The organism is Sphingobacterium puteale (assembly GCF_050986225.1).
Lineage (GTDB): Bacteria > Bacteroidota > Bacteroidia > Sphingobacteriales > Sphingobacteriaceae > Sphingobacterium > Sphingobacterium puteale.
The window spans coordinates 5,132,754-5,363,439 of the sequence record NZ_CP158959.1; the positions used below are offsets into that span (position 1 = coordinate 5,132,754).

General features: G+C 40.1%; 168 protein-coding genes (2 of these 168 only partly in view). 66 read left to right on the forward strand and 102 right to left on the reverse strand.

Annotated features, from left to right (window positions below; genetic code table 11):
• On the reverse strand, positions 1 to 50 hold the beginning of the coding sequence (locus tag ABTV71_RS21675; RefSeq protein ID WP_433901026.1) for a hypothetical protein. The gene continues 88 nt to the left of window position 1, outside the view; the window shows 50 of its 138 coding nt (coding positions 1-50); it begins with the start codon at positions 48 to 50; its stop codon lies off the left edge, out of view.
• Between the two features lie 59 nt (positions 51 to 109).
• On the opposite strand from ABTV71_RS21675, the gene ABTV71_RS21680 reads away from it, so the two are divergent.
• Positions 110 to 1,272 (forward strand): IS3 family transposase gene (locus ABTV71_RS21680; protein WP_433901027.1). Its coding sequence is split into 2 segments (ribosomal slippage): positions 110 to 362 and positions 362 to 1,272, totalling 1,164 coding nucleotides; the frame shifts between segments, so codons are not numbered across the junction.
• Here the strand turns inward: ABTV71_RS21680 and ABTV71_RS21685 are convergent.
• The 12 genes from ABTV71_RS21685 to ABTV71_RS21740 form a co-directional block, all read right to left on the reverse strand.
• On the reverse strand, positions 1,269 to 1,490 hold the full coding sequence (locus ABTV71_RS21685) for a transposase (protein WP_433901028.1): 222 nt from the start codon (positions 1,488 to 1,490) through the stop codon (positions 1,269 to 1,271). The genes ABTV71_RS21680 and ABTV71_RS21685 overlap by 4 nt on opposite strands.
• Before the next feature lie 91 nt (positions 1,491 to 1,581).
• A complete protein-coding gene (locus tag ABTV71_RS21690; RefSeq protein ID WP_433901029.1) occupies positions 1,582 to 3,315 on the reverse strand; it encodes a hypothetical protein in 1,734 nt (577 codons plus the stop codon).
• Positions 3,316 to 4,116, reverse strand: coding sequence for an HNH endonuclease (locus ABTV71_RS21695; RefSeq protein WP_433901030.1), 801 nt, complete (start codon positions 4,114 to 4,116; stop codon positions 3,316 to 3,318).
• A gap of 2 nt (positions 4,117 to 4,118) precedes the next feature.
• Entirely contained in the window at positions 4,119 to 5,012 is an 894-nt protein-coding gene (locus ABTV71_RS21700) for a retron system putative HNH endonuclease (RefSeq protein ID WP_433901031.1), read from the reverse strand.
• Positions 5,013 to 5,018: 6 nt separating this feature from the next.
• Entirely contained in the window at positions 5,019 to 7,244 is a 2,226-nt protein-coding gene (locus ABTV71_RS21705; protein ID WP_433901032.1) for an AAA family ATPase, read from the reverse strand.
• The gene (locus ABTV71_RS21710) at positions 7,241 to 8,581 is read right to left on the reverse strand and encodes a DNA double-strand break repair nuclease NurA (RefSeq protein WP_433901033.1); all 1,341 of its coding nucleotides are present in this window, start codon (positions 8,579 to 8,581) and stop codon (positions 7,241 to 7,243) included. The genes ABTV71_RS21705 and ABTV71_RS21710 overlap by 4 nt, the downstream gene beginning before the upstream one ends.
• Before the next feature lie 5 nt (positions 8,582 to 8,586).
• A complete protein-coding gene (locus ABTV71_RS21715) occupies positions 8,587 to 10,605 on the reverse strand; it encodes an ATP-binding protein (RefSeq protein WP_433901034.1) in 2,019 nt (672 codons plus the stop codon).
• Positions 10,602 to 11,612 carry a DNA-methyltransferase gene (locus tag ABTV71_RS21720; protein ID WP_433901035.1) on the reverse strand — a complete coding sequence of 337 codons (1,011 nt, stop codon included), beginning with the start codon at positions 11,610 to 11,612 and terminating at the stop codon, positions 10,602 to 10,604. The genes ABTV71_RS21715 and ABTV71_RS21720 overlap by 4 nt, the downstream gene beginning before the upstream one ends.
• Positions 11,613 to 11,851: 239 nt before the next feature.
• Complete coding sequence (locus tag ABTV71_RS21725) at positions 11,852 to 13,750, reverse strand: DNA/RNA helicase domain-containing protein (RefSeq protein WP_433901036.1); 1,899 nt, start codon at positions 13,748 to 13,750, stop codon at positions 11,852 to 11,854.
• On the reverse strand, positions 13,750 to 14,079 hold the full coding sequence (locus tag ABTV71_RS21730) for a nucleotide pyrophosphohydrolase (protein ID WP_201670433.1): 330 nt from the start codon (positions 14,077 to 14,079) through the stop codon (positions 13,750 to 13,752). The genes ABTV71_RS21725 and ABTV71_RS21730 overlap by 1 nt, the downstream gene beginning before the upstream one ends.
• A 164-nt stretch (positions 14,080 to 14,243) precedes the next feature.
• Entirely contained in the window at positions 14,244 to 15,992 is a 1,749-nt protein-coding gene (locus tag ABTV71_RS21735; protein ID WP_433863030.1) for an ATP-dependent nuclease, read from the reverse strand.
• Between the two features lie 26 nt (positions 15,993 to 16,018).
• On the reverse strand, positions 16,019 to 16,459 hold the full coding sequence (locus ABTV71_RS21740; RefSeq protein WP_433901037.1) for a hypothetical protein: 441 nt from the start codon (positions 16,457 to 16,459) through the stop codon (positions 16,019 to 16,021).
• Between the two features lie 187 nt (positions 16,460 to 16,646).
• Between ABTV71_RS21740 and ABTV71_RS21745 the strand changes: the two genes are divergently transcribed.
• The 8 genes from ABTV71_RS21745 to ABTV71_RS21780 all read left to right on the forward strand — a co-directional run bounded on the left by ABTV71_RS21745 (position 16,647) and on the right by ABTV71_RS21780 (position 24,402).
• Positions 16,647 to 17,099 carry a hypothetical protein gene (locus ABTV71_RS21745; protein WP_433901038.1) on the forward strand — a complete coding sequence of 151 codons (453 nt, stop codon included), beginning with the start codon at positions 16,647 to 16,649 and terminating at the stop codon, positions 17,097 to 17,099.
• Positions 17,100 to 17,122: 23 nt separating this feature from the next.
• Entirely contained in the window at positions 17,123 to 18,829 is a 1,707-nt protein-coding gene (locus ABTV71_RS21750; protein ID WP_433901039.1) for a hypothetical protein, read from the forward strand.
• An 11-nt stretch (positions 18,830 to 18,840) separates the two neighbouring features.
• Positions 18,841 to 19,038, forward strand: coding sequence for a hypothetical protein (locus tag ABTV71_RS21755; protein WP_433901040.1), 198 nt, complete (start codon positions 18,841 to 18,843; stop codon positions 19,036 to 19,038).
• Positions 19,035 to 19,565, forward strand: coding sequence for a hypothetical protein (locus ABTV71_RS21760; RefSeq protein ID WP_433901041.1), 531 nt, complete (start codon positions 19,035 to 19,037; stop codon positions 19,563 to 19,565). The genes ABTV71_RS21755 and ABTV71_RS21760 overlap by 4 nt, the downstream gene beginning before the upstream one ends.
• 1 nt (position 19,566) lies before the next feature.
• Complete coding sequence (locus ABTV71_RS21765) at positions 19,567 to 21,117, forward strand: AAA family ATPase (RefSeq protein ID WP_433901042.1); 1,551 nt, start codon at positions 19,567 to 19,569, stop codon at positions 21,115 to 21,117.
• Positions 21,118 to 21,266: 149 nt separating this feature from the next.
• On the forward strand, positions 21,267 to 22,346 hold the full coding sequence (locus ABTV71_RS21770) for a type I restriction endonuclease (RefSeq protein WP_433901043.1): 1,080 nt from the start codon (positions 21,267 to 21,269) through the stop codon (positions 22,344 to 22,346).
• Positions 22,347 to 22,469: 123 nt separating this feature from the next.
• The gene (locus ABTV71_RS21775) at positions 22,470 to 23,396 is read left to right on the forward strand and encodes a tetratricopeptide repeat protein (RefSeq protein ID WP_433901044.1); all 927 of its coding nucleotides are present in this window, start codon (positions 22,470 to 22,472) and stop codon (positions 23,394 to 23,396) included.
• The gene (locus ABTV71_RS21780; protein WP_433901045.1) at positions 23,293 to 24,402 is read left to right on the forward strand and encodes a hypothetical protein; all 1,110 of its coding nucleotides are present in this window, start codon (positions 23,293 to 23,295) and stop codon (positions 24,400 to 24,402) included. The genes ABTV71_RS21775 and ABTV71_RS21780 overlap by 104 nt, the downstream gene beginning before the upstream one ends.
• A gap of 100 nt (positions 24,403 to 24,502) precedes the next feature.
• Here ABTV71_RS21780 and ABTV71_RS21785 read toward each other — a convergent pair whose 3' ends face one another.
• Genes ABTV71_RS21785 through ABTV71_RS21795 form a run of 3 tightly spaced genes read right to left on the reverse strand, consistent with a single transcriptional unit; the run spans position 24,503 to position 28,153 of the window.
• Positions 24,503 to 25,063 carry a thermonuclease family protein gene (locus tag ABTV71_RS21785; RefSeq protein WP_433901046.1) on the reverse strand — a complete coding sequence of 187 codons (561 nt, stop codon included), beginning with the start codon at positions 25,061 to 25,063 and terminating at the stop codon, positions 24,503 to 24,505.
• A 4-nt stretch (positions 25,064 to 25,067) separates the two neighbouring features.
• Positions 25,068 to 26,024 carry a hypothetical protein gene (locus ABTV71_RS21790; protein ID WP_433901047.1) on the reverse strand — a complete coding sequence of 319 codons (957 nt, stop codon included), beginning with the start codon at positions 26,022 to 26,024 and terminating at the stop codon, positions 25,068 to 25,070.
• A gap of 11 nt (positions 26,025 to 26,035) precedes the next feature.
• Complete coding sequence (locus tag ABTV71_RS21795; RefSeq protein ID WP_433901048.1) at positions 26,036 to 28,153, reverse strand: phospholipase D-like domain-containing protein; 2,118 nt, start codon at positions 28,151 to 28,153, stop codon at positions 26,036 to 26,038.
• Positions 28,154 to 28,573: 420 nt separating this feature from the next.
• Here ABTV71_RS21795 and ABTV71_RS21800 point away from each other — a divergent pair, with 420 nt between their 5' ends.
• The gene (locus ABTV71_RS21800; RefSeq protein ID WP_433901049.1) at positions 28,574 to 28,870 is read left to right on the forward strand and encodes a hypothetical protein; all 297 of its coding nucleotides are present in this window, start codon (positions 28,574 to 28,576) and stop codon (positions 28,868 to 28,870) included.
• Between the two features lie 229 nt (positions 28,871 to 29,099).
• Here the strand turns inward: ABTV71_RS21800 and ABTV71_RS21805 are convergent, their stop codons facing one another.
• A complete protein-coding gene (locus tag ABTV71_RS21805; protein WP_433901050.1) occupies positions 29,100 to 29,765 on the reverse strand; it encodes a response regulator in 666 nt (221 codons plus the stop codon).
• A 13-nt stretch (positions 29,766 to 29,778) separates the two neighbouring features.
• The gene (locus ABTV71_RS21810; RefSeq protein WP_433901051.1) at positions 29,779 to 31,404 is read right to left on the reverse strand and encodes a tetratricopeptide repeat-containing sensor histidine kinase; all 1,626 of its coding nucleotides are present in this window, start codon (positions 31,402 to 31,404) and stop codon (positions 29,779 to 29,781) included.
• A gap of 695 nt (positions 31,405 to 32,099) precedes the next feature.
• Between ABTV71_RS21810 and ABTV71_RS21815 the strand changes: the two genes are divergently transcribed.
• From ABTV71_RS21815 to ABTV71_RS21825, 3 genes are all read left to right on the forward strand, one after another.
• A complete protein-coding gene (locus tag ABTV71_RS21815) occupies positions 32,100 to 33,224 on the forward strand; it encodes a hypothetical protein (RefSeq protein WP_433901052.1) in 1,125 nt (374 codons plus the stop codon).
• Between the two features lie 88 nt (positions 33,225 to 33,312).
• Entirely contained in the window at positions 33,313 to 34,563 is a 1,251-nt protein-coding gene (locus tag ABTV71_RS21820) for a hypothetical protein (protein WP_433901053.1), read from the forward strand.
• 195 nt (positions 34,564 to 34,758) lie between these two features.
• On the forward strand, positions 34,759 to 36,588 hold the full coding sequence (locus ABTV71_RS21825; protein WP_433901054.1) for a DUF262 domain-containing protein: 1,830 nt from the start codon (positions 34,759 to 34,761) through the stop codon (positions 36,586 to 36,588).
• Positions 36,589 to 36,699: 111 nt separating this feature from the next.
• Here the strand turns inward: ABTV71_RS21825 and ABTV71_RS21830 are convergent, their stop codons facing one another.
• The 6 genes from ABTV71_RS21830 to ABTV71_RS21855 all read right to left on the reverse strand — a co-directional run bounded on the left by ABTV71_RS21830 (position 36,700) and on the right by ABTV71_RS21855 (position 41,263).
• Positions 36,700 to 37,146 carry a nuclear transport factor 2 family protein gene (locus ABTV71_RS21830; RefSeq protein WP_433901055.1) on the reverse strand — a complete coding sequence of 149 codons (447 nt, stop codon included), beginning with the start codon at positions 37,144 to 37,146 and terminating at the stop codon, positions 36,700 to 36,702.
• Between the two features lie 390 nt (positions 37,147 to 37,536).
• A complete protein-coding gene (locus tag ABTV71_RS21835) occupies positions 37,537 to 38,091 on the reverse strand; it encodes a S41 family peptidase (RefSeq protein WP_433901056.1) in 555 nt (184 codons plus the stop codon).
• Complete coding sequence (locus ABTV71_RS21840; protein WP_433901057.1) at positions 38,067 to 38,609, reverse strand: hypothetical protein; 543 nt, start codon at positions 38,607 to 38,609, stop codon at positions 38,067 to 38,069. The genes ABTV71_RS21835 and ABTV71_RS21840 overlap by 25 nt, the downstream gene beginning before the upstream one ends.
• Positions 38,610 to 38,784: 175 nt before the next feature.
• Positions 38,785 to 39,231, reverse strand: coding sequence for a nuclear transport factor 2 family protein (locus ABTV71_RS21845; protein ID WP_433901058.1), 447 nt, complete (start codon positions 39,229 to 39,231; stop codon positions 38,785 to 38,787).
• A gap of 679 nt (positions 39,232 to 39,910) precedes the next feature.
• The gene (locus ABTV71_RS21850; protein ID WP_433901059.1) at positions 39,911 to 40,663 is read right to left on the reverse strand and encodes a carboxypeptidase-like regulatory domain-containing protein; all 753 of its coding nucleotides are present in this window, start codon (positions 40,661 to 40,663) and stop codon (positions 39,911 to 39,913) included.
• Positions 40,664 to 40,825: 162 nt separating this feature from the next.
• Positions 40,826 to 41,263: a nuclear transport factor 2 family protein gene (locus ABTV71_RS21855; protein ID WP_433901060.1), complete on the reverse strand. Its 438-nt coding sequence runs from the start codon at positions 41,261 to 41,263 to the stop codon at positions 40,826 to 40,828.
• A 223-nt stretch (positions 41,264 to 41,486) separates the two neighbouring features.
• On the opposite strand from ABTV71_RS21855, the gene ABTV71_RS21860 reads away from it, so the two are divergent.
• Together ABTV71_RS21860 and ABTV71_RS21865 are read left to right on the forward strand one after the other, a co-directional pair.
• The gene (locus ABTV71_RS21860) at positions 41,487 to 42,095 is read left to right on the forward strand and encodes a hypothetical protein (RefSeq protein WP_433901061.1); all 609 of its coding nucleotides are present in this window, start codon (positions 41,487 to 41,489) and stop codon (positions 42,093 to 42,095) included.
• 13 nt (positions 42,096 to 42,108) lie between these two features.
• Entirely contained in the window at positions 42,109 to 42,960 is an 852-nt protein-coding gene (locus tag ABTV71_RS21865) for a hypothetical protein (RefSeq protein WP_433901062.1), read from the forward strand.
• A 58-nt stretch (positions 42,961 to 43,018) separates the two neighbouring features.
• Here the strand turns inward: ABTV71_RS21865 and ABTV71_RS21870 are convergent, their stop codons facing one another.
• From ABTV71_RS21870 to ABTV71_RS21880, 3 genes are all read right to left on the reverse strand, one after another.
• Complete coding sequence (locus ABTV71_RS21870) at positions 43,019 to 49,783, reverse strand: RHS repeat-associated core domain-containing protein (RefSeq protein ID WP_433901063.1); 6,765 nt, start codon at positions 49,781 to 49,783, stop codon at positions 43,019 to 43,021.
• A gap of 75 nt (positions 49,784 to 49,858) precedes the next feature.
• Complete coding sequence (locus ABTV71_RS21875) at positions 49,859 to 50,047, reverse strand: hypothetical protein (protein ID WP_433901064.1); 189 nt, start codon at positions 50,045 to 50,047, stop codon at positions 49,859 to 49,861.
• Between the two features lie 459 nt (positions 50,048 to 50,506).
• The gene (locus ABTV71_RS21880; protein ID WP_433901065.1) at positions 50,507 to 50,953 is read right to left on the reverse strand and encodes a nuclear transport factor 2 family protein; all 447 of its coding nucleotides are present in this window, start codon (positions 50,951 to 50,953) and stop codon (positions 50,507 to 50,509) included.
• Between the two features lie 189 nt (positions 50,954 to 51,142).
• On the opposite strand from ABTV71_RS21880, the gene ABTV71_RS21885 reads away from it, so the two are divergent.
• Positions 51,143 to 52,453 (forward strand): hypothetical protein, encoded by a 1,311-nt coding sequence (locus ABTV71_RS21885; RefSeq protein ID WP_433901066.1) that lies wholly within the window; start codon positions 51,143 to 51,145, stop codon positions 52,451 to 52,453.
• Between the two features lie 396 nt (positions 52,454 to 52,849).
• Here ABTV71_RS21885 and ABTV71_RS21890 read toward each other — a convergent pair whose 3' ends face one another.
• From ABTV71_RS21890 to ABTV71_RS21915, 6 genes are all read right to left on the reverse strand, one after another.
• Entirely contained in the window at positions 52,850 to 53,221 is a 372-nt protein-coding gene (locus ABTV71_RS21890) for a hypothetical protein (RefSeq protein ID WP_433901067.1), read from the reverse strand.
• Positions 53,222 to 53,462: 241 nt separating this feature from the next.
• Positions 53,463 to 53,855, reverse strand: a complete 393-nt coding sequence (locus ABTV71_RS21895) for a hypothetical protein (RefSeq protein ID WP_433901068.1) — start codon at positions 53,853 to 53,855, stop codon at positions 53,463 to 53,465.
• Positions 53,856 to 54,046: 191 nt separating this feature from the next.
• Entirely contained in the window at positions 54,047 to 54,400 is a 354-nt protein-coding gene (locus tag ABTV71_RS21900; protein WP_433901069.1) for a hypothetical protein, read from the reverse strand.
• A 190-nt stretch (positions 54,401 to 54,590) separates the two neighbouring features.
• On the reverse strand, positions 54,591 to 55,028 hold the full coding sequence (locus tag ABTV71_RS21905; protein ID WP_433901070.1) for a nuclear transport factor 2 family protein: 438 nt from the start codon (positions 55,026 to 55,028) through the stop codon (positions 54,591 to 54,593).
• Positions 55,029 to 55,182: 154 nt separating this feature from the next.
• Positions 55,183 to 55,692, reverse strand: coding sequence for a hypothetical protein (locus tag ABTV71_RS21910; RefSeq protein ID WP_433901071.1), 510 nt, complete (start codon positions 55,690 to 55,692; stop codon positions 55,183 to 55,185).
• 32 nt (positions 55,693 to 55,724) lie between these two features.
• Complete coding sequence (locus ABTV71_RS21915; protein WP_433901072.1) at positions 55,725 to 56,300, reverse strand: suppressor of fused domain protein; 576 nt, start codon at positions 56,298 to 56,300, stop codon at positions 55,725 to 55,727.
• A gap of 674 nt (positions 56,301 to 56,974) precedes the next feature.
• On the opposite strand from ABTV71_RS21915, the gene ABTV71_RS21920 reads away from it, so the two are divergent.
• The 4 genes from ABTV71_RS21920 (at position 56,975) to ABTV71_RS21935 (ending at position 59,487) form a co-directional block, all read left to right on the forward strand.
• Complete coding sequence (locus ABTV71_RS21920) at positions 56,975 to 57,481, forward strand: YfbM family protein (protein WP_433901073.1); 507 nt, start codon at positions 56,975 to 56,977, stop codon at positions 57,479 to 57,481.
• A gap of 71 nt (positions 57,482 to 57,552) precedes the next feature.
• Positions 57,553 to 58,095 (forward strand): hypothetical protein, encoded by a 543-nt coding sequence (locus ABTV71_RS21925; protein ID WP_433901074.1) that lies wholly within the window; start codon positions 57,553 to 57,555, stop codon positions 58,093 to 58,095.
• A gap of 32 nt (positions 58,096 to 58,127) precedes the next feature.
• Positions 58,128 to 58,670: a hypothetical protein gene (locus ABTV71_RS21930; protein ID WP_433901075.1), complete on the forward strand. Its 543-nt coding sequence runs from the start codon at positions 58,128 to 58,130 to the stop codon at positions 58,668 to 58,670.
• A 70-nt stretch (positions 58,671 to 58,740) separates the two neighbouring features.
• Entirely contained in the window at positions 58,741 to 59,487 is a 747-nt protein-coding gene (locus ABTV71_RS21935) for an alpha/beta hydrolase-fold protein (protein WP_433901076.1), read from the forward strand.
• Positions 59,488 to 59,584: 97 nt separating this feature from the next.
• Here the strand turns inward: ABTV71_RS21935 and ABTV71_RS21940 are convergent, their stop codons facing one another.
• Entirely contained in the window at positions 59,585 to 59,938 is a 354-nt protein-coding gene (locus ABTV71_RS21940; RefSeq protein ID WP_433901077.1) for a nuclear transport factor 2 family protein, read from the reverse strand.
• A gap of 200 nt (positions 59,939 to 60,138) precedes the next feature.
• Here ABTV71_RS21940 and istA point away from each other — a divergent pair, with 200 nt between their 5' ends.
• Together istA and istB are read left to right on the forward strand one after the other, a co-directional pair.
• Positions 60,139 to 61,716 (forward strand): IS21 family transposase, encoded by a 1,578-nt coding sequence (istA, locus tag ABTV71_RS21945; RefSeq protein WP_241254831.1) that lies wholly within the window; start codon positions 60,139 to 60,141, stop codon positions 61,714 to 61,716.
• Between the two features lie 44 nt (positions 61,717 to 61,760).
• Complete coding sequence (gene istB / locus ABTV71_RS21950) at positions 61,761 to 62,477, forward strand: IS21-like element helper ATPase IstB (RefSeq protein ID WP_121127451.1); 717 nt, start codon at positions 61,761 to 61,763, stop codon at positions 62,475 to 62,477.
• 13 nt (positions 62,478 to 62,490) lie between these two features.
• On the opposite strand, the gene ABTV71_RS21955 is transcribed toward istB, so the two are convergent.
• Entirely contained in the window at positions 62,491 to 62,682 is a 192-nt protein-coding gene (locus ABTV71_RS21955) for a hypothetical protein (RefSeq protein ID WP_433901078.1), read from the reverse strand.
• A 236-nt stretch (positions 62,683 to 62,918) separates the two neighbouring features.
• Here ABTV71_RS21955 and ABTV71_RS21960 point away from each other — a divergent pair, with 236 nt between their 5' ends.
• Entirely contained in the window at positions 62,919 to 64,004 is a 1,086-nt protein-coding gene (locus ABTV71_RS21960; protein WP_433901079.1) for a Fic family protein, read from the forward strand.
• 99 nt (positions 64,005 to 64,103) lie between these two features.
• Here the strand turns inward: ABTV71_RS21960 and ABTV71_RS21965 are convergent, their stop codons facing one another.
• From ABTV71_RS21965 to ABTV71_RS21995, 7 genes are all read right to left on the reverse strand, one after another.
• Positions 64,104 to 64,550 (reverse strand): nuclear transport factor 2 family protein, encoded by a 447-nt coding sequence (locus ABTV71_RS21965; protein ID WP_433901080.1) that lies wholly within the window; start codon positions 64,548 to 64,550, stop codon positions 64,104 to 64,106.
• A gap of 188 nt (positions 64,551 to 64,738) precedes the next feature.
• Positions 64,739 to 65,152: a hypothetical protein gene (locus ABTV71_RS21970; RefSeq protein ID WP_433901081.1), complete on the reverse strand. Its 414-nt coding sequence runs from the start codon at positions 65,150 to 65,152 to the stop codon at positions 64,739 to 64,741.
• Positions 65,153 to 65,226: 74 nt separating this feature from the next.
• Complete coding sequence (locus tag ABTV71_RS21975) at positions 65,227 to 66,243, reverse strand: alpha/beta fold hydrolase (RefSeq protein WP_433901082.1); 1,017 nt, start codon at positions 66,241 to 66,243, stop codon at positions 65,227 to 65,229.
• Positions 66,244 to 66,406: 163 nt separating this feature from the next.
• Positions 66,407 to 67,570 (reverse strand): helix-turn-helix domain-containing protein, encoded by a 1,164-nt coding sequence (locus ABTV71_RS21980; protein WP_433901083.1) that lies wholly within the window; start codon positions 67,568 to 67,570, stop codon positions 66,407 to 66,409.
• Positions 67,571 to 67,783: 213 nt separating this feature from the next.
• A complete protein-coding gene (locus ABTV71_RS21985) occupies positions 67,784 to 68,941 on the reverse strand; it encodes a TlpA family protein disulfide reductase (protein WP_433901084.1) in 1,158 nt (385 codons plus the stop codon).
• Between the two features lie 599 nt (positions 68,942 to 69,540).
• A complete protein-coding gene (locus tag ABTV71_RS21990; RefSeq protein ID WP_433901085.1) occupies positions 69,541 to 70,461 on the reverse strand; it encodes a helix-turn-helix domain-containing protein in 921 nt (306 codons plus the stop codon).
• Positions 70,462 to 70,553: 92 nt separating this feature from the next.
• Positions 70,554 to 71,540 (reverse strand): aldo/keto reductase, encoded by a 987-nt coding sequence (locus ABTV71_RS21995; protein ID WP_433901086.1) that lies wholly within the window; start codon positions 71,538 to 71,540, stop codon positions 70,554 to 70,556.
• 479 nt (positions 71,541 to 72,019) lie between these two features.
• Between ABTV71_RS21995 and ABTV71_RS22000 the strand changes: the two genes are divergently transcribed.
• From ABTV71_RS22000 to ABTV71_RS22020, 5 genes are read left to right on the forward strand one after another with little or no spacing between them, the layout of a single operon-like run.
• Positions 72,020 to 75,229 carry a SusC/RagA family TonB-linked outer membrane protein gene (locus ABTV71_RS22000; protein WP_433901087.1) on the forward strand — a complete coding sequence of 1,070 codons (3,210 nt, stop codon included), beginning with the start codon at positions 72,020 to 72,022 and terminating at the stop codon, positions 75,227 to 75,229.
• Between the two features lie 37 nt (positions 75,230 to 75,266).
• Positions 75,267 to 77,180: a RagB/SusD family nutrient uptake outer membrane protein gene (locus tag ABTV71_RS22005; RefSeq protein ID WP_433901088.1), complete on the forward strand. Its 1,914-nt coding sequence runs from the start codon at positions 75,267 to 75,269 to the stop codon at positions 77,178 to 77,180.
• Positions 77,181 to 77,213: 33 nt separating this feature from the next.
• Positions 77,214 to 78,410, forward strand: a complete 1,197-nt coding sequence (locus ABTV71_RS22010) for a DUF5000 domain-containing lipoprotein (RefSeq protein WP_121127231.1) — start codon at positions 77,214 to 77,216, stop codon at positions 78,408 to 78,410.
• 30 nt (positions 78,411 to 78,440) lie between these two features.
• Positions 78,441 to 79,676, forward strand: a complete 1,236-nt coding sequence (locus ABTV71_RS22015) for a DUF4998 domain-containing protein (protein ID WP_121127232.1) — start codon at positions 78,441 to 78,443, stop codon at positions 79,674 to 79,676.
• Positions 79,677 to 79,685: 9 nt separating this feature from the next.
• Positions 79,686 to 80,909, forward strand: coding sequence for a hypothetical protein (locus tag ABTV71_RS22020; RefSeq protein ID WP_433901089.1), 1,224 nt, complete (start codon positions 79,686 to 79,688; stop codon positions 80,907 to 80,909).
• A gap of 94 nt (positions 80,910 to 81,003) precedes the next feature.
• Here ABTV71_RS22020 and ABTV71_RS22025 read toward each other — a convergent pair whose 3' ends face one another.
• Positions 81,004 to 85,056, reverse strand: a complete 4,053-nt coding sequence (locus ABTV71_RS22025) for a hybrid sensor histidine kinase/response regulator transcription factor (protein WP_433901090.1) — start codon at positions 85,054 to 85,056, stop codon at positions 81,004 to 81,006.
• Positions 85,057 to 85,661: 605 nt separating this feature from the next.
• On the opposite strand from ABTV71_RS22025, the gene ABTV71_RS22030 reads away from it, so the two are divergent.
• The gene (locus ABTV71_RS22030; RefSeq protein ID WP_433901091.1) at positions 85,662 to 89,723 is read left to right on the forward strand and encodes a hybrid sensor histidine kinase/response regulator transcription factor; all 4,062 of its coding nucleotides are present in this window, start codon (positions 85,662 to 85,664) and stop codon (positions 89,721 to 89,723) included.
• Positions 89,724 to 89,794: 71 nt separating this feature from the next.
• Here the strand turns inward: ABTV71_RS22030 and ABTV71_RS22035 are convergent, their stop codons facing one another.
• The 5 genes from ABTV71_RS22035 to ABTV71_RS22055 form a co-directional block, all read right to left on the reverse strand.
• The gene (locus ABTV71_RS22035) at positions 89,795 to 92,977 is read right to left on the reverse strand and encodes a glycoside hydrolase family 2 TIM barrel-domain containing protein (protein WP_433901092.1); all 3,183 of its coding nucleotides are present in this window, start codon (positions 92,975 to 92,977) and stop codon (positions 89,795 to 89,797) included.
• An 88-nt stretch (positions 92,978 to 93,065) separates the two neighbouring features.
• Complete coding sequence (locus ABTV71_RS22040; RefSeq protein WP_433901093.1) at positions 93,066 to 94,820, reverse strand: family 43 glycosylhydrolase; 1,755 nt, start codon at positions 94,818 to 94,820, stop codon at positions 93,066 to 93,068.
• A 156-nt stretch (positions 94,821 to 94,976) separates the two neighbouring features.
• On the reverse strand, positions 94,977 to 96,974 hold the full coding sequence (locus tag ABTV71_RS22045) for a RagB/SusD family nutrient uptake outer membrane protein (RefSeq protein WP_433901094.1): 1,998 nt from the start codon (positions 96,972 to 96,974) through the stop codon (positions 94,977 to 94,979).
• Positions 96,975 to 96,985: 11 nt separating this feature from the next.
• On the reverse strand, positions 96,986 to 100,186 hold the full coding sequence (locus ABTV71_RS22050; protein WP_433901095.1) for a SusC/RagA family TonB-linked outer membrane protein: 3,201 nt from the start codon (positions 100,184 to 100,186) through the stop codon (positions 96,986 to 96,988).
• A 430-nt stretch (positions 100,187 to 100,616) separates the two neighbouring features.
• Positions 100,617 to 101,063, reverse strand: coding sequence for a nuclear transport factor 2 family protein (locus ABTV71_RS22055; RefSeq protein ID WP_433901096.1), 447 nt, complete (start codon positions 101,061 to 101,063; stop codon positions 100,617 to 100,619).
• A gap of 180 nt (positions 101,064 to 101,243) precedes the next feature.
• On the opposite strand from ABTV71_RS22055, the gene ABTV71_RS22060 reads away from it, so the two are divergent.
• Complete coding sequence (locus ABTV71_RS22060; RefSeq protein ID WP_433901097.1) at positions 101,244 to 102,236, forward strand: ADP-ribosylglycohydrolase family protein; 993 nt, start codon at positions 101,244 to 101,246, stop codon at positions 102,234 to 102,236.
• 432 nt (positions 102,237 to 102,668) lie between these two features.
• Here ABTV71_RS22060 and ABTV71_RS22065 read toward each other — a convergent pair whose 3' ends face one another.
• From ABTV71_RS22065 to ABTV71_RS22085, 5 genes are all read right to left on the reverse strand, one after another.
• Positions 102,669 to 103,472 (reverse strand): PDDEXK nuclease domain-containing protein, encoded by an 804-nt coding sequence (locus tag ABTV71_RS22065; RefSeq protein WP_433903725.1) that lies wholly within the window; start codon positions 103,470 to 103,472, stop codon positions 102,669 to 102,671.
• Between the two features lie 17 nt (positions 103,473 to 103,489).
• On the reverse strand, positions 103,490 to 103,726 hold the full coding sequence (locus tag ABTV71_RS22070) for a hypothetical protein (RefSeq protein ID WP_433901098.1): 237 nt from the start codon (positions 103,724 to 103,726) through the stop codon (positions 103,490 to 103,492).
• 468 nt (positions 103,727 to 104,194) lie between these two features.
• The gene (locus tag ABTV71_RS22075) at positions 104,195 to 104,785 is read right to left on the reverse strand and encodes a DUF3267 domain-containing protein (protein WP_121127241.1); all 591 of its coding nucleotides are present in this window, start codon (positions 104,783 to 104,785) and stop codon (positions 104,195 to 104,197) included.
• Between the two features lie 219 nt (positions 104,786 to 105,004).
• Entirely contained in the window at positions 105,005 to 105,853 is an 849-nt protein-coding gene (locus tag ABTV71_RS22080) for a TraB/GumN family protein (RefSeq protein WP_433901099.1), read from the reverse strand.
• A gap of 1,147 nt (positions 105,854 to 107,000) precedes the next feature.
• Positions 107,001 to 107,387, reverse strand: coding sequence for a nuclear transport factor 2 family protein (locus tag ABTV71_RS22085; protein WP_433901100.1), 387 nt, complete (start codon positions 107,385 to 107,387; stop codon positions 107,001 to 107,003).
• 569 nt (positions 107,388 to 107,956) lie between these two features.
• Here ABTV71_RS22085 and ABTV71_RS22090 point away from each other — a divergent pair.
• The 6 genes from ABTV71_RS22090 (at position 107,957) to ABTV71_RS22115 (ending at position 114,849) form a co-directional block, all read left to right on the forward strand.
• Positions 107,957 to 109,453, forward strand: a complete 1,497-nt coding sequence (locus tag ABTV71_RS22090; protein ID WP_433901101.1) for a TlpA family protein disulfide reductase — start codon at positions 107,957 to 107,959, stop codon at positions 109,451 to 109,453.
• 266 nt (positions 109,454 to 109,719) lie between these two features.
• Positions 109,720 to 110,466: a dienelactone hydrolase family protein gene (locus tag ABTV71_RS22095; protein WP_433901102.1), complete on the forward strand. Its 747-nt coding sequence runs from the start codon at positions 109,720 to 109,722 to the stop codon at positions 110,464 to 110,466.
• Positions 110,467 to 110,556: 90 nt separating this feature from the next.
• Positions 110,557 to 111,714: a hypothetical protein gene (locus tag ABTV71_RS22100; RefSeq protein WP_433901103.1), complete on the forward strand. Its 1,158-nt coding sequence runs from the start codon at positions 110,557 to 110,559 to the stop codon at positions 111,712 to 111,714.
• Positions 111,715 to 112,046: 332 nt separating this feature from the next.
• Positions 112,047 to 112,952 (forward strand): alpha/beta fold hydrolase, encoded by a 906-nt coding sequence (locus tag ABTV71_RS22105; RefSeq protein WP_433901104.1) that lies wholly within the window; start codon positions 112,047 to 112,049, stop codon positions 112,950 to 112,952.
• Between the two features lie 90 nt (positions 112,953 to 113,042).
• Positions 113,043 to 113,900 (forward strand): helix-turn-helix domain-containing protein, encoded by an 858-nt coding sequence (locus ABTV71_RS22110; RefSeq protein ID WP_121127248.1) that lies wholly within the window; start codon positions 113,043 to 113,045, stop codon positions 113,898 to 113,900.
• Positions 113,901 to 113,934: 34 nt separating this feature from the next.
• Complete coding sequence (locus ABTV71_RS22115) at positions 113,935 to 114,849, forward strand: hypothetical protein (RefSeq protein WP_433901105.1); 915 nt, start codon at positions 113,935 to 113,937, stop codon at positions 114,847 to 114,849.
• Positions 114,850 to 114,943: 94 nt separating this feature from the next.
• On the opposite strand, the gene ABTV71_RS22120 is transcribed toward ABTV71_RS22115, so the two are convergent.
• On the reverse strand, positions 114,944 to 115,258 hold the full coding sequence (locus ABTV71_RS22120; protein ID WP_433901106.1) for a hypothetical protein: 315 nt from the start codon (positions 115,256 to 115,258) through the stop codon (positions 114,944 to 114,946).
• A gap of 112 nt (positions 115,259 to 115,370) precedes the next feature.
• Here ABTV71_RS22120 and ABTV71_RS22125 point away from each other — a divergent pair, with 112 nt between their 5' ends.
• From ABTV71_RS22125 to ABTV71_RS22135, 3 genes are all read left to right on the forward strand, one after another.
• Positions 115,371 to 116,114 (forward strand): lysostaphin resistance A-like protein, encoded by a 744-nt coding sequence (locus ABTV71_RS22125; protein WP_433901107.1) that lies wholly within the window; start codon positions 115,371 to 115,373, stop codon positions 116,112 to 116,114.
• Between the two features lie 183 nt (positions 116,115 to 116,297).
• Positions 116,298 to 116,771 carry a DUF1572 family protein gene (locus ABTV71_RS22130; protein ID WP_433901108.1) on the forward strand — a complete coding sequence of 158 codons (474 nt, stop codon included), beginning with the start codon at positions 116,298 to 116,300 and terminating at the stop codon, positions 116,769 to 116,771.
• A 627-nt stretch (positions 116,772 to 117,398) separates the two neighbouring features.
• Positions 117,399 to 117,563: a hypothetical protein gene (locus ABTV71_RS22135; RefSeq protein WP_433901109.1), complete on the forward strand. Its 165-nt coding sequence runs from the start codon at positions 117,399 to 117,401 to the stop codon at positions 117,561 to 117,563.
• Between the two features lie 3 nt (positions 117,564 to 117,566).
• Here ABTV71_RS22135 and ABTV71_RS22140 read toward each other — a convergent pair whose 3' ends face one another.
• From ABTV71_RS22140 to ABTV71_RS22180, 9 genes are all read right to left on the reverse strand, one after another.
• Positions 117,567 to 118,640: an SGNH/GDSL hydrolase family protein gene (locus ABTV71_RS22140; protein ID WP_433901110.1), complete on the reverse strand. Its 1,074-nt coding sequence runs from the start codon at positions 118,638 to 118,640 to the stop codon at positions 117,567 to 117,569.
• A 98-nt stretch (positions 118,641 to 118,738) separates the two neighbouring features.
• Entirely contained in the window at positions 118,739 to 119,611 is an 873-nt protein-coding gene (locus ABTV71_RS22145) for a phosphodiester glycosidase family protein (RefSeq protein WP_433901111.1), read from the reverse strand.
• A gap of 6 nt (positions 119,612 to 119,617) precedes the next feature.
• A complete protein-coding gene (locus ABTV71_RS22150) occupies positions 119,618 to 120,766 on the reverse strand; it encodes a YdcF family protein (RefSeq protein ID WP_433901112.1) in 1,149 nt (382 codons plus the stop codon).
• 1 nt (position 120,767) lies between these two features.
• Positions 120,768 to 122,465: a right-handed parallel beta-helix repeat-containing protein gene (locus ABTV71_RS22155; protein ID WP_433901113.1), complete on the reverse strand. Its 1,698-nt coding sequence runs from the start codon at positions 122,463 to 122,465 to the stop codon at positions 120,768 to 120,770.
• Between the two features lie 25 nt (positions 122,466 to 122,490).
• Positions 122,491 to 123,417, reverse strand: a complete 927-nt coding sequence (locus tag ABTV71_RS22160; RefSeq protein ID WP_433901114.1) for a sugar phosphate isomerase/epimerase family protein — start codon at positions 123,415 to 123,417, stop codon at positions 122,491 to 122,493.
• 1 nt (position 123,418) lies between these two features.
• Complete coding sequence (locus ABTV71_RS22165; RefSeq protein WP_433901115.1) at positions 123,419 to 125,200, reverse strand: RagB/SusD family nutrient uptake outer membrane protein; 1,782 nt, start codon at positions 125,198 to 125,200, stop codon at positions 123,419 to 123,421.
• A gap of 20 nt (positions 125,201 to 125,220) precedes the next feature.
• Positions 125,221 to 128,763 carry a TonB-dependent receptor gene (locus tag ABTV71_RS22170; RefSeq protein ID WP_433901116.1) on the reverse strand — a complete coding sequence of 1,181 codons (3,543 nt, stop codon included), beginning with the start codon at positions 128,761 to 128,763 and terminating at the stop codon, positions 125,221 to 125,223.
• Positions 128,764 to 128,952: 189 nt separating this feature from the next.
• On the reverse strand, positions 128,953 to 130,164 hold the full coding sequence (locus ABTV71_RS22175; RefSeq protein WP_433901117.1) for a FecR domain-containing protein: 1,212 nt from the start codon (positions 130,162 to 130,164) through the stop codon (positions 128,953 to 128,955).
• 154 nt (positions 130,165 to 130,318) lie between these two features.
• Entirely contained in the window at positions 130,319 to 130,858 is a 540-nt protein-coding gene (locus ABTV71_RS22180) for an RNA polymerase sigma factor (protein ID WP_433901118.1), read from the reverse strand.
• A 569-nt stretch (positions 130,859 to 131,427) separates the two neighbouring features.
• Here ABTV71_RS22180 and ABTV71_RS22185 point away from each other — a divergent pair.
• Positions 131,428 to 132,072: an NAD(P)-dependent oxidoreductase gene (locus ABTV71_RS22185; protein WP_433901119.1), complete on the forward strand. Its 645-nt coding sequence runs from the start codon at positions 131,428 to 131,430 to the stop codon at positions 132,070 to 132,072.
• Between the two features lie 321 nt (positions 132,073 to 132,393).
• Here ABTV71_RS22185 and ABTV71_RS22190 read toward each other — a convergent pair whose 3' ends face one another.
• The 17 genes from ABTV71_RS22190 to ABTV71_RS22270 form a co-directional block, all read right to left on the reverse strand.
• Complete coding sequence (locus tag ABTV71_RS22190) at positions 132,394 to 133,959, reverse strand: DUF4832 domain-containing protein (RefSeq protein WP_433901120.1); 1,566 nt, start codon at positions 133,957 to 133,959, stop codon at positions 132,394 to 132,396.
• A 44-nt stretch (positions 133,960 to 134,003) separates the two neighbouring features.
• Positions 134,004 to 135,218 (reverse strand): SusE domain-containing protein, encoded by a 1,215-nt coding sequence (locus tag ABTV71_RS22195; RefSeq protein ID WP_433901121.1) that lies wholly within the window; start codon positions 135,216 to 135,218, stop codon positions 134,004 to 134,006.
• 121 nt (positions 135,219 to 135,339) lie between these two features.
• Complete coding sequence (locus tag ABTV71_RS22200) at positions 135,340 to 136,980, reverse strand: RagB/SusD family nutrient uptake outer membrane protein (RefSeq protein ID WP_433901122.1); 1,641 nt, start codon at positions 136,978 to 136,980, stop codon at positions 135,340 to 135,342.
• A gap of 16 nt (positions 136,981 to 136,996) precedes the next feature.
• The gene (locus tag ABTV71_RS22205; protein WP_433901123.1) at positions 136,997 to 139,993 is read right to left on the reverse strand and encodes a SusC/RagA family TonB-linked outer membrane protein; all 2,997 of its coding nucleotides are present in this window, start codon (positions 139,991 to 139,993) and stop codon (positions 136,997 to 136,999) included.
• A gap of 434 nt (positions 139,994 to 140,427) precedes the next feature.
• Positions 140,428 to 141,747: a glycosyl hydrolase family 28 protein gene (locus tag ABTV71_RS22210; RefSeq protein WP_433901124.1), complete on the reverse strand. Its 1,320-nt coding sequence runs from the start codon at positions 141,745 to 141,747 to the stop codon at positions 140,428 to 140,430.
• Positions 141,734 to 145,798, reverse strand: a complete 4,065-nt coding sequence (locus ABTV71_RS22215; RefSeq protein WP_433901125.1) for a response regulator — start codon at positions 145,796 to 145,798, stop codon at positions 141,734 to 141,736. The genes ABTV71_RS22210 and ABTV71_RS22215 overlap by 14 nt, the downstream gene beginning before the upstream one ends.
• 201 nt (positions 145,799 to 145,999) lie before the next feature.
• Positions 146,000 to 146,749: a hypothetical protein gene (locus tag ABTV71_RS22220; RefSeq protein WP_433901126.1), complete on the reverse strand. Its 750-nt coding sequence runs from the start codon at positions 146,747 to 146,749 to the stop codon at positions 146,000 to 146,002.
• Positions 146,750 to 146,787: 38 nt separating this feature from the next.
• Positions 146,788 to 149,553, reverse strand: coding sequence for a sugar-binding domain-containing protein (locus ABTV71_RS22225; protein WP_433901127.1), 2,766 nt, complete (start codon positions 149,551 to 149,553; stop codon positions 146,788 to 146,790).
• Positions 149,554 to 149,639: 86 nt separating this feature from the next.
• Positions 149,640 to 151,427, reverse strand: a complete 1,788-nt coding sequence (locus tag ABTV71_RS22230; RefSeq protein ID WP_433901128.1) for a glycoside hydrolase family 2 protein — start codon at positions 151,425 to 151,427, stop codon at positions 149,640 to 149,642.
• A gap of 28 nt (positions 151,428 to 151,455) precedes the next feature.
• The gene (locus tag ABTV71_RS22235) at positions 151,456 to 152,844 is read right to left on the reverse strand and encodes a DUF4832 domain-containing protein (RefSeq protein WP_433901129.1); all 1,389 of its coding nucleotides are present in this window, start codon (positions 152,842 to 152,844) and stop codon (positions 151,456 to 151,458) included.
• An 823-nt stretch (positions 152,845 to 153,667) separates the two neighbouring features.
• Complete coding sequence (locus tag ABTV71_RS22240; RefSeq protein WP_183078807.1) at positions 153,668 to 153,820, reverse strand: hypothetical protein; 153 nt, start codon at positions 153,818 to 153,820, stop codon at positions 153,668 to 153,670.
• Between the two features lie 186 nt (positions 153,821 to 154,006).
• Positions 154,007 to 155,719, reverse strand: coding sequence for a RagB/SusD family nutrient uptake outer membrane protein (locus ABTV71_RS22245; RefSeq protein WP_121126402.1), 1,713 nt, complete (start codon positions 155,717 to 155,719; stop codon positions 154,007 to 154,009).
• 37 nt (positions 155,720 to 155,756) lie between these two features.
• Positions 155,757 to 158,720, reverse strand: coding sequence for a SusC/RagA family TonB-linked outer membrane protein (locus ABTV71_RS22250; protein WP_433901130.1), 2,964 nt, complete (start codon positions 158,718 to 158,720; stop codon positions 155,757 to 155,759).
• 507 nt (positions 158,721 to 159,227) lie between these two features.
• Positions 159,228 to 161,237 carry a DUF2264 domain-containing protein gene (locus ABTV71_RS22255; protein WP_433901131.1) on the reverse strand — a complete coding sequence of 670 codons (2,010 nt, stop codon included), beginning with the start codon at positions 161,235 to 161,237 and terminating at the stop codon, positions 159,228 to 159,230.
• Positions 161,238 to 161,251: 14 nt separating this feature from the next.
• Complete coding sequence (locus ABTV71_RS22260) at positions 161,252 to 162,589, reverse strand: BNR repeat-containing protein (RefSeq protein WP_433901132.1); 1,338 nt, start codon at positions 162,587 to 162,589, stop codon at positions 161,252 to 161,254.
• A 44-nt stretch (positions 162,590 to 162,633) separates the two neighbouring features.
• Complete coding sequence (locus ABTV71_RS22265) at positions 162,634 to 163,878, reverse strand: DUF2264 domain-containing protein (RefSeq protein WP_433901133.1); 1,245 nt, start codon at positions 163,876 to 163,878, stop codon at positions 162,634 to 162,636.
• Positions 163,879 to 163,891: 13 nt separating this feature from the next.
• Positions 163,892 to 165,007, reverse strand: a complete 1,116-nt coding sequence (locus ABTV71_RS22270) for a glycoside hydrolase family 88/105 protein (protein WP_433901134.1) — start codon at positions 165,005 to 165,007, stop codon at positions 163,892 to 163,894.
• 381 nt (positions 165,008 to 165,388) lie between these two features.
• Between ABTV71_RS22270 and ABTV71_RS22275 the strand changes: the two genes are divergently transcribed.
• Positions 165,389 to 169,450 carry a response regulator gene (locus ABTV71_RS22275; RefSeq protein WP_433901135.1) on the forward strand — a complete coding sequence of 1,354 codons (4,062 nt, stop codon included), beginning with the start codon at positions 165,389 to 165,391 and terminating at the stop codon, positions 169,448 to 169,450.
• A gap of 349 nt (positions 169,451 to 169,799) precedes the next feature.
• Here ABTV71_RS22275 and ABTV71_RS22280 read toward each other — a convergent pair whose 3' ends face one another.
• A complete protein-coding gene (locus ABTV71_RS22280) occupies positions 169,800 to 170,087 on the reverse strand; it encodes a hypothetical protein (RefSeq protein WP_433901136.1) in 288 nt (95 codons plus the stop codon).
• A gap of 549 nt (positions 170,088 to 170,636) precedes the next feature.
• On the opposite strand from ABTV71_RS22280, the gene ABTV71_RS22285 reads away from it, so the two are divergent.
• The 3 genes from ABTV71_RS22285 (at position 170,637) to ABTV71_RS22295 (ending at position 174,509) form a co-directional block, all read left to right on the forward strand.
• Positions 170,637 to 170,975: a hypothetical protein gene (locus tag ABTV71_RS22285; protein ID WP_121126394.1), complete on the forward strand. Its 339-nt coding sequence runs from the start codon at positions 170,637 to 170,639 to the stop codon at positions 170,973 to 170,975.
• Positions 170,976 to 171,055: 80 nt separating this feature from the next.
• Positions 171,056 to 171,835, forward strand: coding sequence for a GLPGLI family protein (locus tag ABTV71_RS22290; protein ID WP_433901137.1), 780 nt, complete (start codon positions 171,056 to 171,058; stop codon positions 171,833 to 171,835).
• The gene (locus ABTV71_RS22295; RefSeq protein ID WP_433901138.1) at positions 171,816 to 174,509 is read left to right on the forward strand and encodes a hypothetical protein; all 2,694 of its coding nucleotides are present in this window, start codon (positions 171,816 to 171,818) and stop codon (positions 174,507 to 174,509) included. The genes ABTV71_RS22290 and ABTV71_RS22295 overlap by 20 nt, the downstream gene beginning before the upstream one ends.
• Before the next feature lie 145 nt (positions 174,510 to 174,654).
• Here the strand turns inward: ABTV71_RS22295 and ABTV71_RS22300 are convergent, their stop codons facing one another.
• Positions 174,655 to 174,840, reverse strand: coding sequence for a hypothetical protein (locus ABTV71_RS22300; protein WP_433901139.1), 186 nt, complete (start codon positions 174,838 to 174,840; stop codon positions 174,655 to 174,657).
• A gap of 231 nt (positions 174,841 to 175,071) precedes the next feature.
• Here ABTV71_RS22300 and ABTV71_RS22305 point away from each other — a divergent pair, with 231 nt between their 5' ends.
• Positions 175,072 to 177,132 carry a M48 family metallopeptidase gene (locus tag ABTV71_RS22305; RefSeq protein WP_433901140.1) on the forward strand — a complete coding sequence of 687 codons (2,061 nt, stop codon included), beginning with the start codon at positions 175,072 to 175,074 and terminating at the stop codon, positions 177,130 to 177,132.
• Positions 177,133 to 177,192: 60 nt separating this feature from the next.
• Here ABTV71_RS22305 and ABTV71_RS22310 read toward each other — a convergent pair whose 3' ends face one another.
• Complete coding sequence (locus ABTV71_RS22310; RefSeq protein ID WP_433901141.1) at positions 177,193 to 177,639, reverse strand: hypothetical protein; 447 nt, start codon at positions 177,637 to 177,639, stop codon at positions 177,193 to 177,195.
• Between the two features lie 421 nt (positions 177,640 to 178,060).
• Between ABTV71_RS22310 and ABTV71_RS22315 the strand changes: the two genes are divergently transcribed.
• The gene (locus tag ABTV71_RS22315; protein ID WP_433903726.1) at positions 178,061 to 178,483 is read left to right on the forward strand and encodes a nucleotidyltransferase domain-containing protein; all 423 of its coding nucleotides are present in this window, start codon (positions 178,061 to 178,063) and stop codon (positions 178,481 to 178,483) included.
• 325 nt (positions 178,484 to 178,808) lie between these two features.
• On the opposite strand, the gene ABTV71_RS22320 is transcribed toward ABTV71_RS22315, so the two are convergent.
• Positions 178,809 to 179,735 (reverse strand): 2-hydroxyacid dehydrogenase, encoded by a 927-nt coding sequence (locus ABTV71_RS22320; RefSeq protein WP_433901142.1) that lies wholly within the window; start codon positions 179,733 to 179,735, stop codon positions 178,809 to 178,811.
• A gap of 139 nt (positions 179,736 to 179,874) precedes the next feature.
• Between ABTV71_RS22320 and ABTV71_RS22325 the strand changes: the two genes are divergently transcribed.
• Together ABTV71_RS22325 and ABTV71_RS22330 are read left to right on the forward strand one after the other, a co-directional pair.
• The gene (locus tag ABTV71_RS22325; protein WP_262707662.1) at positions 179,875 to 180,156 is read left to right on the forward strand and encodes a DUF5777 family beta-barrel protein; all 282 of its coding nucleotides are present in this window, start codon (positions 179,875 to 179,877) and stop codon (positions 180,154 to 180,156) included.
• A gap of 11 nt (positions 180,157 to 180,167) precedes the next feature.
• On the forward strand, positions 180,168 to 180,338 hold the full coding sequence (locus ABTV71_RS22330; RefSeq protein WP_433901143.1) for a hypothetical protein: 171 nt from the start codon (positions 180,168 to 180,170) through the stop codon (positions 180,336 to 180,338).
• Positions 180,339 to 180,379: 41 nt separating this feature from the next.
• On the opposite strand, the gene ABTV71_RS22335 is transcribed toward ABTV71_RS22330, so the two are convergent.
• The 7 genes from ABTV71_RS22335 to ABTV71_RS22365 all read right to left on the reverse strand — a co-directional run bounded on the left by ABTV71_RS22335 (position 180,380) and on the right by ABTV71_RS22365 (position 191,162).
• Entirely contained in the window at positions 180,380 to 181,564 is a 1,185-nt protein-coding gene (locus tag ABTV71_RS22335) for a glycoside hydrolase family 76 protein (RefSeq protein ID WP_433901144.1), read from the reverse strand.
• 69 nt (positions 181,565 to 181,633) lie between these two features.
• Positions 181,634 to 182,758, reverse strand: a complete 1,125-nt coding sequence (locus ABTV71_RS22340; RefSeq protein ID WP_433901145.1) for a glycoside hydrolase family 76 protein — start codon at positions 182,756 to 182,758, stop codon at positions 181,634 to 181,636.
• A gap of 12 nt (positions 182,759 to 182,770) precedes the next feature.
• Positions 182,771 to 183,937, reverse strand: a complete 1,167-nt coding sequence (locus ABTV71_RS22345) for a SusE domain-containing protein (protein ID WP_433901146.1) — start codon at positions 183,935 to 183,937, stop codon at positions 182,771 to 182,773.
• Between the two features lie 53 nt (positions 183,938 to 183,990).
• Entirely contained in the window at positions 183,991 to 185,616 is a 1,626-nt protein-coding gene (locus ABTV71_RS22350) for a RagB/SusD family nutrient uptake outer membrane protein (RefSeq protein WP_433901147.1), read from the reverse strand.
• Positions 185,617 to 185,627: 11 nt separating this feature from the next.
• On the reverse strand, positions 185,628 to 189,065 hold the full coding sequence (locus tag ABTV71_RS22355; protein ID WP_433901148.1) for a TonB-dependent receptor: 3,438 nt from the start codon (positions 189,063 to 189,065) through the stop codon (positions 185,628 to 185,630).
• 215 nt (positions 189,066 to 189,280) lie between these two features.
• On the reverse strand, positions 189,281 to 190,453 hold the full coding sequence (locus ABTV71_RS22360; protein ID WP_433901149.1) for a FecR family protein: 1,173 nt from the start codon (positions 190,451 to 190,453) through the stop codon (positions 189,281 to 189,283).
• Between the two features lie 103 nt (positions 190,454 to 190,556).
• The gene (locus tag ABTV71_RS22365; RefSeq protein ID WP_433901150.1) at positions 190,557 to 191,162 is read right to left on the reverse strand and encodes an RNA polymerase sigma factor; all 606 of its coding nucleotides are present in this window, start codon (positions 191,160 to 191,162) and stop codon (positions 190,557 to 190,559) included.
• 487 nt (positions 191,163 to 191,649) lie between these two features.
• Here ABTV71_RS22365 and ABTV71_RS22370 point away from each other — a divergent pair, with 487 nt between their 5' ends.
• On the forward strand, positions 191,650 to 192,174 hold the full coding sequence (locus ABTV71_RS22370; RefSeq protein WP_433901151.1) for a GNAT family N-acetyltransferase: 525 nt from the start codon (positions 191,650 to 191,652) through the stop codon (positions 192,172 to 192,174).
• A 51-nt stretch (positions 192,175 to 192,225) separates the two neighbouring features.
• The gene (locus tag ABTV71_RS22375; protein ID WP_433901152.1) at positions 192,226 to 192,981 is read left to right on the forward strand and encodes a hypothetical protein; all 756 of its coding nucleotides are present in this window, start codon (positions 192,226 to 192,228) and stop codon (positions 192,979 to 192,981) included.
• Positions 192,982 to 193,725: 744 nt separating this feature from the next.
• Here ABTV71_RS22375 and ABTV71_RS22380 read toward each other — a convergent pair.
• Both ABTV71_RS22380 and ABTV71_RS22385 read right to left on the reverse strand, forming a co-directional pair.
• Positions 193,726 to 194,334, reverse strand: coding sequence for an HD domain-containing protein (locus tag ABTV71_RS22380; protein WP_433901153.1), 609 nt, complete (start codon positions 194,332 to 194,334; stop codon positions 193,726 to 193,728).
• A 306-nt stretch (positions 194,335 to 194,640) separates the two neighbouring features.
• Positions 194,641 to 195,087 carry a nuclear transport factor 2 family protein gene (locus ABTV71_RS22385; protein WP_433901154.1) on the reverse strand — a complete coding sequence of 149 codons (447 nt, stop codon included), beginning with the start codon at positions 195,085 to 195,087 and terminating at the stop codon, positions 194,641 to 194,643.
• A 547-nt stretch (positions 195,088 to 195,634) separates the two neighbouring features.
• Between ABTV71_RS22385 and ABTV71_RS22390 the strand changes: the two genes are divergently transcribed.
• The 9 genes from ABTV71_RS22390 to ABTV71_RS22430 all read left to right on the forward strand — a co-directional run bounded on the left by ABTV71_RS22390 (position 195,635) and on the right by ABTV71_RS22430 (position 209,819).
• Positions 195,635 to 198,256: a family 78 glycoside hydrolase catalytic domain gene (locus ABTV71_RS22390; protein WP_433901155.1), complete on the forward strand. Its 2,622-nt coding sequence runs from the start codon at positions 195,635 to 195,637 to the stop codon at positions 198,254 to 198,256.
• 261 nt (positions 198,257 to 198,517) lie between these two features.
• On the forward strand, positions 198,518 to 199,102 hold the full coding sequence (locus tag ABTV71_RS22395) for an RNA polymerase sigma factor (protein ID WP_433901156.1): 585 nt from the start codon (positions 198,518 to 198,520) through the stop codon (positions 199,100 to 199,102).
• Positions 199,103 to 199,231: 129 nt separating this feature from the next.
• A complete protein-coding gene (locus ABTV71_RS22400; RefSeq protein WP_433901157.1) occupies positions 199,232 to 200,446 on the forward strand; it encodes a FecR family protein in 1,215 nt (404 codons plus the stop codon).
• Between the two features lie 105 nt (positions 200,447 to 200,551).
• Positions 200,552 to 203,956, forward strand: a complete 3,405-nt coding sequence (locus ABTV71_RS22405; RefSeq protein ID WP_433901158.1) for a TonB-dependent receptor — start codon at positions 200,552 to 200,554, stop codon at positions 203,954 to 203,956.
• Between the two features lie 5 nt (positions 203,957 to 203,961).
• Complete coding sequence (locus ABTV71_RS22410) at positions 203,962 to 205,752, forward strand: RagB/SusD family nutrient uptake outer membrane protein (protein ID WP_433901159.1); 1,791 nt, start codon at positions 203,962 to 203,964, stop codon at positions 205,750 to 205,752.
• Between the two features lies 1 nt (position 205,753).
• Positions 205,754 to 206,920, forward strand: a complete 1,167-nt coding sequence (locus ABTV71_RS22415) for a metallophosphoesterase (protein WP_433901160.1) — start codon at positions 205,754 to 205,756, stop codon at positions 206,918 to 206,920.
• A gap of 225 nt (positions 206,921 to 207,145) precedes the next feature.
• Positions 207,146 to 208,063, forward strand: coding sequence for a helix-turn-helix domain-containing protein (locus tag ABTV71_RS22420; RefSeq protein WP_433901161.1), 918 nt, complete (start codon positions 207,146 to 207,148; stop codon positions 208,061 to 208,063).
• Positions 208,064 to 208,152: 89 nt separating this feature from the next.
• Positions 208,153 to 209,361, forward strand: coding sequence for an MFS transporter (locus ABTV71_RS22425; protein ID WP_433901162.1), 1,209 nt, complete (start codon positions 208,153 to 208,155; stop codon positions 209,359 to 209,361).
• A 146-nt stretch (positions 209,362 to 209,507) separates the two neighbouring features.
• Complete coding sequence (locus tag ABTV71_RS22430) at positions 209,508 to 209,819, forward strand: GNAT family N-acetyltransferase (protein WP_433901163.1); 312 nt, start codon at positions 209,508 to 209,510, stop codon at positions 209,817 to 209,819.
• A 53-nt stretch (positions 209,820 to 209,872) separates the two neighbouring features.
• On the opposite strand, the gene ABTV71_RS22435 is transcribed toward ABTV71_RS22430, so the two are convergent.
• From ABTV71_RS22435 to ABTV71_RS22455, 5 genes are all read right to left on the reverse strand, one after another.
• The gene (locus tag ABTV71_RS22435) at positions 209,873 to 210,451 is read right to left on the reverse strand and encodes a hypothetical protein (protein ID WP_121126376.1); all 579 of its coding nucleotides are present in this window, start codon (positions 210,449 to 210,451) and stop codon (positions 209,873 to 209,875) included.
• Positions 210,452 to 210,593: 142 nt separating this feature from the next.
• The gene (locus tag ABTV71_RS22440; RefSeq protein WP_433901164.1) at positions 210,594 to 212,603 is read right to left on the reverse strand and encodes a hypothetical protein; all 2,010 of its coding nucleotides are present in this window, start codon (positions 212,601 to 212,603) and stop codon (positions 210,594 to 210,596) included.
• A gap of 51 nt (positions 212,604 to 212,654) precedes the next feature.
• Entirely contained in the window at positions 212,655 to 213,611 is a 957-nt protein-coding gene (locus ABTV71_RS22445) for a glycoside hydrolase family 43 protein (protein ID WP_433901165.1), read from the reverse strand.
• A gap of 28 nt (positions 213,612 to 213,639) precedes the next feature.
• Positions 213,640 to 215,199: a RagB/SusD family nutrient uptake outer membrane protein gene (locus tag ABTV71_RS22450; RefSeq protein ID WP_433901166.1), complete on the reverse strand. Its 1,560-nt coding sequence runs from the start codon at positions 215,197 to 215,199 to the stop codon at positions 213,640 to 213,642.
• 17 nt (positions 215,200 to 215,216) lie between these two features.
• Positions 215,217 to 218,207, reverse strand: coding sequence for a SusC/RagA family TonB-linked outer membrane protein (locus tag ABTV71_RS22455; RefSeq protein ID WP_433901167.1), 2,991 nt, complete (start codon positions 218,205 to 218,207; stop codon positions 215,217 to 215,219).
• Between the two features lie 294 nt (positions 218,208 to 218,501).
• Between ABTV71_RS22455 and ABTV71_RS22460 the strand changes: the two genes are divergently transcribed.
• On the forward strand, positions 218,502 to 222,455 hold the full coding sequence (locus ABTV71_RS22460; protein WP_433901168.1) for a hybrid sensor histidine kinase/response regulator transcription factor: 3,954 nt from the start codon (positions 218,502 to 218,504) through the stop codon (positions 222,453 to 222,455).
• Positions 222,456 to 222,540: 85 nt separating this feature from the next.
• On the opposite strand, the gene ABTV71_RS22465 is transcribed toward ABTV71_RS22460, so the two are convergent.
• The 3 genes from ABTV71_RS22465 to ABTV71_RS22475 form a co-directional block, all read right to left on the reverse strand.
• Positions 222,541 to 223,398 (reverse strand): alpha/beta hydrolase, encoded by an 858-nt coding sequence (locus tag ABTV71_RS22465; protein WP_433901169.1) that lies wholly within the window; start codon positions 223,396 to 223,398, stop codon positions 222,541 to 222,543.
• A 179-nt stretch (positions 223,399 to 223,577) separates the two neighbouring features.
• Positions 223,578 to 223,799 carry a methyltransferase type 11 gene (locus tag ABTV71_RS22470; RefSeq protein ID WP_121126369.1) on the reverse strand — a complete coding sequence of 74 codons (222 nt, stop codon included), beginning with the start codon at positions 223,797 to 223,799 and terminating at the stop codon, positions 223,578 to 223,580.
• Between the two features lie 127 nt (positions 223,800 to 223,926).
• On the reverse strand, positions 223,927 to 224,235 hold the full coding sequence (locus tag ABTV71_RS22475; protein ID WP_121126368.1) for a hypothetical protein: 309 nt from the start codon (positions 224,233 to 224,235) through the stop codon (positions 223,927 to 223,929).
• A gap of 637 nt (positions 224,236 to 224,872) precedes the next feature.
• On the opposite strand from ABTV71_RS22475, the gene ABTV71_RS22480 reads away from it, so the two are divergent.
• Positions 224,873 to 225,907, forward strand: a complete 1,035-nt coding sequence (locus tag ABTV71_RS22480) for a hypothetical protein (protein ID WP_433901170.1) — start codon at positions 224,873 to 224,875, stop codon at positions 225,905 to 225,907.
• 92 nt (positions 225,908 to 225,999) lie between these two features.
• On the opposite strand, the gene ABTV71_RS22485 is transcribed toward ABTV71_RS22480, so the two are convergent.
• Positions 226,000 to 226,593 (reverse strand): HD domain-containing protein, encoded by a 594-nt coding sequence (locus ABTV71_RS22485; RefSeq protein ID WP_433901171.1) that lies wholly within the window; start codon positions 226,591 to 226,593, stop codon positions 226,000 to 226,002.
• 188 nt (positions 226,594 to 226,781) lie between these two features.
• Between ABTV71_RS22485 and ABTV71_RS22490 the strand changes: the two genes are divergently transcribed.
• The 5 genes from ABTV71_RS22490 to ABTV71_RS22510 all read left to right on the forward strand — a co-directional run.
• Complete coding sequence (locus ABTV71_RS22490) at positions 226,782 to 227,804, forward strand: LLM class flavin-dependent oxidoreductase (protein WP_121126364.1); 1,023 nt, start codon at positions 226,782 to 226,784, stop codon at positions 227,802 to 227,804.
• A gap of 13 nt (positions 227,805 to 227,817) precedes the next feature.
• Entirely contained in the window at positions 227,818 to 228,903 is a 1,086-nt protein-coding gene (locus ABTV71_RS22495) for an NAD(P)-binding domain-containing protein (protein ID WP_433901172.1), read from the forward strand.
• 97 nt (positions 228,904 to 229,000) lie between these two features.
• Positions 229,001 to 229,774, forward strand: a complete 774-nt coding sequence (locus ABTV71_RS22500) for a helix-turn-helix domain-containing protein (protein WP_433901173.1) — start codon at positions 229,001 to 229,003, stop codon at positions 229,772 to 229,774.
• Positions 229,775 to 229,869: 95 nt separating this feature from the next.
• Positions 229,870 to 230,367 (forward strand): DUF1772 domain-containing protein, encoded by a 498-nt coding sequence (locus tag ABTV71_RS22505; protein ID WP_433901174.1) that lies wholly within the window; start codon positions 229,870 to 229,872, stop codon positions 230,365 to 230,367.
• Positions 230,368 to 230,622: 255 nt separating this feature from the next.
• Positions 230,623 to 230,686, forward strand: partial view of a hypothetical protein gene (locus ABTV71_RS22510; RefSeq protein ID WP_121126360.1) — the beginning only. Its footprint extends 440 nt past the window's final position; the window shows 64 of its 504 coding nt (coding positions 1-64); it begins with the start codon at positions 230,623 to 230,625; its stop codon lies off the right edge, out of view.

Here is a 230,686-nt window from a genome sequence, read left to right on the forward strand (position 1 = left end):
TTGTTACGTTGCTGAAGATTGTGCAAATCCCGTTTCTGTTTATCTGTCATAGTGTAATCTCCCCTAAAAATAGCTACGATTATTAATGTAGTTTTATAAATTAGGGACAATGAAAAAAAGTAAATTCAGCGAGCCACAGATCATTAAGATCTTATCACTTCAGGAATCAGGTCAACCGGTATCTGACATCTGTCGAGAGCATGGAATCAGTCAGGGAACGTTTTATTCGTGGAAAAGTAAATACTCCGGAATGGAGGCATCTCAGCTCAAACAAATGAAAGATATGGAACGGGAGCTAGCTCAATATAAAAAGATCGTTGCCGAACAAGCTCTGCAGATTACGGTTCTAAAAGATGTTATCGAAAAAAAGCTCTAGGGCCTGCCGAGAAGCGCGAGCTTGTTGGCTACTCCCGAGAGGAATTTGGGACCAGTCTTCGTCAGGCCTGTAAGTTGTTTAATATCAGTACATCGGTTTATTACTACCAAGCCAAGCGCAGCGATGACAGTGAGGTAATAGAGCAATTATCCATCCTTGCGGATCTTCATCGTACTTGGGGATTTTGGATGATGTACCATCGTTTAAGGAAGCTACAGTTTATGTGGAATCACAAACGTGTATATCGCATTTATACTGCGATGCGGCTAAATCTGCGTAACAAGCGCAAGAAACGTTTACCTGCAAGAGTAAAAGCTCCACTATTATGTCCGATTGGGCCAAATATTACATGGAGTCTTGATTTTATGCACGATACACTGTCCATGGGAAAGACCATCCGCACACTGAATATAATAGATGACTTTAATCGGGAGGCATTATCTATTACGGTAGACACCAGCCTTCCGGCAGCCAGAGTGGTCAGAGAACTAGAAAAACTCGTAGAATGGAGAGGAAAACCGGAATGCATACGATCGGACAATGGCCCTGAGTTTCTAGCGGAAGTATTACAGGATTGGTGCTCTCAAAATGGCATTGAATGGCACTTCATCCAACCAGGGAAACCGACCCAAAATAGTCTTATCGAAAGGTTTAATAGGACATTCAGACAGGATGTATTGGACAGTTACATGTTTGAAAACCTAACTGAGATCAGGAAGTACGCCCATGCATGGGCATGGATGTATAATAATGTCAGGCCACATTCTTCGTTAGGGCAACTTACACCTGTAGAATTTTTAGTGAAATATGGGAAACAGGAGAATTTCCCAACCTTCCAACGAGATAATAACAATAAATTAGATTGGAATTATTTAGTTTTGAATATAGCTAGTTAGGGTGAGATTACAATAGGAGCTAAAGTTATCAATCCCTCCTCGATTTTTTTGCGATAAGCATTTACCCAGTGATTGATTGCCTGGACGCTGTGAATTTCCAGCGATTCGGCAACTTCAACAACACTTTCACCGTTAAATAAAACGCGTACTATTGCTTCATCTTTGATATCCTCAGTGTATTGTCGTTGGATCAATAAGTGTTTAATATGATCATTCATTCTTGAAATAATTTTATTCCAAAAATTTAAAGCTATATCAGTAGAAGACAGCACAAATAGTCAATAATAATATTTACATTTTTAAGCAACTTTAGATTAAGTCATAAGCATTTGAAAGAGAAATATTCAAATCCACAAACATTTCATCTATGGCGTCATATACCTGCCAGATAGCATCTGAATAATTATTTGAAATAGCATTAGGTTGTATTTCCAAATCATTTAGTGCTTTATGAAATCTTGTTTTGGAATCATTAGCCTTATGAGCATCCAGTTGTCTGATACTATTGATAGCTGATAGCTCTATTAATACATTATATTTTTTAATTTCTAAAACTCTTTCTACGATGGCTTCTTTATTATCCACAGGATGTAAACCACTTTCGCCTGAGATTTTCAGATAAGCTATAATCAATTCCAGTAACTTTATACTTCTGAATTCTTTAGTTATTGAAACGGGGAATTCTAACATATTTACAATCTTACGTAAAGATTTTTCTTGAAGATTTTCTCCTAGCAAAATGTATAACTTTTTACATCGGGATATAAATTGCTCTTTGGAAAAAGATTTTAAATCTACGTGTTGCGCAATAGTATTAAATTCAGGGAATTCTGACCATCCTGTATATTCAATACGCTCTTCGTCCAAACCAATGACATCTATTGCCGAATAATTGAGTTCGAATAAGTGGTTAAATAAACCTGTAAATATTCGTCCGAACAAAAAGTACTTCCTGGTCAAACGTTCTGCTTTTTCAGCGATATTTTCGCCTTCAACAATTTCGGATGGGTGAATCGAAAATTTATTCCAGTAATCAATAACTGTGTATCTATTACCCTCATATAGCTTTTTGATGTCAATTTTAATAGCATTTTTTCCAACACGATCACAATGGGTTACTGCCCATTGATTTCTATAGCTGACACTCCCTGATAAAGGATGAACTTCATAATCTTCGTCTGCTTCATATACTGCCAATACCTTATCAGAAACATATACATACTCAAACGGTATTTCATGTCTCGCTCGCCACTCTGTTACCAACCCATCAATTCCTTTCCAATGATGCCCTGTAACTGTTTCTTCTTTCTGATTATTCTCACTATTTTCTAGTAAAACCTTGAAGCCATTTATTTCTAAGCGAGCTATATCCTCTTTATGGTCAAATCTGCTAAGTCTTATTTCGAACTGTTTAAATTCTTCGATAAAATGTTTCTTATTTTTAAGCAGTGTAGAGATTTCTTCGTCTATTGCGATATCTTTTTTTATACTAAATACCTGTACCGCAACTTTCTTTCTGAAAGCTAAATAAATCTCCAAATAATCCTTCTTGACTTTAACATTCGCTTCGGAATGTGTTGGAAAATCATATTCAGAAAGAGGTTTAATTTTTACCACATTGTATTGAGGTTCCTTTAAATCATTCCATAGAATTTCGTCTTCTAACAAACGTGGTGATAATTTAAAGGCGCTTAAAAAACCTTGGTCAATCATGAAGGTGGTGTGATTACCTGAGCACCAAGAAATAACCAAAGGTTCTGCTTTGCTTAATCCTGAAGATTTTGAAAGATATAATGAGAATGAAGGTTTATATTCATAATCTTCTCTATAGTATGCTCCCGACAGATTTACATAAGGATTAACATGTGATGATTTTATTTTACTAATTAGACCTGGCGAAACTAAAGCGGTATTGACATCAATGGTTTCCTTCAATCCATTCTTATAAATTGTTTTTAGTTCAGCAATGGTAATATGGTCTCCATCTGTCTGAATGTCCAACAGATTTCCAACCAATTTTGATATTATTGGGTTCTTATTCATTTAAAACTTGTCAAAAATTGTATTTCGGTGATACTCCAAAGCAATTTGACTAATTTCATATTGTACAGGATTTGAAATTACTTTTCCAGAAATCTCATTCAACCAATTTTGAGTTTGTAAACTCAATTCATCTAATTTTGAAGCAATGATTACTTCATACTTTTCATTAAGTGTAAAATATCCCTTGTCAAATAAACTATCGTATAACGTAGAAAGGCAAAGACCATTATGAGGTGATAATCTTGTATCAATTTTAGTTGACCAAGGAATAATATGGCTTGCTACCAATAAATCATTTTCTGTGACTCCGGTTAAGCAACATTTATGGTCAAAATTCTTTAAAACTTTTTTTCGAAATGAGGATTGCTTGATTCTTATTTGTATTTCTCTTTTCGCATTTTCTATTGCATAGTCATTTAGATTATCTTTTTGTAAAATAGGTTTACTATAATCTATCTGAGGTAAACTAAAAAATTCAGAAATATTCCTCTCAATGTTAGAATTTCTTATTCTTAGTATATGACTTCGAATATCTCCAACCCATCTTTGACGTTTTCCTTCAAGCAAATACAAATTTTTCTCTGTTAAAAGATCCTGTATTGCTGAGAATGGTAGGATATAAAAATCTCCTTCATCGTCTTCACTACCAAATAGTATAATATTATAGTCCGAACCAAATTGAGTTCTATAGTTATCAAGCTTCTTTTGTGATATTCCGAACCAATAATTTGAAGTAGTGTCTGCTTTCAGAACATAGTTTGACTGTTCTAATTTTTCCCTATTTTCTTTTACCCAATTCATAATTATATAGTAATACCAAAATTTACTCTTAAAAACTCACCTACTACTTGTCTTGCCATACCAACATACTCTTCTTCTGGGTTTAAAAACTTTTTTAATCTCTCCAGCTCTCTTTTTAAGATTCGTTCAAAGTAAAATTTCTTTGTTGTGTATGGAGATCCAAGTATATCATTGTAATTTTCGGTAGCTTCTTTGACTCTTTGTATTTGTGCCTGCATTTCAATAAGTTTTTTCTCCCGAGATTGGACAAGATACATTCTCTGTAAAACATAAACATCTATTGATTTTTTAGCCATTATACTTTCGTTTCCATCCTCATCTTTTTTGGGGCGAATGACACCTTCCTCACCATATTCTAAATGATCTTCGGGATTATCAATACATGGATTTAGTAAAAGTCTATATGATTCTTCATCTGCAATTCCATTAACGCTGTCATGTTTACGTACATATTTAGTCCCATCCGACAGAGGGAATTGGTTCATTTTTCCCATTGTCTTTTTAGTTCCTATCCCATACATTGAATGAGATAGCTTTTGATTACAGTTTCTACAAGACAACAACAAATTATCCCAATCTGCAGCCAGCCAATAATAACCGGGTTTCTTATGTGGATTAGCTTCTTCAATTTCTCCTTTAGGGCGAAAATGCTCAACATCACCAGAATAAACATGAAGAAATGTGCTTTCGCAATAAGCACATTTTCCTTTGAATAGCTTTATTAAAGCGTCTTTTACCTCATTATCTGAATATATTTTAAACTCGAAATTAGTCGTTCCATCAAAAGTAGGAGAAGTGTAATGTTCAATCGCTCTTTCTGTTTCTGTTTTACCTGCCCTATTTTTTTTATCTAATGCAGACGGCTTTGGCACTTGAGATCTATCAACTTTTATCATAATGATCTATTTTTTAGTGTCCAAACTTTTCCATATACTTTCAACTCGTTTCAATGCCTCAACTTCTAAATCCTTTTTGATTTTTAGACCGTCCTCTCTTGCCTTTCGGGCAAGCAGTTCATCAATTACATAATAGGTAAGCTCTTCACGTTCTGTATCACCCAAATGTTTAATCCGAGGGATAATCTGGCTTAGATCTAAAAGACGATTTTTTTGTTCTTCACTCCTGTCTTTTTCTTCCAAAGCAAGAATTGCATAATATTCATCAAAAAGCCTTTCTGTTTCAGGATCTATAGTACTTTTTAATCCAAAAAAATCGGAAGTCAATATCTGATCTACCCGTAGTTCACTTGGGTCTGGCAAATCCGTTAATGCTATTACTTCATTCTCTTGATTCTTAGTAAGTACTACAGTTTCGCCAGCTCTTAATCCTCTCAGACAAAGAGGCTCGTGTGTTGTGACTACGAAGCGAATTTTTGGGAAAGCTTTTCTCAGACGTGTGACCACTTCCATTCGCCAACGTGGATGCAAATGAGTCCCTATTTCATCAATAAGTACCATTCCTTCTGCTAAATCAAATGTTACATTTTCGCCTGCTAAAGTAGCCATAATATCAACCGCTAAATAGAAGATTGATCTATAGCCATCACTCAGTTCATCAATTGAAAAAACATCGCCATTCCTTTTTATTACTGGTTGATTTTTTACAATACTTATAGTGTCATCATTTTCCAGAAGCATTAAATCTTTTAGCGATATTGCTACCCGATCAAAAGCGTCTTTATCTTTCTTGAATAATTTAACTAACCAACTATCAGCATCTATGAGAGAAAATGTATAGTCAAATAGATTTTTAGCTTTAGCCCCATAAAAAACACCTTTTTCGGGTTGAATTTTTCCTTTTTTTGGTTTTAAACGTATAGAATTATAAGCTACAATATTAATTATGGGCTGATGCAGTGTAGTTCGAATTTCTGTTTTATTAAAAGTTACCTCTATAGGCCGTATTGCACCTACAAGATGTATTCGAATAAATCCACTCCTTGCACCATGCTTTAAAAGATCTTTACCTTTTAGCTCTAAACTTTTTATATATTCATCGCCTGTCAAGCCAATTACAAAAGCTTTTAATAGTGAACTTTTTCCAACACCATTTTCGCCAAGAAATAATAACCAGGGTTCATTTTCAATAGGAGAATCAGAATCATGATTAAATTCTAATTCTAAAGAGGAGAAGCACTTAAAATTTCTCAATTCTATTTTTTCAACATATTTATGCTTTATGTCATCGATGTTTAAGCTTTGACTAATCTCTTCTTTATCTTCAAAACTTAATTCAACTTTGTCCCCAAATTTTTCTATATCCACTTCTAAAAAATTAAAGGCTTTTCCTTTTAGAATTTCAAATTCTTGAAATATTTTAAAATCTCGATTATTCAAATAATCACTTATACCTGCCTCCCTAAATAATTTAGTGAGTATTTGTCTTTGAATGGCTAAATATGGTTTACTCGATTCATTGCTAAAAATACTCTCCCAAGATTTCACCATTTTATCAATGGACTTCATATCTTTTTCAGGAGTAGAAACTAATGTAGAAAAATGCTGCCACTCTCTTTTAAGCTCTTGTATAATTTTTTTTCTATCTCTTACCAACTCAATCCTATTCAGTTTAATAATTTCGATGGTTGTTTTTCCCTTAGGAGTAAGAAAATCAACTTCACCTTCTTCATTGTAAATTAAATGTTCTTCAGGCTTGTCTATGCATGGATCTATTAACAGAGCCTTTTCGTGATATATGACTTCTTTGTAAGGTGTATTTAAGGGTATTCTTTTTCCTTCAACGGGAAACCATGTCGATTTATATTGATTACAGTGGGAGCAACTTAAATAAATGTTATTCCAATCATAGGTTAACCACCAATAATGATCTGTTGAGAATTCCTTGTCCAATCCTCTGGCTCCTGCTTTAGGACGGAAATGATCATACTCAGATTGTGCGTTACTTGATATAGATGATTCACAATATGCACATTTTCGTTTAAAGACCTCACGCAGTGGTTCAAGAAATTTATCTCTTAATTCTTTTTCAAAGGGTTGTGAGTATTTTTGCTGAGATCTGCTTTCTTTTGATTTTAAATAGAACTCTTCCAGCCTTTTTTTTGCTATTTCGACTTCCTTTGAATAAAAGATTTCTGGTACAGGAATACTATTTCTTTCTACGTAAATCATTTTGTATGTTTTTTAGCAAATTTTTCCAAAATACTTGAACTTGGATGACTAGATAGTGAAATAAGCTTATTAGCCAAAGCTACAGGTACGATTGAATTATCATACATATCGCATCTTAGCTTTTCTATATTCCAAAGTATTATATCTAGATTTTTAAAATCAGTCTTTTGTGGATTCAGCACTATATTCTCATTTTCGACAGGAAGTGTAATAACATATACTCTTTCATCTCTTGACTTAAAAATAATCTTCGAACTATAATATGAAGTATGTGCATATGGTTCTGGGTTATCAGAAGGTCCTGGTAAAATATAAGTGTAAATATGTTTATTGTTAAGCAATAAAGCTTCTCCTGGTTCTAACAGGTTTTTGATTTCATCTGCATGTTCCACAAACGCCCCTGATTTTTCTAATCCGGCTAAAAATAAGTTATGACTACTAAATAAGTAATTACATAATTTTCGAACGTGTTTATGCATATTAGCTGTTTGTCCAAAAAATGCCAGAGGTCCATCTTTAATAAAGAAAAATCTATCCAGTAATTTAGGTTGTGTTTCTTTAATATACTTGATTGTATGTACAATGTTTATCTGTTCGATTAAATTGACTAAATAGCCAAGGATACCGCCTGCTCCGAGTTCATCATCAATCACTTCATGTAATCTGAAACAGTCTGTTATATATAATATTCCATTACATTCCGGGCAGTTAGTCTTGTATTCGTTGTTAAAATTTGTACGTAAAATATTTTGATTTTTTTCTTTGCAATGCGGACAAGTAGTGAGGTTAAAGCTATCCAAAGGCTGGTCAAACAAATTAAAAATTAGCCAATATGTTGTGGAAAGTAAATTATCCTTTTTATCTCCTTTATTTCTAAAGTATTCATAAATTGTTCGTCGAACGGAATGAGTTAAAGTGATATTACTATTATATGAAACGTTTTTTGTTGGTAGCACTAATTTACTTCTTTCTAAGTCTTTAAGTGCTGACATTGATTCCCTAGAAATAAATGGCATCTCGGAAATGTTATTTAAATCTTCAATATTTAGAAAGATCTCTCCAAATTGAAAAAATGTTATCAATGAAGAAGGAAATGTTTTCTTTACCGGAATAGTAGCGTAACCACCGTCCATTGCTATAATATGTTCAATTGGATTCACATCGGGATATTGAACTTTGATAACAAGAGATCTATCTAATTCTACTTCTTCGACGGATTTGGGATATTCGCAATTTTCCAAAAATAATTGAACCTCTTCATCATTTATTATAAATGAATGAGATGATTTACTGGCTAATTCATCAGGACGTTTACCTGTTCTGCTACTGTATGCCATAATACTTATTTTGTAGAATTTTCTGCTGAAAATTTGTCAATCTGTACCGGTACAATAAAAGGATTAGAATAGGTCTTCATCCTCACAAAACCTTTATCGTTCTTTGCACTAAACCGAATTAATGCATCGGCAAAATCGTCAAAGTCATAATATTTTCTTAGTTCCTTTATTTCATCTTCATTGTTTAAATGGGCAATAAACCAGTTTTGGGTATTTTTTAAAATATTAGAACTTATTGAACTTACTTCCTGTGTAGCGTAAATCATTCCCAAGTTTAGTTTTGCCCCTTCTTTAGCAATCCTATTATAAACCTGACTTAAATCTTTATCATCCTTTTTAGGGAATAGATTATGAGCTTCTTCAAAGTAAAATTGGATGAAATTATTCGGGATACTGTCTGTAAATCTAGACATTGAATCTGAAAATATCTTCTTTGATATTCGTTCAAGAAATACTTCTTGAAGTCTAGGGTCTCCTTGTGATAAATCAATAATTACAATACCTCCTTTTCTTAAATGTTCAGATATATCGACTTCAAAAGAGTTGTCGGTTGTATTTGTATGCATTTTTGCTACTTTTTTGAATTTATCAAATCCACTTACTGAACGACCATCCTTTTTTTGAGTGAGAAAGATCATAAGTGATTTCATTTCATCCGAAAACCAATCCTTACCTTTCTTTTTTTTATAATCTGTAAAAACTTTATCGTTTATATTTTCCCATGCACATAAAAACCAGCTTTCTGCTTCATCTAAAGAAACACCATTCTCGATATCTAGCTCTTTATATTTTTCTGATACTAATTTTTTTATTGTTGCATCGGCTTTAAATTTGACAGTAAAATTTGTTGAAGGATTAAAACCTGCTTTATTCAGACAGCAGAAATATATAGCCTTATTTTTATTATATCTTGTCCATTCGTCAAAATGCTCATTATCAAGAGGTGGAGGAGTAAAGTCTAAAACTTTGAGACTTGTTATATAATCTACTTTTTCATCTTCTAAAGAAGCACAGATATAACTAAAACCAGTTACAATATCCTTGTAGAAATTTACTTTCATTATTTTAAAATCTGCATCGCTTTTTTCCAAAATACTGTATCTAACAGTATTTGTTTTGTATTTTTCAAATATTGCAGTTCCTTCATCCTGTAAATTTTTATTTGCATACTCTCCATTCACATCAAAAATTAACTGCCCTACTGGATATTTAGGAGCACCATTACTATCAAATGATTTTAGATTTTCCTCAATAGTATTAGGAGATTTAGAAGGTAAGGTTGCCGTTGCTTTACTTGAAATTTGAGATGTTGCTTCAATAACCTTTTTAACAGTATTAGACTTACCTGTTCTGGTCATTCCAAAAAGAGCAGTTCTCTTTCCAAGGAGATCAGCTGGATGAATGTAAACCTCTGCTTTGTCTTCTTCATTTATGGTTTGAAATCTGAGGCTGGAACTATATCGTATATGCCCAATAGAAAATTCATTATCGTTACCATGAATAATGTCCGGAGAATCTCTCTGGTTAACAATATACCCTAAAACATCTTTATTGACTTTATAAACACTATAATGATGAGCGGAATAAAAATTCTCTAAGTCTGCACCAAATTCAACATTATTTCCATTTCTATAGAATGTTCCTAACACACGACATTCTAGTCCTGAAAAACTAAATTCATAACGTGTGAAATCATCTAGCTTAGAGCTTTTGCCTGAAGTAGGGAGATTGTCTTTATAGTATTCTATCATAGAACTAATCATAGCACTATCTGTGGGTAATTTAGCCGGTGCCAGAGCTCTTAGAAGAATTGCCTCTTCAACTGTTTCTTCGTTATCATAAAATGCAAGTAAAAAAGTTCCTTGTGCTATTCCTTTAACTCTTTCCTTGTCATCGTCACAAACAAGAATATTGGCTTTGTTGTAATCAAGTGAAAAAGGATGCCCAACGAAAAGATCTGCCTGTTTACCTTGTTTTAAAGGATCTACAGATGCAAGCTGTTTTATTCTATCAGTTGTTTTCATACTTTCATTTTTTTGAGAGGTGATTTTAGTGATGGATCACTGAAGCGAACACGAGCCTGCTCTATATAATCTTCCTTAACTTCAAAGGATACCCATTTACGGTTTAGTTTTTCAGCACAATATCCAGTTGTATTGCTTCCTGAAAATGGATCTAGTACTAAATCTCCTTCATCTGTTAAAAACTGAATAAAGAAATTTACCAATCCACCAGACATACGAGCAGGATGAGGTGTAATCTCTTTCTCCCTACAAGTTTTAAGAAAATAGTCATTTGAATTAGTATTTGAAAAACTTAAAACGCTATGAGGTAATCTAACGTCTCGTTTTTCATCCAAAGCCTCCATCTCAAAAAAGTTATGAGCAATACTACCACCATGATCTTTTAAAAATCCGGCTTCACTTATTTGATGTTCTGATGGACGTTTACCGGAATTGTATGATTGTCGTTTTAACAGTTGGCGCATACTTTTACTATATGGGCGTAAGACTTTACTATTATCAGCTTTAGGAAAATCATTTTTAGCAATCCACCAAACGTGTGTATAGCTGTCAACTGTTCGTAATCTATTCACTGTTACCCATTGAGCTGGCGAAGGAAGTTTCGAAGGATTATAACAGATGAATTCCTGAATTAACCTTAGATTAGCCTCAGGATGTTTAACCATTCCTAAAAGACATTCTAAATGCAATAAAGACTGAACTGGTCTTTCTGGTTCCCAAGCATTTCCAATTTCTATAACTAACGAGCCATTATCAGCCAAAAGGTCAGAAAATATTGGGGCCAATTTTATAAACCAATCCTTATATTCTTCCCCTTTTTCATTTCCATATTGCTTTTTATTATTCAAAGGAAATGGTGGAGAAGTTACGATCAGACTTACTTTCCCTTTTAACTCGGAAAGATCTTTGTCATTTTGGAGTAATTCAATAGAATTACCCTGTATTAGCATACCTTTTTTTGATTTGTATATCTGGTAATCCTCGGTTGCATTTAAAGTTAATTTCATTGCTTATCACTATTTCTTAGTTGAAATTCTTCAAAATAAATATCGATATAGCTTTATCGAAAACTCATTTTAAAAATTCAAACTGGTAACTATAGGGTAATAAAAATTATTTTACAACAAATTTGTCGTTTATTCAATTTAGTTGAGAATAATTCTCTAATTTACAAAACTAATCGACACAATGCGCTACATACTTGATTAAAATGGAGACAACAAGAATAAGAGAAATAAAAGCTGGATTACTTCCTTACCCTACTTCTAAAATATCGTTCAGTTTCCTTATCCATAAAATAGACATAACAAGCTTTCATACCACGTCCCAAAAGAACGCGATAGGTATTCTTCACCATCTGTAAAAAATCAGCACCTTTTACCGCACTATCGTGCGAATTTTCACGAAAACCCTCCCATTCTGCCGTGTCCGGATTATAGCGTAGATCGGTCCCAAAAATCACACCGGCATAGTCAAACCCAAAGCCTTGTGCTGTATAGATACATCCGACCTGATCGATTCCTGCATCTTCATAGGCCCAGTACTGGGACTTTGGTATACCACGGTGCATGCCCTTCGTTTTTTCATCAGCATTCCAAGGACGTATATAGTCTCCTACAACGACATCTTTGTGCAGTTCTCCACCGGCATCGGCCTGCTTAGTCCAAGGCCAACAGAATCCTGCCATCATACGCCCTGAATAGCCTTCGGCTAGTTTATCGCGAATGGCCTGCTCCACGGCTTGTGGGCTATCCATAATCTGGAACTCAAAATTATCTTCCTGCTTCCATTCGGTCGTTGCCGTTTCACGAATATGCAATGTATGATCTATCCATTGGCTGTATTTTTCTGAGCCACCATTACGGAACTGCGACTCTAGATTATATTCATACACTGTGCAACCTATTTTCTCTGCCTGCTGGCGAATAAAGATGGACTGCCCAATCTCTCCTCTCCGCACGGCTTGATAATCATCTACAAAGAATACGGAGATCCGCGCTGCACGAAGTAGATCTTCAATCTGTAAACGACCAGTGGATTTGAAAGGATAACCGGTACGTTCGCGTATGCGATGTGCCTCATCCATCAGTAATACATCAATGCTATTCGGTTCAGCATCACCATAGGACATAAAGTATTTGAGCAGGCTATTGGCTTCTTTGCCCAGGATCTTGCGTAAAGTCTCTGTAAATGATTTCGAACCAGTTGCATAGTGCGCATTGATATTGCTCGCGGTAAGGTCAGCTAACAGCTGCAGTCCGACGACAGACTTGCCTGTACCAGCACCTCCCTTGACGATAACCGCATACTTTTGATTGTCTCTTGCTTTCTTGGCAAGAGACATCACCGTATCATACACGATCAGCTGTTCGTCCAAAAGGATATAATCTCCCTTGGCCTTTACCTGGCCGAAGAGCTGCAATTCGCCTTTCAGTTTTTGCTTAATAACACCGGAAACCTGTTTGAGCAATTTCTTGGATGGCCGCAACTTGCTCTGTTCGACCTCTTGGAGAATACTCATCCCCTCGCCTGCTCCTACGCGGCTATAGATAAAGGCAGAAAGCTGGCTGCTGTCTTCAGATCCATACATTGGAAAACGTTTAACAGCTTCCTCAAATCGCTGATCCTGAAGGGTGGTATCGTTTGATATATTATAGTTATGCAAATAGCTACAAGCTGATACCTGAATGGGATCTTTTTCTTGATAAAAGGCGCTATTGTTTTCCTTGAGGTAATATAGATAGTTCCCCACCTGGATACTTGGATGCAATACAGACCGATGACCACCTCCTACCCAGGTAAGGACATACTCGGAATCGTAGTCGGTAAACTCGCATTTCTCCCATTGCTTGAGTTCTACGATCACAGCTTGCTTATGCTGCTGTTCATTATGACCGTAAATAACAACATCGATACGCTTGGCGCTTAGAGGAAGTTTGTACTCCACCATGACACCTTGGTCCTGTAGATTCTGGCGTTCCATGATATAAGAAAGCCGAAACAATGAATGGCGCCATGACATGGCTTCATTGTGTGACGGATTGTATCCAAACTGTTTTAAAAACTGCTCTCTAAGTAAATCGACAAGTTTATTTTCTGTATTGAGATGGATAAAATCACTTGCCGAACCAGCGTATAATCTCATTATAATTCGTTGTATTTTTTTGCGGTTCCTTTGGCTTTTTCAACTGGGTATTTTTCGTTATTGAGTTTCATCTTGTCCTCCACGATCTGCTTAACATCGAGTCCATGCTTATCGGCAAGCAAAAGGGCATACATCAGTACATCGGCAAGCTCATTCTTCAACTTGTCGGGATTGGCGTCTTCATTGCCCTTCCATAGGAAAAGCTCCAGTAGCTCGGAAGCTTCAATGCTCAATGCCACTGCAAGGTCTTTGGAATTGTGAAACTGCTCCCAATCTCTTGCATCTCTGAACGCTCTGATCTGTGCTATTAACTGCTGAATATCGGACATGGTAAATTCTTTTAACTAAAAACTGGCCTTTGTCCAAATATCCGAAATTTTATTTAGGAATGAAAGAGAGATGAGTCTACCAGCATTTAGAATCTTCAAATAAAATTTGAGGAAGTTATTTTAAATATCTCCCTCAAATTTTATGTATGGGATACACCTCTTTATTAATTATTATAATAGTCTTCCAGTTCTTCTAAGTTATTCCATTCTAAACAATATGCCGGATGTGGAATCGAATGATTTACCAATGAATCTAACAATTGCTTTACTATCTCAAATTTTCCTGGATCTGTCGTCAGCGTCAACAAAGCATTATATGGCTTATCACTTTCGATTTCCTTTCCAAAATAAGCTGATTCAAAATTTGGCATCGAAGCTAAAAGCCGTACCTTTAAGTCTACCGGCCGTGATTTCAAGCTATTCAAAATACTTTGGTTGATCGTCCATGCAGGATTGGTCCTAGTACCATCCTTTGTTTTTGGTAGATCACTATCATGTAAAATAGAGTATGGTGTCCCAAAATGGTTGAGTATTTTTATAAGGGAAATTATTGTTGCCTTTCCCCTTGCCCTAATTATGTGCACATCGTTATATTGATCAGGATATTCTTTTCGAACATAATTAAATGCCGTATATTCCGTATCACCTTCAACCACTACAACTTTACCCCCAAAAAAGAATTCTGCAACATACGGATCGCAAATATTTAACAGCTTGAGATTTTGCTTATCGTCCTCGTCAAAGTTAACTCTATCAGGTCTAAAAATGGTGGTACCTTCAATTCCTTCCCCCTCTTTTTTTTCTACTTTTATAATAGTTGTATTGTCCCTAGAAAAATCTATAAAGACCGGACTATGAGTTGTAACCATTACCTGCCAATTCCCCGACAATGGCAGATCATATAAAACTTTACAAGCCTCTCTAATTGCACTAGGGTGTAAACATATTTCCGGTTCATCAATTAGTAAGAGGTATGGTCTCTGTAATGAGTTTTCTTCTTTTGTTTTCCTATTTGTCTCTGCAATATATTTCAAAGCTGTCCAAAGTAAGGTTCTTCTAGCACCACTGCCTTGCTTATCTATTGTACTTTGAAATCCTTTTTCAGGACCCATTTTCAATTGAGAATGCCATTTGAAAATTCCAAGATCTAAATTGTTATCTGGCTGTGCGTCAAAATTAACCACATAATTCGGAAAGACTTGATTTATTAAGCCGGTCAATGAGTCATTAGCTATATCTATTTGATCTCTTGTTTCTTCAATAATCTTAGACTGTAACGCAGTCGCCTGCTCTAACAGTTCATGATATTCGTTTTTTTCTTCAGAAGTTTGTAGCGCCTTCACTCTCTCTGTGATTGCGGCCATCAAAAGCTTCTTAATTTCCTTTGCCTGCTCTTCTGGGTCTGAAAAGGCATCTACCTTATGTGGCTCTGGTCTCCTTTTGTTGGCAATGTTCGGTGGTCCGAAAGGGTAACTATACTCGTCCCAGTCTCCGATTTCAACATTCCATCCTTTACGGACTGCTCTTCCAACATTAGGCCAAGTCCATTTTTCTCTAACAAGAAATCCGTGATCTATTTTTTCGATCCACTTTTCTCCGACCCTTTCATCAAATACTACCGTATGAAGTTCGATTTCCGGTATCTTTCCTTCAATTATTTCGTTGTTTGGAAAATCTTCAATTGTTAATTCTCCTTTTCTCGATCCATCCGACATTACAATTTCATAGGCCTTCAGGATAGAGCTCTTGCCGACATTATTGGCACCCACCAGTACGACTATATCATCCAAGTCAATTTCGACGCCTTTTTCACCTATGCAGCGAAAATTTTTGACAATTAATTTTTTTAGTCGCGGACGAGGCATATCATCTATATATGACAAATCCTCTGTTACTTTTATTGTTTTTCCCATAAGAATTAATTTAATACATACATTGTCTATTGGTGTTGCCAACATCTACCACCTCCCGATACGATACGCTGGCAAGGTCCTCCTTTTTGTGTCGGTGCACCACATATATCCAAAACAGGTTTGGAGGTTCCTGAACGAATAACTGTATGTCTTGCTGTAACACTGGAATAACCGGATTGGGAAACCAAGCGTCCACCATTTTTGGTAATATGTGCTGATACGTTCTTGGATGTTGATTGTTTTGCAGTTACTGTTATTCTCATTTCTGAAAATATTGAACGTGGAAATTCTTTTTTCCATGAGCCCTTATGTCCATATACGTAGACATTAACTCCAACATCATTAATATAGTTGATGTCGCAGTATTCACATTCGGTTTCATAGCCGTATGTATCATCTTCTGATGGTTCCTTCTTGCAACCAATAAACAAAAAAGCAAAAAACAGTATCGGTAAAAATGTCTTCATAAAAAATTAAATAATTGTTGATAGCCAAATATAGATTGGTCCATTTTTAATTATTTACGGTAAACCGTATTTACATGATTATTTACTAAGCAATTAAGGTATATTATTAAAATACCATTTACGGGAACCCGTAAACTAGATCAGGTACTCCTTAGTAGGTTTGTACGATAGATAAACTAATTGACCTATGGCAAGGATAATCCTACAAAACACCAACACCAATATCGAAACTGATAAGACAAAGTCTTTCTCTACAGGTTTTATAAGCGATCGCGAACTATTAAAAAGGCGTTCAAAACGATACATGGAGCTCATCTCTGGACTTGATGCTAAAACATTGACTGATACCAAGGGCATGGCAGATCTTATGAATGCTATACAGGAAGAATTCGGTACTGCTGACATCGCTAACCTGCCGCTTGGTATACTCGCAAAATGCTTTCTCGGTCATCCCCATGAAGTACATACACTTGACCTTTCAGGTAACCTGATAATCAAACATTATAAAATAAGCGAGCCGTTGCCTGAAGGCTTTGAAAAGGCCCGAATCCTTGCTAAACACAATGCTTATGTCTTCGTAGAAATCTATCGGGACAAAATCATCTTAATCAGAGAGGACGGCTCTGCAAGCAAACTTTAATATAACCTATAAATAGAAAAAATATGTCACAACAAGTCATTTCTTACGCCGACCTGAGCATTATCAATAGTGCACTGCGTTCAATCAAATCGGATATGTCTGGGGTCCATTCCGAATTGGGGAATTTAAATTTCAAACAAGATCACCTTGAAGATGAGCTGATGAAATTAGCATCTTCCTTTGCTGATTTTGTCGAAGCAGATCTTAGGCATAAATCGCTCCATCTTGCAGAAACGCGACAAGGAAACTTAAAGCAGGATCTGCAAATCAAATTTGGCTACTATGCCGAAGTCAGGAGAATGGCGACAGGGATACTGCAAGGTGTTGACACTGGAGTCGTTGGTAATGATACGCTACGCTTTACAACGGAAGAGATCATGATCAAAGCTCCAGGATATTGGCTTGCTCCCGCACTAATAGCACTGGCTTCGTGGATAAGAGATGACAAAGCTAATAATGAAAAGGCTCTGACTGAAAGCTTGAAACGGGATGATTATAAAACCACACTTTTCTTTATGCTCGTCATGCGCAGGCTCGCTCGTAATGAGGCTAGCTTAAAATGGTTAGAACGCTATTTTATGCACCAGAATCCTCATCATCTTGACCGAGAATTTATTATCATTCTCGAAGCTGTAACCACTGGGATCTTTCCTCCTGCCGCCAGGCAATTGATGATGACAAATGTCAAAGACTGGCTGATGCAGCTAACACAAGGTGATAACTATATCAATGAACAAAAATCACAATGGGTCAATTTTTTCGAAGCAAAAGGTCCATTGGATGAAGGCAGGTATCCCCTACTTACAAAATTCGCTACAAACTGGTCCGAATTGGAAAAATCACTCAAGGAAGCTAGGACACATGATGTTCTCCAAGCTTATTTTAATGATATTTTTGCCTCTTCAGCTGATTACACTAAAGCTATCAAAGTACAGTTGGATGAAATTCTAAGTTTACTGGTGACCAATTTTGATGATGAAGAACTACCTCTACAGCAGCAAATTAGATTAAATGAGCTCATTATTCAAATGGATGGAGACAAAAATGCTGCACAAGCTGTCTTGGATGCGGAAAGGTACATTTTTGATGAAAAGGTCGATTTCTTGCAAATTTTGACAAATGCAGCTTTTAATCCGGAGCTCTCTGGTGCAACCAAGGTAACTCAAGCCTTAGCAGTTTCAATCAGCCAGCCCTGGATTGTAGAAGCACACGATACTTTCACTGCAAATAGTAGAAGTAAAATACCCGCTAAAATTGAATTGCAAATCGATGGTTTTATGGCGGCCACAGAAAGGGGTAGCGATGAACAAGAACTGCTAGAAAAGCATGACATCTACTGGCAGGATTTGTTATCTCTAGAACTGCGTAATTTATCATTCCCATATGGGCTAGTATTAATAGGTCTTATTATTGGAGTACTAGGCTTATGGGGCTGGAACCAGCATATCGTATTAGGGCTGGCGGGAACGTCTATTAGTATCGTCATGATCTGGACCTCGCTCAGTAACTATACCAAAGCGAAAAGAAAAATCAAAGAGAATATTGAAACACGTCAGACAAAAGCGAGAGAAGTGCTGCGCGGATGTATTGCTGAAACAGTAGATTATAGAATGGAATCAACCACAGAAGATGCCAAAGCCGAAACATTGCGTCAGCTATTGGCCGCCATTACTCCTGAAGATTTTTCAAGTATCTCAAAGGGTACCAAAAATATATTACAAGCAAACTAACTCAAACTATCATGGAAAATAGAATCATCTTAGATAACACTCAAGTACAGCCAGAAGTTACAGATCAGGTAAACGGCAAACACCAACCTGTAAAACCCAATTTGTTTCAGGGGAGAACGGATGCTGAAATGGAAAATGCAAAATTTCCCAACTGGGACATCATACCTCCAAATCAATTTATAAATCCAAGAATAAAGAACCATTCATGATGCAGATTTCAACTTATTCGGAATGGATGATCCTGCTCGAGCGATTTGGGAATGAGGATGACACTGCAATAGATGATTTGAAAATGAGAACTTTTAAAATTGATGCCGGAACCGCCCAACGATTTTATGAAAAGGTTGAACGGGCATACAAAAAGAGAAAGCAAAATTGGCTAGATAAATTTCAACGATCTCTTCAAACTCAAAATACACGTATTGAAGATCTTGAGATAACATTACGAAATGGCAAACAACATCTTTCGCCTTTAGTAAATTTTGTTAATCTAAATGGTTTACCAGAAGACTTAAAGAAGATCTTGCGAAAGGATTTGTATGATTTTGTGGCGGAGATCAAAAAGTCGATGCTGGATAAAATCTCTACAACCAATATTATCAAAGAAAGGATGATTGTGTTATTAAATTCATTTTCATTGCCCGTAAATCTTCAGGAAGAATTACAGAAAACTTCATCAGATAGAAAAAATGAAATAGTTAGTATTCCTTCAACAGGACGAAAAATAATATTCTAATATGGCAAATAGTGTGGAATTTAAAATATCCTTGTTAAGGATGTTCCGTGCAAGGATACCTTTTATAGCGATCCGAAGTATCGAACGAACAAGAGTGTTGGAAGTCATACAACAACTGGCGGAAGAAATAAATATCCCCATATATGTACACAGCCTTTCGCACGGAATGATAGATATAAAATCTAAAAAGAATGTAAATGATGACCGATCTGTTGCCGGCGGGATAGACTTTGCTGTACAGAACATTTCTCAAAGACAAAATCTAACATTTGTATTTACGGAAGTTAGCGACATTGAAGATGACAACCTGGTCTCCAGACATATTTATGATTGTGTTGTACAGGCCATTGAACGAGGTGGCAGCATCTGTGTAATCTCGACTAAAAGTGTCTGGTCGCAATTGCAACGTCTCGGTATGACACTGACACTTGATGAGCCTAATGAAGAAGAAATGCTGGACGTGGTCAAAGATTGTGTCATCCCTTATAAAGGTTCAATTCCAATCGAATGGGAGGAAAAAGATTTTAAGATGGCTGCAACGATATTGGCAAACATGACAAAGATAGAAGCCGAAAACGTACTAGCAACACAAATGGCTAAAGGTTCTTTGACAAAAGAAGATATCAAAGAATTAAGTCAAGCAAAAGACAAATTATTTAGTGATATCTCAGGTCTTGAAAAAGTCAAAATTGATTCCAATACGCTTACAGTGGCAGGGCTTAATGGCTTGCAGCGATGGCTAGAAAATCAGCGTCAACTGCTAACCGCAGATCTCAAGGCCAGAAAACTAAGACCTCCACGCGGGGTTTTGCTAGTCGGTGTCCCTGGCTGTGGGAAGTCGCTATCAGCAAAATTTATTGCTGCCTCATGGAATTTACCGTTACACCGTTTAGACTTTGCTTCTATTCAAGGTATGTATGTAGGTCAATCCGAAAATCGGCTAAAAGAGGCTTTTGCTTCCGCTGATAATGCTGCTCCATGTGTTTTATGGATCGATGAAATAGAAAAGGGGCTTGCTGCTAATGCGAACGACTCATCGGGTGTCACCACCAGAATGATAGGCCAATTTCTGTTTTGGTTACAAGAGAGCACGGCAAAAGTATTTGTCGTAGCGACGGCAAATGACGTAACCAAGCTACCACCAGAATTATTACGGAAGGGCCGGTTCGATGAATTATTTTTTGTGGATTTGCCTTCTGAAGCGGAGCGTAGGGATATTATCAATCTTTATATCGAACGGAATCTATTGCCCAAGCCCTCTGATGAGACGATCGACAACCTAGTAGATATTTCAAACGGCTTTGCTGGATCAGACCTCGAAGGAGCAGTACGGGACGTAGCAATTCAGGCAGTAATCCATGGTGATGAGTCCGTGGATGATTCTCTCTTTGAAAAATGCTTCAAAAATATTGTCCCATTAAGCAAAACCAGCCCCGAGAGAATTGAAGCTATTCGTGGTTGGGGTAAAGAAAGAGCAGTTCCCGCGTCAGGACTTGCTTGGGAAACGGATGCTCACGATCGAACTTCAAGTAAACGATCAATTATTATTTAAATATTGATCAGTAATATTTATGAAAGGGACATTTTTTCAAATGTCCCTTTCAATTTATAAGAAATCTTATTGTTAAGTTAATTTACGGGAACCCGTAATATTCCCAATGCATTGCTCATTAAATTTGGTCATAATCAAATATTATTAACATGATGGAAAACGATCTACGACTCAAACTGGAGCAGCTACATCAACGTGTAGGCAACCTTAAAGATCAAATATGCACGGAAGAAGCAACTAAAAATGCTTTTGTAATGCCTTTTATCCAAATTTTAGGCTATGATATATTCAACCCTACGGAAGTAATACCTGAATTCATATGCGATATCGGCACCAAAAAGGGAGAAAAGGTAGACTATGTCATTAAGAAAGATAACGAACCAATATTAATCATTGAATGTAAGCACTGGAAGGAAACTGCAGACGCACACAATTCACAGTTACACCGTTATTTTCATGTTTCAAAAGCTCGATTTGGCGTGTTGACGAATGGACATATCTATAATTTTTATGCTGATCTTGAAAAACCGAATATCATGGATGAGAAACCATTCTTTACCTTGGATCTCAATAATCTCAAAGATTCTAACATCAAGATCCTGGAGAAGTTTACCAAGAATGGTTACCACCTAGAGGGAATATTGGATTCCGCAGAAGGACTAAAATATATCAAGGCGATCCGAAAAGAGTTTGAAAAGGAACTTCAGGAGCCATCTGATGAACTAGTCAAACTTTTGGTAAACCGATTTTTCGACAAACCGCTGATCGCATCCAGAATGGCTGCTTTTAAAGAATATACCAAGAAAGCACTTTCATCATCGATCAATGAATCCATCAGCTCAAGATTGAAAACTGCTCTAAGTATCAATGAGACGATACCACAAAAAGCGACTGCTGAAGTGGCGCCAATTGACGATAACATCGGTACCGAGATCAAAATAATCACTACAGAAGAGGAAATTGAGGGATCACAGATCGTAAAAGCGATCTTGCGTGAACATGTCCCCGCTTCTCGTATAGCTTTTCGCGATACGCAATCTTATTTTGGCATCCTACTCGATGATAATAACCGCAAACCCCTGGCTCGATTACACTTCAACTCAACAAATAAATATCTTGAAGTATTTCCTGAAGGGAAAGATAAAGGTGTCAAAAAACTATTGATTTCCCTGGATGAAATCTATAATTACCGCCAAGAAATAACAGATGCACTGAAAAATTATGAATAATAAATGCTTTCATTATAATAATTCCTTAACTATCGCTTGGGAGCAAGACTCTTAAGCGATATATCTTTTTATAGTACCTCAAGCGAACTCATAATCGCAACGAAAAAATAACTTCCAAAAACCATGAAAAGAAGATATGTAAGTGGACTGATATCACCGGGTAAGAAAATATTTAAAGACATCTTCCATGGAGCTAGTGACCAAACGCAGGCAAAGAAGTTCCCTTTGTGGCAGATCCTTTTGTCCAGCTGCATTATGTTGTTTGCCTTCGTTTTCGCTAACAACCTGCTATCTGGATTGATCTTGGCTTCAATCTCTTCGCTTTTTATTCCGCCAACTGAGGCTAAATGGGAAAACATGCTACGAGTAAAATTGGACGCTAAGGTAAAACTCTTTATCACGCTGCTTCTTATTGTCTTTTCAATTCCTGTTAGTATTGCCAGTCATCATTTCCAATTACAAAAAGAAAAGGAAAAAGCAGAGCTGGAGCTAGCTGCACGACAAAAGAAAGCGTTGGAGGAGAAGAATGAGGCTATCCGGAAGGATAGTCTAAACTATTATTTAAAACTGCTGGCAGCCCCTACTAAAAATATTGAACGATCGCTAAGACTGATTGATCGTGCAAATACATTTGCCAAGTTTGGCGATGAAATAGATCTGCTATCCAACAAGAGAAATACCTTACGATCCAACCAGATTGATCTATTGATGAAACAAGGCAATTATAGCGATGCGCTAGGAAAGCTGGATAACTTGATAGCCCACAATAAGGACGCAGACCATTACTACAGGAGAGCTGTATGCTATCAAAAATTAAAGCAACCACAAGCAGCTGTCAACGATCTCAACAGAGCGATGGAGCTTGGGTCAACCGCTGCCCAAAGATTATATAATGTAATCAATCCTTTAAGGAAGCGGATTATAGGCTATGTGACAAGATGCTGTGATGGCACTACATCTGACGCACGAGGTCGAGGGGCCTGCTCCTGGCATGGCGGTGTATGTAACTGGAATGATCCCATATATGAAGAATACAGACAATATGAATAAGGAAATATTTGAAAAGAAACCGCTCATCAAGAAAAGTCTCTTGCAACGTTGGTTCAAGCAAGAGCCGGATGAGAATTGTGTAATTGAAATCAATAACCTCTTTGCAAATAAACCAATAGAATCAGTAAGCATCCATGACATGGAGCTGATTGTATCAAAGTATGGCACCGACGTGTACAAAAGCTTCGGGCTGAATATGGAGGAATTTTATATCACCTATATCAATGAATGCTGTAAAAATGGGATCATCAGTGAATTTGAATTAGATAACATTAAACATTTACAATCTTTGTTACTCATTGCCGATCATACAGCAACATATTATCGGCAAAAATTAGGCATTGATGTGATCGATAGGGAATACATTAAACTACTTAAAGACTCTATTTTGGATAACAACGACTTCGCTCATTTCAATAAATTAGTTCAGTTTTTTAACATCGGTGATACCATACTCAAAGGAATAAAAGATAAAAGGAATACACAATTCGTTGATTCGTTGGCCAAGCCATTTATCGCAAAAAAAAGAATATCATACCGTGAATTCCATGAGCTAGAGCAGTCACTAGAGATACGCAACATCAAGTTTCCGACTTATAGTAAACAAATGCTCAATAAATTTCTTTCCTACTGGAAACTCGAGAAAGAACCTCTCCAACAATTGGGTACAAATCACGAAATCATAAAAAGTGAAATATGCTTATACGAGGAAAGCAACATCGACTGGTTTGAATTGCGTTCGGACCGGGGCTATTCAAGTTATAAGTTTATAAAAAGAGGGACTATAGTGATGACAAACAAAAAAATGTACTTTTTTGCTTCGGATTCCTCTTCTAAGCTCGCCTACACTCAAATCACTAATATCCTGGCCTTACCTGACCAAATATTGATCAAAAAACACAAGGGTAAAGAACCTAAACTGGTATCAAAAAAAGAGCAGGTCGTATTTGAGATTATGATGAAAAAAATATGGAATGCCCATCTAAGCCAGAACTGGCCAAGCTAATCCTTCGTCAAAGAGTCCTGAACTTATAATTTCGCTAAAAACAAAATCGGTCTGTTATATTGATATAACAGACCGATCTAATGAGCCAACGATTGAATACTCAGTCTAGTTTAGGATTATCGTATACATTCCAAAGCCCCAAGCGATTTGAGCGGGCATAACGCTGTCCTTCGACAAACTGGGATTCATACCGCACATTGGGTGGCACTGTCATTAATAGTGCATATCCATTTTTGATCAGCTCAGCATTGATGAATGTATCGTTGAGATAAGCATAGGCCAGTGTGCGACCATAACGATCCAGTGAATCCACATCATATTCCAATCGGATCTCCTTATGCAGAATCAAGCTATCGAGATAGCGTTTGGATGTTATCCCAAAAGGATGCTTCTTTTTGTGAAAAGCATTTCGATCCTCAGGAGCATCGATACCGATCAGTCTGATCTTTACATTTTTTCCAGCTCTGCTTTTTATCCAGAAGGTATCTCCATCAACTACTTTATATACCCGTACCGCATCCGAGTAAGGAAGATTGCTTTTTTCCAAAAAACCGAAAGACCGGAAAGTTTGCTCGGATTGCGTGCAGCTCATTAAAAAAACAAGCAGAAAAAACAGGGCAATTATGCCCAGTTTGACCATTACATTTACCCACTTTTTCATCTGCCTATAACGTTTTGAGGAATTGTTCAAACTCCTGATAAAACTGTTCTTTTGTATTCACAGCCTGAATAACCTTAACATTGGCACAGCCACTATCTTTAAGCCACTTCTCCCAGATAACCTTGATAATCTGAAAATCAGTAGGCTGTTCTTTGGCTGCACCGCTTGGATCCAATGAACGGTCAACAAGTTCAGCAATAAAGATGTTCACGTCTTTGAGGTTAAAATCAGTTCTATTGATTGCATAGGTGGAATCGGATTGTATAAAAGCGGCTAAGTCTCGCTTACCGCTCGCATTGTAATCTTTTCGAATTTTGGTCACAAGTTCTGATCCAAGACGGTAACCTCTACCCTTGTTTGTACTTTCGATATAACCGTCAGTCAAAAGAAGCACGACATTGGTATTTTTCTTATCCACAATGATCTTACTATCCCCATTTATTCTTTTTGGTGAAACGTCTACCAATGAACTCTTAATCGTTTCGTTAAAGTAATTCCAGACATCTGCACCGGATGGATTTTTCAATGCATAATCATAGACCCGATTTACCTCATCCGTAAAGACTTCTACATCACCTTTCAGACCTTTGCGGATATAACTGGCCCGATCTAGCTGGTTGTTAGAAAACTGATTAAAATCAATAGTCATCTTCTTTGGATCGAATGATGAAGTATTTAATATTCCACGGTTGATAAAATCAAGTTTATAAACATCTAATTGTCCGGAACTTCGATTATGAAGCTTTAATAGGTCATCACTATGACTGACAATATCTTGGATCAAAACAGTATCATGGATTGGTTTCGGATATAAGTGTGTATTGATCCTGTTGGAAAGATCCGGGGCAATAATGATATTGTAATCTTTGAGTATTACCTGCTGCTTTTTGGAGTCATCATTCCGACAACTGGCAAGCAAGAATAGTATAAATAATCGTGGTAAAATATAGGATATTTTCATTGGAATAGCGGTTAATTAAATGCTGCAATATCTTCAAGTAGTTCATGTTTAATATCAGGCTGTCGTCCTAAATTGGAAAGCCAGGTTTCGCATTCACCTACAGCCTCACGGGTTTTGGTCTCGGCCTTTAAAATTGCATACACCTCGTATAGATATTTACTCCAGCCTTCCATATAGATATTGACGCGGTTTTCCATCTCGGCTTTGGAAATAGGCAGCTTGTCATTGTCAATTTGGCTCTTGTAAATCTGTCCAATATTACTAATCCGTTCTTTAAAAGTGAGCAGCTGATGTTGCAGGGCACCTACCCGCTCGTTCTGCTGAATAGGGAGCTGCTGAATCTGACTTATTTTTTCTTCTTTGTTTACCTGCAAGCTAAACAGTTCAGCTTGTAGAGCATCGTTCTCCAATTGGATTTTATTGATCTGTTCCTGGTACTCGCCGATCTCCTTCTGGTGACTCTCTACAATATGCTTGGTCTTCTGCTGTTGAAAAGAAAGATTACGTTCGTTAATCTGGCCCATTAATTTTTCGAAAAAGAATCCAAATAGAAATACACCAAGCGCACCAAGAATAAATACTAGCCAAAAATTGCTATCTCCAAGTACATTTAACAATGACAGACGCTGATCTGTCTTGTTAGTCAACAACTCTATATCATTGATATTTTTTGACACTTTATAGGCAATAAAAATATCAACAACGAGGATGAGAATAATTCCCAAATGGTTCACGAAAGCCATTTTGATCTTCTGAATAATACCATGTTGCTGGACTTCCTTATTTTCACTGACATCAAAAAGATCTTTAAAAACTTTGTACATACCAAGTGCCAACGGAATAGCCACAAACAAAAAGAGAAATAAGATACCGCCAATCCCTTTCTCCCCTATCTTAGTAATAGCATGTGGATTAAAGACTTCGGGCGATTGTGTATTTGCTGAGCCTAGCAACATCATTTCATTAATCTCTTCTTTTGAGAAAATAAAGATATAGGCCACAGAGGAGTAGAAAACAAATATATACAGCGCAAGTAATAAAGTTGTAGCTGCTAGGATTGACATAATAGGTTTATTGACTGCAGGCTTTACAAACTCAATTTCCAATTCTTTGATCTTTTGTTTCAAGGCAATGATCTTACTTTCGATAAAGGGGATCCTCGTATTGTTATTCGAGGTAATTTGAAGACGTTTCTCTTCAATTTTTGCGGTCAAAGTATTGATATCCGAATCGAGATTTTGCTTGTCTACCGTTGCATTGCCCTTAATTTTTTCAATTTCCTGTTCTGTACGGAATTCCATATTGGTCGAACTCACTTTCTGCTGTTCGTCGATACGCACTTTCAAACGATCTTTCTTTTCTGCGATAACTTCAATTTCATTGATGAAATTGGAGTATAGACTATCCATGGCCTGGTGAAGAATCTGATGGTCGCCATTGTTTTCTTTGGCGCGGTTATAGCCACTCTGCTTGACCAGATCCTTATCAAAGGCTCCTACTTCAGAGGCAATGATATTGTCCAGTACATCTTTGAATTCTTTCAAGGACTGCTGTTGGAAATTGAGTTCTCCTCCTGAAGACAAAGTGTACCGGGGAGTATGGTTTTCGGGTTTAAGCTGCATAGGTGTTTCTATTTGTTCAGATGCGATAATATCTTCCAATGATTCACCGTTATTGATCCTTATGGCTCGCGTCCGTATCCCATGAAAAGTATCAGTGAGCTCAGCAATAGTCTTTGCATAATTGGTGACGATAACGCTTACATGATTATTGCTTTTGGAATTGTTGCTCCAATTATAAGAACCTGTAATAGCTACGAGTTGGTCGATCACGCAGAACTTCTGATTCATGATCCCCCAACCAACATTTTTGACCTTGGTCACCTCTGCGCCCTGCTTTTCCAAGAGCGCAAAATCAAGCTTTTCATTATCCGGTTGATCGGATATAATAATAGAAACTTTTACATGGCGATCGAGGCATCCTTGAACTGTTGCGAACAGTTCATTATCGGTAAACCAGGCCATCGCTATCAAGACTTCGGTTCGGGCTTTAGAAAGTTCTTGCCTAACACGTTCATAGATGACTCTACTATCGGAGAGCGTATCTTGGATCAATTGATCTGTGTGCATAGTGTTTTCAGTTAAATATGGTTAAATGATTTTTGCTGATATTTGTTGATTTATCGACCAAAAGTATCAAATCCCGTAAAGCAGATATTACGGTTTCCCGTAAGACATGACGTCATTGGCTAAGGTGGTTTGCATTTTATCGGAAAACTTGCTAAAACGGAAACTGGGGATTTTAGTAATCTTTTTTTGTATTTTTAGAAGAATAAAACCATTAACTATGTTATACCAATGAGTGCAAATGTTCCAATCGTTCGACAAGTATCCTGGTCAGCGGTCTTAATTATCATATTAATATGGATAATTTTTTTAGTCGTTTTTGGATTTTTCATTCCAAAGCATGGGATTTTTATCGGTGCTGTTCTCTTTGCCTTGTTATCAATTGTATTGCAGCAGACAATACCGATAAGCCATAAAAAAGGGATGAAAGCGATAAAACAAAAAGATTTTAAAACGGCTACAGAACACTTTAAGCAAAGTGTTGATTTCTTTACAAAAAACAAGTGGATAGACAAATACCGTGCAGTGATATTATTAAGTGCTTCAAAAATGTGCTATCGGGAAATGGCACTCTGTAATATTGCATTTTGTTATTCACAGACAATGGAGGCCGAAAAAGCAAAGGCACTTTATGAACAGATTCTAAAAGAGTATCCAGATAACGGGATTGCTTATTATGGGCTAAATTCAATCAATACATTTTCGAATAAGGCTGATTAAACATATTTAAGCGCTAGACTTGGATTTATCCGAAGTCTAAAACCTCAAACGGTAATAAAAAAGAAAGGCTATCCTCCGATAGCCTTTTCTCTTCATAAAACTTGTTAATATATAGCAATAAGTATCTTGAATGCATAAAAAAACTTAGTCTAAGAACCTGTAACTGCTTGTCTTCACAAAATTAATGTCCTAAAACGGTCCTTTCATACGGTTTCCCGTAAAAATAGATTTATATCAATTCCATCTCCTTGCAATAAGCGACCAACTGCTCATTTTTGGTGAAGCCCAATATATCTTTCATCAGATTGAGCCGTTTCTCTATGCTACTCAGACTGGATGGTTTTATGTCTCTTTGCTGCAGATATTGGGGCATATCTTTTTGAGCAATCCCCTCATATAATAGCTTAATGATGTGCAAATCCAGTTGGGTAAACTCATGTGAATTCTGCTCCTGGATAATTTTTTTTGTATTCGGAGACTGATAGATCCTATTCTGATAAACGGCTTGGATCGCTTCGCGAAGATGCTGTCCACCACGGCGAGCTTTAATAACATGGCCATCGATCTGACTGGACTTAAACATTTCGTTGATCGCAATTGATCTATCCTTACCAGTGAAGATAATGGTTTTGATATCTGGCTGTATCTCTTTAACAGCTCTGATCAAAGCTAGACCGTCCTTGATCTCCTGGAAATTACCGTCATCCTCAAATTCGATATCCGTAATGAGCAAATCATAAGGTTCGCCATCACGGATGGCATTTTTGATCCAGGTGAGCGCATGGTCGCAATAATAAACATACTTTGGATTGTGCACACCAAGATCGCGAAGTGTTATTTGCACTGCAACATTTTCTGTATCATGGTCTTCGGCAATGAGTACTTTTTTAAACATACATTATTATCTTTTATACTAGTGGGATATTGGTCGTAACGCTGAGTCCTTTTCCCAGTTCACTGACAAAGATAATTTCACCGCCGAGGCTTTCAATACGGGAAACCGTATTGGACAGTCCTTTTCCTTGAGTTTTTTCCTGTGGCATGCCAATGCCGTTATCTTTATACACGATTTTCAGTTGCTGTCCTGATGTTTCGAACCGTACCACGACCTGATCGGCCTGGCTATGTTTTTTCATATTGACCATCAATTCCTGAAGCACATGCTTGATCTCGTCTTTGACTCGCTTGTTGACGTTAGTCCACAGCTTAGTCTCGTTTCCGGCAATGAATACACGACGGTGGTCAGCAGCGAATGATTTGAGCAATTCGGCAATCTGTTCACTATAGGGAATTTCGGTAATGGTCTTCTGTTCGACATCATGGGAAATATCGCGTGACTGATTGTACATATGCTCCAGCTTATCGAGCATTCCTTCCCGATCGATATCCTCTTTATATTCGATTTCGGTCATCACGCGATAGATACCATTGGCCACAACATCATGTATCTTCTTGGAAAGGTGAAGTTGGGTTTCTTTGACCTTATTCTCTGCTTCGAGTTCAAGCCGTTGCTTGCGGCGCTTGTACCAGAGGGTGCCACCTCCCACTGCCAACAAGAGTAAAAAGATGCTTGCTCCTGTAATGGCACGTTGACGGATAAGTCTATTTTGTTTTTCTGTATTTTCTTTTTCTAACCGTAGGTTTTCGGCTTTATTTTTTTCGACTTCATAGCGGATCAGGGCGAATTGATTTTTGGCGGCGGCACGGGTCTGCTGTATGCTGTCGGTCAATTGTTGATAGGTAGCAAAATAAATCTTGGTGGAATCCGCAGGATTTAATCGAATAAGTCTCTTTAAAGCATTAACTTGATCTTCGGCACTATTTATCTTTTTTGCCATTACATACTGTTTACGCGCATAATAAAGTGATGAATCTGGTTTGACTTTTTCATAATAATCAGCAAAATGTGCGTAACTGGAATTCTGCCCCCAAAGGTCATTTTTTTGTTTGCGGATATTCAAGGCGGTCGTAAAATCTACGACGGGATTATACCCTACTTGATACTTCGAGCGGGCAGTTGCGTAGTTACTAAGGATTCTTGCGAAGTCAGTAGTGCCTTTTTTCTCTTCTTTAATAATTGAAGCATAGATGGAGATCGCGTGGGAATATTCTTTTTTATCCTGATAAAGCCGAGCTAAATTGTTCAAATAGGTTCTCACCAAAGCGGAATCTCCTGCGAATTTAATTGCGTAATTGTAGAAAGAAATAGCCCTGTCTTTGTCACCAAGTGAATTTGTTACATTAGCTAAATTATTGTAATTGGTGCTCAGATAGATATAGTGTTTAGGCTTTTTGATATTCAAAAAATCAAGGGCTTCTAATCCAGTTTCTTGGGCTCCAAAATAGTCACCTTCATCTCTTTGACTTATTGACATATTAATTAAGCAATTAGCAACATTTAAGCTATCTCCGTGTTCTAAAAATATATTTTTTGCTTCTTCAAAAACTAGAAATGCGCTATCGATCACATCACGCTCTAGATAAGCCAAGGCATTTTCATATAAAGCATACCCTTCCTGGCTTACTTTATTCATTTTTGGCTTATTATCGCAGCCCAATAAGATCAGGCAAAATAGATATAATAATAATAATATTCTTTTCAATGGCTACTATTTTAGCTTAAAAGTACAAAAAAAGCGGGGTAGTACAATACTACCCCGCTATTCTCGTAATAAAGATTATTATTATATTATTGGCTTTGGCGGAATTGGAGGACGCGGAGAACTTGTATCACCACCATCACCGAAAGTTTGTACAGTCGGATGTTCAGGATTCGGTTGAGGGTTAGACGGTTGACCGATTCCAAATAATAGATATAACAAAAAGCTAATCATGGCTCAAAAAATTAAAAAAGTTCAAAAACCTGGTAGGTCCGCGTGCTCCGTGCACGGGATTGCTACAAATGTTTTCAGAAGGCCTTCTGAATTTTTTGGGAAGTAAGAGTGTCAATCGCGGGAGGCAAAAGCTGCTTCCCAAACCGGCCAATGTCTACCGCGAGATCTTCTCATTGTGAAATCAGTTTAGTATCTTAGTTGTATATTTTAAAAGATCTTTCATCTGACTTCGAGAACAAAGTTATAGCCGTTAAACCCCTTTTTATCAAATCATTCCGAAAGGTCCGAAAGGTCTGATGAGATTCTTATTATTCTGACGATTCTGATGTGTTGATTGTATTTTATCTTACGGGATTCCGTAAATTCCGACGTAGAATTAGCGTATTTTTGATGCCATGCCAACGACATTTGCCCAATTTAAAGAAGAGGTTTTCGCCCTTTATCAGGCGAAGAAAATTAGACAGGAACTTGATGACCAATTGGTCAACCCCTCTCCTGCTAAACTGAGAAACTATTGTTTAATCAGATTGTCTGAGGGCCTACCTCCCGAAGACATCGAAGTTTTCCAAAAATTTTTTGATCCACTTAAAAGAGAAAAAAATCTGGAAGACGCGATAACCAAATACAACACAGGATATTTAAAAGCATTGCAAAAGTTCGCCCTCAACATCACACAAGATCCTGAGGACCGAGTCGTGAAGCTATTTGCTATACTTGTGGATTATCAACCGAGACCATTTCGATTTACCTATGATAACTTAGCGCAGGATCCCCCCAGTAGGACGTCTGAAGAAGAAGACAGTTCGCTTGTTGGAGGTGATACTGTTCTTCCTGAAACAGTAACCATTATCTCAGAAGATGACAAAAAGGAAGAGGTGGATGGGACAAAAACAGATATAATCATCCCAACTTCGGAAGCATGTACTGCTCATAGTCATGAAACTTTTGAAGAGCTACCGCATATCGAAAGTAACAATACAGCTTCCGAGGCTGAGACCGCAAATACCGAGGTTTCTCATAAAGAACTGTCTAACATTCCCGATATAAAAAATCCTACCAATGGAAAAGAAAATCATATAAGTCCCCCCAGCAGTAGATTTTTGCCAAGAAATAAAAAGCAGAAGCTTTTATTGGGCGGTGCAGGGATACTCACCGCTACCGCATTGGCCATTGCCATCATAGATGGCCCCAAAGACTGCATGTGCTGGAATGGAGAACATTATGTCCAAGTTGACTGTCAAGACAAAACACAGCGCTATGCTATTATCGGCCTGGATCAGAATAAACTGGCACACTTCCAAAAAATCACAAAATTAGACACTGTCAAACTAGAGGATATTGATCATATTTGGTATTCGAAAATCGATAATGAATTTGAATTTTTCACAGAATCCGGACGCCATCCTGTTGAATCTAGGAGATCACTCAAGGCGACGACAAAATATATCTGGGAAACGCAAATTAAGGATAAATCGAGAAATGGCTCAAGTCAGCAATTTGGAATAAAGCAAAAACAGTAGTAAGTAGTCTACACCAGTTTTTTCTGATGAAATAATCTACTAATTGGGCAAGATAAATCGCAGTACTAAAACATATATCATCCAGCTTATGAAGATTGAAAACAATCCAACTTTTTTGCTACCAGACACAATCCACGGCCGGTCTATTTTTGAAAAAGTAATCCCAACAGTAAATTCCTTAGAAGCCATCTTTAGCTCATTGAAACAAAAGGCATGGTCTATAGCAGACTTAAAATATTGGGAAAAACCTATTATAAAAGCTTATCGTTTAGAAGATATTATTGATCATTTAAGGCCAGCAGGCCCAGATGAAAGAATCTCACTCGTGAAGAACCAAATCTTAACGCATCATGCTAGCAGACTCGGGAGCAATCCTATTGCTATTTATCTTTTGGCCTATTACCTACAAAAAACTAACCGCAACGATCTGCAGGGTTTTATTGAATTTGCGAAACAACAGGGTATCACTCAAAAAGAGAACTCAATCACTGCGATCTGGTATGCTGGAAAAAAAGATGGCAAATATCTGGGTATTCTAGACCTCAAACTAAAGATTATTGATCTCAATTTTTTGGAAAATTGGATTCAAAATGTTCCAGCCGTAATCGTTAAGGAAAGGCCAATAAAAATAAGAACTACTGTCCTGTCAACTGAACTAACTGCTCGAGATCATTTGGATTGTTTTTTGAACAGCTTAGAAACAAAACCAGTTTTCATGGGAATAAATTCTTACAGCTGGTGCAAAGATGTAATAGCACCGGAAAACCACAACCGAATTCCCAAAGCGTTCAATATAAAATTTTATAGAGACGATGTCTGGGATTATTGTCGCAACACCGCCAATGGAGATTTGGAGAGTTTATTAATCATCTTATCCTGGGGCGGGATGAATCGGGAGCATGCGAAAAAGCTATTAGAGAAAGAAAATCATGTCCTAGATATCGTAAGAAAATTGCGGTCAGGCTATTTCGAAAACCGTAAAAAGGCTTTTGAATATATACAGGAAAAACGGAAACAAGGACTACTTCCAGGAATGGGTATAGGTTACTTCACCAAGTTGATCTGCTTTTTGCAGCCCAAACTTAGAGGATATATTATGGACCAATGGGTCGCAAAATCCGTCAACCTATTACTCGGTATTCCACTCGTCCATATTGCGAATCATAGCTGGGTGTCAGACGAGAATACGCCGGCCATCTATGAAGATTTCTGTGCTTACATCGATGAGATCGCCGTAAGTATCAACAGGTCTGGATTCGAAACGGAGGAATATCTCTTTTCTGTCGGTGGCCACAAAAAAGGAAAATGGCGTCATCATGTTGTACAACATTATATATAATCCTAACCAACCCGAAAGACGGAAAAAATACGAACAAGCCCTAGAGATTTTTTATTTAAATTAAAACCTCTTATATTGAGTTCCATAGATTATAAAATCCATATTAATTACCGAAATGTAACTGATCAATTGGTTTACGAGAGCCTATAAGGTTCAGCCTCATTGATCATTGCCGCATCGCTCTATTTATTTCTTATGAACAATGAACAGCGCTTTTCTATAAAAGCAAGAACATGTACGCTCAAGTATAATCAACAAGACCCATCATCAATTATTTTGGATGACCAAACCGGGTATGTAATTCCAATCTATCAGCGGCCTTACGCATGGACTGAAGATCAGCTTCGAAAATTTATCGCTGATATTTTTATATCCTTTTGGGGAAACGATAAAAACGCTGCATCTGAGCCAATGTTTATCGGGACTATGCAATTATCACCGACAAAAAAAAATGAAACCTTTGATATTATAGATGGCCAACAACGACTAACTTCCTTCTTACTTTTATTTAAGGTGCTCCAGTTAAAATATCCGGCATGTGAGGAATTATCCCGCATCAATCTAAATTGGCTTTCAACGGAGGTGAACAACAAAACACAGCAACATTATCTGGATGAATTTATCCACAAGGACACCTTATTTTTCGATAGAGATTCACAGAATCCGTATGACCGTAACGCTTTTGTAATAAACAAACATATTAATGAACATACTTCAGATTCAGAAATTGATGACCCGATGGCGGGTGACTTTGCATTTGATATTAATAAATTTATACTTTATTTGCTTAGCTCGGTTTATTTCGTTGTTATCGAAACTCAAGCGGGTCTTTCAAAGATATTGCAGATATTTAATGCCATTAATACTACAGGGCTTGATCTTAATGGCGGGGACATCTTCAAAATCAGAATGTATGAATACCTAACAAGTAAATTAGGTCTGGATCAAGAAGTATTTAATGATATCAGTGCGCTTTATAAAAAGATAGACGAGTGTAACACGAACATAGGATACGTCTTCAGTGACATGCGTGGTATTTTGAATATCTACCAATATATTTTGATAGCAAAATTTAAACTGCCTGTTGGTTTATATAATTACAGCTCAGACCGTTTTTTTGAACATTTATTTGATACGATAATTGGAAATCAACCACAGGAACACTTTAAAAATAATGTAGATAATCTAACCTTGTCGCTGAAGGATATAGAACGTATTATTGAGGTGCGATTTGAGTGGGAAAAGAGATGGAAAGCAGCAACTGATTTTACGTTAGAAAATGCTTGCGCTTTTAATTTCATATGGATGTCAAGGTATAGTCGTTATTGGGAACTTGCTTTCGTTGTTATATACCGGACATATCAACAACCGGGATATTGGGAAAACATGTTAAACTTTATTGTAAAACTGAATAAACTCTTCTTTATCTACAGTGTACGCTTTCAGAAATTGAAGGGTGAGATCTACTACGGGCTAATGCACCATGTCATCGACGCAATTGTGAACAGATCGCTCGATGACGCTATCCGGCTCATCGATAATGCAATTGGAACCGAACAGCAACATAATAACGGGTGGTACGACCTTAACTTCTTTTTGACGGAGAATCTCACTGAAAATACAAAGAGAAAAAATCTGATATGCAGGATGTCATCCATGCTACATGAAGACTATTATTCAAATAATGCTAAAGAGTTACAAGAAATTCGTAAACAGCTCTTCGAAAACCCCATTGATATTGAACATATCCAGTCTTTCCACGATAAAGACCTAAAGAAAAGAGAGCTTATTTGGCAGGAATGGCAAGAAAATATCAATTCATTAGGGAATTTAATGATTCTAGAGCAACACTATAATAGATCCATCAGCAATAGCGAGTATAAAGACAAAGCTATCACTTATGCTAAAAGTAAATTTTCTATTGTCAAAAATCACCATGATCGATATTCATTATGGGATCTATCGAAGTGTATTGAGCGAAAAGAAACCGAAAAGAATAGGATACTCCAGTATCTATTCAATTAAGAATTCATAAAAACAGAAAAAGCCACATCTCACGACGTGGCTTTAAATAAACATATGATTCACTATTGGTCAGCTTTGGGAATGACCTAGCTGACCAATAGTTATTGAATATTATTTATACGAATTGATTGATTTGGACACTTTCCATTCATTCCCCATACGCTCCAACGTAACCAAGTCAGTCTTGGTAAAGCTTTCAAATTTCAAGGTCACTTTAGCCACCATATAGTCTGCGGACTCCTCGATGATATCGGTAGTTACTGTACAGTTCAGCTTTTCGCCTTTTTGCTTTTTCAAGGATTTGATAACTGCTTCACGGCTATGAGATTGTGCATTGGAAGCTTGGATTTTTTGGCTGAAGTCTTCAGCAAACAATTGTTCTACTCCTGCCGACTGGCCTTCGGTTGTTACCGCAACATAATGGTCAAGGGCAAAGTCTGCTGTAGAAAGGTTAACGTTTGCTTTTGCTGCTTTTGAACCTGGTCCTTCAGCGGCCATAGTGAATGTGGATACTGCGATTAAAGCTGCTGCTGCGAATGTTTTTACTAATGCTTTCATAATGTCTTTATTTTACTGTGTTAGTTTTTTTATCTGTTCTTATTTGTTGACTCAAAACTACAACACAATACGCCGCTAGCCTATGGGCTTTAGACCAACGATCAGGAAAACTCGGTGAATGGCGGGAATGGGGAGGTGTATGGAACTTACTAATAGATATATAAAATAGCAACAAAAAATACGGCAATGCATACAGCAATTGTATTCACAAAATATCTTTTACCTTCTTTTAGTAATCTTGACCAAGATATATTCATAAGAAGATGATATACCCGTAAAATACGCTTCGATAAATTGCCCACACTAATTTGTTTTGAAAAAAACAAATCAAATAGTTTCTTTTCGTCCATCTGTCTTTTACTTTATCAACTGCAATTTCATTATTCGAAGTTAAATCCCCTTTGCTCTCAAAAACTCAATCGCTTTATTGATAAATACTGATTTTTTTTCCAGCGTAAATCGATAGCGTTCTTTAAAAGTTCTGATGTTTTCCGGATAATCAAAATCAACGATGATATCTGGACTTATACCTTCTCCAACATGATAAGACTTCCCTTTCCGATCATGCAACAACGCTGTCATTAAATTAACGGAATAACCCTTATCCACATAATAAAGTTCATTGCTCGAAGTTAAACCATTCGTCTTTGCCCCGATTAAAGTGACGTTCTTTTGTCCTAAGAAGTGGCTCGCTGCAATTTCGCCCGAACTTGCAGTGATATTAGAGACCAGAACAATAATGGGTATCTGATTATATTTAAGCGGTCGGGCTTGGACGGTATCGAATTTACAATATTTAGCTTCAATGCTATCGTCAATATATAAACCATTTTGGGGAATCTGAAATTTATCTATTAAAACCTCCTTGCCATCTTTATCTAAGGTTCCATCAAAATAAGAAAAAGTTTGAGTCGTATCAATTAAGCTATGAAAGAGAGTAACCATTGGTACAAAAGCGCCCCATCATTTTCAGTTAAATCAATAATCCAGGCTTTCGGATGCCTTCCATCTAGTTCAAACAACTGTTTTTGTAAAGTATCAATGTAGCGTCTATGCTCCAAAAGTACACCAGGTACATTGATATATGCATATTTATCTTCAATTAGACGATGTTGAAAATTGAGCGGAGACATTCCTTCTTTCTCATACGTCGTACTTGCGATCATTTTAATGAATGCCAAATTATCAGTTGTATCTTTAACACGAGCGACACTGGAATGATGGTCCTTTAATCCGGAAACTATTTCTTTAAACGTTGACAATAATGAATCTGTCTTATTTAAATTCTTAACCTTTCTATTGGTCTCTGTACGTAATCGGTCAAAGTCAATCTTGCTCCGCATAAAAGAATGGGCTTCCAACGTATCGATAAATTGATTTGCTAATTTGATTACCTCAATATTTTGAGCATGGCAAATATTTAAAATGAAAAAACAAGCTATAAAAAAAAAGAGTTTGTTCATAAATTAAAGATTAATAATATATCAAAAATAAAAAAAAGAACGGCAATTCTATTTAACGTTTGCAGAAATAATATACTAAAAAAACCACATCTCACGACGTGGCCTTAAAATAAACATATGATTCACTAGTGATCTGCCTTGTACCGGGCTTGGCAGATCACTAGTTAGTTAGATACTATTTATACGAATTGATTGAATTGGATACTTTCCAGCTGTCCCCTTCATGTACTAAGGTAACCAGGTCAGTCTTGGTGAAGCTCTCAAATTTCAAGGTTACTCTGGCTATCATATAGTCAGCTGATTCTTCAAGAATATCGGTGCTTACTACACAGTTCAGCTTCTCTCCTTTTTGCTTTTTCAATAATTTAACTACGGCACTACGGCTGTGATTTTGTGCATTGGAAGATTGGATCTTTTGGTTGAAATCTTCGGCGAACAATTGCTCTACTCCTACTGATTCACCCTGTGTCGTTACCGCAACATAGTGCTCCAAGGCAAAGTCTGCTGTAGAAAAGTTAACGTTTGTTTTTGCTGATTTGGAACCTGGTCCTTCAGCGGCCATAGCGAATGTGGATACTGCGATTAATGCTGCTGCTGCGAATGTTTTTACTAGCGTTTTCATAATGTCTTTATTTTATATTGTTAGTTTTTAGTTCTTATTTGTTGACTCAAAACTACAACACAATACGCCGCTAGCCTATGGGCTTTAGACCAACGGACAGGAAAACTCGGTGAATGGTGGGAATGGGGAGGTGAATGGACAACTCATGGCAAAGTTCTCTTTTTTAAAAGTTTGCAATACAGTATTTATTTGCTTAAATTGGCATAACAGAGATTTATAGGAAAAAGTTATCAATTCAAAAAATCATGGAACCAATCTTTAGAAAACTAATGTACTGCCTAATGTTTTTTGAGGCATCATGGATATTTTTTCGCTGTATAAATGTTGGGGTCGATTCGTTTACTCGTGGGCTTTCAATTATGCTCATATCCCAAATAGCAATGGTAGTCATGACATTATCAAAACAAAAAAAGAGCAGTTCATAAAGTCGGCTCCAACAAACAATGTAGTGAAAAGCTTCTTATCATCCTGTGCTGGGGCATCTGTCGTCGGTGCTAGAATTGTGCTTTAGGATATATATGCAAACGCTCAATGGGACGAGGTTTATCGAGACTGAAATTATAGGTGATATGGACAATCACCTATTAACATTCAATGATTTCTCAGCATTTATTCCTTTTATCATATTGGGGGTATTTTTTCATTATACACTGTACATAAAGAAAGTCACTAAAGTTACTTAAGGCTCGATAAATTCATGATAACTATTTTTGATGTACAGAATAATATCATAGTCGGACATGTATTTTGCTGTGTCAATATTCGGACGGTACAACTGCATGAAAGTTTGTAGAGAGTCACCTTTAAGGCCCGTCAAATTTTGAACCATACGCTTTGAAAAGGTATTGTCAAGATACCGCTCTTCTTCTTCCTTTATCAATTTCTGTTGTAGCTTGGATTGGGGATTACGTTTTTTTCCTAACATAGAAATTACAGAAAGCACATCAACACTAATCAGCGAGGCCGTACTATTGCTAGCTTGATTAGGGTGTCTCGGGACATTTGAAGAATAGCTTTTGGTGATGAAAATGTCTTTAAATTTGGGCTTGCTATAATTGAAGGTCTTGGCAAATTCTTCCCGAAACTTTAAGGAATCAGCCTTATAATTTCTTAAAGGATTGATCTTGACTTCATCCAACAAAATTGTTGTTTGCTCCATATATATAACCAAATTATCAAGGTTGCTATTACCAACTATATATTTTTCCTCGCGATATCCGATTGAAGAAAAGGTGATTGTATCTCCAAGCTTAATGTCTGACAATATAAATTTGCCATAGGCATCGGAATAGGTATTGCGCGAAGCTAATTTGATCGAAACACCTATAAGAATATCACCCGAATGCCTATCTTTAATCGTGCCTTTCAGATCTTGTGCAGAAGATAAATTTGCGATAAAGAGCAATAGCAACAACAACCTTAGTCTACTCACTTTCAATCAGTTTTAAAATAAAAATATTATAAAACTAAACATTTAGCAAGGTGATTAACTCTTTTTAACGCATACACTTTGAATAACCACCGGCTATCCAAATAAAAAGCCACATCTCGCGATGTGGCTCTACAACATTTATATATTTGACTAAAGGCTCAGTTATTTATAGGAATGGATCGACTTGGACACTTCCCAGCTGTCGCCTTCGCGCACCAAAGTCACGAGGTCAGTCTTGGTGAAATTTTCGAACCTCATAGTCACTTTAGCGACCATGTAGTCGGCTGACTCTTCGATGATATCGGTGGTCACTTTACAGTCCAGCTTCTCTCCTTTTTGCTTTTTAAAGAATTTAACAACCGCGCTACGTCCATTGGCAGCTTCATTAGCCTTCTGGCTGAAATCTTCAGCAAACAGCTGCTCCACGCCTGCCGACTCGCCTTCGGTAGTGACCGCAACATAATGCTCAAGGGCAAAGTCTGCGGTTGAAAGGTTAACGTTTGCTTTTGCTGGTTTAGAACCTGGTCCTTCAGCGGCCATAGTGAATGTAGATACTGCAATCAAGGTTGCTGCTGCGAATGTTTTTACTAGTGATTTCATAATGTCTTTATTTTATTTTGTTAGTTCTGTTGTTCTTATTTGTTGATTCAAAACTACAACACAATACGCTCCTAGCCTATCGACTTTAGACTAACGGACAGGAAAACTCGGTGAATGGCTGGAATGCGGAGGTGAAAATAACAGGGATTTTTATTTTAAATATCACATTAAATAATGACCTTTATCTATCAATTATCCATTCATAAATTTCTTAAAAGATAGTATGGTTAACAAAAATGTAATTAGGAACCTATCAGATAGAGAACTTGAAAAATATATAGAATCAAACAGTCGGTCGGTAGCCGATGCAGTACAATATGCCTACGAGATTTTGCAAGAACGTGGACGGACTTTCACCGTTTCAGAGACAGAGCATATCGAAGCTTTAATTGCTAAAAAAAGAGAAGATGAAAAGATCGTGGATGAAGGATGGGACAAGGGGCTGACCGAGGATGTAAATGCAATAGAGTTATATACAAATACACTTATTTGGATCCTGTCCGTTGTATTCGGAGTCCTGTTTGGAGGAATACTTCAGATACTGAACTTTATAAAAATAAAAAATATAAAAGGCGCTATCATAACAGCTTTTTATAGTATTATCTATATAAGTATTCAAGTAGTTCTCATAAATTATATCCGGCAAAATTATCCAGACATAATTCACGACATATTTTATGTTAACTTTATTCTTTCAGGTATTGGAGCTACAGGTTTATTTTTTATTCGACAACAACTTTTTCCTAGAGATCTCCAATATAGAGCTAAATCTTACATCATACCTATAATTGCATCGATAGCAATTTCGATAGCGCTATTCTATTTATTTTAAAAAGCATAAATTCATGATTAAGTTCAATTTTATACTGCTGTTCATTGTCTTATTTTCTCAAGCAAAAGGACAAAGCTCAATAATTTTTAAGCTAAATTTCCATCCCAATCAAGAATATGAATATACCACAAAGACTTCGACCAAAGTAACGATCAATTTCGAAGGAAATCAAGATTTAATCGATGCCTTAAAATTACAAGGGTTTAATCTTCCTGCCACCGTAATCTCCGAAAGCGAAATAAAAAGTATCACACGCACCAAGAAAAAAAAAGATAATAAAATACCTTTTTCTATGGAATATGTATCGATAGACGCTTACCAGAATTTCAACAATATAGAATCAAAAATTGAAAACCCTTTAGAAGGCACCATAATTTATGGAAACTATGAAAATAAATCCCAATCGTATTTATCTACTGTTGATTCTATAATCAATTATAAACTGGATACGAAGAATAAAAATTTATTAAAACATTCTATTGAGAAGTTGGTAGATACCGTTTATACTGAAATACCAATAGGCTTAGGACAATCATTTAAAAAAGAGGCCATAATGGAAGTGCCTATACCAAATTATGGACAGTTAAAATTTATAACGACTACTCGTTATACTCTGAAAGAGATTACAAATGGAAAAGCATATTTCGAAACAGTTATAGATCTAAAACCATTATCTTCCGAAAATTTAATAGAAATCCTATCTACAGGTGGGGGGCACGGGAATACTGTGTATGACATTATGGATAATATAGTTACTAACAATAAAATTGAGTATACCATTCCTGTAAAAATAAAAAGGGAAAATTTGACAATAACAGCCCAAATTAATATCCAAAATTCAGACATTGTAATTGTAAAGAGATAGATGTTACCGGTTAATGCAATGGCAAAAGGGAGCTAGATCCCTTTTGCCATTGCATTAACTATCTACGGTTATTTATTATATTGAAATTAACTTGATTCAACAGATTTGTGCTAAAGTCAGTCATAAATCGATCAAAAAATTTAATTCCATCAAAGTAAGTACGATCAAGATAGTACCCAAGACCAGCACCGATCATTGCACCTCCAGCAGAACCGACTATCCCTCCGAGCCGGGATCCAACAAATGTAGCTGATAATGAACCAATATAAGCGCCACCCATACCACCAATGTGCCCGGTTATAAGTCCCGATGATACTGTTTTCACAAATCTAAATGTATATTCATTCTTTGTGATACCTCCGTATGTCTTTAGTTTTGAGTCATAATAAATTTCTCCTCCCATTTCAATATAATCCGTAACACCAAGTTTCAAATTTTTACCCAAAACAGTTTTTTCAATCCAGTCGTCTAAAACTTTATCAAGACCAGATTCTTCAAGAAATTTGACTGTAAGTGAGGTGCCGGATTTAATTTGATCCAATTTTTTCTTTTGTTCAGCTGTTAAATTAGCTAACTCGTCTTGATCTGGCCCCACTATTTTATGCATCGCATGATTTAGTCCCGAAACAATACCGCCAATTAATACTCCCTGCCAAAAATTACCTCCTGTCAACTCGGCGCCAACTCCACCTGATATTGCACCAAAACCTATCATTCCATAGGTACTTTGCGAAAACTGTCCTAATCCAAGACCATTCATGGCTCTACCCCATCCATAGGCTCCTAAGCTACCGAATAAGCCAGCAGCAGCTGCACTAAAGAAATTCTGTCCTTGTACTAATCCTAATACTCCCTGTGAGGCACCATGAGCACCAGCCTGCAATAGCGCATTACCAATCGTATTTGCAGCAGCTTTGAAAATCGAACCAATACCAAAGGTGACTGCACCAGATACTGCTCCAAACAGGGTAGCTTTAAGTGCACCACCCAAATTCCACATGCCAATATTACCCGAAACCGCAAGGCCAACTGTATAAGCAGCAAGCCCTATCGCAGCTCCAATAAATATAGCTTTTATCAATGGTATCGCAAGGAGACCAAAGAGAAACTCGCCACTCGGATCATTGTACATCATTGGATTATTTAACACATACCCGTATTTATTGTAATTCTGGGTATTAAACATATCCTGAATATGCTCGTCAGCATTTAAAAATCTTCGCAAACGTGGATCATATAGACGACCGTTCATATGAATAATCCCAACCGTAGCTAAATGCTCGTGCGAAGTATATCCTCGATCCAAAAGCTGCATATCACCATGAGTGAGATTGCCCCAGGCATCGAAATGCCGCTCTTCCAACAAAGTACCGTCTGTATTAGTGATGGCCAGAATGCTCCCCAAATAATCCTTGTGCAAAAACTTATAAGATGCAGTAGTTTCTGAATAATCTTTCAGACAAACAATATTACTTTCATAAGGTGAACTGCCGATATAGATCAAATGTTTTTCCTGTCCTGTACTATTGTTACGGACTATTTCAAAGCTTCCATCGGCGCTGTAATATTTAGTATACTGTCCTTCCCATTGTGAATTTGCGGCATTGTCAATTTCTGCGCCAGCAGCTTTGCCACCATAGCTGACCATTTGTCGCATATTACCTAGACCATACCCAAATCGCACATCGCCTTGTTGACCACTGATATAAATTGGATCGTTGTTTTCATTATACACCGCCTGCTGGATCAAATCACTGCCATAGCTCTGCTTCCCATCTGTACTCAGCTTGACACTTGAGGGGCGGTAGATTTTTGCAGCATTGTCAAAACGAACCGCTCCTATATTATCAATCGTAGTGATACGTCCCTGGATATCGTATACATTAGAAGAACGTCCTCCGGTTTTTGGATCTGTCCAATCAATAAGACGATTATTCCCATCATATGTAAAGGTTTCTGTCAGATTAATATTTCCATTCCTAATCCTTTCCTTCAGTTCATTACGCACAGCATCAAAAGTATACTCCGCATTTAAGACTCCTTGCTGTGTGTTCTTAAGAAAATCTTGCTCATCATAGGTGTTTTTTATATTGGTATACCCCAATCGTGCGCGCACAATTTTACCACTTGCACTGTTTTCCTGTCTACGCCATAACTCCTCGCCTGTTGTTTTATTGACAATTTTTTGAAGAAGCCCACTCCACTCTTCATATATGTGCTGAATTGCAGCAATCGTCTCGACGGTACCTGATTTCAAACTTTTTACATAGGAAATCACCCGCGATTTGTCATCATATAGTATGTCCCGCTGCCCATAAATACGGCCATAGCTTTCCTCCGTCTTCGTCAATAATCGACCATAAGTATCGTATGTTGTGGTTATCTTAAATGCTTTACCTTTTGATGTCCCTGACTGTGTCAACAACTGACCTTTCGTATTGTAAGCATAATTGATCACCTTATCGGTCAATCCCACTACGGTCGATTTTTCAATCTGCTGTGTCAGCTGCCCTTTGGTATTATAACGGTATTCTTTATAACCTTTGGGGCTCGTTTCTTTGGTCAATTGCCCCAAACCATTGTATATATAGGAGTGAATGCCATTTGATGGATCATCAAATTTAGATTTGCGTCCCCAGGCATCGTATTCGGTTTTTACAATATTGGCCCCATACTTAGCCGAAAGTTGTTGTCCCGAGGCATTGAATGTAAAGTTGATGATCCCCCCTTTGTCCTCAGAAATGATAACATTACCAAGTGCATCTGTGGTCTTTTTACTTATACGCTGATAGCCGTTTACTTCTTCGGTTATAGTAACCCTCCCCGACTGTCTCGTACGTATTTGTTTGCCATGAAATGATGTTGCAGTAACTATGCTTGGGAATACACTGTCATTATAGCTGATCGTATTCCATTTAGGTTCGAATCTATCGCGATGAGGTTCAGATTCCTGAACTTTTCGACCTAATTCATCATAGGTTGTCAATACTGAAAGACGTGTATCTTTATCTCCTTCGATCCATATATCAGCGTCTCCCCCTTCGATGATATATCCTTCGCGATTAAAACCTCGTTTTCTAACCTTGACCTCTTGCCCCAATTTATTTATAAATGTAGCAATGGTCATTCCTGTAGGTTGAAATTCACTGGTTTTAGTACCCCCATCATCCATTTTTTCATAGGTAAACGTTGTCGTTCCGCCCAAGGTGGTCTTCGCACTCAATGTTTTGCCCCAGCCATCATAAGTGTTTGTAATTTTATCACCCATGGGATCTGTTTGGGTGAGCACCAATCCCCAATCGTTGTACGTGATCATTGTTGCCAATCCCAGGTTATCTGTCTTTTTTATAACAAATCTTCCTTTGGGATCGTACTGTGCCTGTTCTGTTTCTGTTAACGTATCAACACTATTGGTAAGAACCTTTTTTGTGACATTTCCGAAACCATCATAGGTATAACTTTCCTGTATCCAAGCAGTATTGCTTTTATTATATACCTTCTTCGAAGAAAGTAAATTACCGGTATAGCTATATTCTTCCTTAATAGATTTTACGTCTGCATAAGCATTGACCGTCTCAACTTTGCTTATTGGGCGTCCAATATAATAGTCTTTTCCCAAACCACTCGGATTATGGCTATAGGTCAGTACTGTATTGACAGTCGAAAAATTCGTGTTGATGACTGAAGTAGTAATCGCAGGTAGCAAATAGTCCCCATAGGTTATCGTATTTTCTTCGACAATGTTCTTAAGGAAATCTTTGCTTACTATTCTGATTGGCACTATCGCTGTCACAGCTTTTGATGGCGTCGAACGCTTGTATTCCATAGACTTAAACGATAATAGTTTTGTGTTGGACACAGAAAGATCGACAGGAAAAATAAGATTGTCGTCAGTAACAGTACGTACGCTCCACTCTTTGATCGGCAAACCTTCATTTAATGGATCAATCTCTACACCACTCCATATTTTGGTCGCTTTGAGAAGGTCGGTATACCATGTGGATCTTGCTGATTTTCTAAAGCCAATCATTCCCTTGCCAAGCACATTGGTGACAAAGCCTCGGTATTTGAAATCTTGTTTTCTGTTTCCTTGTTTTAATTGTGAAACGACTAATGTCCGTGACATACGCCCTAACTCGACATACGGGTATAACTCTTTTTTTGTCCCAGCATAGAATCCCGGACTTACTTTCGGGTCCAACTCGGCATATTTAATCTCCGTAACGATTCCGCCCTGATTAATAGAAGTAATGAAGCTTTCATCCGCAACATTGTAGTGGGCATATTTGACCAATCTGCCTTGTCTAAAGACCAGAATATTTTCATTAAAATTATTGATCTTAAAATCGCCGACAAGGGGAGAAAAATGTGCTAAAGGAGCACTCCTTGGCGCGAAAAAGGAAGCATATCCTTTAACTTCCGTCCAGTAGTTGTTATATTCTGCCGGATACCAATCCATTTTATAACTACTGCGGCTTTTGAGTGTACTACCATCTATATTGGTTGGAACAAAGACAACATTACCATTGGCATCCATGCCTTTGTTCTCATGATAAAGAATCATAAATTTGGTAGTGGTACCATCGCTGTTATCTGCCAAGATATGAGAGTAAAAAGCAACGAAATCAGCTTTTCCATCCTTATTAAGATCCTGCACAAAATATTGTCTATTGATGAAACGTGAATGTGTCTTTCCGTTAAAGGTCAAATTCTCTTTATACAACTCAAAATTCGGTAAATTCTGCACCCTAAATCCAGCCCCTGTGGATATATACAATTTCCACTGCCGGCTATCTATAGCTTGAGGAACCAGCAAATCTGTTTTTCCATCTCCAGTAAAATCTCCTACGATTGCACGGTGCCTCAACCCTTCAATCAAAACATTACTATATAGAGATGTCGTGGGTATATAATCGCCAGATGTATTTTTCTTGAAAACAGTCAGATTTGGCTTTCCCTGACTATCAAAAGTGATAAAGTCTACACTACCGTCTCCGTTAAAGTCTCCCTGGAGTACGGAACTTCCAAAAAAATTTTCGAAAGGAGAATCAATATGGATAATTCTAGCCAACTTTGCTAATTCAGTTTCTCCCGGTTTTACAACAAGATAACTATAACGTGTTTCTTTGGTTAACTTCGGTTCTTTGTCCCCATCGACTTCTAATGAAGATGCCACATCTCTTATAGTAAATATCAATTCTGAAACACCATCTGCATCAATGTCAAGCGCTCTAACACCCAAAATTAACGTATTATGCCAATACTGATTAACTTGTGTATTACTAGAATCCCTGAGCACTGTCTGATCATAAATATCAGCTGGAATCGTCAATACAAATTCTTCTTTCAATTGTTTATTCCCCGACTCTGTTACCAATGAAAATCCCTTAATCAAAATATCAAATCTATCTGGGGCGGAGCTTGTTGTTGATGGAACTGGTTGATAAATGCTAAAACCTTGTTGTGGTAAGAGTTCTCCTGCCGCATTTTTTAAAGTAATTATTGTCGCGGACTTAAGTTGTTCCCGTGTAAGCATTGATCCCACAAGCACTTGCTTTGGCCTTTCATCGTCAAATACACTTCCGAAATGATAAATACCAGCTGGATGACTGACGGGCTGTGTACAGACAGATTCCCAATATCCCGCCTGAGAATCATTGTCACCTGATGCGCCACCTCCAGGATGGTAGACTTCTTCATATTTGAGACATTCCTGAAAAGCATCCACATATTTGATAATATCAATTTTCCCATCACCATCAAAATCACCATATAGTAAATCGGGAGATGAATCGTTAGTAATCCAAGTTTGCTTCCAGCCTCCTGAGACAGATTTTTTATAATCGAAGATTACTGGTGTAGCTGCCTCTCCCTTACTATTTAGCTCAGTAATGGATTTTAGAAATTGATAGTGATTTCCTTTATTGTCTTTTTCATAAGCCATATTGTAAGTTTTAAAAACTGTCCCATTTGCTGTTACCTGGATGGCGGACAATAAATTTGTCTGGACAAAAAGTTTCCCTCTCATATAGGAAGTTTCGCGAAGCGCTCTCGATACATAGGTAAATGTAATACTGTTAAAATGGGCAGTTCCGAGTGTTTCATTCCCCCCCCAATCAATACGATCAATTACCGCAACGTTGTTTCCTTGGATATAGCTGTACAAAATTGCATTTCCTTGCGGGTCTATCCATTTGACAATATTATATTCCATTTGGGTTCTGGCATCCGCGTTGATGCCATACAATGCTTGGGAACCGTCTTCAAAAGTCACTTCGAAATGAGCAGGTCCGTTTTTCTCCACATTCTGTCCTACTGATTTAATTTTTATATTAGAATATTTCTCCGTGACGTATTCTGCGGCATCTTTACCATATGCTCCAGACTTTAAAATAAGCCTTTGCCCATTGAACATATAATAATCCGCATAGTCAAATTGAATAGAACGAATTTCACCATCTTTGTCTATAGTACGCCCCATTCTTGATATACTTGTTATGCCCGAAATTGTCCATCCATAGCCAGCTATGCCATTTCCAGATCCGCTATTATATTGCAAGTTGATCTGAGGCGCCACCGTTTTAACTGCCGGAGGAAGTGCGATCGGCAATATGTATTGCAATTGTCCATTTGAATTCACATCAATTATACCTTTAGTATCGTGAAACGGCATATTGCTTACGTTATCGCTTGGATTGACAACAGCGGCTTTAACCTGTATATCCGAACTTACTTTAGGCAATGTATCATTTACTGTTTTAGGAGCTCGTCCTTGTTCTGCAATCTCATTTACCGATTGCTCTGATTTATTTAAATTTTTCATGTTTTAATACTTTTTCTGTCAATTAGTTTTACGCTGTTAGAATCGGCTGATTCCGATATTCTGACTTATGATTTCTTAACTTACTTTAATTACTTCTCTACGAATCTGATTGCCCGAATCGTCATACTGAAATACTAGATCAGAATCTGATGGGGCAGCCAATTCAGCTGTTTGCATTTCAGCTTTTAGTGATGGTTGCTGCAAAACTTCTCCATCAATATTTTTTTCTATAGCTTCAATTTGCTTGTTATACTGTGTTTTCATAAACTCCTTTATTTTTTATATTTATTATTATTCAATGCAAGCACTATTATTGTTATAGTTGGGCCTGCTACACCTAAAATTGATCACAGTTTTTTTCGGTTATAACTTTTAATAAATTCATCTCAATCGATGTATTTATTTTATTTGCATTCCAAAAAATAATGTGTTTCGAAAATCAGTTACCATCCATGTAACCCGACCTTCCTTTTACAGTTCAAACTAATCCATATTACATCCTATTTTTGTTTAAAAATCTACTTTCATTTGTCTAGGAATAGCTACCCCTTTAAACATGATGCTAAATTAGTTAGTAAAAAAATGAAATTGTGATATAGAATAAGTAATCTAAGCGGTAGATGGGAGATACCGAAAACTCAGCAAAGACTGACGTCTTGCAATAAATAAAAGCCACGTCTCTCGACATGGCTTCACAACTTATATATTTGTAAGAGATGGCTCTTATTTATACGAATTGATTGATTTGGACACTTTCCATTCATTGCCTTCGCGCTCCAAGGTAACTAAGTCAGTCTTGGTGAAGCTCTCAAATTTCAAGGTCATTTTAGCTACCATATAGTCTGCAGTCTCTTCGATGATATCAGTGCTTACTGCACAATTCAAACGCTCACCTTTTTGTTTTTTCAGAGATTTAACCACTGCTTCACGGCTATGAGATTGTGCATTGGAAGATTGGATCTTTTGGTTGAAATCAGCAGCGAACAATTGCTCTACACCTGCTGATTCGCCTTCGGTTGTGACCGCAACATAGTGCTCAAGGGCAAAGTCTGCTGTAGAAAGGTTAACGTTTGCTTTCTCAGATTTTGAACCTGGGCCTTCAGCCGCCATAGCGAAAGTGGATACTGCGATTAAAGCTGCTGCTGCGAATGTTTTTACTAGAGTTTTCATAATGTCTTTTTTTATTGTGTTAGTTAATTGTTCTTATTTGTTGACTCAAAACTACAACACAATACGCCCCTGGCCTATGGGCTTTAGACCAACGGACAGGAAAACTCGGTGAATGGCGGGAATGGGGAGGTGAAGGGCAATAATAAATTATCGACTTTTTGATAATCTGAGGATAACAGCTATCTTTAATTGGAAAAGCTTCTACAAGTCCAAATGATTGAAATTTCCTATCAACAATATAAAGTATTAATCTATACTGATCACCAATATACAGTTGAGTCCGCCGATAATCTAAGACTCTACAAACGGGTATATGTTGATGATTCTTGGGATCGATATAGCAACGTATCCAACCTTGCCATTTTAGTAAAGCATGGTGAGGATGAAGTGGCTAGTGCTATTCTTTGTGATACTGGGGTTTTCACAGGATTGAGCGAATCCTCCTTTATAATCGAGGAGAGCGTGCTTTATATTTGCGCGGGGAATAAACTGTACTATTTAAATATACCAGACTTGACGCTCAAATGGACAGGACAAGTCGATTACGTAACGAATTTCAGTGTTCAGAAATTAGAAGATGATTTACTCGTACATGGTGAGCTTGAAATCATAAGAATAACAAAGCTCGGAGAAATAAAATGGCGATTTGGAGGACACGATATCTGGGTAAATATTGATGGTTTCCCGGTGATAACTATATTGTATGACTGGATTAAACTGGTTGACTACCAATCAAATTGTTATTCTATCGGATTCGATGGAAATATTATTTCTAAAAAAGGAGAGAATTATACAACGGCAGTCATCTATTCATATGATAAAATCATAGGGTCAGCAAAACTAGAAGCTGGGGATTTTTCCATGGGAGGGCTATTTGGATACTTTACCCCAACTCAAACATATTTTGAACAGATTCAGCAGCACGCACAGAAATTTCTAAATACAAATGGTCAGAATTTAAAAGAATGGCAGGCCTTAAGATTAAATATTCAACTCGAAAATGGACTGTTTTTATTACCAATAGGCGGTATAACGATAGAAGATAGTGAGGAATTGCCAGAAGCCCCTAAAAGAATCGATCTAGCGGGAGTTGACACAAAAATAATTGAGGATTTTATTATCGAAAATCCTCCAAAAGTCTTTGTAGAATATCCTTGGGAAGCAATATCTATTGACAAAAAATTAGCTTTCGAAGATATGTTGTATAAAGAAATCTATTCATCAGGATCTATAGTCGATTATTTACGGAGCCATTCTACGAACACTATTTTAAAAGGAGCCAAAGTTTCAGCCTTTTGCATAAATATTAATTCATCTCAGGTTTTATTTGAAATACAAAGTAAAAAGATCGATCAACGCTTTGCATTAATAGCATTCAAGAAATCCGATCGAGATGGAACTCGTTTGTTAACGGACATTAAATTATTTGATGATTTTGACGAATTCAAATATCTGAAGATGTATCCTGACAGAAACGAATGGGTACAACTAAATCTGTAATGTCTACCTTGCAGGCATTTTCTTGCGGAGGATAGGTCAACAAGAATGACATTAGAATAATTAAGGTCTTCATAAAGCTTAAATAAGCCAATATAATTTATCAAAAATAATTTACTCAAAATAAAACTATTTCAAATCGGCTATTGCTCTTATTGTACAAAACGGCTACAAGCTACCTTTCGAAAGAAAGGACCGACATAAAAATTGGCGTAGTAAAGTGAAAATCCAATTGTCTTCAAAAACATTGGATGACGAAACAAAAAAGAGGAAACGATAGGAAACATAAAAATTACTGTACAAATAAACGCTAAGAGAAAGGGTCTGATGAGAATCAGGCCCTTTTGACGTAAAAAACAGATTCATAAAATCTTTATATTTTTCACTAAAAATAATTTGTCATTTTTTTAGCATACATTTTATTATCATACAAACATTGGATAAAACAAAAGGGAAAACCATTGCCCAAAAATCTCTATTATTATGATACTTTTGAACAAATTCAAACAAATCTCCGCCATTTATCTGCCAAAGCAGAAGCATTAAAAAGACATAGGCAATCAAAAAAGATATTATATAGCTAACATATTCTTTCATTGAGCGTACCAGCCTATTAAATAAAAAAACAAACGATATCATGATAAAAAACGTAGCTCCTTGAAGAATAAAATATTGAAAAAAAAGATTAGTTCCAGGTCTAAAGACTTGAGTTGTAAAATAAGTTAATATCAAACAAGCTATAATTGCTACTATAATATTACTTTTTAACATCGCCTCTTATTTAACTTGATATGCTTTAATAATATACAACCATCTTTGATTGAGTGTGCCATTTTGTGCGGGATAACGTTTTTATAAAACTTTGCCAATAAGCTCCCCTCGACCGGAGGAATGTTTCTTCGGTTAGGATAAATGGTATCAACGCCTCGTGTATTGGTACCGATATAAAATCAAACTTTATCATAGTATAATTAATCTCCGCCATAGCTGAGTTATAGAAAATTAGCCGTTTTCAATCATCCTGGCTTTCAATCAAATCTCTAATGCTATTTGACCGGTCAATTATTTTTAGCCAATTTTCTTTTGCAAATTCTTCTCTCATGGTAAATATCCTGTTATAAAAAAATTCTTTTGTTTGAGAAAATGTCCATCGGACTCCAGAATCTTTGAAGTGAATTTTATACTTTGTCCGTAAGTCAGTTCGAGATAAAAAATCCGTACTTCTAGTCTTATAGGTTGCTATATAAATTGTGCCATCGGAACTTACGAATCTTTTATTTAGGATGTATTTATCAAAAAAATCATCATCACTTGAATGATAGTAGCCATCAAACATCAAAAGCTCCGTGATCAACTCTAAATTCCAATCAATAAGATCTATTTGTATAATAGGAAATTCCATCATTTGCTTCCCTTTGATCTCTATATTCGATTAAAGTTATCAAAAAAATCACTCCAATAAAATTATTTCAAATCGACAGCTGTTCTTACTATACAAAACGCCTACAAGCTACCTTTCGAAAGAAAGGTTCAATATAAAATTGGCGTCGTACAGTGAAAATCCAATAGTCCTGAAAACATTGGATGATGAAACAATCATTCACACACTCTATTATCTAAGTTGTGGAGGTTTCCCAAACTATCGGTATTAAAATTAACGGTTCCTATACCGGCATCTCCATCAGCATAATTACTAAATACATACTTCATATTCGGTTGTAAATAAAATGATTTTATTCCCGCACCAGGATAATTTTCTAATAAATTATTATCCCGAGTAATGTCTGTCAGGTCGACAACTATGCTATCTTCAATAGAAAAACTTATGATATTGCCGCTTTTTGAGATAATTGTTTTTTGAACCGTATTAATACAAATAGCATTTCCACTACAGCTTTGAATTATTAATATTATTATAAATAAACAGAAATTATTTTTAATTCTTCTCATATTCTTTATTCCTAGCTTGCTACAAAGCTAGATAAAATCCTCTACAAATTAATCCTAACGTAATGGATCCGATCAACTTAAGGCCCTTTTGACGTAAAAAAGCCACATCTCACGACGTGGCCTTAAATAAACATATGATTCACTAGTGGTCAGTCTTGAGTTAACTAGACTCACCACTAGTTATTGGAGACTATTTATACGAGTTGACTGAACTAGATACTTTCCAGCTATTCCCCTCACGTACCAAAGTAACCAGATCAGTCTTGGTAAAGTTTTCAAATTTTAAGGTTACCTTTGCAACCATATAGTCAGCTGATTCTTCTATGATGTCTGTGCTTACCGTACAGTTTAACTTCTCTCCTTTTTGCTTTTTAAAGAATTTGACCAGCTCATCACGCTTATTGGTAGTTACATTTGCCTTTTGGCTAAAATCTTCTGTAAATAATTGATCCACCCCTGCTGACTCTCCTGCTGTAGTAACCGCAACATAGTGGTCTAAGGCGAAGTCTGCTGTGGAAAGATTAACGTTGGCTTTTGCCGATTTGGAACCTGGTCCTTCAGCGGCCATAGTGAATGTAGATACTGCGATCAAGGCTGCTGCTGCGAATGTTTTTACTAGCGTTTTCATAATGTCTTTATTTTATTGTGTTAGTTGTTTTGTTCTTATTTGTTGACTCAAAACTACAACACAATACGCCGCTAGCCTATTAGCTTTAGACCAACGATCAGGAAAACTCGGTGAATGGTGGGAATAGAAAGGTGAAGGGATAGACTATTAGTTGCTAAGGGACAAAAAAATCATCAAAAGCGATACAATCTACCCGTATTTCTTTTTGTTTGATGATAGCTCTTGAAGCAAACATTGCTAATGGGCTTATTAGGGTAGATTTTTCTCCATTTATTTTTATCTTTTCAACATCCCACATACCGACCAAATCTATTATATGCTTGTCAAAAATAGGGTGGGCATTAAAAAATAAATTATCGTTCGAATATCCGTATGCAACGGATTTATATTTATTCCATATCAAACCATAAGAAATCCCAGTTTGGTAATCATTTGTCTCAAGAAAGAATACAGTGTCGCAAGATAATATAAAATTCAAGCTATCCATATCAATAACTTGTCGCCTAATATTCGCGTCTAGATCATATCCTTTTTTTCTTAACTTATTCTTTATTTGAATTTCAGATATTTTGGACGATACATTACTGGCAAGTGCTGCCTGAGCAAATGAATACCCTCCAAAAAAGAGTATCATCCAAATTAGTAATAAAATCTTTTTACTCATTATTATTCAATCAGGTGGATTCGCCTTTTATATTAATTTTTAAATTTGATGATATTGTCCCGGAAAGGGTCCAAATAATCTAATCCTCTTTCTTCAAATATTTCCTCAAGCTTTTCGGCACCATATTCCCTTTTAAAGGCTAATTCATCTTCTGTAATAGGCACTAACCAATAAAAATGGATTGATTTATTATCTTGAAGGGTGAGAACTTCTAGTTGGGGTCCGTCCAGATAAGGTAATGAAATCAACCCATAAGAGCAGGAGGAATCCAGCCGCCATCCTCTTCCCCAATTGATGGTATGCCAGTGTCCTAAACGCGAGCCGAATCTATGGAAATGAGCAACTACGATTAATGACTCAACTAGGGTTTGGTCTTGCTCACCAGAAAAAATGTGCAGTTCGAGGGCAAATTCATCATCAAAGCAGGACATCCCCAAAGTGGCATAAGCCCACATGCTGCGTTCGGTTGTCGGGGGAAATTCCAAGATCCGAAAATGATCACCTAAGTCCCGATATGGACCTTTTTCCCAAGTAAGCGCCTTATAATATTGTCCCCAATTGGAGATATAGTGCGCTAAAAGTTTTTGATGATATAAGTCTTTGTCCATTTTAATAAGTCAATTCAAGTTATCAAAAATAATTTACTCCAATAAAACTATTTCACATCGGCTACTGTTCTTACAATACAAAACGGTTACAAGCTACCTTTCGAAAGAAGGGTTCAACATAAAATTGGCTTCGTACAGTGAAAATCCAATAGTCCTGAAAAACATTGGATGACGAAACAAAAAAGAAGAAACGATAGGAAACATAAAAATTACTGTACAGGTAAACGCTAAGAGAAAGGGTCTGATGAGAATCAGGCCCTTTTGATGTAAAAAAGCCACATTACGACGTGGCCTTAAATAAACATATGATTTATCCCAAAAAACGCTAGCGAACTGCATCATCCGCCACAGGCTTTTCTCCGAAAACGATGTAACATATTCGCTTTGCGATTATCGCCGCAGTGTAGTGGCAATCTGCCTACCATAGTTCTGTTGCTTATTACAAGCACTATAGTTCTTCATTAATAGCAAAACCAATGCGCCAATCAACAGGACTTAAGACAAAATATCGATACGCCTCACCGAGAAAATTTTAAAATAACTAAATTTAGTTTATTTGTTTTAGATGGAGCCATTTGTTAACTTTATAGAAACACAATATTTAGTAAGGCCATATCGATATCAAAAACATCGGTATCAAAGAATGACATTTTAATCTTTAAACTATAATAACCATGGGGATGATCCAAAGCTATCTACGTATAGATAAAGTAACGCTTAATAGCTTTATCGAAGATAGTAGCCGTCTAGAAGATATTATATTCAAACAGGATATTACTGACAACGAAAACTTCCTGGATTTGGATAAGGCTTGGGAGGGAGTTTTTTTCCTAATAACCGGACAAAGTTTGGCAGAGGCTGTCGAAGGAGAAGCTCCGCTTTTGGGTATACTTATGGGACCTACAGAAATTGATCCCGACCAAGATATGGGCTATGGTCCGGCGACATATACTACAGCTGAGCAAACTAGAGATATCTATAATGCAATTAAAGGTCTGACAAAAGACGAGCTTTCAGCAAACTTTGATCCTAGTAGAATGACAGAAGAAGGTATCTATCCCGACATTTGGGAAGATGATGAAAATGCGCTGGAATATCTTCTGGATTATTTTGATGACCTCAAAAACTTCTATAGAAAAGCAGTGGAGGAGGAAGAGGCTGTGGTTACTTTTTTGGGATAAACCCATAGACGAGTTTTTTGAAAAAAGGAATACCTTGAATAAAACGAACCTGCCAATTTACACTAACGATCATGAAACATCTAATATTTACAATGCTTTTAGCATTAGCATATTTACTAAACTACGGCCAGACGACAGTTAAAGAATCGAAAGCGTCCAACGGTATACCCATTATGTTTGTTGATAGTGTGCGGATAGGTCAAGCAGACCTGCAAAAATATAATCCTGATGATATTGCTACAGTCACTGTTTACAAAGACAGCACAAAATTTAAACATCTAGACAATAACGCGATTGGAGCCATTTACATTGAAACGAAACAATTCAGCAGAAAACGATTCCTGAATTACTTCAAATCTAAATCACAAGAGTTCAAACAACTTTTAGCTTCAGAGCATAGTGATAACAGCTTTCAATATATCCTTAATGGAGAAGTTCTGAATAAAGATTATGAGGGAAAGCTAACGTCTATTGATGATAAAAATTTTAAGTCCATTGCAATTATTCGCAAAGATGAACTTGTGAAGAAATATGGCGAAACAGAGAAAAATTTTGGAATATTGATCGTCTCGAATGTTCCAGAAGTCTCCCCTAATGGAAAGAAGAAACTTTAAAAACTATATTCAATTTTGAAAAAAACGCTGTTATGGTTAACTTAGAAAGCAGGAAAAAACTTGCTTACCATTTACGCCATTTAGTAATTGGGCTTATCAGTAATGAAGAATTTGAAGAATCAATTACCGACGATGTTTCTTTCGGCTGGTTGCCTGAACAATACTATCGTTCAAAAGAGGCAAAATTTGATGATCCTATTATAAGGCCAATGCTTGAACTATGCTGGTGTTTGTATAGCGACTTAGAAAATCATAAACTTACGGGTAAACACCAACTCTCTGATGAAGAACTGAAACATGTTGCTCGGATTATTTTATTCCTGAATTCCGATTTTGAGTACGAGTGGCCTTACTTTGATCGTATAAATCTGCTATTACGGTTTTCATTTAAAGACTTGTTATTTACCGCACTGACCTTGGGGCAACATTATGTGGTGAAACTAAATGAACGAAAGGAACAGTATGAAGAATTTAAGAATACAGGAGATCATGACCTATGGCCGTTTATAAACAAAGAACAGTATGAGCAGCAATTGAGAAAACAACCCTTTTTATGGGGTCGGAGACCAGATTAAATTTAGCAAATAGTTCTCTTTGTTCGTGCAAAAGAAACTGTATTCGGAATAAGATTCACATCTAATTAGAATGACTATTCAATTATTTATCAAAATTTTCAGTTCAAGGAACTATCTACTTGTCAGTATTCTTTTAATTATCTTTTTTAGCTTTTTTATCTCGCAATCCTTTGCGCAAGAAAAGCTAAAAGTCAATTACAAACACCTCACCTATCTACCTAAAAACTATAATAATGACACGTCCAAATATCCATTGGTTATCTACCTCCACGGTGGATCTCAAAAGGGAAATAATTTAGAAAAACTAAAGATTTATGGTCTCCCCTATTTGGTAGATCAAGGAAAGGAATTCGATTTTATTATGGTCGCTCCGCAATGTCCAGACGGGAAATATTGGTCCACGGAAAATTGGTTTGATTCGCTATATGATGAAGTTACCTCCAAATACCGCGTCGATAAAAGTCGTGTCTATGTAACCGGAATAAGTATGGGAGGTTACGGAACGTATATCGCAGCCTTAGATCACCCCGAAAAAATCGCAGCTATTGTTCCATTATGCGGAGGAATAAATGATAACGACACCACTCGGATTTGTACCCTCAAAGACATTCCAATCCTGACCTATCACGGCACGGCAGATGACGAAATCTCCATACAAGAAACAGAACGAATAACCGAATCTCTAAAGAAGTGCAACGGCAATATCATCTTCCATCGCCTCACAGGTAAAGGGCATGGTATCCAATACCTCTATGAAACTGAGCCCTGGATTTACGAGTGGTTGTTGATGCAGAGGAAGACGAAGAGTAATAAATAGCAAAAAGCCACATCTCACGACATGACCTTAAATAAACATATAATTCACTAGTGATCTGCCTTGTACTGATATCGGCAGATCACTAGTTAGTTAGATACTATTTATACGAATTGATTGATTTGGATACCTTCCATTCATTACCCACACACTCCAAGGTAACTAAATCTGTTTTGGTGAAATCCTCAAATTTCAAAGTCACTTTAGCAACCATATAATCTGCTGACTCCTGGATGATGTCGCTAGTTACTGTACAGTTTAGCTTCTCACCTTTTTGTTTTTTCAAGGATTTGATCAACGCGCTACGGCTATGGGTTTGCGCATTTGAAGCTTGAACCTTTTGGCTGAAATCGGTAGCAAATATCTGCTCTACTCCTGCTGACTCGCCCTCAGTCGTTACCGCAACATAGTGTTCAAGGGCGAAATCTGCTGTAGAATGGATATACTTGAACAAGCTGACCCCTCAAAATTGAATTAGATTTAGGGATGCATATAGCGTTTAAGGCTGTTATTCAACTGCCATACTGGCTGATGTTGACCCCCTAATTCATTTTTCAGTTCATTGCGCTGGAGCATGCTGACCCCTTAGCAAGTAGTTTTTGTTACTTAGTGATCAAACAATTCGGATCACTGATGGCTGGAAAACCAAAACGAATGAGTCAGATAAAGCAATTAATCAGATTGTACCAGAGCGGTAGCGGTATAAAAACAATCGCTCGCATCCTTGGTATGAGCAAGAATACGGTGAAGTCCTATCTTAAAAAGATGGCCGACGGCGGTTTCAATACGGAAGAACTTCTTAAACAGGAGGATCCCCTGTTGGAAAAGTCGTTCCACGCAGGGAATCCTGCTTACAAGGCAGACAAGTTTGAGTACCTAAAAAGCCGTCTTGACTATTATGAAAAAGAACTTAAGCGTACCGGAGTTACCAAGCTGCTGCTCTGGCAGGAATATATAGAAAGTGATCCCACGGGTTATAGCTATCCACAGTTCAACTATCATTTAAGGCAACAGCTTATCTCGCGCAAGGGCAGCATGGTGATTGAACATACCGCCGGTGATAAACTATATATTGACTTTTCCGGAAAAAAGCTCCATTATATTGACAGGTCCACCGGGGAGCTGGTCGCCTGTGAGGTATTTGTGGCCTGCCTGCCCTTTTCAGACTATGCATTTGCCATCGCTGTACCATCTCAGCAGACCCCCGACTTTTTTTATGCACTGAGCAGCTGCCTGGAGTCCCTTGGCGGTGTGCCAAAGGCCATTGTCCCCGACAATCTCAAAGCAGCTGTCATCAAGGCCGATAAATATGAGCCGGTCCTGAACCAGTCCATGGAAGACTTTGCCAATCACTACGGCACAGCTGTGGTTCCGGCGCGTGCAGGCCGCCCAAAAGACAAATCATTGGTAGAAAATCAGGTAAAAATGATCTATACCCGTGTTTTTGCACCACTGAGAAACAGGCAGTTCTTTGATATCCATACGCTCAATGAAGCTATAAAGGTCTGTATGTTAAAGCACAACCAGACCCGGATGCAGCAAAAGCCATACTGCCGAGAAGAGCGGTTCTTAAGTTCCGAAAAATCAACATTGGGCGAACTTCCCAAAGAACGCTTCGAGCTGAAGAGCTACGCTGAACTCAAAGTTGGAGATAACGGACATATCTATCTGCAGCGCAATAAACACTATTACAGCGTACCCTTCGCTTATATCGGAACAAAGGTAAAGATCATTTACACACGTAATATGCTCTCGATCTATTGTCGGGGCAAACAGATTGCCGCGCACATACGCAGTTACAGGGAAAATGCGTACACCACTCTGGCGACACATTTAAAGTCCGAACATCAGGCGTATAAGAACCGCTCGCATGAAACGTACCTGACAAGGGCAAAAGCACACTCTGCAGAGTTCGCCAAACTTCTGGAGATACTCTTTGAGCGGGCGCATTATCCCGAGCAGTTATTCCGTACCTGTGACGGACTGTTCAGGCTAAAACGGGACTTCCCGGCAGAAGAATTTGACAAAGCATGTAGTTACGTACTAAAAAATAAACTATATACCTACTACTACTTTAGGAATGTACTTGAAAACGGAACAGCAAACAATCAGGAAGAAACTTCCGTAAAAAGCTCCCTGCCGGAGCATGCCAATATCAGGGGAAGAGCGTATTATGCAGGCAGCCAGCCGACACTGTTTGATCAGTCAAACGATGGACCCGCAATATTGTGATGGGCAGGAATGAACAGAATAAAATAAACAAATAATAAAATAAGATGAATATTGAAACACAGATGAGAGCGTTACGCTTACATGGTATGGAGCGTAATTGGAAAGCATTGAATGAAACCCGTCGCAGTACAGAACTCACCCTTTCCGAAGGACTGTCCCTATTGCTGCAGGCAGAATCAGATGAAAGGGATGAAAAAAGGTTTGAGCGCCTCAAACAGAATGCCGGGTTCCGCTATCAGGCTTCGATAGAGGAGATAAACATGGTCGCTACCAGAGGTTTGGACAAGGGATTGATCACTACGCTGGCTACCGGCGAGTACATCAAAAAAGGAGATCCGATACTCATCAGCGGTGCTACGGGCTGTGGGAAGAGCTTCCTCTCTTCAGCATTGGGCCATCATGCCTGTGCCCAAGGGTATAAAGTCCTGTACTTTAACCTGCAAAAACTACTCCTAAAGACTAAAATGGCCCGCCTGGAAGGTACACTGCATAAGCTGATGGACAGGATATCAAAAACAGACCTGCTTATTGTCGATGACTTTGGCCTGGTAAATCTGGACCAGCAGCAAAGGCTGGATCTGATGGAAATAATTGAAGATAGACACGCTAAAGCCTCGACAATAATTGCCAGTCAGCTACCTGTGGCCAGTTGGTATGATGTAATCGGTGAAGATACAATTGCAGACGCAATACTCGATAGACTGATCCATGGATCTTACAGAATAGAACTTAAAGGCGAAAGTCTAAGAAAAAAGAAGTAATATTGTCAGGTCATCAGTTGGACTGAGATACTAACTCGTTAGAGGGGTCAATATGTCCAGCGGAGGGGTCAACATCAACATTATATCCAGTAGAAAGGTTAATGTTTGCTTTTGCTGATTTGGAGCCTGGGCCTTCAGCGGCCATAGCAAAAGTAGATACTGCGATTAAAGCTGCTGCGGCGAATGTTTTTACTAATGCTTTCATAATGTCTTTATTTTTTTGTTAGTTCTGTTGTTCTTATTTGTTGACTCAAAACTACTTCACAATATGCCCCTAGCCTACGGGCTTTAGATCAACGTGACAGAAAACTCGGTGAATGGCGGAAATGGGGAGGTAAAGTAAAATAAGAGCATTTTTTACACCTAAACAAAAAACAAGAGTAATTTTTTACTATTTTTACACTCGTAACACACACAGAAGTAAAATTTACACTCGAAGAAATGAATAAATTTGACCGAAAATATCCCTATAACGATTTACCATTATTGCCACCAACCAAGGATATCGAAACAAAAAAAATTCTGCGGAAAACTATTTCTGCTGGTCGTGTGCTGGCCCAATTAAATGGTACTTTATTAAATTTACCAAATCCGACGCTATTTCTTGATACAATTTACTTACAAGAAGCAAAAGCAAGTTCGGAAGTTGAAAATATCATTACAACAAATGATGAATTATACAGATCATTTGTTGCTGACAAGAAAATTGAAAATTTATCAACAAAAGAAGTTTTAAGTTATAAAAAAGCACTATGGCTAGGTCTTGAAGAACTCAAAGCTAAACCTTTTATTACTACAAACCTTTGCATTAAAATAGTTCAATGTATTAAACAAAATAATGCATCCATTCGAGTTACACCAGGAACAATGCTAAGCAACAATCGAGGTGAAATTATCTACACACCACCAAGTGGAGAAACAATTATTAGAGAGAAACTCGCTAATTTAGAAAAATTCATCAATGAAGAAAGCAACATTGATCCATTGATCAAAATGGCGTTATTACATTACCAGTTTGAAGCAATCCACCCTTTTGTAGATGGAAATGGTAGAACTGGAAGAATTCTACTTTTGCTCTACTTAAAACTTTCCGGACTATTAGAAGTTCCAGCAATTTATCTAAGCGAATACATCATTCAGAATAAAAATGATTATTATACCAAACTCAGGGGAGTAACAGAAAATGAAAATTGGGAAGATTACATCTTATATATGTTAGATATGATCGAACAAACAGCATCAAAAGGTCTCAAACGATTATATCTAATCACACAAGCAATAGAGGAAATGAGTACTAACATCAAAACGAAACTTCCTAAAATGTATTCAAAAGATTTAGTTGAGATATTATTTAGATTACCTTATACAAAACGTCAAAATTTGATTGACGACAATTTAGGAAATGCGAAAACTGTTGGAAATTATCTAATCGCATTGGAGCAGAATGGAATTCTTGAATCCGTAAAAGTCGGAAAGGAAAAACTGTACTTAAATCAAAAACTGTTGAAAATTCTTGAAAATCAATAAACTGTAAAAGCCACATCTCCCGACATGGCCTTAATAAACATATGATTCACTAGTGATCTGACGTTATACTGATCTTGGCAGATCACTAATTATTAAATACTACTTATACGAATTGATTGATTTGGATACTTTCCAGTCATTGCCCACACGTTCCAAAGTCACCAGATCAGTCTTGGTAAAGTCTTCAAATTTCAAGGTTACTTTAGCAACCATATAATCAGCGGACTCTTCGATGATGTCGGTGCTTACCAGACAGTTTAGTTTCTCACCTTTTTGTTTTTTCAATGATTTGATTACAGCATCACGGCTATGAGACTGTGCATTGGAAGCTTGGATCTTTTGGCTGAAGTCTTCAGCGAATAATTGCTCTACGCCTGCTGACTCACCCTCGGTAGTTACCGCAACATAGTGGTCAAGTGCAAAGTCCGCTGTTGAAAGGTTAACGTTTGCTTTTGCTGATTTTGAACCTGGTCCTTCAGCGGCCATAGTGAAAGTGGATACTGCGATTAAAGCTGCTGCTGCGAATGTTTTTACTAATGAGTTCATAATGTCTTTATTTTATTGTGTTAGTTTTTAGTTCTTATTTGTTGACTCAAAACTACGACACAAGACGCTCCTGACCTATGGGCTTTAGACTAACGGACAGGAAAACTCGGTGAATGGCGGGAATGGGGAGGTGAAATTCGATACGTATCCCTGAAAGACTGAGCACTTTTCAGGGATATGTGTGCAAACTACCGCCATATGTAACTAACTGCATCATTAAAACTTGCCGTCGCAGAATTTGAGGACGCAGTTTTAGAGCCTATCAATTTGTTGTCTATGTAAACCTCCGCCTTTATTCCCCCTGGTCCAAATGCCGAAAAATGAGCAGATGCACCATCATACGGATTTACAGTACGACTTATTTTTTTCGAATATGGTAGTATGGCATCTTTCACATTTTCCCTTCCGCCACTTTCATTCGTGTAAGATAGTTCCACTTTGTTCGGCGTACCCGAAGCTACAGTAAACTTGTATTCAATGGTTACATTTTTTGGATAGCCCTTGTCTGAGCCTTCATCAGGTCCATCGTCTTTACCACAGGATACCGAGCCAAAGATCATTGTTGCAATCAACCCAGAAAATAGGATACATTTTGTTTTCATGATTATACATTTAAAAGTTTAAAAAATCAAAATCGTATTAATATCAAATCGAAACAGCTCATTAACTTTCCGATCTATCGGTCATCTTTTACGAGAGATGGGTCGCGGAGTTGAAGAATCAGTTCTTTTACTGCACCGACAATAACCTGCGGTTGGTCCAAGGTGATGTAGTGGCCACTACCTGCGACCCTAAGATGTTTACTGTTCGTAGAAAGAGACAGAAGATTTTTCTGCATGTTATCCCATGCTGTTACCATTTCGGCCCGTAGTCTTTTTTCCTTAAACAATGTATCAAAACGGGTAGTGTCCGTCGCACTGATAACGTAAAGAGGAATATTGCCAAAGGATATTATTTTTGCAGCATCACTCTTTATAGCGGCCATCTGCTCTTGTTCTTCAAGAACTGCAGCAGCGCTTTTGTATAATAATGCAGGCATTAAAGAGTTTTGATATTGATATTGCTTCGAAGGAGGAAACATATCCTTGAACATCAGTCTTGCCAAACCAAATGCATTCGCAAACTTCAAAAATTCGGCCGGTAACCCCTTGTTCACCAATTTATAAAGTCCGGGTGAAAGGTATTTTTCATTTTCTGGATGCTGGCTATCAATCAATACAGCTCCAGCTACATCCTGCGAATATTTATCAACGAAAATTCGGACCAGCATACCTCCCATAGAATGACCAACGAGGATGTAAGGTTTCGGTGCATTGGATTTTTCCAACAGCAAGTATAATTCCTCGGCCATTTTTTCTCCGGTTTTTGGATTTTCCCCTCTTTCACTCCAGAGTATACCAGCTCTGTCATAAGAAACGGTTGTAGTATGCAAACTTAGTTCCTGTTGAATAGAATACCATTGAAGATGGCCTTCGGGGCATAATGCCGATTCAAAGACAATTGTTGGCCCGCCTGTTCCCTTTTTCAGGTAATGAAGTCGGCAACGGTCCAGTTCGACGAACTGACCATTGGGAATAATCTTTTCAGCTTTTGCACGAGACCAGCTTTCAAATATGAAACCTGCTAGCAGTACTAAAGCGATGAAAGAAATAATGATAACGACTATTTTTTTTATCCAATTGAACATTTTCATATTGCACCTTTATATTGCTTAGCTTAATGCATATACAAAAGTATGCGATATATAAGCTCATAAAGGCTCATCCGACAGGTTGACACCTCTTTGATTTAAACGATATAAACCTATTTTACAGGTCATTATGAAAATTGAGTCCTCTATTTGAAGATTGAGTCCTTTACAAATCTGTCTTGAGGTACTGCTGAGGAGACTTGCCTGTGTACTTTTTAAAATTTCGGTTAAAAGAAGCTTTTGAGTTAAACCCACAGTCATACGCAATTGTGAGCAACGTATATTTTTTATTGGCAGGTAATGTCATCCGTTGTAAAAATTCTTTCACACGCAGTTCGTTTATCAGTTCGTAAAAATTTTTTTCGATCACGGAATTGATCACCTGTGACAGCAAATTGGGATGCGTATCAACCATCCCTGCGAGGTCGTTAAGGGTCAATTCTGGGTTTAGATATGGCTTTTGCTGCTCTAGTACAATTTGTAGTTTTACGTATATCCGATTCGCAGCATCTGGTTCCAGGAGTGATTTTGCATATTTGGGCGGATATGAACTGTTCTGCGGCGATTGGTCTTCTCTATTAACGATCTCGGTATAATTAGCAAGGTTCGCGTCCTCAATGTGCTTCTGACTAAACACATTTACTTGTTTGATGCCAAAATATCCCATCCACCATATATAGATTACAGAAGCAGAAAAAACAAGATGATCTTTATGGAAGATGAGGACAATTATCCAGATTGCCGCCATACCCGCGACCAAATAAAGCAGCCATAGAAAATTTACTTTTTCAATATTTGAAAATCGGTATTTAAGATTTTTCCTAAACAACAATAGCTTGTAGAAAGATAGAGGAATATAGATAACACCGGAGAGATATATTAAAACAATCCGCCATCTATTTTCTGTTTCGAATCCCATGGAACCATTTTTAAGCACATTCACTTTATCATCAAATGAAAGCCAATAAAATTGAGAGAAAAGCAAATAGCCCAGAATAAATGGTAAAAAGTGTAATAGGTCTATTTTTTTAAAGGGAATTGGGCGTGTCTGATATTTTATATAGAGGTAGAGGAACGGTCCCTGCGCCAATGGCATCCATAATCCCTGGATTGATAGTACTGGGTGTTGGAGGTAGAGCCCCGATTTAAGCAGGTAAATCGATAGCAGCATTATTGTCGATACTGCGAGCCAGCATGCAAGCATGTAGTCTGTTACTTTTTTATCTGTTTTAGTAAACAAAACAAAAGACAAAAAAGTCCCTATAACAACGCCGGACAAGTAAGGTATCTCCAATGGTATAAATAGTAGCGTTGCTATAATTGATTCCATGTAGTATCAGATAATTAAAGTATGCCCTAAAAAGGCATGTACGGTTTAGCAAAAAAAGTAAAAAAAAATGAAAAATTTATTGACTTTCTGACTTGTAATCTTGCATAAATCTGTAGTGGGGATATTTTTATGCCCCGTCATTTTTGCTAAAGCTTTCTATTGGTACACCTTCGGTTATGAAAATGGCAGCAAATGTGTGGCGTGCATATCAAATTAATCTTTCCCGACAATGGAACGTATTCTATCGACATCAAGTTTTCCGCCATTTTTATAGTAAACGATCTTACCATTTCGGTCTACCAGTAGCACAGTCGGTACACTACTGATCCCCAGCGAACCGCTCAATACTGCTCCCCTATCCAAACTATGTAGCCAATCCATTTTATGCTGTTTTATGCTATTGATATAACTTGCCGAATCACGATCGATGGAAATGCTGACTATTTTCAGGCTATCCGCCGAAAATTGAGCTCTCAATGCCTTGATATCAGGAATCTGTTGAACACAAGGGCCACACCAGCTGGCCCAAAAATCAAGTAAGACAAAATTTTCTTTCTGATTCTTATAGAAGATGCTGTCTCCATGATTATCTTTAAAATAGACATCTGGCATAGCCATATTTTCTTTTAAAAGCACAGGAGATATATGTAGTTTTAAATCTGACACGATCTGTTTTCCCTCGCCGCTCTGTCTGAATTTTTCAGGGAATGTAGTGTTGTAATACGTTAATAGATGCGTATAATATTCAGGATCACGTTCGATAAAATTTGTAAGTCCAAGAACCTGATCTTTAAAATAATAAAAGGAAAAAAAATCGTTGCTGTTGGTGGCTAGAAAATTCATTGACTTCGCATTTATTGCCTTTATCAAACCGGTGAGTTCATACTTGACAGAATCATTTGAGCGTATTTCGTGGCCATGCTTTTTAAAAAAAGTGTTCAACTTGGATAGTTCGTCCTCTTGATCCTTTCTCAGATCCCCATAAAATTTATTGGAAACGGTATCAATTACGGTAATATTTGTATTCTTATAGGAATAAACTGGCGCATCTTTTTTGCTAACATCATAGAAAAGATTCAGAATGGCATTATTGTCTTCTATAAAGTAATTTTCGCAATATTGGCTATTATAAATGGTACTTATTCTGGGATAGGGTGTATTAATTGGCCTATCGATAAACAAGCTAGAATCTCCCCGACCTGATTTAAGTTCCTCTAAGACTATGCCATCATCAAACTGTAAAGTAAGTTTTTCGTTATCAATCCCATGGAGATTGACTTTAATTTTGACCCGACTATATTCTTGTGCAAAACAGCTAAGTGTTGAGCACATAGCCAAAATCATCGAGCATAAGTATTTGTTGGTTAACATATATAAACTGTTAAAAGTGCATATCATTCTTTTATCGGATCGGCCTATTCTTATATAAAAGCCATATACCTTGCCTTTAAATTATCAACAAGATTATCCAAGAAGAGGACTCCTCATCGGGATTGATCAAGGCACTAACTGATATTGGATTGAATTAGTTTACAATTACAAACAATGTTAAACAAAAAAAGCAGGCGGTGTAAAAAAATAACGATATTTAACAATCTAGTATTGGGGGGATGACAGCTGTTAAATGAGAAAGTAGTTCTTTAGCATTTTCACGAACATCAGAAGGAAAGCAAAGCGGCGGTTGCAGCAAAGAGTAAAACAGCCGCTGGTCAAGCCCATGTTGCCCAATGACACTTGGTCGATGGACTTATGAGCGATACGTTGAGCAATGGCCGACGGTTCCGGTGTTTCAACATGATGGACAAACTGTTACCTGTTTGACATTCTGGATGAAGTTAGGGAAGCGACCTGACAATGGATGGATGACTATAAGCAAAATGTTTGTGTCCGAGTTGAATGCAGAATATACCGCCCTCTTTCATTCAGGTTTCTTATAGGTATTGGGCTATAAATACAAAATAAATCAATTCTTAATTAAAGCTTGCCCTAAATTCCAAAGGAGTTTGATTGGTTTTGGATTTGAATAATCTATTGAACGATTGCGCCTGTTCAAATCCTAACTGGTAGGCGATTTCAGAAACGGAAAGTACTGTGGAGCTGAGCATGGTTTTAGCAACCTCGATCAGCTTACTTTGGATATGGCTTTGGGCACTTTTACCTGTTGATGTTCTCAAAAGATCACTTAAATAATTGGGTGACATATGCACAGCCTCGGCAAAATATTTCACGTTGGGCAGACCCTTTTGCAAATGAAGCTCCTCATGAAAGTATGCATCCAATAATTCTTCAAACTGAACCACAATAGGTCGCTGATGGGTTTTTCGGGTAATGAATTGCCGGTCGTAAAAACGTTTGCCGTAAACCAGCAACAGATCCAGAAAACTCACGATGGCTTCCTGACTATAACTGTCTATTTTACTCTTGTATTCGGTTTCAATACCTTTGGCAATAGCGTTGCACTGGGCTTTTTCTTCGTCTGAGAGAAACAGGGCTTCATTGACTTTGTAATCAAAAAAATCATAGCGTTGTATCTTTTTGTCTAAAGGAAAAGTACGCAGAAAATCGGGATGAAAATTGATGGTAAAACCATCTTTCACTATAGCAGCATTAGGGTCTACCTTGATAGTTTGTCCGGGTTTGAAAAAGGACATTGCTCCCTGCGTAAAATCAAAGTGATGCGGACCATATTGTAAAATACAATCTGCACCTGATTTGACGCTGATGTTGTACAAATTGGAATGGATGTAGCATGTCTCTTTTGGATGGGAATACGTAATTTTCGAAAAATCGATGATACTAAATAAAGGATGCATCGGTTTTTCAATGCCCATCATCTCGTGATAGGACGCTACAGAGTCGATATGTATATGTATTTCGTTGGGTTGAGCCATTATTTTACGATAAAATATATTATATAAATTTAGTGATTTATATAACAAAAGAGCTTCCCGGTTGTGAAGAAGCTCTTTTGCAACCTGCTTATTTACTCAGGAAAATCAAACGAACGATTACCTGTTTCTGCATGAGCAGGAAGTATTTCTTCAATTTTTTGCAATTCAGCTTCCGTAAATCGAATGTTTGTAGCCTCTATATTCTGCTCTACATATTTCACTCGTTTCGTTCCAGGAATAGGCGTAATGCCTTTTTGAATGAGCCAGGCAATCGCTAACTGTGAAGTACTGTATCCTTTTTCATCTGCCATTTTTTCCAATTCTTTTACTAATTCAATGTTTTTGTAAAATTGTTCTCCTTGAAAACGCGGTATTTGTCTACGGAAATCATCTGCTGCCATATCCTCCGGAGATTTCAATTCACCCGTTAAAAAACCTCTGCCTAATGGTGAATAGGCTACTAATCCGATGCCTAATTCGTTAACTGTGTCCAATACGCCATTGGTTTCCACATCACGACTGAATAGCGAAACTTCATTTTGAACTGCCGTGATAGGAGCCTCAGCATGTGCACGTCTGATCAAATCTGCATCGATCTCAGAGACACCAATATATTTGATTTTTCCTGCTTGCACCAATTCTGCCATTGCTCCAATTGTTTCTTCGATCGGCACCTTCGGATCTGGACGGTGCAGATAATACAAATCAATAACATCTGTGTTCAGATTTTTGAGCGAACGATCAATGGATTTTCTAATGTAGTCCGGACTGGCATTTAATTTCCAGGTCATCTGCCCATTATCATCTATCTCATACCCGAATTTTGTGGCAATGATGTATCGATCTCGGTTTCCGGAAATAGCTTTTGCGATCAGTTGTTCATTAAAATGTGGGCCGTACAGATCGGCCGTGTCGAGAAAATTTCCGCCCAATTCGAGCGAACGATGGATTGTTGCAATGGATTCCTTTTCATCTGCTTTTCCGTACACATCGGCACCTGCTAAGCTGGTCATACCCATACAGCCTAATCCTACTAAAGGTATTTCAAGTCCTAGACTCCCTAATTTCTTTGTTTGCATAACTTATAAATTTTTATAGTTCAAAGGTAGAAACCAAGGAATCAAGCCGATGATCCGAATTACGGATATGTGTAGCTGAATTGAAGGTGTATTACGATCTGGCTTCTAAACTAAACTTAAACACATAATTTATTAGTGGCTTGACTTTTATTACTGGCAAACCACCAGATGTAAAATCCTATTTATACGAATTGATCGATTTGGATACTCTCCACTCATTTCCCACACGCTCCAAGGTAACTAAATCTGTTTTGGTAAAGTCGGCACCAAGACGTTATTGATAAAAAATCAGGGTGATATATTCGGCCAAAGTAAGGGAGATATTCGTATGGGGCACACCAGGCTATACGCGCAAAACCGACCATTTACTATTGACCATTTCACCCCCTTTTTTTGCTGTAAATCCCCTCGAATTATCCAATTCATTGTAACGATAATTGTATTCAACATAACTCAATTTATAACCAAAATTCTTATTAATGAAAAGATGGAAGAAGATTAAATCTCGTCTAGGAATTTTTATATTTCTAATGACGGCAACTTGTTGTGCAGCTATGGCGCAACAGGTTCGTGTACAAGGAAAAGTCTCCTCGGAAAATGACGGTACAGCGGTATCGGGCGTCACAGTAAGTGTCTTGGGGGGCACTACGCGCGTATCGACGGATGGAAATGGAAAATATGTACTCAATACCAACAAAACCGCAACTTTAGTATTTAGTAGTGTCGGCTATGCACGTCAGGAAATTTCCCTGACCGGAAAAAAACCAGATGCCGACAATACCATTACCTTAGACATCCAAATTAAACTAAACGAAAATGTTATCGAAGATGTCGTTGTTACGGGGTTTGGTCAACGTGAAAAAAGAGCTTCTGTGGTGGGCTCCGTAACCACGATTAATCCGAAAGAATTAAAAGGACCGACGAGCAACCTAACCACTATGCTTGCTGGAAGGGTTGCCGGTATGATTGCCTTTCAACGCAGTGGTGAACCTGGATCTGATAATGCAAATTTCTTTATTCGGGGACTTGGAAGTTTTGGTACCGGAAAACAGGACCCATTGATTCTCATCGATAACATCGAATCTTCACCGACCGATATGGCCCGCTTACAGCCCGATGATATTGCGAGCTTTTCGGTCCTTCGTGATGCCAATGCGGCGGCCATGTATGGTGCCCGGGGGGCAAACGGCGTCGTCCTGATCACCACAAAACTGGGGAAAGAAGGTGCTACAAAATTTGAATTCCGTACGGAAAGTAATGTCTCTACCAATACCCGCAATTTTAAATTTGCAGACAACATCCGCTACATGGAAATGGCCAACGAGGCGTACCTGACAAGGCCCGCTGATGCGGCCAGTGGACAGGGGCTCCCGTATTGGCAGACCAAAATTGACCATACAAGAGCCGGAGACAATCCGCTGCTCTACCCGAATAATAATTGGATTGACCAGCTTATAAAAGACTATACCATAAACCAGCGCAATAACTTAAATATCAGCGGCGGTGGAGCAAAAGCAAAGTACTACCTATCCGGCACATATAACATCGACAATGGTATTTTGAAGATGAACGGAATCAACAATTTCAATAACAATATCAAGTTAAAAAATTACTCCGTCCGTTCAAATGTTGATATCAACTTTACCCCTACAACGACGGGTATCGTACGTGTATATGCCCAGTTTGACGATTACAATGGACCGATCGGCAGCACAGACGAAAATGGAAGCCGTATCAATGGTGGAGCTGCAACCTTCAGACGCGCCATCTGGTCGAATCCTGTCATGTTCCCGGCGATCTATCCGTCTTCGTATATGCCTTACATGAATCACCCTTTATTTGGTAATGCACTCAATAGGAATGGTGGTTTATTTGTAAACCCTTACGCCGAAATGGTACGTGGTTACCAAGAATTTAATACCTCGACGATCATGCCACAGATTCAGATTAACCAAAATCTGAATGCATTGATCCCAGGGCTGAGCCTTACGGCAATGACTTATCTTAAACGTTATGCTTACTTTGAAGTAAGCCGCAAATATAATCCTTTCTATTACACGGCATCGGCTGATGCTTCTGGCGATCTAAGCCTCCGGGTCATGAACGATGGTTCACTTGGATCAATCGGAACTGTTGGTACCGAATACCTCGATTATTCAGAGTCTGCAAAAGAAGTCAACTCGATGTTTTATGCGCATGCGATTGCCAGCTATAATCATGCTTTTGGTAAGCATAATGTAGGGGCCACAGTGATCGGTTTAGTTCAGAATTCATTGAGTGGGAATGCCGGAAACTTGCAATTGTCGCTGCCTTCACGCAATATCGGTCTTTCTGGTCGCTTTTCGTACAATTTTGATGACCGTTATATTGCCGAGTTCAACTTTGGTTACAATGGTTCAGAACGCTTTGCCAAAAATCGTCGCTTAGGTTTTTTCCCTTCTTTTGGGCTTAGCTACAATATATCCAATGAATCATTTTTCGAACCTGTCAAAGATGTCATTTCAAAACTAAAAATCCGTGCTACACATGGTTTTGCTGGGAACGATCAAATCGGCCGTTCGCAAGATCGCTTTTTCTATTTATCTGATGTCGACATGAATGCCTTTCAGATTGGATTTGGTGAGCTTTCAGGATATACCAGACCAACCATCGCCATACGCCGTTATGCCAATGAGGATATCACATGGGAGCGATCGCGCCAGACAAACTTAGGACTCGAACTCGGTCTTTTTAAAGACCTCGAGCTAAATGTAGATGTATACAAACAGGTCCGGAGCAATATTCTCACCGGCCGATCATATATACCGAGTACAATGGGACTTCGCGCCGCTATTGTCGCCAATACGAATAAAGCCGAAAGTAAAGGGGTAGATGTGACGCTAAATTATAACAAAAACTTTGGCGACAGCTGGTACATTCAGGGACGTGGAACGATGACTTATGCCGTGAGCAAGAAACTGATTGTGGATGAACCCGCTTACAAAGAAGCCAGTCGCTATACAGTAGGTACTTCGGCGTCCCAAGAGTTTGGTTACATCGCTGAACGACTTTTTGTGGACGATCAGGAGGTACTGAATTCTCCGGTTCAATTCGGAAAACCGGGCTTAGATTATCTGGGTGGTGACATCAAATACCGTGACGTAAATGGCGATGGACAGATCACAGATTTAGACCGCGTCGCGATCGGATACCCTACCACGCCAGAAATGATCTATGGCTTTGGCGGTACAGTGGGTGGAAAAGGTTTAGACTTCAGCTTTTACTTTCAGGGATCTGCACGCTCTTCCTTTTTCATTAATCCCGAAAATATTTCGCCCTTCTATTTAAATGGTGGTTCGCAAAACGGCCTTCTACAGGTCATTGCCGATAGTTATTGGAGTGAAGAAAATCGAAATCTGTACGCCTTTTGGCCTCGTCTAAGTGAAAATATTATTGCGAATAATAACCAAAGAAGTACCTGGTGGATGCGTAGTGGCGCCTTCCTCCGATTGAAAACAGTGGAAGTAGGCTACACGTTTAAGGAAAGTTTGATGAAACGCCTCAAAGCAAAAAACCTTCGGATATACGCCAATGGAATGAATTTATTTGCCTTAAGCTCCTTTAAAATGTGGGATGTCGAGATGGGTGGAAAAGGAATAGGCTATCCGATTCAGGCCGTATATAACATGGGCTTACAACTGAGCTTTTAATGTGAACTACAATTAAGAAATCATGAAAAATAAAAATATGAAAAAGACAGTAACCTATATCGCATGCCTTTTGTTTAGTGCTTTTGGAGTTTCTGCCTGTAAAGATTATATAGATGTCGTTCCGGACAACGTGGCAACAATTGACAACGCCTTTTCCTTACGAAATGAAGCTGAGAAATTTCTCTTCACCTGCTACTCGTGGTTACCAAATAATTCGGATGCACAAAGCAATATTGGATTTCTTGCCGGCGATGAGGTATGGCTACCTGTTGCCCAGCGGGAAATCTATCCGGCAAATAACTGGCGTATCGCCCGCGGCGGACAAAATGTCAATCAACCACTTGTAGACTCCTGGAGAAGCGGTTTATGGATCGCTATCCGAGACTGCAATATCTTTTTAGAAAATGTTTCTGATCTGTCCAAGGTACCTGATCTCTCAATCGATGATCGCTCGCGATGGATTGGAGAAGTATTGTTTCTAAAAGCTTATTACCACTATTTGTTATTCCGCCAATATGGACCAATCCCCGTTGTCGAAAAAAATATATCTCTTGACGCAGATCAGTCTGCTGTACGGGTAGAACAGCGTCCCGTCGATGAGGTGGTCAATTATATCGTTTCTTTGCTGGATTCTGCTGCACAGAAATCTGTTCCTTTAATTATCCCCAATAAGGCTGCGGAACTTGGACGGGTGACCAAACCCATTATCCAGGCTGTAAAGGCTGAGGTATTGCTGACTGCTGCTAGTCCCCTATTCAACGGAAATACAGATTATCAGTCCATGCGCAATAGCAAAGGCGAACAGCTCTTCAATCCAACTTATGAGGCCGCAAAATGGACAAAGGCCGCGGAGGCTGCAAAAGCGGCAATTGAATCTGCCGATGCTGCGGGCATCCGCTTCTTCCCTTTCAATAAGGCCGAATATGGACAGTTTAAGATGAGCGATGCAACCGCGCAGGTGCTGGGCATCAACCTGGGCTTCAATGAGCGTTGGTCTGCTGAACACATCTGGGCAAATCCCAATTACCAGGCATGGAATATACAGCGGGATGCGATGCCCCTCTTAACCCCGGAAGCGGTGGTCGGTACGGCAAGACAACATCTCAGCGCACCGCTGAAAATTGCAGAAATGTTTTACACAAAAAATGGTGTCCCCATCAATGAGGATAAAACCCTCGATTTTAATGACAAGTCGAGCCTACGCACGGCTACCGCTGCAGATCGGTATTATATCAAAGAAGGATATACCACGGCACGTTTAAACTTCGACCGCGAGCCCCGATTTTATGCTGACCTGGGTTTTGACGGTGGCATCTGGTTCAAATTTGATACCAAAAGCCTATCGGATGAGGATACGTATTATGTGCAGGCGAAGCTAAATCAGCCTGCTGGTGCCAATAATCATGGGTGGATCAATGAAACTGGATACTTCCTTAAAAAATTAGTGAATTGGGAGCAGGCTTTCAGTAGCAATGGTGTCAGTTATAAATCCTACCCTTGGCCAGATATGCGCCTAAGCGATATTTATCTGATGTATGCTGAGGCGTTGAATGAAGCCAATGGTCCTTCTGCTGATGTTTACGCGTATTTAGACCGCATACGCGAACGTGCTGGAATCCCCGGTGTCCTAACGTCTTGGAACCAGTATTCGTCAAACCCAGACAAGCCTACGACCAAAGAAGGTCTTCGCGAAATTATCCAACATGAACGAATGATCGAATTGGCCTTTGAAGGAAAACGCTATTGGGATCTAAGACGCTGGAAACTGGCCGTTAAATATTTCAATCAGAACATTACCGGATGGAGCGTGAATCAGGAGATCAGTGCTGATTATTACCAGATAAGAACCTTATTTCAGCAGACATTTGTGGCGCCTAGAGATTATTTCTGGCCAATTGCCCAAGGTGAATTAACCGTAAATCCTTCGTTGACACAAAATTTAGGCTGGTAGTCCTTTCAATTTTATCCTTAAAGTCATAAAGAAATGAACATAAACAGAAAATTGATACAGACCATATTTTTGTTCTGCATCTTATTCCAAAACTGTAAAGAAGAAATTCAAGTCGCTCCTGTTGTCAACAGTACTGCGCCGGGGCAGGTCAGTAATGTGAAAGTAGAAAACCTGGCCGGAGCGGCACGTATTACCTATACCTTACCAAAAGATCAGGATCTATTGTATGTCAAAGCCGTCTATCAATTAAGGTCAGGTAAAGAGATGGAGGTGAAATCCTCCTACTATAACAACACGCTTCTCGTGGAAGGTTTTGCTGATACAAATCCGCATTCGATCAAGCTCTATGCCGTAAATAGAAGTGAAATCAGTTCGGCGCCTATCGAAGTCTCCGTAACACCTTTAGAAAATCCCATCTGGAATACCTTTCGGAGTCTGGAGGCCATTCCAGCTTTTGGGGGCATTCGGATCACTGCCGAAAACGAGACGGAAAAAAATCTCACCGTGATGGTGATGGTCGATTCGTTAGGTGAATGGGTACCTTCTGTAGACAACATCTATACTTCCGCTAAACAGATTTCACGTACGATCCGTGGATTTGCACCAAATCCCAAACAGTTTGCGATTACCGTGAGAGACAAATACATGAATTTTACCGATACGCTTGTGACGACTTTGACCCCGCTGTTTGAACAGGCACTTCCAAAATCGAGGTATACTGCAGTTACATTACCCACGGATTCTAAACAACAATATTCTTCTACGGGACTATCCAAGATGTGGGACGGAGACAATTGGAACTGGCCCAATATATCATTGACTGACGTCACTGTAAATGGCCCACAATGGGTAACATTTGATACAGGTGTACTGGCCAAAATGAGTCGGATAGTAATCTGGGACTATCCAGAATATACAAACGATGGGCGTATGTATTATTACGGCGGTAATGTGCGATTTTTTGAAGTATGGGGTTCCGATAACCCGCCTTCGGACGGGAGCTGGAACAACTGGACGCGCTTAGGTACCTTCGAAAGCAAAAAGCCTTCTGGACTACCCATGGGGCAACAAACGGATGAGGATTATCAACTTGCCAATTCGGGTTTAAGCTTTGACTTTGATATCAGTGCACCAAAGGTCCGCTATCTACGCATCAAAACCATTAAAAATTGGCAGGGATCGTCCTTTATGTCCATCGCCGAATTACAGGTTTATGGCGATCCACGTTAATACAACTTGTTTATTATCAATTAGACTATTATGAAAGTAGCACATATTAAAACATTCTTTATCATGTCTTTGCTTAGCATGGCCATGCTTTCTTTCCTTTGCTGTTCAAAAAGTGATGATTATAAAAAGTACCTGGAAGGCGGCGAAATTTCCTACACCGGAAAAATTGATTCCGTAAAGGTCTTCTCGGGTAAAGAGCGCGTCTATATCACTGGATTATTTATGGCCGACCCCAAGGTAGATCGTCTCAAAATATACTGGGATAATCGGCAAGATTCGACTGAGGTAAAAATCAATCGTACGGCTGGCGTAGATACCTTAAAAATTTCACTGAAAATAAGTGAAGGAGTACATAATTTTGAACTTATTACCTACGACGCCCAAGGCAATAAGTCGCTAAGCGTTTTTAAAACTGGCGTATCTTATGGCGAACGGTTCAGCTCGGGACTTATCAACAGACCAATGTATGCTGTTGACTATTTTGCTGGCGATCAAAAAACCACCGTCAATTGGGGGGGAATTGATCTGACAAGTGGTGCTCAGTTTACAGAAGTGGAGTACACCAATACATCAGGGAAATTGATTATTCAAAGAGACTCCATTAAACTTGGCAAAAGCATTTTAGCAGACTTTATGCCTGGCAAACCACTGCGATACCGTACATTATTTGTTCCGGATTCCTTAAGTATAGATACATTCTACACGAACTATTCCGCAAATATATCGCCCAAGGAGGTTTACCTAAAAAATATGAACTTTCCTTTCGAGACTTCTGCCATGGGCGGCGATCGTTGGGGCACTCCGGCGGTGTGGCTTGTCAATGATGCGGCAAAGAACTTCAAGACAGCAGACGGAAAATATTATGGCGGAATTGAGATTCGGGATAAAAAAGCCTGTTTATCTTTGGAAGCAGGTTGGTGGCAATGGGCCTCACCTTCCCCCAACTTAGCGCCAATTGTAAATGGTAAGATTTATCAAACGACCAACCTACAGCCCGGAAAATATCGTTTTACAGTCTCAAAGATTGACAAAGGCAGCGCCGGTGTCGTTCACCTCATCGCCGCCAAAGGCAATGCCTTGCCCGATCAATCAGCCTTGAATACAGCCTTAGGCTTTCAAACCCTATCTGGAAGCAGTGCAATATTCGAATTTACAGTAACAGAAGCGGGACCTGTAACCTTGGGTTTTCTCGGAAACATGAATGGAACCGCTTCAGACGGCTCTTATTTTAAAGTCTCTGGCAATATGATCTTTGAAAAATTATAACCAAAATAGATGAATAGATTAGTTTATTACGCCTTTTTTACAGCCTGCACTTTAGCAGGCTGTAAAAAGGCTACTCCCGAAAGCAGTATGGTAACGCCTACAGAAAAAACAGATGACATCGCACTTGCTGAGCTGGGTAAATTAGCCTTTTCCAATATCACGACTACAGGTGCTATGATTACAGGAAAAGTGCTAAACAAAGGTGGTGCCCTTGTTACCAGTCGTGGCATCTGCTGGAACAAAGACCCGAATCCGACAATCGACAATAATCCGATGGAAGCAACTTCCAGTAAAGGTTCTGGTGAATTTACTGTGGCACTAACAGCCCTTGCCCCCTCACAAACATACTACATTAGACCTTACGCCAAAAATAAGGGCGGAATTGCTTATGGCGAACAACAGGTATTGACCACTGCCGATATACAATCGGTTACCTTTAGCTCTAATCCGATCTTTATTGTGGGATCATCAATTGCTTATTATGACGTCAATATTATCAGCAGTGGTGGTGGCGCTGTGACTGAACGAGGGATATGCTGGGGCCTACAGGAAAAACCGACGGTCACTGATCATAAGGTTATGAATGGCGCAACAGGCACAGGCAAATTTCGAATCGGCATGCTCAATCTTACCCCAAGTACAAATTATCATTTACGTGCTTATGCGATCAATGAAACAGGTGTAAGCTACGGACCCGACATTTCCTTCCATACAATCGCCAAGGGCAAGGTAACCTATACATTCAATAAAGTCGACAATCCAACAGCGCAACAACTTGCTGCATACCAACGATTGCAAGTGGCCCTGGACAGTGCCGTCTGGTATGCCAATAATTATACTTCGGCCACCAAACATGTTTACCTCAACTACGACCCCGGGGTTCCGACAGCCGACGCGAATAACGAGGGCTGGATGCGATTTGGTGCCAGCGAGGGCTACCAAAATATCCGTACCATGTTGCATGAGATGAACCATACCCTCGGTACCGGGACGACAAGCTGGTGGTCACAAGCGATTATCAATGGCAAATATAGTCTGGCAAATGCCAACAATATGTTAAAAATGATCAACTCAGACGAATCAGCGGTTATAAATGGCGATAGCATGCACTGGTGGCCCTATGGTTTAAATCAAAATTCAGAAGTCAGTTCAAGCTGGGATTACGTATACAATTGCCTGATCATAGAAGCTATGCGGAAAGACGGCATGACCAGTCACAGTGGCGCCTACTAGTACCTAACTAGCCTTCAAAAAAGAGAAGAGAAACTGGAATATGTTAAATAGCTGCCGTTTTTCTTCTCTTTTGCATTTTAAATATCTCAGGAGATTAACCGATACTAGTAGGTACGCTTCCCAGATGGCTGTAGCGCTTACGGTATTCTGAGGGCGAACAACCAAAAATTTTGGAAAAATGCTGTCTAAAATGTTTGATATCTTTGAAACCAACTTGATAAGCGGTTTCATTAATGTTAGTCTTGTTTTCTATAAGTAATTGCGCAGCCCGACGCATCCGAATAGATCGGATAAATTCATTGGCAGATTTGCCTGAGATAGATTTTATACGCCTATACATATTGGAATGACTCATCCCGAGCTCTTCGGCAAGCATCTTTACCGTAAAATTTTCATTCAACAAATGCTTTTCAACCACGGCTATTGCCCGTTGCAAAAAATCTTTAAAAGCTGCCGGAACTTTATGGTCTTTGGACTGCAAGGTAATTTCACTATAAAAATAGGTATGTAATCTATTTTTATTTTCAATTAGACTTTCTACACGTGCCACGAGTAGCTCCCTGTCAAAAGGTTTGACGATATAGTCATCTGCACCAACTTCTATACCGTTTAATTTAACATCAAAAGACGAACTTGCTGTTAACAAGATAATAGGTACATGACTTCGCTTTATGCTGCTCTTCATCTGTTTGCAGAGATCAATTCCGGAAGTTCCGCTCATCATTACATCACTAATAACAATACTTGGTTCTAATTTCTCTAAAATGGCTGATGCCGTTTCAGCACTATTTGCTTTGACAACCTGATATTTGTCGGAAAAAATACGAGCAATATAATTTAGCATATCTTCACTGTCGTCGACGATCAATATTTTCTCCTGCAAATCATTTTCATACAATTCATCAAGTGCCTGACTTTGCACGGAATAAGTTGAAGCTGAAGGTTCGGGCTGCTCTCCTGCTACAGCACTACGATATCCAGTCGCTGTTTGTTGTAATTCGACGCTGCCAACAATAGCTGATGAACTGACCTGGGTAATGGGTAATGAAATTGAAAAAGTTGCTCCAGCATACGGATTCGCAAAATATTCCAATCTACCTTGATGCAGACTAATGAATTTTTTCACAAAAAACAGTCCGATGCCAAAACCATCAGCACCGTGATTAAATAAGCTAAAATTGCGTTTAAAAGGTTTAAATATTTCTTCCGTTAGCTGAGTTGGCAAGCCCTGTCCCGAATCAATGATAGCACACCTTAGTTCCTGGTCTATACGACTCACTTTAATACAGACAGATCCGCCATTGGCCGTATATTTAAGTGCATTTTGAAGTAGATTGATAAAACAAATTTCCAATTTTTCATAATCTGCATTTAGGATTAATCTTTCAATATCAGTCTCAAATGTGTAACTGATATTTCGAGAATCGGCCAATTGCCTAAAAGAATCAAACGTCCCTCGTAAAACCTGTATGATATCAAATACTGTATAAGCAAGCTCATCAAAATTTCCATCGGATTTTCTAAACAAAAGAAGTTTATCCGCAAGGTTTAACAATCGCTTGGAATGATTGTAAACAGACAGTAGTTCCTCTGACTCGCCCATATTTTTTTTTGATTTGTTGACAATGTCTTTGATGGGATTTACAATGAGCGTCAATGGAGTCCTAATTTCATGGACGATATGGGTAAAAAATGCCAGCTTATCTTCGAGTAACTCGTGCTCTTTTTCCCGTTCAAATTCGGCCGTCTTTAATTTAAAAAGCAATAGATCCTTATTCTCCCGATACCTATTGTAAAGATAGAGGACCGCCACGAGCAGCAAAAGATACCCTATATATGCCCATATACTTCGATACCAAGGGGGTAAAACTTCCACGTCAATAATACGTTCTGCTTGATTCCATTGGCCATTCGCGTTACTCGACCGGATATGCAATTTATACTTGCCTTCCCTGAGATTCGAATAATAAGCAGTCCGCTGTTTATTGACGTAATTCCAATCTTTGTCCCAACCTTCCAAATAATAGGCGTAGTCGATCCTATCCGAAAAACTATAATCCAATGCTGCAAAGGAAAAAGATAAAATAGCCTTTTCATATGGTATTTTTAAGCTTTGAACAGCGTTCAAAGAGATTTGCTTATACGCTTCATTTTGCCCGAATGGCACATTCCCAATGCTCAATCGGGTCAATTTCAACGCGGGAAACCTGGCCTTAAAAAATATATCCTGCGGCCTGAATAAATTGAACCCACGGATACCACCAAAAACCAACAGATCGTCCCGTAATTTAATGGCAGCGTTGTAATTAAATTGATTGCTCTGGAGACCGTCTGACTGATAGAAGTTTTGAAATGTTTTTTTTTGTACATCCATTTTGGAGAGTCCATCAAGTGAAGACATCCACATATTACCCTGTGCATCCTGTAAGCCATTCAACAAGGTATTGCTAACAAGGCCATCCTTTTCCGTATAGCGTCTATAGTTCATCGAGCTTAGATTCAGATGTAAAAGTCCTCCACCCTCTGTGCCTAGCCAAAGAAAACCACTTTCTGTTTGTTGGATAAAACGAATTGGGCTTCCAATGTGATAGCTATTGTATTTCATCGTACGCAAGTCTAGTCGGAATAAGGCGCTCCAAGATCCCATCCACAAAACAGCATCCTTGTCTTCAAAAAAAGTTAACACATCATTTATCGGCAAATTGAGGTGTTTAAACTGATCTGCGATGGTATCCAAGCAATAGACATTTCCACTGGCGAGTGTTGATGCCCAAAGCGTCCCCCTACTGTCTTTAAATAAACGCCATACAGCATTATTGACATATTGAGTGTTAGGATAATAACAGGGGTAATGTTTTGCCTGGCCAGTTTTGGTATTTAATTTGACAATTCCCGTATCATAACTACCAATCCACAACTGGTCATTTTGATGTTGGATTAACGAGGTTATAAAAGCGGGTTTAAGATCCTTATGCGCTGAATAGGGATAATTGACCAAGCTACCTTTCGATATACTCCATTTGTATAATCCATCCCCATCGGTTCCGATCCATATATGATTTTGATCGGCTTGCTCGAACGATAAAATAAAGTCGGCAGTATTTACCTGTTGGCTACTGGGATTAATTTTAAATGTTTGGAACCTTCTTTTTGCAGGATCCACGATATTAACCCCACCTCTCAATGTACCAATCCAAAGCCGATCTTCCGCATCTTCCAATAAGGCAAAAACAGATCGACTGGTTAATTGCTGTTGATCAAATCCGATATCATACTCAAACGTTCGCGTCATGCTATTAAATTTCTGTATGCCGCTGCCGTCTGTACATATCCAGAGCTTTTTGTCTTTTCCAAAATAAAGGTTAACGACAGCTTTTCTATAGGTATCGTAATTATAGTTCGTAAACGTGCCTGTTTTTATATGATAACAAATAATTTTTTGGTTGCTGGCAAACCAAATATCTCCTGTTGGTGCTACCGCCATCGTTGTCGACTGGAAATCAACTTTTTTTACGATTGAAAAAAGGTGTTTTTTACTATCGTAATAAGCCAAACCAACATGGTCTATGAATGCCCAAACTCCCGCATCAACTGCTTTGCAAATAGCAGAAACGCGATAATAGGGCAGCTGTTGGCCAGCGTATTGTAAGGGTATCTTCTGGGCGACACTTCCCGCTCTTGTTTCTTCAATTTTAAATAGCCCTTCAGATCCACCCTGTACAAACAATTGGCCGAGAATATCTTTCTCTATCTGATGGATCGGAAAATTTAGTGGCCTATTTCCTTTAGGTGAGTTCACCAAAACTTGCTCACACTGTGTGCGGTTGGGATCTATCACTGCTAGCCCACCTTTGGTCGCAACATATAGCTGTGCCGAAGAACTTTCGGCGACAGCTGTCACACGGTTGTCAGGGAGTGTATTTTTAGACAATGGATCGTTTTTAAAAACTTTAAATTCGTATCCATCGTAACGGTTCAAACCATTTGATGTGCCAAACCACATAAATCCCTCACTATCCTGAAAGATCGCAGTAACAAAATCATTTGAAAGCCCCTTATCAAGGCCCAAATAGACGATAGACGACTGACACCATACGACATGAAAAGGCCAAAATAATCCCAAAAGAATCAAGTAGAGATTTTTCATAAAAAGTTTATAATTGTGTTTATGACACTTAAATTACGAAAAGCCTCTCGATCAACAAACTGAAATGCAATATTTATTATCCAACGAAAGTATCCCCATTATGATCATTACGGCTATTCCATTTTAAAGTGCCTTTACATAACTTAAAAATACGTAAGCCAAAAGAAAGAAAAGTGTACATCAAGTCATATACGAGCCATCGGCCCACCACCAATAGTCCTGTTTATTGGAATGGATCTGATAAGTCCTACAAACAATAGACATAAGATAAAATTGATCCGCATATATTTAGATGTATCGTATTTTTTGATAAACTAGCACAAAAGCTACTTTAAATTGGTTTGTACACTATTTTAATAGAGGCACTTATTATTTCATCCTGTCCTCTTTTTGCTTTATGAAGCAAAATTTTAGTCGTAAAGCAGCTCGCCTTAAATAAACGTACAATATACACTTATTTTAAAAAACAATCGTATCTTTAACCATATAATCTTCAAATTGACTTTTTCTGATCACAAAAGTCGTTTTCAAGATAATAACCTATGATAAGGAAGAATCGATAAATTATCTGATATCGGAAATACTATACTAACATAGCTGCTAACATGCCTAGTTTGAACAGTCTCCTATATTTTCGTCAGGCCTTGATCCTGATATTCGTTCTCATTCTTGTTCACACAAGCATGCTGACCAGTGCGCAATTTCCCAAGGAGATGAATAAAGGTTTATCGAATAGTTCGGTGAAATCTATATTTCAGGATAGTCAGGGCTATATGTGGTTTGGTACCTTCGACGGACTAAACAGATTCGACGGTTATGATATAAAAACCTATAGAAACCAGCTAAATAATGAAAATAGCATTCCGCATAATTATATCTATTGTATAGCAGAAGACCGCAATAAAAAATTATGGATAGGAACTGGGCAAGGGATTGGAATCTACGACCGAAACTTTGACACCTTCAGCCGCTTAAATTATATAGACCAAAAATCAAAACAGTCATATCATCTCAATGCTGACACGAAATCCATTCAAATCGATAGTGACAATAATATTTATATAGGCACAAACGGCTGGGGGCTATTTTACAAAAGTCATCAAGAAGCATATGCCATACAAATTGCTTTTAAAGATTATAAATCGAACCAATCCAACTTATACTACCATGTATCGGCCACGCATATTGACGCGACCGGCCGGGTATGGGTTTTTATAGAGGGAAGCGGTTTATATACTTTCGATAAAAAAACGCAGCAGTTGAATCTTGTATCAAAGGCTATTACGAGTGCAACCTGTATGGCTAGCACAAACAGCGGTGAACTCTTTATTGGTAATTACGAGGGATTATTTGTTTGGAAAATCAAAGAGCATATGCTTTCGTCCTTGTATCCACAGGAGCTTAAGTCAAGTCAGATCAACATGCTGACGCTGGAGGGGCAAAACAAACTTTGGTTAGCCACGCAAAACAATGGTATTTTTATTCTTAACCTATCTCATGGAAAAGCAGTAAACAAAAGTGATCTACAACCCGCACAATTTTTACTAAATAGCAAGACCATTTATATGGTTTACATAGACTCCCAACGTAAAATATGGATCGGCACTGGAAAGGGCGGTATTGAGACCATTGATAACAATGGCTATAAATTTAATTATTTACAGCAGAAACATTATGCGGGATTTAACTTAGCGCACAAATTTGTACGTTCTTTCGTAGAATATGATAACAAGATCTGGATTGGTACCGAAGGCAATGGCCTTTATGTATGGGATGACAAGACCAATCAGGTTCAATCTTTCCAAAAAGGGCCACAGCAATTGCCGGACAATACGGTAAACCATCTTTTGACCGGAAATCATGGAGACCTATGGATCGCAACTGAAAGGGGAATTGCGCGTTACGCAAAAGGTTCGGGGTTTAAATATTATGCTTGCAGGACAGCAAATGGGGTGCTAAATAACAGTGTACAGTTACTTTTTAAGGATCAGGATGCGAAGATCTGGGCAGCGACATTTTCTGAGGGAAGAGTATATACATATAATCCAACACGCGACCAATTTGAAGTATTCAGCGAAGACATCTATGATATCAATTGTATGATTGATGATCAGAGAGGTAATATATGGATGGGGAATTACAATGAGATCATACAGCTAAACAAGCAGACGCAAAAAAGCTCCAGGTATTTAATAGGAAAACCTGTTCGTGCCATTCAGCTCGGAAAAAATAACAGACTTTGGCTGGGAACAGAAGGAAAAGGGCTCTTGGCATTTGATAGCAAATCAAAAAAGATTGTCGAAAATTATTCCACAAATGAAGGTTTGAGTAACAATGCCGTACTTAATATTTTGGAAGATAAAACCGGAAAATTGTGGCTGAGCACCTTTAATGGGCTTTCGAAGTTCGACCCTTCCACTAAAAAATTTGTAAGGTATGAGGAAACTGATGGGCTTCAAAGCAACGAATTTTCCTATGGGGCCGCTCTTAAGCTCAAAAACGGCCATCTTCTTTTCGGAGGAAACAACGGTTTTAACATCTTTGACGCCGACAGCATTAAACTGAAAATTTATGAACCAGCCTTAGCAATCACAAGCCTTAAAATTAACAATAAAAAAATTGCCGACCTGAGCGACCGGGTCGATATTGGAAAAGATCATAGCATTCACAAATTGACGCTCCCCTACAATCAATCCACTTTTTCGCTGGAGTTTGCAGCCCTGGAGTTTGATTCCCCACAAAAGATAAAATACAGGTATCTATTGGAAGGATTGGACAAGGGATGGAACGATGCAGGGTCTACCCGATCAATAAATTACAACGGTCTGCATGAAGGAGATTATACCCTGCTTATTCAATCGACCGACTCGGAAGGCAATTGGACGAATAAACAGATTAAGCTCGAGATTCAAATTCTTCCGCCTTGGTATAGAAGCTGGTGGGCCTACCTGCTTTACACGCTGGCTATTGCCTATATCGGACTATGGTATCTGCGCTATCGGAGAAGGCAAATCGCTTTAAATTACGAAATACAGCTTTCAAAATTTACCATTCAGAAAGAAAGAGAACTCAATGAGAAGAGGCACGCATTTTTCACGAATATTTCGCATGAATTTAGAACACCACTGACCTTAATTATTAATCCGATTAAAGATCTGCTAAAGACCAATAAAGAGTCCAAGGACAACGCTTCCCTTCAGGTTGTACATAGAAATGCCAAAAGACTGTTAAGTTTGGTAGACCAGCTGCTTGTATTTAGAAAAACAGAGGACGGCGCCGAACAGCTCAAAACAAGTATTTTTGACTGCCAAAGCTTTATGAAAGAAATATTTCTATATTTCGCTGCTCAGGCAAAATTACAAAATATAGATTATCAGTTTCTGGAAAATTCCGATCCGATTTATGTCAATGCTGACAAAGAAAAAATTGAGATCATCTTATGCAATCTTATATCAAATGCCTTTAAATTTACGCCCTCCAATGGTGCTATCCATATTGCCTTATCGCAACAGGGGCGGGAATTAACCATTCAGATCAAAGACTCGGGAAAAGGTATCCCCGAACATCTTGGCGATAGGATATTTGACAAATATTTTTCGGATCCACTTAATGGCCCCAAAAAACAAACAGGATTCGGGATTGGGATGTACCTTGTCAAAACTTTTGTTGAAATGCACGCCGGAACAATAAGTTACACGAGTTCAGCAACAGCGGGAACAACATTCGACCTCGTTTTGCCTATCATAGCGCAACAAACCCCAGCCGAAGAACCATTGGCAGATGTAGCGCTCCACAATGAGTCGGGGATTCAAATGCTATACGATTCACAAGTGGTCACGGAAACCGTTCCCTTATTCCCGACAGCTATAGCAAGCAAAAAATTCAGTGTCTTATTGGTCGACGACGATGCTGCTATCCGCAGCTATCTTACCGACATTTTTAAGGAAGAATACACGGTCTATAATGCCCATAATGGTGTTCAGGCACTCGATATGATCAAGGAAAAACAACCTGATCTGGTCATAAGTGATATTATCATGGAAGAGATGGATGGATTGTCACTTTGCAAAGCCGTAAAATCTAATGCTACGCTCAACCATATTCAAATCATCCTTCTTACCTCAAGTACCTCTGACAGCACTAAATTGGCCGGAATCCAATATGGTGCCGATGATTATATCCATAAGCCATTTGATTCGGAAATATTGTTACTCCGGGTCAAAACATTACTGCAGAACAAGAAGAACCTGCAGGACTTTTTCTTTAATGCGATTACGCTACAGTCCAATGAGCTAAAGATACCGATCACAGACAAGCTGTTGATAGAACGGTGCATTGAGATTATTGAAGAGAACCTGTTGGAAGAACTGACTGTAATAAGTCTTGCCGAAAAAACAGGAATGAGTCATTCTTCACTCTATAAAAAAATTAAAACCATTTCAGGCAAATCGATCAATGAATTTATCAGGTCGGTACGACTCAAAAAAGCAGCAGAAATGCTCATACTGACAGATTCAAAAATCAATGAAGTAGCTAATTTAACAGGTTTCTACGATCAACGCTACTTTAGACAGCAGTTCAGCAAATTGTTTGGCCATACACCATCCGACTATGTCAAAAAGTACCGAAAAGCATTTCAGAATGAATTCCATGTCGATCGGCCTTAGTCTATGTCAAAAAATAAAATAAGCCCTGTACAGCAATTAAGAACGCTTTTTGCTGTACAGGACGTTTATATTTATTCGACTGGTTTTATGATAAAGGAGAATGAATAATCTTTGTAAGGCAATGTATATTCATTCAGCGGCCATGCTCCCCAGCTATTGATTCCACCCACGCCCATTTGTCTGAGGTCAATATTAAGTTGCGTTTGCTTTCTTTTAACAAGGTCAGCTGCATGACGTTGTTGTCGCTTGGGACCATCGTCCAAATCTTTGTCAAAATAATGCAAAGCGCTCATACTAAATGTAGAATCTGCCGTGAAGAACAATCCCCGACCTTGTTTATTTTTTATTTCCATCCATCTGATATCGGTCTTATTTCCTGTCTCCTGTGGCATTACATAGGGGAAATACTGTTGATCGACGGTCTGTTTATAAATTCCGACATGTGACGCAAAATTACGGTCGATGTAGTTCTCCTGTGGTCCCCTACCGTAGTAATTAATGGCTTCAAAGCCCGATGGCATAATCCATTGCATACCAAAACGTGGCAGAACCGCAACTTTTTTTGTGGTGTCAGCAGCGAAGGATTGAGAAATACGCATTTCCCCCCGTTGATTAATGCAGTATTTCATTTCTAATTGCCCATATACCTGAGGCATCTGGTAAGTCGCATATACATAGGCCAGGCTATCGATTAATTCGGATCTAATTTCAAGCAGTTCAATCGAATCCGTAACCAGTTTCCAAGGTTTAAGTTTTTCCGGCGTATTTGCACCGAAATCGTTATCATTCGGCGCGCGCCAGAAATTAGTCTTAAATAGTGCTTGTTCATCCAAAAAATCCTGTCCTTTATAATGATATTTTGCTAACCATCCTGATTTAAGGTCAAACTCCATCAGCAGCTGTTTTGCCGAGACGATCAAATTTCCATCTTTTCGCTCTGTCTTGATTTTACCCTGTGCCAAAATGGCTGTTTTAGGCTGAAAAGAGCCCCCCAGAGGTAACTGTTCTGTTGCAATAATATGCCCCATGGGAAGTAGGGCCTCGGCTTTTTTCAATCGGTAAGTCAGATTCAGAAATTTTTCCCCCGGTATATCCACTTTATACGGAATCGACAGTACAGCAGATTGCTGAGGCAACACATTCAAATGCTTGATGAAACCAGATTGCATTCTTTTTCCGTCTACAATAAGCTCCCATTGAAGTTCAACATTTTCAAGTCCAGTAAAAAAACGTTCGTTGTAAACCTGTATCTTTTTCTCGTTCAATAGGCTACTATGGATATCTTGATATACTTTTTTCATTTCCCAGGCATGCGGATAGGGTGTTCTATTGGCATAAAAAATTCCTTTGGAAGCATAATTCCAGTCCGTTATCGCTTCTTTAGGTTCATAATCTCCACCATAGGTATATACTGTATCACCTTTAGCATTGGTTTTAACAAAACATTGGTCCACAAAATCCCAGATATATCCGCCTTGAAATATTCCTTTGTTTGCCCGAATGATGTCCCAATAATCCTTAAAGTTTCCCAATGAATTCCCCATGGCATGTGCATACTCACATTGAATAAAGGGCCTTTGGGGCTTAGGGTTGCGCGCTGCATAATTCTTCATTGCAGATGGACTTGCATACATCGGTACAATCAGATCCGTATTCCAGTCAAATCTCAATTCACCATAATTATTCACAGCCCTTTCGTATTGTACAGGGCGACTTTTATCGAGCTCTTTCATCCGGAGGTAGGCCCGATAGAAATTATAACCATTTCCGGCTTCGTTGCCCATACTCCAAATAATTACGCTAGGATGATTCCGATCGCGCTGAATAAGGCGTTCAACACGGGCAACATGTGCTTTCTCCCAGGTCGGCCTATTGGCCATCGTATAGGACAGGTCATAGCCCATGCCATGTGATTCGATATTAGCCTCATCAATTACATACAATCCATATTGGTCACAGAGCTGCAACCAATATTCGGCATTGGGATAGTGGCTGGTACGAACAGCATTGATATTGAATTTTTTCATGAGCTGTACATCGCGCAACATACTTTCTTTCGAGATCACATGACCAGTAACAGGATCTGTTTCGTGCCTGTTTATTCCCTTGATAAGTATGGGCTGTCCATTAACGAGCAACTGACCTTCTTTGATCTCGACCCTACGGAAGCCTACTCGCTGGGGAACGATCTCGCTGAGTTTGCCATCAGGATCTGTAAGTTTAACAGTCACCTGGTATAAATTTGGCATTTCGGCCGACCATAGTTCAGGATGGTCTATGGTCTGTTCAATATCCATTTCCTGTCCGTCGACTTTAACAGTTTCAATTGACACAAGCCGACCGTTTCTATGAAGTGTAACCTCTGCCATTAGATCCCCACGACTGGCCTGGTTAAAGATCAGCTTAGTTTTTAACTGTCCTTTATCAAAGGTATCATTGAGGGTCGGCGACAATTGAATATCACGTAGATGCACTGGTTGCCGAACCAGCAGATAACAGTCTCGCGTGATTCCACTAAGGCGCCACATATCCTGATCCTCCAAATAATTTGCGACTCCCCATCGCATGACGCGCATTGTAATTAGATTTTTTCCTTTTCTCAAATATGCTGTTATGTCAAACTCGGATGGTAATTTGCTATCCTCCCCATACCCGACATATTGACCGTTTACCCAAACAGATAAATTCGATTTGGCTGCGCCAATATGGAGAATTACGGGCTTTCCCTGCCAATCCTCGGGAATGACTACCTCACGGCGATACACAGCCGTAGGGTTGAAATCCATCGGCACAATTGGTGGGTTTGGTTTCCCGATCAAATAGGTAAATTCAAAACCTGAGGTCGTATACATCGGGAAACCAAATCCATTGAGTTCCCAGTTTGCAGGCACCTGAAAATTGTCCCAATGACGATCGTCATAAGTTAATGATTCAAAGTTAGCTGGTAGTTTTGAAGGGCTATTTACCCATTTAAATTTCCAGGGACCATTCAAACTTAAATATGCAGAGGATTCACGCCAATCGCTGTTGATGATCTGAGACGTATGCGGAAAGGTCACAAAATCTGTATGCATGGGCAGCCGATTTTCTTCGGTAATCGTTTCATCCAACCAAGGGATCCCTTTTCGGACAACAGTATCTTGCTGTTGCATTTTATTCCGCTCATAAGTCAGGGTAACACTGGATTGTGCATACCCGAAGGAGAAGACAAAACTATAGAGTAGAATAGGCAATAATTTATTCAGAGATTGCATTTTTTATTATTTATCGATTAATAAATCATTTCAAAAAAGATTGATTTGTTTAGCTGAATCTAGGTTGAGTCCGGACTATATGGTCGAATTAGTGAAATACACTTAAGTCCCACTGATCCTTCCAATTTATCTGTACTTTTTCATTCTGGAGATCAACCGGAAGCCAGATATATCTGCTATCCATAAGATCTTTGGGATTCCAGCGGTCGGCCATAAAGATAAAGGCATCCTTTTTTCCTGCGACAGGCAGGATAAATGTCGATTGGCCACCATAAGTCAAAGCCGAATTTGGTCCTTGCATTGGATCCCCTAGGGACTTCCAAGGACCAAAAAGATCTGTAGCAACATGAAGCTCTGCACGATTTGGAGCCCAGCCAGTGCATCCGCTGGTGATCAGATAATACTTATCTTTGTACTTGAATAAAGCTGGGGCTTCCCGATGATTCCGGAAGAGCAAGGAATCTTTCGCTGTCACATGCAGGTAATCATCGGTTAATTGAACCATACGTAAAGCATAATTTTCATCCGATGAATAAATTTGGTAAGCCTTGCCATCGGTGTCAACAAAAAGCCCCATATCGCGTGACATATTGTTATTAGGCCTGAAGCTATGAACAAACTGAAAAGGCCCAAGCGGAGAGTCACTGATAGCGACAGCGGCTCTGGCTGCTGCATAGCCCTGCCCCTTCAACTCAAGATGGAACCACATGACATATTTCTTCAGCTGCTCGTGATAGATAACCTTTGGCCGCTCCATAATACAGCCCCAGGCAATATCGCTTGTAGAATCTGCACTAGGTGTGAGAGCCAATCCTTCAAACTTCCAGTTATACAAATCATTGGATGAGTACACATTGACGCCCTGGGATGTCGTTCCGCCACGTTTCTCACCGTACCAATAATATTTTCCATTTTGATGAAGTACGCCGCCGCCATGGGCATTGATTACATGACCGGATTGGTCTTTCCATATTTCCCCTGGCGTAAAACTATGCATCTCAGCATGTTCCTTTTTTTGATAAACCCGTACATAATCAATTTCATATTTTGCAGGAAGTAATTTATCAGTTATCTTGCCGCCATTTATTCCGCCGAGGGCCAAATTTAACAGGAGATAATGCGGTTGGGTAAATGGATTGAATCCGGTACTGTCCCGATTGACCAGTTGATCCATAGGAACGTGAAGCATTTCCATATCATCCACATAAAGCGTAATAGCTTCTTCATCCCAAATCATTCGCCAGGTATGGAACTGATCTGCCCAAGCCTTTCCGCCAAGATCTTTGACTGCTTTCGTCTTACCGAACCAATGTGCTTTCCACCGTTGGTCAGTGCCAGTTGCGATATTGGCTAATATATTCCCGCGGTAATATTCCATGATATCTATTTCACCATTGGATGGCCATTCTTTAGTGGTGCCTAATGTCCAGAATGCAGGCCAAAGGCCCTCACCAACTGGGATACGTGCCCGGATTTCAAAAATCCCGTATTTCCAGTGCTGCTTTCCTAAAGTATTTATCGAAGCCGAAGTATAGGTTATCTTTTTACGGCTGGCAATCCAATCAGAGCTGCCCTGAATAAAACCCGGATGATTACGTTGTTCTTTTTTTGCTTCAATAACCAACAGGCCATTACGACAGGAAGCGTTTTCCTTTTGATACCACTGCTCTTCCCGGTTACGTTTGAAACCTTCTTCGTAACTCCATTTAGTCGTGTCGGGCGCACCATTATAATCAAACTCATCCGACCATACCAATTTATACTGTGGTGGGACGGGCTGTTGACTATATGCGGCAAAACAACTTGACAGCAAACTAAGACAGACAGATAAAAGTTTTTTCATGATTTAGTTTAAGTTTCTTTGAGTTAACTGCTCGTGATGATCAGTAAACAAAAATATCCCCCTTTTCCTACGTAGTCAAGGGGGATATTGAGTCAAAAAGAGGGATATATTCGTATTTGTGTAATAATGAGATGACACATATCCCTTTTTATATTTCTACAAGCCGGTTGGGGCAGTTCCACTGATCAGTGACCATCCTGGATTTTGATAAATAACAGAGTTTTCTGCTGTTCCATCATCCGAAGCCAACTGGAAATGCTCTGTGGCAATGGGTGCGAGGTAATGCGCCATGGCAAATTTTACACCGGTATAAGACAGGGCATTGCTTCGGATCTCCAATGGTCTGAGGTATTCACTCCGCGCAGGATCTGAAACGACAGATTTATCATCGGTAGCACCATAAATCAGCTGTTCGGGTTTATACCATTCTTTCATCGGTCCCCAAAGTTTAAAACCTTCAAAATGGTCTGCTGTTGTAATCAGCTGGTCCATTGCCCGCCAACGCTTAAGATCCATCCAACGCAGACCTTCCGCCATAAGTTCGCTTCTGCGTTCGCGACGTATATTGTACAATGTTGGTGATACAAACTGTCCTGCAGAATACGCGCCCCAATCTTTCTTTTCTTTATCCATTTGCGTTGCCGCAATGGTCGCATTGAAATCTGGATCGACCTTAGCCCGCGTACGCAGTGCGCGCCAATAGGCCTGTGCCTTCGTATCTAAATTTTGATTCTTTTCATAACAGGCCTCCATGTAATTGAGGTAAGCCTCGGTGGCTCGGAAGGTAATGCTACCCGTAAATCCCTGACCGTTGAGCGTTTGTAAACCGTCGTATGAAATACCCTTACGTATGGTATAACCCGTTGTATAACGTCTTTCCCAATCGGTATCGTAAACAGTCGGTGTGGGCTCAATAAGGGTATAGTGCGTACCTTGTCCAATATTGACCAATACATTCTTTTGGCCAGGCTCTTTTAAAAACAATTGTAAACGACCATCGCGATTCTTCCGAACATCTGCAATGTAATCGTCGCCCGCATAACCGCTGCCCGTGGCGTAAATAGGCAGTCCATTGGACATCAGGAAGCTTTCGACAAGGCCGCGTGTCAAACCAACCGCATAATTTCCGCGTTGAGCATAAACAGGCACATTATGTGTCACCAGGCTTTGATTATATTGACGCCACAGCAGTACTTCACCATAACCCGACATATCCACTGCGCCGAACATACTGAAGTACGGATTCTCATTGTTGGCAGATTCTATTATTCCGGTATTATTTTCCAGTTGAATATTGTCAGCAACAGCAGAAGCCGATTCCATGGCCTGCGTTAAAAAGTAGTCGATTTCTTCGGCAATACTTCCGGTTGGGAATGCATAGTTGCTATTGTATGATTTTGCAGCTCCCGGCCAGTTTGGTCCTTTAGGGACGAATGCTGTTCCGCTGAAGTATTTGAGCCATGTACCCTCATACAAAGCCACTCGGGATTTGAAAAGTTGCGCGACATTTTTTGAGATCCGCTGCTTCTTGCCGTCAGGCGAACTTTGGTTCAGCAAGGTAATTGCCGAATCCAAGTCAGAAAGAATAAAACGAGCCACTTCATTTCTTGGCGAACGCTTACTTGCTTCCACCAAAATATTCTTATCCTTATCCGACATCACATTGCGAATAATAGGAAAATCACCCAAGGCCTGCAATTTCCCAAAGTAAACGTAGGCCCGTAAAAAATAGGCTTCACCGATATAATGTGATATATTACTTGAGTTTCCGAGAATACGATTTTCCTTCCATTTGGGAACCACCGTATTTATAAAATAATTCATCTGATAAATACTTGAAAAATCCCAGTCACCGCCATTCGATCCTACGCGCCATTGGCCCGGAATAAACTTGTTATCGAGTGTAGGAATAGCCATATTGTCTGTGTTTCCGTCGATGCCGAAAGTGCCAAATGACCAGTTGCCGTGCGAAGGAAATAGTCCAGCATATTGATTTACGGTATAAGCAGCAAGTTGTGACTCCTCATCCAGATAAGCTTCGGGTATAATGGACGAAGGGGGTGCAATATCCAAATATTTATTGCAGGAAGCTAGACCTACCAAAGCGACGAGGCCTAATTGCATCAATCTAAAAATAGTACTATTGAATTTCATAATGAATCGACTTAAAATGTAACACTTAAACCTGCAGACCATACTTTTGTCAATGGGTAAACGGTTCCGTTGCTTCCGCCATCAATAGTTTCGGGATCAAACATTCCCGCTACACTTGAGCCGGTCCAGATATTTTCTCCGGAAACGTATACGCGTAAACGCTCCACACCAAAACGTTTGGTTGTTTCTTTCGGTAAGGTATAACCCAGCTGAATATTTTTTATGCGGATATAGGCTGCATTCTGCAAAAAGCGCGTCTGCGTCTGTTGGTTTTTGGAGGTACCAAAAACAGGACGTGCGTAATATGCATCAAGATTTTCACCCAGGGGATTATCTGCAGTACGGAAATAATCAAGATGATCGACCAAGCCAGTTGACCACCATTTTGAAGTTGCTCCCCAAAAATAGTAGCCACCTTGCCAATAGTCGCGTTTCATGACACCTTGCATGAAAATACTAAAGTCAAAATTTTTGTAGTCCGCATTCAGATTCAATCCAAAGGAGTAACGCGGTGTGCTGTTTCCAATCACACGACGATCACCTGGATCGGCCTCTGTATTACTTCCACCATCTATTTTTCCGTCTCCATTAAGATCAGCATACATGATATCTCCTGCCCCCCATTGTGTTCCTAATGCATTTTGTCCACCATTGGGCAAGCTCGCCAGATGCTGGCTCATCTGTTCTTCTGTTTTGGCAATACCAAGGGTTTGATACCCCCATATTTCATCCAGCTTTTGACCTTCACGATAGGTTGATAATGCCCCTATTGCGTTAGGATAGCGTGTTACTGTTGTGGTATAATCAGACAAGAGGAACTTTGCTCCATATGCAAAACCACTGGCAGTACGGTCATTCCAGCCCAGGGTAGCTTCAAATCCTCTTGTTTTTAAATCGGTATTATTTGTTTGAGGAACTTGGGTTCCTAATGTATTAGGCAACTGCGGAGCTGGGCCGACCATATTAAATGTTTTCCGTTCGAAGACCTCAAAAGATCCAGAAAGACGGCTATTTAAAAAGGCGAAATCGACACCTATGTTCTTCGTATTGATAGATTCCCAGGTCAATAAAGCACTTACGAGGCCTGGAGCCGATGCAGAATTTGGTCGTGCATTATTGATCAGCCAAGCCCCATTGGCTGTACCCGTTGGTTGCGTGACATAAGTCGGATACCAGACATCGGTATTCTGATTACCTAGCTCTCCGTAGGAAGCTCTTAATTTCAGCATATTAATAAATGGTGCCGAATCTTTAAGGAAGTTTTCTTTGGCGATGTTCCATCCTGCAGAAACTGAAGGAAACCAGCCCCAGCGGCTATCGCTGCGGAAACGTGATGAACCATCATAACGCAAATTAGCTTCCAATAGATATTTTTCAGCATAGTTGTAATTCAATCGGCCGAAGAAACCCGCTGTTGCCCATTTTTGATATTCACCAGATACAGAAGGCACTACTGCTTTTCCATTGATGTCTGTGCCGGAAGTCAGATTCAATACCGGTTGATCCGGGATAATGATTCCGTCGCGTTGCACACCGAGATTGCGATAGGCCGTGTGTTCAATCTGCCCACCGACCATAACTTTAAAATGATGGTCGCCCCAGCTTTTATCGTAATCAGAAAAGATGTTGATGTTATAATAGTTTTCCTTTAAACCAAATTCGTAGACATTGGATGAGTTTTTATACAGATACGGATCACCATTCACGTCATGGTTGTAAAGACGCTGCGAATCCCAATGACGAAATTGAGTTGTGGTCCTATAGTTAAAATTACCGGTTGTACGCCATCCTTTAATAGGTTCGAGGATCAGTTGTAACTGTTGGTAAATGTAATCCTTACTTGATTTATCCTGTCCGCCCTCTTTCATGGCAAGTGCAGGTGAGGGAGAACTGAATAGGTATCCATTCGGATCATACAATGGCAGCGTTGGCCAGCCCTGTCTGCCTAAATCATCATAAAAACTATTGGTCAATGCTGCAGGACGGTCGTAGTCTTCACGCACCAATCGCGCATTGTAATTTACCTGAAAGATGTCAGATACTTTAGAATTGATTTTAGCCGCAACAGAGTAACGGTCGTAATGATCCGTATTGAAGGCCATCAACCCTTGTTGTTTCATGAAATTGCCGGAAAGGTAATAAGTTGTTTTTTCGGTTCCACCATTGAGACTTAGGTTGTGCTCCTGGGCAAAAGCCTGATCCCGATACATGACATCGAACCAATCGTTATTGTCGTTACCATAGGCATATCCTTCAGCCCAGTACAATTTATTGTTGGGATCGACTATAGTCGAATTTTTCAGGCTTCCGTTTTGATAATCCAAGATGCGCTGCAGATGCTCCACGGAGAAATGTGGTGAACCACCCGCGTTGACTTCGGCCTGATTGAAATATTGAGCAAAAGTGTAAGAGTCCATCATCTTCGGCATCAATGTTGGGGCATTCATACGGAAGCTATTATTATAATTTACCGAAGTACGTCCGGCCTTTCCAGATTTTGTGGTGACCAAAATAACCCCAAAAGCGGCTCTAGAACCATAGATTGAAGCAGCACCGGCATCTTTCAATACAGACACACTTTCGATATCTTGTGGATTTAATGCCGCCAAAGAACCTTCAGAACCGTCAATTAGGACCAATGGTGCCGAAGAAGAGGTTCCGATTGTGCCCGTCCCCCGGATATTAATGGATGGATTGGTTTCCATCGTTCCCGAGTTTTGGGAAATATTTAGGCCTGGTGCCAGTCCTTGCAGTGCCTGGATAGCATTTCTTACAGGCCTATTTTCCAGCTGCTTGGCATCCACAACCGCAACCGAACCAGTCAGGTTTGTTTTTTTCTGCGAACCGAAACCAACAACCACCACTTCATCCAAAACATCTCCTTCGGAAGCATCAAGTTGCACATTAAGCTCGTAGTTCCCTTGGCTGATCTGTTTGAGCTGACTGAATTCAAAGCGCTGTTTCGCATAACCTAGAAAGGTAAATTCTAATGCCGTGACTGTGGCAGCACTGAGCGTATATTTTCCCTGTGTATCTGTTTGCGCCTGCACTGTGGAACCGATATTTTTGACGGTCACTCCGGCCAGTGGCCTGTTATTTTGGGTAACCTGGCCCCGTACAGTTATTGACTGCGCATAAGTCTGCTGTAAGCTTAAAAGTAAAAAGCAGATACAACTAAGCCAGCACTGTGTGAATACTATTTTCCATTTCATAAGTAAAACTGTTTAGTGATTAAATAATATTTTGATGAAGAGTAGCATGGCAATATGAGTCGCCATATTGCGTTCCATTAGGAATTCAAGGATCAAATAATCCACTTTTGATTGGTAAATTCATCATAATTAAACTTGGTTATTTAGCTGTTTTTGAGTTTTAGCTAGCTTACTTTCCCTTCACCCGCTTTTTGTGCGATTTGGACGGGGCATTTAGCTAATCAGGCAAACACTCTTGGTCATTTAACATCATTAACACAATAAAATGTCGTATTGACACTTGCAATATTATCAAAAACGTTACGCGGGAAGGGGGGTAAAATCTTCTTATTTTAAGGGGTAAATTCGTCAAATTAGGCTTTTGACCTCAAAAAAAAAGCCGCATCTCCCGACGCGGCTAAACAACCTATATATTTAATTATAATGACTTCTATTTATATGAATTGATCGATTTGGATACTTTCCAATCATTGCCCAAACGCTCCAAAGTGACAAGATCAATCTTGGTAAAGTTTTCAAATTTCAAGGTCACTTTAGCCACCATATAATCGGCAGACTCTTCGATAATGTTTGTAGTTACTGTACAGTTCAATTTCTCACCTTTTTGTTTTTTCAAAGATTTGACCACTGCTTCACGGCTGTGTGACTGTGCATTTGTTGATTGAATTTTTTGGCTGAAGTCCCCGGCAAATAATTGCTCTACTCCTGCTGATTCGCCTTCGGTAGTTACCGCAACGTAGTGCTCCAAAGCGAAGTCTGCAGTTGAAAGGTTAAGGTTTGCTTTTGTTGTTTTTGCTCCAGGTCCTTCAGCGGCCATAGTAAATGTAGATACTGCGATTAAAGCTGCTGCTGCGAATTTTTTTACTAATGCTTTCATAATGTCTTTTTTTATTGTGTTAGTTTTTTATCTGTTCTTATTTGTTGACTCAAAACTACAACACAATACTCCCCTGGCCTATGGGCTTTAGACCAACGATCGGGAAAACTCGGTGAATGGCGGAAATGAGGAGGTGAATATTTTTTATTATATTGATATGAATCAACGATCAAATTATTTATGAACATACAGTCTAATACATCTGCTAGTCAAGCGAAAAATAAAATGTATGGAGCATTGTTTGGCATTGCGGTTGGTGATGCATTTGGTGTACCATTTGAATTCAGGTCGAAAGAAGAAATGCTAAAAAATCCAGCTACTGAAATGATCGGATTTGGCAGCCATAATCAACCTATGGGTACCTGGTCGGATGATACATCTTTAACGTTGTGTCTTGCCGACTCGCTGTTAGGTGGATATGATTTGGTAGATATCTCCAAAAAATTTATAGCCTGGCAGGAAGGTAAGCTGTGGACAGCAAGAGGAGAAGTCTTTGATATTGGTATCACGACGGCTAAATCGATCGGTCAGCTTAAAGGTATTATCGAATCCGGGCAAGTCGGAGAGCTACATTTGCTAAAATATCGGGCAAGAGAACAAGACAACGGCAATGGTTCGTTAATGAGAATATTACCACTTTTATTTGAAATCAAAGGACTTAGCCCGTCGGAACAATTCGAGAAAATTTGGGAAATTTCAGCATTAACACATAAGCACGTGCGCGCTGCAATGGCATGTTTTATCTATCTTAAATTAGCCGAACTCATTTTGTTAGGTTTGGCCAAAGAGCAGGCTTATGCTGAAATGCGGAATCAAATTTCAAAGTTCTGGGCGGACATCAATTTTCCCGAGTCAGAAATAATTCATTTTAATAGCACCATCTTGCATGACATCCGATCTAAGACACATAATGAATTAAGGTCCAGCGGTTATGTGATCGATAGTCTAGAATCAAGCCTATGGCTTTTTATGGAGAAAGATAACTATAAGGATACGGTATTATCAATTGTAAACCTTGGTGAAGATACAGATACCGGGGCTGCGATTGCTGGGGGATTAGCAGGTTTGTACTATGGGCTGGAAAGTATACCTGAAGATTGGCTTTTGAGCCTCGCCCGCTATGATGATATCAAATTGCTGATAGAAAAAATAGCGAGGAGATATTTGGATTAGAAATTCGATAATAATGTCTAACAAGTAAAAGCTTATTTCAAACATGTCAATTTAAAGCATCGAAATATTTATTTTTAAAACTATTTTAGATCTGCTATTGTTCTTACAATACAAAACGGCAACAAGCTCCTTTCAAAAGAAAGGTTCATCATAAAAATTGGCGTCGTACAGTGAAAATCCAATAGTCTTTAAAAACATTGGATGACGAAACAAAAAAGAGGAAACGATAGGAAACATAAAAATTACTGTACAAAAAAAACGCTAAGAGAAAGGGTCTGATGAGAATCAGGCCCTTTTGACGTTAAAACAATGCTTCACAACAAAAGCCGCATCTCACGACGTGGCCTTAAATAAACATATGATTCACTAGGGATAAGCCCATTAGGAATATCTCAGCTGGCCACTCGTCATTAGGTACCTATTTGTAAGCGTTTATTCAGACTTCTCTTCCTTTTCTGTGGCGTTTATTTCGATCAATACTAAGGTCTGTAGTTCTTCTTTTGGCAATAACAATTGATATTCTGCAACACCAATAGGTTTATTAATATCCTGCAATGCTATTTCTACATCCAAGTGGTCTTTGTCTGCACAAAGAATAATGCCGATAGACTGATTTTCACTTTCACCTTTTTCTAATTTATCGAGTAAAGATAGGTACAAATTCATCTTGCCGACATACTCAGCTTTGAAGCTACCAACCTTCAATTCAATAGCAACCAAAGAACGTAGACCTCTGTGAAAGAAAAGCATATCTACAAAGTACTCTTTGTTGTTATATTCCAAGCGATATTGATTGCCGATAAAAGAAAACCCTTTGCCCAGCTCTAATACAAAAGCCCTGATCTTAGCGATCAAGCGCTTTTCTAATTCCAGCTCTTTTACTGGTTCAGTAATTCCCAAAAAACCTAAATTGTAGGAACTTTTGAATACTTCATTTGCATATTCGGCACTTATCTCAGGCAGAGTGCTATCGAAATTATGTGTTTTCAGTTGATTCGCGACTCGACTATAGCTGTCCATCTTAATCGCATTGAGCAATAAATCCCGAGACCAGCCTTTTACTACCGCTTCATTGGCGTAAAACATAACCTCCTCTATAGTTTTTATTTTATCTAATAATAGTAGATTATGTCCCCAGGGCAAAACTGCTACGCTCTGTAGCAGTTTTGTATTTTGCCGATAATAACGTTCATAAAAACGCTTCATATTCCATAAGTTGCGCGGCGACAGTCCCATATCAGGAAACTCACTTTTCAGGTCAACAGACAATTGTTGACTACACCACTACCGTATCCTTCCTCCAGTTTTTTCTCTGAAAGCAGTCTTCCTAAATTCCAATACATGGAATTCGCTGCGCTGTTGATCTGCTTTGCAATTAATGTTCGGTTGCTACGGATTTCTGCGACAGCTTGTTGCAATATTTCGTTATAGTCTAAATCGCTTATTTTAACACCGCCGCTCATATCACGTTTTTGAATATGCTTACTCATATACTGCTAATCCTAATTTTTCTTGTCCTTGTGCCATTTTTTTATGAAGCCAAATCCTCCATCAATGCCAATTCTTTAAAAAAACGTTCTTCCTAACTTAACTCCCAAAATTCGTCGTCGTTAAAGATCATCCCAATAAAGGTCTCTTCAACAAAAGAATATAAAGATAGTAAGTATTTTTCTATCAGCAATCAGACTCAGAAGAACCAAATCCGAGTCTTTTGCCCCTTTGATGAAAAATAGTATTTAATTATGCTCCTACTCATTCCAAAGTTTAGAAACAATATTCTTGAATAAAGCAGGTTTGAGAACTTAACTTCTAATCGAATTAATGATCACTTCTTATTACCAGGCTTACTACTAATTATTCTCCTAAACACAAAAGAAGTCATATCTTCCGACATGGCTTCTATAGTGAAAGTCCCAAAACCATCAGGTCATGGATTTTGAACCAACAGCAAACCAGGCTTATTCATCTTTTTTATAGATAAAACATCCTGCTTCGGAGGGGTGGTCGAGAACCAAATTCCGCATGTCTTCACGCCATATGAGCTGCACGATCATAAAATCTCCGGCTGCGGAAACGGTAAAAAAAATGGCAAACAGCAGGATATTCACATTTCCGCTGTACCAAGCATAAATGGCAGGGATAATCCCTAATATAATGAAGGGCATCAATGCGCCGACAATATATTGACGGACAAGAAGTGGCTCCTTACAGTGGCAATAGGGTGTCAGCATTTTCATCAAGACACCAAACTTGATTGATTTAAACCCCTTCTTGGTGTAACAGGCCCAGGTGATCCCATGGATCAGTTCATGCGCAATGATACCAAGGATCACCACCAGTATACCTATCAGGACCGAAGTGATGGAGGTAATTTCTAGCATATCGATCATAAAAACAAATGGCCCATCCTCCCGGCCCCAAATCAGGTAAAACGGTAAAGTATATAGGAGAATAACCGGAATAAATAGAAACAGTGCAAAGACATTGGCTTTATACAGATCAATAAACCGCTCTTCTTTGCGGTAGCCCGGAATTGATGCTATATCCATATAGTGTTTATAATAAATGGTTTATAATATAAAATGATGCCTCCTAAAAATAATACAAATTTTATTTCCAGCCAAACCTCCCCAATCAAACTTCATCAGTATCGGGTTCTTTTTACATAAAATAGCCACACCTTACGGTGTGGCTCCCCAGTATATATTACTTATTTTGATGGTTTCAAGGTATTAATTCTGAGTTTAACGGCCGGCCTGGGTTCATGATCACTCAACGGCAGTAACGGTATAGCCAATTTTACGAAGCAGAGTAATCAGCCCTTTATCCCCAGCAAGGTGCCCTGCACCAACAGCGATAAAACAGGATTGATCTTTGATCATCTTGGGTATGATAGCCGTCCAGTTCTCGTTCCGCTCATTCAGCAGTTTTTCTTTTTGTTCGTCAGTCATCCAGGTAGGATCCTGAATCAGGGCGGTCAACGCACCCAGATTTTCTGTTTTATAGGCTGCCACCATTTTTGCGGTCAACGCTGGATATTTATTCAGTTGATAGACCGATTCCATGAACAGCTTGGGGGTAATGATATCTTTCAGCAATGCAAACTGCATATCGATCGTTTCGAGCTCCCCGATAACCTTCCCTTTGGCAGTTGCGATGGCCGACAGTTCCATTTCATAGGACTTCATCTTTGTTGGATCAGTACAATTGAACCCTTTCATCGTAAATAAAGAGACCACCGCAACGGGAGACACATAATCCAAAAGCTTAATGGAAAGATCTTCTGCAGTTAATACACTATCCATTTTTTGAACTTCACGGTCAGAGAATGTCTTTATAAATGCAGTATCCGGTGCACTGTAGGCTCGTAGTTTCTGGGCATTGTCCGGATTGGAAAGGTCCACCTCAAAAACGACTTCTTGGCTTTTGTCCAGGGCATCAAGGCATTTTTGCTTGATCTCAAAATCATCCGGGCACAGCATATGTACGGTACCGAACAGGTAAGATTCTTGCTTGAGGCCATTTCCGGTAATTTTCCACAACATGGAGTTTTCCTGGGCAACTCCGCTAGAAACAACGAAAAAAAATAACAATTGTAGGATCAGCTGCTTTTTCATTTATATAGATTAATGTTAATTATTGTTATACGGTTTTATCTTGCTGCACCATGAAAACCATCTTTAATTCCTTGAACAAAATCGGCGCTATTTAATAATATACAGATACAGCATATCACAACCACAAGTATCATCAGTAATTTTAACAGATTTTTCCTTTCCATAATTTAAATTTGGTTTATTTTTACATCAAAACTTTTCAAATTCAACGGATGCCTCATCCGTCAAGGGCTATAACTATCAAACAATATAACGAATTAATTTAAATTTACTGAAAAGATAAAGACAAACCATCTAATTAATTTTGCATTACACTATTTTCAACACCACAACTACAGATATCCATTGAGATATAGCAATTGGTCTAAGTCTGCTGACTCTCTCTTAGCCATTAAGGCAACATAGTGCGCTAAAGCAAAGTCTGTTGTAGAAATGCTAACGTTTGCTTTTGCTGATTTTGAACCTGGTCCCATAGGCTGCCGTAGCGAATGTGGATACTGCGGTTAGGGCTGTTGCTGACGAATATTTACTCCAATAAAACTATTTCAAATCGACTATTGTTCTTACTATACAAAACGGCTACTAGCTTCCTTTCGAAAGAAAAGACCGACATAAAAATTGGCGTCGTACAGTGAAAATCCAATAGTCTTTAAAAACATTGGATGACGAAACAAAAAAGAGGAAACGATAGGAAACATAAAAATTACTGTACAAGAAAACGCTAAGAGAAAGGGTCTGATGAGAATCAGGCCCTTTTGACGTTAAAATGTACAGGTACTGGATCAAAACACTGAATCTAAATGACATCGCTACTGATGCCCGAAGGACTATAGCATATTCCAGATTTTAGAAGTCGCTAATTTAGATCTGCATTAAAACCGATAAATGCAGATACCAACTTATCCCTAAACACAATTTTCAATCAATTTTTAGACAGTGATTAATCACTTGTAATTCAGTATACATTGAGTAATCACTGAGCAAGCACTGAACGATCACTGAATAAACTCTGTTCAAATGACGAATTTGATCTCTCTTTGAATCCCATTTGCTGCAAAAAAAATTAAAAGAATGGAAGGAGCTAAAACAGAAAAAGCCACATCCGGAGATATGGCTTCACAACTTATATATTTGTAAGGGATGGATACTATTTATAGGAGTTGACTGAACTGGTTACTTTCCAGTCATTGCCCACACGCTCCAAGGTAACTAAATCTGTTTTGGTGAAATCCTCAAATTTCAAAGTCACTTTAGCGACCATATAGTCTGACGATTCCTCGATGATATCAGTGCTGACTGTACAGTTGAGCTTTTCGCCTTTTTGTTTTTTCAAGGATTTAACCACTTCATTACGGCTGTTAGACTGCGCATTGGAAGCTTGGATCTTTTGATTAAAATCTTTGGCGAATAACTGCACTACTCCTGCTGATTCGCCTTCGGTAGTTACCGCAACATAGTGATCAAGTGCCAAGTCTGCTGTAGAAAGATTAACGTTTGCTTTTGCTGATTTTGAACCTGGTGCTTCAGCTGCCATAGCGAATTTGGATACGGCGATTAAGGCTGCTGCTGCGAATGATTTTACTAGCGTTTTTTATCGAAATTATTTGTTTTTTATTTGATGATAAAGCTATCATGAGTGCCTTTTGAATACACTCATGATGGTTCATAATGTCTTTATTTTATTGTGTTAGTTTTTAGTTCTTATTTGTTGACTCAAAACTACAACACAATAGGCCCCTAGCCTATGGGCTTTAGATCAACGATCAGGAAAACTCGGTGAATGGCGGAAATGGGGAGGTGAAAAGACTTTTACTATTCAAAATGATTGAAATTGCCTATAGCCATTATAAGTTGACAATCCTTGAGGATAACCAATACACTATTGAAATGGCACTTTACATGGCAACCTACAGAGATATCAATTGAGCTCATTTCATAGTTTGGGCTGTCAACTGCAAGCTCAATCCGCCACTTTTTTTATATGATTTTCTAAAACTTTTTGGACGCAATTGTTTTATTTTTTATTGTAAAATAAAAAATAAACTATTCTTCTCAGTTGTAATTTTATTTACTATTTTAACCAGCAATTCATTAGAGTACAGCATGAAGCAGATTTATCTAACGTTATTTACCATAGTATTTTTCACGTTCCTAAAAGGACAATCATCTGTTTTAAAAATTCAGAAAAATTTCGATAATGCCAATATCATTTACTTAGCCCCGACGAAAATCGAACCCGAGTTGGATGGAAACGCACCATTCAAACTGAGTTTGGGCGCTTCTGAACTTAAACTACGTTTTGATGAAAAAGAGATAACTGAGTTTATTTTAATTGTGCCATATAAGAATTCTTTCTTCTACCAAAGTGTTTTTATATCAAAAAACGATAGTATAGTGGTAAATATTGACACTTGCCATGATACACCAATATTTAATGTATCCGGAAAAGATATATCAAATAATAAAGGGTTTACCTTCTCACATTCTCCCGACACAAAAAGTTTCGACAACGACACAGTTCCATTACGACTTCTGAAATATTTAGATGAATTACACAAAAAGGAGGAAGCTAATTTAAAAGCATATATCCAAAAACATAGTCCTACAGATGATTTCGTGAGTCTAGGAAAAAATAATCTGAGTTATGCAAAAGTAGATTGGTTCTTAACATTTTATAACAACCATAAATTCAAATTAAAGAAACTTCCAAACCATGAAACGCTTATATCAAAATGGGAAGCAAAAAAAGACAGTCTTGTAGAATCTGTGAAGCTTAACAACGAAAAAGCGCTTAATAGCTATCATTATGTACAATTCATTACTAGATATATAAACATTGAAAAGAATAGAATTTGGGAACTTGAGGATAAAGAAGACGTCCTTAATGTATTATATTCAGAGTTTCCGAAGGAAACGCGTAAAGTTGTCTATGAATCAGATATGGAGAATTTACTCTTAGAAAAGCTCATAAATAAGCAATTTACAGGGAATGTAAATGAGTACCTGTATGCTAATTTATTGACCAATATGAGAACAGGAATGAAAACAAACTTAACACCTATTTTTGAAAGATTTCATAGCAACTATCCCAATAGCAAATTCTTACCGCTTTTTACTACCATGGCGAACGATGCCCGATTAAGGAATTCAAATAAGATATCTAAAAAAATGACCTTGATCGACAATACAGATAGCATTAAGACATTTGAACATTTGCTCCATTTATATGCAGGTAAGAATATTTTATTAGATATGTGGGGAACTTGGTGCGGCCCTTGTCACGAAGAAATTGAAAAAAATGGTGCGGAGCTAAAAAAATATTTCCAAAACAGTAGTTTAGAATTTATTTACATATCGAACTACGATAAAAAAAATATACAACGATGGAAACAGTTAATCGCCTACTACGAAATGGAAGGGACACATATCCTCGCATCTCAAGAACTCACAGAGGATATCTTAAAGAAAACTGGGGCAAGGGGCTTTCCATCCTATATCATTATTCGTAAAGATGGAACATTTGAGCTATCTAAAGCTGGCTATCCAATGGATAGAGAATTGTTAATTAAACAAATTGATGATAATTTAAAGCTACAATGATCCACAATAAGCAATCGAAATAGTTTATGTATATTATCATCCCACAAGCCAGGGGCATTACTAAAAGATAGGCTGACGAGAATGGAAACACAAGTATTAAACTGATCTTGGACATATTTACAATGAGCAGCAAAAATACTCCTACTATAGTTTCTACCAGACGCTGGTATTAAAATAATCCGTGTGTTACCTGTATGAATTTAGCAAATAATTCCCTTTGCTCGTGCAAAAGACCTGTATTCAAATAAAATTCACATCTAATTACAATGACTATCCAATTATCTATCAAAATTTTCTGTTCAAGGAACTATCTACTTGTCAGCATTCTTTTAATTATCTTTTTTAGCTTTTTTGTCTCGCAATCCTTTGCGCAAGAAAAGCTAAAAGTCAATTACAAACACTTCACCTACCTACCTAAAAACTATAATAATGACTCGTCCAAATACCCTCTGGTCATCTATCTTCACGGTGGATCACAAAAAGGAAATGATTTAGAAAAACTAAAGGTCTATGGTCTTCCCTATCTGGTGGATCAAGGAAAGGAATTTGATTTTATTATGGTCGCTCCGCAATGTCCGGAAGGCAGATATTGGTCTACGGAAAATTGGTTTGATTCGCTGTATAACGAAGTAACTGCAAAATACCGCGTCGATAAAAGCCGTGTTTATGTGACCGGAATAAGTATGGGAGGTTACGGAACGTATATCGCAGCCTTAGATCACACCGAAAAAATTGCTGCTATTGTTCCCTTATGCGGAGGTGTAAATGATAGTGACACCACTCGAATTTGCAGACTCAAAGACATGCCCATCCTGACCTATCACGGAACTGCGGATGAAGAAATCTCCATACAAGAAACTGAACGGATAGCCAAATTTCTAAAGGAGTGCAATGGGAATATCACCTTCCACCGGCTTAAAGGTGAAGGTCATGGTATCCAATATCTTTATGAAACTGAGCCCTGGATTTATGAGTGGTTGCTGATGCAAAGGAAATTGACAAATGTTGAATAACTTTAAGGCATAGTTAGTATTAATTTTTATTGAATTATGTATATTAGAATGTGCTAACTCTAAAAAATGCCACAGTTATAACCGCTTAAAATGATTACCAAAGAAATACAGAATATCTTCGAATTCATTAGTTTTCTAGACTCTAACAAAAAGGATTATATACAAAAGTATTTACCGATTTGTGAAGAACTTGAAAAGTTGATAGGACAAAGAAATCAATTAAAGCCTCACGAAAATTACCGTGATAAACAGAAATATGATGTCTTTCAAAAGGAAATAAGCCCTAAATTCGATATTCTTCTTTCAAATATATATCATCCTGTGATGGACAAATTGTCCGAACTAAAAATATGGTCAGGGGATCAAGCAAAATCCAGTATTAGTAATAATATTTCATCCGCAGCAACGAATTTTAAATCTACCTTTGAGTCTGATGATGTTCCGTTAGTAATCGCATACGAGAATAAGTATCTCAATTTCAGAAAAGAAACAAATTCAAATTTCCTTACACTTGAATTAGTGTTCTCACTGTTAGATAGGGATCTAAAGGAATTGTTTGATTATTTCAAAGATTCGGATGAAGGTGAATTTGACACTTTGATGGCTGAAGTAATTCAATGCAACTCTTTAGAAGAAGCGGTAAGGTTACACCAAGAAAATCCATCACAAAATAAAAGATTTTCGATTCCTTCTCTAGATGCTGCTACTGAGAATGGTGGGCAAATAATAGAGATCGATCGTTATGACATGCTTACACACCCGGTTAAGAAAACAAACAGCTCTTTAGAAGAAGCAGTCTACCGTATAAAATTATTGAAGAGGTTCATCGAAAACAACAATGGCAATAGAGCCTTCAGAGGTGTTGAAAATCAAAATGAATCTGTGTTTCAGCTGGTTTTCAAATCAATTTGTTCAGATTCAATCTGGGATATAAATTCAGAAATCGACAATGGTAGAGGCCCTGTGGATTTTACCGTTTCGAGAGGCGCAATGGACAAAACTGTAATTGAACTTAAGCTCGCCAAAAGCTCGAAGCTTAAACAGAATCTCCAATACCAAGTTGACATCTATAAACAAGCTAAGCATAGCGATCAATCTGTAATTGCAATTTTGCACTTCAATAAAGCAGAGCGTGATCGTGCTGTAAAGATCCTAAAGGAACTAAACTTAGATAAATTTAAAAACATCATATTGATTGATGGGGAAGAAAAGCCATCGGCTTCGAATGTGAAGAGTGGAAATTTATAGAAAATGATGTAATAAATTGGACGCCCCGGAGCATGAAAACTTCTAATTCTTTCTCTAATTTTTCAATTTCAAAGAGGGATGATTATTGGATACTACTTATATGAACTGATTGATTTCGAAACTTTCCATTCATTGCCTTCGCCCTCTAAAGTAACCAGATCAGTCTTTGTGAAGTTTTCAAATTTAAACGTTACTTTGGATTTCCGGCTATTACCCTTCAATCCCTAACTAGGGAAAAAAGTACAATACATATCCACCATTATCCATTCCTTTCCAATCAAGCTGATTATATCTTTGTATCATCACTTTAAAACAATTTAAACATAAAAAAAATGAAAACAATTATTGCAACAATCAGCTTAGTGATGACTTTATTGAGCACTTCTCTTTTTGCCCAAGGGAAAAGAATACCAGCTTCCGCCGGAAGAGCAGAATACATCGAAGTAGAAAAGGGAGTAAAACTTCACGTAACCGACCTTGGCGAAGGCAAACCTATCGTATTGATTCACGGATGGCCATTGAGCGATGAAATGTACGAATACCAATACCAATATTTATCCCGCAGAGGCTTCCGAGTAATTGGAATTACACTCCGTGGTTTTGGAAAATCAGATAAACCTTACGGAAAGTATGACTTTGATGTTTTTTCCGATGATATAAAAGTGGTTCTGGAAAAGTTGGACATACAAAATGCTACGCTTGGAGGATTTTCGCTCGGCGGTGCGGTGGTGCTGCATTATGTAACAAAATATAACTCCGCCCATGTGAGCAAGCTGGCTCTGTTTGGAGCAGCCGCACCATCCTGGAAACAGCGTGAAGGTTTTCCTGACGGATTGCCCGATGCGGTTGTTGAAGGATTGATAAACGCGACCAAAACACAAAGACAGGATCTGATCGCAAGTTTCGGTGCAGGCTTCCCGGCGAAAGAAGGCAATATCTCTAAAAACGTAGAAAAATGGCTGGAGAATATCAACTTGCAGGCCTCTCCTTATGCCATGACAGAATCAATCACCGCACTCAGCGGGTTGGACCTACGCCCCCAGCTTTCAAAAATCAATATTCCTGTGACCATATTTCAGGGAGTATATGATAAAAACTGTCCGCTTATTTGGGCCGAACAATTACAGAAAAGCATAAAAAATGCAACGCTTATCCGGTTTGAAAACAGCGGCCATGCCTTGTTTGTAGAAGAAATGGAAAAATTCAATTCCGAGCTGGAGAAATTTGCAAAATCATGATGAATCGCAAAACAGGAGAGCAAGATTATTGTGTTCTCCTGTTTCTATTTAAACAGAGATTTGTATTTTTAACCCCATTAGTTTACCGATATGGCAAGTGAAAATGTATTTCGAAGCAACCTAAAAACGATAGGACTTATATCGTTGCATGAAGAAAATGTTGATTCCATTAATAGCGCGAATTATAAGCAATACATAAAAGTACTGCTTCTTTCAAAGGGAGCTAAAGTACAGGTTGACCTCGCTGAATATTCGGTAAAACAGCCATCCCTGTTCTTTGTAAGCCCCAGTCAGCATCTGCATATAAAGAAACTCGGAAAAGAAGAGGGACACTTCGTATTTTACAACCGCGACTTTTATTGTATCCAGATCCATGATGAGGAAGTAGCCTGTAACGGACTACTGTTCAGTAACATCTACAATATGCCGATGGTAGAATTGGACAATGGTGAAATTCCTTTCTTTAGCTATATTTTCGGACAGATGACGGATGAGTTCGGGTTAAACGATACCTCGCTGGAAGAGATGCTTCGTACCTATCTCAAACAATTGTTCATCAAATCCGCACGGTTATGGAAAAAGCAAAATCTTGATAAGGAACTTATCGAACAGAACAGCGACCTGGAGTTTTTCAGGAAGTTTACCTTGTTGGTTGACGAACATTATAAGGAAAAGCACCATGTTGCCGACTATGCCGAACTGCTGTTTATGGCTCCAAAAACGATTAGCCATAAATTTAAAAGGCTTAATCTGCCTCAGCCTAATGATGTGATTAAAAACAGGATTCTGTTAGAAGCAAAACGGCTGCTGGTACATACCAATCTGACGGCAAAAGAGGTTGGCTATGAACTGGGATATGAAGATCCGGCATACTTCAGCAGGCTGTTTGTGCAGAAATCAGGTGAAACGCCGTCAGCGTTCAGGGCAAAATTTCTTGCCATAAATTAAATTCAGTCGTTGTTATTCCAATACCAAATTCAAAATGATGCGCAGATTCTTTACTTACTTATTTTTTTCTCTTTTTATCCCGATGGCTCTTCACGCCCAAATTCCGGAAAGCCGGTCCTCGGCAGCATTGGCAGAACGAATTAAATCGGCACCAGACGAAGTTTTCAACAAATTTCGCGAAGCAGGAATGCAGCCTGTGGATCATATACTGACAGCCAAAGAAAAAGACAAGGTCGCGAAGGCTTTTACTATGCTGTCGCCGCTGCATAGTAAAATTCTGAAGCAACATTTGCACAGTATCAGTTTCATGGATAATATGCCTAACACCGCACTTACATCCCCGGTTGAAACAACCGATTCAAGCCAAAAATTCAACATCACTTTTCGTGCGGAAATCATTAACGAAACTGTTTCCCAATGGGCCACATGGAAGGAGAATACATACTATACCTTTCCCGAAGGCAGCGGGATGGAGATAACTATTGATGCCGGCGAGCTGGATGCTATGGTGTACGTATTGCTTCATGAGGCAACGCATGTGGTGGATGCGGTACTGGCCCTTACACCTCACTCCGGCGAGGGAGATACTGTGGCGGTTCCTACAGCATTTACCCGGGGCATCTGGCACATAGCAAATGTACCCGAGAAAGCATTCATCAGCCCTTTGCTGGAGACCACACGCTTCCGGAGCGGAAAGCAGGTGCCGGCTTCTGATGCGCCAAAAATTTACAAAGACCTTCAAAAAACGCCTTTTGTTTCGCTTTACAGTACAGCCGCATGGTTTGAGGACCTCGCAGAGCTGGTGACTATCTATCACTTAACAGCAAAGCTAAATCAGCCGTTTCGGGTGTCCGTAAAACAGAACAGCAAAGAAATCATGAGTTTTGAACCGATGAAGAGTAAGCTGGTAAAAAAGAGACTGGAGCAGCTGAAGGTATTTTATGATTAGCTGTCCTTCAATGCCTAAAACTTATGATAAATCCCGAGCTGTATGATTCTGCTTGATAATCGGCAGTAAAAATTTAAACTGATCAATTACCAGGTTACACCTTTTCCATCATAGGCAGGCATCGTATTGCTTTTCGCGATAGGTGCAATCGTCGAAAGTTCTTTTCTTCGGCTTCAGTTTCTTTTTTGAGCGCACTTTTAAGTCGCTCAGCAATCTGATCATTGACAATCTGTGCAAAAACGCGTTTGACCAAGGGTGTAAACTGCTCCAAAACCTTTGCTGTAACAACACTTGAATAGGCTTGCTTTGCAAAAAAACGAACGAAATCATCACTCGGATTCTGCATTTCTGCCATCGCTAAAATCGTCAGCTCATTAAAGTATTTTAATTCACTCGCAACGCTGGACATGCTATCGCCTTCAGACTAATAAACAGGAAAACTCAGCCAATGGCGGAAATGAGGAGGTAAAAGAGAAAGATTTTTTGCTATCTTAAAACAACCGATTAAAAAGATATCTTTTATGCAATCTTATTTAAGAAGCTCTTGGAATAGTATTATCAATTTCAACTGGAAGTTTGGTTTATTTCTAATCATCATAATTTGTGTACCAAGATTTATTATGGTACTCCATGCTAACCAATATGCCAATTATCAATTTATTGGTTTAATCATGCTGTTATCATTTATTGTTCCTTTCATATTCTTAAATAAAAAAGGTATGAGGGCCATTGGCTGGAACAGACCTAAAAGTTATAAGTGGTTATCCATAGCTTTTATTAGCGGTTGCTTATATGCTTACCTGTTATTCCTTTTGGGCACATTCCTTTATCAAGATAGTTATCAAAACTGGTATGTGTATATCGCCAATTCTTATAAAATTCCCGCAGATATAACGATAGAGGCAAAAAGGCAAATGTTCCTCATCATGGCTGGCACGGGGATGTTATTTAGCCCATTTGGTGAAGAACTATATTTTAGAGGAATAATTCATGAAACCTTTGTTTCGAGATTTGGCAATCGTGGTGCATCAATGCTAGATAGCTCGGCGTTTGCCTTGACCCACACAGCTCACTTTGGAGTAGTATACTGGCTCGACGGTTGGCATTTTCTTTTCATACCAACACTTATCTGGTGCTTGTCAATGTATTTTTTAAGCAGATTATTTTACTTATTCAAGGTGAAATCAGGAGCTATTTGGGGCGCTATAATAGGTCATGCAGCTTTTAATCTGAGTATGATTTATTGTATATTTTATCAGTTATAATATAAAAGCTACATTCCTCGAAACGGCTACGATACATGTATTTATTGGATAACGAAACATATATGAGATAAAGGATTAAACCAATTGATTTTGAGCTATCGGTGAATGAGATAATTTCTAGATCATTCAACATTTTTGAAATTGATAAATTATGTAACTTTATAGTACAAATAAACTTAAAGAATGGAACTTAGGCATGAATTGGCAAGGAGATTCAAAGAAGTAATTTTGGATGGAACTTTTATTGCAAACACTAATTATAAGGATCAACTGGAAGGACTTGACTGGAAATTGGCGACGAAACAATTTGGCAATCTAAATTCAATTGCCATCATCGCACAACACATTCATTACTACATAAAAGGAGTTAAAGATGCTTTTAGAGCGGGAACGCTGACCATAAAGGATAAATATAGCTTTGATTTTCCTACAATAATTTCCAGTCATGAATGGGAAGTTTTTCTAACTAATTTTTGGAAAGATGCTATAGAATTTGCTCAAATAGTTGAACAAATACCAGAAGAAAAGCTACAGGAAATTTTTATCGATGAGAAATATGGTACTTATCTTCTAAATATAGAGTCGATGATTGAACACTGTTATTATCACTTAGGGCAGATAGTGCTTCTGAAAAAGTATTTTGTTGTAAATGCTTAATTGACGACATGACTTTCTAGATCCCTTTCATGTAATATATCACATTTATGCAATTTACAAGACCATGATCTTCATTTAAATATGACTTTTCAAGCGCCCATCAAACCTTTAGTATTAAGCTTGACTCTATTATCTGCTTGCAGTAATCGTCTTTAGTCCGGATGTTTTGCTGATAGGCATTATTGAATTAAATCTATTAAAACATGTAATACTGTCGATTATTGCTCACAGAATCTATATATTTTTTGATCAGAAAGCCTTTTTACATATAATCTTCGTTCGCAATAATAGGTCTCAATCCGATTAATTACCGCGATCGCGGAGTCAATAACCGGCCTACTATAGATGGTATCATTCCGGACGAAATTATGTGTATCGTTAAACACAAGGATATCCTGTAGACCACTATTATCCCCACAATTTTTCCAAATGGAATTTGTTAAGCTCTTGTTTTTGCAAGAAAAAAGGAAAAAGCTCAGGCCTAAAAAGGTAAGGAGAAATTTTAGTCTCATCATAAAACTATTCACACGACATGTACTACAGCAATAATATGTAAAATACATAATTTTTCTAAACTTTTTCTGTAATCTCCCCTACAAATAGCTATTTTAGAAATGGGATAGTTCTATGATTTCTTCTGACGAGGCGAAAGACGTTATTCAAAAGCATGAAGGTATTTCAATAACAAAAAGTCAGCTCGACCAATTTTCTGAACCTTATAAAACTTTAGGGCTTATAACCATCAATCAATTGGTAAGAGACTATTCCGAGCATTTTGCTGATGCCATTTAAGGACTATTTTTCTAGGATAGCCTCTACTTTAGGCCCGATTATTTTAAGCATCCTTTCAAATCCGACATCTGTTGGGTGCGTGCCATCCACTGTTCCTTCGGAATCATCACCTATCAAATGATCCGTGGGTATATAATACAAATTTTTATACCCTGCCTGCAGCAATCGCTCATACTCCAATTTAAAATTTCTGTTCTGCTCGCTCAAGCGCGTGCGCCACTTTAAATTATAATTGCCGACCTGACGTGTAATGCTCTCGATTAGCAATATGGGTAACTGGGGATGGGATCGACGGATCCGTTCCACAAAATTAAACGTTCGTTCCCGAACTTCATCAGGGCTACTATTGGGCACACAATCCATAATGAGCAGATCCATGGAGTCAATAGCACTCAGCATATCGGCCACAGCAGGCTCCATCCGCGCATTGCCGCTCACGCCCATGTTGATCACGTTGGCATTCAGCCGACGCCCCAATTGCGCTGGATAAGCTAATCCCGGACGGCTTGCGGAAGCTCCATGGACAATGCTGGAACCATAGACCACGACCTTTTTAGCAAACGACTGTCTGGTACCAAAAAAGCTGGCTTTGTCATCAATAATCAGGTCAAAATCCAATAGCTCTTTATAGAGCGGAAAATAAACTAGAAATTCTTTTTCTGTTTCAGCCATATCTTCGACCAGGGTAGCCTTACTTTCCGACTTGTTAAGATCTGGACGGGCTACCCCTGCAAAGCGCCAGCCGCTGGCTTCTTTTACATATACATCAAAACCCCGCGACATAATCGGCGTGGAATTATTGCCCAGTGCTGCATCAACCGTCTTCCAGCGTAAAGATAATTTGCTCGTATTGCTCTTAAACGTAATAAACATTCCTGCAGCATGGGTATATAATTTCTTTACCGCAGCCGGAAGTTGGCTGTACTTCGCTGTATCTATCCGATGAAATTTTGGTGCATTTTCAAAAGCTCTTCCCTGCAGCTCAAATTTGGCAGACGGAATAACCTGTTGGGCGTATGAAGATACCGAGCCGCAAACAAGGGCGAGAAAGAATAGGATAACTGTCCTTTTTTTCATGATGTTTCAATTAACAGTAATAGAAATCATTATAATTTGATAGTGGCCATCTCATCTTATCCATGAGATGGCCGTCTACCTATAAAAGTATCGAATTTTTATTTCACAGTAAATACCGTGGCTACAGCGCGTTCACCTTCATGGTCAAACTTTCCATTATCTGAAGGATAGTTGACCACACCTTCGCCCTTCACCCAGGCTGTGGAGGAACCGCCACCATCATAGTTTAATGCAGAAGTACAGCCCAAGGCGGCCATCAACTTGCCCAACTGGGGGATCGTCAGTCCCTGTGATTGCGAGGAACGGCCATCGATAACAGCTACGATCAGCTTATTGTCCTTGGTAAGCCCTACTGCTGTACGGGGATGTCTGCTGGTATTGAAATCTACATTCAACTGTTCCAGCACCTGACCATTCTGCATCAACAACGGTCCGCCAGCCAGTGCAGCGGTAGCACTCAGCGTCCCCCAGCCTCCTGCCGGCTTCGGCACAATCTGATAGCTTTGCCCGGTAAAGGTAAATGCCCCGTTTTCACGGTAGCTATTAAATCCATTCACAGTTTGGTTGATCACCTGGCCATCGTATTTGAAAAATACGGTTGATCCGCCTGTACTGGTATTAAAGTAACTGCCATTGAATGCCACCAAAGCGCCCTTAGCCGTGGCAGCAGCACTTGTTTTTAGAAACCCGGTCTTAACATAGGGAATTTCCAGCTGCATGCTTTTCTTCAGATCGATCTCAAATACATTGACATATTGTTTGGAATCAAATATCCGCGGAAATTGGTAATACTTCCACACGACACCGTCGGCAACCGTTTTTGTATTCCAGGCAGCCGTATGGATAATCTCCGCCAGGTCTTCCTCCTGGGGAATACTGTAATCATAGGGCAGCTGCGTTCCGCCCTCATTTTTCTTGCATGAAATAACAAGAAAAAGCAGCAATAAGCTGTATATAAAATTTCTTTTCATCTGTTCTTACTTTATTTCACCGATCCACTTTAATTTTAATGGAACCGTTTTTTCAATTGTTTTCTGGTCAATAGTGCATACGGCGGACTCCATATTGCGGTAAAAGATGAGCTTATTTTCTCCCGGCAGCAATCTTGCCGCACTGACATTACCCGCCCCCCAACTATAGGGCCAGTTGACAAAATAGTGTTGCGGCTCGGTTTCCCGGACATACTGAAAGGTCTTTCCTTTTCGCTCCGCCAATAGCACTTTGTCCTTTCCGATCAGTACTAAGGATTTTCCCTGGATATACCCGGTATTGATTTGGTTCCAGTTCAATGTGTCTGGCAGCTTCAGCCATTCCTGAATAGGCTGTTCATCCAGTACCTTATAGTCTTTTTTTGAAACTTTACGGCAATAGCCATCAAAGAGAATGTACCATGCGGTGGGCTCATCAATATATACTGGCGGATTAAACTCTGAACTGCCTTTAAGAAAAGGAAACAGCTTTTCCACAGGACTAACGCTATAGCTGCTGTTAGCTGCATCCGTTGTGTAGACGATATCCTGCGTGAGATAACAAGTACTGTCTTTTTTTGTCCATACCGCTTCCGGTGTCAGCCAGGTTCCTTTTAACGTAAAAAGGTGATTGTCATCATAAGCGTTAAATATTCCGGCATAATCAAGACGGTCTTCTTTTTTGGGCTGTATAGCACCTTCAATAAAAAACTTCGCTGTCACCCCATCGTATTTTTGCAGGCGGGCAGCGACAGCAATCGCATGCCAATGGTTGGAAACGACATATACTGTATCTCCGGGCTGTATGATTCGCTCGCCAGCGTTATTTTTGAGGCGCCTGCTAAATATATAATTCTGCACCGTCGTCTTGGAATTTTCCTCCTTAAAGATCAATGCCGCGGGCACCCCCTTGCTGACCAATTGCAGCGCCATGGACGAAGCTTCACAAATCTTGGAACCGTGCGCACCACAACCTCCAGACACCACAATAGCATCCATCGGCCGGATACGGTAGAGCTGCGCAGCAACATCTACCCGCTGAGCCAGTACCTCAGGATCGGCTGAACCTAATAACAGTAGGATGTTTTTGTGCGCAGCAGCCCAGCTGTTGCCCAATAAAAACATGGTAAGGATAAATAGACAGCTTAATTGTTTCATCTTATTTCACTTTTGCACCCATCCAAGTAGAGGAGCGCGGGTTATTATTGATATCTTTTTGCATGCGATTATCGTCCAATGCCGGCGTGTATTTCTTGGCAAGCTCCAGCAGTCCGGCTGAACTTAAGCCATAGCTCATGGACGGATTTTCGGCACCGATAGGTAGATAATCGGGATTGAGCATGGTTGCAGGTTCAAAGCTTACTTTAGGAACAATGCTTCCATCAGCAGCATACACCGCTTGCGCTGCAACCGAGTGCTGTATCCGTGGCACGACAACGATGTTATCTGAATAGGCATCAACATCGGTAGAACTTCCCGCCTGGGTATTGCCCGATACGATCGAATTGATCAAAGTCAGGTTGTTGACATTGCTGCGTCGATAGACCCCACCGCCAGGACCAACAACGGTATTCTTGGTAATGGTGGTACTGATGACGTCTGCCTGACTGTTATCATACAGCATCAGTCCGCCGCCGCCATTAGCTGATGTGCTCGAATTTTCAGCCAGCAGGCAATTAATAAATATCCCTTTTGATTTTTCACGCAGATAAACACCTGCTCCATAGGATGTATTTGAATTGCCGATCACCTCACAATTATAGAGTGTGATATCCGCGTTTGGATAGGCGTGTACGCCCCCTGCAGTGCCTTTGGCGCTATTGTGATTAAACTGGCTATCGTAGGCAATCAGTGAACCATCGGCGATCCATAGTCCGCCGCCATTATTTCCGCTGTTGCTATTATTGTTGATGCGACAGTTTTCCAACCTGAGTTGAGCACCGGCAAACGCGTAGATGCCGGCAGCAAAACCTGCAGTTCCCTTATCTGCGGTCGCTTTATTGTCGACCACATCCACATTTTTGAGCAGGACCCGAGCCATCCCAATCAACATACCGCCCCCTTGACCACGGCTGAATTTGACGTTGTCGATCGTCGTACTGGCACTGCGGTCGGTGGCATTGCCCCCTTTGATGCTGATGTTTTCCAGCCTAACCTGATTTTCAGGATCCGGAGTTGCCGTCACCGTGACCGTGTGAAACACCGATTTTCCGCTGGAAAGCTTTCCCTGAAAGATGGTTTTATACAGCGCTGGATTGGGCTGATCTCCAGGTTTGGCATTGGCCGCATATCCACCGATCAGGCTAACATTCTTTGCGATCTCTATGGTTTTGTCCGATTCCTCATTCACATCACCATTGCGAATGGTCCGCATTGGAACATAAGTCCCCTCAGTCAGAAATAGCGTACTGCCTGTCGTTGCTTTTTCGAGTGCCTGATCGAGGTCAGTAGCACTACTCCAGGAACTACCATCCCCTTTGCCCCCAGGAGTCACGTAAAAAACGGGAACTTTTCCGGATTCCTGCAAAATCAAGATCTCCTGCGATAGGTTATCATTCAATCGGAGCAACAAGGTCGCCGAACGTTCGTCTTCCGAGTTTTTCGAAACAGAAAACCGGATCTTATTTTTCCCTTTGGGATACACCGTACTATCCAGTTTGATCCAGTCTTTGTCGCTGCTTACGGTAACCGCCGCATTCGCCAAGATGTCCAACTGATAGGTATCGGCCCTACTGCCGACTTCCATATAATCCCGATCGATCAGGAGCCGCTGCTCACTTTCGATTTTATCTTTTTTACAGCTCTGTATGCCTAGGGCATACAAAAGAACCATAAAAATATATAACGATTTTTTCATTATAATCAATGTTTTTTGAACCTGCTTATTGTTTTGTGTTCCTATAATTTTGCTGCAGCTGACGGTAACATTGGACCAGCTGATCTGTGGTTTCATAATGACACTCAAACATGAATACACCTTTATATTTAATTTTTTCAAGTGCGGCCAAAATGGTATTCCAGTCATTCTGCCCTTTACCATTACAAGGCAAGTAGTGACTTTCCTTGGTGCCATCCCCATCCGCGACATGCAGCGTCTTGACGCGTTGTCCAAAAGCCAGAAGCAGGCGCTCGGGATGCGCAATATGGTTCATGTCCACTGCAATGCCGACCTGATCAGGAAAGCGGGCGAAAAGTTCCTGACATTCTTCCACGGTCCGCAGCAGAGGCCGCTCCCGCTCACCCACCGTCAGCGAAGGTCCCAACATATTTTCGATAACGAGCTGCCGCCCAGCCTTAGCCACTGCCGAGTACAACTCCTTGACAGAACGTACCAGCTGATCCTTCCGGGCCGCACGTTTGTTGGGCTCGAGGTAATAGGAAGGGTGAAACAGGATCACCTGCGGATGAAGGCGGTAAAGACCTTCCAGCAGCTGCAAATGCATACGGATCACCTGCTGCCGTTGCTGTTCGTCCAGCGTAGAGATATCTATTTTGGAGGAAAAGGGCATATGAATAGACCATACCCCCACTCCCGCTTTTTTCAGCACAGTAGCCAACGAATCACATTTAAGCAACCATTCATCCTGTGAGATCTTTAAGCTGAGGTCTGCATTGACAAAGCTTCCAAGCCCAGCAATCTCGATGTAATCCATACCAGCTGCTTTGTCCGCCTTGAGTTTTTCCAATGCTATCTTCCGGATATCGAGCGAATAGCCAACTGCATAATCAGGCCGATCCTGTTTTTGACAGTACGTATATCCTGGGATCAATAGACAACAGAGGATCGCAATAAAAATAAGTTGTTTCATGTTATCGGTATAATTTCTCCCATTCAGGATTTTGTTTCAAATTTGGGTTTAACTGGATATCTTCGATCGGGATCGGTGCATAGTAATCCCGTTTTTCATCAAACTTACCCCGTTGATAAAAGGGATCCAGTGAGCCTTTATTGGCGTTCTGGGTATTTGAAACGGGGTCCCAAAGTGTCCGCTGATTGATATTGATCAATGTGGTCACCGTACCCGGTGCACCCGATGTATTACCTGTATGGACATACACATCGGCCTTGCCATCCCCTGTAAAATCATAGGCTCCAACACCGGGAAAATAAACACCGACAATAGGCTGATTGAGTTTGGATCCCGCTTTCCAGCGCACTAAGTCATCCCAGCGCTGTCCTTCGTTAAACAACTCGATCCGTCGTTCGCGTCGTATTTCCAAAAGAACGCCCCTAAATGCGCCTCCGTCGATGTTCGGATACATAGCCAGCAGATAAGGATCGGGGTTGGCATTCGCTTCAGCCAGGGACAGCATCGGCATCCCCGCGCGGCCACGCAACTTATTGATGGTCAGGTCAAGGTCGCTTTGGCTGATCGTCCCCAGTTCGGCTTTTGCTTCGGCATTGATCAGCAGTGCCTCCGCATAACGGAATAAGATGACATCAAAATAGGAGGCCGATACGCCCCATTGCAATTTATCAGGCAAGGCCTTGATCAGGCGATAGCCTGTGGTGGTGATCGTCAAGTTGACAGGCTCATTTGCTGTTTCTCCATTGGCACGGAAGTCAGGCCCCGCAGTTGTCTGTGTAAGCCTTGGATCTCTATTTTGCATTTCCTGATAGAATTCCATAGTCTTGTAACCCGATCTATCGGTAAAGCGGCTCCCATCCTTCATCAGATAGCTATTGATCATATCTTTGGCGATACCGTAGGCTCCCGAAGTTGCTGAGGTAAAGGAATAGCCGAGGCCATGCACACGCATGCCCAGTTCAAAATCAATGGCAAGAATAGTCTCCACCTGATCCTGATTATTTCGGGCGAACAGATTCCGATAGGCTTGATCCGCACCGCCCTGACTGTACAAGGTATAGGCCCCGGTATTCATCAGTTCGGCCGATGCACTGACCGCCGCATTCAGGAACTTTTCATGTCCTGCGATCTGATGGTATTTTCTAAATGTTCCTTCAAAGAGTGCCACCCTGGCTTTCAGCAGCAGCGCCGTGTATTTAGTGATCAAGTTAAGCTGTTTTTCAGCTGGTATATTTTCGATGGCATAGTCCAGGTCAGCCATAATAGAATCCATCACCAGCTGCCGTGAATCCCTCGCTTTGAAGAGATCTTCATCTTTGGCGGTCAGCACCTTTCCATACCAGGGCACGTCACCGAAAGTTTTCACCTTATCGTAATAAAAATTTGCTCTAAAAAAACGGGCTATGCCACTGTATTTCTTTTGTGCCGCGGCGTCGGGCACTTTATGGTAGTTGGCCAGAAAATAATTGATCTTGCGCAACTGGCTCCAGGACCAACCGCCCGAGCCGCTTCCCACGGGGACAGTTCGATTGCCCTTGATCCGGTCGGCTACCGTGAGTGGGATCATATTGTCCGAACTCCCATCGTTTGTATACCAGGATTCATTGGGCAGAAAGGTGTAAAAATCATTGGTGGCTACCTCCAGATCCTTTGCTGTATTGAAAAAATAAGGTGCTTCCACCTGGTCCTCCGAAGGACGGTCCAAATAATCTTTCTGACAAGCTGCCAGCGATAGCAAGATCAACAGACCAAGTAGTTTATAGCTGTTTGTTGTAAGTTTCATTATCATTGCGTTGTCAAATATTAAAGCGTAAGCATTAAACCAAAAGAATAGGTTTTACCCATGGGATAGTCCCGCAGCAGCCCCCGTTCCGAAGAGTCCGCAGGATCATTGGCACTCGCAGGCGAATTATAATTGATCATTGCACCTGCCTGTTCGGGATCTATATACTTGGTCAGATTGCCAAAGTTCCAGGTCAATAGATTCTCGCCACTGAAGTAAAACCGCAGTTTTTCAACTTTATAGCGCCGTGTCCATTGCTGTGGCAGGGTGTAGCCCAACGTAAAATTTTTCATCCGCAGGAACCCGACATTGGTCAGGTAATAATCGTTCAATTCATATAGAGACCTTCCGCTCTGCAAGGATGAGTATCCCCGATAGATCTGTGGATACCTGTTCCCTTTCTTGTCCGGCGTCCATGCATTATCTACCAGGTCTTTACGTACAAAGGAAAGATATGGCCGCTGATAGGAACCCCAGTATAAATCCCCTGTCGGGTACCAATCCTGTTTGGCAACACCAGCAAATGCCGCCGAGAGATCAAAATTATTCCAGGAAGCGCTCATATTGATACCAAATGGAAATTTCGGCATGGCATTGCCAATGGGTTTAATATCACCGTGGTTGGCAAGCGTGTTGTCGCCTTTGTCGATACGGCCATCACCATTGAGATCGACATATTTCACATCACCGCCGCGCAACATATTCCACTCACTATTTTGCGATACACTCAGAATATCGTTATATACTTTAGAGAGGGACAATTGCGGGTCCTGGAAACTATTCTGGTAGCTCAATGCCTCCGCATCGGACTGAAACTGTCCGTCGATATGGTATCCCCAGATCTGCCCCAGCACCTGTCCTTCGTAATAGGAGCTCAACAAGCCCTGTGGATTATTATATTTCGTAATGATCCCTTTAAAATTGGTAGTATTCACGGCGATGTTAAAGCGAAAGGGTGAACCGGCAAGGTCAAACTTGTCCTGGTAGCTTACCCCCAGTTCAAAACCTTTATTACGTAAAGCAGCGTAGTTTTCACGGGGTTCATTAGCTCCAAATACTGCTGGAAGTGGCTGTCCCGGAAGGTACATGCCTTCGACATCTTTCTGATACCAGTCAAAATTGACATTTAGCTTGTTTTGGATCAGTCCAAGGTCAACACCGAAGTCAATGCTTTTGGTCCGTTCCCAGGTGACGACGTTCGGCAACGGTGCCGGCGTACTTGCCCCAATAAGACGGGAGCCCCCATTTAGCCAGGTCAACTGCTGCACGGTCATCAATTCCTTAAAGGTATTGACCCCTACAGTCTGGTTGCCGAGCTTGCCATATGAAGCTCTGAGCTTTATGGTAGGTATGGTGCCTTTGATCGATTCCCAAAAGTGCTCACGATCCAGCTGCCAGCCTAATGAAACTGAGGGGAAAAATCCCCATCGGCTCCCGCTTGGGAAGCGTGAAGAACCATCATACCGTGAATTTATTTCCAGCAGGTATTTATTGTCGTAGGCATAATTAAAACGGCCAAATACGCCCTGGATAGCCCAATTTTCAGCTGTTCCGCTCAGGCTGTACATGGAAGTACCCAGCGCCAGGTTGGATAGATCCTCGATCAGCAGATCGTCCATGGCCCCGGCGATACGGTCCCGGTCAAAGGATTCCTGATTGTAGCCCACCAATAATTTGAACTGATGCTTTTGCGCCACATTTTTTTCGTAGGTCGCAAACAGGTTCATCGCGTTATACTTGTCTTTCCAGCGGTATTCTGTCAGACGGTTGAGGCCGGCAGTTGTATAATTGAGTTTGTTGCCCGAGTAGTAACTGAAGGGGTTGAGGCGTGTGCTCCGTGAAAAGTTTTCGATACGGTTGCTATAATCAAAATTTACCTGTAGGCCTTTCAATGGCTTGAGCAGGACACGGAACGTATTGGTAAATTCTTCGCTATTGCGTACCTCCCAGCTCTTTCCCGATTCCAGTCCGGCATTGGCTCCCTGACCGCCAGTACCCACACCGATATCCGTTGGAATCCCATCGACAAAATTAGGGTAAAAAGGCATCAGATTATACCAGGTTGTCGTACTCCAAAGTCCCCCCAGACCATTAGTGTAGCCTCCATATTCTTTATCCTTTTCGTTGATGAACTGCGTATTGTTTGAAATTTCCAACCAGCTGTTGGGTGTGAATACCAGATTGGATTTCATATTCTGGCGGTCCATATCCGCATCGTCATTGATATTGTTGATTGTTTCCCGTTTGAATACACGTCCAGAGAGATAGGCTTTCAACTTTTCACTGCCACCTGAAATGGCAATATTATGGAAATTGGAGGGCTGATATTTTTTAAATAGGTAGTCCCACCAGTTGGTCTTATAGAAAAATTTATAGGTTCCGTCTGCCTGCTTCTCATGAAAGGGCGCAATCTCCCCTGCAGCCACCATTTTGATCGCTTCCCAGTCCATTGCATTGTAACGTGTATAGGAACTGCCGTTATAACCATACAGTGCAGCATCTACTGTTTTCCCGTAGACATAGGGATCGGAGATATAGTCGGTACGGGAGGCCGGTGTAGTCCAGGCAAAATTATTGACATAATCCACCTTCACTGTCCCTGCCTTTCCTTTTTTTGTGGTCACCAAGATGACGCCAAAAGCACCACGGGCTCCATAAATGGCCGCCGAAGCGGCATCTTTCAGCACAGAAACACTTTCAATATCATTGGGGTTGACCCGAGTAATATTCCCTTCGATCCCGTCGATCAATACCAGCGGGCCGCCCTCATTGATGGAATTGAATCCCCGCACATTGATATCGGGTGTTTTGGATGGATCACCGTTGTTGAGCTGGATATTCAAGCCGGGCATAAGTCCCTGGAGCGTACCTGCAATGTTCGCACTTGGTCGTAGCGCGATATCATCCGCATTGACCTGCGACACGGCACCCGTCAGATTGGCTTTTTTCTGCACACCATATCCCACGACGACCACTTCTTCCATTGCATTGATGGCAGGCTTCATGGTCACATGCAAGGTTGACTGCTGTGCCAGCGCTATTTCCAGCGGCTGATAGCCAACCATCGTAAATACAAGTATGGCATCACGGCTGCTGACCTGGATCTGAAAGCTGCCATCCTCGCGGCTGAGGGTTTTCTCCATTTTGCCTTTTTCGCTGACCGTAACATTGTCCAACGGCCGGCCCTGCTCGTCTTTGACAAACCCTTTGACTGGGTACAGCTGCGGAGCCTCCGTAGCCGACGCCTGGCCAACAGCCTGATCCGTTCTTTTGTTCAAGACAATATTTTTATCCGCTTTGACATAAGATAACTGCAGCTGGGCCAATAGATCTTTCAAGGCTTCTTCAAAAGAGATATTGTGGTAGCTGACGCTGATACGGTCGTCTTTTGCGATCAGCGATTCGTTGTAAAAAATGTTGTATCCGCTTTGCTTCTGCAGTTCTTTCAAAACAGCACTCACCTTCACATTGTTCCGCTTCAGATTGACGGTCTGGCCAAAAGAAAATGCGTGCAGCTGTAAATTGGCTGCGAATAAGAGAGGAATTGCTAATGACAATTTCATAGAAATTGGTATTTTCTGGGATCTTACCTGACATAATAGGGTCGGTCCGATCAATTTTTTTTTATTAAATTGCATTCGGTTGAGATAAAATTTAACGGTTTTACTATTCATCCATGTCGAGAAAAAGACAAAACTTTCAGGGGCGTTGGCGCGCTCCTGATTGTTATATATGCTATCTTCTCATCAGCGTTAGTTTAGCACATATATCCTCCTTCCTTTACGTTCGAAATGTACGCCACCGGCGAAAGCAATTGTTTTCAGTAGTTTATCGATATTTTCATAGCGGGAGATAGTCCCCGAGAAGTGCTGTCCCTGCAGCTTGTCTCCGTAACTGATCTCGACATCATACCAGCGAGCTACCTCGTCCATGACCGTTTGAATGGATGCATTATCAAAGGCGAAATTTCCATTTTTCCAGGCAAGGCTATAGAACGGATCCACTTGCTCCTTTTTCACATTCCTGCGACTTTTATCGAAAACGACCTGATCATTGGGCGCAAGGACTTGTTCTTTTAGGGCAGCATCGGCAAAAGAGAGCTTGACTTTCCCTTCTACCAACGTGGTAACGATTTGATCACCAAAGCTCTTGATGTTAAAGTGTGTTCCCAGGACCTCGAGTGTCTGTCCTCCACTTTGCACAATAAAAGGTACCCTTTTGCCTTTAACATCCATTTTAGCCACTTCAAAATAAGCTTCCCCTTCGAGTTGCACCGACCGCAGCTTCGCATCAAATTTTACGGGATATTTGATCTTACTGCCTGCATTGAGCTGCACAAGACTTCCGTCAGCCATCCTGAGCGTATATTCCCCGCCTCGGGGCGTAATGATGGTGTTGTAGACGACGCTACTTGCTTGTGACCTGCTGTCCTTGAGCCGATAGCTGATTTGACCTTTGTTGTCCTTGGTAATCAAATATTCGCCTTGGTCAAGTACCGTATCCGCACGGAGCAAACTGAGGTCGATCTGTTTTCCATCTTCAAGAATGATCATGGCTTTATCAGAGCCCGGTAAGATCGACACATTAGACAGCTGCTCCTTCGGTGGCGTATCCACGGTATAAAAATTATAGTAGCCCCATAGCGCTGCACCGCAGAACGCAAGAAAGACTGCCGCAACCTGCCACCAATTTCTCCTGAAATTAAAATGTCCATCTGTCGTCCTTTTGGGAGTAGATGCCGCTGTTGCAATTCGGGGATCAGCCATTATGTTTTCCAGCATCCGATGTGGATCAGGGTATGTTGCGGGATGTGCGGGATACGAGTTATCCCGCCAGACTTTCTCCCAAGCCTGAAGAAATACGGGATCATCCATTAATTCCTGAAGCTGTGCCCGTTCTTCTTTACTGGCTTGATCAGCAAGATATTTATGTATTAATTGGCTGTATTGTTCAATTTGATTCATTCCTTTGGATCGATTTCAACTACATAATCGCGCGAACCTCGAAAAAGTACCAATGAGAAAAATATTTTTTTTACGGATTGTAGGTGAGCCATTTTTTAGCCTCCGGGAAGACTAAACAGGGCTAATAAAAAAATTGATGCACAAGTTGAGTTGCTTATAAAAAAAAGATAGATAGGATTTTGTCCAGCTTGAACCGGACAAATTTCGAGGCGAGGCTGAGGTGATTGCGTACCGTATTTTTCGAGAGTCCTTCCTCATCGGCAATTTCCTGATAAGATTGGTCTTCAAACTTGCTCCGTCGGTAAATTGCCTGTTGCTGTGGCGGCAACTGTTCAATAATGGATTCTAATATAACTTGTAGCTCTTTGCCATCTAGCTCATCCTGCAGCGAAAAACTTTCAGGCTTAATGTACTGAAGTGACTGCAGATAGTTGGACCGGACCAGCGATTTACGGAAATTGGATATGGCCATTCTTTTTGAAATAGCAAATAGAAAGGGGAAAATGGCTTCCGGACCGGAAAGCTGCATCCTTTTTAAATAAAATTCAATAAAAACTTCCTGGGTAACTTCCTCCGCGTCACTATCACTTTTACAGAGCTGCCTGACTTTAAAATAGATAATCGGCTGATAATACTTGAACACAATACCAAAAATAGACTGATCCCCAGCTTGTAATAAGAGGAAATCGTCCATTGATATGGAAATATGTTTCAGCCCAGCGATCATGAATTCGGTATATCTAATTGATGCAAATTAACCTAACAGATGTTAATTTCATATAAAATTAACATTAATATCCATAATTTCGAGTTCAATCACCCTATAAAAAAACAGTGCTGTCCATAAAGATTGATCTCTATCAGCCCATGAAATAAGACAAAAATACTGCTGTTGAACCTTCAAATACTTAATAGAAGTATCTCAGCCCCCGCCTTTGGCAAACCCTTGTTAGCCGTTCGCCCAAATTATTCTTCAGTCTCTTCATTTTGGCCTTCTAAGTAGAAATTATATGTTTCAAATGTTATTTCGTCAGGAAATTCTTCTAGCAAATTCTTGTTAACGGTAGTATTTTTGTTGGTGGTAAGGTTTTTTGTTATCTGTTGGCGATATTTCAATTTATTTTTTAATTTAGTTACATTAAAATCTCTTTATAAAATATTGATTTTCGATTTATCAAAAGCTAAAAGGCTTTTGACAGATTCTTTCGTCTGCTTAACAGCTTACGAATGCTACTTCTATTTTCAAATTTTATAAAGAACAAAATGAATCATAAAATAAAAATCGCTGTGATTGGCGGTACAGGTAAGTCAGGAAAATACCTGGTCAAACAACTTATAGAACAAGGTTTTCAACTCAAAATTCTTCTTAGAGACCCTGATAAATTTCAAATTAAAAATTCACAAGTCGAAGTTATTAAGGGTGATGTACTAAATTATACTTCCGTCAATGCTTTAATTGAGGGCTGTCAGGCTGTAATTAGTACATTAGGTTTGGGTGTTCCCGCTAGTGAGCCCACAATTTTCAGTCGGGCAACTACCAATGTTATTCGTGTTATGAAGGAACAAAATGTTCAGCGATATATTGTATCTACTGGCTTGAATGTTGATACTCCTTTAGATAAAAAAGGCCCTAAAACGCTCTTTGGAACAGCGTGGATGAAAGAAAATTTCCCAATTTCAACAGCTAATAAACAGTCAGAATTTGAAATTTTGTCAAACAGTACCATAGATTGGACTTTGGTAAGACTTCCTTTAATTGAGCAAACCGATCATAGCGGTGAGCTAATTGTCAGTTTAGAGGATTGTCCGGGCGATAAAATAAGTGCTACTGATTTGGCTAATTTTTTAATTAAACAACTGTTCGATGATAGGTTTGTTAGAAAATCTCCGTTTATTGCCAGTCTGTAATGTCGATAGTGAGCCTGAGAACGGCTCACTATCTTATTTGCGCAGGGTCGTTATAACATAATCGCTAACGTCTAGGGTATTGCCTAAAACGGCGATTTCTGGTTTTAGACTAACGGACAGGAAAACTCGGTAAATAGCAGGAATGGGCAGGTGAAAATATTGACAGCTATAGAAACTTACGCCAAGATGTATTCAGTGACAGAATGCACTGGGAAAGCAGGTAATATCGTATAACAACGGGACTGTCCAATCTTTTTGAACAGTCCCTTTTGCCTAAAAAACATCCGCTAATATCGCTATTTAAAACTTATACGAATGATGTCACTGTACCTGTACTCCCAATAGTTTTAACCATCCGGTACTGGTCATATCCCCATTTACGGCAAGTTTTATTCCCGGCTGATTTTCATTTGTTGTATCTACGATGGCAACGGCCCAGGTATAGTTTCCGGCAGGTACATCAACATTAGCTTTCAACTCGTACGCGACTGGATTATTCTTAAGCCAGGTTGAGGGCTCTCCTTTGTCATCGACAAAAACTTTTTTCACCCTGTTTTCTTCATCCAGGAGTGCAAAAGCTACTTTATATTTATAATTCCACTGGGGAATATTGTTCGGAAAATATCCCCAGCCCATGTTCCGCCAGCGGTGGTTAATTGTCGTTTCTGTCCCCGAATTGACTTTCTCCGGTAAATAAACACGATCGGGATATAAACGATAGCCACCTTCAGAAATAAAACGCTGGCATAAGGTAAAAGATTTGGTGAACCAGCTTTCAATTTCACCGATACGGAAATCCATCATGTTTACGGCAGCTTCCAAGGAGCTGTCAAATTCGCCCTGCCGAACATCTTCGGGATGGTCTTGCCTATATTTACCGCTTGGATCAGTCCAGTAACGATGTGTACCAGTCGTAATCCAACCACCTTCCATAATAATCGGGCGTTTAAAATTCCAGACCTTGGCAAAATTCTTCTCCCAGCTTTGATAATAATCGGTCATTCCAAAGGCATCCTGACGCAGGCTGTACCCTTTGTTGATCATCTTATTCAACAGCTTCTCTGAATTAGGATTGGGAACTCCATTGCCCGCAGGGTCGCCAACTACGCGATGATAATTGATCAGCAAGGGGACCTTTGTAAAATTCTTCGCATACACATCCGAAATCCAATCAACGACTTCTTCTTTGATCACCTCTATGTTTTGGCCGGAAGGATTATTAGGATCTTCGTAAATGACACTATGCCCTTCACCCCACAAGCCTAGTCCGTAGGCATCGACAAAGGAGGTTTTATTTAAATCATTAAAATCCTTCGCCAACTCTTCGATCAGCTTGCTATAATATTTTCTAAAAATAGGATCTTGCAGCACGGGTGTTTTTCTATCCGGAAAAGATGTATTGGCCACATAATACTTGGCGCCTGCATCGAACACAAACTGCGGCGTATTTGCCCCTTGATCGCGGCCGTCGACGACGATACGAAAGGCGATTGGCAATCCTTTATCTTGTGCCCCTTTGATCATTTTATAAATTGCCGTGCTGGGGTCCCGCCAGGCATATACGCCATCTACAGGATTAAAAGTTCGCCAGCTGGTACGGATATAACAGGCAGATGCATAGTCAATTGCTTTGACCGTTTTACCTAAGTCAGGTACATAGAATTGGGTATCCCAATAAGAAGGAGTCCCCGAAGCTGAAGCATACATGACCCAGCCGTTCAAAGGGTTACGAAACATGGAACTCCGGTTGTAGCTGGGTTTCACCAAGGTGCCCGCTATATCTTTTTCATTATCAGCACTATCTTTCTTGCATGAAACCGCTAGAAAGCAAAGCATGATAGCAAATGCGCTGAGGCAGGCTTTTTTATAGTTTATATTGTTTTTCACTTTCAGAAATGTTAAAGTTAATTTAAATGCTTTTATGCAATTGCTTACCGTTTTAACCCCAGAATTGTCATGTTCCTTAGATCAAAAATCAGCACATTGGTCGTGGCCGGAATGGTGAAATAAGAATTGCGGTTGGCGCCAACGGTACCTCCGCCCAATTCTGCTACTTTTCCTAAAGTAAGCGTCAGGGTCTGAGCCACACCTTCAGTCGTAGGCGGAGCACTAAAAGCATAAGCCAGGTTTTTGTTATTACTGTTATCTCCGGTTACGATAAACTTCGTGGTACCTACTTTACCGCCGGTATAAACCAAAACCTGCGGATCGGCCAAACTTACCTGACAATCCATTTTCACCGGAGTTCCCCAGCCGTTAATGCTTCCGTGCATCCATAAATCGGTTACGGTAGTCGTATAAAGCTGGTCTCCTGTCCATGTCACTATTTTAGGAGCAAGTGCTTTCGCTGGCGAATAAATGGTTGCTGTCGCTTTTTGCATATTGACCACAACGCGATACTCGCCCGCAGTTGCTATTTTCCAGGAGAACACATTTTCTCTCATTTTAATGCCAACGGCATTTCCATCGTTTAGCTCACCGCTTCCATCGGCGGTTACGACATAATTGGTTTCACCGTTAAATTCGACCGGGATTTCCAGTTCACCAGGCTGTAAATTCAATACATAAGCATACTGATCCAGATTTTCCAATGTTTTTGGCATCTCCACCTTGCTCCCGCCAACGGCACTTCCGCTTAAAAACACTCTATCGGCGTCAAAAACAACGGTCTTGATCGGGTTCACGGTAATCCTTACGGTCCGTACTTCGGGGGCTTCAAAAGTAGCGCCCCCCTCCCATTGGGCAACCACCCTAAACTCCAGCGTAAAACTCTTATTTGCGGGTATACCCCACTTTTCGTTGGCCCAATTTTGCAATTGTTCAGAAGTAAAGCTTCTACTGAATACATTATCATCCTCATAGTTGAATATGGCTGTACCGGTCCCAAAATTGTTTCCCACCACATCTAACATGGTACTGTAGCTGACCAAATGGTCATCTGACTGTGCCCTAGCGGGTTTCCAGTTAAATGTGACAATATCTTTGGTCATATTGACCTCGTCCAGCGTAATGTTTTCTGACGAAGGCTGAAGTTCCATCGTCTCATTGACTTTGGGTATATCCTGAATTTCCTGTTTGCACGATAACTGGCAAAGCACCATGCATAAGAGAAATAAGGTTTTGTATAAATAATTGATAATTTTCATTGATTTATATTTTTGCTAATATTTTGGATAGAATCATGCGTTTGACTCGCACAACTACGTTTTTCATCAGGTGGAAAGCTGCCGAAAATACGATCAGGATTCGGACAGCCTCCCATAAACATTAATTATAACCCGGATTCTGCGGGAACGGTGCACCTGTATTGGCATCCCTGATTACCTGTGGAATAGGCCACAGGATATTGTTGTCCGTGATTTTATCCTTTATCGCATTATTATATTTTTTGACCCGCTCCACCAAAGTATTGGTACGCACGAGGGTAAACCTTCTGCTTTCTTCACCAACTAATTCGCGGATACGCTCATCGAGCAGGAAATCCATATTCATCTGCGCGCCGGTAATTTCGGACGCTCCGGCTCTTTTCCGCACCTCGTTGACGGCTTGGGCAGCTTTATCCGGCATATTTTGTCCCAAATAGGCTTCCGCAAGCAACAGATAAGTTTCGGCCAAACGGAATTTCATACGGTCTTTATAGCTACCGGTCAAACTTAAGTTTTCGGTACGCCCGTAAAAGAATTTTGTAATCGCCGGAAATAAGCTTTTTGTCGTAAACCAGGTCTGTTCGGTAATATTGGCTTTTTTGCCATATAGCGAGGCCTCGTTCGCATTGTTGTAATACCAGTTGCGTTTAATGTTATAACCCGAATTACGGATATCATTTGCTTCAAAAATACCGGCCACATTGCCTGTCGCATTGGTACCCGTGGTGCCTACCCACCATTTCATAGGTACTAACTGTGCGATACCACGACCGCCCAAGGTGTCAGCCAAAACAAATCCTGTAATCGTCGAGTAGTTCGGTATCCAAGCCCTACGCGTCCAGTCATCCGAATTGGTACCGCCGCCGATGGTGTTAAACTGGAACTGCAATACCCAGATACTTTCTTTATTGCCGCTTTTCCTATTTTGATTATTTTCCAGAAATAAATCGCTGAATACATCGCCTGGTTTACTGCTATTTACGCCGTATCTGTTTTTCATCAGGTTATAATAACCGCTATTAATGACCGCCAATGCGGCTTTTTCGGCTTCGGCATGATTGCCCTGCAACAGGTAGATCTCACTCAGTAAGTGGCTTGCTGCCCATTTGGTCAGCTTCCCTTCTTTGACGCCGTCTGGATTGGTAGGCAGGTTATCCACCGCAAACTTCAGGTCGTCTACCATATGGCCGATGACTTCGGCCTTTGGTGTGCGTGTAAAATTAAGCTGAAAATCATACAAAATGGTTTCCACATAAGGTACATCGCCATAGAGATAAACCAGGGTACGGTAAGCATAAGCCCGAAAGAAGCGAGCTTCGGCCTGGAAGCGTGCTTTATCTTCCGGCGTGTCCCAATTGGTGTTTTTTTCGGAATAAACCAACATGAGGTTTGCCGATGAAATAAGATTATAAGCCCAGTTCCAGTAGGTTCCTACAAAACGCTCGGAGGCAGTCAATGTAAGATTGGCAAAAGCCGTCAATGAGCCATCACTATTAATGGCATCTGCAATATCCGTAGATACCTGTAAGGCTTCGTATGGGCAGGCACCATTATGGATGAAGGCGCCACCTTCGCCATAGGTATTGTATTCTGAACGTGTGAGTGTATACAAACCAGCACTCCCCACTTCGAAACCGTAGGTGCTGGTATAGGTGTTTGAGGGGGCCAGTTCAGTTTTCAGTTCTTCCTCCAGAAACTTCTTACAGCCTCCTAAGGTTAACAATACGATAAGCCCCAAACTTGTTGTGATAATATTTTTCATTTTCATGTCCATTCGATTAGAAGTTTACATTTAAGCCAAACATATACGAACGTGCCGTCGGATAGGAGGCCATCCAGGTGTTGTCGTAATTGAGTACCTCTCTGATATTAGAAATCGTATTCAGATTGTTCACGCTAGCGTTTATATCAATACCATTTACACCGACCTTTTTAGCAATTTTGTGTGGCAATTTATAACCAAAGGTGATGTTCTTCACCTGTACGTAGCTCACCTTTTTATAGTACCCGTGTCCTAATGGATTGAGATAACCGGGTGAAACAATCGTCGCATTGGGATTCTCCGGTGTCCAATAATTGGCATCGTGTACATAATTGGTAATCCCGAAAGTCCAGGCCCCAAGATTGGCCATGTGATCATCGCGCCATACATCAAAAACCCCGGTTACCAACGCAGATGCATAAAAATTTTTGTAAGCAAACCGATTGGCTAAAGATGCTGTATAGCGTGGATTTTTAGATCCGATGACCACCCTGTCACTCGCTTCTATCTTGCCGTTACCGTCGCGGTCGTACAGCTTGGCAGCTCCGGGTGCTGCCCCATCCACAGTAATGGTTTCTCCATTTTGCCATACACCGATCATTTTATAATCGTAGAATACTCTTAATGGCTTACCAATAAACCAGTTGTTGGCAATATCATCGATACCATCCCCTCTCAACTCGACAATTTTATCGCGGTTTAAGGAAAACACTGCGGTCGTATTCCATTGAAAATTTTCTCCTTTCACGTTCGTCGAGTTTAAGGTGACTTCAATACCTTTATTTTGGGTGGCGCCGATATTATCCCAAATCCGGTTATACCCGTTCATGATAGGTACGGTACGGGTCATCAGTAAATCTTTCGTTTTAGAGAGATAGGCATCGATAGTTCCCCCCAATCTATTATTAAATAACTGAAAGTCCAGCCCCAGGTTGGTCGAATAGGTGGTTTCCCATTTCAGATTAGGGTTTCCCACACCATCACCGGCCAAATAGGCTGTCGTAACGGCAGTGCCATCATCGCCCCAGATATATTTTACATTGGAGTATAAGCGGTCTAACGTGCGGTATGGTGTAATCGCCTGGTTTCCGTTGGCGCCATAAGAAAGACGGATTTTCAGCATGTCCAGCCATTTGGCGTTATCTTTCAGAAAACGCTCTTCTCCGATTTGCCATGCTGCCGCCGCCACAGGAAAGAATGCGTATTTATTGTTGACACCAAATACCGAGGCTCCGTCTGTACGTCCTGTCAGGGTCAATAGATACTTGCCTTTGTAAGCATAATTTATTCTGCCCATGTATGACAGCATCGCAGATTCCGATAAGGAAGCGCTGTTGGAAACAAGACGGCTGGCCGAACCGATCATAAAGTATTCGGTATCGTCAGTTACAAAACCTGCTCCGCTTTGCGCTGTTGACCAGCTTTTCGTTTTTTGCATACTGAATAAACCCGTCACGTCAAAACGATGATCGCCGATCTGCCGCTCGTACTTGAGCAGGTTCTCCCAAGTGTAATCGTTATAATTGGAATTGTTAATGGAAGCACTGCCTCCGGCCTGTGTACCTTGATCTCTGCCCTCAAAGGTATTGCGGCCGTAATAGGTTCCTGTAAATCCGTTCCGATAATTATAACCAAAATTTGATCGTAAGGAGAGACCTTCCACAGGCAGCAAAATATTGGCATAGCCCGAAAGAAAGAAGTTGTTATTATACCTATCCTGAATCGCATTGACGTTGCGCATCGGATTGACGATCAATGAATACTCCATGGGCTCGGGCACATACTTCCCCGATTCGTCTTTATAGCTTCCATAAGGACTTTGTTTTATGGCATGTTCCAAATTTGGCGTAATACCACCGTCGCTTTTTCGGGTATATTGCAGGCCAACACCAGTGGTTAACCATTTATTAAAAGTCTGGTCCACATTGGTGGTAATATTTAAACGTGACAACTTAGAATTGTATACCACCCCCTCTTGATCCAAAGCCGCGAGAGCAGCCATATATTTTGTATTCTCTGTACCACCGGAAATGCTCAGCTGATGATCCATGGTCATGGCTTTTCGAAAGACGTAATCCTGCCAATTGTTAGTAATACCTTTCGCATAGTTGCCGCGCTCTGTTACACTAATAATATCACCAGCAATGGGATCTAATAAAGCGCCAGTATACCCTTGCCTAATTCGGGCAATATCCTGTTGAAAGCGGATATATTCATTTGGTCCCATCACATTGATGCGTTGCATAGGCTCGGCCATGCCGATCAAACCTTTATAGTTTACCTGGGCTCTACCCAGCGCCCCCCTTTTTGTTTGTATCAGAATAACCCCATTGGCCGCACGCGAACCGTAGATAGCCGAAGCCGAGGCATCTTTTAAGATCGAAAGGTTTTCGACGTTGTTTGGATCGATATCTGCCAGGGATCCGCTGTAGGGAATACCATCTAAAATAATCAACGGACTATTGTTGGCCGATATCGAATTTTCACCGCGTATCAACAGGGTCTGTGATGCTCCTGGCGCAGCTTCTCCGGTCGTAATAGAGAAACCAGCCACCTGCCCCACCAAGCGATCCATCAGGTTTGAGGTAGATACCATGCTTAGCTGCTCTTTTCCGACCACGGCCAAACCTCCCGTCAAATCTTTCTTCTTGGCTGTACCGTACCCTACGACCACGACCTGATCCAGGACATTATTCCCTGACATCTTCACATTGATGACTCCAGATGGATTGACCTTTACTTCCTGGTTATTGGAACCAATGTAGGTAAAGAGTAGCGTAGCCGTGCGTGATGCCAAAATGGTATAATGGCCATTTGCATCTGTCTGAACACCGGTTTTCGCCCCTTTAATCATGACCGAAACACCCTTAAGTCCTTCTCCTGCATCATTGGTGACCTGACCTTTGACATTTATTTGATCTGTTGCTTGCGAATAAGCATAATTTGTCGCCACCACCGATAGGGCGGCACTCATTATCCAGCTCCTGAGCCAGATATGTATCTTTTGTATCATTGATTTATAATGGTTAGTTTAAAATTTACTTGCGTTCTTTACTTTCCCTTTCCCGTAAAGAATATGAGTTTAAAATAGGTCTGCTTCAATAGGCTTGGATTTTAATTTAAATTTTGTGATACATAATATCTCATTGCTGCAAATGCATGCGCAATGCCGAGGGCAAGACTTCGTTTTCGTTCTTATTGACGAAACCTAAAATTCCGTTGCGCCTTGCTATCGATTTTTGTAAAGTTCGGATTACCCTGCGTGAGCCTAATCACCTGGTCGGGAGGAATTTTCATACACATATTTTGCTTTTTTAAAATTGGTTAAGACAAAACTATAATCATCACCAATTCGTAGGGTTCGTTTTTGTACGAAAATGGTTTGATTTTGTACAAAAGGCAAAAACATGTGTTTTTCGCTGTAAAATGGAGGTTAGGAGCGCTTTATTATTCGTTTTTTATACGCATTATTTGATCTAAGATAACAGTATCGCTTGGTTGCACATCGATAGCTTCACCCCGACCTTTATAAATGATATCGCGGAAACTGGCCTGGGAGATACCTTTAGCTTTTATAGGTTGATGACTGATTAAATTTCGTACAAATAAACCCTGCACATGCTCGCCATACTCGACCACCAAACCTTGTTGTGCTAGCGGACTGATGACCATATTCTCGATAAAAACATGACTTATACGGAGTTTACCTACAGGCATAATCCGTATGGATCGGTGTGAAATTGAATAGAAGTCCTGCCAGTTCTGGAGATAAATAGTCGAAATGTTGTCGATTTCGCCCCTATAAATCGAACCACTTACCACATTTACATTTTCTTCACCCGCTCCCACTCCGGTATCTGTCAACCCGATATTAATAAAGTCGTCACCGCTTTTACCTTTGCAATTCGCAATAATAATATTTTTACAGCCAAAACGTATGCCCATGCCGTCTTGGTTCAAAATCTGTTTGTCTACTCCATCAACAGTTACTGCCTGCCTTACGTTAAAAGTAATATCGCTTACCTTACCGTTTGTACAGCGCTCCAATACCAGGCCGTGTCCATGATAATCCTTTAATGTTATGCCGCTAACCTCAAATACATCGATGTAAGCCAATATAATGGCGTGGTTACGCCATCCACCTTTCTGGTTCTCTCCGGGCTTACCTGCATCGGTACCATAAGATTGTCCAAATCCGCGGGGATTTAAGGACAGGATTTTATTATGGTCACCGGTAGCTCTGGGATGATCAGCTCCTTCTAAAAGAACATTTCCTTTTCCAATAATCCGAATATTCTTTGCGGGTGCTATATCTTTAATTGCCAGCCCTGAATTTGCCGAACGAATAAAATTATCCCGGCATTTATCCGATAGCTTAATGGTACAGTTATTCAATTCAAGTTCAAAATCGCCGGGAAGCAAAATGGCCTGATCAATGAGCCAGACACTTTTTTTCGTTACCGCATCGTATTTAGGGATCACAACTTTCCCAGTCGACTTTTTTGCTTCATTTATGGCTTTTTGTATACGTTCTGACTGGGAACCACTTTTGTATTTATTGGGGCTGATAGAAGACTCATCTACCTTTTGGGCGACAGCCGCTGTCAGAAAAATCACGTTAAACAAGCAAAAGCAATATGTAAGCAGAAGCGTTTTTATAAAAATTGTCATTTTCATGATCATTAGGATTTCAAAAATATAGAATTGCCTTTCCCCCATCTGAAAGGAGATATCGGTCAAAATTGGCTGTATTTTATTTCTTTCCACTGGAAACCTTTTTCTTAAACTCTGAAGGGCTCAGTTCAAACTGTTTTTTGAAACAGACGCTAAAGTATTTGGCATTGTTAAACCCGGTTTGGTAAGCAACTTCCGCTATCGTCAAATCCGATTTTTCTAATAGATAAGCACTTCTTTTCAGCCGCATATTCAAAATAAATTCTTTGATGGACATTCCCACAATATCATGTATTTTTTGATAAAGGATGGTTCTGCCCACGTTCATATCAGCCACAAAATCTTCCACGGAATAACTGGCATTGTCAATATTTTCTTCAATGACCTGAATGGCCTTAATCAGCAGTTCCTCGTCCATGGAGGTGACGGTTACATTGGAGGGATCTACCTGAACGTGTTTGCTGTATTTTTCTTTTAGTTCCCGCTGATTTCTTAGAATGGTTTCCGTCTGTTGCAACAAATAGTCAACATGAAACGGTTTATCAATAAACACATTGGCGCCATATTCCAATGCTTTTATTTTATGCTGGTTGTCATCTCCCGTACCCGAAATCATAATAATAGGAATATGGCTAGTTTTAAAATTTTGTCTAAGGCTACGGCATACTTCCAAGCCATTGCGATTTGGCATGATCAAATCGGTAATAATAAGTTGCGGATAAATTTTTTCGGCTTTAATTAAGCCCTCTTCCCCGTCACTCGCCGTGTACACATTATATTTTTCGGCCAGACGCTGCTCTAGATAGACTCGCAGCTGTTGGTCATCTTCAATGAGCAGGATATTATCTGTCTTTTTTATAGGGATCGATCCTGTTTCTGGGGCTGCAGTATCCTGCGTGATAATATCGTCGATTTCAGAAACGGTGTAATCATACACGTTAGGCTGCATGTCGCCTGCCCCGGCCTGTTTCCTTAACGGTAGTGAAATGGTAAATGAAATTTTATCGGTCTTATTGACCATCCATATTTTACCCTCAAGCACATCTACCAGTTCTTTCACAATAGCAAGTCCAAGTCCTGAACTTTCTTCAAAAGTTGGCCTATGAGAAGATAAGCGGTTAAAAGAAGTGTAAAGCGTCGCGATCTGTTCTTCAGAAAAACAATCACCGGTATTTATAACTTCAATGGAGATGTATTCGACTTCCGTCGGATTTAACGAAAGAAACCGTTCTTTTTCTTCTGCTGTTGCACTATAGATACGTACGCCCACATACCCATTATCTGGTGTATATTTTAGGGCATTGGAGAACAGATTAGTCAATATTTTTTCGATAACATCGTAATCAAAGGCAACATATAAATTGTCCTTGTACGCGGAAATATTGGTTTCAACACCTTTTTTATTGGCATAGAGCTCAAACAGGCCAAATATATCCCTAACAAAATTGATAAAATCACCAACCTGCGGATTGAGCGTAATTTTTTGGCTTTCTATTTCGCGAAAGCGCAGCAATTGGCTAATCATCCGCTGTATTCTGGATACATTTTTCTCTATTAAATCCATGTATACCAAAGCAGTATCGTTGGATACAATAGTATCTTTGAGTTGCTTAAGCGGCTGTAAAACCAAGGTTAGCGGTGTTTTTAAATCGTGTGAGATATTGGTAAAGAAGTCGGTACGCGCCTGGTTCAGCTCTTGCATATTCTGTTCTTTTAAACGCTCGAGTGCTAATCGCTCTTTAAACACTCTTTTATTGCTGTAATATCTCATTATGAAAAAGAGCAGAGCAGAAAAAAGTGCTGCATAGCAGCAATATGCCCACCAGGACAAGAAAAATGGTGGATCGACATGGATATATAATCGTGATATTTGATCGCCCCATAGCCCATCATTATTGGAAGCCTTGATTTCGAAGGTATAATCTCCGCCCGGAAGGTTGAGAAACTGTACAGATTTCTGATTGGCATGACTGATTTGCCAGTCTTCACCAAGGCCCAACATCCGGTAAGCGAACTGGTTCTTCTCTGCGGATAGATAACTATTTGCAGAAAACTTAATTTCTACATTGGACTGGCTACTGGAGAGCCTTATCTTGTCTTCTTTTCGATTGGAAAGACTACCAATGTCTTTCGTTAAAACTGATGAGCCATCCGCTGGTTTCACGAGTTTATTGTTGACCAGAAATCCTGTAAAAAAAACTTTCGGTTTTTGAAGATTTTTATTGAGGTACGCCGGATCGAAAAGTAGAAATCCATTGGTACCACCAAACAGCATTTCACCCCTGGAAGTTTTGTAAGCGGCATGAATATAAAATGAACCAATTTTATTTTCCTGATAAAATCTCGCTTTCTCAAATTTACTGGATTTCCAATTGAAACAAAAAAGACCATCACTGGTACTTAACCAGATATTTTTCGTGGCAACATCTTCTAATATGCCAAATACCATTTTTGCCGGGAATCCGTTTCTTACACTATAGTTGACATATGTCCCATCTCTTTTGAGTACATTTACGCCTTTACCCAATGTTCCCAACCATACTTCGCCATTTGAAGTCACTGTATAACTACACAGGTAATTTGCTGAATAGGAAGCATCTTTGAGCACGTAGTGCTTCAATATCTTTAACGTATGGGGATTTACAACAAAAAATCCTTGATGGCTAATTAAACAGAGCTGATCTTCGTTATTCACATATAATGCTTCGACTTCGAGTTTCATTTTTTTGCCCTGCGCATCAAGGACGCTCACCATCTCTATAGGGTCTAGCGGCTTCTTTCGATATAAAAATGATTTATCGGGATCTGTCATCCACCAGGTGCCTTCCTTATCGTTTACAAAATCATAAACGGTGAGCGGTTGCTGGCTCTCCGGAGAGCGGAAATTGAAACTGCTGAAATGCTGATTGTCCACATCATAACTACCAATACCGCCGTTATAGGCTGAAATCAACAGTTTTTTGCTCGTTCGGTCAAATTTCAGGCGTTTAATCATATGGGGACTCGACGAACTACCCTGCGATTTTTCTAGAGGGTTAAACTGATCCTTTTTTCTATTCCAGTAATTCAGGCTCCCCCCCTCGGTACCGATCCATATATTTCCCAGATGATCTTCCTGAAAACTACTGACTATGGGGTGATTGAGTCCCCCTGGGCTGGGCTTGAAGTAACGTACTCGGGAATCGTAAAGCGAGCTATAAGCTATTTTACCACCATAAGTACCTATCCAGGCTCCTTGGTCCGGATCCGGATAAATTGTCCATATCGAGTTATTCGGTAATGAATAAGCATCGTTCAAGTTCATTTGCAAGGTGCTGCTGCTTTCATTGGATGGATCATAAAGATACAATCCAGCTTGCGTAGCCACCCAGATCACCCCGGTTTGGTCCAAATATAATTTTTTGGTTAACACGGCTGAATTTCCCATTATGCTTACTGGGATCTTCTGTTTTAAGGTACCTGTTAAATCTGTTACATGGATTCCCCCTCGTTGTGTTAAAAAGTAATATTCCCCCCCATACGCGACCGCATCGTTCACCTGATTTATCGTACTACCAAAATCCGCGAACTGGATGAGGCGTTTTTTCGTCATTTCAACTTGATACACGACAGCCCCTTGGCTTAGAAACACCTGATCTTTAGCACTCAATATATTTTGGAAAGACTTGTTTTTGGGCAATAAAAAGCTTTCTGTCTGTTTATTTTGCGGATTATAGCGTAGTATGCTATTGTCTGACAGCATGTAAACCCGACCATCGCTATGTACACAAAGCGAACGGATCATTCCGGGAACCACAACATGAAAAGAAAACCGTTCGTAATCGAATTTTAATAAGCCTTGCCCAGAAGCTAGAAACAGATTTCCCTTTTTATCCCGAATTAAAGAACCATAACCCCATTTTTGCGCTGGTTTGATCGCAGAGACGATATCATTTAACTGATAAAAACTATTGCCATCGTACATGAAGAGCGCATCGGGCCCCGTGTACCATATACGCCCTAAACTATCTTTTGCGATGCTCTGTATACCGCCATAATAGGAAGTTTCGGGCATCAGATGAAACCTATACCTCGAAAGATCGATGCCGAGAACACATTGCCCCCAAAAAACGACGAAACAAATTATCAGACTGTATTTATTCATTTACCGATGCTACTAAAGCTGTTTAAACTTTCAATCCAAGATTTACGCGTGCCAGTTACAATCAAAATATCCTGCTACTAATTGTTGATCAGTGGTTCTATAAACTTCGATTATCATACTATTAGGCAATGAGCTTCGTCGAAATTCTGGCCTTAGCTCTTTTTCAGCTGTTCAGATCCATGCGAAGCCAACAGTACCAATTTACTTAAAAACAGGCGTTGGGGACAAACTTATCTTCTTTTGCTGATTATTTTTGAGTTCGAAGATTACAAGTTCATTTTTTCCGGGTATTAAATCCTCCGAAGGAATTAATATCGACTGCTGTTTTTCTTCCTCCCAGTAAGATCCCAAATATTTTTGATTTAACCAGACCTCGCCCATTCCCCATCCTGTCATATTAAGATACTTGTTTCCGGACAGATTGTGTTCGAACTGACCTTTGTAAAAACCTGGGCTGTCATTAGCTGCTGATCTTTGTTCAAAAACCAAATCCTTCAGTGGATAATTACGCACCGTTAAGGGGATCATTTTCCAGTCTTGAAGGTCGTTTCCGTCTAAAGTAATGGTGCCAAAAAGCCCTTTTGAATTATCTGTAATTTCTGGTCCGTAAGTGATCCGACCAATATTCTCGACATAAAATTGAAGCAAGTGTTTGCCTGGATGTGTTTTGATGGCTAGTTTTTTACTCTTATCTGTCAGGCTACCCTGTACCTTACCGTCGACATAGACCACGGCATAATCGCGTACATTTTCCAATTCCAGCTCTTCGCTTTCGGCATCAGTGTTTATCTCGGTCTGATAAAGTACATAGCCCGATTCGATGTCCAAATCATTAAAAGATAATGCATTTTCCGCCTCGACAGCCTTATTATAAACCTGGTTTACAGACGCTTTCTCTTCTAATCTAGTTTCCTGTGCCATGAGGTTCTGACTTAAAAAAAGAGTCATCATAGATAATATCATTGTTCTTACCATTGTGTAAATCTTTCTTATTTCTCTAAAAATGATTGAATAAAGGTCTCATCAACGGCCACTTGCGGCGAGAATTTCTCACTTTTTACATAATTATCGATACTGTACAACAATTGTTGGGTAGCGGGACGGTTATCCATATCATTTTTGGTGTCCAATGCCAGTACCAGCAGTTTACCGCCGTGCAGTTTGGCTTCGAAACCAATACCCAATTTCTGGTTGTTGTCGTAGCTGTCGATGACCTGTATAAAGGGACGCAGTTGTTGTGGTGCATGTTGCATTTCGATTACTTTCGCATGGTTCAGGATATCCCACCATTGCCAATCGGTATGGTATGAAGTAAGAAAATCCTTAAACATGGCCTGCTTATGATGGACCAGGTTGCCGATGGTCATCGGTGCCCATGCAAACATAATGGGGTTCCAAAAATGATTGTGAAACAGTGACTTTCGGCCTTTAACCTGGTCTGGAGAAGGATAAAGAACCACGGTTTTACCCTGGGCCAACTGCCTTTTGGCAACATCATCGTAGACATCGGTGTACAATACATTAGCTGTAGACTGCATCAGATGTTGATGCTTTGGATATACCCAAATGTCCCAGCTATTTTTAATGCTATCGTTCACCGCAAGATGAACCGTAACTTTTTGAGTGCTGATGTTTTTTAGGGGAATCTCAAATTCACCTACCGGCGATACATTTTCGTTGGCAATGGTTTGCTTTTTCAGCGTTCCCTTTTTCAATACGTTGCCAGCGGTATCGGTCAACCACCATTTAATTTTCGCATTTTCAAGTGCAGAATTGCTAAAGTTATATACCTCGGCTTTACCCCTAAATGTTTCTGTGTTGAAAAAACTGCTTTTATCGTAGCGCAATAGAGCGACCGTTGGCGCGCAAAACTCGCTGAATTTTTCTGCTGTAACCAATCCTTTCGAATCCCAGAAAGGATCGAAGATCCCCACGGGCGCGTACCCTTGTCCCGGAAAGTCATTCATCGACAAAAGCTGAAATCCGGCAGATTTACCTGATCGCAACAGGGCTTCGATCACGGCTTTGTACTCCAGCACGGTCAACGCACCAGATGCTCTGAAGAAATCCTTTGCTTGGTCCAACATGCCATTTTTTTGTAATAGATCGCTAAATACTTCAAAATTGCGGGCCTCTACGGGACTGTTGGCATATTTCTTTATTTCATCAAAGTTTGGATAAATACAACGTTGCCCTGACTCGTGTGAAATGACGGGCACATCTACATCAGATTCCGCATTCTTGTCCCAATCAGTACCCGGTTGACCTTCGTAAACCTTTACAGCCCCTTTGTTGGTTTGCTGGGATACGTAATATTGATCTGATTTAACCCTTGTCCGTGCAGTAGAACCGCTATAAAGATGACGAGGATCAGCTTTTCTGCCTTCGGCGGTAAGTTCCTCAATAAAGTCGAAGTTCCCTGTAATTTCATTGCCGTTGCAGTACAGAACAAACGAAGGATGGTTGCCGTATTCTTTCAAAATAGCTTTAATTTCACGGCGGAAGAAGTTATATCTAGACTCGTCGGGTTCGGCATCTTTCCCCCACATAGGCATTTCCACCTCAAAATATATCCCATGTTTGTCTGCCATGCGAAAGGCCGCCGCCGGCGGGCACCATGAATGGAATCGTAAATGGTTCATGCCATACGTCTTCATCAGCACCATGATTCGTTCCCAAGAGGCATCGTCGAGCGGAGCATGGCCTGTTTTTGGAAACACTGCATTTTCTACATTGCCTCTTAGATGGATGGGACGATTATTGAGCAGTACATGGTTTTTTCCTTGTTTTACTTCACGCATACCAAAGGTGGTAGCCTTTTCATGCCGATAGCTGTTTTTGCCGTCAGAGGTATTCAGTTGACAATTTATACGATAGAGGTTTGGGTTAAACTCATCCCACAATTTGATATGCTTACCTAATGGAATAGTGGTCTCTACGAAGTTCACCGAATCGGTACTTACCAGTGCAACTTCATCCTTAAGGCTGTAGTTTGTTCCCTCGATGACGAAAGACACTTTGCCCTTTACCTGTTTTTTGGTCGCATTATTTACTCGTAATTTTACTTTTATGGACTGATCGGCTATATTTGGATATACCTGAAGATCTTCCAGATAAACTGGGTCTATGGCCAGCAGTTTTATTTCTCCTAGAATACCGTTCCAGTTAATCTGTGTAAATTCAGTATGCGCATGGTTCCATTTATGGGTGTTATACTGAAACCGGTTATCGATACAAATGGTCATTCGATGCTTCTTTCCCGGCTTTACAAATGAGCTCAGATCGTGGTTGTGGGGCACACTTACATAATCGATACTGCTAACTTCCTTGGTATCTACAAAAACTGAACTCAACCAGTGGGTCCGTTCAAAGTATAGGAATATTTTTTTTCCCTTCCAGTCAGCAGGAATATCGATATCACGTTGGTACCATGCCGGTCCCATATATTCGTATTTTCGGGTCAGACGGTCAATATATTTATAGGAATTTTTATATCCTATCTGATAATCATCGGTAATACCGGGAAGCTTAATTGTTTCTTGCAAAAGATGGTTATAGCGGGGGGACAGCGAGCCTCTACGGAAATCCATCACGTCCGTCTGAAACCCCCAAGTGCCTGATAAATCGATAGCATCTTGAGCCTTTAACAAGGCTGCCTGCAGGAAAAGCCCCGTTAGGCACATCATTTTAAAGTATTTATAGATGCTTGTCCTGTATTCATCCATTTTGTGTTTCGATAGTTTATGTGCTTTCATTCTTTTCGGTATATTATTTTTGTAGGCATCGAAAAAATAGTGTCTATGTGATGCTCCTCTTTAAGCTCGTTTTCGGAATTGAAATCTTATTTATTATCATAATAATGCTTCATCAGAAACCAGGCTTTCTTTCGGTAGCCTTGGTCTGAGATCAATCCTTTGCGGTTCCAGCCATCTTGGTTGGTCGGATGAAAACGGAACGGCGAACGGAAATCAAATAGCACCCAGGGTGAAGTTCCGCGCAGGTTTGGAATATGCTTAAACATTTCGAGGTTGTTTTTGTACAAAGTCTCTTGGTAATCTTCACTCCATGAACTGACGACATCCTTTTCGCCCGTTTTGCCATACAGCGCCTCGCCCCCAAATTCAGAAATAATTAAAGGCTGGCCTTTTGCCACATCCCATACTGCTTTATCAGGAGAAACTGGCCAGGAATGGTACCAGCCTAAATATTTGTTGACAGCTACGACGTCCAATTCTTTCGTAAAAGGATCATCCATAACAAAGGTTTCCTTTTCCTTATTGAAACGAACAAGATCAAAAGCAGCGGTTATAAGCCTGGTCGTGTCAATGGCTCTGCATGTAGCAATCAAATGCCTGATAAAAGCATTTCTAGGCTCGGACGGTTGGGTTTCATTGGCTACCCCCCAAAAAGCGAGTGCGCAACGATTTTTGTCTCGAGCAACCATTTCCCGCATCATTTTACCGGCTTTCTCTTTGGTCGATTCATTTTCAAAATCGATGCCCTGCCAAATGGGAATTTCTTCCCACAACAAGAAACCCATTTTTTCGGCCATTCTCACGATATATTCATTTTGTGGATAATGCGCCAAGCGAATCATATTACAGCCCAAAGCTTTCGCTTCTGAAAGCAGCATCACTGCATCGGCCTGTGAAAAAGCACGACCTTTGCGTTGCGGTATTTCCTCATGAAATGAAATGGACTTGAGAAAAATAGCTTCGCCATTCAGGAAGATATCTTCCCCTTTAACCCAAATATTTCGAAAACCTATTTCCTCTTCTATTTGATCATCGTGCGTTGAAATCTTCACGTTATACAGTTTAGGAGCAGTAGGCGACCAACGTTTGATTTCTCTTGATAGGAAAGAAGTTTTTACTTCTCCCTGGGCATCTGTTTTAAGCGTTTGTTTTAGTTGTAGTTCCGGTATTTCGATAGTTACCGAGGAATTGGCCATCTTTTCCGAAAGTTTGACCTTCGCATTGATTTTATCTGCTTTGGTTTTGTCCAATTGAACAAAATAATCATCGATAAAAACTTTTGGCGTGGTTACCAAAAAGACATCTCGGGTGATACCACCATAGTTCCACCAATCAAAGGCCATTGCCGGAATGGCATCAACTTGCCGGCTATTATTTACCTCAACTGCCAAAAAATTATCGTTTTCTTTAGCTGCATCCGTTATTTCAATCTGAAAGGGAGTAAAACCACCTTCGTGTTGTGCTATCTCTTGTCCATTGAGATATATGCGACAACGGTAACTTACCGCAGCGAAATACAAGAACAACCTTTTGTTATTTTCTTTCACTACATCGAACTTACGCCCATACCAGATGGTACCTTCGTAATATTTAAGTTCAGGAATTTGACTGTTCCAATCTGAAGGTACATTTAAACGGAGACCATTCTCGAAAGCGTATTCATAAAAATCAGTCTTGTTTTCGGCTTTTTTATTCAGGTAGATTTGGTTTTTTCTTCCCTGGTCGTATAAGTCTACAATAGCATCCCACTTTCCATTTAAGGATTGAGCTCGCCTACCATACACATTGGCCATATTTTGCTGTGCAACAAGGTTGGAGGTTATCAGACTAAAAAAAAGAGACAATATCAAAGATAGATTGATCAGCTTTATCATAATAGGTGTTAGTTCTTAATAAAATTTTCTATTTTACCTGCAATTCCGACAGCTTTGTCCAACCCTGAGCCGTTAAATCTCCATCAAGAGCAAGTTGAATTGCCGGCTTATTTTCCCTGGTCGTATCGACAATGGCGACGGCCCAGCTGTAAATTCCTGCAGGTAGATCTACTTTTGCATTTATTTTATAACTCGCAGCAGCACCTTTCAACCAAGCAGACGGCTCACTCTGACGATCTACAATAATCTTTTTGACATTCCCTTTGGCATCTAACAACGCAAAAGCAACTTTGTATTTGTAGTTCCATTGTGGAATATTATTAGGTAAATAGCCCCAGCCCATATTCTGCCAACGATGGGAAATTAGGGCTACCTTACCCCGCTTGATATCTTGTGGCAGGCTGATTTGGTCTGGATATACACGGTAACCTCCTTCTGTAATAAACCGTTGAACCAAATCAAAGGACTTAAACCAGGATTCAGTTTCTCCACCCGCTCTAAAGTCCATCATATTGACATGGGCTTCGGCCGACAGGTCGAACTCACCTTTCCTCACATCCTCATCATGACCTTCTCTATATTTCCCACTGGGGTCTGTCCAATAGCGGTGCTTACCTGGAGCGATAATCCAGCCTCCTTCCATAATGATAGGACGCTTAAAATTCCATTTCCTGGCAAAATCCTTTTCCCAATTCTGGTAATAGCCAGTCATGCCAAAAGCATCGTGGCGAAGGCTATACCCCTTATCAATAGCTTTATCCAATAAGCGTTCACTGTTCGGGTTGACTGCTCCCCAACTTTCGGGATGACCGACTAGACGATGGTAGTTGATAACCAAAGGAACTTTTGTAAATGTGTTAGCATATAAACTGGTCACCCAGTCCAGGGTTTCCTCCTTTATTTTTTCGGTATTTTCGGGCGTTGCCATTTTAGGATCTTCATAGACAACATAATGTGCTTCGCCCCATTTTCCCAAGCCATAGGCATCAATAAAGGAGGTCTTTTCAGGATCATTAAATTCCTTGGCCAAAGCTGTGATAAATTTGGCATAGTATTTTCTAAAAACCGGATCCTGCGGATAAGGTGTTTGTCTATCGGGATGATTTTCATTTTCCAAATAATATTTGGCTCCAAGGTCAAACACAAATTTGGGTGTATTTTGTCCCTGGTCGCGGCCATCTACCACAATACGGAGCGCTATGGGCAGCCCTCTCTTTTGCGCGCCTTTTAGGAGCTTTCCTATTCTGGAATTTGGATCATCCCAAGCATAAACACCTTCACTGGGATTCAGCGAAGACCAGCTCGTGCGTACATAACATGCCGAAGCATAATCGATGACCTTTACCTTTTTACCCAATGCCGGCACAAAATATTCGATATCCCAATACGTTTCATCGGCATTACGGGGAGCATACATTACCCAACCATTTAATGGGTTACGCAAGACTGAATGACCATCGTATTTCGGCTTTAATAAGGTATACCCGGAGTTCTTCGCATTGCTTTTCCCTTTATTTTTTTGAGAAAAGCCAAGCGATGCAGAAGTGCACAATAAAAGCGTTAAATAAATTTTTATTATCCAATTTGAGATTATCCGTTTGTTTATTGTTTCGTATTTGAACATATTTTCAAGTCTACTGGTTATTGGTTATTGTAATCCCATTGTGTCAGCCCCTTCTATAGTTTATCCTATATTGGTGTTGTTTCAACAAAACTGATTTATTGGGATATGGTACAAAATTAGCCATGGCAGGCTACCGCTATGGTATTGATTTGTTCAGAAATGGTTCGTTTTTGTACAAAAAATTGGATGTCGATGTCTTTCTTCATTTGTGATAAAGCTTTTCTGAGCGCTTTGATCTTTGCACAGGATAATATTTGCTTTCTGTTTAATTTCAAACTATAGCACAATAGACCTTAGCGCTGGAGCTTTTTCAAAAAAAAATCAGTCCAATAAAACTATTTCAAATCGGCTATTGTTCTTATTATACAAAACGGCTACAAGCTACCTTTCGAGAGAAAGGATCAACATAAAAATTGGCGCCGTACAGTGAAAATCCAATTGTCTTTAAAAACATTGGATGCCGAAACAAAAAAGAGGAAACGATAGGAAACATAAAAATTGCTGTACAAAAAAACGCTAAGAGAAAGGGTCTGATGAGAATCAGGCCCTTTTGACGTAAAAAGCCACATCCTGGGACGTGGCGCAACAACATTTATATATTTATTTTGAGATGCGCTTATTTATACGAATTGACCAAACTAGTTACTTTCAAGTCGTTACCTTCGCGAACCAAAGTCACTAGCTTAGTCTTGGTAAAGTCTTCAAACTTCAGGATCGCTTTGGCTACCATATAATCGGCAGGCTCTTCGAGAATATCGGTGCATACCACAGTTTAGTTCGCCAATATCCATTTCAACATTGGAAGACCACTCTCCAGACATACCCAAGGTCCAAAACACGGCCAAAGCCCTTCGCCCAAACGGATCTGGAAGAGCGATTTTTTACAAATAAGCTTATCCTTAAGCCTATTTGTAAAAAATCGGATCACATTGACCAAACAATATCCTGATGAAGATTATTTATACCCCAGATTTTGCTTTAGATTGTCGCCGTCTTTATTATTCAGTTGAATCTCACTTAATGGAATAGGCAGTAAAACATTATAATCCTGAAAACCAGCCGTTATCTTATTTGCAGGACCCGTGTCCCCATTGCGTAAAATCCGTTCTTTAAGCTTATTCATTCTGACTAAAGTCATTCGACGGTTTTCTTCTGCTATCAGCTCGCGGGCGCGTTCATCTAGGATAAAATCAATCGTTAACTCACTTGCCGCCACTTTTCCTAATTGATTATTGCCCGACTCTGCACGCGCCACTTTAAATGAACGATCCCGTAGTTTATTGATATCCTCGGCAGCACCAACTGTATTGCCCTGCCGCAATCGAGCTTCTGCACGCAACAAATAAGTTTCTCCGAATCTCATAACAGGCCAATCTTTTACCAGGGCATAACCAAAATCATCCAGTGGATCATAACCGCCCCATTTTGTTGGAAATGGATACCAGACTTCCAAACTATCGGTACGGAAAGGGACTACCTTATCCCCTGTTTTGATAATGATATTTTTAGATCCTGTACCTTTTGCTACGCGATATCCATCCGCGTCGATACCAATTTCTGTACTGAAATTTGGACGATTATAATTGGTTGTCCTCCGTATATTAAAATTGCTATTGCGGATATCGCCTTTTAGCCCTTTCCATACCGTATACTTCATAAAATTACTTAACCTTAAACGGCCATTTCCTCTTCCGCCCAGCGAATCGGCATTGACCATACCATCCCATTTGTGGTAAGCAGGCTGCCATACCCGACGTTGTTGTGGGTTGTCAATCGTACCGCCATTGACCTCTCGGTTATACTCCAACTCAAAAGTCCAGATGGCTTCGGTATTCCCCTGTCTACGGCGCATGTTTCCCTGACGAAACATATCCCTAAAGTAATCACCACCTTCGGCCAGGTATTTTCCATAACGTGCCTCAATCAACTTATAGTTACCTCCATTGATAATAGCGGTTGCCATCGTTTCAGCTTGTGCGAAATAGCTTGCGTCACGCATACCAATACGTAAAAAAGCCTCTGCAGCGAGCTGTCTCGCCATATCCTTATTGATTCGGCTAGGTGTGCTCGCTGTAGCAAGATCGGGGAGCTCTTTAACGGCATAATTCAAATCATCAGCGATAACCTTGTCGATTTCAGCAACAGCGTTTCGTGTATAATTAAATGTAGGCACCTTAATTGAACTGGTCAACAGAGGTACATCTCCCCACAATGTAACCAGCATATTATAGGCATATGCGCGAAAAAATCGTGCTTCGGCAGACGCTTTTGCGTTGCTATCCCCCACGCCGTCAATAACAAGATTGGCATTATTAATAAATGCATAACATTTTTCCCATAAAAAACTTACGCCTCCATTTTCTGAATTCAAATCGGCATATTGGTAAAAAGGATTTTCGACACCCTCGGTCGATCCAGCACTCGTAATATCCGTCCCAATCTGCCAACAGGAAAGAAATCCTTGCCGGCCACTGTAACCCCAAAGCTGAGCGAAATTGTAATGTAAGCCCAACAGCCTGTTTTCAACTGTTGTCGGATCAACATTTGTTGCATCGTAACTTGAATAAGGTTTTTCGTCCAAATAACCTTTACCACAAGAGCTTGCTCCTACGGATAACAAAGCCAACATGGAGAATAAGGTGGTATAATTGTTTATCGTCTTTTTCATGTGTATGTAATTGATTTTGAAAAATGATGGATGAGCGTTAAAAGCTAAGGTTAATCCCCAAAACATACGTCCTCACCATTGGGTAGTTTATTGCGTCATTTGTGGATCCGCGTGTAATATCCCTTGCTTCAGGATCCCAGCCCAACCAATTGGTCCATGTATACAAATTGCGACCACTTGCATAAATAGTTAAGCCTTGGACTCCTATTTTTTCAACAAGCTGTTGTGGCATGGTGTAACTTAAGGTTATATCTTTCAAACGAGTGAAACTTGCATTTGATGGGAAGCCGTAGCCATGGATATTGGAGTGGTTACCCAAAGAGCGCCATTCGTTACTTTTATTTTCTGGTGTCCAATATCCCAGTGCTGCAGGTGTGCTGCGACGCCCCATCTCATCCGAAGCACCGCCGATTTGTGGATTATTACGCAATGCACCTTGGACTGTATTGATAAAAACATTGAGTGTAAATGCTTTGTAGCTAAATGTATTGGTCAGACCTGCGGTCCATTTTGGCGCAGTCTGTCCGAGAACAGATCGATCGCCGTCATCAATTTTACCATCAGCATTTAGATCTGCCAATTTAAGATCGCCCGCTTGCGCAGCATCATCCCAACCCTTGTTCGCTCCAGACGCAATCTCATCTTCCTGCCAGATACCTACCTTGGTATAATCATAGATGACCCCTAGAGGTTGGCCTATAAACCACCTATTGCCCAGGTCGTCTTTACCGTTGCCATATACTTCAGTGATCTTATTTTTATTACGGGAGAAGACCAGCGTACTGGACCAGTTAAAATTGTCCTTAACAATATTTTTGGTATTTAAGGTCAAGTCGATACCCTTATTCTCAATTTTACCAATATTCGAATACACTGTCGCAAAACCTGTTAGCTTAGGTAATCCCTGGGTCAGGAGCAGATCATAGGTACTGGATTTGTACATATCTATACTACCGGAAATCCGATTATTTAATAGTCCAAAGTCAACACCGGTATTGAGACCCTTTGTTTTTTCCCATTGCAAATCATAATTGCCCATCAAGGTTCTAATAGTTAAGGCAGTATTCGACAGGCCATTCATTGCCATGGGGTTTGAGTCCATTAAAAATTGGGTGCGATAAACAGGAATAGCTTCATTTCCAGAAAGACCATAAGAAACCCGCCATTTTAAACTGCTGACAATATGCTTGGTATTCTGCATAAAGGATTCATTATGGATATTCCAAGCCGCAGCTGCCGATGGAAAAGCACCATATTTATTGTTTCTACCGAAAACAGATGCACCATCTCGACGAACGGTCAGGGTCAACATATAGCGGCTATCATAAGCATAATTTAAGCGGCCCATTTGTGAGATGGTACGGTATAAATCCGCCGTCGAAGAAACCTTTTGGGTGGATGCCGCCCCTAAATTACCCCAACCAAGTGCATCATTGGGAAATACTTCGCCCGTCGCAATCGCCTGTTGCCAATATTTGCTTTTCGCCGCATATAACCCCGTGAAGTCAATATGGTGCTTACCAAAGTCTTTGGCATAAGTCAATATATTCTCTAATGTATAGGTCTGTGTTTCATTATTGGTCATACGTCCGAGACCAGCAAAATTATAGACCGATTCGCCTTCATATTCATTGTTCCTGACCGGTACAAAAGAATAACCCGCATTCAATTTATATTTCAGTCCAGCTAATGGCTTATATAATTCACCAAAATTTAGCTCGGCATAGCCATTCAGTGAGATATTAAATTGTCGGCGTTGTGGATCTAAGGTCGTCGGCAGTAAAGGATTGGACCATAATTGTTCTGAGTACATCGGATATTGGGTCAAAGAACCATCTTCGTTATACATTCTAGCATAGGGACTCATTGCCGCGGCTTGCAACAGATTAGCCCGGCCGCCATCTCTATTGTGTGCAACAATAAATGAAGACGTACCCACAGATAGGTATTTGGTAGCCTTGAAATCGGTATTCGTCCGGAAGGAGTAACGTTTGTAATTGTACCCCAGCAAGACTCCTTTTTCATTTAAATAATCGCCCGACACAAAATACTTGGCATTTTCACTTCCACCGGACAGACTTACGTTGTGATTTTGTATAACGCCCGTCTGCATCACCGCATCCAGCCAATCTGTCGTTATACCATTTTTATAATTGTCGTATTCGTATTGATTACGCACGGGACCGCCATTGTATAAACTTGTGTTGGTAATCCGTGCATATTCCGCATAACGTTTTAACAGTTCTTCGCCAGATACCGGTTCAAGAATATGCGCTACATTCTCTATACCGCCATAGCCACTGTAACGAATTGACGGCTTACCTGTTGTTCCTCTCTTTGTTGTAATCAATATAACACCGTTCGAGCCATTTACACCATAGATAGCCACTGCGGAAGGATCTTTAAGTATTTCGACTGATTCAATATCATTGGGATTGATATCATTGATAGAACCATCTGTTTTTGTCAGTGGAATTCCATCCACAACAACAAAGGGCTCCGTGGTCGCGCTGATTGAGTTTCTCCCTCTTACCTGCACCGACGGTGCATCGCCCGGAATCGATGATGCTTGAGAAACCGTCACATTGGACACGGCACCCTGAATTGCTTGCATCACATTATTCACAGGGATCTTCGAAAGTCGGTCCTTGGGAACTGAAGCAACCGAACCGGTTATATCCGATCGCTTCTGACTACCATAGCCCACCACAACAAGCTCTTCCAAGACATTTTCAACTGGCACAAGTGCAATGTCTAAATTGGCTTGTTGCCCTACTGTAATTTGCTTCTCCTGAAAGCCAACGGATGTGATAATTAAAGTGCTGCCAGGAGATACCTGAATGGAAAAATTTCCCTGAGTATTGGTTTGAACTGTTTCCGCCTCCCCTTTCACCCTAATGGTAACACCTGCAATTCCCTTCCCAGAGCTATCTTTAATAACCCCCTTGACATTTGCACTCTGCCCATAACTGGACATGGCAATCAAAAAAAGACTATTCAACAAAAGACCTTTTTTTGAACATCTGTTATAGTAATGATTTAACATGATTTATTTAATAATTGATTTGGTTAGTTTGTAATTTTCTAAGTGCTTCTGGAATCAACCTAGCAATGCCAGAATGTCCGATGGATACTCTTCTCAATTTGAATTCATAGACTCTTGTTTATAATTGGTGTTCTCGATTCCTCACGAAAATAGCGCGCAAATTTTCTAAAGAAACAAGTGAATAATTTCGCCCAACAATGGATTGGATTTAAGACAAAAGTAGCTTTGAAGCGAGATTGGGGTGTTCGATTTTAGTTCAATTGAGTTGAAATTCGCTTCAAAATGCCAAAAAATCCGTTATCGAACAGTTATGTACCGAACTTAATGCCTTATTATAGCCGAAGCAGCCAAACCTAGGAGCCGCGACCAATTGAAAAGGCACGCCATCAGAATACCTTTAATCTGAAATAATAAAGGGGCTGCCCAAAAGTGGACAGCCCCTCACCGAAATCAATGCAATGTTTATGGCATCACGGTATGAAACGTTTGTTTCTCCCCATTACGCCAACGAATCTCAACTTTCTTAACCGTTGCCTTCAACTGCGGGAAAAGTTCTTCATTTGTCCATTTTTCCCCCGATTTCTTCCACAGTTGCAATGTGACGTACCATTTTGCTCGCGTTTTTGCCCCTCGTACAAAACAATTCAATACGGAACTCTCGTCCCTTACCGGATGAAGCCCATGACAACTGATATTTTCTATTCCCTCCCAGCCCATGAGCCCTACCATAGCCAATTGGTATTCCCCATTATCTAAAATCATCGCCTCCTGCCCTTTATACTCGATTTTTTGTGAATGAATAGGACGATCCTTCCATTTTGGAAGGGCATAATGCCCCAACCGAAAGGCCAAAGGTTTATCGGAAAGTAATTGATCACACCTCAGAATTCCATTCGTTATTGCCCGCTCCGATAAGGCTATATGTATAGTCGTATCCGAAGCTAAGGTCGCCATACGACGATAGACCCCTTGCTCGTATCCTTTAAATTGATAAATACGAAGTGACTCCCACTTCTCTGACGGGGTTTGAAATGCATAATTCATTGAAATTTCTCCGTTCTTTCCGTCTGCCTGCCAAGGAAATGCACTGTTATAGGAGAGTTTATTGTAATTTTCTGTTCCTTGATAATAGCCTACGATCTTACTTGTATTCCAAGATCGAATTTCGGAAGCACCTATCCTATCATAATCAGTGATTAACATTTCAGCACCTTCTACATAAGTATTTAGTACCTTAGCAATTGGAATTTGATGATCCCAAGCACCCTGATTTTCTGAAGCAGTCCAAAATTTACTGTTTTCCGGAACCAATAGACCTAAAAAGAATTTTCCAAACCAATATACACTTCCCCGACAGCTATATTCCTGTACAGCAGGGTCAAAAGCGCCATAAAAGCCCAGGTTCGGAATACCATCTGAAAGAAAATCCGGGTTTTCTAAAAACTGTAACAAGGTACCTGATGCAATTCTTCGCATCCAACCATAATTAATGGACGGATCATCCAATAGCCCTAATAATGGAAATGGCACTGCAGCCCCCATACGATAAGAAATACTACGTCCCCACATAATCATTTCGCCATTACGGCTAAACAAATAGGGGTAACTTTTCACCACATCACGGAGGTTTGATTTGAATCGAACGGCAAGTTCGGGATACATTGTCGAACCATAGTTATTTGCCCATAGCGTTCCATAGAGCTGAAAGGCCCACATACTATAGTAATCATAGTAAGGACTATCATTGTACCAGCCATCACCGTGATAGTCTTTAAGACATTTTTCCAATAAATCCTTGAGGTATTCTTCCCGAACAAGATAACCTCTACTTTTAAAAAAGCTCAGGATCATGATATTGAAAAAGCGCCAATTCATCTGTATCGTTGGTCCATTGCCATAACTCAACATGGTCTGTGCAAGTGCGTTTTTTATATTTTCCGGCAAAGGATCCCACAACACTTCTGGAGCTGCCATTAGCGCAACCGCCAAACCTCCAAATTCGACCAGCTTTTGACTCGGTCCTCCTTTTTCCGGGAGGGGTGCAATATAGCTTTCAGAAGTCTCATCCGATAGCAGTTCCAATTGATGCCTATAATAATCTGCTACGCGAATACCTCTAATCTCATAGTCAGCATTTTTCTTTAAAAGTGGTACTGCGATGAAAAGCGTACGGCACAGCCCCTCCAATCGTTCCGTTTCGTTATGCAAGCCATCTCTAGGATAGCTACGCCCGGGTTGCTTGGGAAATAACATGGGGCTATTTAAGTCCTGAACAACAGAAAATGCTCCTTCCAACAAATAGGATGCAGCATCCATCCAATGCCGGCGTGTCAGTCCAGTGTAAGGACTTTTTTTTAAATCTGGATTTTTTAGTTCGAAAACTGAACTATTCTGGCTTAGAGCGGTTGTTGCGAATCCAATAAAAACGCAGCTAAACACCAGCAGTCTAAATAGACCCTGTTTTATCTTCATGTTGCTTAATTTTATCATTTTCTTCTCCCTTTGTCGCGCCATTCCAGCACTTTTACTGCTGTTGGCTCCGTTTCTGCTAATCCCTCACCATCTTTCTGTACCGTAGCTTGTACGAATAGCGCAATTTTACGTTTCTTTCGCCACAACTCGGTATCGTAAGTTGGTTCCCATGCTTCTACAGATTCTTGACAAAGATCAGTAATCTTCGGGGATGCTTGCTGCATACCCTGTAACGTCAAAATCGAAGGCCGGCTGCCCCTCTCCTGATCACGAAAGATCAATGTTAATGCAATCTTTTTATCCTTACCCCGAACCAATAGCTGCGGTCTTGCAATAGGAATCTCCTTTGTACCACCACCACTTAAGCTAAATGGGGTTTTTCTAAAATCAAAAGATCGCACCTTCCATTCGCCATCCTGTAAATAAATAACTTTATACTGCGGAATCTGTGATTCAGGAGCACGCCAATAGCTTGCAATAAAAGGATTCCCCTTCTCGTCAGCAGCAATTGATGTTTGATTAATCAATTCGTGTTGCTGCGGAATCCGGGCAGCATACTCTACTGTGGACGCTTTCATCGGTAGATCATACCTTATCCCATTGCTTCGCTCCCATGTTAATCCGCCATCTTTTGAACAGGCATAAGCCATATCATGATTGCTCGCCACATTCGGGCTTTCACGCCAGACCCAAGAGAGATGTATCGTCCCCCGAGTATCGACATAACTTTGCCAATACGCATTTCTCTTTCCCTCCCCATCAATCAAGTTACTGTGGACACGTTTCCACTGCTGCTGTTTTATATCATAGCTATTCACCACGAGATTGCCATTGCCGGATCCGCCATCCCTATATAGAAATAATAGCCGACCATTGGGCAGTTTTAAGAATTCGGGATAAGTAACCAGTGTTTCATTTTGACCTACCATAATCTGCTCGTAACCAAGCACGAGGCTATTCGGATGGATGGAACGGGCATATCTCAATCGACCATTATGCTGATCCCAGCATACGTGAAGATATCCAGCCTGATCTACCATGATGCTAATCACGTTATGCGCATCTTTAGCATTGCCGGTATAACCTGTTCGACGCAGCTGCCAAACCTTTCCTGATAGCAGACGTCGTCCTAACACGAGATATTCCTCGTTGTCGTAATAGGCTATATATTGATATTTACGGTTACTGATTAAAGAATTTTTGCGAAATACAGCTGTGTTGACCGTATTCTTAGCCCATCCGCTTCCGGCTATTGTTTCCTTAATTTTTTGTCCCTGCACCGGACATAGAAACAATAAGAATGAAACGCACAACATTCCTATTTTTAAAATTTTTCTCCGATATCTTTTCATTCATTATTTTAATTGAGATGCACTATTGGTTTTTAGAGCCACTATTAGTTGATAGTTTTACTCGAGTCCTTGGTCCAATCCTGCCCTGACCAAATACGCTTGGCACTCCAGTCTGTCACTTCACTTGTCCAGAAAGGATCTTCATCCGGCAAGCCCAAAGGCAAGAAAATTACTGCACAGAGATAAGGGCTACCTTGATTGTTATACGAATCTGCCAGGCCGGGCTGGTCACCATACACCCCTAATGTCAACCAGCCATTTTGGTAGGTACTTGGATTTTCTGTCGTCTTTTTCAACACAGCAGACAGCGCTCCGCGAACCTGCCCGTTGGTCAGTTCTTTAGGAAGTCGCTTCTTGAACGCCATATCAGCTAAGTGATGAAAAGCCGCAGCACGATAAACTACGGATCTACCTGTTGGCGGAAAACTACCATCCGCATTGATTAATCGCTCCTGAATAATAGCATATCGTTCGTTACGGAGTCTGATTTTCACAAACATGTTATCGTAATTTTTGGTTTTCAATTGGATCATATCCATGATCCCCGCCAAAAAAGGATGAATAACATAACTATTATAGTAATCAAAGGCATAATGTGGACCATCCATATACATGCCATCGCCAACATACCATTGCTCCAGTTGCTGCAAGGCATAGTCGACCCGCATCACATCCCAATCATCTGCATATTTCGCCAAAAAAGCTTCATTCATCGCCGAAAAAAGCAACCAATTCGAATAAGCTGGACGAAATTGACGCGTTACCTTTATCGATGATATCAAATTCTTTCTGGTTTGATGATCGATATGCTCCCATAGCCACGGACTACGCATAAAACCTAAAGCAATAAAGGAGGCGTCCACAAGCTGCTGCCCGCCGAGATCAAAGCGCATAAAATCACGTGCATTACTATCCAACGCGTTTTTAAGCGCCAGAACAGTCCAAGTTCTATATTGCTCGCGTAGCTTTCTTTCCGCTTCCGACCCTCCATCCAATGAAAGCCAAGGAGCAATACCTGACAATACTCTTCCCAATACCTCAACATATTGCACTTTAATACGATGTTGTTTGTTGTCCACCTGTGCCGATACCATCTGAGGCATGTTTATTCGAAGACTGTCATGTGCTAAACTCCGCAATACAGGACGCAGCATACGATCCATTTCCTGAAGCCAGAAAGTTCTATTTGTCTCATCATTGCCTGTAGATTTCTTTTTTTCGATTTGTGCTTGGACAGACCCTATTACTGACAGCAGCAATAGAAAGAATAATAAAATTCTATTTTTCATTTATATGATTAACTTATTTTCTATCCAGATAACGATACATTTCTGTACCGGCCAATAAGAATGCTCCTACCCCGAATGGAGCTGTAGAATTGGCATCAACCAACTGTCCGGGGATAGCCTTCTCACCGATAGGCTGTACGAAGCCGATCCTACCGTCAGCTTGTAAGGAAATTTCACTCAGATAATTCCAACCTCTAAGCGCGGCCTGCAAGAACTTCGGATCAAGCAGTATTCCTTGATTTATTCCCCAAAGTAGACCGTAGGTAAAGAAGGCAGTCCCACTAGTTTCCCTTCCGGGCGCATGTTCCGGATCCAACATGCTTCGTGTCCAAAACCCTTCTTCCTGCTGGCAGCTGACGATCGCAACCGCCATGTCTTTGAATCTTTCATGGTAATAATTGTAATGTTTATCCTGCTTGGGCAAATCTTGAAGAACCTTTGCCAAGGCTGCAAACACCCAACCATCACCTCGCGCCCAAAAATCCTTCTTGCCATGGAGGCTTTTGTGTTTCGGATAGACATATTTTGAATCGCGATAGTATAAATGATCCTCCTGATCGAACATGATACTATCTGCATAGCGCAAATAGGTATACATTTTATCAAGATAAAGTGGATCTTGGGTCAATTTGTACATTTTGGTCATGACAGGCATGACCATATACAAACCATCAGCCCACCACCAATAATCAGTGTTGGCTGAATGAATCTGATAGTCCATAACTTCTTTAGCCCGAGCTATCTTTTCCGGACTTGGCGACAAATTATAAAGATCAATATAGGTCTGGAAACAAATCTGCCAATCTCCAAAAAGCACATAATCATCCGTTTCACCATAGCTATATTTCCAATGTTGCTTGTTGGTTGATTTAGCACCTTTCCAATCATTGAATCTTGCCCAATCTTCAGAATATTTCAAATCACTTTGTGAATTTGAAATCTTATAGAATTCCATATTTCCAGTATGATAAGCCGCCTGGTCCCAAAATGCCCAAACTTCCGGATTGTGATGAGATTGCCAATAGCCGTTTGCTCTTTTGAGCTGAGAAAGAACAATTTCTTTTTTCAGTTTCTGTCCAAAAGAAAAATGTCCAATAAGTAATAGGCACAAAATAAAATTGATACGCATGTCTTGAGATTTATAAAATTTGATTCCCAACCGGGATAAACAAAACTACTTCAAATCGTTTTGGAAGATGTTTGAATAAAGACTAATCATAACCCAAAATGGGATCATTTTAGGCCTAAAAGGCTAAATGATCATGTTTAATGGCTTCACTCTAAATAAGCGTACAATATACACTTATTTGAAAAATATTTGTATCTTTAATCAATATAAACCTAAAAAATCTTAAGGTGGTCTGTCTTTATTCGCAATACAAAACGGATGTATTGAAGCGAAATGCTACCATACGCTAACGTTAAATCTAGGAGATCGAGCGCTGCAACTATGGTTGGGTAAGAATTTTACCAAAACTGGATTGGACAGGTCGAATAAAAGATAATTAAGATGAGCGCATCTATCCGGCAAATAATCGCATTTTTGCATCTATATCTATCCCTAATAACTGCTGTATATAGTCAACAGATGAGACTTGACCCCGTGCCAAAAAATTATGAGCTTCCCTCACTAACGATCAATCAGACGATACAGGATCGAGAGGGATACATCTGGTTTGCATCCACACAGGGCTTAAGTCGCTATGATGCATATAATATCCTGAATTTTAAACTAAGGGATTCAGCGGGGAAAGTAACAAGCCAACAAGCTATTCGAACGCTTGTAGAATTAGAAAATAAACTAATTTTGGGAGGAGAGAAAGGTGTTTATGTATTAGATAAGCGCAATTATAAGGTCTTCCCGCTAAATGATCCACGTGTGGCAACTGTTCGTGTCAATACTTTGATGGTTGACCGTTCGAAACGGCTCTGGATCGGTACAGATGATGGCATTTTTATCTATGACAGTGCATTAATGCCTTTGACAGATGCGCAAAGCGCGCACTTCCTGAATAATAGGATGAGGGGCAAAACTATTAATACGATCTTTCAGGATAGCCAAGCTCAGATCTGGCTAGGTGTCTGGGGAACTGGCTTATTTAAGCTAAGTCTTGGCAACAATAAATTACAGCCTTATCCTAGACTTGGCCCACGCAACAATCCTTTCAAACTCATGGAAGACGATCATGGACAACTCTGGATATGTACTTGGGGAGACGGCATTTATTTATTCAATCCACAGGATCCGAATAATCCATACAAAGAAATTAAAATCAAAAATAAACGCCGTCATGGCGGTAAGGAAGATCTATTTTACAACATCATTCAAGATCGAAGCCGTCATTATATCTGGATTCTCTCTTTCTCAGGGATATCAACACTTCAATATCAAAATGGCCAATTGCAAGAAATCGATCTTTCTAGTTACTTCGACAATACGACGAATATCTTCAACGATATTTACCAAGATAAATATGGGACATTATGGCTTGCTGTCGGAGGCAAAGGAGTGTCAATGTTTAGCTTTAACAAACCAATTGTTAAAAACTATAGTTTCAAACAGATCAAAGCATTATATAGTATTGCCCCGAACCTAAATATGCTCTATCGAGATCATACAGGTATTTTATGGTTTAATCTCGAACGCTTTGGATTTGGTAGCTTGTCCCCAAAAACAAATCAATTAAATACGTATAGTAATTCTAATTTCAGAGATTTGATTTCAATACGCGCAGTGACCTGTGCTACAGATTTTGGAAAAGAACTATGGGTAGGTTCAGCATATGAATCGTCAATAAATGTTTTTCAGAAAACCAACAATAATATTAAATTCTTACGGAAGATCGATTTAATGCAACAGATCGAACACCGGGGAATTCCCTCTTTTTTCGTCTCAGATCGACAAAAACGACTTTGGATCGCAACGACACAGGGACTGCTATTAAAAAAGTCGGAATCAGAAAATATCAGGATCATCCCAGAGATAAAGGATCAACCAGTAGCTATTGCACAAGGTCAACAAAACCATATTTGGATCGCAACCAAAGAAAATGGAATCTATTGTATCGATAACCGTAATCTACGATCCATACTGACTCATCTTGGTAAAGAGACTCCCGGATTAAATAGTGACCAAATTGAGACGATGGATGTTGATCTAGACGGCAATTTATGGATCGGTACCAAAGATAACAGATTATTGAATTATCAACTTGCCACCCGAAAAGTATCGGAAGTCGCCAATAACACATTATTTGAGAAAAACCAGCTTCTTGATGTTATCTGTCTCAACCACAATACTTGGTTATCTACGACACGTAATTTATACAAGATCAACAACGCAAGCAAGAATATCAGTGAATTTTCTGCAGCTGATAGCCTCCAAGTCAATATGTTCTCAAAACGAGCTTTTGCTGTGGATACAAATTCCAATACCATTTATTTTGGCGGTTACAATGGTATCGTTCAACTCAATGATCAAAGTATCTTACCCATTTTCAAAGAAAAGGTCCTTATTTCCGACATAAAAATTAACAATAAGTCCATTATCCTGCAATCAAACCAGGAATTGTTCAGCGATGACCAGACTGAACTAACACTGAATCCCCAAGATCAAAACATTGAAATATCCTTTTCATCACTGCCTTTTACGCAGGAAGATAAGATACGTTATGCTTATAAACTGGAGGGGGTCGACAAAGATTGGATCTACGCTCCTCGAGATCGCATCTTTGCAACATATAACAATTTGAGTAAGGGAAGATATAGATTTTTAGTCAAATCAACTGACTTATATAACAAATGGAATCCCACTTTTACTCAAATTGAGATTATAAAGAAACCTTCATTCTATGAAAGTAATCTAGCCTATTTTATCTACGCCTGCATCCTCGGTGGCATCGTATTGTTTTTTATTAATTACTCCTTCAATCGCCTCAAGTTGAGAGGAGATTTAAAAATCGCTCAAATTGAAAAAGAGAAGGCTAAGGAACTCGCACAATCCAAACTCAGCTATTTTACCAATATTTCACACGATTTGCTGACTCCTCTGACTATTATCTCCTGTTTGGTTGATGATGTTCAGATGTCTACAAATAACAATTTGGAACAATATGATAAAATACGGCTTAATCTAAGTCGGTTAAAACGATTACTGCAACAAATCCTCGATTTCAGAAGAATGGAAAACAATAGCATGAAACTCCAAATCAGTGCATCAAATTTTCCAACTTTTGTTAATCAATTGGGGGATATGCATTTTGGCCCAATAGCCAAAAAGAAAAACATTGTTTTTGAAATTCAACACGGGGACTGTCCAGAAATTCTCTTCTATGACGTCGATAAAGTCGATAAAATTCTTTTTAATCTCTTATCCAATGCTTTTAAATATACAGACCAAGAAGGCAAAATTACACTTACGTATCATGTGGAGGAACGAAAAGAATACAGTTGGCTCCTAATCTATATTCGTGACAATGGTATTGGAATATCTCACGAAGATATAGAGAAAATTTTTACGGTATTCTATACCAATAAATCAACAAAGCATCTTGAAAGTAACGGCATAGGGCTATCCGTTACAAAGCAGCTGATAGAGGCGCATTATGGTGAAATCCGTGTGGAGAGTCAACTCCATATCGGGAGTATGTTTGAGATTACAATTCCTGTAGATAAATCATTCTATTTAAGAAAGGGAATTGAAGTTATGGAACAACCATTCGCCGAAGAAATAAAAAATACCATTGTCGAATCACATGAAACTGAAAAAAAATTATCGAACACCGTCTCAGAGCCAAGGCTGAACCTGTTGCTGGTGGAAGATAATGAAGAACTCAGTTCAACTATGGCCAGCATCTTAGGCCAAAATTACCAGGTACACATAGCTTATAACGGTGTCCTTGGCTTGGAAGTGCTCGAAAACACTGAAATAGACATCATAGTGAGTGATATCATGATGCCTGAACTCGACGGGCTGAATTTTTGCAGAACCATTAAATCCAATGCGGAATTTAACCATATTCCAGTTTTGCTGTTAACTGCCAAGAACAGCATTGAAGATCGTATCGAATGCTACCAAGCTGGTGCGGATGGTTATATCAGTAAACCTTTCGAGGTTAAAGTATTGGAAGCAAAGATCCAAAGCTTTATTATCAACAAACGCTGCAGACAACTGGTTTTCCATAACAATACGAAGATTAACATTTCAACACTCAACCACACACCGCTGGATGAAAAATTTGTTCAAAAAATGATTCAAGTCATCGAAGAATATCTGTCCGATGACCAATTCGACGTCATTAAACTTGGTAATATCTTGGGATTGTCCAAATCCACACTCTATCGGAAGACAAAAGTACTCCTGAATTTATCTCCAAGCGAATTCATAAAAAATATCAGGTTAAAACATGCTTGTCAAATTATGGAAAAAGATAAGTCTATTTCTGTTAGTGAGGTAGCGTTCGAAACAGGTTTCTCGGATCCCCGTTATTTTGCTACTTGTTTTAAAGCAGCATTTGGAATAACTCCGAGTGAGTTTCAAAAGAGATCGACTTCAAACTCCTTCGTAATCTGATAACTTATACTAAAGGGCTGCGACGGTAGTTTTACATTTCCGATCAGAGTACTTTCGAAAAAGGAACTATTAACCTGTGCATTATGCCCTTTTTAGTCAGATTTATATTTCTTAATATTCGATTTAATCAACATATTCTTCAACACCAGCCAAAATGATACAAAAAACTTAATTTTTAGAATTATTGAGAACCTAAAAGCCACATACTTCGATGTGGCTTTACAACATTTATATATTTATTTAAACGATCCCTATTTATATGAGTTGACTGAACTGGATATTTGCCAGCTATCCCCGTCGCGTACCAATGTCACAAGATCAGTCTTGGTAAAGTTTCCAAATTTAAGAGTCACTTTGGCAACCATATGTCTACTGACTCTTCTAAGATGTCTGTGCTTACCGCACAGTTCAACTTCTCTCCTTTTTGTTTTTTCAAAGATTTAACCACTGCTTCACGGTCATGAGATTGTGAATAGGAAGTTTGAATCTTTTGCTTGAAATCTTCGGCAAACAACTGCTCTACTCCTGCTGACTCGCCTTCTGTCGTAACCGCAACATAATGCTCCAGAGCAAAGTCTACGGTTGAAAAGTTAACGTCTGCTTTTTCAGATTTTGATGTTTTTTTGTCAGCCGCCATAGCGAAGGTAGATACGGCGATTAAGGTTGCTGTTACGAATGTTTTTACGAGAGTTTTTTATCGAAATGATTTGTTTTTTATTTGATGATAAAGCATGAGTGCTTTTTAAATACACTCATGATGGTTCATAATGTCTTTATTTTATTGTGTTAGTTTTTTATCTGTTCTTATTTGTTGACTCAAAACTACAACACAATCAGCCCCTAGCCTATGGGCATTAGACCAACGAGCAGGAAAACTCGGTAAATGGCGGGAATGGGAAGGTGAATTTACACTTCTACCATTGTTTTTTAGACCTTATAGCCCAGCCGGATTTTATAAATATCGTTCCCCTATATTGTGCTTGCTGTAAGGCTTTCTCTCAATGAAGCAAAAGGTATCGCCAAGTATACAGAACTAAAAAATCGAATAAATAAGTGCGAATAATAGATCAACCCCCACGAATACCAAACGGTCAAAATCATTTCATTTCCTTGCCCTACTTTTACTGCCAGAGAATTAAAACATGCCAAAAAAAAGCATGTATGGTTTAACAAAAAAAAGTAAAAAATGAAAAAATTAGTAATGAGTTTGGTCGCAGTAGCTGCGTTATCAACTGCGGCATTTGCCGGAACAGGTTCAAAAGCTTCTAAAGAAAATGCAAATGTAAAAACAACCAATTACAAGCTAGCTAAAAAAAACGCTAAGGTTAAAGTTACCGAAGCGTCAAAGGAAAGCAAAAGCATGTTGACAAAATGTGTTTATACCCTAAATGTTTACAATAGCAGCGGCCAAGTGATTGACACCTTCACTTCGCAAACTTACGTAGAAAATTCCTGTTCAGGATTCTTCGCCAACTGCAGAACGATTTATAGACATATGCTTGCAAGTGGCGAACTAGGGATATAGTCTGAGAACTATATTTCAATTGAATTACAATGTAAAAATTTAAGCGGGGCTAAGGCCTCGCTTTCTCCAATCCAACGACCATGTACAAATATTCTTTATTCTTTGTATTCTTATTGGCCACAGCAAATTCTTATGGCCAAAAACTAAAGGCACTGTACGAATACCTGCCATCGCCCATAGCAACTTTTCGGGAAGAGGTTTATTTTCAGGATGGGACAAAAACGTCCGTTCGCGATTCGCTACCACAGCCCAAGCCCAAGGCTACTAGCAATGGTGATGATGAGGAACTGAGCGGCAGTATGTCGGTCACCCTAGATATGGGCAAAATCTACCGGAACATTGTCATCCAAAAAAACAATGCGACGCAACTGCTCGAAACCCGCTCGCTAAAAGGGAGCAACTACCTCGTTAACGACGAGCTTCCGCCCTTAGCGTGGAACACCAACTTCACTGACGTAGATACCCTAGGCAAACATATATGCCACAAGGCCACCGCCATCTACCGTGGTACCACCTTAGTCGCCTACTATACCAACGATATTCCGATACCTGCCGGGCCCTACAAATTTGGTGGCTTGCCCGGGCTTATCGTCATGCTATATAATGAAGGCGCCAACCCGCACTATTGGTTGCTTAAAGAAATTGAATACCCCTACACAGGTGATGTGCCCGTTAACGAAAAATACATAAATACGTTGCCCAAACTCAGCTTAGAGAACTACATAAAAAAAGAAGATTTAGAAACCGAGGAGCGGATGCGCATGATGATGAGCAAAATGCCCATGATGGAAGGTGTAACCGTAGAGCGTAAAAAAGTTCGTGGCAGTGTAGAACAAGTATATGAGTGGGAAAAAAATTAAGCATAGAATAGGATGGCTTTTCCTATGTCTATTGCCTATATTTGGGCAGGCACAGGTAGCCATACATGGGAAGGTCAGCGCCAAAGGCGAGCCTTTAGGCGGTGTACGTATTGATTTGCGCTTTGCCGACGATTCCCGAATGCTGACCTACACCTTTAGTGATGGCCAGGGAAATTACCATTTGCAAACCACACAACGCGGAAAATTCATTTTGCAGTTCAAATCACTTGGCTCGGAACCGCTTAGCCTGGCTATTGCTCCAACACAAGCTGACACCCTTATTGACGTGCAAATGCGCCCCGGTGGTGTACAGCGCTTACAAGAAGTGATTGTACATGCCAAACAACCCTACCGAAATGGCCGAGATACCCTTGAATTGGCGGTAAGCTCTTTTTTGCAGGGCGATGAACGCAACGTAGAAGATTTGCTGCGCAAAATTCCGGGGATCAACGTAGGTAGCGATGGCAGCATCAAAATAGGCAAAAAAGAGGTGGAAAAGGTCATGGTCGAAGGTGACGATTTTTTTGAAAAGGGCTACCGCCTGCTTACGCAAAATATGAGTGTGCAGTCGCTGGAAAAAATCCAGATACTGCAGCGCTATTCCAGTAACAAACAATTAAAAGGCATCGAAAACTCGGACAAGGTCGCCCTTAATCTGCAACTGAAAGCGGATAGCAAAAACCAGTGGCTGGGTTCAGTGGGATTGCAGGGCTCACCAATTGGCCCAAAGTATTATCAAGCCAGCGCTAACCTCATGAATTTTGGCAAGCGCAACAAATACTACCTTTTGGCCAGTGGCAATAACAATGGCTACGATGCCGTAAGCAGCATCAACCACCTTATACAGTCCGGTTCGACCAATGAACCTGGACAAATTGGCGTGGATGTAAGCACGCCTACCCTAATTGACAATACACCCAACCTGCCCAACTTCGATTATCGGCGCACGAATTTCAACAACGACAAGCTTATCTCATTAAATACCATTTTAAATCCGATAGCTGCATTCAAAATCAAATGGCTGGGCTTTGCCAATCCAACAAAAAAATCGTTTTACCGCAATACCGTACAGGAGTATAACTTGGAAGACATCCAATTTACCACAAACGAAAACTATGAATTTACGCGCAAAATCGACAATTATTTTACCAAAGTGGAACTGCAATACGAGCCCAGCCCCCATACCTCACTGAACTATACCGGTACACTGGGATCTCTGAACAGCAATGAGCTGGGTACCCTGATTTTTAATAACATAGCCAGCTTAGAAACTACCAAAAACAAAGGCTACCTCACCAACCACAACCTATCATACAGCTATAAGCTGTCCGAGCGCAAAGCGCTGGTCAGCTCCGTCCGCTTTATCAACCAGCAGTCGCCGGTTGATTACAGTATCAATCAATATTACTACCAAGACCTCTTCGGATCTAACTCGGTGAGCGAGGTTCAACAGCATATAGACAACAACCTGCGCTATCTGGGAGCTACCACGCATTATGTAAGCCGGCAACAAAACGGCAATTTTTTCGAGCTAGGATTGAGCTCAACCTATCAACAGCAAGAGCTCAACACCCTGTTGCGGCTACTGTCTGGCCCCAAAGCGGAGCACAAAACGGTAGTGTATCCACCAAAATTTGCCAATGAAATGACCCTCCGCTTGTTTCAGACTAACATCATTTCTAAATACACGGTTAAGCACCGCAGCTGGGAAATAACTCCCCGTCTGCAATTAGGTATAGCAAACAGCTGGCTGATTAATTTTGAGAAACAAAAACACAAAAACAGCTTGCAACTCTCTCCCGGCCTATCGGGAAAATGGGCCATACACCGCAAAGGGCGGCTGGAAACTGATTTGTTTTTTCAACAGCAGAACTCCAAACTTACCGACCTGATACCTAACTATTACACCACGGGTGTGCGCAATTTCATTAAAGGAATGGATAACATGGCAACCTTGAGCAGTTCGGGCGGAACGCTTCAATACACCTACGGTAATATGAGCGACCGTTTTTTTACCAACCTCTGGATCGGGCATCAGATCCTGTTTGACTATATTGGAACGGAAAGCGACCTCAACCCCAATTTTAACCTCGTGCAACAGCGCTTACTCAAAAACAAAACTCTGACCTATGGTAAGGCCGAGCTGAATTATTTTGTAAAATCCCTAAACGGAAATTTAAAGTTGGATGTGGGCTTCAACACGGTCGACTATGAAAATGTCGTCGTCGGCTTAGGCCTTAGGAAAATTCGTACAGACAGATACGACTATGGGCTTTCGTTCAGAAGTTCGTGGAAATCCTGCTTCAATATGTATACAGGGTATAGCCTACAAACCAACAGCTACCGTATCGAAGGTGAGACAAATACCTTGACAAATAGTCAAGCTTTTTTAAATCTCTTTTTGCGCTTTGGCGACAATCTACAGTTCAGCCTCAAGAACGAATCTTATCGCTTTGGAGCCATGCCCCAACAAAAAAACCAAACTTATTATTTTTCGGACTTCTCAGTATTTTACGAACTCAAAAGATACAAGACCCGCTTTGACATAACAGCCAAAAACATCTTTAACACCCGCTCTTTCAGAAACGCCATGCTCACAGACGTTTCGCGTTCCACCACCGAATACCGGCTCTTGCCCCGGTACATAAGCTTTGGAATAGACTATAATTTTTAAATTTTTAGTAGAGGACTTTCGTGAAAATTGCCGGCCTAATTCAGCTATAAATAACTGGAAAGTATAACGTTACACTTCCATGCGGATAAGAGTGTTATACTCAATCAATATTCAGTACTGCATATGTATTTGCTTGAGATGGCTCTTATTTATAAGTGTTGACTGAACTGGATACTTTCCAGCTATCGCCTTCTCGCGTCAAAATCACGAGATCAGTTTTTGTAAAGTTCTCAAACTTCATTGTCACCTTGGCTACCATATAGTAAATTGACTCTTTGATGATATTGGCATTTACTCCGCAATCCAAGCGTTTACCCTTTTCTTTTTTCAAGTATTTAACAACCGCTTCACCGCTGTTGGTCTTTGCATTGGAAGCTTGAACCTTCTGGCTGAAATCTTCGACAAAAAGTTGTTCTACACCTACCGGCTCTCCCTCGATAGTTGCTGCAATATAATGCTCTAAAACGAAGTCTGCTCTTGAAAGGTCACTAGGAATAAATGGATATTATTTTTTATTTTTATATCAGACAATTTAACAAAAATTATCACTGTTAACCGTTTTATGAAAGTACAAGTATCAGCAAGTTTTAAAAAACATGCACGCAAAACAATTTTATCTATTTTCGTTTTTGCTTTTACCTATATTTTCCTGCTCTTATTTGCTATAGGAATAACAATTGGTTTTACCTTTTTAGGCTTATTAGTCTTTACCTCCAAACCGATGTTCTTAACGGCCATTGCCTGTATAGGTTTGTTCGCCTCCGGTCTTACTGTCTTATTTTTTCTTATAAAATTTATATTCGCTTCGACAAAAGTAGATACCGATCATCTCACCGAAATTACCGAGCATGATGAGCCTGAACTATTTTTGTTGATCCATCAGATTGTTAACGAAGTCGACACCAGCTTCCCAAAAAAAGTATTTTTATCTCACGATGTGAATGCTTCAGTATTTTATGATTCCAGCTTTTGGAGCATGTTTCTTCCAATAAGAAAGAATCTACAAATTGGTGTAGGATTGATCAATGCTGTAACTCAACAGGAATTAAAAGCTATTCTTGCGCATGAATTCGGACATTTTTCACAGAAAAGTATGAAAGTTGGCAGTTATGTTTATCATGTCAATCAAATTATCTACAATATGCTTTACAAAAATGAATCGTTGGACAATATATTTGAAAAATGGGGAAATGTTAGTGGCTATTCGGCTATTTTTATCGGTATATCGGTCTTTATCATCCAACAGATTCAAAACATCCTGAAATACTTGTATAAATATGTTAACCTAAATTATCTGGCATTGTCCCGGGAAATGGAATTTCATGCAGATGAAATTGCAGCTCACGTGGCAGGTTCTAAAGCCCTGGCAGACTCATTGCTGCGTCTGGGTTTTGCAAATCATGCTTTAAATTATATTTTTAATTTTTACGATGGAAAAATCAGCGAAAATATCCGGAGCAACAATATTTATCACGAACAGAATTGTGTGATGCTTCTTCTTGCGGAAAGATCTAGGTATCGAGTTCAAGAAGGATTCCCACAGATCGAATTAGCAACATTAAAAAAATATGATAAATCAAAATTGAATCTCGAAAATCAATGGGCTTCCCATCCGACCGATGAAGAACGCGTGAAAGCCTTGTGGAAACTTGATATCATAAAGAACAATGTTTCAAATGAACCTGCAATTGCTTTACTTTCAAATGGTGCAGCAATAGCTGATCAAATTTCTGAGAAGTTATTTTCGCATATTCAATATCAGCAGGTACCAGCAACTTTGAACCTTAGTGAATTCAAAGATAATTTTGAAAGCCAGATCAACAGATATACAATCGATCCAAAATTTAACGATTTCTATGATTACAACAATCCTCTACTAAAGGGAGACTTAGCTACTGCTGAAGAACTTGAAGAGCTGACATTTGACGAATTGTTTGCAGATCGTAAAATCGAGTCATTATATGAACTCAACAGTCTAAAAAGTGACAAGCATATCGTGGAAGCCATACAAAAGGGAGACATCAAATTAAAAACCTTCGATTATGATGGAAAAAAATATCGGGATATCGATGCCGATGAACTCTTGATAAAAATTGAGAATGACATCCTGGATATAACACGTCAGGTAGATAGTTATAATTATCAAATACATCATTACTTTCAACGATTATCCATCGCACAGGAGCGTAAGGAAGAATTTGATCAGAAATATGACGATTTTGAAGCTTTCTACAAAACATTTGATGAATCTCAAATGATATACGATGATATGAACGAAAACACGGCATTTTTCTTTCAGACTCTGCCATTTGGAGAAATTGAAGCGAGAGTGAGTGATCTCAAAAGAAGGGAAGTATCTTTCAAAAAGAGATTGTCCAAGCTTCTATCACTACGGGAAAACATACAGCCCCCAATGGATGCAACCTTATTGTCAACACTCAATAAATACATCAATACGGACTTACTATACTTTAATGTAGATGAGTACAAAGAGGAAAACCTTCAAATTTTGCTCCAAGCGATTGCAGAATATAAAAGATTACTAGATGATATTTATTTCTCAAAGAAAAAGACATATTTAGATTTTATACTTAGGCTTGAAGAAGACAAAACCCGACAATAAAAATAAAAACCACTTCTTACGACCTGGCCATACAACTTATATATCTGTAAGGAATAACTCTTATTTATACGAATGAAATGATCTGAAAACCTTCCAACCATCATTTTCGTAGGCAAAGGTCGCAAGGTCAGTCATGCTAAAGTTTTCAAATTTCAGTGTAATTTTTACAATCATATAATCTGCCGATTTTTCGACGATCTTGATATTCACTTTGCAGTTCAGAATTTCTCCATTTTGATTTTTCAATGATTGGATCACTGTATTACGCCCGTAGGTCAATATACTGGAAGCCTGTATCTTTTGACTAAAATCCTCAGCAAACAACCGCTCTACGCCCGCTGATTCACCCTTCGTCGTTACCGTAACATAGTGATCAAGGGCGAAGTCTGCTGTGGAAAGATTCACGCTTTCTTCCTTTGATCTTGAGCCAGGTCCTTCTGCTGCCATAGCGAATGCAGATATGGCGATTAAGGTTGCTGCTACAAATGTTTTTGCGAATGCTTTCATAATGTCTTTATTTTGTTAGTTATATTGTTCTTATCTTTTAATTCAAAACTCCTATCTAATATGCATGTAACCTATGGACTTTAGGCCAATGATCTTTGAAAGGTTTTATCACCTGCATGCCAAATACTATACCATGAGCCGAAATAAGTCTATTTATGGCTTCTAGGTCGAATAATGGTTTTTTCAAGTTTTTTTCTAAAAAAGGAGATGTGCGGATTCGAACAGTTTAGAAACATTTTGTTCGCACGCGTACAATCCGCTCTCCACAAGGTACTCGTATACGTCTAAGAAAATCAATGTTTATTGATGATAATATCACCTACCATCTCATTATTTTGAGCTGCATTCCGACCCATTTGTATTATAATCACGGACAAAAAAGCATTATATTGGTATTCAAAACAGATATTATGCAGAGAGCATTTGCAAAAATGTTGTTCAGGTCTTAAAAAGAGATCGGAATATTATTGGATTAGCAGTCGCTGGCTCCTGGCTAACCAGTCAAATTGATAAGTGGTCTGATCTGGACCTGGTTATAGTCACCAAAGAGGATCTGAACGCCGACAGCTCACGGATGGTCGAATATGCTAGCCTCTTTGGCAATCTCTTGTCGGCTTTACCAGGTGAACATGTAGGCGAAAAAAGATTGTTAATCTGTTTATATGACGCCCCTCTATTACACGTAAATATTAAGTTTGTCACTCTTGAGGAATTTTGCATCAGGATTGAAGATCCTATTATTCTATTAGATACCGACAATATTTTACAAAAAGTAATAGACACGACCCATGCACAATTTCCGGTTTCTGACTTCCAATGGATCGAAGACAGATTTTGGACCTAGTTACACTATGGGCTAACAAAAATTGGAAGAGGTGAATATATTGAAGCCCTCGATTTTATGGCATATTTGCGTATGGTAGTATTTGGTCCTCTACGTCATATCAAAAATAATAATCTTCCGAGGCGTGTACGTAAAGCAGAAAATCCCGTCTTAAAATATATGGAAGACTTACGCAACTATTGAAATAATAGAACAGACTCTATCAAATTTGCTAGCCAATGGAAACAATGCTTTTATTTTTCCTGCGCAAAAATTGCTCCTAGTCCGTCAGCTGCCATAGTGAACCGAAAGGGGAAGGTGAAACCTCTGTGGGCAGCACAGATTTCTAATAACCCTTTTTTAAGGAAACTTCGTTGAGCAAAGGTTGCCCAGCAGCCATTCTTCTATAATTATCCACCAATTGCAAGACCGAAGAGCCAATATTTGTCCTACTCGCGACATGAGGTGTTATAAAAATAGAGCTGCAATTCCAAAATGGATGCTCTTTGGGTAATGGTTCTTGTTGAAACACATCGAGGTAAGCGCCGGCAATCTGTCCTTTGTCGATGGCTTCTACTAAATCGTCATCCACAAGATGGGTGCCCCTACCAACGTTAAGTAAAACAGTTCCCATCGGGCAAAAGGAGAAAAACTCATGATTCAAAATTCCGCGGGTGGCATCAGTCAATGGCAAAACGTTCACAATAAAATCCGTCTGCTCAACTGCTGAACTAAGTCCTGCGATACCTGTAAAAGAAATTACCCCCTGTATATTTTTTGGAGAATTGGACCAACCATTAACCTTGAAACCTAGCTGAGCCAATCTTTCGGCGACATACCCCCCTATTTCACCTAATCCTAAAACTGTTACACACGTTTGACCAATGGACTTATACACTAGGGGATGCCAATGTCTTTTCCTCTTTTCTGTAGAATAGGCTGAAAAATTCTTCATTGAATGCATCACACAGGTCAAAACATGTTCAAACATATCGCTTTTTAGCATGTGATCTACAATCCTACAGGTGTGAATATGTGAGGGAATGGTTTCAGGAAATAAATGATCGATCCCAGCTCCCCCAGACTGGATCACTTTTAAATTGGGAAAATGAGCATAATAACCCGCCTCAGGCTTCCAGCAAAGCGCAAACTCGACCTCATCATAGTTTTGGATATCCGGATAGATCTCGACTCTTGTTTCAGGCAAATGCTTATTGATTTCGAGCTTCCATTCTTCGGCTCGGCCGCTATTCAGTATCAATGCTATACTCATATTTCTTTCGTTTATACGAAAATAACATTTATCTTAAAAACAGCAATACGTCTTGATAAACCTCCTACTGAAAACTACCCGAGGAAGGCTATGGTATTGCTTCCACCACGTTTTTCACCGTACCAAGTAATCCCGGTTTATCGAGCATACGGTCGACAACAGGATATCGGTGTCCATTGCATTTTTTGGAAGTACGACGGTATCAGCTATGGGTGCAGCCGAGAATAAGCAGTCGGCGGCAAGTTTCACAGGATTCAGTGACCGGCTATGCCATGTAACGCAGCTGATCATTGCGCGAAAATTCAGTTCGAAATTATCACTGACTGTTGTCCCTTCTTATCTTCATCGGAATTATATAGCGTACAATGACCAAAATGATCTCTTTGCACTTGGGATTGGCGGTCGGGGTCAAAGTCAGTAATCGGATGGCGCTTGTCGCAGACTATATATTTCCTTTCCGGAAAATCATCAAATAAAAAATATCGCAAGGAAGTGAGCGGTCAGCGCTATTATAATGCACTGGGTGTCGGTCTGGAAATGGACACCGGAGGGCAAAAGTTAACGCCGAATTGTCGCCACGCTGTAGCGACAATTCAGCGTTAATGCTCCTCATGCACAAATCGTATCACTCCTGATGGCAAGTGTCAATACCCGAATTTCGCCAAACGCCCGTACATCTCCACGAAAGCACATTGGTCTAACAGCCATTTTGATTTTTTAGGATTCTCCATGGTCCAGTCGGTATCAAAAAGTCCATGCTGATCCCGCATCCGAAGCCATGCGAAATCAAGATTTTTCGCAAAAATGTCTAAATATTTTCGATCTCCATCCTGTTCGAACAGGCTGATATAACCGCGCATCATTACGGCATGGAACCATAAATTACTGTTTTTTAAGAGAGGAAAATCTTGTCCTGTTTTTGTCTCAAAAAAATAGCCCAGGCAAGCTTCGGCAAGCTGTTGCGCATCATCCAGGTATTTCTTTTCTTTGGTCAACTGATAGAGCAAGGCCGCAGCCTGCAGCATCTGACCTGAATTATAGGAATACTTGGCTTTGTCAACTTTACCATCGAGATGTATATTATCCCAATAAAGTTTATCATTTGGGTCCTGCAAACCTGCTTTTGTCCATTCATACAAACGTTGGCCTTCAAGAAGATAGTCCTTCTGTTTGGTCGCCTCAAAAAGTTTTAAAGCAAATACTGCAGCAGGCGCATTCGAACAGCTATTTTTAGATTCTTTTTTTTGCTCGCACCAATAAATACCACCGCCAAGCTTATCGTCTTCACCACTTTTTACAAAGGTCCAAATTTCCTTTGCATGCTTAAGATAATCCGTCTTTTTGGTCTGTATGTAGCTATCTGTAAAATCAATGCCCAACCAGATATTATCATCGTAAAAGCGATCCGATGCCGGCGCTGAATTGATATAGGAAGCATACCCCACTGGTTTACGCTTTTCGTCCCGATATTCACTGAGCCCTACGAGCACTTTCTGGTCCAATATTTTCTGATAGGCTGTTTTATTTTTTGACTGTTCCATCAGTGCATTGACTGCCGAAAAACTACCCGAGAAAGGCCAGAGATAGGCATATTTTTTTTGCTGTTCTGCCTGCGTGTTATTATTAAGATAATCAGCTTTAAAATTCTCGTCAAAGGGGTACTTTTCAGTCAATAACTTATTTTGCGTATTCCCATATTTGACATAGATCACATCCAGGGTCTTCTGGGCGTGATCAGAAAATTGACCTTTTTTTACCTGTGCCTGTCCCACCATATAGCACAGGCCTGTCAATAGTACTATCGTCGATATCCTGTTTATTTGTTTCATCAGCATTTATTATTTTAATATAGCCATCAGGAGCTGACGGGCAAACTAATGGCTATTATATACAATTTACTATTTTAATTTCGTCTGATAGCGTGCCAAGCCCTCAAAAAGCATTGCAGCACTTGCATAGGCTGTAATCTCACTGTTTCCAACTGGTGGCTGAGACCAGGAAGAACCAAAAAATAAAGTCGGCAGGCTGGTCCCCTTGGTCCAGGCTATTTTCCCATTGTTGACCAAAAACTTTTCAAATTTAGCACGATAGTCCGCGTTGATTCCTTCAAGATTTAAATAATCTACAAAATACCGAATAAAAATCCCCTTAAACAATGCACCATCACCATTGCCTTCATCACGTAGAATATTATTTCCAATATCGGTACAGCGGGTAATGGTATAATAACTGATTTTTTGTGCATCGATTAAGTAGATCTGATCTTTGGTAATCTTAAAGAGTTCAACGGCTGTCCCCAGAAAAGTTCCCTGATTATAGGTCAGTGTTGTCTGATCGACAGCGTCAGTCTCTCCATTGATATGATCATACACAGCCCCTGAAGACGGATTGTAAAGTGTTGCCTTCTGCCATTCATAGATCTTTTTGGCCCATGTCAGATAACTTTCTTCTTTTGTTAAAATGTAAAGTCTAGCAGCAAGAATACTAGCCGGTCCGTTGGAACAGGCATTTTTGCTATATAACATATCTTTTCGCCATGCTAGTCCTCCACCGGCAAATTGTTCATTCCAGCCCTTGATGATATCCGCCCATAGAAGCAGTACGGCATCGCGATATTTCTGTTCATTGGTAACTTCATACAACCGCAGCATCGTCAGGGCATTCCATTCCATATCATCGTAGAATACATTGTAATAGCTATTACCATTTTTAGCTTTGACACCCTCAAACCACTTGCTGAAATAAGCGCTGTATTTTGCATCCTTCGTACGCAAGTAAGCATCGATAACGACGTCCATTGCGTGAGCATTGGGCCAATATTGAAATCCGGGATCGGACTGGTTGATGGCATTGTTAAAATACCCGTCTTCATTCCAGAATCCCGTGATCATTTTATCGGACACCTGCGTAGCAATGTCAGTCCAGGATTCTTGAATCGTATCGTCATACAGATAAGTATCCTCGACTTTTGTACATCCAAACAGTAACAACAGCATGGATGATAACATTATTATTTTCTTCATTATCCTTCCTCCTTAATTTGGAACTACCGCATGTGTATATTCTTTATCTCCCTGTAAAATCATCGAGATTTTTGTCGGATGCCCGTCAACTGCATCCACAAATTTCCACTTGTCATCCCATTGCGAAAGATTGGGCAGGATACGGACGAAGAAATATGTTGGATCAGCACCGCTAGGCGGCACATCGGTGCCTTTTTGGGTACCAAGTTGAACGGTCTCTGCTTTCCCCGCCCTGACGGTTTCCATCTGGAACTTATAGCGCTGGTCGCGTCCCCAACTTTCCTGCTTAAAATTGATAATGCCGGTCGCTGACCAGATCCCTTTCCCCTGATAGGGAAGGTCGAGTACAACTGCTCCTGAAGGGGAGAAATAAACACCCAAACTTTTGATCTCCGTATAGGTAATTGTCGCAACATTAAAATCAATTTGAATGCGGTATACGGCTGTTTTGGTCACAGTATTGCTCCCTGCTTCGCTTTCCTTTAATTTTGTTTGATCTTCAGAATAGAAGATCCGGGCATCTGCTGATTTTCGGTCCATAAATGTATATTTCTTACCGGCTTCCAATTTGGTAAAGATTTCATACTCACCGTTGCCGACGAGTTTAAACGGTAATGCCTGCGTAATTGCTTCGCCGTTCTCTGTTCCCTCTCCGGTAATAAACAGTTCATCCGGAATATCTGCAAAACCTTCCAGGCTTTTTATGTTCAATACTTTTTTCACTTTACCCAGCACCCGTTTCATACCCCGGATTGAATAGACAGACCAGCTAACATCGCCGCTGGTCCCCGGCTCGATCCCTGCTTTGGCAGCAACCTGATTCAATATTTTATGACTGATGTTTGCTCCGTTTGAGTTCCCGTTATTGTCCGAGGTAACCGTATATAAGGGCTTGCTGAAATCGCCATCCACTTTATCAAAAACGACTTCATATTGGGCCGCTCCCCCGTCGGCTACCAATGCAGACTCCCATTCAAAATATAAGGCAGCAGAACTGGAACTCAATAATTTGACTGATTTCCCATCCGCAGGCGCATATAAATTATCCACAGCGGATACATCCGCATCCGAGTATTTCATATCATCTTTTTTGCAGGAAACGATGCCCGCAGCCAATACGATCATTGCTATAACTTTAAAATACCATTTCATGTCTTTTTCTTTAATTTTATCGTTCAAAACGTACATTTTTTCTTTCTGTATCGTCTGTGACGGTTTGTTTCAATTAAATTTTAGTTTGAATAACCTTGATTATTGGGCAATAGATTTTTATTCAGATCAATCTGTGTCCTTGGCACTGACCATAAATAATCCCGGCTCTCATCAAAGCGTCGAATATCCAATTTGATATAGCTATTGTTTCGGCCATATTTAGCGCCCAATACTTGACCATCCAGATAGGTTTTACCAGCTTTCCAACGCAGGATATCATAGTAACGTAAACCTTCAAGTGCAAGCTCGCTACGCCGTTCATTTCGAACAATTGTTTTCAGGTCACCAGATGTCGGAAAATCCAGTGCTTTCGCAGCTTCGAAGCCGGCCCGTTTGCGGATAGGTTTGATCGTCATATCCCATATTGCAGCATCGAGCTGTCCAAGCGCTTCTTTTGCTTCGGCATACATCAGTAAGATATCAGCATATCTGAACATAATGATATTGAGCCCGGCATCGTATTTTACGGTCGCTGTCTGATCATAATATTTCTTGACATAATACCCTGTGGGTGATGCATTGGCACTTGCTCCCTGGTATTCGTCAAGACGCTCTTTATCTGTCCCTCCAGACCCCGGTTTGATAAAAATCTTACGCACCGTTCCATCAAAGTCGGTCCATTGACCGCCATGGAAGACGATCGTTGCAGCCATTCTTGGATCCCGATTAACATAAGGATCGTCACTGCTGTAATTGGGATCTGTAGCGATTGTATTTCCGTCCAGGGTGATATAGTTATCCACGAGGCTCTGCAAGGGTGCATAGCCATTCAGACGAGCCTGGGCAGAGATCGGTGCGGCATCGTAGAGTTTATTCCAGGTCTTCAGCTGCGGCACATAGGCATAGTCCAGAATAACCTCCGAATTGTACTCTTTTGCTGCTGTAAACAAGTCGGGGTAGCTATCAAAAAGGGCATATGTTCCAAATTCCGCCTGTTTCTTTATGAGATTTTCACAATACTCCAGCACTTTGTTCCAGTTGCTTTCATACAGGTATGCCCGTGCCTGAAAAGCCGAAGCTGCACCCTTTGTAATTCGCCCCCTATCATCAGTGGGTAGTACATCTTTGCTGGGCAGATCCATCATACAGTCATCCAATTCCTGATGAATAAAAGCCATGACGGTGGCTTTAGCTGTCCTTGGTACCGTCTTGGACTCCTCCAGGGTGATATCCTTGGTAAAAAAAGGGACATCACCATAAAAATTGACCAGCCTAAAATAGAGCGAAGCACGAATAAACCGAACCTCTGCTATACGTCGTTGTTTTAGTGCTGCATCCAGCCCCGGTACACGATCTACATTTTCCAGATAAACATGGCAGGTTTTAATGCCCCCATAGAGATCTGACCATTCCGAGCCGAAACGCCCCAATGTCGGGTCTGCGGTACCATTACGGATGGCACGTTGATCTGTATTGGATCTACCCTCAAAAATATTATCACTCAGGGCTTCATCATTCCATAAACGGTCAGCAGAAAATAGTTGATTATAGGCCATATTGACCATTTTTTCCGCATTTTCGGGATAATCCCAAAAGTTTTCATCGGTAAAACGGTCTGTTGGCAAGGTATCCAGCTTATTACAGGAAGTGAAATGCACAGCAGCCACCAAACTTAGGCCTCCTATAAGTAATTTATATCGTTTCATCACATCAAAAATTAGAATTGAATATTTAATCCTCCGCCATAATATTTCAACGTTGGATAGTTACGGGCGCTATTGGCAGACCCGCCCATGTTAGAGTCAAATTCAGAAGATTCGGGGTCTATCCAAGAGTTTTTGCTTAAGGTCAGCAAATTTTGGGCGTTGACAAAAAAGCGCACCCGCTGTAGCCCTAATTTTGAAACAACTCCTTTTGGAAGACTATATCCTATCTGTAGGTTTTTCAGTCGTGCATACTTTCCGTTGAAAAGGTAGAGATCGGAATCTTTTCCAAAGTTGTTGGTCGATGCTGTAGACCCATTTGCGGTAAGCCGAGGCCACTGTCCATCGATATTTGTCGGTGTCCAGTAATCAAGTTGATGCTGATAGATAGCATACGAATAGTTCTGATGAAAGGGTTCAATTAGTTCACCACGGATCATCATATCACGCTTGCCAACCCCTTGCCAGAACATGCTAAAATCAAAGTCTTTGTAGCTAAGATTGTAGGTCAGCCCAAATGTAAAGCGGGGGAAACCATTGCCCAGGACAAATCTGTCCCGCGCATCGATGATGCCATCGTCATTTCGGTCGACGTATTTGACATCTCCGGGGCGCAAATCCGCCGCAGTGATGCCACTCGGCAGGGCCGAGGTTTCTATGTCAGCGATATTCTGAAAAAATCCAGCCATTTTGTACCCGTAATAGGAATTATAGGGAAGACCGACCCGTGTCAGTTTGGTAATATTATCCACTGTTGAGATCCGGTCATCTCCAGGCATCGCAACGATCTTGTTGTGACTGTCCCCCATATTGGCATTAATCTGATGTTGAAATGCTCCTGTGGTTGTGTGATAAGTCAGGTTGATCTCCCAGCCTTCATTGTTCATTTCGCCCAGGTTCTGGTTTTTTAATGAAGTCCCAAAGGTCGAGGGGATCTGTGGCGCCATCAGGATATCGACTGTCCGCTTTTTAAAGTAATCAAAACTAGCGGTCAACTTATCCTGAAAGAAAGTCGCGTCCAGCCCAATATTGAAATTATAGGTTTTCTCCCAACGCAGATCCAGGCTGGCATAATTAAACCCTGCAGCAGCGACAGGATTATTATTAAATCCATAACTGTTCGGGTAGGATTCATAGGTGAAGTAATAGGAATAATCGTCCACGGCCTGATTTCCCAGCACACCATAGGTTGACCTGATCTTCAGACTTCCGACATGGTTCTTGAACCAGTCCATAAATTGCTCATCTGAGGCGCGCCAGCCTAACGATCCAGAAGGGAAGAAGCCCCAGCGATTTGCTTTTGAAAACTTGGAAGAGCCATCGTAACGGAAGCTGAATTCGGCAAAATACTTACTTTCAAAATCATATCCGGCACGGCCGAAGATTGAATTGATACTATTTTGTAAAGTACCATTGGGTGTGACTCGTGCACTTGCAGGATCGATAACCGTTCCGGTGGTCGGTGTACCCAGCACAGGATCGGTAAATTTCATTTTAAGTTCGTTTTGCCTACGTGTATAGGACTCATTGGATGCGCCAATCAAACCCGAGACGTGATGACTTCCAAAGTTTTTGTCATAATCGAGCAACAACTGGAAATTCAACAGGGAAGCTTTTTCATTGAAGTCCTCAGTATTGCGGTCCGAATTGACGTAGACCTGTGGCTGCAGTGCATTTGGGGCAGCATAGAGGGGGACCTGAATACGTCGAATAAAACGATGGTCGGCGTAAATATCGGCACCAAAGATACCACGCAATTTTAAACCATCGAACAGTTTCGCTTCCAGATTCAGGTTGATGTTAAAATAATCATTGTCATTTTTGACATAACCACCTTCGTTAAGTTCAGCCAACGGATTCTGATCCGTCAGCGCATTGTTGACCAGATATTTGCCATTTTCGGCCCGCATCCGATAGTAATAATATGAAGGTAGACGGGAAGCATTTATAATGGCACTTCCCGCGGTATTTCCTAAATTATTATTACGTGTATAAGCTAAAATCGAGGTCAGTTTAAAACGACCGATCTCAGTACTGAGGTTAGTTCGCAGATTGTAACGTTTTATCCCGAAATCTTGTCCCACAAAGTTGCTTGGTTGGTTATAAAAGCCCCCCGAAAATAGATATGAACTCTTTTCACCACCACCGGAGACACTGATATTATATTTTTGCTGGAAGGAATTTTTCATGATCTCAGGTAAATTCCATTGTTCAATGTCCTGATGTGCATACAGATCTGCGATCGCTTCGGGTGAAAACTGAGGATCCATTCCTGAATTGGTGAGCGCAAGGTTGCGTAGCGTCGCATTTTCATAGCCTCTAACAGGAGAAAACAAGATCTTGGGCTGTTGTACTCCCCATTGCGTTCCGATGTTAACGCTAGGTTTCTGATTTTGCCGTCCCCTTTTTGTCGTGACCAGAATGACACCGTTGGCCGAACGTGAACCATAGATAGCTGTAGATCCCGCATCCTTGAGTACCGATACTGTCTCGATATCGTCCGGATTGATCTTGTTCAACGTTCCACCTTCGGTAATGATTCCATCAATCACCACGAGAGGCGCATTGCTATTTACCGTTGATATCCCACGAATATTGATGTTCATTGCATTATCGTTTGGATCCATGCTTTTCTGCTGAATGGTTAAACTTGGTGAAGCTCCCTGAAGGGCCTGCGTCACGTTGCCAACCGGTCTGTCCTGAAAGGTCTTGGAACCAATCTGATCGACAGCACCAACCAATCGTTGGCGGGTGGTGGTACCATATCCGATCACAATAACTTCTTCCAGTTGGCTATTGCTACTTTTCATTACGACCTGCAACTGCACCAGGTCTTCTGCACGCATGGAAGCGAGTTCCATACTCAATTGATCATATCCGACAGAAGAGAAAATCAACGTCGCTTTCGGAGAAAGATTACGGATTGTAAAACTGCCATCCACAGCGGTAGAGGTTCCGGCAGATTCATTTCCTTTTACACGTACTGAAACGTTGGCAAGTACTTCACCGCGTTCATTAGTTACCCGTCCTTTGATCGTTTCCTGATTCGAGCCTGCCGCAGACGTTGCTGATGACGGTATCGTCGTTGCTTGAGCCCGCTCGCGAACGACAACTGTCTTATTGTCCAATTGATACGACAAAGGCTGGTCTTTAAAGATCTGAACCAGTACGTCCGATAACATCCGATCCTTTACTTTTATACTGACGGGTTGGGCTACTGACATTTGCCGTTCTGTATAAAGGAAATTGTATCCTGTCTGTGACTTTAACTCCTTAAAGATTTTTTTAAGGCTCATATTGGAGTATTCCAATGTTACCTTCTGTGCAAAGGTTGAAGCGCTAACCTGCATAAAAGTAACCAAGATAATTATGGTCGTCAATCGCATAATAAGCCATAGTTTACGGAATAGCAGATAAGCTATCTCCTTTTTTCTGATATAATTTTGATACATTTGCAAGGTTTGATTCGCAGTATGTTCGAGTCGTCCAAAACATAAACATACTGCAGATTGGATAGTTAAAAATTAATTGTCCCAAACAGCAACCGAGTCCCCCGGGATCTTGGTTGCTTTCTTGTATCCCACGGGAATCGCTATTCGATTTGTCTATGTTTTTTCATCATATTATTTTTTAGGGTATGAGTTATAATTGAGTATTTAACGAATACTTATGGAAGAACATAGAGGATTTTCCCCTTGATCCGAAAATGGACTGCTCCCGTTTTTTCCAGCAGATTTAAAACTTGCCTGACATCATCGAAACGAGAAATGCCGCCACCGAACTTCTCTGTTGTTTTTTTCCCCTGATAGACTACGTCGACTTTATACCAACGCGCTATCTTACGCATGACACTTTCAATATCATCACCGTCGAACATAAATTCATGGTTTATCCAGGCAACGACTGGCGCAGTATCCACTTGTTGTAATTTTAGTACTCCGTTGGAGCTGAGACTTGATTGTTGCCCCGGAAGCAAACGTAGTTTTTGATTATGGGAAGAGACTTCGACGCGGCCTTCCAAAAGTGTGGTCCGCAGTGCCGGTTCGTCAGGATAACTATTTACATTAAAGTGGGTACCCAGCACTTCTATCTGTTGACCCGCAGTCTGTACAACAAAAGGATGTTTGGTATCCTTCGCTACTTCGAAATAGGCCTCGCCAGTCAATTCCACTTCTCTTTTTCCCTTCAGATCAAAGCGCATTGGATATTTAAGGGAGGAAGCAGCGTTGAGCCACACCTGTGTGCCGTCAGGTAGCTTAATACGATAGGTTTCACCTTTGGTTGTTGATAATATATGGTGACCGGTACCACCCCCCATATTTTTCCCGACTTCGTAGATCAGCTGTCCATCTTTACTTTTAGAGATCTTTATACCCATTTCATCCGCTATCTGTCCATCCATGGTTTCCTGCAGATAAATCTGTTTGCCATTAGCCAGGGTTAAGGTAGCTGATTCCTTTCCGGGCGATATGACTTCTGCCGTAGACTGCTGCTGCACTTTATGCTGTGCCCCATTAAAAGTCCACCAGCCAACAAACAAGATCCCAATGACTGTAGCGGCAACGGCACCGATAGTTTTCCGGGACCACATTGGTTTCGTTTTGGGTTTATTTATCTGACGGTGCAGTTGCTCCCAGGTGTTGTCCAATATCGCCAATAGTTCAGGGTCCTGAAGCAATTCCTGATCGACCGGATCGTCCAAAACATCCTGTATCAGTTCCTGCAGCAGTATCCGATCTTCACCGGATTTTATATAGGAAAGAAAAGCACGGGAATTTTCCTCATTAAGCTTCCCTCGTATATACTGCCTCAAAGTATATTGAAGTGTTTTTTTTTCCACAATTGGTTATCTTCTTTTTAGCTAATACACTTCAAAAGCAGACATCATCTGCTCCGATCGTATTTTTTTTATTTTTTTTCTGCCTAAAGAAAACGGTAGCGAATCAATGCTGCTGGAGAAGTATAAAAGAAGCTATCAAAAGCGTGGACTTATCCAAAACACCATGCCTTTCTTTGATATATTTTGTAGCTTTTACGATATGATCGTTGATCGTTGAAGTCGATATCCTTAACAAGGTACTCACTTCGGCATAGCTTTTCCCTTCGATCTTACAAAGTCTATAAATCAGCCTGCGTTGAGGCGGAAGCTGTTCGATCGTTTGCGACAACCATTGTTCGTCCTGTTTTTCGTTTAATTGTTCCTCTACATGGGTATAGAGCTGTGTATTATGGAGACTAAGATAGGCTTGTATCTGTTTCTCCAGACTATTTTTGCGGATAAAGTTATATACCGTGTATTTTGCAATCTGGAATAAATAAGAGCGAAAAGACTGTTCGGGATCGATCAGTTCGCGCTTATCCCATACTTTTATAAATACTTCCTGTAAAAGTTCTGCAGCATCCTGTTCGGATTTGACCATTTTACGAATATTGAGGTAAATACGACCGCTGTACAAACTGTAAATCTGACGAAAGGCAGTTTGGCTGCCCAAACGCAAGTCTGACAGCATCTCTTTTTCTTCCATAGGATCATATTTCGGTGTATACATAGTCACTCAAGTGAAAATATAAATAACGGATTACCAAATCTTGTTCTTTTCTCACATAATGCCGCCAAAATAGCAAGAACTATCCCTTTCGCTGAAAAGTAAAATGCTATAGCTTTATCGTATTTGGTTATCCCCTCCTATGCGATACACAATAGATCTTTAGTGAACAAGAGAGGGATCGTGTCGGCATTTCCAAAATCAGGGCCCTAGCTGAACTATTGATACATCCATAGGATTGAGTAAAACAAATATAAAGAAACTAAAACGGTTTTGCTTATTTCGGAAGAAAATTATAGGATAGAAGGCGAAGAACCGGCAAAGTATCGAACAAAAATGACGACTGAAAATAAAAAAACAACACAAAAACGAAGGGACATTAAACCCAATTAACTAACTTCATCTATATAATAACATTTAAATCAAATATCCTAACACACATTCAAATTGACAATTTTTGTTTGATCAAGATATAAAACTACAACTGTATATGGAAACTACTATCTCAACAGAGAAATTGCTATTAAAGCCTGTCGAATTGTCCGATTTGCAAAATCTGCACAATCTCAGGACCAATCCTCAGGTTGCTAAATACATTGGCAGAGATATCAATAAAAGTCCTGAAGAGACAAGACAGTTTATTGAGATGGTCAAAAAAAATAAATTTTATTTTACGATTAAAACAATAGATCAAAATGAATTTGTGGGAACTATAACCTTGTGGAATATTGACCGGAGCAAAAAATATGCAGAACTAGGTTACGAATTACTTCCGCAATTCCAAGGAAAAGGATTGATGAGTGAAGCCGTAGAGGCCCTATTAAAATATGCTTTTGATGAAATGGGAATTGAGGCTATAGAAGCGTATACACATCGCGAAAATGTAGCTTCCAAAAAGCTGCTGGAACGCCGCGGTTTCAAATTGGTAGCAGATAAAATTGATGCGGACAATTTAGACAATATTATTTACGGAATAAATAAAACTGAACAAGAAATCTCAATTGATCACTACTGATCTAATTTTATTAATTTCGTAGGCATTACATACCAGATAACAAAGGAACAGATGAAATTTAGCTTTCTAATTGTAGCACTATTTGTTTATAGCTTTGGCCACGCACAGGATTCAGATGCGTCAAAAAAAGCCAACATCAGTCATATTATCTCCCTGTTCAAACAAAAAAACATAGATGAGATTTCAACGGTCATAAACTACCCCTTGAAGCGGGAAAACCCCATTCCAGCGATAACAAAACCGAACGAATTCAAGCAAAGGTTTCAGGAGGTTTTCGATCAGACACTCGTGGATCTGATTGCGCATTCAAAACCGGACCAATGGACAGTAGTTGGCTGGCGCGGAATCATGCTGGATAATGGCACACTATGGATAGATAGCGAAGCCGGAAAAATAACCGCAGTAAATTATCAGAGTCCATTTGAAAAAAATTTAAGACAAACACTGATTCAAAAACAAAAAGAATACATACACCATTCTTTAAAACAATTCAAAAACCCCGTTTATAGAATAAGGTCAGAAAAATACCTGATCAGAATAGATGAATTAACCAACGGAAAATACAGGTATGCTTCGTGGAATTCCGAAAAAAAAGAAAACATGCCACCTGACATTATCCTGAGTAACGGCAAACTGGATTTTGAAGGAAGCGGAGGTAATCACGTCATCACTTTTACCAACGGGATTTATACCTATGCTATCTACCGAAATATTATAGCGGAAAAAGATGCATCGGATATTACGCTTGTTGTCAAAAAAAATAAGCAAAAAATTTTAACGCAAGGGGCAACATTGATAGCGGAATAAATATTATTCCTCTTCTTTATTAATTAAACATCGTTCTGAAAAATTCCAAGGTTGATTTTCCCCCCATGGGAAGATACATAAGTCCATGACCACCCTTCGCTACTGATTTCACCCCCCCTTTTTTCTGTTGTTTCTTATGCTATCTAGTTTTTATTTGTTGATTCAAAACTACCACATAACGCAATCTTAGCCTATTTTCTTTAGACCAGCGGAAAGGAAAACTCGGTGAATGGCAGAATTTGGGAGGTGAATTGTATCAAGCACTGATGAATTCGCATACATTGATTTCCGCATGGAGAGAAGACACATTGGTGGACTGGGAAATGCAATTTCAGCTGGCCACCTTGTCGTTTATTACCCGAACCTACTAGTCAATCTTGACTATCAAGGCAATGGGATAGGCTAGCTTATTCTGGAAAAAATGCAAGATATCTATGTTCATTTTTCATATGCAAATACTTACAGCAGACGGGAAATCTGTAGATTTCTACAAAAAGAACGGCTTTGAGAGAGCCGGAAAAACTGAATCAATGCGGATTTATAAGGGCAATGAGCATTAATCAATAAAGTGCTATCTCTTATGGTATAGCACTTATCAACTGCCTTAGCAAATGTGGACACTAGGGGTAAAACTGCTCTTATTGCTTATTTTACACCAAAACAAAACAGCAGGCTAGCATATGAGACACAGGCTAAACAATCGGTCAAATTAGAAGATACTGAAGACAATGAAAAATTAGGAATTCAGCTCAAATCCTCGATTTCATTTTGAATATTGAGACGTGCCTTTTCTTCATATTTTTTATAGAAAAAATCCGTTTTAAATATTCTTTCCATCTCGAGAAAACTTTGTAAAACATGCTTTCTACCCTCATCAAAATAAATTGAATCTCCATATTCTTTACGGATACCAGCGACGTATTTTGCATAAGATACCTTATCAGCTCCCAATATAGACATGTCAGCATCAATAAAATAATTGATATCAGAACTGCTATTCATTGAATGTGTTTTTGTTGCCAGAATCATCTCCTGACAAGTGTTGATCAAATCCGATGGATAGTTCAATCTACGTAAATGATCCACCGCAACCAGTGCACTTTTTTCTTCATTTGTACCATCCAGCATAAAGTATACGATATCATGATAGATCAAGGCCAAATAAGCCGTAGGATAATCTGACAAATGATGTTTACAAAGATCCAACTGCCGGCTAAAATGTTGCAGATGTGCCAACGTATGGTAGCCTCTTCGCTGATCGGAATATGATGCTGTGATTTCATTCCAACATGACTCCAATAGCGGGATATCGTCGGTATATGGTTCCAAGCACGAAAAATATATCGCTCTCATTTTTAAGTGATCAACTATCATAAGTAAAGCTAACTATTTTTATGCGTATATTCTTTTTCAGACAATTTATGAAGGTAACTTTAAAAAGGAATTAAAAAAGAATGACGGATGTCCGTCCTATAAAATCTGTAAACTGGAATATGAAAACAAACCACCAATATATACCTAAGCCGAAGATAGCTGGGGGAAACATAAAAAAGCCACATCTCACGACGTGGCTACTAAACTAAACTTATAAACTTACGATTCACTAATAGTCAGGCTACGAGCTCTAACTTGACTCACCATTAGTTTTTATTCTTTATCTTATTTATAGGCATTAACTGAACTGGACACTCTCCATGCTCCATGCTCATTGACCAGTGTCACAAGGTCTGTCTTTGTAAAGTCTTCAAATTGCATCGTTATTTTCCCTACCATATAGTCTGCTGACTCTTCGATAATCCGGGTACTCACTTTACAGTTGAGCTTCTCGCCGCTTTGCTTTTTCAGGAATTTGACAACTTCTTTTCGGTCATTTGTTGTTGCATTTCCCGACTGGATCTTCTGAGTGAAATCTGCTGTAAATAATTGCTCTAAACCTATAGACTCCCCCGCAGTGATCACCGCAACATAATGGTTAAGAGCAATGTTTGCCGTGAATAGATTAACTATGGATTTTTCGGATTTTGAAGAGGTTTTATCTGCTGCAATAGCCAAGGTGGATACCGTTATCATTGCTACTGCCAGGAATGTTTTTATAGATGCTTTCATAATGTTCGTTCTGTTGTGCTTATTTCTTAATTCAAAACTACAGCGCAATGGTTGCCTAACCTATCAACTTTAGGTTAACGGATATAAAAACTCGGTAAACGAAGGAAATAAATAAGTGAAATTTAAAAAGCAATCATTAACAAAGAAGGACTTGCGAATCAAACAGATCTAAAAGCAATACTTTTGCCCAAAACTAAAAGCAAATAGTAATTTCCCATAAGTTATTTGTTTTTAGTCCACTACTAATTTATGAACACCCATTCTATTCTGGGTTTGCATAGGACAAGTTTTCACATCTGCTTTTTAGCGATTATAAGATATGCGCCTCGTAAAAAATCTTTCCATTAGACAGGAATTGTTATCTAGCACTTATTAGGATCGATATTTACCAAATTTTGTATTCTGTGTTGATACGTCAAAAATATACAGGATAGTACATGACACTTATATCAAATTTATTTGTGATAATAGTGGATAATTCCGGATTTTCGGCTGACCTCAACCCTAAAATATGGCACCATTTATAAACACTCTGCTTCAAAAAGTTATGATATCAGGATTTATATGTATACTTTCTATCAGTACCTTTGCCCAAAAATTAAGCGTAACTGACCTTAAAGTAGAGCACCTTAAAAATCCTATGGCGATCGAAACCGATAGTCCCCGGTTCAGCTGGAAAATACGCTCTTCGGTAAAGAATACACTACAGTCCGCTTATGAAATCAGAGTAGGCCGAGATAAAGCTGCGATGAATGCGGGAAAAGACCTGGTGTGGAAAGCGGCGGTATCAGGAGATCAGTCAGTACTGATTAAATATGAGGGGGCTGCTTTACAAGCAAAAAAAAAATATTTTTGGCAAATTCGGGTAAAAGACAATCATGGAAATACTTCCGCCTGGTCTGAACCCGCGTTCTTTCACATGGGTATTAGCGCCACAGATTGGACAGCGACTTGGATCAAAGTGGCAGGAAAAGATACTGCGGCAAGAAGCCCTCTTTTCAGAAAAGAATTCGTCGTCAATAAAAAGCTTAAATCGGCAATCGCCTACGTAACCGCAAAGGGATTATACGAAGCGCGTATCAATGGTCAGCGTGTCAGCGATACCTATTTTGCTCCGGGATGGACCAGTTACAAGGATCATTTGCAATACCAAGTTTATGATGTAACCACGATCCTAAAAAGCGGCTCCAATGTATTTGGAGTTAGTCTCGGGAACGGCTGGTATAAGGGACGGATTGGCTTTGGAAATCAGCACAATTTTTATGGTGATACGCGGGGATTGCTCTTGCAGCTTGTCATGGAATATACAGATGGGACGACGGAAACGGTCCAAACCGATGAAAGTTGGAAATATGCTTACGGACCGATTATGGCATCGGATATTTATGATGGTGAAATCTATGACGCCCGACTGGAAATAAGCGGATGGGACAATATTGGCTATCGGGAAGATAATAAATGGAATGCAGTCGGCACGATGGAGAAAGGATCGGAAAAACTTGTGGCAATGAGCGGTCCACCGGTCAAAAAGCACGAAAAGTTCAAAGCGCTTAAAGTCTTTAAAACACCGGCGGGCGAGACTGTTGTGGATTTCGGACAAAATCTGGTAGGTTGGGTCATGCTCAAAGCCAAAGGTGCCGCCGGAACCAAGATCACGCTGAGCCATGCTGAGGTACTTACAAAAGAAGGTAATTTTTATACCACAAACCTAAGATCTGCAAAGGCTCAGGATATTTATATTTTAAAGGAGAATACCGAACAGGTCTTTGAACCTCATTTTACGTTTCAAGGCTTCAGGTATGTGAAGGTCGAGGGCTATCCCGGAGAATTGACAACCGAAGACCTTACCGCTGTCGCGCTATACTCTGCGATGGAGACCACTGGAAAATTTGCTACGTCCAATAGTCTACTGAACCAGCTACAACATAATATTCAATGGGGGCAGAAGGGAAACTTTTTAGATGTACCAACGGATTGTCCACAACGTGATGAGCGTCTAGGCTGGACGGGGGACGCACAAGCCTTTGCCAATACAGCGGCTTACAATATGGATGTTGCGGGATTTTTCACGAAATGGCTTAAAGATGTGAAGGCCGATCAACAGCCTAACGGTTCAATCCCCCATGTGATCCCCAATGTACTGGGTGCGAATGATGGGGCATCAGCAGGCTGGGCAGATGTAGCTACAATTATTCCATGGGATATGTATCTGGCTTATGGTGATCGGCAGATGCTGGAAACACAGTTCGAGAGTATGCGAAAATGGGTTGATTATATCTCCTCCGTGGCCAAAAATAATCTTTGGAACTCCGGTTTTCATTTTGGAGACTGGCTTTTCTACCGTCCTCATGATGACAATGACGGAAGAGCCGCAGTTACAGATAAATACCTGATTGCCCAGACTTTCTACGCACACTCTACCCAATTATTGATCAATGCAGCTAAAGTATTGGGCAAACAGGAAGATGTCGCGAAGTACAGCGCATTGCTGGCAAATATTAAATCCGCTTTTGTGAAAGAATATATGACCACTACGGGACGATTGGTTTCCGGAACACAAACGGCATATGTCCTGGCGCTACAATTTGACATGTTGCCCGAAGAACTTCGAGCAGCATCCGCAAATCGCTTAGTAGCGAACATCCGTGATTATGGTAATCATCTCACCACAGGATTTTTGGGTACCCCCTATTTATGTCATGTGCTGACCAGATTTGGCCATAATGATGTCGCATATGACCTCCTGATGCAGGAAAGCTATCCTTCATGGCTTTATCCCGTTAAAATGGGTGCTACAACAATATGGGAACGATGGGACGGAATTAAGCCGGATGGCTCTTTTCAGACGCCAGATATGAACTCTTACAACCATTATGCATACGGAGCAATTGGGGACTGGATGTACAGAACGATTGCGGGCATCAATTCGGTCGCCGAGGAACCTGGCTATAAATCCATTATTATTGCACCCAAACCAGGTGGAAAAATAACGAACGCCGCCGCAGAATTAGAAACCCCATATGGTCCAGTAAAATCGGCATGGACACTAGAAAATGGGGTATTAAAACTTGAGGTCACTATACCTACAAATACCAAAGCAAAAGTAATACTCCCCGAGACAACAAGAGAAATTGGTTCGGGCACCTATTATTTTGAAAGTAAACTTTAATTGCTTAAGGTCACTTGTTATATCCTTATCTTCAGAAATTAGCTCGCGAACAACACATTGAAATGGATCTTCGCGTGGCCCCGTCGTGCTCTGGTCGTCCAATTCCGTTTCGGTAGATGACTTCACCGTTTTTATATGGCGGCGAATGGCGTCAGGTTGCCCCGTCTCGCGCTTCGAAAGGTTTCATTTTGAATTAATACCTTTTTTATATAAATTTAATATCAATTTTGTTTCTTTAGACCAACAAAAACCTATGTACTAATGGATTTGAAAGGATTTCCACTTGATTTAGAGGAATTTGAACGATTTCAGATGGCTGATGGGAGAGTTTTTCGAAAAATTTTTGATTGCTATAAACCCAGTTTACAGGAGAAAGTATGTCGTTTGACCTCTTCTCCTACCGAGGCCGAAGAAATTGTACAGGAGGTTTTTGTCCAGCTATTTCTCAAACGAAAGGAAATTCCGTCCGCTGAAGCAATATTTCCCTTTCTTTATGTGGTAGCCAAAAGATTGGCGATATCCCATTTCCGAAAAGAGGTCATCCGAAAACAATATCGAATGGATAGCGGAAACATCCAACTGAATACCACATCCTGCGCACACATACAACTGGAACAAAAGGAACATGAGCAAATGCTGGAAAAGATTATTGACGCGCTTCCCGCCCAACAAAAACGGATTTATCAAATGAATAAATTTGAGGAAAAGAGCTATCAGGAAATTGCGGAGCATATCGGTATATCCCGAAATACGGTCAGAAACCATTTGACTGCCGCCTGTAGTTTTGTCAAATTAAGACTTCAAAAAATCCTCTTCACGCTAGCCGTCCTGCTAGTGCTATGCTAGCAAACTGCTTTTTTGCGGCTTTCCACAATTTTTTACCATCCATTTCCTTTTTAAAAAATTTTATTTTTTGACTAGTACATTTTGATAGCTGATGCGAATAGATAGTAAAGCATGTAGAAATCAGCATCGATGTCAAAAATAGAAGCTTACAAAAGATTAATCCGTCAGTATTATGACGATAAACTCCGAGGAGAGTCGTTAACGCAGTTTGTAAAATATATGGACGATGAAGATTTTTTGGATGCTTGGGAGCAAATAAAGCATGAGGAAGAGACCGTAAACAGATTCGAGTCCGAAATGAACGACCAAGATATGTTTGAAAAAATCATAGCTGATGAGCGTGTCAAACATCAGCTGCTGGAGCTGGCTCCGTTAAAAAAAACGGTTATGTTCCCATGGCGAAGTATAGCCGTTGCGGCCCTGTTATTAGTCGTCGGAGTCGGTTCACTTATTTATTTTATCGGAAGATCAAACGGCTCACTGATCAATGAGCAGCAGCTCACAACCCATGGGATCGAATCGGTTGTTCCGGGTAAAGATCGTGCCGAGATTATACTAGAAAACGGGCGGCGAATTGATCTGGAAAAAATCAAAGGCGACACCATTATAGACCATGGCGATTTTGAGATCATCAAAACCGCAGCCGGCGGGATTTCCTACCATATCAAGGATGGTGTTAATCCCCATAAACTTGTTTACAACAGCATTGTTACACCAAGGGGCGGTGAGTATAACCTCACATTGCCTGATGGCACACAGGTATGGCTCAATGCATCTACTACGTTAAAATACCCTGTTGTCTTTGATAAATCAAAACGAGAAGTAGAACTATATGGTGAAGCTTTTTTTGATGTAGCAAAACGAACCGAACTGGGAAAACGAATCCCCTTTATCATACACACAGGTTCGCAATCCATAGAGGTATTGGGAACTTCTTTTAATGTGCAGAACTATGGAAAGAAAATCATAACAACTTTGGTAGAAGGCAAAGTAAAACTGAATTTTAAAAATACGACAATACCTGATCAATTCCTGCGACCCAATGAACAGGCTACATTTGAGCAGGTATCGCATCAGTTTTCGATAGATCCGATTGATCCCTTTTATTCTATCGCATGGAAGGACGGTAATTTTGCTTTTTATAAAACACCACTTGTCGAGGTGATGGATATTATCGGACGCTGGTACGACGTTCAGGTGGAGTTTAAATCTCAATTTGAAGATTTTCAATTTTCGGGTACAATATCAAAATATGGTGATATCAAAAAATTATTAAAGACCATCGAACTTGTCGGTGGTGTTCATTTTGAATTAATAGGGAGGAAAATATATGTAAAAAACTAACCTTTTACAACCAAAGGCTTCAGAAGCGTTGCGACCGCTCCTGAAGCTGGTCTCATAGAGACAGTTGACACATCTTATCAAATATTAACTTAAAATATCAACCGAATGCAAAAATACAAAAAAAATCGGTCTGTTCTTCCTATGAATTTTAGGGAGAATATCATCCTCAAACCATTGGTTATGAAACTGTCTATCGCAGTGCCTCTACTCCTCGCAACTAGCCTAAGCACGTATGCTAGTTCTTTCGGACAATCAATCAATCTCAAAAAAAATAAAGCAAGCCTCGAAACCTTGCTAAGGGATATTCAGAAGCAAAGTGGATATAATATCCTATATAAAGAATCGCTTTTGCCAAAAAAACGCACAGCGGATGTAAAATTTATCAATGCGCCGCTGGAATCTGTACTGGATGAATTGCTGAGCAAATATCAAATTGTCTATAAAATAGTCGACAAAAATATTATTCTTAGCAAAGCTGCCAATACGGCACATGAAGCTATTGAAGGAAAGATTACCGCAGTCCAACAGAAGATCGTAAAGGGGAAAATCTTGGACGCAAAGGGAGTTCCATTGGCCAATGCGACCGTAAATGAGGTGGGAGCAGTCAATAGGACTTCCACACTTGAAGATGGTTCTTTTACGCTATCGGTTTCCGGCAATACGCCCACACTTCATGTCAGTATGGTCGGGTATCAGGCGATAGACTATAAGGTCACATCAAACGAAAATATCGAGATCAGACTCCAACAAACCGTAACTTCAATGGAGGAAGTGGTGATTGTAGGATATGGAACTCAAAAAGCATCAACCGTCACAGGGTCTATTGTTGATATCAAAGGGGATGTCCTGGATAGAGCTCCCGTAATGAACGTCACAAATACGCTTGCGGGTCGGCTACCGGGGTTAGTGGCGACAACGACTTCCGGGGAGCCTGGGAGTGACAATTCCACACTTCGGATCCGGGGAGCCAACACCCTGGGAGACAACTCACCACTGATTGTGGTCGATGGTATCGCCAACAGATCTATTGAAAGGCTCAATCCGCAGGATATTGAAAGCGTGACGATATTAAAGGATGCATCGGCGGCCATCTATGGTTCGCAAGCCGCTAATGGCGTTATTCTCGTAACGACAAAAAAAGGAAAAAGCGGTAAACCGCAGGTCAGCCTAACACATAATCAGGGATGGTCCCAGCCCACTGTTATCCCAAAGATGGCAGACGCCGCGGAATATGCGCAAATGCTTAATGAGATCGGCCTCTATGCTGGCCAGAAACCAAAATATAGTGAAGAGGAACTAGCCTTATTCCGCTCGGGTATGGATAGCTGGAAATATCCAAATACAGATTGGTTTGCCGCCACATTTCATGCGGCTGCACCGCAGCATAAAACCGCGCTCAATATCACGGGCGGTTCGGAATACCTCAATTATTATATCTCGGGAGGGTACGATAAACAGGATGCCATCTATAAAAATTCAGCAACGAAGTTTAACCAGTACAATTTCAGGAGCAATCTAAACGGAAAATTCAATGATTATATCAAATATGGGGTTAATGCCGCATTGCGTGAATATAACCGAAATTATCCGACGCGCTCCGCAGCGGATATCTTTGGGATGATCTTGCGAGGTAAACCGAACATGCATGCCTACTGGCCTACTGGACAAAATGGTCCGGATATAGAATACGGAAATAATCCCGTCGTTATCACAACCAATCAGACCGGTTACGATCGAAATAAAACCATGATGCTCGAATCAAGGGCTAATCTTGAAATCACAGTTCCCGGAATCGAAGGTTTGTCTGTAAGTGGAAACGTTGCGTATGATAGGACATTACAGAGCGACAAATTATGGCAGACTCCATGGACATTGTACAATTGGGATGGCAAATCCGTGGACAATAACGGCACACCCATCCTGGTCGCCGGACTGAAGGGATTCACGGCACCACAGCTCCGACAAGACTTTGACACCAAAAACCTATTGACTTTAAATGCGCTGATTCGTTACGAACGAAATTTAGGTGAAAAACACCATTTCAATGGCCTATTGGGACTGGAAAAAATCAAAGGTGATAATATGGAATTTTACGCCTTTAGAAAATATTATGTATCTGCTGCCATCGAAGAGCTATTCGCGGGCGGCGATGCTGAAAAAGATAATTCCGGTCAATCCGCCATGCAGGCCAGACTCAATTATTTTGGCCGTCTGAATTATGACTTTGACAACAAATATTTATTGGAATTTTTATGGCGTTATGACGGTTCCTATAAATTTCCAAGCAACAAACGATTCGGTTTTTTCCCTGGAATATCCGGAGGATGGCGCTTATCCAATGAGACATTCTGGCAGCCGATCAAGTCTGTGATTTCAGACCTAAAACTAAGGGCTTCATGGGGGCAAACGGGTAATGATCGCATAGATGACTATCAATTTATGTCAAGTTACGGTTTCCTCACAGGCGCTTCCAATGTCTACGTTTTTAACGGTACACAAGAAAATAAAGTACTGAATGAGCTCAGAATACCCAATCCAAATGTAACCTGGGAGGTTGCCAATCAATCCAATTTTGGTCTAGACGCCAAATTTTTGAATAACAAGCTAACGCTGACCGCTGAATATTTTTATAATATCCGAACCAATATACTATGGAACAGAAATGCCTCCGTTCCCGCCACTTCAGGACTAACCTTACCTAAAGAAAATATTGGCGAAGTGACAAACAAAGGATTTGAATTGCAGCTAGGTTATGCTGACCAGGCCAATGGTTTCCACTACGCTGTCAATGGAAATATCGCTACCAATCATAATCGTATTCGCTTTTGGGATGAAACTCCGGGAATCCCTGATTATCAACAGTCCACAGGCAGACCTATGAATGCTAAGCTCTATTACAATGCGATAGGTATATTTCGAGATCAGGCAGCTGTCGACGCTTATCCACACTGGGCCGGAGCAAGGCCCGGGGACATCATCTTTGAAGATGTGAATAAGGATGGTAAAATAGATGGTCTGGATCGTGTGAGATCCGAAAAAACAGAACTTCCGACATTGACCGGTGGATTTAATATTGACTTATCTTATAAAGGATTTTATACAAGCTTATTCTTCCAAGGTGCTGCCGGCGCCATTCGTAACAATTACTATGAGATGCAGGGTGAGGCAGGTAATTATCTCAAGCAAAATGTCGAAGGGCGATGGACAGCGGATAATCCTGATGCTTCAAAACCGCGTACGTGGAACAGATACAACGAATATTGGAGATCCAACGATAATACCTATTGGTTGCAAAGCTCCAATTATGTCAGGTTGAAAAATTTCGAATTTGGTTACAATTTCTCCGAAGATATCTGTAAAAAACTCCGATTGACCAGATTGCAGCTATATTTCAGTGGACAGAACCTGCTGACCTGGACAAAAGTAAAGGACTTTGATCCGGAAACTACCGCAGCAACGGCGTACCCACTAAACAGAGTCTATAACCTGGGCCTTTCACTAACATTTTAATCACCATGAAACGACAATTTAATCTATTCATATTGCTAGCAACGTTGGCACTTGGGTCTTGTCAAAAGGACTTTTTAAATACAGATCCTTCAACGGAATTTTCCGAAAACGCGGTCTGGACCGATCCCGCATTGGTAGAGACATTTATCAATCAATTGTATTTCCGACTGGACGAGCCCTTGACAGATGGCCGGTTCAAAGCCAACCTGGTCGATGAAGGGCATTACCGTGGAAACGCAGCTTCCCTAAATTTTAACCGTAGCATCCAGTCTCCGGATGACCTCCTGGGTTGGGGAGTATCGCGTTATAGATCCTGGGCTGATTTGTATAAAAGTATACGGTATTGCAATCTCTTTTTTTCGAAAGTTGATCAAGTTCCATTCTCCGCCAATCTCATTGATGGGAAAACGATGAAAGATCGTATGACTGGTGAAATGCATTTCATGCGGGCATATTACTATCACCTACTGACAAGTACTTATGGTGGTGTGCCGTTAATCACGGAGCCGTATGCATTGACTGATGAATTTCAGAAAGAACGAAGTTCGTATGCGGATTGCGTCAAATTTATGACGGCGGAACTTGACAAAGCTGCCCAACTATTGCCGCTCGACCATACGGGAGCCAACCAGGGACGCGCAACCAAGGGAGCAGCACTCGCATTGAAGGCCAGGATCCTGCTCTATGCAGCGAGTGACCTTTATAACAAAGATGTATTTCCGGGATTTGAAAAACCTGAATTGATTCGTTATATGGACGGAAACCGCTCAGCAAGATGGCAGGCGGCAAAAGATGCGGCCAAAGCTGTCATTGATCTGAACAAATATAGATTGTATAAAGCTATGCCGGCTGTAACGGATAATATTTCCCAAAACCTTACGGAACTTTTCCTTAGTAAAAACACCGAAGAAGATATTTTCATTAAATACTTTACCATTCCTATGGGCCAGCGTGTGGGCCTCTACTCTTCGCCCAATGGTTACCATGGCTGGGGTACAAATGCACCGCTCGGAGACTTTGTCGATGATTTCGAAACCCTGGACGGTAAAAAGTTTGATTGGTCCGATCCAGCTATGGCGGCAGATCCTTACAACAATAGAGATCCCAGATTTGCAGCAACAGTGCTTTATAATGGTGCCTCCTGGAGACAAAGACCAGATGATGCGAAAGGCCTGGATCCTGAAAATAAAGTACAGACAGGAAGATGGGAACGTTGGAACGCTACTACTGGCAAAATTGACCTGGTTTACGGTGTCGATACTCGAAAAAGTACGATCGAAGATTGGAATGGCGCATATACAGGCTATTATTTACGAAAATATATCGATCCTGCAGTAAACGCGCAATACGATAAGCAAGCGGTGACCTGGCGTTTCATGCGTTATGCGGAAGTCCTTTTGAATTATGCTGAAGCCTGCATTGAATTGGGACTGGAGGACGAAGCCCGCATCTACTTAAATATGATCCGTAAAAGAGCCGGGATGCCGGTCATTACCGACGTAGGAGCCGCGCTAAAAGAAAGGTACCGCAATGAAAGAAGAATAGAGCTGGCTTTTGAAGAACATCGTTTCTATGATGTCCGTCGTTGGCTATTAGGGCCTCAAATTTATAACCGAACGACAAAGGTCGCAGACATTGTGTACAAAATGAACCCTGACCACAGCACGGCTAGCATACCGACGATCAGACATATTGATTTTGAGAAATACAGCTGGATGGATAAAGCTTATTTTCTACCTATCTTACGCGATGAATTAAAAAAGAACAATTTACTCATTCAAAACCCCGGATATTAACATGAAAACATTGCATCTCATGATCGCTTTACTCCTGTTCAATAATTTATTGGCTATTGGACAAGAAGATATCAAAATAACCCATCTCCCTTTTATCCAAGGACTGACCGAACATTCGGTGTCCATTGTTTGGACAACAGATCTACCGGCAACGGGATGGGTAGAGCTGGCACCGGAGGACTCGAGCCATTTTTACTTTAAAGAGAGACCCAAGTATTTTGCATCAGCCTACGGTTTTAAGAAAGTTGGCACGCTACATCAGGTTAACTTGAACAATCTGAAACCGGGAACACGATACCGATACCGTGTATACAGTCAACAAGTTTTAAAACATGAAGGTGTTAATGTACAATATGGAAAAGTTGTGGCCAGCAACGTCTATCGGCAGGCGCCATTATCCTTTCAGACACTTGGCAATGCCGCATCGACTCATTTTACTGTTGTCAACGATATCCATGAACGCAATGAGGTTCTGGATAAACTATTGGATGTCGGCGATTTAAAAACAAGCGATTTTGTTGTTTTCAATGGAGATATGGTCAATAATCTCCTGAGCGAGAAACAACTATATGACGGATTCATGGACACGGCCATTAAAAGATTTGCGAGTGAAAAACCCATGTTCTATTCACGGGGAAACCACGAAACCCGTGGACCCTTTGCGACTGAGTATCCAAAATATTTCCCCACACCGACAGGCAAACTCTATTATCAGTTCCGACACGGCAACACAGGTTTCATCGTACTTGACTGTGGCGAAGACAAACCCGATACGGATATCGAATACAGTGGTATTGTCGAAATGGATAATTATCGCACAGAACAGGCTGCTTGGCTGGCACAGGCGGTTGAAGATCCGTCATTTAAAGATGCCAAATATAAGATAGTCATCTGTCATATGCCCCCTTTCGGAGGTTGGCATGGCGAACAGGAAATCTTAGAAAAATTTGTTCCCATCCTAAATAAGGGCGGTGCGCAAATTATGTTATCTGGCCATCTGCATAAACATATTATCCAAAATGCAACAAACAGCACCCATTTCCCCATTATTGTAAACTCAAACAACAATGTACTTCGGGTGGATCTAAACAATGAAAAAGGAACATTTAAAATCCTGGATCAGCAAGGGAAAGTCGTGGATCAGGTTGTGATCAATCCGCTCAACTAATTCCCATTAATTTTCTGACAAAAGAGGAGTTTCCAAAGTTTTTGAAACTCCTCTTTTTCTTGGATCTTGGCCCAATCATCTTTTGGCATATTTCAGCTATTTTATTCTGGACGTAAGTATTTTACGTTTCAGACCCCTCCTCTTCTTCGTCTTTAAGGGTTACATTAAGTTGGCTGTTTGACAAAAAGCGATGATTACATTTGATTTTTGTAACTTTGCAAAATCATGAGTGAAACATTAGAGACCATACAAGATTATTACAAGCGATTGAGCCATCTGCATTCCAACGATGGGATAATATTGGATGTGGAGCTCGGAAAATCACATTTTAATATATCACCCCGTAAGTACTGTGATTTTAAAACGCCTTACAATAGACGTGATTTTTATAAGATCAGTCTGATCTTGGGGAAAGGTTGGTTTAAATATGGTCCACATGAGTTGTATATAGATCGGCCTGCTCTTTTTTTACCGGCATTGAATATTCCTTATAGCTGGGTCTGTGACACAAATAAACAAGAGGGATACTTTTGTTTATTCAACCAAGAATTTTTCACTGGTAGTCAAACATTTGAACCTTTTAAAAAGACCTCATTATTCAAAGAATGGAGTAAGCCGATTGTTTTTCTGGATGCGGAGCAACTAAACCTAGTTATAACTTTTTTTGACAATATGTTCCGTCTGAATAACTCCGGTTATCCTTTGCGCTGCAGTGCGATCAAGAGCAATTTAGCTTCAATTCTCCACCTTGCACTGGAATGGCGAGTGGAAGATGTAGCCCCACAGGATCAATCCGGAAGTCTCCGAATGTATCGCTTATTCGACGAACTGCTACATAAACAGTTTCCTCTGGATTCCCCTGCATATCCACTGGCCTTACATACAGCGGCAGATTTCGCACGACAGCTGAATGTTCATGTCAACCACCTAAATGCTTCTGTCAAATCGGTTACTAATCTGACTACTACCCAAATTATCAAAAGAAAAATTTTTGAAGAAGCTAAAAATCTATTAATCTACACCGATTGGAATGTAGCCGAGATCGGTTATACACTCGGATTTGAAGAACCAGCTCATTTCAACAACTTCTTTAAAAAAAATGCGGGAACATCCCCGCTTAAATTCAGACATACAAACAAGTAATATTTGATTTTCGTAATTTTTACTTTGTCAAATAGTACTAAGGCTATCAAAAAAGTCTCTAGTTTTGTTTCATAAAAAAGAGCAAGACAATGTTGAGAGAAGCATCCGCACACCGCATTAAACTAGTTACGTTCATGGCATTTGTATCCATGCCCCTTTCTGGGTTTGTAACGGACATCTACCTACCTTCGTTTCCGGCAATGGCTAAAAGTTTACATGTACACGAGCGGGATATTCAATTGACATTAACAAGTTATTTACTCAGTTATGGTATCTCCCAGTTATTTATAGGCAACATTCTTGACAGTATCGGCCGTTATCGTCCGAAAGTTTTGGCTTTGATACTGTTGATACTAAGCAGCCTTTTGATAACGCATACAGACAGCGTATTTTTGATTTGTCTCTTAAGAGTAGTCCAAGGTGTGGCCATATCCATTCTGGTGGTGGCCACGCGTGCGCTTTTCGTGGATCTTTATGCCGGTGAGCGATTAAAGAATTACCTGAGTTACTTTACAATTGTCTGGTCCTGCGGTCCGATACTTGCGCCATTTCTGGGCGGCTATCTGGAAAAAATATTCAATTGGCAAGCCAACTTCTATTTTCTTACTTTTTACGCCAGTGGCTTATTGTTGTTTGAAATCCTTTATAGTGGAGAAAGTATTGCCGAAAAGAAAAAAATCAACCTACGGGATAACTTGAACCTGTATAAAATGATGTTGCAGAATAAGCGTTTCATATTGGGGATTTTGGTGTTGGGATTTAGTTACTCCATTGTTATGCTGTTCAATATTACAGGCCCATTTATTATCGAAAATACATTTCATTTTTCATCCGTTACAATTGGCTACTGTACCTTGATGCTTGGTTTTTCTTGGATGATCGGTGGGTTTATCACAAAAAAGTGTATGCATCTTGACTTCGTTACACGTGTGATTGCTCCAGTTCTATTGCAGTCATCTCTTATTATCGCTTTAATGGTGGTCGGCATATTTCAACAGAATCTATACATTATGGTAGGTTTTGCATTTTTTATTCATACGATTTCGGGCGTCTTGTTTACAAGCTTTTTTACCACTAGCATGTTATTTTTTCCAAAACATGCAGGTACTGCTGGCGGTTTAATGGGGGGAATGGTTTATATCGTAACATCGCTATCTAACATCATTGTTGCTATAAGCGGAAAAGTGACAACGCAAAATGGGCTGGCTTGGCGTTATTTTATCTTTTCGGCCTTCCTGATCATTATCATGCTATTTATGTGGAAATTACAGAAAGTTAACACTGAGCAGAAGAGTTAATCACAGCAGTCCAATCAATTTCGAGAAGAGATAAGATGTTTTATTATTTTTAAACATGCCAAAATTACTTTCTATTGTAAGAAATCGAACTGTTTTTTACATTTAAAATCGAAAAATGTTCCTTAGGTATTGATAACTGATTATTAATGCGAGAAAAAATATCAAATAAATGGACTCAAACGATAATTTTGAAGCCCCTATCAATCCAGGATGTCACATCATTTTATACCTGGCTAAACGATCCCGAAGCAATTAAATATTCCCTTTCTTCATTTCAATCTTTGAATACAAGAGAAGCAATCGATAAATGGTTTATCTCTGTGGTCAACGATTCAAAAAATTATAACTGGGGGATTTTTCTCACTAATTCAAATACACTTATTGGCTATGCTGGGAGCTGTAATATTTCGACAGCAAACAAGCTTGGCGAGTATTTTATCTTTATAGGAGACGCCTAAGCCAACCAAGGCTGCCGATATGCTCGATTTAGATAAAATCGTTTAATAACATCTTATTTAAGTCCATTTTTGGTTTCAAATTGCTTCCTTTTGGTATGGAGTTTTTCACTGCTTTTATAGACCTGTTGATAACGAATTTGTTTTTCTCGGGCAAGTACAAGCAGTTGATCCTGTGCATCATATTGTTGTTCCTTTGTTCCGCTACGCATTCGTTTCTCCTGTTCTATTTCTTTTCTGGTAAACATAAAAAGATCCTTTAAAGCTCTATAGTAATTTATAGCTTCCAACTGAACCTCCTTTCCTTCTACCAGACCGACAATGTCCGCCTTCTTAATATCGTTAATAATGGAATCAAACACCAGCTCCTGCTGATCAATGGTATGTAAAGCCTGACCATATTCGTGTGCAATAAGCTGCTTCAGTTTTGTAGATTCGAGCCCTTTCTCGCCCACGAGCATAGAAAATGCCCGGGATTCTTTAGTTGAAAGAAGGGAATTGAATGTTTCAGCTTTTTTATTACTACAAGAACTCAAGATTATTAGCACTGAGATGATGATAAAAATCTTTTTGAAGATATTATAGATCATGATGCTGTAAGAATTGATATCACTAAAAATACATATTTTTTCCATAACAAGTTAAACTGAACGCTAATCCAGTAACAAGGAACCAATAATATGTAATGAGGAAATCTCTGTTGCCATACCAACCCAGAAAAATTTTAGCATAAAAAAGCCACATCTCCCGACGTGGCTCCATATAAACACACGACCACTATTTTCGCGCCATTGATAGAAAATCAGCTGTTCTGGATGGGCTCAGCAACTCCCAAAGGGAAGCAACAGTCCAACCAGGGGCAAAAATATCGTTGTAAAATCCTTTCCCATTTTTTCCATAATCCCAATTCGTATGTTGTACGACCTCTGGATAATATCCTATTTTTGCGATATTAAAAAGATGGTCTTTAACCGGCATTAATTGTAACATAGAACTCTTAATCACACTCGAAAAAGCGGCAAGTCGCTGCTCCTTAGTTTCGTTGGCAAGCCAATCGAGGACAGCAGCGAATTCAAAGATAAAAACATCAACATGGTTATTCTCTACGGAGACATTTCCCCAGCCGCGGGATTTAAAACCGACATCGCCCAACATTTGTCCGGCGGCAAAAGGCACGTCCCAGGTATAGTACCAAGTGAGACAAAAGTAAGCTGCTTTCTTGCACTGCTCCAAATAATGTTGCCGCTCTTTTCCTTTACTTACCTGCGCCAAGTAATACATTGCTGTAGAAGCATATAATGAAGCTTCCTTATCCTCACAATTCGCATCCAAGGTGGACGAAAAGTAATCCGATTTAGAAATGATTTCCCGCTCTAAATATCTTGCGGATTTTTGCGCCTGTTGAAAATATCCGCCTTGTTTAAAATAGACGGAAGCCATAACCAATGGCACTGTCGCAGAAGGTGTACTACCGCCGCTGCTATCCTTCACCTGTAGCTGATCGTCAAATTTACGTGGGAAACTCCCATCCTGCTGCTGGAGCTTGGCGAAGTTGCCAAGTAATTTTTTAATGCGCTGTTCCCATTCAGGATGCTTTCTACCCTTTTTCTTTTCGTAGCTGAGGTAGTTAAGTATTGCAAAGATCCCTTCCGACTGTCTCCGAATGCTGAATTCTTTTGTTTCGTTGTTCTGTGTAAAATCGACGAACTCTCTAAAAAATCCATTATCGGTAAAACCATGCTGTAGATAACTGTCAAATATTGCTTTAGCGTTGCTGACCAATTGAGCCTGCCGGTGGGCTTCTCCATATTCAAGCGCATTGTATGCGTTGAGCAGGACCCGCCCCACAAATCCCACTTCCGCAGATCCGGTATTGGTACAATCGTCTGTCCGCATATGTACTCCTGAATAGTATTTTAATTCTTTGTCACCGACATAACTCTCCTTAAAGAAATTTGCTAAAATGTCCTTGGCTTGATCCGGAGTATAAACAGTCGGAAACGTCGACGGCTTCTGCCTGTCGTAGGAATAAGTCCATACCCTGGACACAAAATCACCATAATTATCGGCTTTGCCTTCGTTGATCTCCCAGGAAAGCAGTCTTGTTTCACCTTTTTCAAGTTTTTCAAAGGCAACAACCTCGGGAGCTAAGGTTAGTTTTCGGAGATAAGTCTTAGGCGCTTCGTGATAAGGAAAGCCAAATACCAAAGCTGAGGTTCCATCCGCATTTTTAAATCCTGTAAATCCAAGATCAGTTTTACCACTTAAAATCACCTCTCCAACTTGGTGTGTGGTCAAAGCATCTCGATCTATTTTATCCAATCGAATAACGGTATAATATGTTTTGGAAGCCGCATTGAAAACGCCTGTCAAAGGTGTGCTAAGGCGATCTTCCCGTACCTGCCAGCTATCGCTGGTTTTAAAGGAAGGTGCTTCCTGCGGTGAGCGCATATTTTTATGATACCAGAAACCTGGCATCAGAAACTCACTTTCAGTATGTGTATATTTTTTTATTTTAAATGTCTTTTCAAAATTAAAGTATACCCGTTCTTTGGCAGTTACAACTACATTAACAATGGTTTTCCCCTCATTTTTGACGACAGTCTGCGTCACATCAACAGGCATGGTCACCGTGGATTCCAGTGTCTGCCCGCCTTTGTCAAATAGTTCAAAGCGCTGAGCCGGATTACCGGGCGACTTTAACAGGATCGCCTGACTCATCTCCTGCGCGCTTAAGGCATACGCATTTGCGGCTAGTAATAAGGAAATTAAAAAGTGTTTTTTCATTCGAACGATTGTTTTTGAGTACCCATTTCTGGCTATATATATTTTGCTGGTTTATTTTCTTTTTATTTTCGGGCGAATAATTTCGGGGGATATCTTCATCAGGGGAACCGCATCCGTCGTCCAACTAACATCGGCAATGTACATCGCCCGTGGATGGATACTATCTTTGCTATGATGCGCATGGAAAACGATTTTGAGTTTCCCGTCTTTATCCCAAAAAAGCGCATTATGCCCTACTCCTACCAGATCCACGGGCAACTGCAGAATTGGATTGCCAGCATATTTTGTCCAAGGTCCTGTAGGTGAACTTGCTATAGCCAGACCAATACCGTAGCGCTGGCTTTCGTAGCTATTCGCCGAATAGGTCATGTAATATAGGTTATTATGTTTAATGACAAATGGACCTTCATTAACCAATCCCCATACTTTTTCCCATTCCTGTGATACCGAGATATGCTGTTTCAGGGTGTTACCATCGATCGTCTTCAGGTCAGCAGCGAGTTTCGCCGACCACACTGCGGATCCATTATTAAAACGGACAAAATAGAGATAGGCCGTACCATCATTGTCGATAAACAGGCTATTGTCAATGGCCTTTTCATTTGCTAGCATTGGTGTTTTTGGCTCCTGAACAAATGGTCCCAACGGGGAATCTGAGGTCGCAACACAAATATGTTCGTTGGCACTGTAATACATATAGAACTTCTTTTTATCCTTGATATAGTAGATTTCGGGAGCCCAGAACCAACGTCCACCCCAGGAATCCTCACCTTTCAGTGCCAGTGCATTTGATTTGCTCCAATAACGAAGATCATCCGAAGTATATACTTCGATACCATTTTCGGCATTTGTACCGTAAGCGTAATAAGTACCTTCATATAAGAGAATAAATGGATCACCCAACGGCACGGCAGGTTCGAATATAAAATCACTCTTTTCGGATTTTGAGCAGCTGAAGCTATACAGTGAAAATAGCAATAGTAAACAGATATAAATTAGTTTTTTCATTTCCTATAAAATTTATACGGCCAAGCCATTAATAATTTGGGTTTTGCTTTACATTTGGATTATTGTTGACCTCATCTGAAGGAATTGGCAATGAGCGATGTTTCCCTAAGGTAAAATTATTAAAATCGGCATCCCTTTGCTTCAATTCGGCAAGCCCTTCTTGGGAATCTACCAGACCCCAACGTTTTAGATCTGCCCAGCGATGTCCTTCCGTAGCTAGTTCCAATACCCTTTCGGTCTGCAATCTTTTCAGGAATGCGGTTTTATCAGTCGTTGCGCCGGGGTAATTCAAGGCTAATTTTGGCATATTTACACGTTCACGAACACGGTCGACAAGGGCTACAGCCTCTGTTAATGAACCATTTGAGGCTGCAATGCATTCTGCATACATCAACAACACATCGGAAAAACGAATTAAACGCACATTTGTTGGATTATAGTAGTCATCAAAATCACGGAAGTAATCTGACCCATATTTTCTAAAAAAAACACGTCCGGGCCAATTGCTCCACTGGGCGGCATCACTTGTCAATCGATAAATTTTGTTATTATTCGGAAAATCATCCTGCATTCCATTATAAAATGCCGTATACCGCAATCGTACATCAAATCCATTGTCCATATTTTTTTCTTTCTTAAATGCATCAACTAACCAGGGCCGAAGTTCTCCATCTGTCCAACCAATGCCCGGAGGGGCAAAAAACTGTCCACGGTTCAAGCCTAGATTAGGCCCCACATCTAAGTCACCATCGCCCGCAGGAGAGGGATTGGCGTCTGAATATTGGATTTCAAAAACAGACTCCACATTATTCTCTTTCGCTTTATCGAAATTATCAAAATAATTGGCTGTCAAGTTATAATACCCCTTCCCGGCCCCTGTTACCAGCCAGGCCAAATCTGCCTTTGCTTCATTCCATTGGTGCAGCTGCATATATGATTTTGCACGAAAAGCCAATGCCGCACCTTTGGTTGCCCTTCCTTTTTCGGAACCACCCCATGTGTCAGGCAATAAGCTTTCAGCTTTACTAAAATCTGCGATTGCCTGCGCATAAACTTCTGCTTCGGTATGCCCTTCCGGTTGAATTCCCGGGGTTGAAGGTTCCAATACAATTGGAAGACTGGGAGTGGTACCACCCCATAATAGCGCGAGGTAATAGTAATACAATCCCCGCAAGAAATACGCTTGCCCGAGGATGGGATCCTTATCTGAGGGGTTGGCAAATGTAATATCCGGCGTATAATGCAGGACTTGATTTGCACGGAAAATAGCCTCGTAGCAATCGCGATAGGTCCAGGCATTTCCTTCCCAGAAGTTGTAGTTATTGTACCGAAACTGTGTCCATTCTTTGAGTTCGGCCCAGGGACTTTGACTAAATCCTTCGTCTGAGGTTAGATCCAAACGAAACCACATCCAGCGACTAAAGGTGCCCGGTTTATAGAACATATTGTACACTGCATTGACCCCGCGTACCGCATCCTGTTCGGTTTTCCAATAGGTCTTTACGGTAATGGTATTGGGATTTTCGACATCCACTTTGCAGGCTTGCATCAGGCCCGCCGCCAAAAAAATATAGAGTAGCTTTTTCATTGCGTTCAAAGATTAGGTTAAAAAGTTATTTGAGCTCCGAAAGTGAACCCCTTGGCATTGGGAAACGCGCCACCATCATAGCTTCGATCCCAGATATTGCCATTCAAAAACTCGGGATCCAGTCCACGATAGGAAGAAAAGGTGATGAGGTTCTGTGCATTGACATAAAACCGGACCTGCTTCAAGGTTTTTCCTAACAACGTACGCGGCAGATTATACCCCAAAGCGAGCTGTCTGATCTTAACATAATTTCCATTCTCCAACCAACGGTCCTGATCGCCGCGAACATTTCGGGAATCCGCATAAATGGGACGCGGGTCTTTGGCATTGGGATTTTCTGGCGTCCAAGGATCATAATCGGCGCGGTAGTTTGAATTGTCATCAAAACGGTCATACGCACTGCGTGGCCCATTAAAGGATTTGAAGCCAAATGCACCTGTCAACTGTACCTGAAAATCGAAACCTTTGTAATCCAGGCCTAGATTCATCCCCAATTGATATAATGGTATGCTCCGTCCCAGATACTGTCGATCAGCATCTGTAATCTGTCCGTCATCGTTAAAATCTATATATTTTACATCGCCGGGTTTGGCGTTGGGTTGAATCAATTGCCCTTGACTATTTTTATATGCCTGTACTTCCTCATCTGAACGGAAAAGACCATCCGTTTTGATCAGGTACCAGTTACCGATGGAGCTGCCAACTTTGGATTTTGTATCCCATTGCGTAAACTCCTTTTTGTCATATCCTAATTTGAGGATCTTATTCTTGATATAGGATGCATTGACGCCGATCTGATAACCAAATTCACCCATATGATCACGCCATACCGTTGCAAGTTCAATACCTGTATTGCGCAGGGAAGCAGCATTTACGTAAGGATTTCCGCCGTTGTTGCCCGTAGCCATTAAGATCTGCATCGGTGTCAATACATCTTTGGTTTCTTTGATAAAATAGTCCACGGATAGTTGGAGCTTGTGCGAGAATAACTGGGCGTCAAATCCGGAATTCAACTGTGCTACCTTCTCCCATTTGAGATCGGCGTTAGCCAGTTTGACCTGGGTCATCCCATTTTGCACGGTCTGATCAACTCCAAAAGCGACCTGAGGGAACACATTGATGAAAGAAACCCAGTCCCAAACACCGATATTGGAGGTACCCAAAACACCGTAATTGGCGCGCAGCTTTAAATCATTGATCCAAGGTACCTGAAAAAAATCTTCTTTACTAATGCGCCAGCCTCCGGAGAAAGATGGGAAATAGCCCACCCGATATTCCGGATTAAATTTAGAGGATTCGTCGCGGCGCATCGTAAAACTGAACAGATACTTATCATCATACGTATAATTAACCCGGCCAAAGACGGAAAATAACTTTTCGAGATCTTGATAATTACCGGTCTTTGGGTTGTCCAGTGCAGCATCCAAGTTGGTAAAATAGTTTTTTCCAGACATGAGCACATTATTTTTCGTTCCCCACAGCTGTTCATAATTGGAGGTCTGATAACTGATACCCGCAACGGCAGAGACATCATGCTTGTCAAACTTCTTTGCATATTCTAAGGTATTATCATACACCAATCCACGGTATTGGGCCTGGTTTTTATTTAAGGAGGAAGGATCATAAGGTTGGTTATAGGTCCAGAAACCTTCCTTCCGAAGATACATGTGGCGATCGTTACTCAGGTCAAAACCAAAATTAAAACGGTATTTGAATGACTTGAACAGTTCCAATTCAGTAAATACATTTCCTCTGGTCCGCAGATTCCCATTCTCGGTTTGCTCAAAATCTTCTTTGGCAAAAGGATTGGTTCCAAAGGTGACATCCCGATTCCCATCGCCTATACCATATCCTCCTTTGGCAGCATTATTTTCATCGTAGATCGGAATGGTTGGCAGCATGCGATAGACATCGACAATTGGATTGGTATTGAGTTCATGCACATTAAAATTACTCAGCACAATATTCTCACCGATACTTAATTTGACGTGCTCTCCAAAGTTGCGTGAAGTAGACATATTGGAGCGTAGCGTAAAACGTTTACTGGATGTTCCGATCGTGGTCCCTGTGTTGGACTGATAATTACCCGAAATATAATAACGGCTTTCTTTGCTTCCACCTGAGAAAGCAATCTGTTGATCCTGCAGCCAGCCTGTTTTGAATACCTCTTCCTGCCAATCGGTATTTCCCTCGAAATGGTTGGCCGATTGCCTATTCCCATTGCTAAATGCCAGGTCATTCAAGCTCAGCCATAGATTTCGGTCGGCTAAGTTGTAACGTGGCAGCCATTGTGCAGTGGCCCGGGAGGAAAGTTCAATTTTCATCTGCCCCTCTTTGCCCTGTTTAGTTGTTATGATGATAACGCCATTCCCCGCCCTGGAACCATAGATCGCAGCTGCGGAGGCATCTTTCAGCACCTGGATACTCTCAATATCGTTGAAATTAAAATCCCGGTTTGCTCCCGATACGACCCCATCGACGACATATAAAGGAGTGCTTGACCCAAATGTTCCTGTACCACGGATCTCAACCTTACCTTCTGCCCCCGGGTTGCCTGCCGTGCGTACACTGAGCCCGGGTAAAGTCGCCAGAGCATCCCCTACTGTCCCGGTTACCGTGGTATTTTTCATCTCCTTCGGATTAAAGACTGAAACGGCACCCGTCAGGTCCGATTTTTTGATCGTTTGATACCCAATCACAACAACTTCTTCCAGGTCTTTGTTTTCATCCTCAAGTGTGACATCCAAGGCTGCCTCACCGTTAAATAAAATTGTTTTGGAATGAAAACCGATCAGAGAGAAGATCAACTCCTGCCCGGTACTGGCAGCAATTGTATAACGGCCATTTTCGTCCGTCGTCTTTGCGGTTCCTGATGCTTTTATGGTAACGGTTACACCCGGCAATGGCCGCCCCTCTTCACTCGATACCCTCCCTTGAAGGTTGCTCGTTTGTGACTTTACCGTAAAGGACAGCAAGCACAAGAAAAGAATGAAAAATTTTCCCTTCATAATTTGATTTATTAGCGTAAAACTGGTTATTTATAATTGGTCAAAGACAAGAATCCATGGCGAACTTTTATCTTTAAACCTATTTTCAAATGTAACGGGCATTACAGAAACAAAATGGCAGATATGATCCAAAAAATGGTAAAAATAAGTCATTCCTGCTTTTTGACCAATTTGTACATCTTTTAACCGACAATTACCATTTATCACTTATCAGCCATATCAACAGAATCATTTATTAGTTTTATTTTAGTTGGTATGAAAGGGGCGCTCATTTTTAGAATTGTTTTTTTGTATATGCTCTGCACGATCACGTGCCTGGCACAACGCTATTCAAATTTTCATTTTAGAAAGCTGCAAGTGGAAGACGGTCTTTCTGAAAATACGATCTATTGCATTGTCCAGGACCAGCAGGGATTTATGTGGTTTGGGACGAAAGACGGATTGAATCGATACGATGGAAATAGTTTCAAAAATTACCATTACCAACCGGAAAAGAAACAGTCATTGGGGAATAATTTTGTCCGAAGCATTACTGAAAAATCGCCGAGTCACTTGTATATCGGAACCGACGACGGTTTGTATATCATGGACAAGATTACAGCATCCTTTCAAAAGATTGAGCTTAGCACAAGCGGCAAGGGAACGTTTAACTCAGCGATCAATGCCCTTCATATCGACCGGCAGGGAAGCCTTTGGATTGCAACCATGTCGCAGGGTATCTGGAAATATAATCCAAGTACAAATAAAGTTGCACAGCTACAACTCGACGGAGCCACGTTGGGTCAAAATGCGACCTGGGCCATTCTACAAGATCGTTCCGGCGTTATCTGGGCTGCCACACGTCTTGGACTCCTTCGTTTCAACAACCAGCAGGCACATTTTGACATCGTTGGTCCGCTGTTTAGCGGGGTTGGAGATTCCCAATTTGAAATTCTTTCGATGTGGGAGGACCCTAAAGGAGACCTATGGCTGGGTACCTGGTCACAGGGCCTGCTTCGTTATAACAAACAGTCCAACGAATTCAGTCGCTTTCTTAACAATACAAGGCATCCTTATGTCACGCATATCCGTGCCCTGCGAGAATTTCGCGAAAACCAGCTTCTCGTTGGTTCAGATGACGGACTCTTCCTGTTTCACACCGAAACGGGGACATCCGAAAGATTAGACGTACCCTATTACAAACATGGTCTCAGTGACCAGAACGTCTACTCCATAGCGAGGGATCGCGAAAATGCCATTTGGATCGGCACCTACTTTGGTGGAATTAATTATCTCAATACAGCATTGCTTTCCGTAGAGACTTTTTTCCCGGATGTTCTTCCCGGCTTTTTGTCCGGAAAAGCTGTCAGTCAGTTTTGTGAAGATACGAAAGGAAACCTGTGGATCGCAACGGAAGATGGTGGTATCAACTATTATGACAAAGAAAAGAAACAAATTTCGCAACCGATAAGAGCTTCTTACCATAATACCCATGCCCTGCTTTTGGATGGCGATCATCTTTGGATCGGGACTTTCTCCCGGGGGCTCGATCGTTACAATCTGGCAACCGGTCAACGTCAAAATTTCAGACATGATGCCAACAACACCGGAACAATTAACGATGATTGTATCTTTTCGCTGTTTAAAACAAAAAACGGGGATCTTCTGATAGGAACTCCTGCCGGACTTAGCCGATATGATCAGCAAAAAAAGAAATTTATCCGTATCCCTGAAGTCACCCAGTTTATCTATGACATCAAAGAAGATGATGAAGGTAATATCTGGCTCGCCTCGTACCAATCAGGCCCCATAAAATTTGACCTACGCAAGCAAGCCTGGATTCATTATAGCTCGATCCGCCCAAATGATCCCATTTCGTCCAGCAAACTAACCAGTATTTATGTTGATAGCCAACATCGATTATTATTTTCGAGTGAGGGAAAAGGAATATTTATTTATGATAAGGTGAAGGATAGCTTTCGCAATATCGGGCAAGCCCAAGGCTTGCCAAATAATGTGATTTACGGCATACTGGATGACGCCCTAGGCAACCTTTGGCTCAGCAGCAACAAAGGCATTATCTGTTTTCACCCCGACAATCCCAAAAACTACAAACTCTATACAACGGAGAACGGATTCTCAACTAACCAGTTTAATTTTAAAGCATCTTTCAAAGCTAAAGACGGCCGTTTTTATTTTGGTGGTATCAACGGGTTCACAAGTTTTTATCCCGATGAAATCAGTGCTGTTAAAAATCAAACCGTACCAAATGTTTTCATTACGCAGATACAATTACTGAACAAGCATAACCCCAATTTAGAAAAAGACATTCAGGTTCAATTGCACAAGAACGAAAAGATTGTTCTAACCCACCAATTTTCTTCATTCAATATCTCTTTTGTAAGCTTGAGTTTTGCATCACCTTCAAAGAATCAATATGCCTATAAGCTGGAGGGAGCCGATGACGAGTGGACCTTGGCTGGTAATACGAAAAGTGTGAGTTATGTTAACCTTTCGCCGGGAACATATGCTTTTCACGTAAAAGGATCCAACAATGATGGTCTATGGAATGAAAAAGGCACAGTGGTACAAATTGAAATATTACCGCCGTTGTGGCGCTCCATTCCTGCAAAAATAATGTATGCGCTCTTGTTCATTGCATTGTGCTATGTCTGTTTACGGTATTATATTCTAGCGAACAAGCGTAAACAAGCCCGTCATTTAATGGCTTTCCAGGCTGAACAGGAACAAAAATCTTTCCGATCAAAAATTGATTTCTTCACAAATATCGCGCACGAGATCCGTACGCCTTTGAGCTTAATAACGGCACCTCTGGAAGAAATACTCCTGTACGAAAATGGAGATAAAGAAACCTTGCACAATCTCCGGATCATAGAGAAAAATTGTGAGCGCCTTACCTTACTGATCAATCAGCTACTTGACTTTCGTAAAATGGACGAAAATGGACAGCCGCTAACCCTGGAGCCTGTCAATTTGCGAAATTTGGTAGAAGATCTTTACGATAGATTCAGAAAGTCAATCCACCGCAACAAAGTTCGCTTTGATCTAACAATCTCTCAGGAGCAAGACCTCATTATCGAAACCGATTTGGATGCTGTCATGAAAATTGTGAGTAACCTCCTGACGAATGCAACAAAATTCGCTTATTCCTATATCTCGATCGGCCTAGAAAAAAACGCGGACAATTCTTTCACGATTACGGTCTCGGATGATGGTCCCGGAATACCGGATGACTTTAAAAAGCTTGTATTTGATCCCTTTTACCAGCTTAGCACAAATAAAGACCGCAGTGGAACTGGCATCGGACTGTCCCTGGTCAAGCATCTGACGAACCGGCTTGGCGCCGAGATAAAAATTGAAGATATGTTGCCCCAAGGCGCTAAGTTTATTTTCACGATCAGGAGCATACAACTCGCTCATGAAGCTACAGGTCCAATAATTGAGGAACAGCCCATTCCACTTGACAGGCCGGAATACAATCTCACCCAGATTTTGGTGGTTGACGATAATCCGGACATTACGGCTTTTATTAGCCATTCGTTAGCCGTATCGTACCATATTGATATTGCTGATAGTGCGTCAAAAGCCCTGACCATGTTAGACAATAGAGTTTATCATCTTGTGATCTCCGATATCATGATGCCAGAGATTGACGGAATTACATTTGTAAAGCGTTTAAAAAATGACATTAATTATTCGCATATACCCGTTATTCTACTATCTGCCAAAATACAAAATGCAACGAAAGTTGAAGGCTTACTCTCCGGCGCCGACGTATTTATTGAAAAGCCTTTTTCGATGACCTTTCTAAAAGCACAAATCAGCAGCTTACTACAAAACCGGAAATATCTATTGGAGAATTTCCATGCTTCACCATTATCTTCTTATTCTTCTTTGGCCACAAATGCCCATGATGATGCATTCTTAACACAGCTCAATGCTGAGATCGAAAAACATCTTTCAGACGAACAATTCAATGTAGAATCATTGGTAGATACATTTAAAATCAGCCGTTCTAATTTTCAACGAAAATTAAAAGCGATCAGCGGAACTTCTCCCGGCGACTACGTGCGAAATTACAGGCTAAAACGCGCCTGCACGTTACTGATTGAATCAGATTATCGTATTAACGAAGTGGCGTTTCTCGTGGGGTTTAGTTCAGCATCCTATTTCACAAAAGCGTTCATAAAAGCATTTAATTTGACTCCAAAAGAGTTTATTCAACAATCGCGTTTACAAGCCAGGTAAAATATAGGCTATGTAAAACAATAGTTCGATAAATTCAATGCACACTACAGCTCCCACGAAAGTGTTTAGCCCAATTTATCGAGGATTATCTAGAATAAACTGTTTTTTGATATAATTTCCTGAACGCGTTATACACTCCTTGATGGATAACGGTTGAATGTAATTCATCGGGCATATAGTCAAAAATAACTTCCATCTTTTTATTGTTGCGCAAAATATCGTAAAACGCCACGGCATCCTGATACATTCTGAGATCTTCATCCTTATTAGGGACCCCAAGGTAAACCCTTACCTTTTTTCTTAGGTTGGCGGTTAATAGCTTTTCGGTATTTTTCAAAAGCTCCTGTTGCCCCCACCATAAACTCGGACTGATAATAATATAATTATCAAAAAGATCAGGCTGTTTAAGTAGGAGCTCTGCAGAGAAAAGGCCTGCCAAAGACTCGCCGATTACAGTTCTTTCCGCTTTTGCTTTATAGTGTTTACTGATATAAGGCAGTAATTCATCTTTAAGAAACGCGATATACTTTTGCGATCCGCCATAGGTAGGAAAGCTTGCTTTTTGAAATCCTTCTTTCTCCAAGAAGTTAATATCAGGAACTGCAAATGTAAAATCCCGTCTTCGGGTATTGCCCTCAATCCCCACGACAATGCTATTAGGAAAACGTGCTATCCAAGGTTGTGTATCAAAACGAACTATCCCGGCGATATGAAAAAAATCTTCTTCTATGCCACCATCGAGGACATACACAACAGGATAGGTCAACTTGTCATTTTCCCCATAATTATCCGGAAGATAAATATTGATCTTTCGGTCTTCATTTAAAATATTTGAATGTAGTGTAGTAGATTTACCGATGGTCAAATCACGGTCTTTGGTCTGTCCAATAGCGCAATAATGACAGATGAGTAAGGTTAAAAAAAATAAAATTGTACGCTTCATTTCAAACGTTAAATTAAAAATAAGCCCGATCCCGCACGGCAGTTCTCCATGACAAAAAAACGGCGGCAATGTCCTATAACAACTTTCGAAAGTAAGTTTAAAAATCAATAAAAAAAATTTTTATACTTATTTCCTGGTGCCTTTATAGATTATGTCAAGCCATCCCCACAGCTCAAATGTTATACGATCCGTTCACATTCATACCCCCAGTCAAACATCTGCTTCATAACGCTACTGGCGTCGATATCCGACTGAGAAGACTCTATTCTTAAAATATTTTCATCATCATCAAGATCAAAGTTAATTTTATATGCGGAGAACAGCCCCAGAAGCGTTGTGACAATTTGTTGTGCTTCCCTGTATTTACAGACGTTCGTTTTAAATATTTCAACCCTTTTCATTGTATTATATTTCACTAAATTCACCGAATTCTATCACACGCGAATAACTTGCTCAGCCTTTCGAATTACTTTCAATCACTCTTTTTACGTAAGCCTATATCCTGTTGACCTGTCTTTCAGATGTCTACTATTTATTCTTTAATACCTGCTGTAAATCTGTAGGATACCTCGGCTCTGCTGTAGGCACTGAATCCGTATGATAGACTTGTAAAACATCATGAAAAACTTCGTTATCTTTCTTTTTCCCAGTGTTCGAAAACAACGCTATAATTGCCACAAATAACAAAAGAATCAATGCATTAAAAAGATGTGCCATACCTGTAGAAACTAAATTATTAATATCTAATTTCCAAAAAGAGAGCAAGTTCTCCCAGATACTTTCGGTGAAAGGCACATTTAGCTCGGTAAACGAACTCTTTTTTCCTTTTAACAACATAATGCTTTTCTTTATTTAATCATTCGTATCGAATAAAATCTACTGCATATTTTATCAAAAAAAAGAAGAGGCAATGCTTCTGATGCCAAAAGCCAACGGCACTAAATGAAGTACAAATTGCACAAAGAAAAAACCACATTAGAAAAAAATGTGGCTTCGTTGGTATATGGATTAAAATGGCCTCTTAGAAGAAACTGTTGTGTTAATATGCGTGGGTTATCTGATCTGATCGCCACCACGGCAAACTGCCCGGCACTACCATCTATTTGTCGCTGCGCATCTTTGGGACAATGTACCCAGCGCAAGTTGTCGCCTCCATACTTAACTCCCATTAGTGAAAACCAAGGGATTTGTATCCATTACATCGTTTTTTATATTATAAAAACACTGACCCAATGGCTAAGCAAATGTATACAATACCATTTTTATGATCACTTCACATTTACAATTCGTTTAAGGTGATTTATTATTCGTTTAAATAAAAAGAAAATACGAATAGCACTTTCATCAGGTTTCTGCAGAAACCGTAAACTAATTTGAAACAGAAAAAAAAGACACAAATGTGTAATTTTTAAATAAATAAAAACATTTACAAATTTTATAAGCACATTTGTTTATCTAACCAATAAATTAAAAAATGCTTCTGAAAAATTGGACATTACTTTTATTCGCATTTGGACTGGGTTTAATTTTAAGTTGTACAAAAGATCCTGTGATCAAACCCAAAATAGAGCCGCCCACGCCCACAGACACAACGAAGGTTACTGTTCCCAAACCCAAGGACTCACTTTTTGAACGCAAATCAGTCAGTTTTGTGGTCAAAGAACACTTTGTCGATGAAACGGTAGATCAACAACTATTTTTAGGTAGCCTTTGGAACCTTAAAGACACCACAAAGGGTTTATATTTGGAAAACATTCAGTCCAAAGCAAAGAACTTTCCTATTTATGTCATGGCGAATTCAGCAAAAGAAGAAATTGGACATTTTTTACCATCCTATGTGAGCATATTGAATTATGCCAATTTATTCAGGAACACTGATCTCTCGGGATCGCTAGAAATGGATTCAAGAGATTTTTCCGATTATGCTGAGATACAATTATATATTCCTCTAAACAGGGATATCGAAAAAGCGCTCAATCTTGTCAGGCATAGTGATTCGACAACTGTCCAAAAGGCTCACAGTACCTTCAGACACACCTTGGTGAGGAGATTAACCTTAGATACCGATCAAGTTGATTATTTCTCAAATTACCGGGAGTCAGACCTGAATAATCTGAAAAAATTGGGTTATTCCCCCTATTTTATTCTATCCGTCAATTATGGCTATCAACTTGTCATCGCAGCGGAAGGTGATTTCACAAGAGCTGACATGAATAGAGCTATTGATAAATTGTTGGAAGGAAATTCATTGGATAATATGGATGAGCAAGTTCTCAATGCAACAAAACTACTTATCTACTATAGAGATGGAGGTCAGGAAACCTTTATTCGACATGCTGTCAATTTTCAGGAGATCAAAAATACAATTTCTGCGTTGAACCTTCGAATGGAAAGTAATTTTGATAATTTTACTTACCCGCTAAGTTATCTTGCCATGCATATCAGCACAGGCGAAATTTTGGGGTATACCAATTCCTTTGATTTACAGGTGAAGAAAAAAAGTAAATAAGGCCACCCGATCAGGCGGCGATTGTAAAAAATCAGATTCGACATTGAGAGAATATACTTTGTCATAAAGTACGTTCTCTCATCAGTACAAAATCATTCTTTCTTCAAAATACCCTTTTTGACTCCCGCATCGATCAAGTTTTCCGCATACTCCCATATTACCTTGGACCCCGCTTTGATGGCACTTTTTTTTGCATAGACCTTCGTATAGTTCACACCAGGCTCATTCCAGGTACCGCCGTTGTTGGAACTATTCTGTAACAGTGGTTCTAGGCGATCCATTGCCCTTGCGAATCTTGCCTCAGGGGTCTCTCCGGCTTCAAATTCCTCCCATATGGTAATAAGTTCTTCCGCTTGAGATTTCGGTAAAAGTCCGAATATTCTATGGGCTGCCATACGCTCATCCTCCGTATTGGTATGTGCTTTCTGCGTATCGTAGATAAAAGTATCGCCAGCGTCAATTTCAACAATATCATGGATCAACACCATCTTAATAACTTTCAATAGATCCACTGATTCGTCTGCGTGCTCAAATAAAACCATCGCCATTAACGCTAAATGCCAGCTATGTTCTGCATCATTTTCACAACGGTCGCTATTGAAAAGCTTGGTCTTTCGCTGAATGTATTTTAGTTTATCAATCTCCTTGATAAAATCAATCTGTCTTAATAATTTCTCCGGTGTCATCGTTATGCTATGATCAGGTATACGTTATACAAAATTAGTAGATTTATAAGTTCCGTTAATTGCCAAATAGCAATTAACGGAATAGCTCTTCCGATTGCAGATTTTATTGACATCCATAGGACAAACCCAGGCTCACAGATCCGTGTAGATTTATTAAATTTGATCAACATCAAATCCCATCTTGACGAATGAAGAAAATAGGATTTTTATCTTTTGGGCATTGGTCCAAACATCCTGCTTACAGTACGCAGACTGCAAGTGACACCTTGCTTCAGTCCATCGATCTGGCTGTAGCAGCAGAAGAAATAGGCGTAGACGGAGCCTATTTTAGGGTACATCACTTTGCGAACCAGCTGGCGTCTCCTTTTCCCTTACTGTCTGCTATTGGCGCCAAGACCCATACGATTGAAATAGGTACCGGAGTCATTGATATGCGCTACGAGAACCCATTATACATGGTGGAAGATGCCGGGGCTGCAGATTTAATTTCAGAAGGTCGGTTACAATTAGGAATTAGTAGGGGTTCACCCGAACAGGTGATAGACGGTTGGCGCTATTTTGGCTACGAACTCGCTGAAGGGGAAACCGATGCTGATATGGGGCGTAGGAAGGCACTGGAATTTCTGGAAAAGCTGAAAGGGGTAGGTTTTGCCGAACCCAATCCGTACCCGATGTTTCCAAACCCTCCGGGCCTGCTCAGACTAGAGCCACATGCAGCGGGACTACGTGACCGCATCTGGTGGGGAGCGGCATCGAATGCAACAGCTGTATGGGCGGCTCAAAACAGCATGCATTTACAAAGTTCGACATTGAAATATGATGAAAATGGGAAACCTTTTCATATACAACAGGCTGAACAGATACGTTTATATAAAGCAGCATGGAAAGAAGCAGGGCACCCCGGCGAGCCTAGAGTTTCTGTGAGCCGGTCAATTTTCGCATTGGTAGATGACTTAGATCGGTATTATTTTGGGCAGGAGTCGGACCGTGCAGATAAGATTGGATTTATCGAAGCGGACAGACGCGCTATTTTTGGCCGCAGTTATGCCGCCGAACCGGATCAACTTGTCAAAGAACTGGCTCAGGACGAGGCCATCCAAGAAGCAGATACCATTCTCTTAACCATTCCAAACACCTTAGGTGTAGATTACAATGTGCATGTGCTTTCCGCTATTTTGGAACATGTCGCACCTGAATTAGGGTGGCGTTAGCTATCTCATACAAATGATAAACAACATTCGTTACAAAACCAAAATCGCAGTAATCGGCGCGGGCCAAGCCGGTCTTTCTTCAGCTTACCACCTGAAAAAACTGGGACTGGAAATTAATCGGGACTTTATTATTCTGGATGAAGCCCCTTCCCCCGGCGGCGCATGGCAATTTCGATGGCCTTCACTGACACTAAGCACAGTAAACAGAATCCATGACTTGCCGGGGATGTCATTTGAAGAAACATTGACAAACAGTGAGACTGAAGTGCAGGCAAATATTGCTGTTCCACATTACTTCGATCGCTATGAAAAGAGGTTTGGGCTACAGGTATATCGTCCAGTCAAAGTAGATCGGGTATCTTTACACGGGGCACGTTTTCACATAGATACTGCGGAGACCCTATTTTCAGCGGAAGGCATTATCAATGCCACAGGTACCTGGGAGAGCCCTTATATCCCTCATTATCCCGGAGCAGATTTATTTCAGGGGGAACAATTGCATACAAAAGACTTCAGAACAGCGGACTATTTTCGAAATAAACACGTTATCGTTGTCGGCGGCGGAATATCGGCCATCCAGTTGCTGGATCAGATTTCAGCAGTAACAACCACAACCTGGGTTACCCGGCGACCGCCTCTGTTCCGCGAAGGACCTTTTGATGATATGGCCGGTCACAATGCTGTGGCGATGGTCGAAGAACGGGTCAGACAGGGATTACCGCCGTTGTCGGTCGTGTCGGTCACGGGCCTCCCCTATTCCACTGAAATCCAGGCGACGGAAAAACGAGGTGTACTCACGAGATTTCCCATGTTCAGCGAAATTACGGCGACGGGCGTAAAATGGGAAGACGGCCGAGAAGAAAGGGCTGATATTATCTTATGGAACACCGGATTTAAAAGTTCATTGAAGCATTTGGAGGCAGTATTACCCAAAGAAGAAAATGGGGGCATTTTAATGGACGGTCGCCTTGCGACAATGGTTGCTAAAGAGCCTCGAATTCATTTAGTTGGTTATGGCCCTTCGGCCTCCACGATCGGAGCCAACCGAGCGGGAAGTGCTGCAGCAAGGGAACTTGTCAAAACATTGCATCTTTTGTAGTACTATTTTTGGTCGGCATCAAATCAGAATTGCTGTATCAGTAAAAATCTCTTTATATTTAAGCCTATTTAAATCTTAAACAGAAATAGTTATCACGATGGATATCCAAAATATTGTTCCAGATCAATCCATTGCCCTTTTTGTCAAAAATATTCTCGTATTCGAAAACAGCGAATCCTTAGAAACCATCCTGCCGTTTTTTGCGGATGGATATCCCGGACTTCTATTCCATCAAACCGAAAATGGTATAACCATACAGCCGCATGGAAAAAAAATGCCAACATTTTTTTTATATGGCCAAACGATCAAACCCATCAACATACATGTGAACGGCCATTTTAAAATCGTTATTTTTCAATTGTATCCATTTGTTTTACGCGCTTTCTGGGGGATCAATCCCCAGGAGATCAATGACGGCTGCCATTATCTGACGACTGGGCCCGAAAACGATATCAACAAGATTATTTCAAAAATCCTATTCGCCTCAACCATAGAAGAAAAGATCAGGATTATCGCGAACTTACTGCTCGATTATTTTAAACATAAAAGTAATAAGCTCGATTTCCTGGTAAGAGAAGCAATCCAATACATCATCGACAGCAGGGGAATAATTGCTATCAAAGAAATCGCCGAAAAAGAAAAGCTGAACATTCGTACACTGGAACGAAGATTTCTCAGAGAAACGGGTATTTCCGCAAAGCAATTCGCAAAAATAGTCCAATTTCAGTCTTCACTCAACCAACTGGAGACAAAAGATTTCAGCAAGATAAATGATATCGTTTATGCGAATGGATACGCCGATCAATCACACTTTATCCGGGTATTCAAAGCCTTTACGGGGGTGACTCCCAACACGTTTGGCAAAATCTAGTATTGTCGTTTTTGTTCTATTTTGAATGTTTGTTGATTCCGAATTTTACGTAAAGAAAATTAAATAAAATCGTTATCTATTTAAATTCAAAAGCAATGAAACTACAAGAGATCACTTTAGGAGCAGCAACAACTACTTCAGCATTAATAGCAGGCCTGTTTTTCGCCTATACATTCTCCGTCAATTTAGGGCTCCATAAATCGGATGACAAGACTTATTTGATAGCGATGCAAAATATCAATAGAGAAATTTTAAATCCTGCATTTTATAGCTGTTTTCTAGGAGCACCATTATTATTAATTGTTTCATCGGTATTGTATTTTGATTTATCATCTCCGAAATTCTATCTGATCCTGACGGCATGCATAAGTTATATTGTTGGTGTATTTATCATTACCGCAGCTAAAAATGTTCCGCTAAACAACCAATTAAATTCATTCGATCTTGCAAAAGCATCATCGGAAGCCATCTATCGGATGCGACTTCGTATTGAAGATCCTTGGGTATTCTGGAACAATATACGAACCGTATTCTCCATTATCACCTTAGTTTGTCTAATTATCAGCCTTATTTTTTTTAAATCCAAAGGTTAACAAAAAGCGCAGGATTCCGTTAAAACTGCTACTTACCATTTTCTGAAAGCATAGGCGGACACCCCAAGCTATCGCAGGAAACTGATCCCGCCAAAAGCGAAAAAAGCAAAAGAGCTTACGGATTTAAATTTATTTACAACGGATTTAAACCCTACTATATTGAACTGTAGATTCTATTGTACTTTTATGAAAAATAAGAGCAAAAAACGCAGTTAATATCATATTAAAATATCAAAAACAATAAAACATATTCCTATGGAAATACAAAGAATAATTCCAGCCTTGTTACTTGCATCCCTGGGTTTAACATCCCTATCAT

Bases quoted from the DNA above. Each gene is read 5' to 3' on its own strand.
- ABTV71_RS22050 (WP_433901095.1), bottom strand. From the start codon at position 100,186: ATGAAATGGAAAATAGTATTCACACAGTGCTGGCTTAGTTGTATCTGC.
- ABTV71_RS22425 (WP_433901162.1), top strand. From the start codon at position 208,153: ATGTTGAGAGAAGCATCCGCACACCGCATTAAACTAGTTACGTTCATG.
- ABTV71_RS21820 (WP_433901053.1), top strand. From the start codon at position 33,313: ATGAAGATTGAAAACAATCCAACTTTTTTGCTACCAGACACAATCCAC.
- ABTV71_RS22080 (WP_433901099.1), bottom strand. From the start codon at position 105,853: ATGAAAAAGCAGCTGATCCTACAATTGTTATTTTTTTTCGTTGTTTCT.
- ABTV71_RS22475 (WP_121126368.1), bottom strand. From the start codon at position 224,235: ATGTTGTTAAAAGGAAAAAAGAGTTCGTTTACCGAGCTAAATGTGCCT.
- ABTV71_RS22255 (WP_433901131.1), bottom strand. From the start codon at position 161,237: ATGAAGATAAAACAGGGTCTATTTAGACTGCTGGTGTTTAGCTGCGTT.
- ABTV71_RS22420 (WP_433901161.1), top strand. From the start codon at position 207,146: ATGAGTGAAACATTAGAGACCATACAAGATTATTACAAGCGATTGAGC.
- ABTV71_RS21955 (WP_433901078.1), bottom strand. From the start codon at position 62,682: ATGAAAGCATTAGTAAAAACATTCGCCGCAGCAGCTTTAATCGCAGTA.
- ABTV71_RS22130 (WP_433901108.1), top strand. From the start codon at position 116,298: ATGGAACTTAGGCATGAATTGGCAAGGAGATTCAAAGAAGTAATTTTG.
- ABTV71_RS22470 (WP_121126369.1), bottom strand. From the start codon at position 223,799: ATGAAAAGGGTTGAAATATTTAAAACGAACGTCTGTAAATACAGGGAA.
- ABTV71_RS21825 (WP_433901054.1), top strand. From the start codon at position 34,759: ATGAACAATGAACAGCGCTTTTCTATAAAAGCAAGAACATGTACGCTC.
- ABTV71_RS22415 (WP_433901160.1), top strand. From the start codon at position 205,754: ATGAAAACATTGCATCTCATGATCGCTTTACTCCTGTTCAATAATTTA.
- ABTV71_RS21985 (WP_433901084.1), bottom strand. From the start codon at position 68,941: ATGTTAACCAACAAATACTTATGCTCGATGATTTTGGCTATGTGCTCA.
- ABTV71_RS21765 (WP_433901042.1), top strand. From the start codon at position 19,567: ATGGCAAATAGTGTGGAATTTAAAATATCCTTGTTAAGGATGTTCCGT.
- ABTV71_RS22375 (WP_433901152.1), top strand. From the start codon at position 192,226: ATGAAATTTAGCTTTCTAATTGTAGCACTATTTGTTTATAGCTTTGGC.
- ABTV71_RS21740 (WP_433901037.1), bottom strand. From the start codon at position 16,459: ATGAAGACATTTTTACCGATACTGTTTTTTGCTTTTTTGTTTATTGGT.
- ABTV71_RS21790 (WP_433901047.1), bottom strand. From the start codon at position 26,024: ATGAAAATATCCTATATTTTACCACGATTATTTATACTATTCTTGCTT.
- ABTV71_RS21980 (WP_433901083.1), bottom strand. From the start codon at position 67,570: ATGGAATCAATTATAGCAACGCTACTATTTATACCATTGGAGATACCT.
- ABTV71_RS22095 (WP_433901102.1), top strand. From the start codon at position 109,720: ATGACTATCCAATTATCTATCAAAATTTTCTGTTCAAGGAACTATCTA.
- ABTV71_RS22455 (WP_433901167.1), bottom strand. From the start codon at position 218,207: ATGAAGGGAAAATTTTTCATTCTTTTCTTGTGCTTGCTGTCCTTTACG.
- ABTV71_RS22010 (WP_121127231.1), top strand. From the start codon at position 77,214: ATGAACATAAACAGAAAATTGATACAGACCATATTTTTGTTCTGCATC.
- ABTV71_RS22500 (WP_433901173.1), top strand. From the start codon at position 229,001: ATGGATATCCAAAATATTGTTCCAGATCAATCCATTGCCCTTTTTGTC.
- ABTV71_RS21685 (WP_433901028.1), bottom strand. From the start codon at position 1,490: ATGAATGATCATATTAAACACTTATTGATCCAACGACAATACACTGAG.
- ABTV71_RS21900 (WP_433901069.1), bottom strand. From the start codon at position 54,400: ATGAGAAGAATTAAAAATAATTTCTGTTTATTTATAATAATATTAATA.
- ABTV71_RS22370 (WP_433901151.1), top strand. From the start codon at position 191,650: ATGGAAACTACTATCTCAACAGAGAAATTGCTATTAAAGCCTGTCGAA.
- ABTV71_RS21840 (WP_433901057.1), bottom strand. From the start codon at position 38,609: ATGAACAAACTCTTTTTTTTTATAGCTTGTTTTTTCATTTTAAATATT.
- ABTV71_RS22135 (WP_433901109.1), top strand. From the start codon at position 117,399: ATGATTTCTTCTGACGAGGCGAAAGACGTTATTCAAAAGCATGAAGGT.
- ABTV71_RS22430 (WP_433901163.1), top strand. From the start codon at position 209,508: ATGCGAGAAAAAATATCAAATAAATGGACTCAAACGATAATTTTGAAG.
- ABTV71_RS22305 (WP_433901140.1), top strand. From the start codon at position 175,072: ATGAAAGTACAAGTATCAGCAAGTTTTAAAAAACATGCACGCAAAACA.
- ABTV71_RS21905 (WP_433901070.1), bottom strand. From the start codon at position 55,028: ATGAAAACGCTAGTAAAAACATTCGCAGCAGCAGCCTTGATCGCAGTA.
- ABTV71_RS22320 (WP_433901142.1), bottom strand. From the start codon at position 179,735: ATGAGTATAGCATTGATACTGAATAGCGGCCGAGCCGAAGAATGGAAG.
- ABTV71_RS21855 (WP_433901060.1), bottom strand. From the start codon at position 41,263: ATGAAATCACTAGTAAAAACATTCGCAGCAGCAACCTTGATTGCAGTA.
- ABTV71_RS22245 (WP_121126402.1), bottom strand. From the start codon at position 155,719: ATGAAAAAGACGATAAACAATTATACCACCTTATTCTCCATGTTGGCT.
- ABTV71_RS22100 (WP_433901103.1), top strand. From the start codon at position 110,557: ATGATTACCAAAGAAATACAGAATATCTTCGAATTCATTAGTTTTCTA.
- ABTV71_RS22260 (WP_433901132.1), bottom strand. From the start codon at position 162,589: ATGAAAAGATATCGGAGAAAAATTTTAAAAATAGGAATGTTGTGCGTT.
- ABTV71_RS22125 (WP_433901107.1), top strand. From the start codon at position 115,371: ATGCAATCTTATTTAAGAAGCTCTTGGAATAGTATTATCAATTTCAAC.
- ABTV71_RS22030 (WP_433901091.1), top strand. From the start codon at position 85,662: ATGCCTAGTTTGAACAGTCTCCTATATTTTCGTCAGGCCTTGATCCTG.
- ABTV71_RS22115 (WP_433901105.1), top strand. From the start codon at position 113,935: ATGATGCGCAGATTCTTTACTTACTTATTTTTTTCTCTTTTTATCCCG.
- ABTV71_RS21890 (WP_433901067.1), bottom strand. From the start codon at position 53,221: ATGTTAAAAAGTAATATTATAGTAGCAATTATAGCTTGTTTGATATTA.
- ABTV71_RS21705 (WP_433901032.1), bottom strand. From the start codon at position 7,244: ATGATTTACGTAGAAAGAAATAGTATTCCTGTACCAGAAATCTTTTAT.
- ABTV71_RS22450 (WP_433901166.1), bottom strand. From the start codon at position 215,199: ATGAAAAAGCTACTCTATATTTTTTTGGCGGCGGGCCTGATGCAAGCC.
- ABTV71_RS21815 (WP_433901052.1), top strand. From the start codon at position 32,100: ATGCCAACGACATTTGCCCAATTTAAAGAAGAGGTTTTCGCCCTTTAT.
- ABTV71_RS22270 (WP_433901134.1), bottom strand. From the start codon at position 165,007: ATGCGTATCAATTTTATTTTGTGCCTATTACTTATTGGACATTTTTCT.
- ABTV71_RS22480 (WP_433901170.1), top strand. From the start codon at position 224,873: ATGCTTCTGAAAAATTGGACATTACTTTTATTCGCATTTGGACTGGGT.
- ABTV71_RS21700 (WP_433901031.1), bottom strand. From the start codon at position 5,012: ATGATAAAAGTTGATAGATCTCAAGTGCCAAAGCCGTCTGCATTAGAT.
- ABTV71_RS21835 (WP_433901056.1), bottom strand. From the start codon at position 38,091: ATGGTTACTCTCTTTCATAGCTTAATTGATACGACTCAAACTTTTTCT.
- ABTV71_RS22505 (WP_433901174.1), top strand. From the start codon at position 229,870: ATGAAACTACAAGAGATCACTTTAGGAGCAGCAACAACTACTTCAGCA.
- ABTV71_RS22465 (WP_433901169.1), bottom strand. From the start codon at position 223,398: ATGAAGCGTACAATTTTATTTTTTTTAACCTTACTCATCTGTCATTAT.
- ABTV71_RS22385 (WP_433901154.1), bottom strand. From the start codon at position 195,087: ATGAAAGCATCTATAAAAACATTCCTGGCAGTAGCAATGATAACGGTA.
- ABTV71_RS22490 (WP_121126364.1), top strand. From the start codon at position 226,782: ATGAAGAAAATAGGATTTTTATCTTTTGGGCATTGGTCCAAACATCCT.
- ABTV71_RS22180 (WP_433901118.1), bottom strand. From the start codon at position 130,858: ATGGACGATTTCCTCTTATTACAAGCTGGGGATCAGTCTATTTTTGGT.
- ABTV71_RS22440 (WP_433901164.1), bottom strand. From the start codon at position 212,603: ATGAAAAAACACTTTTTAATTTCCTTATTACTAGCCGCAAATGCGTAT.
- ABTV71_RS22495 (WP_433901172.1), top strand. From the start codon at position 227,818: ATGATAAACAACATTCGTTACAAAACCAAAATCGCAGTAATCGGCGCG.
- istB (WP_121127451.1), top strand. From the start codon at position 61,761: ATGAATATTGAAACACAGATGAGAGCGTTACGCTTACATGGTATGGAG.
- ABTV71_RS21810 (WP_433901051.1), bottom strand. From the start codon at position 31,404: ATGAATAAAGTAAGCCAGGAAGGGTATGCTTTATATGAAAATGCCTTG.
- ABTV71_RS21995 (WP_433901086.1), bottom strand. From the start codon at position 71,540: ATGCAAACAAAGAAATTAGGGAGTCTAGGACTTGAAATACCTTTAGTA.
- ABTV71_RS22225 (WP_433901127.1), bottom strand. From the start codon at position 149,553: ATGAAAGCACATAAACTATCGAAACACAAAATGGATGAATACAGGACA.
- ABTV71_RS21865 (WP_433901062.1), top strand. From the start codon at position 42,109: ATGATTAAGTTCAATTTTATACTGCTGTTCATTGTCTTATTTTCTCAA.
- ABTV71_RS22085 (WP_433901100.1), bottom strand. From the start codon at position 107,387: ATGGCAGCTGAAGCACCAGGTTCAAAATCAGCAAAAGCAAACGTTAAT.
- ABTV71_RS21780 (WP_433901045.1), top strand. From the start codon at position 23,293: ATGGCACTACATCTGACGCACGAGGTCGAGGGGCCTGCTCCTGGCATG.
- ABTV71_RS22390 (WP_433901155.1), top strand. From the start codon at position 195,635: ATGATATCAGGATTTATATGTATACTTTCTATCAGTACCTTTGCCCAA.
- ABTV71_RS21870 (WP_433901063.1), bottom strand. From the start codon at position 49,783: ATGAAAAATTTAAATAAATCAGAGCAATCGGTAAATGAGATTGCAGAA.
- ABTV71_RS22035 (WP_433901092.1), bottom strand. From the start codon at position 92,977: ATGCAATCTCTGAATAAATTATTGCCTATTCTACTCTATAGTTTTGTC.
- ABTV71_RS21725 (WP_433901036.1), bottom strand. From the start codon at position 13,750: ATGAGATTATACGCTGGTTCGGCAAGTGATTTTATCCATCTCAATACA.
- ABTV71_RS21895 (WP_433901068.1), bottom strand. From the start codon at position 53,855: ATGATGGAATTTCCTATTATACAAATAGATCTTATTGATTGGAATTTA.
- ABTV71_RS22005 (WP_433901088.1), top strand. From the start codon at position 75,267: ATGAAAAAGACAGTAACCTATATCGCATGCCTTTTGTTTAGTGCTTTT.
- ABTV71_RS21960 (WP_433901079.1), top strand. From the start codon at position 62,919: ATGAATAAATTTGACCGAAAATATCCCTATAACGATTTACCATTATTG.
- ABTV71_RS21715 (WP_433901034.1), bottom strand. From the start codon at position 10,605: ATGAAAACAACTGATAGAATAAAACAGCTTGCATCTGTAGATCCTTTA.
- ABTV71_RS22045 (WP_433901094.1), bottom strand. From the start codon at position 96,974: ATGAAATTCAATAGTACTATTTTTAGATTGATGCAATTAGGCCTCGTC.
- ABTV71_RS22215 (WP_433901125.1), bottom strand. From the start codon at position 145,798: ATGAATAAATACAGTCTGATAATTTGTTTCGTCGTTTTTTGGGGGCAA.
- ABTV71_RS22060 (WP_433901097.1), top strand. From the start codon at position 101,244: ATGAACATACAGTCTAATACATCTGCTAGTCAAGCGAAAAATAAAATG.
- ABTV71_RS22040 (WP_433901093.1), bottom strand. From the start codon at position 94,820: ATGAAAAAACTTTTATCTGTCTGTCTTAGTTTGCTGTCAAGTTGTTTT.
- ABTV71_RS21745 (WP_433901038.1), top strand. From the start codon at position 16,647: ATGGCAAGGATAATCCTACAAAACACCAACACCAATATCGAAACTGAT.
- ABTV71_RS22140 (WP_433901110.1), bottom strand. From the start codon at position 118,640: ATGAAAAAAAGGACAGTTATCCTATTCTTTCTCGCCCTTGTTTGCGGC.
- ABTV71_RS21755 (WP_433901040.1), top strand. From the start codon at position 18,841: ATGGAAAATAGAATCATCTTAGATAACACTCAAGTACAGCCAGAAGTT.
- ABTV71_RS22165 (WP_433901115.1), bottom strand. From the start codon at position 125,200: ATGAAACTTACAACAAACAGCTATAAACTACTTGGTCTGTTGATCTTG.
- ABTV71_RS22365 (WP_433901150.1), bottom strand. From the start codon at position 191,162: ATGTATACACCGAAATATGATCCTATGGAAGAAAAAGAGATGCTGTCA.
- ABTV71_RS22120 (WP_433901106.1), bottom strand. From the start codon at position 115,258: ATGTCCAGCGTTGCGAGTGAATTAAAATACTTTAATGAGCTGACGATT.
- ABTV71_RS21770 (WP_433901043.1), top strand. From the start codon at position 21,267: ATGATGGAAAACGATCTACGACTCAAACTGGAGCAGCTACATCAACGT.
- ABTV71_RS21910 (WP_433901071.1), bottom strand. From the start codon at position 55,692: ATGAGTAAAAAGATTTTATTACTAATTTGGATGATACTCTTTTTTGGA.
- ABTV71_RS21735 (WP_433863030.1), bottom strand. From the start codon at position 15,992: ATGGGAAAAACAATAAAAGTAACAGAGGATTTGTCATATATAGATGAT.
- ABTV71_RS22275 (WP_433901135.1), top strand. From the start codon at position 165,389: ATGAGCGCATCTATCCGGCAAATAATCGCATTTTTGCATCTATATCTA.
- ABTV71_RS21965 (WP_433901080.1), bottom strand. From the start codon at position 64,550: ATGAACTCATTAGTAAAAACATTCGCAGCAGCAGCTTTAATCGCAGTA.
- ABTV71_RS21795 (WP_433901048.1), bottom strand. From the start codon at position 28,153: ATGCACACAGATCAATTGATCCAAGATACGCTCTCCGATAGTAGAGTC.
- ABTV71_RS21695 (WP_433901030.1), bottom strand. From the start codon at position 4,116: ATGAATTGGGTAAAAGAAAATAGGGAAAAATTAGAACAGTCAAACTAT.
- ABTV71_RS22170 (WP_433901116.1), bottom strand. From the start codon at position 128,763: ATGAAATTGTCATTAGCAATTCCTCTCTTATTCGCAGCCAATTTACAG.
- ABTV71_RS22175 (WP_433901117.1), bottom strand. From the start codon at position 130,164: ATGAATCAAATTGAACAATACAGCCAATTAATACATAAATATCTTGCT.
- ABTV71_RS22055 (WP_433901096.1), bottom strand. From the start codon at position 101,063: ATGAAAGCATTAGTAAAAAAATTCGCAGCAGCAGCTTTAATCGCAGTA.
- ABTV71_RS22015 (WP_121127232.1), top strand. From the start codon at position 78,441: ATGAAAGTAGCACATATTAAAACATTCTTTATCATGTCTTTGCTTAGC.
- ABTV71_RS22155 (WP_433901113.1), bottom strand. From the start codon at position 122,465: ATGAAAAAATCGTTATATATTTTTATGGTTCTTTTGTATGCCCTAGGC.
- ABTV71_RS22235 (WP_433901129.1), bottom strand. From the start codon at position 152,844: ATGTATGCTCCCCGTAATGCCGATGAAACGTATTGGGATATCGAATAT.
- ABTV71_RS22070 (WP_433901098.1), bottom strand. From the start codon at position 103,726: ATGAGTAAGCATATTCAAAAACGTGATATGAGCGGCGGTGTTAAAATA.
- ABTV71_RS22110 (WP_121127248.1), top strand. From the start codon at position 113,043: ATGGCAAGTGAAAATGTATTTCGAAGCAACCTAAAAACGATAGGACTT.
- ABTV71_RS22290 (WP_433901137.1), top strand. From the start codon at position 171,056: ATGTACAAATATTCTTTATTCTTTGTATTCTTATTGGCCACAGCAAAT.
- ABTV71_RS22230 (WP_433901128.1), bottom strand. From the start codon at position 151,427: ATGATAAAGCTGATCAATCTATCTTTGATATTGTCTCTTTTTTTTAGT.
- ABTV71_RS21930 (WP_433901075.1), top strand. From the start codon at position 58,128: ATGGTTAACTTAGAAAGCAGGAAAAAACTTGCTTACCATTTACGCCAT.
- ABTV71_RS21990 (WP_433901085.1), bottom strand. From the start codon at position 70,461: ATGGCTCAACCCAACGAAATACATATACATATCGACTCTGTAGCGTCC.
- ABTV71_RS22460 (WP_433901168.1), top strand. From the start codon at position 218,502: ATGCTCTGCACGATCACGTGCCTGGCACAACGCTATTCAAATTTTCAT.
- ABTV71_RS22075 (WP_121127241.1), bottom strand. From the start codon at position 104,785: ATGGATATAGCATCAATTCCGGGCTACCGCAAAGAAGAGCGGTTTATT.
- ABTV71_RS22090 (WP_433901101.1), top strand. From the start codon at position 107,957: ATGAAGCAGATTTATCTAACGTTATTTACCATAGTATTTTTCACGTTC.
- ABTV71_RS22150 (WP_433901112.1), bottom strand. From the start codon at position 120,766: ATGAAACAATTAAGCTGTCTATTTATCCTTACCATGTTTTTATTGGGC.
- ABTV71_RS21690 (WP_433901029.1), bottom strand. From the start codon at position 3,315: ATGAATAAGAACCCAATAATATCAAAATTGGTTGGAAATCTGTTGGAC.
- ABTV71_RS22265 (WP_433901133.1), bottom strand. From the start codon at position 163,878: ATGAAAAATAGAATTTTATTATTCTTTCTATTGCTGCTGTCAGTAATA.
- ABTV71_RS22410 (WP_433901159.1), top strand. From the start codon at position 203,962: ATGAAACGACAATTTAATCTATTCATATTGCTAGCAACGTTGGCACTT.
- ABTV71_RS21845 (WP_433901058.1), bottom strand. From the start codon at position 39,231: ATGAAAACGCTAGTAAAAACATTCGCAGCAGCAGCATTAATCGCAGTA.
- ABTV71_RS22195 (WP_433901121.1), bottom strand. From the start codon at position 135,218: ATGAAAATTATCAATTATTTATACAAAACCTTATTTCTCTTATGCATG.
- ABTV71_RS21805 (WP_433901050.1), bottom strand. From the start codon at position 29,765: ATGTTTAAAAAAGTACTCATTGCCGAAGACCATGATACAGAAAATGTT.
- ABTV71_RS22380 (WP_433901153.1), bottom strand. From the start codon at position 194,334: ATGAGAGCGATATATTTTTCGTGCTTGGAACCATATACCGACGATATC.
- ABTV71_RS21730 (WP_201670433.1), bottom strand. From the start codon at position 14,079: ATGTCCGATATTCAGCAGTTAATAGCACAGATCAGAGCGTTCAGAGAT.
- ABTV71_RS21935 (WP_433901076.1), top strand. From the start codon at position 58,741: ATGACTATTCAATTATTTATCAAAATTTTCAGTTCAAGGAACTATCTA.
- ABTV71_RS21760 (WP_433901041.1), top strand. From the start codon at position 19,035: ATGATGCAGATTTCAACTTATTCGGAATGGATGATCCTGCTCGAGCGA.
- ABTV71_RS21970 (WP_433901081.1), bottom strand. From the start codon at position 65,152: ATGAAAACAAAATGTATCCTATTTTCTGGGTTGATTGCAACAATGATC.
- ABTV71_RS21920 (WP_433901073.1), top strand. From the start codon at position 56,975: ATGGGGATGATCCAAAGCTATCTACGTATAGATAAAGTAACGCTTAAT.
- ABTV71_RS22220 (WP_433901126.1), bottom strand. From the start codon at position 146,749: ATGATGACTCTTTTTTTAAGTCAGAACCTCATGGCACAGGAAACTAGA.
- ABTV71_RS22395 (WP_433901156.1), top strand. From the start codon at position 198,518: ATGGATTTGAAAGGATTTCCACTTGATTTAGAGGAATTTGAACGATTT.
- ABTV71_RS22310 (WP_433901141.1), bottom strand. From the start codon at position 177,639: ATGAAAGCATTCGCAAAAACATTTGTAGCAGCAACCTTAATCGCCATA.
- ABTV71_RS21860 (WP_433901061.1), top strand. From the start codon at position 41,487: ATGGTTAACAAAAATGTAATTAGGAACCTATCAGATAGAGAACTTGAA.
- ABTV71_RS22160 (WP_433901114.1), bottom strand. From the start codon at position 123,417: ATGAAACAACTTATTTTTATTGCGATCCTCTGTTGTCTATTGATCCCA.
- ABTV71_RS21830 (WP_433901055.1), bottom strand. From the start codon at position 37,146: ATGAAAGCATTAGTAAAAACATTCGCAGCAGCAGCTTTAATCGCAGTA.
- ABTV71_RS22340 (WP_433901145.1), bottom strand. From the start codon at position 182,758: ATGAAGAAAATAATAATGTTATCATCCATGCTGTTGTTACTGTTTGGA.
- ABTV71_RS22185 (WP_433901119.1), top strand. From the start codon at position 131,428: ATGAATCATAAAATAAAAATCGCTGTGATTGGCGGTACAGGTAAGTCA.
- ABTV71_RS22280 (WP_433901136.1), bottom strand. From the start codon at position 170,087: ATGGCGGCTGACAAAAAAACATCAAAATCTGAAAAAGCAGACGTTAAC.
- ABTV71_RS21800 (WP_433901049.1), top strand. From the start codon at position 28,574: ATGAAAGCGATAAAACAAAAAGATTTTAAAACGGCTACAGAACACTTT.
- ABTV71_RS22295 (WP_433901138.1), top strand. From the start codon at position 171,816: ATGAGTGGGAAAAAAATTAAGCATAGAATAGGATGGCTTTTCCTATGT.
- ABTV71_RS22025 (WP_433901090.1), bottom strand. From the start codon at position 85,056: ATGAAAAATCTCTACTTGATTCTTTTGGGATTATTTTGGCCTTTTCAT.
- ABTV71_RS21750 (WP_433901039.1), top strand. From the start codon at position 17,123: ATGTCACAACAAGTCATTTCTTACGCCGACCTGAGCATTATCAATAGT.
- ABTV71_RS21775 (WP_433901044.1), top strand. From the start codon at position 22,470: ATGAAAAGAAGATATGTAAGTGGACTGATATCACCGGGTAAGAAAATA.
- ABTV71_RS22445 (WP_433901165.1), bottom strand. From the start codon at position 213,611: ATGAAAAAACTAATTTATATCTGTTTACTATTGCTATTTTCACTGTAT.
- ABTV71_RS22285 (WP_121126394.1), top strand. From the start codon at position 170,637: ATGAAAAAATTAGTAATGAGTTTGGTCGCAGTAGCTGCGTTATCAACT.
- ABTV71_RS22400 (WP_433901157.1), top strand. From the start codon at position 199,232: ATGTCAAAAATAGAAGCTTACAAAAGATTAATCCGTCAGTATTATGAC.
- ABTV71_RS21710 (WP_433901033.1), bottom strand. From the start codon at position 8,581: ATGGCATACAGTAGCAGAACAGGTAAACGTCCTGATGAATTAGCCAGT.
- ABTV71_RS22405 (WP_433901158.1), top strand. From the start codon at position 200,552: ATGCAAAAATACAAAAAAAATCGGTCTGTTCTTCCTATGAATTTTAGG.
- ABTV71_RS21925 (WP_433901074.1), top strand. From the start codon at position 57,553: ATGAAACATCTAATATTTACAATGCTTTTAGCATTAGCATATTTACTA.
- ABTV71_RS22105 (WP_433901104.1), top strand. From the start codon at position 112,047: ATGAAAACAATTATTGCAACAATCAGCTTAGTGATGACTTTATTGAGC.
- ABTV71_RS22000 (WP_433901087.1), top strand. From the start codon at position 72,020: ATGAAAAGATGGAAGAAGATTAAATCTCGTCTAGGAATTTTTATATTT.
- ABTV71_RS22145 (WP_433901111.1), bottom strand. From the start codon at position 119,611: ATGAAAAGAAATTTTATATACAGCTTATTGCTGCTTTTTCTTGTTATT.
- ABTV71_RS21880 (WP_433901065.1), bottom strand. From the start codon at position 50,953: ATGAAAACTCTAGTAAAAACATTCGCAGCAGCAGCTTTAATCGCAGTA.
- istA (WP_241254831.1), top strand. From the start codon at position 60,139: ATGAGTCAGATAAAGCAATTAATCAGATTGTACCAGAGCGGTAGCGGT.
- ABTV71_RS22485 (WP_433901171.1), bottom strand. From the start codon at position 226,593: ATGACACCGGAGAAATTATTAAGACAGATTGATTTTATCAAGGAGATT.
- ABTV71_RS21785 (WP_433901046.1), bottom strand. From the start codon at position 25,063: ATGAAAAAGTGGGTAAATGTAATGGTCAAACTGGGCATAATTGCCCTG.
- ABTV71_RS22335 (WP_433901144.1), bottom strand. From the start codon at position 181,564: ATGAAACAAATAAACAGGATATCGACGATAGTACTATTGACAGGCCTG.
- ABTV71_RS22355 (WP_433901148.1), bottom strand. From the start codon at position 189,065: ATGTATCAAAATTATATCAGAAAAAAGGAGATAGCTTATCTGCTATTC.
- ABTV71_RS21915 (WP_433901072.1), bottom strand. From the start codon at position 56,300: ATGGACAAAGACTTATATCATCAAAAACTTTTAGCGCACTATATCTCC.
- ABTV71_RS21975 (WP_433901082.1), bottom strand. From the start codon at position 66,243: ATGAAAATGTTCAATTGGATAAAAAAAATAGTCGTTATCATTATTTCT.
- ABTV71_RS22020 (WP_433901089.1), top strand. From the start codon at position 79,686: ATGAATAGATTAGTTTATTACGCCTTTTTTACAGCCTGCACTTTAGCA.
- ABTV71_RS22350 (WP_433901147.1), bottom strand. From the start codon at position 185,616: ATGAAACGATATAAATTACTTATAGGAGGCCTAAGTTTGGTGGCTGCT.
- ABTV71_RS21875 (WP_433901064.1), bottom strand. From the start codon at position 50,047: ATGAAAACACAGTATAACAAGCAAATTGAAGCTATAGAAAAAAATATT.
- ABTV71_RS22435 (WP_121126376.1), bottom strand. From the start codon at position 210,451: ATGGAAAAAATATGTATTTTTAGTGATATCAATTCTTACAGCATCATG.
- ABTV71_RS21720 (WP_433901035.1), bottom strand. From the start codon at position 11,612: ATGAAATTAACTTTAAATGCAACCGAGGATTACCAGATATACAAATCA.
- ABTV71_RS22205 (WP_433901123.1), bottom strand. From the start codon at position 139,993: ATGATACAAAAGATACATATCTGGCTCAGGAGCTGGATAATGAGTGCC.
- ABTV71_RS22200 (WP_433901122.1), bottom strand. From the start codon at position 136,980: ATGAAAAATATTATCACAACAAGTTTGGGGCTTATCGTATTGTTAACC.
- ABTV71_RS22065 (WP_433903725.1), bottom strand. From the start codon at position 103,472: ATGGGACTGTCGCCGCGCAACTTATGGAATATGAAGCGTTTTTATGAA.